At 74.7% G+C, this 228,140-nt stretch carries 212 protein-coding genes, 1 pseudogene and 3 riboswitches (2 of these 216 running past the window's edge); of the genes and pseudogenes, 82 read left to right on the plus strand and 131 right to left on the minus strand.

Translation table 11 applies throughout. The annotated features are described in order from the left end of the window. The 3 genes in view from ACWIX3_RS19110 to ACWIX3_RS19120 are tightly spaced (at most 3 nt apart) and all read left to right on the plus strand, a layout consistent with a single transcriptional unit that may run on beyond the window. On the plus strand, window positions 1–531 hold the final stretch of the coding sequence (locus ACWIX3_RS19110) for an FAD-dependent monooxygenase (RefSeq protein ID WP_448608926.1). Its footprint begins 1,113 nt before the window's first position; 531 of the gene's 1,644 nt are visible here — the last part of the coding sequence; its start codon lies beyond the left edge, outside the window; its stop codon occupies window positions 529–531. After that, window positions 528–1,376 carry a fumarylacetoacetate hydrolase family protein gene (locus ACWIX3_RS19115; protein ID WP_448608927.1) on the plus strand — a complete coding sequence of 283 codons (849 nt, stop codon included), beginning with the start codon at window positions 528–530 and terminating at the stop codon, window positions 1,374–1,376. Before ACWIX3_RS19110 ends, ACWIX3_RS19115 begins: the two co-directional genes overlap by 4 nt. Window positions 1,377–1,379: 3 nt before the next feature. Continuing rightward, complete coding sequence (locus ACWIX3_RS19120) at window positions 1,380–2,624, plus strand: DUF3500 domain-containing protein (protein WP_448608928.1); 1,245 nt, start codon at window positions 1,380–1,382, stop codon at window positions 2,622–2,624. Between the two features lie 31 nt (window positions 2,625–2,655). On the opposite strand, the gene ACWIX3_RS19125 is transcribed toward ACWIX3_RS19120, so the two are convergent. The 3 genes from ACWIX3_RS19125 to ACWIX3_RS19135 form a co-directional block, all read right to left on the minus strand. Further along, entirely contained in the window at window positions 2,656–3,417 is a 762-nt protein-coding gene (locus ACWIX3_RS19125; RefSeq protein ID WP_448608929.1) for an ANTAR domain-containing protein, read from the minus strand. A 167-nt stretch (window positions 3,418–3,584) separates the two neighbouring features. Further along, on the minus strand, window positions 3,585–4,271 hold the full coding sequence (locus ACWIX3_RS19130) for a response regulator (protein WP_448608930.1): 687 nt from the start codon (window positions 4,269–4,271) through the stop codon (window positions 3,585–3,587). Continuing rightward, window positions 4,268–5,893, minus strand: a complete 1,626-nt coding sequence (locus ACWIX3_RS19135) for a sensor histidine kinase (RefSeq protein WP_448608931.1) — start codon at window positions 5,891–5,893, stop codon at window positions 4,268–4,270. The genes ACWIX3_RS19130 and ACWIX3_RS19135 overlap by 4 nt, the downstream gene beginning before the upstream one ends. Before the next feature lie 150 nt (window positions 5,894–6,043). Between ACWIX3_RS19135 and ACWIX3_RS19140 the strand changes: the two genes are divergently transcribed. After that, window positions 6,044–7,486, plus strand: a complete 1,443-nt coding sequence (locus tag ACWIX3_RS19140; protein WP_448608932.1) for a cation:dicarboxylate symporter family transporter — start codon at window positions 6,044–6,046, stop codon at window positions 7,484–7,486. Between the two features lie 60 nt (window positions 7,487–7,546). On the opposite strand, the gene ACWIX3_RS19145 is transcribed toward ACWIX3_RS19140, so the two are convergent. Continuing rightward, window positions 7,547–9,061 carry an MFS transporter gene (locus tag ACWIX3_RS19145; protein WP_448608933.1) on the minus strand — a complete coding sequence of 505 codons (1,515 nt, stop codon included), beginning with the start codon at window positions 9,059–9,061 and terminating at the stop codon, window positions 7,547–7,549. Between the two features lie 162 nt (window positions 9,062–9,223). Between ACWIX3_RS19145 and ACWIX3_RS19150 the strand changes: the two genes are divergently transcribed. Continuing rightward, window positions 9,224–10,294, plus strand: a complete 1,071-nt coding sequence (locus ACWIX3_RS19150; RefSeq protein WP_448608934.1) for a methyltransferase domain-containing protein — start codon at window positions 9,224–9,226, stop codon at window positions 10,292–10,294. Between the two features lie 59 nt (window positions 10,295–10,353). Here the strand turns inward: ACWIX3_RS19150 and ACWIX3_RS19155 are convergent, their stop codons facing one another. From ACWIX3_RS19155 to ACWIX3_RS19165, 3 genes are all read right to left on the minus strand, one after another. Then, on the minus strand, window positions 10,354–11,793 hold the full coding sequence (locus tag ACWIX3_RS19155) for an ATP-binding protein (protein ID WP_448608935.1): 1,440 nt from the start codon (window positions 11,791–11,793) through the stop codon (window positions 10,354–10,356). A gap of 73 nt (window positions 11,794–11,866) precedes the next feature. After that, a complete protein-coding gene (locus ACWIX3_RS19160; RefSeq protein ID WP_448608936.1) occupies window positions 11,867–13,525 on the minus strand; it encodes an FAD-dependent oxidoreductase in 1,659 nt (552 codons plus the stop codon). 111 nt (window positions 13,526–13,636) lie between these two features. Further along, on the minus strand, window positions 13,637–14,005 hold the full coding sequence (locus ACWIX3_RS19165) for a thioredoxin family protein (protein ID WP_448608937.1): 369 nt from the start codon (window positions 14,003–14,005) through the stop codon (window positions 13,637–13,639). An 85-nt stretch (window positions 14,006–14,090) separates the two neighbouring features. Between ACWIX3_RS19165 and ACWIX3_RS19170 the strand changes: the two genes are divergently transcribed. Further along, window positions 14,091–14,438, plus strand: a complete 348-nt coding sequence (locus tag ACWIX3_RS19170; protein ID WP_448608938.1) for a UBP-type zinc finger domain-containing protein — start codon at window positions 14,091–14,093, stop codon at window positions 14,436–14,438. 9 nt (window positions 14,439–14,447) lie between these two features. Here ACWIX3_RS19170 and ACWIX3_RS19175 read toward each other — a convergent pair whose 3' ends face one another. Next, entirely contained in the window at window positions 14,448–15,140 is a 693-nt protein-coding gene (locus ACWIX3_RS19175) for a DUF2306 domain-containing protein (RefSeq protein ID WP_448608939.1), read from the minus strand. 73 nt (window positions 15,141–15,213) lie between these two features. On the opposite strand from ACWIX3_RS19175, the gene ACWIX3_RS19180 reads away from it, so the two are divergent. Then, on the plus strand, window positions 15,214–15,903 hold the full coding sequence (locus tag ACWIX3_RS19180; protein WP_448608940.1) for a TetR/AcrR family transcriptional regulator C-terminal domain-containing protein: 690 nt from the start codon (window positions 15,214–15,216) through the stop codon (window positions 15,901–15,903). Window positions 15,904–15,927: 24 nt separating this feature from the next. Next, on the plus strand, window positions 15,928–16,257 hold the full coding sequence (locus tag ACWIX3_RS19185; RefSeq protein ID WP_448608941.1) for a VOC family protein: 330 nt from the start codon (window positions 15,928–15,930) through the stop codon (window positions 16,255–16,257). A 25-nt stretch (window positions 16,258–16,282) separates the two neighbouring features. Here the strand turns inward: ACWIX3_RS19185 and ACWIX3_RS19190 are convergent, their stop codons facing one another. The 3 genes from ACWIX3_RS19190 to ACWIX3_RS19200 all read right to left on the minus strand — a co-directional run bounded on the left by ACWIX3_RS19190 (window position 16,283) and on the right by ACWIX3_RS19200 (window position 19,577). Then, window positions 16,283–16,969 (minus strand): TetR/AcrR family transcriptional regulator, encoded by a 687-nt coding sequence (locus tag ACWIX3_RS19190; RefSeq protein WP_448608942.1) that lies wholly within the window; start codon window positions 16,967–16,969, stop codon window positions 16,283–16,285. Window positions 16,970–16,983: 14 nt separating this feature from the next. Beyond that, window positions 16,984–18,090: a Gfo/Idh/MocA family protein gene (locus ACWIX3_RS19195; RefSeq protein ID WP_448608943.1), complete on the minus strand. Its 1,107-nt coding sequence runs from the start codon at window positions 18,088–18,090 to the stop codon at window positions 16,984–16,986. A gap of 95 nt (window positions 18,091–18,185) precedes the next feature. After that, window positions 18,186–19,577, minus strand: a complete 1,392-nt coding sequence (locus ACWIX3_RS19200) for an MFS transporter (protein ID WP_448608944.1) — start codon at window positions 19,575–19,577, stop codon at window positions 18,186–18,188. A gap of 241 nt (window positions 19,578–19,818) precedes the next feature. On the opposite strand from ACWIX3_RS19200, the gene ACWIX3_RS19205 reads away from it, so the two are divergent. Both ACWIX3_RS19205 and ACWIX3_RS19210 read left to right on the plus strand, forming a co-directional pair. After that, the gene (locus ACWIX3_RS19205; protein ID WP_448608945.1) at window positions 19,819–20,697 is read left to right on the plus strand and encodes a shikimate dehydrogenase; all 879 of its coding nucleotides are present in this window, start codon (window positions 19,819–19,821) and stop codon (window positions 20,695–20,697) included. Then, window positions 20,687–22,603: a TIM barrel protein gene (locus ACWIX3_RS19210; protein ID WP_448608946.1), complete on the plus strand. Its 1,917-nt coding sequence runs from the start codon at window positions 20,687–20,689 to the stop codon at window positions 22,601–22,603. Before ACWIX3_RS19205 ends, ACWIX3_RS19210 begins: the two co-directional genes overlap by 11 nt. Window positions 22,604–22,694: 91 nt before the next feature. On the opposite strand, the gene ACWIX3_RS19215 is transcribed toward ACWIX3_RS19210, so the two are convergent. Further along, on the minus strand, window positions 22,695–23,402 hold the full coding sequence (locus tag ACWIX3_RS19215) for a dienelactone hydrolase family protein (RefSeq protein WP_448608947.1): 708 nt from the start codon (window positions 23,400–23,402) through the stop codon (window positions 22,695–22,697). A gap of 184 nt (window positions 23,403–23,586) precedes the next feature. Between ACWIX3_RS19215 and ACWIX3_RS19220 the strand changes: the two genes are divergently transcribed. Then, a complete protein-coding gene (locus ACWIX3_RS19220) occupies window positions 23,587–25,005 on the plus strand; it encodes a selenium-binding protein SBP56-related protein (RefSeq protein WP_448608948.1) in 1,419 nt (472 codons plus the stop codon). A 66-nt stretch (window positions 25,006–25,071) separates the two neighbouring features. Here ACWIX3_RS19220 and ACWIX3_RS19225 read toward each other — a convergent pair whose 3' ends face one another. The 9 genes from ACWIX3_RS19225 to ACWIX3_RS19265 form a co-directional block, all read right to left on the minus strand. Then, entirely contained in the window at window positions 25,072–26,100 is a 1,029-nt protein-coding gene (locus ACWIX3_RS19225; RefSeq protein WP_448608949.1) for an ATP-dependent 6-phosphofructokinase, read from the minus strand. 145 nt (window positions 26,101–26,245) lie between these two features. After that, window positions 26,246–27,025 (minus strand): DUF1932 domain-containing protein, encoded by a 780-nt coding sequence (locus ACWIX3_RS19230; RefSeq protein ID WP_448608950.1) that lies wholly within the window; start codon window positions 27,023–27,025, stop codon window positions 26,246–26,248. 70 nt (window positions 27,026–27,095) lie between these two features. After that, window positions 27,096–27,437, minus strand: a complete 342-nt coding sequence (locus tag ACWIX3_RS19235) for an STAS domain-containing protein (RefSeq protein WP_448608951.1) — start codon at window positions 27,435–27,437, stop codon at window positions 27,096–27,098. Between the two features lie 65 nt (window positions 27,438–27,502). Beyond that, window positions 27,503–27,736 (minus strand): hypothetical protein, encoded by a 234-nt coding sequence (locus tag ACWIX3_RS19240; protein ID WP_448608952.1) that lies wholly within the window; start codon window positions 27,734–27,736, stop codon window positions 27,503–27,505. A 41-nt stretch (window positions 27,737–27,777) separates the two neighbouring features. Further along, window positions 27,778–29,067: a S8 family serine peptidase gene (locus ACWIX3_RS19245; protein ID WP_448608953.1), complete on the minus strand. Its 1,290-nt coding sequence runs from the start codon at window positions 29,065–29,067 to the stop codon at window positions 27,778–27,780. A gap of 264 nt (window positions 29,068–29,331) precedes the next feature. Next, window positions 29,332–31,011: a thiamine pyrophosphate-binding protein gene (locus ACWIX3_RS19250; protein ID WP_448608954.1), complete on the minus strand. Its 1,680-nt coding sequence runs from the start codon at window positions 31,009–31,011 to the stop codon at window positions 29,332–29,334. Next, window positions 31,008–31,784: a cyclase family protein gene (locus ACWIX3_RS19255; RefSeq protein WP_448608955.1), complete on the minus strand. Its 777-nt coding sequence runs from the start codon at window positions 31,782–31,784 to the stop codon at window positions 31,008–31,010. Before ACWIX3_RS19255 ends, ACWIX3_RS19250 begins: the two co-directional genes overlap by 4 nt. 81 nt (window positions 31,785–31,865) lie before the next feature. Then, window positions 31,866–33,548 carry a SpoIIE family protein phosphatase gene (locus ACWIX3_RS19260; RefSeq protein ID WP_448608956.1) on the minus strand — a complete coding sequence of 561 codons (1,683 nt, stop codon included), beginning with the start codon at window positions 33,546–33,548 and terminating at the stop codon, window positions 31,866–31,868. 88 nt (window positions 33,549–33,636) lie between these two features. After that, window positions 33,637–33,918, minus strand: coding sequence for a DUF1905 domain-containing protein (locus ACWIX3_RS19265; protein WP_448608957.1), 282 nt, complete (start codon window positions 33,916–33,918; stop codon window positions 33,637–33,639). A 108-nt stretch (window positions 33,919–34,026) separates the two neighbouring features. On the opposite strand from ACWIX3_RS19265, the gene ACWIX3_RS19270 reads away from it, so the two are divergent. Next, the gene (locus ACWIX3_RS19270) at window positions 34,027–35,679 is read left to right on the plus strand and encodes a Na+/H+ antiporter (protein WP_448608958.1); all 1,653 of its coding nucleotides are present in this window, start codon (window positions 34,027–34,029) and stop codon (window positions 35,677–35,679) included. A gap of 37 nt (window positions 35,680–35,716) precedes the next feature. Here ACWIX3_RS19270 and chrA read toward each other — a convergent pair whose 3' ends face one another. From chrA to ACWIX3_RS19290, 4 genes are read right to left on the minus strand one after another with little or no spacing between them, the layout of a single operon-like run. After that, window positions 35,717–37,102 carry a chromate efflux transporter gene (gene chrA, locus ACWIX3_RS19275; RefSeq protein WP_448608959.1) on the minus strand — a complete coding sequence of 462 codons (1,386 nt, stop codon included), beginning with the start codon at window positions 37,100–37,102 and terminating at the stop codon, window positions 35,717–35,719. 16 nt (window positions 37,103–37,118) lie between these two features. After that, the gene (locus ACWIX3_RS19280) at window positions 37,119–37,550 is read right to left on the minus strand and encodes a chromate resistance protein ChrB domain-containing protein (protein ID WP_448608960.1); all 432 of its coding nucleotides are present in this window, start codon (window positions 37,548–37,550) and stop codon (window positions 37,119–37,121) included. After that, the gene (locus ACWIX3_RS19285) at window positions 37,547–38,029 is read right to left on the minus strand and encodes a Chromate resistance protein ChrB (protein WP_448608961.1); all 483 of its coding nucleotides are present in this window, start codon (window positions 38,027–38,029) and stop codon (window positions 37,547–37,549) included. Before ACWIX3_RS19285 ends, ACWIX3_RS19280 begins: the two co-directional genes overlap by 4 nt. A gap of 42 nt (window positions 38,030–38,071) precedes the next feature. Then, complete coding sequence (locus tag ACWIX3_RS19290) at window positions 38,072–39,046, minus strand: sulfotransferase (protein WP_448608962.1); 975 nt, start codon at window positions 39,044–39,046, stop codon at window positions 38,072–38,074. Window positions 39,047–39,123: 77 nt separating this feature from the next. On the opposite strand from ACWIX3_RS19290, the gene ACWIX3_RS19295 reads away from it, so the two are divergent. The 4 genes from ACWIX3_RS19295 to ACWIX3_RS19310 all read left to right on the plus strand — a co-directional run bounded on the left by ACWIX3_RS19295 (window position 39,124) and on the right by ACWIX3_RS19310 (window position 43,595). Next, window positions 39,124–40,050 carry a hypothetical protein gene (locus ACWIX3_RS19295; RefSeq protein ID WP_448608963.1) on the plus strand — a complete coding sequence of 309 codons (927 nt, stop codon included), beginning with the start codon at window positions 39,124–39,126 and terminating at the stop codon, window positions 40,048–40,050. Window positions 40,051–40,092: 42 nt separating this feature from the next. Then, window positions 40,093–40,204, minus strand: a riboswitch (SAM riboswitch). Between the two features lie 227 nt (window positions 40,205–40,431). Continuing rightward, a complete protein-coding gene (locus tag ACWIX3_RS19300) occupies window positions 40,432–40,956 on the plus strand; it encodes a cysteine dioxygenase (protein WP_448608964.1) in 525 nt (174 codons plus the stop codon). Between the two features lie 214 nt (window positions 40,957–41,170). After that, entirely contained in the window at window positions 41,171–42,061 is an 891-nt protein-coding gene (locus ACWIX3_RS19305) for an alpha/beta fold hydrolase (protein WP_448608965.1), read from the plus strand. Between the two features lie 10 nt (window positions 42,062–42,071). Further along, window positions 42,072–43,595 carry an acetyl-CoA hydrolase/transferase family protein gene (locus tag ACWIX3_RS19310; protein WP_448608966.1) on the plus strand — a complete coding sequence of 508 codons (1,524 nt, stop codon included), beginning with the start codon at window positions 42,072–42,074 and terminating at the stop codon, window positions 43,593–43,595. 31 nt (window positions 43,596–43,626) lie between these two features. Here ACWIX3_RS19310 and ACWIX3_RS19315 read toward each other — a convergent pair whose 3' ends face one another. Continuing rightward, the gene (locus ACWIX3_RS19315; RefSeq protein ID WP_448608967.1) at window positions 43,627–44,226 is read right to left on the minus strand and encodes a YceI family protein; all 600 of its coding nucleotides are present in this window, start codon (window positions 44,224–44,226) and stop codon (window positions 43,627–43,629) included. 363 nt (window positions 44,227–44,589) lie between these two features. Between ACWIX3_RS19315 and ACWIX3_RS19320 the strand changes: the two genes are divergently transcribed. Beyond that, window positions 44,590–46,083: an amidohydrolase family protein gene (locus tag ACWIX3_RS19320; protein ID WP_448608968.1), complete on the plus strand. Its 1,494-nt coding sequence runs from the start codon at window positions 44,590–44,592 to the stop codon at window positions 46,081–46,083. Window positions 46,084–46,181: 98 nt separating this feature from the next. On the opposite strand, the gene ACWIX3_RS19325 is transcribed toward ACWIX3_RS19320, so the two are convergent. Then, entirely contained in the window at window positions 46,182–46,946 is a 765-nt protein-coding gene (locus tag ACWIX3_RS19325; protein ID WP_448608969.1) for a crotonase/enoyl-CoA hydratase family protein, read from the minus strand. Continuing rightward, entirely contained in the window at window positions 46,943–48,112 is a 1,170-nt protein-coding gene (locus ACWIX3_RS19330; protein WP_448608970.1) for a CaiB/BaiF CoA transferase family protein, read from the minus strand. Before ACWIX3_RS19330 ends, ACWIX3_RS19325 begins: the two co-directional genes overlap by 4 nt. A gap of 32 nt (window positions 48,113–48,144) precedes the next feature. Between ACWIX3_RS19330 and ACWIX3_RS19335 the strand changes: the two genes are divergently transcribed. Next, a complete protein-coding gene (locus ACWIX3_RS19335; protein ID WP_448608971.1) occupies window positions 48,145–48,594 on the plus strand; it encodes a MaoC family dehydratase in 450 nt (149 codons plus the stop codon). A gap of 496 nt (window positions 48,595–49,090) precedes the next feature. Further along, window positions 49,091–49,453 (plus strand): cupin domain-containing protein, encoded by a 363-nt coding sequence (locus ACWIX3_RS19340; protein WP_448608972.1) that lies wholly within the window; start codon window positions 49,091–49,093, stop codon window positions 49,451–49,453. A 23-nt stretch (window positions 49,454–49,476) separates the two neighbouring features. Here ACWIX3_RS19340 and ACWIX3_RS19345 read toward each other — a convergent pair. Then, window positions 49,477–49,794, minus strand: a pseudogene (locus ACWIX3_RS19345) (hypothetical protein); the annotation flags it as partial. Between the two features lie 112 nt (window positions 49,795–49,906). On the opposite strand from ACWIX3_RS19345, the gene katG reads away from it, so the two are divergent. Next, window positions 49,907–52,096, plus strand: coding sequence for a catalase/peroxidase HPI (katG, locus tag ACWIX3_RS19350; RefSeq protein ID WP_448608973.1), 2,190 nt, complete (start codon window positions 49,907–49,909; stop codon window positions 52,094–52,096). A gap of 114 nt (window positions 52,097–52,210) precedes the next feature. Here the strand turns inward: katG and ACWIX3_RS19355 are convergent, their stop codons facing one another. The 5 genes from ACWIX3_RS19355 to ACWIX3_RS19375 form a co-directional block, all read right to left on the minus strand. Next, window positions 52,211–53,365, minus strand: coding sequence for a serine hydrolase domain-containing protein (locus ACWIX3_RS19355; RefSeq protein WP_448608974.1), 1,155 nt, complete (start codon window positions 53,363–53,365; stop codon window positions 52,211–52,213). Then, window positions 53,362–54,138, minus strand: a complete 777-nt coding sequence (locus ACWIX3_RS19360) for a helical backbone metal receptor (protein WP_448608975.1) — start codon at window positions 54,136–54,138, stop codon at window positions 53,362–53,364. The genes ACWIX3_RS19355 and ACWIX3_RS19360 overlap by 4 nt, the downstream gene beginning before the upstream one ends. Further along, on the minus strand, window positions 54,135–57,368 hold the full coding sequence (gene icmF, locus ACWIX3_RS19365; protein WP_448608976.1) for a fused isobutyryl-CoA mutase/GTPase IcmF: 3,234 nt from the start codon (window positions 57,366–57,368) through the stop codon (window positions 54,135–54,137). The genes ACWIX3_RS19360 and icmF overlap by 4 nt, the downstream gene beginning before the upstream one ends. An 87-nt stretch (window positions 57,369–57,455) precedes the next feature. Next, window positions 57,456–57,998, minus strand: a complete 543-nt coding sequence (locus ACWIX3_RS19370; RefSeq protein ID WP_448608977.1) for an N-acetyltransferase family protein — start codon at window positions 57,996–57,998, stop codon at window positions 57,456–57,458. A gap of 17 nt (window positions 57,999–58,015) precedes the next feature. Then, window positions 58,016–59,155 carry a hypothetical protein gene (locus ACWIX3_RS19375; protein WP_448608978.1) on the minus strand — a complete coding sequence of 380 codons (1,140 nt, stop codon included), beginning with the start codon at window positions 59,153–59,155 and terminating at the stop codon, window positions 58,016–58,018. Window positions 59,156–59,216: 61 nt separating this feature from the next. Here ACWIX3_RS19375 and ACWIX3_RS19380 point away from each other — a divergent pair, with 61 nt between their 5' ends. Further along, window positions 59,217–59,819 carry a TVP38/TMEM64 family protein gene (locus ACWIX3_RS19380; RefSeq protein ID WP_448608979.1) on the plus strand — a complete coding sequence of 201 codons (603 nt, stop codon included), beginning with the start codon at window positions 59,217–59,219 and terminating at the stop codon, window positions 59,817–59,819. A gap of 869 nt (window positions 59,820–60,688) precedes the next feature. Here the strand turns inward: ACWIX3_RS19380 and ACWIX3_RS19385 are convergent. Next, window positions 60,689–61,864 (minus strand): cysteine--tRNA ligase, encoded by a 1,176-nt coding sequence (locus tag ACWIX3_RS19385; protein WP_448608980.1) that lies wholly within the window; start codon window positions 61,862–61,864, stop codon window positions 60,689–60,691. Window positions 61,865–61,975: 111 nt separating this feature from the next. On the opposite strand from ACWIX3_RS19385, the gene ACWIX3_RS19390 reads away from it, so the two are divergent. From ACWIX3_RS19390 to ACWIX3_RS19400, 3 genes are all read left to right on the plus strand, one after another. Beyond that, a complete protein-coding gene (locus ACWIX3_RS19390) occupies window positions 61,976–62,719 on the plus strand; it encodes a Clp protease N-terminal domain-containing protein (protein ID WP_448608981.1) in 744 nt (247 codons plus the stop codon). A gap of 25 nt (window positions 62,720–62,744) precedes the next feature. Beyond that, a complete protein-coding gene (pdxY, locus tag ACWIX3_RS19395) occupies window positions 62,745–63,596 on the plus strand; it encodes a pyridoxal kinase PdxY (RefSeq protein ID WP_448608982.1) in 852 nt (283 codons plus the stop codon). A gap of 106 nt (window positions 63,597–63,702) precedes the next feature. Beyond that, window positions 63,703–65,166: an amino acid permease gene (locus ACWIX3_RS19400; protein WP_448612487.1), complete on the plus strand. Its 1,464-nt coding sequence runs from the start codon at window positions 63,703–63,705 to the stop codon at window positions 65,164–65,166. A 79-nt stretch (window positions 65,167–65,245) separates the two neighbouring features. Here ACWIX3_RS19400 and ACWIX3_RS19405 read toward each other — a convergent pair whose 3' ends face one another. From ACWIX3_RS19405 to ACWIX3_RS19415, 3 genes are all read right to left on the minus strand, one after another. Then, window positions 65,246–66,178: a quinone oxidoreductase family protein gene (locus tag ACWIX3_RS19405; RefSeq protein WP_448608983.1), complete on the minus strand. Its 933-nt coding sequence runs from the start codon at window positions 66,176–66,178 to the stop codon at window positions 65,246–65,248. A 67-nt stretch (window positions 66,179–66,245) separates the two neighbouring features. Then, window positions 66,246–68,804, minus strand: coding sequence for an NADP-dependent succinic semialdehyde dehydrogenase (locus ACWIX3_RS19410; protein WP_448608984.1), 2,559 nt, complete (start codon window positions 68,802–68,804; stop codon window positions 66,246–66,248). Then, the gene (locus tag ACWIX3_RS19415) at window positions 68,801–69,883 is read right to left on the minus strand and encodes a glycosyltransferase family 9 protein (RefSeq protein WP_448608985.1); all 1,083 of its coding nucleotides are present in this window, start codon (window positions 69,881–69,883) and stop codon (window positions 68,801–68,803) included. Before ACWIX3_RS19415 ends, ACWIX3_RS19410 begins: the two co-directional genes overlap by 4 nt. A 92-nt stretch (window positions 69,884–69,975) precedes the next feature. On the opposite strand from ACWIX3_RS19415, the gene ACWIX3_RS19420 reads away from it, so the two are divergent. Beyond that, entirely contained in the window at window positions 69,976–71,184 is a 1,209-nt protein-coding gene (locus ACWIX3_RS19420) for a glycosyltransferase family 4 protein (protein ID WP_448608986.1), read from the plus strand. Beyond that, the gene (locus ACWIX3_RS19425; protein WP_448608987.1) at window positions 71,181–72,983 is read left to right on the plus strand and encodes a glycosyltransferase family 2 protein; all 1,803 of its coding nucleotides are present in this window, start codon (window positions 71,181–71,183) and stop codon (window positions 72,981–72,983) included. Before ACWIX3_RS19420 ends, ACWIX3_RS19425 begins: the two co-directional genes overlap by 4 nt. Window positions 72,984–73,020: 37 nt before the next feature. Here ACWIX3_RS19425 and ACWIX3_RS19430 read toward each other — a convergent pair whose 3' ends face one another. Next, window positions 73,021–73,833 (minus strand): alpha/beta fold hydrolase, encoded by an 813-nt coding sequence (locus tag ACWIX3_RS19430; RefSeq protein ID WP_448608988.1) that lies wholly within the window; start codon window positions 73,831–73,833, stop codon window positions 73,021–73,023. Between the two features lie 139 nt (window positions 73,834–73,972). On the opposite strand from ACWIX3_RS19430, the gene ACWIX3_RS19435 reads away from it, so the two are divergent. Further along, window positions 73,973–74,770 (plus strand): hypothetical protein, encoded by a 798-nt coding sequence (locus tag ACWIX3_RS19435; RefSeq protein WP_448608989.1) that lies wholly within the window; start codon window positions 73,973–73,975, stop codon window positions 74,768–74,770. A gap of 11 nt (window positions 74,771–74,781) precedes the next feature. Here ACWIX3_RS19435 and ACWIX3_RS19440 read toward each other — a convergent pair whose 3' ends face one another. From ACWIX3_RS19440 to ACWIX3_RS19470, 7 genes are all read right to left on the minus strand, one after another. Next, window positions 74,782–75,303, minus strand: coding sequence for a DinB family protein (locus tag ACWIX3_RS19440; RefSeq protein ID WP_448608990.1), 522 nt, complete (start codon window positions 75,301–75,303; stop codon window positions 74,782–74,784). 127 nt (window positions 75,304–75,430) lie between these two features. Beyond that, window positions 75,431–75,796, minus strand: a complete 366-nt coding sequence (locus tag ACWIX3_RS19445; RefSeq protein ID WP_448608991.1) for a hypothetical protein — start codon at window positions 75,794–75,796, stop codon at window positions 75,431–75,433. Window positions 75,797–75,905: 109 nt separating this feature from the next. Beyond that, the gene (locus ACWIX3_RS19450) at window positions 75,906–77,117 is read right to left on the minus strand and encodes a glycosyltransferase (RefSeq protein ID WP_448608992.1); all 1,212 of its coding nucleotides are present in this window, start codon (window positions 77,115–77,117) and stop codon (window positions 75,906–75,908) included. Between the two features lie 71 nt (window positions 77,118–77,188). Next, on the minus strand, window positions 77,189–78,292 hold the full coding sequence (locus ACWIX3_RS19455; protein WP_448608993.1) for a zinc-binding dehydrogenase: 1,104 nt from the start codon (window positions 78,290–78,292) through the stop codon (window positions 77,189–77,191). Then, window positions 78,289–79,239, minus strand: coding sequence for a Gfo/Idh/MocA family protein (locus ACWIX3_RS19460; RefSeq protein WP_448608994.1), 951 nt, complete (start codon window positions 79,237–79,239; stop codon window positions 78,289–78,291). The genes ACWIX3_RS19455 and ACWIX3_RS19460 overlap by 4 nt, the downstream gene beginning before the upstream one ends. A gap of 39 nt (window positions 79,240–79,278) precedes the next feature. After that, a complete protein-coding gene (locus ACWIX3_RS19465; RefSeq protein ID WP_448608995.1) occupies window positions 79,279–80,247 on the minus strand; it encodes a Gfo/Idh/MocA family oxidoreductase in 969 nt (322 codons plus the stop codon). Beyond that, entirely contained in the window at window positions 80,244–81,362 is a 1,119-nt protein-coding gene (locus ACWIX3_RS19470; RefSeq protein WP_448608996.1) for a glycosyltransferase family 4 protein, read from the minus strand. Before ACWIX3_RS19470 ends, ACWIX3_RS19465 begins: the two co-directional genes overlap by 4 nt. A gap of 174 nt (window positions 81,363–81,536) precedes the next feature. On the opposite strand from ACWIX3_RS19470, the gene ACWIX3_RS19475 reads away from it, so the two are divergent. Next, the gene (locus tag ACWIX3_RS19475; protein ID WP_448608997.1) at window positions 81,537–81,950 is read left to right on the plus strand and encodes a PPOX class F420-dependent oxidoreductase; all 414 of its coding nucleotides are present in this window, start codon (window positions 81,537–81,539) and stop codon (window positions 81,948–81,950) included. Window positions 81,951–82,203: 253 nt separating this feature from the next. Here the strand turns inward: ACWIX3_RS19475 and ACWIX3_RS19480 are convergent, their stop codons facing one another. Continuing rightward, a complete protein-coding gene (locus ACWIX3_RS19480) occupies window positions 82,204–83,364 on the minus strand; it encodes a PP2C family protein-serine/threonine phosphatase (protein ID WP_448608998.1) in 1,161 nt (386 codons plus the stop codon). Beyond that, window positions 83,361–83,783 carry a PAS domain-containing protein gene (locus ACWIX3_RS19485; protein WP_448608999.1) on the minus strand — a complete coding sequence of 141 codons (423 nt, stop codon included), beginning with the start codon at window positions 83,781–83,783 and terminating at the stop codon, window positions 83,361–83,363. The genes ACWIX3_RS19480 and ACWIX3_RS19485 overlap by 4 nt, the downstream gene beginning before the upstream one ends. Before the next feature lie 176 nt (window positions 83,784–83,959). Between ACWIX3_RS19485 and ACWIX3_RS19490 the strand changes: the two genes are divergently transcribed. Continuing rightward, complete coding sequence (locus tag ACWIX3_RS19490) at window positions 83,960–84,898, plus strand: helix-turn-helix domain-containing protein (protein WP_448609000.1); 939 nt, start codon at window positions 83,960–83,962, stop codon at window positions 84,896–84,898. Further along, window positions 84,895–85,425, plus strand: coding sequence for a dihydrofolate reductase family protein (locus ACWIX3_RS19495; RefSeq protein ID WP_448609001.1), 531 nt, complete (start codon window positions 84,895–84,897; stop codon window positions 85,423–85,425). The genes ACWIX3_RS19490 and ACWIX3_RS19495 overlap by 4 nt, the downstream gene beginning before the upstream one ends. Before the next feature lie 15 nt (window positions 85,426–85,440). Here the strand turns inward: ACWIX3_RS19495 and ACWIX3_RS19500 are convergent, their stop codons facing one another. Then, the gene (locus tag ACWIX3_RS19500) at window positions 85,441–86,010 is read right to left on the minus strand and encodes a hypothetical protein (protein ID WP_448609002.1); all 570 of its coding nucleotides are present in this window, start codon (window positions 86,008–86,010) and stop codon (window positions 85,441–85,443) included. 140 nt (window positions 86,011–86,150) lie between these two features. Here ACWIX3_RS19500 and ACWIX3_RS19505 point away from each other — a divergent pair, with 140 nt between their 5' ends. Further along, complete coding sequence (locus ACWIX3_RS19505; RefSeq protein ID WP_448609003.1) at window positions 86,151–87,125, plus strand: GlxA family transcriptional regulator; 975 nt, start codon at window positions 86,151–86,153, stop codon at window positions 87,123–87,125. A gap of 35 nt (window positions 87,126–87,160) precedes the next feature. Further along, the gene (gene argG, locus ACWIX3_RS19510) at window positions 87,161–88,609 is read left to right on the plus strand and encodes an argininosuccinate synthase (protein ID WP_448609004.1); all 1,449 of its coding nucleotides are present in this window, start codon (window positions 87,161–87,163) and stop codon (window positions 88,607–88,609) included. A gap of 100 nt (window positions 88,610–88,709) precedes the next feature. Here argG and ACWIX3_RS19515 read toward each other — a convergent pair whose 3' ends face one another. Further along, window positions 88,710–89,498: a putative hydro-lyase gene (locus tag ACWIX3_RS19515; RefSeq protein WP_448609005.1), complete on the minus strand. Its 789-nt coding sequence runs from the start codon at window positions 89,496–89,498 to the stop codon at window positions 88,710–88,712. A gap of 189 nt (window positions 89,499–89,687) precedes the next feature. Between ACWIX3_RS19515 and ACWIX3_RS19520 the strand changes: the two genes are divergently transcribed. The 6 genes from ACWIX3_RS19520 to ACWIX3_RS19545 all read left to right on the plus strand — a co-directional run bounded on the left by ACWIX3_RS19520 (window position 89,688) and on the right by ACWIX3_RS19545 (window position 95,191). Further along, window positions 89,688–90,947: an NRAMP family divalent metal transporter gene (locus ACWIX3_RS19520; protein WP_448609006.1), complete on the plus strand. Its 1,260-nt coding sequence runs from the start codon at window positions 89,688–89,690 to the stop codon at window positions 90,945–90,947. 14 nt (window positions 90,948–90,961) lie between these two features. Continuing rightward, window positions 90,962–91,717 carry a LamB/YcsF family protein gene (locus tag ACWIX3_RS19525; protein WP_448609007.1) on the plus strand — a complete coding sequence of 252 codons (756 nt, stop codon included), beginning with the start codon at window positions 90,962–90,964 and terminating at the stop codon, window positions 91,715–91,717. Beyond that, window positions 91,717–92,328: a 5-oxoprolinase subunit B family protein gene (locus tag ACWIX3_RS19530; RefSeq protein ID WP_448609008.1), complete on the plus strand. Its 612-nt coding sequence runs from the start codon at window positions 91,717–91,719 to the stop codon at window positions 92,326–92,328. The genes ACWIX3_RS19525 and ACWIX3_RS19530 overlap by 1 nt, the downstream gene beginning before the upstream one ends. Beyond that, the gene (locus ACWIX3_RS19535; protein WP_448609009.1) at window positions 92,325–93,206 is read left to right on the plus strand and encodes a 5-oxoprolinase subunit C family protein; all 882 of its coding nucleotides are present in this window, start codon (window positions 92,325–92,327) and stop codon (window positions 93,204–93,206) included. The genes ACWIX3_RS19530 and ACWIX3_RS19535 overlap by 4 nt, the downstream gene beginning before the upstream one ends. Window positions 93,207–93,309: 103 nt before the next feature. Then, the gene (locus tag ACWIX3_RS19540) at window positions 93,310–94,557 is read left to right on the plus strand and encodes an MFS transporter (RefSeq protein ID WP_448609010.1); all 1,248 of its coding nucleotides are present in this window, start codon (window positions 93,310–93,312) and stop codon (window positions 94,555–94,557) included. Between the two features lie 253 nt (window positions 94,558–94,810). Further along, complete coding sequence (locus tag ACWIX3_RS19545) at window positions 94,811–95,191, plus strand: HNH endonuclease signature motif containing protein (protein WP_448609011.1); 381 nt, start codon at window positions 94,811–94,813, stop codon at window positions 95,189–95,191. A 59-nt stretch (window positions 95,192–95,250) separates the two neighbouring features. Here ACWIX3_RS19545 and ACWIX3_RS19550 read toward each other — a convergent pair whose 3' ends face one another. Continuing rightward, complete coding sequence (locus ACWIX3_RS19550) at window positions 95,251–96,507, minus strand: serine hydrolase domain-containing protein (protein ID WP_448609012.1); 1,257 nt, start codon at window positions 96,505–96,507, stop codon at window positions 95,251–95,253. A 195-nt stretch (window positions 96,508–96,702) separates the two neighbouring features. Then, on the minus strand, window positions 96,703–98,163 hold the full coding sequence (locus ACWIX3_RS19555) for a benzaldehyde dehydrogenase (RefSeq protein WP_448609013.1): 1,461 nt from the start codon (window positions 98,161–98,163) through the stop codon (window positions 96,703–96,705). Window positions 98,164–98,272: 109 nt separating this feature from the next. Here ACWIX3_RS19555 and pgi point away from each other — a divergent pair, with 109 nt between their 5' ends. Further along, window positions 98,273–99,919, plus strand: coding sequence for a glucose-6-phosphate isomerase (gene pgi, locus ACWIX3_RS19560; protein WP_448609014.1), 1,647 nt, complete (start codon window positions 98,273–98,275; stop codon window positions 99,917–99,919). Between the two features lie 64 nt (window positions 99,920–99,983). On the opposite strand, the gene pcaC is transcribed toward pgi, so the two are convergent. The 5 genes from pcaC to pcaH form a co-directional block, all read right to left on the minus strand. Further along, window positions 99,984–100,418 (minus strand): 4-carboxymuconolactone decarboxylase, encoded by a 435-nt coding sequence (gene pcaC, locus ACWIX3_RS19565; RefSeq protein WP_448609015.1) that lies wholly within the window; start codon window positions 100,416–100,418, stop codon window positions 99,984–99,986. A 73-nt stretch (window positions 100,419–100,491) separates the two neighbouring features. After that, entirely contained in the window at window positions 100,492–101,271 is a 780-nt protein-coding gene (pcaD, locus tag ACWIX3_RS19570) for a 3-oxoadipate enol-lactonase (protein WP_448609016.1), read from the minus strand. Continuing rightward, a complete protein-coding gene (gene pcaB / locus ACWIX3_RS19575; RefSeq protein WP_448609017.1) occupies window positions 101,268–102,608 on the minus strand; it encodes a 3-carboxy-cis,cis-muconate cycloisomerase in 1,341 nt (446 codons plus the stop codon). Before pcaB ends, pcaD begins: the two co-directional genes overlap by 4 nt. Further along, on the minus strand, window positions 102,605–103,270 hold the full coding sequence (gene pcaG / locus ACWIX3_RS19580; protein WP_448609018.1) for a protocatechuate 3,4-dioxygenase subunit alpha: 666 nt from the start codon (window positions 103,268–103,270) through the stop codon (window positions 102,605–102,607). The genes pcaB and pcaG overlap by 4 nt, the downstream gene beginning before the upstream one ends. After that, window positions 103,267–104,013 carry a protocatechuate 3,4-dioxygenase subunit beta gene (gene pcaH / locus ACWIX3_RS19585; RefSeq protein ID WP_448609019.1) on the minus strand — a complete coding sequence of 249 codons (747 nt, stop codon included), beginning with the start codon at window positions 104,011–104,013 and terminating at the stop codon, window positions 103,267–103,269. Before pcaH ends, pcaG begins: the two co-directional genes overlap by 4 nt. A 72-nt stretch (window positions 104,014–104,085) precedes the next feature. Here pcaH and ACWIX3_RS19590 point away from each other — a divergent pair, with 72 nt between their 5' ends. Further along, the gene (locus ACWIX3_RS19590) at window positions 104,086–104,862 is read left to right on the plus strand and encodes an IclR family transcriptional regulator (protein WP_448609020.1); all 777 of its coding nucleotides are present in this window, start codon (window positions 104,086–104,088) and stop codon (window positions 104,860–104,862) included. A gap of 50 nt (window positions 104,863–104,912) precedes the next feature. Next, window positions 104,913–106,082, plus strand: coding sequence for a 4-hydroxybenzoate 3-monooxygenase (locus ACWIX3_RS19595; protein ID WP_448609021.1), 1,170 nt, complete (start codon window positions 104,913–104,915; stop codon window positions 106,080–106,082). 68 nt (window positions 106,083–106,150) lie between these two features. Here the strand turns inward: ACWIX3_RS19595 and ACWIX3_RS19600 are convergent, their stop codons facing one another. Then, window positions 106,151–106,462 (minus strand): hypothetical protein, encoded by a 312-nt coding sequence (locus ACWIX3_RS19600; protein WP_448609022.1) that lies wholly within the window; start codon window positions 106,460–106,462, stop codon window positions 106,151–106,153. A 197-nt stretch (window positions 106,463–106,659) separates the two neighbouring features. Further along, a complete protein-coding gene (locus ACWIX3_RS19605; protein ID WP_448609023.1) occupies window positions 106,660–107,484 on the minus strand; it encodes a hypothetical protein in 825 nt (274 codons plus the stop codon). Window positions 107,485–107,652: 168 nt separating this feature from the next. On the opposite strand from ACWIX3_RS19605, the gene ACWIX3_RS19610 reads away from it, so the two are divergent. From ACWIX3_RS19610 to ACWIX3_RS19625, 4 genes are all read left to right on the plus strand, one after another. Next, window positions 107,653–109,290 (plus strand): carboxylesterase/lipase family protein, encoded by a 1,638-nt coding sequence (locus tag ACWIX3_RS19610; RefSeq protein ID WP_448609024.1) that lies wholly within the window; start codon window positions 107,653–107,655, stop codon window positions 109,288–109,290. A gap of 199 nt (window positions 109,291–109,489) precedes the next feature. After that, entirely contained in the window at window positions 109,490–110,665 is a 1,176-nt protein-coding gene (locus tag ACWIX3_RS19615) for an acyl-CoA dehydrogenase family protein (RefSeq protein WP_448609025.1), read from the plus strand. 8 nt (window positions 110,666–110,673) lie between these two features. After that, entirely contained in the window at window positions 110,674–111,840 is a 1,167-nt protein-coding gene (locus ACWIX3_RS19620) for an acyl-CoA dehydrogenase family protein (RefSeq protein ID WP_448609026.1), read from the plus strand. Between the two features lie 143 nt (window positions 111,841–111,983). Further along, window positions 111,984–112,871 (plus strand): NmrA family NAD(P)-binding protein, encoded by an 888-nt coding sequence (locus ACWIX3_RS19625; protein ID WP_448609027.1) that lies wholly within the window; start codon window positions 111,984–111,986, stop codon window positions 112,869–112,871. Window positions 112,872–112,875: 4 nt separating this feature from the next. Here the strand turns inward: ACWIX3_RS19625 and ACWIX3_RS19630 are convergent, their stop codons facing one another. Together ACWIX3_RS19630 and ACWIX3_RS19635 are read right to left on the minus strand one after the other, a co-directional pair. Beyond that, window positions 112,876–113,730, minus strand: a complete 855-nt coding sequence (locus tag ACWIX3_RS19630) for an HDOD domain-containing protein (protein ID WP_448609028.1) — start codon at window positions 113,728–113,730, stop codon at window positions 112,876–112,878. Next, window positions 113,727–115,790, minus strand: coding sequence for a putative bifunctional diguanylate cyclase/phosphodiesterase (locus ACWIX3_RS19635; protein ID WP_448609029.1), 2,064 nt, complete (start codon window positions 115,788–115,790; stop codon window positions 113,727–113,729). The genes ACWIX3_RS19630 and ACWIX3_RS19635 overlap by 4 nt, the downstream gene beginning before the upstream one ends. Window positions 115,791–116,140: 350 nt before the next feature. Here ACWIX3_RS19635 and ACWIX3_RS19640 point away from each other — a divergent pair, with 350 nt between their 5' ends. The 3 genes from ACWIX3_RS19640 to ACWIX3_RS19650 are packed head-to-tail and all read left to right on the plus strand — an operon-like array spanning window position 116,141 to window position 119,602. After that, on the plus strand, window positions 116,141–117,721 hold the full coding sequence (locus tag ACWIX3_RS19640; protein WP_448609030.1) for a Re/Si-specific NAD(P)(+) transhydrogenase subunit alpha: 1,581 nt from the start codon (window positions 116,141–116,143) through the stop codon (window positions 117,719–117,721). Between the two features lies 1 nt (window position 117,722). Next, on the plus strand, window positions 117,723–119,129 hold the full coding sequence (gene pntB / locus ACWIX3_RS19645) for a Re/Si-specific NAD(P)(+) transhydrogenase subunit beta (protein ID WP_448609031.1): 1,407 nt from the start codon (window positions 117,723–117,725) through the stop codon (window positions 119,127–119,129). Between the two features lie 38 nt (window positions 119,130–119,167). Beyond that, window positions 119,168–119,602: a hypothetical protein gene (locus ACWIX3_RS19650; protein ID WP_448609032.1), complete on the plus strand. Its 435-nt coding sequence runs from the start codon at window positions 119,168–119,170 to the stop codon at window positions 119,600–119,602. 57 nt (window positions 119,603–119,659) lie between these two features. Here ACWIX3_RS19650 and ACWIX3_RS19655 read toward each other — a convergent pair whose 3' ends face one another. The 4 genes from ACWIX3_RS19655 to ACWIX3_RS19670 form a co-directional block, all read right to left on the minus strand. Then, window positions 119,660–120,058, minus strand: coding sequence for a hypothetical protein (locus tag ACWIX3_RS19655; protein WP_448609033.1), 399 nt, complete (start codon window positions 120,056–120,058; stop codon window positions 119,660–119,662). 93 nt (window positions 120,059–120,151) lie between these two features. Then, window positions 120,152–120,733: a DUF4334 domain-containing protein gene (locus ACWIX3_RS19660; RefSeq protein WP_448609034.1), complete on the minus strand. Its 582-nt coding sequence runs from the start codon at window positions 120,731–120,733 to the stop codon at window positions 120,152–120,154. A 150-nt stretch (window positions 120,734–120,883) separates the two neighbouring features. Then, window positions 120,884–121,726: a pentapeptide repeat-containing protein gene (locus ACWIX3_RS19665; RefSeq protein WP_448609035.1), complete on the minus strand. Its 843-nt coding sequence runs from the start codon at window positions 121,724–121,726 to the stop codon at window positions 120,884–120,886. 13 nt (window positions 121,727–121,739) lie between these two features. Next, a complete protein-coding gene (locus ACWIX3_RS19670; protein ID WP_448609036.1) occupies window positions 121,740–121,949 on the minus strand; it encodes a DUF4177 domain-containing protein in 210 nt (69 codons plus the stop codon). A 45-nt stretch (window positions 121,950–121,994) separates the two neighbouring features. Here ACWIX3_RS19670 and ACWIX3_RS19675 point away from each other — a divergent pair, with 45 nt between their 5' ends. Continuing rightward, a complete protein-coding gene (locus ACWIX3_RS19675) occupies window positions 121,995–122,378 on the plus strand; it encodes a VOC family protein (protein WP_448609037.1) in 384 nt (127 codons plus the stop codon). A gap of 1 nt (window position 122,379) precedes the next feature. Here the strand turns inward: ACWIX3_RS19675 and ACWIX3_RS19680 are convergent, their stop codons facing one another. Then, window positions 122,380–122,793: a hypothetical protein gene (locus ACWIX3_RS19680; RefSeq protein WP_448609038.1), complete on the minus strand. Its 414-nt coding sequence runs from the start codon at window positions 122,791–122,793 to the stop codon at window positions 122,380–122,382. Between the two features lie 59 nt (window positions 122,794–122,852). On the opposite strand from ACWIX3_RS19680, the gene ACWIX3_RS19685 reads away from it, so the two are divergent. Further along, window positions 122,853–123,383, plus strand: coding sequence for a DUF2784 domain-containing protein (locus ACWIX3_RS19685; protein ID WP_448609039.1), 531 nt, complete (start codon window positions 122,853–122,855; stop codon window positions 123,381–123,383). Here ACWIX3_RS19685 and ACWIX3_RS19690 read toward each other — a convergent pair. Together ACWIX3_RS19690 and ACWIX3_RS19695 are read right to left on the minus strand one after the other, a co-directional pair. Then, complete coding sequence (locus tag ACWIX3_RS19690; RefSeq protein WP_448609040.1) at window positions 123,316–124,056, minus strand: DUF72 domain-containing protein; 741 nt, start codon at window positions 124,054–124,056, stop codon at window positions 123,316–123,318. The genes ACWIX3_RS19685 and ACWIX3_RS19690 overlap by 68 nt on opposite strands. Before the next feature lie 17 nt (window positions 124,057–124,073). Beyond that, window positions 124,074–124,718: a class I SAM-dependent methyltransferase gene (locus ACWIX3_RS19695; RefSeq protein ID WP_448609041.1), complete on the minus strand. Its 645-nt coding sequence runs from the start codon at window positions 124,716–124,718 to the stop codon at window positions 124,074–124,076. Window positions 124,719–124,774: 56 nt separating this feature from the next. On the opposite strand from ACWIX3_RS19695, the gene ACWIX3_RS19700 reads away from it, so the two are divergent. Continuing rightward, window positions 124,775–125,110, plus strand: coding sequence for a YnfA family protein (locus ACWIX3_RS19700; protein ID WP_448609042.1), 336 nt, complete (start codon window positions 124,775–124,777; stop codon window positions 125,108–125,110). 176 nt (window positions 125,111–125,286) lie between these two features. Here the strand turns inward: ACWIX3_RS19700 and ACWIX3_RS19705 are convergent, their stop codons facing one another. Next, window positions 125,287–126,147, minus strand: a complete 861-nt coding sequence (locus ACWIX3_RS19705; protein ID WP_448609043.1) for an aggregation-promoting factor C-terminal-like domain-containing protein — start codon at window positions 126,145–126,147, stop codon at window positions 125,287–125,289. 219 nt (window positions 126,148–126,366) lie between these two features. Further along, window positions 126,367–126,527: riboswitch (cyclic di-AMP (ydaO/yuaA leader) on the minus strand. Between the two features lie 203 nt (window positions 126,528–126,730). Between ACWIX3_RS19705 and ACWIX3_RS19710 the strand changes: the two genes are divergently transcribed. Both ACWIX3_RS19710 and ACWIX3_RS19715 read left to right on the plus strand, forming a co-directional pair. Next, the gene (locus ACWIX3_RS19710; RefSeq protein ID WP_448609044.1) at window positions 126,731–127,840 is read left to right on the plus strand and encodes an LLM class flavin-dependent oxidoreductase; all 1,110 of its coding nucleotides are present in this window, start codon (window positions 126,731–126,733) and stop codon (window positions 127,838–127,840) included. Beyond that, window positions 127,837–128,457 (plus strand): FMN reductase, encoded by a 621-nt coding sequence (locus ACWIX3_RS19715; protein ID WP_448609045.1) that lies wholly within the window; start codon window positions 127,837–127,839, stop codon window positions 128,455–128,457. Before ACWIX3_RS19710 ends, ACWIX3_RS19715 begins: the two co-directional genes overlap by 4 nt. 79 nt (window positions 128,458–128,536) lie before the next feature. On the opposite strand, the gene ACWIX3_RS19720 is transcribed toward ACWIX3_RS19715, so the two are convergent. The 4 genes from ACWIX3_RS19720 to ACWIX3_RS19735 form a co-directional block, all read right to left on the minus strand. After that, window positions 128,537–130,111: a glutamate synthase-related protein gene (locus ACWIX3_RS19720; RefSeq protein ID WP_448609046.1), complete on the minus strand. Its 1,575-nt coding sequence runs from the start codon at window positions 130,109–130,111 to the stop codon at window positions 128,537–128,539. Between the two features lie 173 nt (window positions 130,112–130,284). Further along, window positions 130,285–131,835, minus strand: coding sequence for a gluconokinase (locus ACWIX3_RS19725; protein WP_448609047.1), 1,551 nt, complete (start codon window positions 131,833–131,835; stop codon window positions 130,285–130,287). Between the two features lie 43 nt (window positions 131,836–131,878). Next, window positions 131,879–132,514: a DivIVA domain-containing protein gene (locus tag ACWIX3_RS19730; RefSeq protein WP_448609048.1), complete on the minus strand. Its 636-nt coding sequence runs from the start codon at window positions 132,512–132,514 to the stop codon at window positions 131,879–131,881. Window positions 132,515–132,796: 282 nt separating this feature from the next. Then, a complete protein-coding gene (locus tag ACWIX3_RS19735; RefSeq protein WP_448609049.1) occupies window positions 132,797–134,128 on the minus strand; it encodes an MFS transporter in 1,332 nt (443 codons plus the stop codon). Between the two features lie 297 nt (window positions 134,129–134,425). On the opposite strand from ACWIX3_RS19735, the gene ACWIX3_RS19740 reads away from it, so the two are divergent. Continuing rightward, entirely contained in the window at window positions 134,426–134,827 is a 402-nt protein-coding gene (locus tag ACWIX3_RS19740; RefSeq protein WP_448609050.1) for a cupin domain-containing protein, read from the plus strand. A 120-nt stretch (window positions 134,828–134,947) separates the two neighbouring features. Here ACWIX3_RS19740 and ACWIX3_RS19745 read toward each other — a convergent pair whose 3' ends face one another. Then, complete coding sequence (locus ACWIX3_RS19745) at window positions 134,948–136,216, minus strand: GAF domain-containing protein (RefSeq protein ID WP_448609051.1); 1,269 nt, start codon at window positions 136,214–136,216, stop codon at window positions 134,948–134,950. A 131-nt stretch (window positions 136,217–136,347) separates the two neighbouring features. Here ACWIX3_RS19745 and ACWIX3_RS19750 point away from each other — a divergent pair, with 131 nt between their 5' ends. Beyond that, window positions 136,348–138,171 carry a flavin-containing monooxygenase gene (locus tag ACWIX3_RS19750; RefSeq protein WP_448609052.1) on the plus strand — a complete coding sequence of 608 codons (1,824 nt, stop codon included), beginning with the start codon at window positions 136,348–136,350 and terminating at the stop codon, window positions 138,169–138,171. A gap of 130 nt (window positions 138,172–138,301) precedes the next feature. On the opposite strand, the gene ACWIX3_RS19755 is transcribed toward ACWIX3_RS19750, so the two are convergent. The 14 genes from ACWIX3_RS19755 to ACWIX3_RS19820 form a co-directional block, all read right to left on the minus strand. Next, window positions 138,302–141,187, minus strand: coding sequence for a CHAT domain-containing protein (locus ACWIX3_RS19755; RefSeq protein WP_448609053.1), 2,886 nt, complete (start codon window positions 141,185–141,187; stop codon window positions 138,302–138,304). Beyond that, complete coding sequence (locus ACWIX3_RS19760) at window positions 141,184–141,600, minus strand: CU044_2847 family protein (protein ID WP_448609054.1); 417 nt, start codon at window positions 141,598–141,600, stop codon at window positions 141,184–141,186. The genes ACWIX3_RS19755 and ACWIX3_RS19760 overlap by 4 nt, the downstream gene beginning before the upstream one ends. 409 nt (window positions 141,601–142,009) lie before the next feature. Then, window positions 142,010–142,633, minus strand: coding sequence for a GDSL-type esterase/lipase family protein (locus tag ACWIX3_RS19765; RefSeq protein WP_448609055.1), 624 nt, complete (start codon window positions 142,631–142,633; stop codon window positions 142,010–142,012). Window positions 142,634–142,833: 200 nt separating this feature from the next. Further along, complete coding sequence (gene fabG / locus ACWIX3_RS19770) at window positions 142,834–143,604, minus strand: 3-oxoacyl-ACP reductase FabG (protein ID WP_448609056.1); 771 nt, start codon at window positions 143,602–143,604, stop codon at window positions 142,834–142,836. Window positions 143,605–143,712: 108 nt separating this feature from the next. Continuing rightward, complete coding sequence (locus ACWIX3_RS19775) at window positions 143,713–144,132, minus strand: DUF350 domain-containing protein (protein WP_448609057.1); 420 nt, start codon at window positions 144,130–144,132, stop codon at window positions 143,713–143,715. Window positions 144,133–144,230: 98 nt separating this feature from the next. Then, window positions 144,231–144,635: an AAA family ATPase gene (locus ACWIX3_RS19780; RefSeq protein WP_448609058.1), complete on the minus strand. Its 405-nt coding sequence runs from the start codon at window positions 144,633–144,635 to the stop codon at window positions 144,231–144,233. Window positions 144,636–144,760: 125 nt separating this feature from the next. After that, window positions 144,761–145,024, minus strand: a complete 264-nt coding sequence (locus tag ACWIX3_RS19785) for a hypothetical protein (RefSeq protein WP_448609059.1) — start codon at window positions 145,022–145,024, stop codon at window positions 144,761–144,763. 89 nt (window positions 145,025–145,113) lie between these two features. Further along, window positions 145,114–146,394, minus strand: a complete 1,281-nt coding sequence (locus ACWIX3_RS19790; RefSeq protein ID WP_448609060.1) for an AI-2E family transporter — start codon at window positions 146,392–146,394, stop codon at window positions 145,114–145,116. Window positions 146,395–146,535: 141 nt separating this feature from the next. Further along, window positions 146,536–146,946, minus strand: a complete 411-nt coding sequence (locus ACWIX3_RS19795) for an ankyrin repeat domain-containing protein (protein ID WP_448609061.1) — start codon at window positions 146,944–146,946, stop codon at window positions 146,536–146,538. Between the two features lie 46 nt (window positions 146,947–146,992). Next, a complete protein-coding gene (locus tag ACWIX3_RS19800; RefSeq protein WP_448609062.1) occupies window positions 146,993–147,346 on the minus strand; it encodes a dienelactone hydrolase family protein in 354 nt (117 codons plus the stop codon). Continuing rightward, window positions 147,238–147,741: a dienelactone hydrolase family protein gene (locus tag ACWIX3_RS19805; protein WP_448609063.1), complete on the minus strand. Its 504-nt coding sequence runs from the start codon at window positions 147,739–147,741 to the stop codon at window positions 147,238–147,240. Before ACWIX3_RS19805 ends, ACWIX3_RS19800 begins: the two co-directional genes overlap by 109 nt. Before the next feature lie 49 nt (window positions 147,742–147,790). Continuing rightward, entirely contained in the window at window positions 147,791–148,336 is a 546-nt protein-coding gene (locus tag ACWIX3_RS19810) for a hypothetical protein (RefSeq protein WP_448609064.1), read from the minus strand. Between the two features lie 168 nt (window positions 148,337–148,504). After that, window positions 148,505–149,092 carry a hypothetical protein gene (locus tag ACWIX3_RS19815; RefSeq protein WP_448609065.1) on the minus strand — a complete coding sequence of 196 codons (588 nt, stop codon included), beginning with the start codon at window positions 149,090–149,092 and terminating at the stop codon, window positions 148,505–148,507. 38 nt (window positions 149,093–149,130) lie between these two features. Then, window positions 149,131–149,598 carry a PPOX class F420-dependent oxidoreductase gene (locus ACWIX3_RS19820; protein ID WP_448609066.1) on the minus strand — a complete coding sequence of 156 codons (468 nt, stop codon included), beginning with the start codon at window positions 149,596–149,598 and terminating at the stop codon, window positions 149,131–149,133. A gap of 75 nt (window positions 149,599–149,673) precedes the next feature. Here ACWIX3_RS19820 and ACWIX3_RS19825 point away from each other — a divergent pair, with 75 nt between their 5' ends. Together ACWIX3_RS19825 and ACWIX3_RS19830 are read left to right on the plus strand one after the other, a co-directional pair. Next, window positions 149,674–151,029 (plus strand): AI-2E family transporter, encoded by a 1,356-nt coding sequence (locus ACWIX3_RS19825; RefSeq protein WP_448609067.1) that lies wholly within the window; start codon window positions 149,674–149,676, stop codon window positions 151,027–151,029. A gap of 80 nt (window positions 151,030–151,109) precedes the next feature. After that, a complete protein-coding gene (locus ACWIX3_RS19830; protein WP_448609068.1) occupies window positions 151,110–152,060 on the plus strand; it encodes a proteasome assembly chaperone family protein in 951 nt (316 codons plus the stop codon). A 288-nt stretch (window positions 152,061–152,348) separates the two neighbouring features. Here ACWIX3_RS19830 and ACWIX3_RS19835 read toward each other — a convergent pair whose 3' ends face one another. The 7 genes from ACWIX3_RS19835 to ACWIX3_RS19865 all read right to left on the minus strand — a co-directional run bounded on the left by ACWIX3_RS19835 (window position 152,349) and on the right by ACWIX3_RS19865 (window position 159,708). Continuing rightward, window positions 152,349–154,013, minus strand: a complete 1,665-nt coding sequence (locus tag ACWIX3_RS19835) for a catalase (RefSeq protein WP_448609069.1) — start codon at window positions 154,011–154,013, stop codon at window positions 152,349–152,351. Further along, a complete protein-coding gene (locus ACWIX3_RS19840; protein WP_448609070.1) occupies window positions 154,010–154,483 on the minus strand; it encodes a Fur family transcriptional regulator in 474 nt (157 codons plus the stop codon). Before ACWIX3_RS19840 ends, ACWIX3_RS19835 begins: the two co-directional genes overlap by 4 nt. Before the next feature lie 174 nt (window positions 154,484–154,657). After that, window positions 154,658–155,557 (minus strand): formyltetrahydrofolate deformylase, encoded by a 900-nt coding sequence (gene purU, locus ACWIX3_RS19845; RefSeq protein WP_448609071.1) that lies wholly within the window; start codon window positions 155,555–155,557, stop codon window positions 154,658–154,660. 84 nt (window positions 155,558–155,641) lie between these two features. Continuing rightward, a complete protein-coding gene (gene ligD / locus ACWIX3_RS19850) occupies window positions 155,642–156,562 on the minus strand; it encodes a non-homologous end-joining DNA ligase (protein ID WP_448609072.1) in 921 nt (306 codons plus the stop codon). Window positions 156,563–156,581: 19 nt separating this feature from the next. After that, window positions 156,582–157,892: a non-homologous end-joining DNA ligase gene (ligD, locus tag ACWIX3_RS19855; protein WP_448609073.1), complete on the minus strand. Its 1,311-nt coding sequence runs from the start codon at window positions 157,890–157,892 to the stop codon at window positions 156,582–156,584. Between the two features lies 1 nt (window position 157,893). Beyond that, complete coding sequence (gene ku / locus ACWIX3_RS19860) at window positions 157,894–159,000, minus strand: non-homologous end joining protein Ku (protein WP_448609074.1); 1,107 nt, start codon at window positions 158,998–159,000, stop codon at window positions 157,894–157,896. A 132-nt stretch (window positions 159,001–159,132) separates the two neighbouring features. Next, window positions 159,133–159,708, minus strand: a complete 576-nt coding sequence (locus tag ACWIX3_RS19865; RefSeq protein WP_448609075.1) for a DUF1360 domain-containing protein — start codon at window positions 159,706–159,708, stop codon at window positions 159,133–159,135. 223 nt (window positions 159,709–159,931) lie between these two features. Here ACWIX3_RS19865 and ACWIX3_RS19870 point away from each other — a divergent pair, with 223 nt between their 5' ends. Together ACWIX3_RS19870 and ACWIX3_RS19875 are read left to right on the plus strand one after the other, a co-directional pair. Further along, entirely contained in the window at window positions 159,932–160,465 is a 534-nt protein-coding gene (locus tag ACWIX3_RS19870; protein ID WP_448609076.1) for a hypothetical protein, read from the plus strand. 335 nt (window positions 160,466–160,800) lie between these two features. Next, window positions 160,801–161,199: an STAS domain-containing protein gene (locus tag ACWIX3_RS19875; protein ID WP_091376003.1), complete on the plus strand. Its 399-nt coding sequence runs from the start codon at window positions 160,801–160,803 to the stop codon at window positions 161,197–161,199. A 186-nt stretch (window positions 161,200–161,385) separates the two neighbouring features. On the opposite strand, the gene ACWIX3_RS19880 is transcribed toward ACWIX3_RS19875, so the two are convergent. After that, on the minus strand, window positions 161,386–162,405 hold the full coding sequence (locus ACWIX3_RS19880; RefSeq protein ID WP_448609077.1) for a DNA topoisomerase IB: 1,020 nt from the start codon (window positions 162,403–162,405) through the stop codon (window positions 161,386–161,388). A 58-nt stretch (window positions 162,406–162,463) separates the two neighbouring features. Beyond that, complete coding sequence (locus ACWIX3_RS19885; protein ID WP_448609078.1) at window positions 162,464–164,284, minus strand: SpoIIE family protein phosphatase; 1,821 nt, start codon at window positions 164,282–164,284, stop codon at window positions 162,464–162,466. Between the two features lie 255 nt (window positions 164,285–164,539). Here ACWIX3_RS19885 and ACWIX3_RS19890 point away from each other — a divergent pair, with 255 nt between their 5' ends. After that, window positions 164,540–165,037: an ATP-binding protein gene (locus tag ACWIX3_RS19890; RefSeq protein WP_448609079.1), complete on the plus strand. Its 498-nt coding sequence runs from the start codon at window positions 164,540–164,542 to the stop codon at window positions 165,035–165,037. After that, on the plus strand, window positions 165,034–166,143 hold the full coding sequence (locus tag ACWIX3_RS19895; protein WP_448609080.1) for an RNA polymerase sigma factor SigF: 1,110 nt from the start codon (window positions 165,034–165,036) through the stop codon (window positions 166,141–166,143). The genes ACWIX3_RS19890 and ACWIX3_RS19895 overlap by 4 nt, the downstream gene beginning before the upstream one ends. 104 nt (window positions 166,144–166,247) lie before the next feature. Here the strand turns inward: ACWIX3_RS19895 and ACWIX3_RS19900 are convergent, their stop codons facing one another. Both ACWIX3_RS19900 and ACWIX3_RS19905 read right to left on the minus strand, forming a co-directional pair. Continuing rightward, a complete protein-coding gene (locus ACWIX3_RS19900) occupies window positions 166,248–167,435 on the minus strand; it encodes an SPFH domain-containing protein (protein WP_448609081.1) in 1,188 nt (395 codons plus the stop codon). A 93-nt stretch (window positions 167,436–167,528) separates the two neighbouring features. Beyond that, on the minus strand, window positions 167,529–167,972 hold the full coding sequence (locus ACWIX3_RS19905) for an NfeD family protein (protein ID WP_448609082.1): 444 nt from the start codon (window positions 167,970–167,972) through the stop codon (window positions 167,529–167,531). An 86-nt stretch (window positions 167,973–168,058) separates the two neighbouring features. Between ACWIX3_RS19905 and ACWIX3_RS19910 the strand changes: the two genes are divergently transcribed. Further along, the gene (locus ACWIX3_RS19910) at window positions 168,059–168,796 is read left to right on the plus strand and encodes a hypothetical protein (RefSeq protein WP_448609083.1); all 738 of its coding nucleotides are present in this window, start codon (window positions 168,059–168,061) and stop codon (window positions 168,794–168,796) included. A 72-nt stretch (window positions 168,797–168,868) separates the two neighbouring features. Here ACWIX3_RS19910 and ACWIX3_RS19915 read toward each other — a convergent pair whose 3' ends face one another. From ACWIX3_RS19915 to fabG (ACWIX3_RS19925), 3 genes are all read right to left on the minus strand, one after another. Next, on the minus strand, window positions 168,869–170,035 hold the full coding sequence (locus tag ACWIX3_RS19915; RefSeq protein ID WP_448609084.1) for a ferrochelatase: 1,167 nt from the start codon (window positions 170,033–170,035) through the stop codon (window positions 168,869–168,871). Window positions 170,036–170,140: 105 nt separating this feature from the next. Then, window positions 170,141–170,914, minus strand: a complete 774-nt coding sequence (gene fabI / locus ACWIX3_RS19920; protein ID WP_448609085.1) for an enoyl-ACP reductase FabI — start codon at window positions 170,912–170,914, stop codon at window positions 170,141–170,143. Beyond that, complete coding sequence (gene fabG, locus ACWIX3_RS19925; RefSeq protein ID WP_448609086.1) at window positions 170,914–171,618, minus strand: 3-oxoacyl-[acyl-carrier-protein] reductase; 705 nt, start codon at window positions 171,616–171,618, stop codon at window positions 170,914–170,916. The genes fabI and fabG (ACWIX3_RS19925) overlap by 1 nt, the downstream gene beginning before the upstream one ends. Window positions 171,619–171,750: 132 nt before the next feature. On the opposite strand from fabG (ACWIX3_RS19925), the gene ACWIX3_RS19930 reads away from it, so the two are divergent. Continuing rightward, window positions 171,751–172,401, plus strand: a complete 651-nt coding sequence (locus ACWIX3_RS19930; RefSeq protein ID WP_448609087.1) for a maleylpyruvate isomerase family mycothiol-dependent enzyme — start codon at window positions 171,751–171,753, stop codon at window positions 172,399–172,401. A 42-nt stretch (window positions 172,402–172,443) separates the two neighbouring features. Here ACWIX3_RS19930 and ACWIX3_RS19935 read toward each other — a convergent pair whose 3' ends face one another. Then, window positions 172,444–173,727 (minus strand): 3-deoxy-7-phosphoheptulonate synthase, encoded by a 1,284-nt coding sequence (locus ACWIX3_RS19935; RefSeq protein WP_448609088.1) that lies wholly within the window; start codon window positions 173,725–173,727, stop codon window positions 172,444–172,446. Window positions 173,728–173,882: 155 nt separating this feature from the next. On the opposite strand from ACWIX3_RS19935, the gene ACWIX3_RS19940 reads away from it, so the two are divergent. The 7 genes from ACWIX3_RS19940 to ACWIX3_RS19970 all read left to right on the plus strand — a co-directional run bounded on the left by ACWIX3_RS19940 (window position 173,883) and on the right by ACWIX3_RS19970 (window position 182,721). Continuing rightward, complete coding sequence (locus ACWIX3_RS19940) at window positions 173,883–177,041, plus strand: amidohydrolase family protein (protein ID WP_448609089.1); 3,159 nt, start codon at window positions 173,883–173,885, stop codon at window positions 177,039–177,041. Between the two features lie 130 nt (window positions 177,042–177,171). After that, entirely contained in the window at window positions 177,172–177,975 is an 804-nt protein-coding gene (locus ACWIX3_RS19945) for an MBL fold metallo-hydrolase (RefSeq protein ID WP_448609090.1), read from the plus strand. An 889-nt stretch (window positions 177,976–178,864) separates the two neighbouring features. Continuing rightward, entirely contained in the window at window positions 178,865–179,689 is an 825-nt protein-coding gene (locus tag ACWIX3_RS19950) for an alpha/beta fold hydrolase (RefSeq protein ID WP_448609091.1), read from the plus strand. A gap of 691 nt (window positions 179,690–180,380) precedes the next feature. After that, entirely contained in the window at window positions 180,381–180,899 is a 519-nt protein-coding gene (msrA, locus tag ACWIX3_RS19955) for a peptide-methionine (S)-S-oxide reductase MsrA (protein ID WP_448609092.1), read from the plus strand. Window positions 180,900–181,119: 220 nt separating this feature from the next. Next, window positions 181,120–181,269, plus strand: coding sequence for a Zn-dependent oxidoreductase (locus ACWIX3_RS19960; protein ID WP_448609093.1), 150 nt, complete (start codon window positions 181,120–181,122; stop codon window positions 181,267–181,269). Window positions 181,270–181,539: 270 nt separating this feature from the next. Beyond that, entirely contained in the window at window positions 181,540–182,037 is a 498-nt protein-coding gene (locus ACWIX3_RS19965; protein ID WP_448609094.1) for a hypothetical protein, read from the plus strand. Between the two features lie 453 nt (window positions 182,038–182,490). Beyond that, window positions 182,491–182,721 (plus strand): hypothetical protein, encoded by a 231-nt coding sequence (locus tag ACWIX3_RS19970; RefSeq protein ID WP_448609095.1) that lies wholly within the window; start codon window positions 182,491–182,493, stop codon window positions 182,719–182,721. Between the two features lie 29 nt (window positions 182,722–182,750). On the opposite strand, the gene ACWIX3_RS19975 is transcribed toward ACWIX3_RS19970, so the two are convergent. Beyond that, window positions 182,751–183,584 (minus strand): oxidoreductase, encoded by an 834-nt coding sequence (locus ACWIX3_RS19975; protein WP_448609096.1) that lies wholly within the window; start codon window positions 183,582–183,584, stop codon window positions 182,751–182,753. A 314-nt stretch (window positions 183,585–183,898) separates the two neighbouring features. Between ACWIX3_RS19975 and ACWIX3_RS19980 the strand changes: the two genes are divergently transcribed. Together ACWIX3_RS19980 and ACWIX3_RS19985 are read left to right on the plus strand one after the other, a co-directional pair. Beyond that, entirely contained in the window at window positions 183,899–185,299 is a 1,401-nt protein-coding gene (locus tag ACWIX3_RS19980) for a glucose-6-phosphate dehydrogenase (RefSeq protein ID WP_448609097.1), read from the plus strand. 120 nt (window positions 185,300–185,419) lie between these two features. Continuing rightward, window positions 185,420–185,587, plus strand: coding sequence for a Zn-dependent oxidoreductase (locus tag ACWIX3_RS19985; RefSeq protein WP_448609098.1), 168 nt, complete (start codon window positions 185,420–185,422; stop codon window positions 185,585–185,587). 145 nt (window positions 185,588–185,732) lie between these two features. On the opposite strand, the gene ACWIX3_RS19990 is transcribed toward ACWIX3_RS19985, so the two are convergent. Continuing rightward, window positions 185,733–186,701, minus strand: coding sequence for a GlxA family transcriptional regulator (locus tag ACWIX3_RS19990; protein WP_448609099.1), 969 nt, complete (start codon window positions 186,699–186,701; stop codon window positions 185,733–185,735). An 83-nt stretch (window positions 186,702–186,784) separates the two neighbouring features. Between ACWIX3_RS19990 and ACWIX3_RS19995 the strand changes: the two genes are divergently transcribed. The 3 genes from ACWIX3_RS19995 (at window position 186,785) to ACWIX3_RS20005 (ending at window position 189,828) form a co-directional block, all read left to right on the plus strand. Next, a complete protein-coding gene (locus tag ACWIX3_RS19995; protein WP_448609100.1) occupies window positions 186,785–188,173 on the plus strand; it encodes an alpha/beta fold hydrolase in 1,389 nt (462 codons plus the stop codon). Window positions 188,174–188,280: 107 nt separating this feature from the next. After that, window positions 188,281–188,685, plus strand: coding sequence for a hypothetical protein (locus ACWIX3_RS20000; RefSeq protein ID WP_448609101.1), 405 nt, complete (start codon window positions 188,281–188,283; stop codon window positions 188,683–188,685). Window positions 188,686–188,856: 171 nt separating this feature from the next. Then, window positions 188,857–189,828: a quinone oxidoreductase family protein gene (locus ACWIX3_RS20005; RefSeq protein WP_448609102.1), complete on the plus strand. Its 972-nt coding sequence runs from the start codon at window positions 188,857–188,859 to the stop codon at window positions 189,826–189,828. A gap of 122 nt (window positions 189,829–189,950) precedes the next feature. Here the strand turns inward: ACWIX3_RS20005 and ACWIX3_RS20010 are convergent, their stop codons facing one another. The 8 genes from ACWIX3_RS20010 to ACWIX3_RS20045 form a co-directional block, all read right to left on the minus strand. Then, window positions 189,951–190,907, minus strand: a complete 957-nt coding sequence (locus ACWIX3_RS20010; RefSeq protein WP_448609103.1) for a VWA domain-containing protein — start codon at window positions 190,905–190,907, stop codon at window positions 189,951–189,953. 61 nt (window positions 190,908–190,968) lie between these two features. Continuing rightward, window positions 190,969–192,033: a DUF58 domain-containing protein gene (locus ACWIX3_RS20015; RefSeq protein WP_448609104.1), complete on the minus strand. Its 1,065-nt coding sequence runs from the start codon at window positions 192,031–192,033 to the stop codon at window positions 190,969–190,971. After that, window positions 192,030–193,331, minus strand: coding sequence for an AAA family ATPase (locus tag ACWIX3_RS20020; protein ID WP_448609105.1), 1,302 nt, complete (start codon window positions 193,329–193,331; stop codon window positions 192,030–192,032). The genes ACWIX3_RS20015 and ACWIX3_RS20020 overlap by 4 nt, the downstream gene beginning before the upstream one ends. Before the next feature lie 268 nt (window positions 193,332–193,599). Next, entirely contained in the window at window positions 193,600–194,919 is a 1,320-nt protein-coding gene (locus ACWIX3_RS20025) for an NlpC/P60 family protein (RefSeq protein WP_448609106.1), read from the minus strand. Between the two features lie 203 nt (window positions 194,920–195,122). After that, entirely contained in the window at window positions 195,123–196,658 is a 1,536-nt protein-coding gene (locus ACWIX3_RS20030; protein ID WP_448609107.1) for a long-chain-fatty-acid--CoA ligase, read from the minus strand. 95 nt (window positions 196,659–196,753) lie between these two features. Further along, complete coding sequence (locus tag ACWIX3_RS20035; protein ID WP_448609108.1) at window positions 196,754–197,176, minus strand: DUF1772 domain-containing protein; 423 nt, start codon at window positions 197,174–197,176, stop codon at window positions 196,754–196,756. Further along, complete coding sequence (locus ACWIX3_RS20040) at window positions 197,173–197,508, minus strand: hypothetical protein (RefSeq protein WP_448609109.1); 336 nt, start codon at window positions 197,506–197,508, stop codon at window positions 197,173–197,175. Before ACWIX3_RS20040 ends, ACWIX3_RS20035 begins: the two co-directional genes overlap by 4 nt. Then, window positions 197,505–198,239, minus strand: coding sequence for an SIR2 family NAD-dependent protein deacylase (locus ACWIX3_RS20045; RefSeq protein WP_448609110.1), 735 nt, complete (start codon window positions 198,237–198,239; stop codon window positions 197,505–197,507). The genes ACWIX3_RS20040 and ACWIX3_RS20045 overlap by 4 nt, the downstream gene beginning before the upstream one ends. A 240-nt stretch (window positions 198,240–198,479) precedes the next feature. On the opposite strand from ACWIX3_RS20045, the gene ACWIX3_RS20050 reads away from it, so the two are divergent. From ACWIX3_RS20050 to ACWIX3_RS20065, 4 genes are all read left to right on the plus strand, one after another. After that, window positions 198,480–201,341 carry an aconitate hydratase gene (locus ACWIX3_RS20050; protein ID WP_448609111.1) on the plus strand — a complete coding sequence of 954 codons (2,862 nt, stop codon included), beginning with the start codon at window positions 198,480–198,482 and terminating at the stop codon, window positions 201,339–201,341. Window positions 201,342–201,351: 10 nt separating this feature from the next. Further along, window positions 201,352–202,113, plus strand: coding sequence for an SDR family oxidoreductase (locus ACWIX3_RS20055; RefSeq protein ID WP_448609112.1), 762 nt, complete (start codon window positions 201,352–201,354; stop codon window positions 202,111–202,113). Window positions 202,114–202,183: 70 nt separating this feature from the next. Then, window positions 202,184–202,906, plus strand: a complete 723-nt coding sequence (locus ACWIX3_RS20060) for a sirohydrochlorin chelatase (protein WP_448609113.1) — start codon at window positions 202,184–202,186, stop codon at window positions 202,904–202,906. A 28-nt stretch (window positions 202,907–202,934) separates the two neighbouring features. Next, a riboswitch (guanidine-III (ykkC-III) riboswitch) is annotated at window positions 202,935–202,999 on the plus strand. 11 nt (window positions 203,000–203,010) lie between these two features. Next, window positions 203,011–203,325 carry a DMT family transporter gene (locus ACWIX3_RS20065; RefSeq protein ID WP_448609114.1) on the plus strand — a complete coding sequence of 105 codons (315 nt, stop codon included), beginning with the start codon at window positions 203,011–203,013 and terminating at the stop codon, window positions 203,323–203,325. A gap of 111 nt (window positions 203,326–203,436) precedes the next feature. Here ACWIX3_RS20065 and ACWIX3_RS20070 read toward each other — a convergent pair whose 3' ends face one another. From ACWIX3_RS20070 to ACWIX3_RS20105, 8 genes are all read right to left on the minus strand, one after another. Beyond that, entirely contained in the window at window positions 203,437–203,901 is a 465-nt protein-coding gene (locus tag ACWIX3_RS20070) for an SgcJ/EcaC family oxidoreductase (RefSeq protein WP_448609115.1), read from the minus strand. A gap of 43 nt (window positions 203,902–203,944) precedes the next feature. Further along, a complete protein-coding gene (locus ACWIX3_RS20075) occupies window positions 203,945–205,816 on the minus strand; it encodes an ABC transporter ATP-binding protein (protein ID WP_448609116.1) in 1,872 nt (623 codons plus the stop codon). Window positions 205,817–206,175: 359 nt separating this feature from the next. Continuing rightward, entirely contained in the window at window positions 206,176–207,105 is a 930-nt protein-coding gene (locus tag ACWIX3_RS20080) for a LysR family transcriptional regulator (RefSeq protein ID WP_448609117.1), read from the minus strand. Further along, window positions 207,105–208,325 (minus strand): M24 family metallopeptidase, encoded by a 1,221-nt coding sequence (locus ACWIX3_RS20085; RefSeq protein WP_448609118.1) that lies wholly within the window; start codon window positions 208,323–208,325, stop codon window positions 207,105–207,107. The genes ACWIX3_RS20080 and ACWIX3_RS20085 overlap by 1 nt, the downstream gene beginning before the upstream one ends. Window positions 208,326–208,344: 19 nt before the next feature. After that, the gene (locus ACWIX3_RS20090; RefSeq protein WP_448609119.1) at window positions 208,345–209,604 is read right to left on the minus strand and encodes an MFS transporter; all 1,260 of its coding nucleotides are present in this window, start codon (window positions 209,602–209,604) and stop codon (window positions 208,345–208,347) included. 291 nt (window positions 209,605–209,895) lie between these two features. After that, window positions 209,896–210,645: an enoyl-CoA hydratase/isomerase family protein gene (locus ACWIX3_RS20095; protein ID WP_448609120.1), complete on the minus strand. Its 750-nt coding sequence runs from the start codon at window positions 210,643–210,645 to the stop codon at window positions 209,896–209,898. A gap of 23 nt (window positions 210,646–210,668) precedes the next feature. Next, entirely contained in the window at window positions 210,669–210,896 is a 228-nt protein-coding gene (locus tag ACWIX3_RS20100; protein WP_448609121.1) for a helix-turn-helix domain-containing protein, read from the minus strand. 366 nt (window positions 210,897–211,262) lie between these two features. Beyond that, window positions 211,263–212,864, minus strand: a complete 1,602-nt coding sequence (locus tag ACWIX3_RS20105; RefSeq protein WP_448609122.1) for an ABC-F family ATP-binding cassette domain-containing protein — start codon at window positions 212,862–212,864, stop codon at window positions 211,263–211,265. 235 nt (window positions 212,865–213,099) lie between these two features. On the opposite strand from ACWIX3_RS20105, the gene ACWIX3_RS20110 reads away from it, so the two are divergent. Together ACWIX3_RS20110 and ACWIX3_RS20115 are read left to right on the plus strand one after the other, a co-directional pair. Then, window positions 213,100–215,175 (plus strand): SCO7613 C-terminal domain-containing membrane protein, encoded by a 2,076-nt coding sequence (locus ACWIX3_RS20110; RefSeq protein ID WP_448609123.1) that lies wholly within the window; start codon window positions 213,100–213,102, stop codon window positions 215,173–215,175. A 73-nt stretch (window positions 215,176–215,248) separates the two neighbouring features. Next, on the plus strand, window positions 215,249–217,045 hold the full coding sequence (locus tag ACWIX3_RS20115) for an SCO7613 C-terminal domain-containing membrane protein (RefSeq protein WP_448609124.1): 1,797 nt from the start codon (window positions 215,249–215,251) through the stop codon (window positions 217,043–217,045). A gap of 56 nt (window positions 217,046–217,101) precedes the next feature. Here the strand turns inward: ACWIX3_RS20115 and ACWIX3_RS20120 are convergent, their stop codons facing one another. From ACWIX3_RS20120 to ACWIX3_RS20160, 9 genes are all read right to left on the minus strand, one after another. Beyond that, window positions 217,102–217,491, minus strand: a complete 390-nt coding sequence (locus tag ACWIX3_RS20120) for a metal-sulfur cluster assembly factor (protein ID WP_448609125.1) — start codon at window positions 217,489–217,491, stop codon at window positions 217,102–217,104. Next, window positions 217,488–218,012, minus strand: coding sequence for a Fe-S cluster assembly sulfur transfer protein SufU (sufU, locus tag ACWIX3_RS20125; RefSeq protein ID WP_448609126.1), 525 nt, complete (start codon window positions 218,010–218,012; stop codon window positions 217,488–217,490). Before sufU ends, ACWIX3_RS20120 begins: the two co-directional genes overlap by 4 nt. After that, complete coding sequence (locus tag ACWIX3_RS20130; RefSeq protein ID WP_448609127.1) at window positions 218,012–219,352, minus strand: cysteine desulfurase; 1,341 nt, start codon at window positions 219,350–219,352, stop codon at window positions 218,012–218,014. The genes sufU and ACWIX3_RS20130 overlap by 1 nt, the downstream gene beginning before the upstream one ends. After that, window positions 219,349–220,152: a Fe-S cluster assembly ATPase SufC gene (gene sufC, locus ACWIX3_RS20135; RefSeq protein ID WP_448609128.1), complete on the minus strand. Its 804-nt coding sequence runs from the start codon at window positions 220,150–220,152 to the stop codon at window positions 219,349–219,351. The genes ACWIX3_RS20130 and sufC overlap by 4 nt, the downstream gene beginning before the upstream one ends. A gap of 15 nt (window positions 220,153–220,167) precedes the next feature. Beyond that, window positions 220,168–220,533 (minus strand): non-heme iron oxygenase ferredoxin subunit, encoded by a 366-nt coding sequence (locus ACWIX3_RS20140; RefSeq protein ID WP_448609129.1) that lies wholly within the window; start codon window positions 220,531–220,533, stop codon window positions 220,168–220,170. 3 nt (window positions 220,534–220,536) lie between these two features. After that, the gene (sufD, locus tag ACWIX3_RS20145) at window positions 220,537–221,859 is read right to left on the minus strand and encodes a Fe-S cluster assembly protein SufD (RefSeq protein ID WP_448609130.1); all 1,323 of its coding nucleotides are present in this window, start codon (window positions 221,857–221,859) and stop codon (window positions 220,537–220,539) included. Next, window positions 221,859–223,301: a Fe-S cluster assembly protein SufB gene (gene sufB / locus ACWIX3_RS20150; protein ID WP_448609131.1), complete on the minus strand. Its 1,443-nt coding sequence runs from the start codon at window positions 223,299–223,301 to the stop codon at window positions 221,859–221,861. Before sufB ends, sufD begins: the two co-directional genes overlap by 1 nt. Beyond that, on the minus strand, window positions 223,298–224,155 hold the full coding sequence (locus tag ACWIX3_RS20155; RefSeq protein WP_448609132.1) for a helix-turn-helix transcriptional regulator: 858 nt from the start codon (window positions 224,153–224,155) through the stop codon (window positions 223,298–223,300). Before ACWIX3_RS20155 ends, sufB begins: the two co-directional genes overlap by 4 nt. A 172-nt stretch (window positions 224,156–224,327) precedes the next feature. Beyond that, window positions 224,328–226,871: an ATP-dependent Clp protease ATP-binding subunit gene (locus ACWIX3_RS20160; protein ID WP_448609133.1), complete on the minus strand. Its 2,544-nt coding sequence runs from the start codon at window positions 226,869–226,871 to the stop codon at window positions 224,328–224,330. Window positions 226,872–227,112: 241 nt separating this feature from the next. Between ACWIX3_RS20160 and ACWIX3_RS20165 the strand changes: the two genes are divergently transcribed. Beyond that, window positions 227,113–228,051, plus strand: a complete 939-nt coding sequence (locus ACWIX3_RS20165) for a COX15/CtaA family protein (protein ID WP_448609134.1) — start codon at window positions 227,113–227,115, stop codon at window positions 228,049–228,051. Window positions 228,052–228,099: 48 nt separating this feature from the next. On the opposite strand, the gene ACWIX3_RS20170 is transcribed toward ACWIX3_RS20165, so the two are convergent. After that, window positions 228,100–228,140, minus strand: partial view of a cold-shock protein gene (locus ACWIX3_RS20170; RefSeq protein WP_448609135.1) — the end only. The gene runs 238 nt beyond the window's last position; the window shows 41 of its 279 coding nt (coding positions 239–279); its start codon lies off the right edge, out of view — the gene reads right to left on this strand; the stop codon is at window positions 228,100–228,102.

Consider the following 228,140-nt stretch of genomic DNA (forward strand, 5'->3'; position numbering starts at 1 on the left):
CTGGGCGAGGACGGCCCGGAGGCCGACCTCCTGCGCAAGGAGGTGGCCGAGGCGCTCGACGTCAAGGACAGCGAGTTCCACTCCCTGGGCCTCGTGCTCGGCTACCAGTACGCCGCCTCACCGCTGACCACCGACGACGGCAGCTCCCTGCCGGCCGACGACCCGGTCCGGTACACGCCGACGGCACACCCCGGGTGCCTGCTGCCGCACCGCTGGCTGACCGGCGGCCGGTCGGCCTACGACGTCCTCGGCCGCGGCTTCACGCTGCTCGCCCTGGACGACGCCGACCCCGGCCCGGTCCGCGCGGCGGCGGCGCGCCACGGGATCCCGCTGGCCGTGGTCCGGCTCCGGGACGGCGACGTCGAGCCCGGCGGCGTCCCGCTGCGCGAGACCTGGGAGGCTCCCCTGCTGCTGGTCCGGCCGGACCAGCACGTGGCCTGGCGCGGGGACGACCCCGCCGCCGCGGCGGCGGCCCTGGAGCGGGCCTGCGGCTGGGCCGGCCGCACCGACGACGAGGGAGGACGAGCATGAGGATCGTGGGCATCCGCCGGGACGGCGGGCCGGTCGAGGTGGCGTCGCTGTCGGAGGACGGCGCGCGGGTGAGGGTGCTGGCCGGGCTTGAGGAGTTCTGGGCCGACGCGCCCGGGCACCTCGGTCGCCACGCCGGCGGCGAGACGCTGCCGGCCGGCGACGTCGAGCTCGTGCCGCCGGTGCTGCCCGATGCCCGGGTCTTCTGCATCGGGCTGAACTACCTCAAGCACGTCGCCGAGGGCACCTTCGCCACCGAGGGGGTGCCGCCGCACCCGACGCTGTTCGCCCGCTGGACCCGGTCGCTGACCGTCGACGGCGCCGCGGTGCCGGTCCCCGCCACCGAGGACGGCCTGGACTGGGAGGGCGAGGTCGTCGCCTACGTCGGCTCGACCCTGGTCGACGCCGCGCCGGACGAGGCGCTGGCCGCCGTCGTCGGCTACTCGACGTTCAACGACCTCACCGCGCGGCGGGCGCAGAAGCTCACCAGCCAGTGGATATTGGGCAAGAACGCCGACAACTCCGGCCCGCTCGGCCCGCTGGTGCCCGCCGCCGAGGTCGGCGACCTGCGCGACGGGCTGCGGGTGCAGACGCGGGTCAACGGCGAGACGGTGCAGGACGGGCGCACCGACGAGATGGTCTACACCGTCGGCGACACCCTCTCGCTGATCTCGCACACCACCACGCTCCGACCCGGTGACCTGCTGGCCACCGGCACGCCGTCCGGGGTCGGGTACGCCCGCACGCCCCCGTGGCTGCTGCACCCCGGCGACGTCGTCGAGGTCGAGGTCGAGCGCCTCGGCGTGCTGCGCAACACCGTCGTCGGCAACGAGCACCGGAGGGCCTGAACCGTGTCCGGGGAGTTCCGCCGCTACCTGTTCCCGCACGACCACCCGCGGCTGGCCGGGGTGCGCGGACTGGACCCCTACGCCTACCGCGAGCACGCCCGGACACCGGGCACGTTCACCGGCGGGCTGGTCGAGGGCTGGACGCCGCTGTACCGGGTGCCGTTCCGCGGCGTCACCGAGGACGGCACCCTGCGCGAGGGGCTGTACCCGCTCACCCCCGCGGAGCCGGGCGAGGAGGCGCCGGTCGAGGCGATGGTCGCCGCCGCGCACGCCCTGCTCGCCGCCGTGTCCCCCGGGGACCGCGAGCGGATCGCCTTCGACGTCGACGCGGTGGAGTGGCAGACCTGGGCCAACCCGGAGTTCATGCAGTTCGACACCGGGCTGCGCCTGGACGCCCAGCCGGAGCGGGTGCGCGAGGCGGTGCTCGGGTTGCTGCGCGCCTCCCTCTCCCCCGAGGGCGCCGACCTGGTGCACGCCGCCATGCGGGTCAACGGCTTCCTCGGCGACGTCGTCGACCTGCCCACCGTGCTCGGCGAGTGGAGCTACAACGTCGCCCTCTACGGCCGGCCGCACCTGCGGGCGCCGTGGGGCTGGCAGCTCTACGGCCACCACTGCGCGGTCAACTGCCTCGTCGTCGAGGGGCGCATGGTGGTCTCGCCCGTCTTCGTGGGCGCCGAACCGGACGAGATCGACGACGGTCCGCACGCCGGCATCCGCGGCCTGTTCGCCGACCGGGTCGACGCCGGGCTCGCCGTCATGGCCGCGTTGGACCCTGACCAGCAACGGGCAGCGGTCGTGTTCGAGCAGATGGTCGACCCGGCCATGCCACCCGGCCGGGTGCACCCCGGCGACGAGCGGCACCTGGCCGGCGCGTTCCAGGACAACCGGGTGATCCCGCCCGAGGGCGTGCGGGTCGCCGACCTCCCGCCCGAGGCCCGTGCCCGGGTGCTCGACGTCGTCGCGGCGTTCGTCCGGCTGCTGCCCGAGGGCCCGTGCGCCGCCCGCATGCGGGAGGTCGAGGCGCACCTCGACGAGACCTGGTTCAGCTGGATCGGCGGGCACGCACCCGGCGACGTCTTCTACTACCGGGTGCAGTCACCGGTGGTGATCGCCGAGCTCGACCACCACTGCGGCGTCTTCCTCGACTACGACACCCCCAAGCCGTTCCACGTGCACACCGTGCTGCGCACCCCGCACGGCAACGACTACGGCCGGGCCTGGGTCCGCCAGTGGCAGGAGCGCGGCTGACCCACGGGACCTGGACGCCGCCCGCCGGCGGTCAGTGACCGGTCCCCCCGACCGGGTGGGGCGACGGCCCCACCTCCGGCGGGAGCTCGCCGGTCCGCACGAGCTCGGCCGCGATGCTCCTGACCCTGGTCTCGCTGTGCCTCGCCACCCGGGTCAGGGCCCGGAGAGCCTGGTCGGCGGTCAGGCCGTGGCGCTCCATGAGCATGCCCGTGGCCTGTTCGACGACCGCCCGGGCCTCCGCCCTGCGCTCGAGGTGCTCGGCCAGGTCGCGAGCCTCCTCGTAGGCGTACATGTTCGCGGCGACCACGGCGGCGTAGCGGGCGAACCGGATGGCCACCGCCCGGCTGTCCTCGTCGAAGGCCTCGGGCTCGCGGGCGTAGACGTTCAACGCCCCCGCGATGCCCTCGCCGATCGGCAGCGGGACCGCCACCGAGCTGAGGACGCCGCACTCGACGGCGTACGCCATGAAGTCCCGCCACCGGGGCTCGACCCGCGCGTCGGGGATCTCGACCACCTCGCCGGTGCCCGCGGCGTGCAGGCAGGGTCCGTAGCCGCGGCCGTACTGGCTCTCGTCGCAGGCGCGGGCCAGCTCGCCGGTGAAGACCGCCGTGGTGGACCTGTCGTTGATGAGCAGGGACACCGAGGTCTCCGGATCGCCGGGCATGATCTCCCTGGCCAGGTCCGCCACCACCTGCAGCAGGGACCTCATGCAGTTCCCGCGGAGGCTCACGCGGCCCAACCGCTCCAGGGCCTCGACGGGGTCGAGGGGGTCCGACGGACGGTCACTCAGCATGGCGTCGACCTCCGGTCATCCGCCTGGAGCGGCTGGACGACCTCGGGATCCAGAGACCCCCGCGAGCCGAGGCCGGTGCTCGGGTACGCCGCGGAGTGACGCACGAGGAGCGCGGGGCGGGCCCGCTGCTCGTGTCGACGCTACCGCTCCGGCCGGGAGATCGCGGCTCAGCGCCAGCGGTACTCCAGCTCCGGGCGGCCGGCGCCGCCGTACCGCGGCGCGCGGAGGACCAGCCCGGTGTCGGCGAGGTACTCCAGGTAGCGGCGGGCGGTGATCCGGGAGGCACCGATCAGCTCGGCGGTCTCCGCGGCCGACAGTCCCTCGCCCGCGGCACGGACCGCGGCGACGACGGCGTCGAGGGTCTCCCGGCCCATCCCCTTGGGCAGCGGCGCCGGCCGGCTGGGACGCACGCCGCCGAGCACGCGGTCGACGTCGTCCTGCCCGGCGGCGTCCCCGCCCGCGTGCAGCCGCTGGCGGTAGTCGGCGTAGGCGGCCAGCCGATCGCGCAGCGCCGGGTAGGTGAACGGCTTGAGCAGGTAGCCGACGACGCCGTGGGCCGCCGCGGCCCGCACGGTGGCCAGCTCCCGCGCCGAGGTGACGGCGAGGACGTCGACCTGCGCACCGGCACCGCGGATCCGCCGGCACAGGTCGATGCCGTGCCCGTCGGGGAGGTTCATGTCCAGCAGCACCAGGTCGACCGGCTGCCGGGCCAACGCGTCGAGGGCGGCGGCGCCCGTGCCGGCGACGGCCGCGGTGGTGAAGCCCGGCGTCCGGTCGACGTAGGCGCGGTGCGCCTCGGCGGCGACCGGCTCGTCCTCCACGACGAGCACCTGGATCGCGGGGACGCGGATCACCGGGACACCGCCGGGACCGCGACGGGCAGGGTGACGGTGAACAGCGCGCCGGGACCGGGCCGCACGGTCAGCGTGCCGCCGTGCCGGGCGACGGCCTGCGCGACGAGCGCCAGACCCAGGCCGCGGCCGAGCCCCGTGGGCGCCGCGGTCGTCTCCTTGGTGCTCCAGCCGCGCTCGAACAGCCGCGGCAGGTCCTCCTCCCGGACGCCGGGGCCGGTGTCCTCGACCCGGATCTCCAGCCGCCCGCCGTCGACCTCGGCGGTGAACTGCACCTCCCGCGGCGGGTCGCCGGCCAGCGCGGCGTCGATCGCGTTGTCCAGCAGGTTGCCGACGATCGTCACCAGGTCGCCGCCGGGGATGCCGGTCTCCCCCACGGCCGTCGCCGGGTCGACCTCGAGCAGCACACCGCGCTCGTGCGCGGTCGCGGCCTTGCCCAGCAGCAGCGCCGCCAGCACCGGGTCGCCGACGGCGTCCACCAGCCGGTCGGTGAGCTGCTGCGCCGAGGCCAGCTGGGCGGTCGCGAAGTCGATCGCCTCCTCGGTGCGGCCGAGCTCCACCAGCGAGACGGTGGTGTGCAACCGGTTGGCCGCCTCGTGGGCCTGGGCGCGCAGCGACTCGGCGAAGGCCCGGATGCTGTCCAGCTCGCCGGTCAGCGCCTGCAGCTCGGTGTGGTCGCGCAGGGTCACCACGGCGCCGGCGGACCGGCCCTCCGGCCGCGGCGGGGCCTGGTTGACCACCAGCACCCGGGTGCCGGTCAGGTGCACCTCGTCGACGGCGGTGCGCTGCTGGGCCAGGGCCGCGGTCAGTTCCGGCGGCAGGCCCAGCTCGCCGACGTGCCGGCCGGTGGGGTCGTCGGTCAGCCCGAGCAGCCGCCGCGCCTCGTCGTTGACCAGCTGCACCCGCTGCTCGTCGTCCACCAGCAGCAGGCCCTCGCGGACGGCGTGCAGCACGGCGTGGTGGTAGTCGACCATCCGCGCCAGCTGCGCCGGGGAGAGCCCGTGGGTCTGCCGCCGCAGCCGCCGGGACAGCGCCGCGCTGCCCAGCGCCCCGACGGTCAACGTCGCGACCGCCGTCCCGAGGATGCCGGGGACGGCGGCGGCGAGGTCCTCCCCGATCGCCTCGACGGTGACCCCGGCCGACACCACCGCCACCACGTCGCCGTCGTCGTCCACCACAGGGCCGGTGGCACGCACCGACGGGCCCAGCGTGCCGGTGTAGGTCTCGGTGAACGTCTCGCCGTCCAGCGCGGGTCCGATCGTCCCGATGAACGGCTTGCCGATCTCCGCCGGGTCGGGATGGGTGAAGCGCTTGCGGTCGGGCGCCAGGACGGTGATGAACGACGTGCCGGTGTCGGCCCGGACCTCCTCGACGTAGGGCTGCAGCACGGCCGTCGGGTCCGGCCCCGTCACCGCCGAGCGGACCAGCGGCGAGTCGGCGAGACTGGCGACGATCGCGGTGGTCTCCTCCTCGGCCGCCTGGCGGACCGCCTGGCGGGCCTGCAGGTAGGCGACGGCGGTCATGGTCAGGACGACGACCACCACGACCAGCGCCTGCAGGAGGAGCAGGCGCCGGGCCAGGCTCGCGTCGCCGCGGCGGTGCGAGAGGAAGGCGGGCACGCGCACGCCGCGAGTGTCCCGCGTGCGAGCCCCCGCGCCGCGACCGGCGTGTACGCAATGAACGAATGCGTGACGCCGGTCACCGCGGCCCGGACCGTCTGTGCTGTGGCCCACCTCCCGGGCCCGGCCCCCACCCCCAGACCCCCAGGAGCTGTCATGGCCTCAGGCACCGTGGCCGACGCGTCCCCGCCCGCGAAGCAGCGCGACCGGACCCACTGGCTCTACATCGCGGTCATCGGCGCGGTGCTCGCGGGCATCGCGGTCGGCTTCGCCTTCCCGGAGTTCGCCGTCTCGCTGAAGTGGCTCGGCACGGCGTTCGTCGGGCTGATCAAGATGCTGATCGCGCCGGTCATCTTCTGCACCATCGTGCTGGGCATCGGCGCCATCCGGCAGGCGGCCAAGGTCGGCCGGATCGGCGGCCTGGCGCTGGGCTACTTCATCCTCATGTCGACGATCGCCCTGGCCATCGGCCTGGTCGTCGGCAACATCCTCAGCCCCGGCGAAGGACTGCAGCTGTCCGACGAGCTGCGCGGCGAGGGTGCCGAGCTGGCCGGCACGGCGCACGAGAGCGGCGGCACCGTCGACTTCCTGCTGGGCCTCATCCCCACCACGCTGGTGTCGGCGCTGACCGAGGGCTCGGTGCTGCAGGCGCTGCTGGTCGCACTGCTGGTCGGCTTCGCCATCCAGGCCATGGGCCGGGCCGGAGAGCCTGTCCTGCGCGGCATCGGGCACTTCCAGCGGCTGGTCTTCCGCATCCTCGCTATGGTCATGTGGGTGGCCCCGATCGGTGCCTTCGGTGCGATCGCCGCCGTCGTCGGCGAGACCGGGATCGACGCGCTGAAGAGCCTGGCCGTGATCATGCTGGGCTTCTACGCCACCTGCGCGCTGTTCGTGATCGTCGTCCTGGGTCTGCTGCTGCGGCTGGTCGCGAAGATCAACGTCTTCTCGCTGCTCAAGTACCTGGGCCGCGAGTTCCTGCTGATCGTCTCCACCTCGTCGTCCGAGACGGCCCTGCCGCGGCTGATCGCGAAGATGGAGCACGCCGGTGTCAGCCAGCCGGTCGCCGGCATCGTCGTCCCGACCGGGTACTCCTTCAACCTCGACGGCACCGCCATCTACCTGACGATGGCCTCGCTGTTCATCGCCGAGGCGCTGGGTGACCCGCTGTCGATCGGCGAGCAGCTCGGCCTGCTGGCCTTCATGATCATCGCCTCCAAGGGCGCCGCCGGGGTCACCGGCGCGGGCCTCGCCACGCTGGCCGGCGGGCTCTCGGCCCACCGTCCGGACCTGCTCGACGGCGTCGGCCTGATCGTCGGCATCGACCGCTTCATGTCCGAGGCCCGGGCGGTGACCAACTTCGCCGGCAACGCCGTCGCGACCGTCCTCATCGCGACGTGGACCAGGGAGCTCGACCGCGAGCAGCTCGACGCCGTCCTCGCCGGCGACCGTCCCTTCGACGAGGCCACCATGCTCGACGACGACGGCCACGGCGGCGGCTCCAGCGACGACAACCTGCCCGACTCGGCGACCAACGCCGGCCCCGGCCAGCGAGACGCCGGTGAGGCGCAGGCCAAGCTGGCGGAGTCCTCGGTGCGCTGACGCAGCACCCGGCACAGGGGGTGTCCGGTCCGATCGCGGACCGGGCACCCCCTCGTCGTGTCAGGAGTGGGCCGCGTGCCCGTGGCCGTGGACGCCGTCGGAGTCCCACTCACCCTGTTCCCCGTCCTCCCGCCGGCTGCGGCGGAGGTCGACGACGGCGAGCACGAGGGCGGCGGCGATCCCCGCGAGAGCGACCGCCAGCCCCGCCGCCGCGGCGACCGGGTAGTCCTGCGCGGTCGCGCCGAGGACGACGTAGAACAGGCCGGGCAGCGCCGCCGTCCCGATGACCGCCCCGAAGCGCTGGGCGGTCTGCAGCCCGCCGCCGGCCGCGCCGGCCATCCGCACCGGCACCTCGCGCAGCGTCATCGTGATGTTGGGCGAGATGACGCAGCCACCGCCCAGGCCGCCCACGAACAGCGCCGGTGCCACCGCCCAGGGGACGGAGCCGACGGGCACCAGCAGCAGGACGAGGATCGTCGCCCCGAGGCCGGCGATCACCCCCACCAGGCCGATCACGGTGAGCAGCCGGCCGAAACGCTCGACCAGCCGCCCCGCCACCACCGCGGCCACCGCCGAACCGAGCGCGAACGGGGTCACCGCCAGCCCGGACTGCAGCGGGGTGAGCCCCAGGCCGGTCTGGAAGAACAGCGCGAACACCAGCCAGATGCCGCTGAAGCCGACGAAGTAGACGGTGCCCAGCGCGGCCCCGAGCCCGTAGCCGCGGGTCTCGGTGACCAGCCGTGGGTCGAACACCGGCTCCCCGCCGCCGCGCACCACCCGCCGCTCCCAGAGGACGAAGCCGCCCATCACCAGCACGCCGATCGGGAACAGCCACCACAGCCGGGACAGCCCGCCGGCCTCGGCCTGCACGAGCGGGAGCAGCAGGGCGAGCGCCCCCGCGCCCAGCAGGAGCACCCCGCCGAGGTCGACGTGCCCGCGCCGACCGGAACCGCCGCGGGGCAGCAGCCGCCAGGCCAGGACGAACGCCACGACGCCGATCGGCACGTTGACGTAGAAGATCCAGCGCCAGTCGGCCACCAGCAGCAGCAACCCGCCGACGACCGGCCCCACCGCCGTCGAGATCCCGACGACGGCGCCGAAGAGGCCGAACGCACGACCCCGCTCCCCGCCGCGGAACAGCTGCTGGATCAGCCCGGAGTTCTGCGGTGCCAGGACCCCGGCGGCCAGCCCCTGGGCCAGCCGGGCGGCGATGAGCAGCCCCACGGACGGCGCCGCGCCGGCCGCCGCGCTGCACAGCACGAACCCGGCCAGCCCGACCAGGAACATCCGCCGCCGGCCGAGCGCGTCGCCCAGCCGGCCGGCGGGGACCAGCATCAGCGCGAAGGTCAGCGCGTACCCGGAGACCACCCACTGCACCGCCGCCGCGGAGGCCCCGAGATCACGCTGCAGCGTCGGGAGCGCCACCGACACGATGCTGACGTCGAGCAGGCTCATGAAGCCGGCGACGAGGGTGACCGACAGCGCCCGCCAGCGCCGCGGGTCGGGCCGGTACTCCTCCTCCTCGGCACCGCCGGGAGCCCGTGCGGTCCGGTCGAGGTCGGGCCGGGCCGTCACGGGCGCCTCCGAGGGGGTCTGGATGGCGGCGCCCGGTGGGCGCCTGCCGTCCCCTCGATCCTCCGCCGCTCCCGGGCCCGGCGCAGAGCGGGGCTTCCGGCACTGGGCGCACCGTCCGCGGGGCTCGTAGCGTGGCCGCTCCCGATGCTGTGGAGGTGCCCGATGACCACGTCCCTCGACGAGACCCGGGTGGCCGCCTTCGGCGAGAAGCTCGTCGGCGCCTACACCGGCGGCATGGTGACCCTGATGGTCGACCTGGCCGCGCGGACGGGGTTGCTCGACGCCCTCGCCGAGGGCCCGGGCACCAGTGAGGAGCTGGCCGCGCGGGCCGACCTGACCGAGCGCTACGTCCGCGAGTGCCTCGGGTCGCTCGTGACGGCCGGGGTCGTCGAGTACGACCCCGCCGGCCGGCAGTACACCCTCCCGGCCGAGCACGCCGTGCTGCTCACCGGCCCCGGGTCGATGAACATGGCCCCGATCAGCCGGTTCGTCACCCTCCTGGCCACCCACGTTCCCGGCGTCGCCGAGGTCTTCCGGACCGGCGGGGGCGTGCCCTACGAGGCGTACCGCCCGGACTTCACCGACGTCATGGACGGCGTCTCGCGCGGGGTCATGGACGGCCAGCTGCTCGACGGCATCCTGCCGCTGACCGGCGAGCTGCCCGCCCGGCTGTCCGACGGTGTCCGGGTGGTCGAGATCGGCTGCGGTACCGGCCACGCGCTGAACCTGATGGCCCGGGCGTACCCGCGGTCGTCGTTCACCGGCTACGACCTGGCCGTTGACGCGATCGCCCAGGCCCGTGCGGAGGCCGCCGACTGGGGGCTGACCAACGTCTCCTTCGAGGTGCTCGACGTCGCCCGGCTGCCGAGCGAGCCGGCGTCGACCGCCGTGTTCGCCTTCGACGCGATCCACGACCAGGCCGACCCGGCCGGCGTCCTGTCCCGGGTCCGCGCGGCGCTGGAGCCGAACGGGTGGTTCGTGATGGTCGACATCAAGGCCGCCTCCGCGCTGGAGGACAACGTGGGCAACCCGATGGCGCCCTGGTTGTACGCGGTCAGCACGCTGCACTGCATGACCGTCTCCCTGGCCCAGGGTGGCGCCGGGCTCGGCACGGTGTGGGGCGAGCAGCTGGCGCGGCGGATGCTCGACGAGGCCGGCTTCGTCGACGTGGCCGTGCACGAGGTGCCCGACGACCCGTTCAACTTCGTCTACGTGGCCCGCACACCGCGCTAGCCGGCCCCGTCCAGGGCTCGCCGCGAGCCTGCGAGCGGTGAGGAGGACGGGGTCCGCTCTCAGGCAGGGGTGGTCGTCGCCTCGGTCAGCGGGAGCCGCACCTGGAAGCGGGTGTCGCCCGGCTTCGAGCGCACCCGCAGGTCCCCGCCGTGCCGGGTGACGACGACGCGGTAGGACACGTCGAGGCCCAGCCCGGTGCCGTGGCCGACCGGCTTGGTGGTGAAGAAGGGCTCGAACACGCGCTGCCGCAGCTCCTCGGGGATCCCGGGGCCGGTGTCGACGACCTCCACCAGCGCCCGGTCGCCGTCCCGGGCGGTGCGCAGGGTGAGCGTCCCCTCCCCCGCCATCGCGTCCAGCGCGTTGACGATCAGGTTGGTCCACACCTGGTTGAGCTCGCCGGGGTAGCCGGGCACCGGCGGCAGCGACCGGTCGTAGTCCCTGACCACGCGCACGCCCGGCGGCGTCTTGGCGCTGAGCATGACCAGCGTGGCGTCGAGCCCGGCGTGCAGGTCGGTGGGCTGGTACGGGGCGCGGTCGAGCTGCGAGTACTGGCGGGCGGCGTCGACCAGGCCGGAGATGCGGCCGGTGCTGTCGGCGATCTCGGCGAGCAGCGACTCGGTCTCGACGGCGTAGGCCAGCCACCGCAGGGCGGGCTCCAGGGCGGCGGGCTCGACGGCGTCGGCGACCCGCTCCAGGTCCGCTGGCCCGAGCCCGGCGCCGACGAAGACGCCGGCGAGCTCGTACGCACCGCCGACGTCCCGCTCGTCGAGCCAGTCGCCCAGATCGTCCTCCCGGTCGGCGCGCTCGAGCGCGGTGAGCTCCGGGGCGCTGCCGACCCGGGCCACCAGCTCCTCCTGCAGCCCGGTCAGCGACCGCAGCACCGCGCCGTCGAGCCGGCCCTCCGACAGCAGGGCCAGCTTGTGCCGCATCCCGGCGAACCGCTCGCGCAGCGCCGCGGCGGCCCGCGACGCGGCCGCGGCCGGGTTGTTCAGCTCGTGGGTGAGGCCGGCGGTCAGCTTGCCGAGGGCCAGCAGCCGCTCCCGCTGCCCGACCAGCTCGGCGGAGTTCCGCTGGCCGATGAACATGCCCTCCAGCAGGTGCACCGCCATCGGGTACCAGCGTCGGAACTGGGCGGCGAACTCGGCCGCGGGCAGCTCGAGGAAGCGGCAGTCGGTGACCGCCCGGACCGACGCCGGGTAGCGCTGGTCGACCCGCTCGCCGACGTAGAACTGCACCGCGCCGGAGTAGACGCCGCGGTGCGCCGTCCGCGCGGTCTCCACCTCGCTGCCGCCCACCCGGCGGGACATGGCCAGCGTCCCCTCGAGCAGGACCGAGAAGCACCGGGCCGGCTCGCCCTCGACCGACACCTCGGCGCCGGCCGGATAGGCGACGACGGCACCGTGCTCGGCGACCCAGGCCAGCTGCTCGTCGTCCAGGTCGGCGAAGAGGAACAGCTCCCGCAGCTCGCCCGGCTCCAGCCGAGCTGCCGCCGTGGTCACCGGTCCTCCTCGCCGGCGCTCGTCGGAGCGGTGCACAGGGGCGCTCGGCCCTCGGACGACCTCGCGGGCTCGGTCATCCGTCCCCCAGGTAGCGGTGCACCAGGGTGACCGCCATCGCGCCCTCGCCGACCGCCGAGGCGACGCGCTTGACCGAGTCGGCCCGCACGTCCCCGGCGACGAACACGCCGGGCAGGCTGGTCTCCAGCAGGTACGGATCGCGGTCGAGGTCCCAGCCGGCGGGACGGCGCCCCTCGCGCAGCAGCGCCGGCCCGGTGGGGATGAAGCCGCGCTGGTCGCGGACGACGGCGCCGTCGAGCCAGCCGGTGCGCGGTGCGCCGCCGATGAAGACGAACAGGTGGCTGGCCGGCAGCGTCTCCCGCTCACCGGTCCGGGCGTGCTCCACGGTGAGCGCCTCCAGGTGCCCGTCGCCCCGGGCCTGCACCACGCTCGTGCAGGTGCGCACGGAGATCGACCCGATGCCGGCGATCTGCTCGATGAGGTACGCCGACATCGACGCCTCCAGCGAGGGCCCGCGCACCAGCAGGCACACCGAGCGGGCGTACCGGGCGAAGAACACCGCCGCCTGGCCCGCCGAGTTGGCCCCGCCCACGATGTAGACGTCGCTGTCGGCGCACTCGGCGGCCTCGGTCATCGCCGAGCCGTAGTACACGCCGCGGCCGGTCAGGTCGTCGACGCCGTCCACGCCGAGGCTGCGGTAGGAGACGCCGGTGGCCAGGACGACCGCGTGCGCGGCGATGCGGCGACCGTCGTCGAGGTGGAGCACCCGCTTGGGCCCGTGCGCCTCGAGCGCCACCACGTCACGGGCCAGCAGCAGCTCGGCGCCGAACTTGACCGCCTGCCGGCGGGCCCGGTCGGCCAGCTGCCCGCCGGAGACGCCGTCGGGGAAACCGAGGTAGTTCTCGATCCGGCTGCTCTGCCCGGCCTGCCCACCGGTGGCCTCCCGCTCGACGAGCACGGTGCGCAGGCCCTCGGACGCGCCGTACACGGCGGCGCCCAATCCGGCCGGCCCGCCGCCCACGACCACCAGGTCGTAGAACTCCTCCCGCGGGTCGACGGCGAGCCCGGCGACGGCGGCCAGCTCCGCCTCGCCGGGGTGCTTGAGGACCTGCGCGTCGGCGGTGACGACGACGGGGACGTCGTCCGGCCCGGCCCCGGCGGCGGCGAGGATTCGCTGTCCGTCCGGCTCGTCGGCGTTGAACCAGCGGTACGGGACGGCGTTGCGGGCCAGCAGGTCGCGGGCGCGGAAGGACGGTGCCGACCAGCGGTGCCCGACCAGCTTGACGCCGTGCACCTCGGGGTCCGGGGTCTCGTGCCAGGCGGTCAGCATGGCGTCGACCGTGGGGTAGAGCTTCTCCTCGGGCGGGTCCCAGGGCTTGAGCAGGTAGGCGTCGACGTCGACGTCGTTGATGGCCGCGATGGCGGCGTCGGTGTCGGCGTAGGCGGTGAGCAGTGCGCGGCGGGCCCGCGGAACCAGGTCCATCGCCCGCTCGAGGAACTCGATGCCGTTCATCTCCGGCATCCGGTGGTCGGCCAGCAGCACCGCCACCGGGTCGCCGCGCAGCTTCAGCTCGCGCAACGCCTCCAGGGCCTCGGCGCCGGAACCGGCGCGCAGCACGCGGTGGGTCTCGCCGTAGCGCCGGCGCAGGTCGCGGGCGACGGCGCGCGCGACCTGCGGGTCGTCGTCGACGGTGAGCAGCACGGGTCGGCTCATGGCGGCCTCCTGTCCGGGCCTGCCCAGGCCGGGGGCGTGGCAGGACGGCGTCGCTGCCGGTGCGCGCCACGCTAGTCCGGAGCGCCGCCGGGACGACAGCCTCGCGGCGGCTCAGGTGCGGTGGACCGGCTCGGGGAAGGTCTCGCGGACGGCCACCATGTCGAGCTCGCGGATCGTGGCGATGAGCAGCTCGACGGAGTCCTCGGGCAGCCAGCCCGGCTCGGCGAACACCGGCACGCCGTCGCGGAAGACCATGAGGCTCGGCGCCCGCTTGACGCCGACCGCCGCCGCCAGCGCCGGTTCGGCGGGCAGTTCGACGGCTCGGAAGCGCAGGTCGGGGTGGCGGTGGGCGGCGGCGTCGAAGACCTCCGCGAACGCGCGGCTGGAGCCCGACCCGGCGTCGCGGAAGTCGACCAGCACGATGCCGGCGGCCTGCGTCGCCGCCGCGAAGTCCTCGCCGGAGAGGTGCGTCGTTCCCATCCTGACCTCCGTCCCCCGACCGAGTGTGCCTCGCCGGTCGCGCAACGGCTTCCGGGGAGCGGGCGCCGTCCCTACCGTGACCGCCGTGGACGCTGCCGCTGCGATCGACCCGTCCGTGCCGCCGAGCGGCACGGGCTGCGTGGAGTGCGAGGCCACCGGCGGCTGGTGGTTCCACCTGCGCCGCTGCGCCGCCTGCGGGCACGTCGGCTGCTGCGACTCCTCGCCCGCGCAGCACGCCCGCGGGCACGCCACCGAGACCGGGCACCCGGTGATCCGGAGTTTCGAGCCGGGCGAGGGCTGGTTCTGGGACTTCGCCCGTGAGCGGGTCGTCGCCGGACCCGAGCTCGCTCCGCCGGCGCACCACCCGCTCGACCAGCCGGCGCCCGGCCCGCGCGAACGCGTGCCGGCCGACTGGCAGTCCCGGCTGCACTGAGCCGGGGCCTCAGCCCACCCGATCGGCCGGCACGAGCCCGGCGGCCCGGCGCGGCGCCGGTATCTCCCGGAACGACCTCACCGGCCGCCGGCGGAGCGCCCACTCGGCCACGGCGAGGTTGACCACCCAGCCGGCGAGCATCAGCAGCACCCGGGCGGTCCCGCTCGGCTGGCCCACCAGCAGCGCCCACGGGAGGTGGGTCAGCACCTGCGTCCCCGCACCGAGGCCGATCGCGTAGGCGCGGGCCATCCAGGCCCGGTGGGCGGGGATGTCCCGGCGCCGGACCGCGGCGACACCGAGCACGAGGCAGGCGACCATCGCGACGCCGAAGGCCAGCCGGATCGGCGTCAGGAGCACGTCGTCGACGGGTGGGCGCGGGAGGAACAGGGTCATCCAGACGCCCGACAGCGCCGCGGCGAGCCCGCAGGGGACGAGCACCCGTCCGGCGACGCGGTGCCAGCCGGGACGGCGACGACGCAGAGCCGGGGCGAACTGCACCGCCCCGAGCAGGCAGTAGAGGGTGGCGCCGACGATGTGCACCAGGACGGGGACGGGTGAGGCGAGGAACCGGGCGTTGTCGGCGGTCACCTCCGCGCCCCCGGCGAGCTCGCCGACCCGTGCGGCGCCGGCGAGCACCGGGACGGCGCTGAGCAGGAGGAGGCCGGCCGGGACCAGCCACTGTCGTCTGGTGGGGGAGGACACGGCTGTCGCCTCTCGTGCCAACAGGCGTACGGCGTACACCTCGGTGCCGCGACCGTAGGTGTACGGTGTACACGTGTCAAGCCCCGCGCCTCGACCCCGGCTGAACCGGGACCGGGTGCTGCGCGCCGCCGTGGCGCTCGCCGACGAGGACGGCATCGACGCGCTGAGCATGCGGTCACTGGCGCAGCGGATCGGCGTGGTGCCCATGGCGCTGTACAAGCACGTGGCGAACAAGGAGGAGCTGCTCGACGGCATGGTCGACGTCGTCGTCGGCGACATCGACCTCCCGACACCCGGCGCGGACTGGAAGGCCGCCGTCCGGGAGCGGGTGCTCTCCGCCCGGGCCTCGCTCCTGCGGCACCCGTGGGCGTCCCAGGTGATCGAGTCGCGCACCTCGGCCTCACCGGTGGTGCTCGACCACATGGAGTCGCTCGTCGGCCTGTTCCGGGCGGGCGGCTTCTCGGTCGACCTCACCCACCACGTGATGCACGCCCTCGGCACCCGGATGTGGGGCTTCACCCAGGAGGTCTTCCCCACGCCGGCGCAGCCCGCGGACCCCGACGCACGCGCGGCCGCGCTCGGCCGGTTCGCCGCGCGGTACCCCCACATCGTGGAGATGGCCACGGCCGGGTCCCACGACGAGGGGTCGGCGGTCGGTGGGGGCTGCGACGACCAGTTCGAGTTCGAGTTCGCACTCGACCTGCTGCTCGACGGCTTCGAGCGGCTCCACCGGCAGGGCTGGACGCCTGCCGGGCGGGCCTGAGGGGTGGCACCTGCCCCCGTGGCGATGGAGTCGCCCTTCGCGGGGATCGCGGTCGCCGACCTCCCTCGCGCGGCCGAGTGGTACGGCCGGGACGCCGACGTCGTCCCTCATGACCGCGAGGTGAGGTGGCCGGTCACCGGGACCAGCCGGCTCTACGTCGTCGAGGACGCCTCGCGCGCCGGCCGCGGTCTGGTCGCCATCAAGGTGCCGGACCTGCACGACGCGGTGACCGACCTGGGCACGCGCGGCATCCGCTGCGGCCCCATCCGGGCGGAGGGCGACGACGCGCGCAAGGCCGTCGTGACCGACCCCGAGGGCAACAGGATCGCGTCCATCGAGGTCGCCGGCGCCTGACGAGCCGCGCCCGGGAGCGCCGGCCTCAGCGGGCGGTGAGATGCGCGACGACGAGGTCGCCGAGCATCCGGCGCTGGTGCTCGCGCCGCTCGGGGTCGAGCATGTCCCGGCCGAACAGGGCCCGCCACGTGTGCCGGTTCGCCGTCCGGAAGACGCAGTAGGCGCTGATGACCTGGTGCACGTCCAGGGCGTCGACGTCGTCCCGGAACAACCCGGCGTCGCAGCCGCGTTCCAGGATCCGGTCGAGCACGTCCAGGACCGGATTGGCCAGTCCGGACAGCGCCTCGGAGCGGGCGATGTGCTCGGCCCGGTGGATGTTCTCGATGCTGACCAGCCGGATGAACTCCGGATGGGCCTCGTGGTGGTCGAAGGTGAGGCCGGCGAGCTCCCGCACCGCCTGCACCGGGTCGAGGTGCTCGACGTCGAGCTGCTGCTCGAGCCTGCGGATCCGGCTGTAGGACCGCTCCAGGACGGCGACGTAGAGCTGTTCCTTGCCGCCGAAGTAGTAGTAGATCATCCGCTTGGTGGTGCTCGTCTTCGCGGCGATCTCGTCGACCCTCGCCCCGGCGTAGCCCCGGTCGGCGAACTCCTGGGTGGCCACGTCGAGGATCTCGGCGCGGGTGCGCTCGGCGTCGCGCTGCCGCGGCGGATCGGGGACGGCTGCGGTCGAGGGGACGGGCTCGTCGGGCAGCGGCTGGGCGGCGGACGACACGGCTGCGGACCTCTTCACGTCGGTGGACTCACCCCGAGCCTAGGACGGCTCGGGACGATCCCCGGCACGTCGACCGGCTGCCCCGTGCGTGCGGACTCGACGACGGCCTCGAGGACCCGCAGGGTCGCCAGCCCGTCGCGGCCGCTGCAGATCGGCTCGGCCTCCCCGCGGACGACAGCGGCGAAGTGCTCGACCTGGCGGGCCAGCGGGTCGCTGCGCTGCACCTCGACGGTGGTCGTCTCGAACGGCTCCCACCACGAGGGCGGGCCGGGAGATCGCCGCAGCCGCATGGTCGGGACCGACAGCGACCCGGCCGTGCCGGCGATGTGGTAGCAGTCCTCGTCCGGGTGGGTCGGGTAGCTCGCGTTCTCGCCCGAGGTCTGCTCCCACGACCGCGGCGAGGCGGCCGCGTCGGAGAGCAGGAAGGTGCCCAGCGCCCCGTCGGCGAAGGTGGCGACCATGGCAACGGTGTCCTCGACCGGGAAGCCGCGGGCCGCGTGCGACGTCGCGGCGTGCACCCGGACGATGTCGCCGACCAGCCACCGCAGGCCGTCGACCTCGTGCACCAGGTTGAGCAGGATCGGCCCGCCGCCGGGCCGTCTCCGCCAGCCGCCGCCGACGTCGAAGTAGTCGTCGGGCTTGGCGAACAGGGCGGTGCCGACGACGGCGACGACCCGGCCGAGTGCCCCACCGGCCACGATGTGGCGTGCCCTGGCCATGATCGGGCTGTGCCGGCGGTGGTGCCCGACGAGCAGCGGGACGCCGGCCGCCTCGGCCGCCCCGACCAGGCGGGTCGCGGCCTCGACGGTGTCGCCGATGGGCTTCTCCACGAGCACCGGCACACCGGCGGCGACGCACTCCAGGCCGCCGTCGACGTGCAGCCGGTTGGGCGTGGCCAGCACGACGCCGTCGGGCCGGTCCCGCTCGAGGAGCTCGGCCAGCGACCGGAACCGCGGGACCCCGTGCGCGGCGGCCACCGCGTCGGTGGCGGGGTCGGGATCGACGACCGCGACCAGGCGCGTCGAGGTATGGGCGACGACCTCCTCGACGTGGCGCCGGCCGATGAGACCGGCCCCGGCCACGGCGATCCGCACGCGGCCTGCCGCGGGCGCCCCGGTCACGTCGCCTCCTCGTCGTCAGGGGCCGGTGGCCGGGCCGACGGAGGTCGGCCCGGCCACCGGGGACGGCCCTCCTGCGGGGGCAGGAGGGTCCTCTCTCAGACCGAGGCGCGGATGCGCTCGTACTCCTCCCGCGGCACCACGGGGGCGTCGTCGCGGCCCAGGTCGTTCATGTGCACCCGGTGGGTCTCCCGGGCCGACCAGGCGGCCGTCGCCGCGATGATCCCGATGCCGAAGGTGATGCTGCCGACGATGACCGGCACGTTCGACCCGCCTGGCGCCACGATCGCGTAGAGAGCGGGGAGGAACGCCGTGATCATCGTGCCCAGGTTCTGCGAGACCGCGAAGGCGGTCACCCGGGTCCGGGTCGGGAAGAGCTCCTGGTAGAAGGCCGGGAAGACCGCGTTGTAGCCCTGGTAGACCACGCCCCACATGAGGATCGCGAAGACGAAGGCCCAGACCACGGAGCCCTGGCTGATCGCGTAGAGGTAGGCGAAGGACAGCGCCGTCGACCCCAGCGCGCCGACGATGATGCAGGGCCGCCGGCCGATGCGGTCGGACAGGTCGCCGACGAAGGGGATCAGCAGGACGGCGACCGCGTTGCCCACCACGGAGATCCACAGGTAGGTGCTGGCGCTGAAGCCGATGCCGTAGGCCTCCTCGTTGGTGGCGTAGGTGGCGCCGAACACGGTGGTCGCCACCGGGACGGCGTTCATCAGCGCCATGCAGATCACCCGCAGCATGTCCCGGCCGCTCTCCCGCACCGCCTGGACGATCGGCGCCTTGGGCACCTCGCCGTGCGCGGCCTCCTCCCGGAAGGCCGGGGTCTCGTCGACCCGGCGCCGGATGACGTAGCCGGCGACGACCACGAGGGCCGAGAGCAGGAACGGGAGGCGCCAGCCCCAGGACTGGAACTGCTCCTCGGGAAGCAGGGCCGCCAGCGGCAGGAAGACGGCGGCGGCGAGGATCTGCCCGGCCTGCACCCCCTGGAGGGTGTAGCTGGCGTAGTAGCCGCGCCGGCCGAACGGCGCGTGCTCGACGATCATCGCGCTGGCCCCGGAGATCTCCCCGCCCACGGCGAAGCCCTGCACCAGTCGCAGCACCACCAGCAGCGCCGGGGCCAGGAGGCCCACCTGCTGGTAGGTGGGCAGCAGCGCCACGAGGAACGTGGACACGCCCATCAGCAGCATGCACAGCACCAGCACGTTCTTGCGCCCGTGGGTGTCACCCCAGTGGCCGAGGACGAACGCGCCGAGCGGCCGGGCGACGTAGCCCACCCCGAAGGTGGCCAGCGAGACGATGATGCCGATCTGCGGGTTGGACTCCGGGAAGAAGATGGTCGGGAACACCAGGGCGGCGGCCTGGGCGTAGATGAAGAAGTCGTAGTACTCCAGCGCGCTGCCCATCCAGCCGCTGGCCGCGGCCTTCTTGGGCGTCTTCTGGAACTCGCGGGGCTCGTGCGAGCCCGGCTCGGCCACTGCGTCGCGCATCGGTCCTCCTGGGAGGGAAGGGGGGTTGCGCCGGCGGGCGCGGGACGGCGGTGCTCGGTGCGAGCGAGCGTGGTGACCAGCACCACGTCCGCAATGAACTAATTGGTACATTAGCGTGGCGTGGAGCACAAGCCCCGGCTCGGAGGCGGTCCGCAGCCACCGGCGGAGGCTGGCGCCGGGTGGCCGGATGTGGTCTGCTGCACAGCAACTCACCAGTTGGTACATACAGGGGGAGACAGCGATGACGCACGACGCGCAGGGGTTCCTGGTCGGCCTGGTCGGCAGCGGCATCGGCCCGTCGCTGAGCCCGCCGCTGCACGAGCGCGAGGCCGACGAGCTGGGCCTGCGCTACCTGTACCGGCGTCTGGACCTCGACCGGCTGCAGAGGCCGGCGTCGGCGATCGGCGAGATCCTGGCCGCCGCACAGCTCGCGGGGTACGACGGGCTCAACGTCACCCACCCCTGCAAGCAGCTGGTCCTGCCGCACCTCGACGAGCTCTCCCCGGACGCCGCCGCGCTGGGTGCCGTGAACACCGTCGTCCTCCGGGACGGGCGGGCGGTCGGGCACAACACCGACTGGTCGGGCTTCGCCCGGGCCTTCGACCGCGGCCTGCCCGAGGCCGACCTCGGGCGGGCCGTGCTGCTCGGCGCCGGCGGCGCCGGCGCCGCGGTCGCACACGCGCTGCTCACCCTCGGCACCCGCCGGCTGACCGTCCTCGACGTGGACGGCGCGCGGGCCGGCGAGCTGGCCGCCGCGCTGGTCGAGCGCTTCGGCGCCGACCGCGCGGAGGGCGGCGACCTGGGCGCGCTGCCCGCAGCACTCGCCCGCGCCGACGGGCTGGTGCACGCCACCCCCACCGGCATGGCCGCCCACCCCGGGCTACCGCTGGACGCCGGCCTGCTCCGGCCGCAGCTGTGGGTGGCCGACATCGTCTACCGGCCGCTGGAGACCGCGCTGGTCCGCACCGCGCGGGAGCTGGGCTGCCGGGTGCTAGACGGCGGGGGCATGGCCGTGTTCCAGGCCGTCGACGCCTTCCGGCTGTTCACCGGCGTCGAGCCCGACGCCGAGCGGATGCTCGCCCACTTCGCCACGTTGGTCACCGACGTCCGTGTCAACTGAGGAAGGACCTCGTCCTCCCCGCCCCTCGCAGGCTCGGGGCGGGACCCGGGACGAGGCCGCCCCTGCCCCTCACCGGGCGATCGCGACCGTCTGCCTGTCCGGCACCCTCGAAGACAAGATCGCCGCGGCGGCCGCAGCCGGGTTCGACGGCATCGAGGTCTTCGAGCCCGACCTGGTCGCCTCCCCCTGGTCACCCGCTGAGCTGGCCGCCCGCTGCGCCGACCTCGGTCTGTCGATCGACCTCTACCAGCCCTTCCGCGACCTGGACTCCACCGATCCCGACCGATTCGCCCGCAACCTGCGCCGGGCCGAGCGCAAGTTCGACGTGATGGCCGCGCTCGGCGTCGACACCGTGCTGGTCTGCTCCTCGGTCGCACCGGACGCCGTCGACGACGCCGACCGGCTGGCCGGGCAGCTGGCCACCGCCGCCGCGCGCGCCGGCGAGCGCGGGCTGCGGATCGCCTACGAGGCGCTGGCCTGGGGTCGGCACGTCTCGACGTGGGAGCGGTCGTGGGACGCCGTCCGCCGAGCGGACTCCCCTGCTCTCGGGCTGTGCCTGGACAGCTTCCACGTGCTCTCCCGCGGCGGGGACCCGGCCGGCTTCGCCGACGTCCCCGGCGAGAAGCTGTTCTTCCTGCAGCTGGCCGACGCGCCGCGGCTGGCCATGGACGTGCTGCAGTGGAGCCGCCACCACCGCCTCTTCCCCGGCCAGGGCTCGTTCGACCTGCCCGGCTTCGTCGCCGCCGTGCTCGCGACCGGCTACGCCGGGCCGCTGTCGCTGGAGGTCTTCAACGACGTCTACCGGCAGGCCGACCCGGGCCGGACGGCGGTGGACGCGATGCGCTCGCTGCAGTGGCTGGAGGAGGCGCTGGCGCAGCGCGACCCGGCGTCCGGCCTGCCCCTGCCCCCGGCAGCGCCGGCGCTGTCGGGCTGGTCGTTCACCGAGCTCGGCGTCGACGGCGTCTCCGGGCCGCGGGTGGCCGAGGTGCTCGCCGCACTCGGCTTCGCCCACACCGGCCAGCACCGCTCCAAGCCGGTGCAGCTGTGGGAGCAGGGCCGGGCGCGGGTGCTGCTCAACGCGTCGGTGGTCCGCCCGGCCGGCGCCGGTGTCGCCTCGGTCGCCGCCCTCGGCCTGGAGAGCGCCGACCCCGCCCGCTCGGCCGAGCGGGCCGAGGCCATGAGCGCCCCGGTCCTCCCCCGCACGCGCGGCGCCGCCGAGGCCGAGCTGTCGGCCGTGGCCGCGCCCGACGGCACCCAGGTCTTCTTCACCCGCACCGTCCCCGACGGCTGGCCGGCCGACTTCCTGCCCACCGGGGAGGAGCCCGGGCCCGGTGCGGGGATCACCGGCGTCGACCACGTGGGGCTGACCCAGCCGTTCGACTCCTTCGACGAGGCGGGGCTGTTCTACCGCGCGGTGCTGGGGCTGGAGCCGCAGGAGGTCACCGAGCTGGCCGCTCCCTTCGGCCTCGTGCGCACCCGCGCGGTCACCGACCCGGCCCGCTCCGTGCGGCTGGCGCTGTCGGCCGCGACGCTGCGCCGCGGCGGCTGGGCACCCGGCGTCCCGGAGCCCCAGTACGTCGCCCTGGCCACCGACGACCTGGTCGCCACCGCCGGTGCGCTGCGCGCGGCCGGGGCACCGCTGCTGCCGCTGCCGGCCAACTACGCCGACGACCTCGAGGCCCGCTTCGACCTGCCCCCCGACCTGCTCGCCGCGGTCCGCGGGCACGGGCTGATGTACGAGGAGGACGGCGCGGGCGGCTGCCTGCACCTGGCCACCGAGGTGCTCGGTGGCCGGGTGTTCTTCGAGGTCGTGCAGCGCATGGGTGGCTACGACGGCTACGGCACCGCGGACGCCCCGGTGCGGATGGCCGCCCACCGCCGGCGGCGCCAGGCCGCCGACCGGTAGCGGGCGGCCCCGAGGCTCGCCGCCGGCCCCGTCCGGGTCCCGCCCCGAGCTCGTGGACCCGGGGAGGACGGGGTCCTCCCCGGGTCCTCCTTCAGCGCAGGTGGGTGTCGAGGAAGCGCAGGATCCGCGCCCAGGCGTCCTCGGCCGACGGGTGGTGGTAGCTCAGGCCGGCCACCCGTTCCAGGACGGCGAAGGGCCCGCTGTTGTGCCGGTTCATGAACGAGTGCCCGGCATCGGGGTACTCGCGGACGTCGTGCGGCACGCCGTGCTCGGTGAGCACCCGCTCCAACCGCGCTGCCGCCCCGCGGAGGGCGCGGTCCTTCCTGCCGTAGCCGGCCACCACCGGGCAGGCGCCGGCCAGCACCTGCTCGGCGTCCCTCGGCAGCATCCCGTAGTTCGGTGCGGCGACGTCGAAGCCGCGGGTCGCCGCCAGCAGCGCGAACCCGCCGCCCATGCAGAACCCGAGGACGCCGGTCCGGCCGGTGCAGTCGGCGCGCCCGGCAAGCCAGCCGCGGGCGGCCTCCAGGTCGCCGAACGCCGGGCCGTCCTGGCGGAGCAGGTCGCCGAAGGTGCGCTTGAGGCAGCGCACGGCGCCTCCGGCGCTGAACAGGTCGGGAGCGAGCGCGAGGTAGCCGGCGGCGGCCAGCCGGTCGGACTGCTCGCGGATGTCGTCGGTCAGCCCGAACGCCTCGTGCACGACCACCACCCCGGGCCACGGCCCCTCCCCCACCGGCGGGACGGCGAGGTGCGCGCGCAACTCCGGCGCGCTGACGCCGCCGGGGATGGTGGTCTCGGGCACGGGCGGCTCCCGTCGTCGTCGCCGGGTCGGGACCGCCGACGCTACCGAGCGCGGCCGGGCCCGGCAGTGCGGGAGGACCGGTCGTGCCCCGGCACCGGGGGCACCGCCGGCTGACGCAGCAGCGTCTTCCCCCCGCGCTGCCGGGCGCGGGAGGGTCGGGCTCCCCTAGTCCTGGAGACCGGTGATGAGCAGCCCGACGCGGATGGACCCCACGTTCTACCGCAGCGCCGCCGAGGCGATCGCCGCCCCGACCGAGCAACTGGCCTACGTGGTCGCGTTCGACCGCGCGGGCGAGGGACCCGACGCCCTCACCGTCGTCGACACCGACGCGGACTCGCCCACCTACGGGCAGCTGGTCGGCTGGGCCGAGCTGCCCACGGTCGGCGACGAGCTGCACCACTTCGGCTGGAACGCCTGCTCGAGCGCGCTGATGCACGAGGGCCACGACATGGGGCACGACGGCCTGCAGCGCCGCTACCTGCTCCTGCCCGGGCTGCGCAGCTCGAACGTGCACGTCTACGACACGCACCCGGATCCCCGGAACCCGGTGCTGCACAAGACCGTCGAGGCGCGGGAGCTGGCGGAGAAGGCGGGCTACTCGCGGCCGCACACGCTGCACTGCGGTCCGGACGGCGTCTTCCTCACCTGCCTGGGCGGCGCCGACGGGAACGACGGCCCCGGCGGGATCGCGCTGCTGGACCACAGCACCTTCGACGTCCTCCGGGCGTGGGAGAGCGACCGGGGCCCGCAGTACCTGGCCTACGACGCCTGGTGGCACCTCAACCGGAACACGCTCGTCTCCAGCGAGTGGGGCACCCCGTCGATGGTCGAGGACGGCCTGGTGCCCGAGCTGCTGCTGGACAACCGGTACGGCCACCGGCTGCACTTCTGGGACCTCACCGAGGGGCGGCACCTGCAGGAGGTCGACCTCGGGCCCGAGCACCAGATGGTGCTGGAGCTGCGCCCCTCCCACGACCCGGACGCCACCTGGGGCTTCGTCGGCGTCGTCGTCTCCACCACCGACCTGTCGGCGTCGGTGTGGCGCTGGTTCCGGGCCGGTGACGAGTGGAAGGCGGAGAAGGTGATCACGATCTCCGCCGAGCCGGCCAACCCCGACGACCTGCCGCCGGCGCTCGAGCCGTTCTCCGCGGTGCCGCCGCTGGTCACCGACATCGACCTCTCCGTCGACGACCGGATGCTCTACGTGTCCTGCTGGGGCACCGGCGAGCTCAAGCAGTACGACGTGACCGACCCGGCGCACCCGCGCGAGGTCGGCTCGGTGCGCCTGGGCGGCGTCGTGCGGAAGACCCCGCACCCGGCCGCCCCGGGCGAGGCGCTGGCCGGCGGCCCGCAGATGGTCGAGGTCAGCCGCGACGACCGGCGGGTGTACGTCACCAACTCGCTCTACGGCGCGTGGGACGACCAGTTCTTCCCCGACGGCACAGGGTCCTGGATGGCCAAGGTCGACACCGACCCGCAGGTCGGCGGCCTCGCCCTCGACCAGCGGTTCTTCCCGCACGGCGAGGACTGGCGCGGGCTGCGGCCGCACCAGGTGCGGTTGCAGGGCGGGGACGCCTCGTCGGACTCCTACTGCTACGGGTGACGTGCTGGAACGGCCCCCTCCAGGGCACCGCCCCGAGCTCGCGAGGGGCGGGCAGGAGGGGGTCCTTCACCCGGTGAAGGCGAGCGTCTCCGCGAGCCGGGACGGCGTCACGGTCTTCAGCCGGGCGACCGCGTCGGCCAGCGGCACCAGCTCGATCTCGGTGCCGCGCAGCGCGACCATCTGACCGACCTTGCCGTCGTGCGCGGCCACGGTGGCGTGCAGGCCGAAGCGGGTGGCCAGCACCCGGTCGAAGGAGGTCGGGGTGCCGCCGCGCTGCACGTGGCCGAGCACGGTGGTGCGCACCTCCTTGCCGGTGCGCCGCTCGAGCTCCTCCCCGAGCTGCTGGGCCACGCCGGTGAAGCGCTTGTGGCCGTACTCGTCGACGCCTCCGTCCCGGACCAGCATCGTGCCGGGGAGCGGGGACGCGCCCTCGGCGACGACGCCGATGACGTGGGAGTCACCGCGGGCGAAGCGCTCCTCGACGATCTTCGCCACCTCGGCGACGTCGAAGGGCTCCTCGGGCACCAGGGTCAGGTGGGCACCGGCGGCGAGGCCGGCGTGCAGCGCGATCCACCCGGCGTGCCGGCCCATGACCTCCACCAGCAGCACCCGCTGGTGGGACTCGGCGGTGGTGTGCAGCCGGTCGATCATCTCCGTGGCGATGCTGACCGCGGTGTCGAAGCCGAAGGTCAGGTCGGTGCAGTCGATGTCGTTGTCGATGGTCTTGGGGATGCCGACCACCGGGACGCCGGCCTCCGACAGCAGGTGGGCCGCGGTGAGCGTCCCCTCGCCGCCGATCGGGATGAGCACGTCGACACCGTGCGCGGTCAGCACGGCCTTCATCTCGTCGAGGCCCGCGTGCAGCTTCTCCGGCGCCACCCGGGCCGAACCCAGCGTCGTCCCGCCCCGGGTGAGCAGGCCGTCGACGGCGGGGACGTCGAGCGGCGTGGTCCGGTCCTCGAGGAGGCCACGCCAGCCGTCGCGGAACCCGATCACCGAGCTGCCGTACTGGGTCGTCGCGGTGCGGACGACCGAGCGGATGACGGCATTGAGGCCGGGGCAGTCGCCCCCGCCGGTCAGGACACCGATGCGCACCGGCTGTCTCCCTGGGATCGTGGGCCGGGTCGCCGTCGACCATACGTCATGACGACATGACGACGGACAGGCGCACCGCAGCGCGTGTCGCAGCACGGCGACCGCCCGGGGGCCTGCTGTGCGTCCGCGGGACGCCGCGGCTCCCTCAGCCGGTGGGCGGGGTCACCTCGGCGACGAGGGCGGCGAGCTGGTCCCGGGCGGCCTCGGCCACCCGCGGCGACACCCCCAGGTCGCGCAGCTGCTCGGCGGCGGCCGCCATCTCCGCGGTCCGGCGGCGGGCGTGCTGGCGGGACCCGGTGAGGAACACCTCGAGGTCGGTGGCGGCGAAGCGGTCCAGCTCCGCACCGATGTCGCGCCGCAGCCAGTCGGCGACGCCGGCCGCCTCCGCTCCCTCCACCGCCTCGACCACGGCGGCGGCCACGCCCTTCCAGAAGACGCTGCGCAGCAGCTTCCGGGAGATCGCCGCACCGGGTGGGCCGTCGAGCACGTCGACGGTCACGCCGAAGCCCGCCAGCACCCGCGCGTACCTGCGGGCGCCGTCGCCGGACACCAGCATCGGGGTGCGCAGCCCGCGCCCGGGGACGGTCGCCAGCAGCGCCACGTCGGCCACCGCGGCGTCCCGGCCGGCGAGGTCCCGCTTCACGCCGGGGGCGGCGGTGTTGAGGTCGGCCCAGACCGTCCCGGGCCGCAGCCGGGGCAGCGCGTTGCGCAGCGCGACCGGCGCGTCCGCGGCGCTGTTCACGCTGAGCACCAGGTCGGCGTCGGCGACGGCGGCGGCCTCGTCGGTGCGCGGCAGCACCCCGGGCGGCGGGGCCACCCGCGGGTCGTAGCCCCGGACGTCGGCACCGAGGGCGACCAGGTCGCGGGCGATCTCCGCCCCGGCCTCCCCCAGTCCCAGCAGCGCGATCGCCGGCGGTCGGTCCACGGTCGCCCACCTCCTGCAGCCCCCGGCGGGCCGCTCCCGGCGGACTGTAGGCCGGGCCGCTGCGGGCCGGTCAGGCGCGGCCGTCGTCCTCGAGGGTGAAGAGCACCGAGATGCCGGCCAGGTCGAGCACCTTGCGGAACCGCGGGGACGCCGACCGGAGCACCGCCGGCCGGCCGTCGCGCGCCGCCGACTGCGCCCACCGCACCAGCAGCGACAACCCGGTGGAGTCGATGTAGCCGACGGAGGCGACCTGCACCGCCACCAGCTCGCCCTCGTCGAGGCCGTCGGCGCGCATCTGCTGCACCAGGGGCTCGTCGACGTCACCGGACAGGTGCAGGACCGGGCCGGCGTCCTCGTGCACCACCCGGAAGGCGCCGCTCGGCGGCTCGGACCCGGAGCTCAGGCGGTGCACGTCCCCACTGTGACCGCGCCCGCCCGCGGCGACAAGCAGGACCGGAAGGGTGTCACCCCCCCCCGTCACTGCACGGGGGCGTCGGGCGGGGGCAGCCGCACGGTGCGGGCCTCCTCCACCGCCACCACGCCCTCGACCCGCAGCTCGCCGAGCGCCCGGCCGGCGGGCAGCTGCCCGGCGATCAGGCCCACGTCGGACAGCACCTGCTCGACCTGCAGACCGTGCCGGCGCAGCGCCTCGGCGACCGAGTCCAGCTCGGCGCGGTGCGCGTCGTCGACGGTGACGATCACAGCGGTCACGGGGGAACGGTAGCCCCGGGCCGCCCCGCCCGGCTGAGCTCTCAGCGCGGCGCCAGCGGCAGCCCCGAGCCGACGTCGACCGACGGGGCGGTCAGCCGCCGCGCGGCCCGGGTCAGCGTCTGCCAGAGCTCCCGCCCGCGCAGCCCGGTCTCCTCGGCCCAGAGCGCGGCCAGGCCGGCGACGTGCGGCGTCGCCATGCTGGTGCCGTTGATCGTGTTGTAGCGGTCCGGCAGCGGCCAGGACGAGTACACGTCCACTCCGGGCCCGGCCAGGTCGACCTGCCCACCGGGGACGGCGCTGCTGCGAGCGGAGAACCAGGCGACCGCGAGGGACGGGTCCAGCGCGCCGATGGCCAGGATGTCGGGGCTGTTGGCCGGGACGCCGACGAAGCCGACGTCCCGGTTCTCCCGGTCGGCGTTGTTGCCCGCCGCCGCGACGATCAACGTCCCCTGGTCGAGCGCCCGGCGGCCTGCCGCCGTGTAGGCCGGGCTGGGCTCCGCGACGTCGGCGCCCAGCGACATCGAGATCACCTGGCACCCGTTGCGCACCGCCCACGCGATGCCGGCGAGGATCTCGGCGTCGGTGCCTGCGCCCTCGTCGCTGAGCACCTTGCCGACGAAGACCTCCGCGTCCGGGGCGACGCCGTAGCCCCGGGATCCCTCGGGGGCGCGCGGGCCGCAGGCGGTGCCCACGCAGTGCGTGCCGTGGCCGTGCCCGTCCTGCGGGGCCTCGCCGGCGACGAACGAGGTGGCCGTGACCGCCCGTCCGGCGAAGTCGGGGTGCGCGGTGTCGAAGCCGGTGTCGAGGACGGCCACCCGGATCCCGCGGCCGGTGCGCGGCGAGGCCAGGACCTCGGTGGCCTGCAGGCCCCAGGTGTGCTGCGGGGTGTCGGCGTACGGCGGGGTGGCCGGCTCGGCGGTGTCACCCGGCAGGTCGAGCAGCCGCCCGGTGAGGTCGGCGACGGCGTCGCGGTACCCGACGAGGTAGCCCTCGGGGACCTCCGGCAGCACTCGGTGGACCAGCTCGGGCGTCACGGCCAGCACCGACCCGTCGCGGGCCAGCCGCTGCGGGTCGACGGCGGCCACGGCCAGGCCCAGCCCCGGGAAGACGACTGCCTCGGCCTGCCGCAGCGCCCGCGCGTCGGCGTCCCCCGGTTCCACGTCGCGGGAGTCGGCGACGTCCGACAGCCCGACGAGCCGGCGCAGCGTGGCCGCGCCGTCCTCGTCCGGGTCGGCGAAGACCACCACGGAGCGGCCGGTCGTCGCGGTCCGCGGAGGGACGCCGATCCGCGCCCGCCCCGGGTTCCTCCTGGCCGTCGGTCGTCCGATCACGGCTGCCTCCTCGTCCGGTGCTCGGGCGGGGACCGCCTCGTGCCGGAGCTCATCGTGACCGACCGCCACCGTGCCCGCACCCTCAGCAGTCATGCGCGTCGCGTCCCCTGCTCGGCACGCGACGCTCACCCAGTCGTGACCCGCTCCTCGGTCGCCGGCGCTCCCTGCGATGCTCGCTCGGCCGTCAGTGGCTCCGCCGTGGACCCCTTCCGGCCTCGCTCCGCTCCTCGGTCGTCGGCGCTCCCTGCGATGCTCGCTCGGCCGTCAGTGGCCGCGGAACGCCTCCGCGAGCCACCACGACGGCTCGTCCGCGGCCACCTTGGCGTCGACGAGCAGCGGCGCGTCCCGTGGACCGGCCACCCACTCGGCCACGCCGGCGAGGTCTCCGGGCGTCCGCACGGTGACCGCCGTGAACCCGTGGCCCCGGGCCAGCGCGGCGAAGTCGGTCTCCGGGAAGCGGACGGTGTCCAGCGGGTGCCCGTCCGGGCCGAAGTGGTGCACCTCGGCCCCGTACGCCGCGTCGTCGTAGACCACGACCACCATGGGCAGCCCCAGCCGGACGACGGTCTCCAGCTCCGAGGCCCCCATCAGCGCACCGCCGTCGCCCAGCGCGGCCACCGGCAGCCGGTCAGGCCGGGCCAGTGCAGCGCCGATCCCCGTCGCCAGGCCGAGCCCGACGGACTGGAAGGCCTGCGTGAAGCAGAACCCGAACTCGTCGGGGACGTCGAGGAACACGCTCGGCCAGCCCATGAAGTTGCCCGAGTCGACCGCGACCACCCGCTCGGCCGGCAGCAGGTCGTCCAGCGCGATGGTCAGCGTGCGCGGGTCGATCCGGTCCGGCCCGCCCGTGGGGGTGAACGGCACGTCGCGCCAGCGCACCCGCGCGGCGATCGCCGCCCGCAGGTCGGGGTTGCGGTGACCCGGGGCGACGTCGTCGCCGAGCGCGACCGCCGCGGCCTCCGCCGTCCGCCGGACGTCGCCGACCACGCCCACGTCGACGTCGCGGTGGGCGCCGATCGCGGACGGATCGTCGTCGATCTGCGCGACCACCGCGCCCTCGGCGATCAGCCGGCCGTGCCGCGTGGTCCACATGTTCAGCGCGCACCCCCAGCCGACCACCAGGTCGGCGTCGCCGATGAGCTCGGCGGCCAGCGGGGAGGCGAAGCCGCCGGAGACGTCCAGCGACCAGGGACTGCCCCGGAACAGGCCACGGGCCACCGCCGAGGTGGCCAGCAGCGCGCCGCACCGGTCCGCCAGCGCCTCCAGAGCCGCACGGGCGCCGGGCCCTCGCGCGCCGCGGCCGGCCACGAACACCGGGCGCCGGGCGGACCGGAGGGCGGCCACGAGCCGGTCGACCTCCGCGGCGTCGGGCACCGCTGGTGGCGGCGCCGGGACCTCGAGCGGGCCCCCCGGCAGCGCCAGCTCCGCGGCCTGGACGTCCAGTGGCAGGTTCAGCAGCACGGTGCGCCGGCCGTGGACGGCGGTGCCGACGGCGGCGGCCACCTGGCCCAGCGCCCCGGCCGCCGAGGTGACCCGCATCGGAACGGCGCCGACGCCAGTGGCCAGCGCCGACTGGTCGACGGCGAAGTTCGACCGCGGCGAGGTGGCCTCGGCGGCCAGCACCACCAGCGGCGTCCGGCTCTTCGCCGCCTCGGTGATCCCGGTGAGCGCGTTGGTGAGCCCGCAGCCCTGGTGCAGCGTGAGGGCGGTCGGGCGGCCGCTCATCCGGGCGTGCGCGTCGGCGATCGTGGCCGCGCCACCCTCGTGGCGCGCGGCCACGAACCGGGCGCCGGCGGCGATCATGGCGTTGGTGACGGCGAAGTTGCCCGAGCCGACGACGCCGACGACCGTGTCGACGCCACAGCCGACCAGCGCCGTCCCGACCGCCTCCGCGACGGTGGTGCTCCGACCCGTCCCCGCCCGACCCACCCCCAGCCGCTTCATCCCCGCTCGACCAGGGCCAGCACCCGGGCCGGGGACCCCGAGCCGGAGACGATCGGCAGCGGCGCGGTCACCAGCACCGCCCCCGCCGGCGGCAGCAGCGCCAGGTTCTGCAGCTGGGTGAGCCCGTACTTGCCGCTGCCCATGAGCGCGGCGTGGCACGGGAACGGCGGATCGAAGGAGTGCGCGGTGCCGGCGTCGGTGCCGACCGTCTCCACCCCCAGCCCGATCACCGGCGCCTCGTCGGCCAGCCAGCGGGCGCAGTCGGGCGAGATGCCGGGCGTGTGCGGTCCGGTGTCGTCGGCGTTGAGGAACTCCCCCTGCGACGCGCTCCGGACGTCCCACCCGGTGCGGTAGAGCAGCCACCCGCCCTCGGGCAGCGGGCCGTGCTCGGCCTCCCACGCCCGCACGTGGTCGATCTCGAGCAGGAAGTCCGGGTCGGCCGCCGCCTCGGCGGAGAAGTCGAGGACGACGGCCGGGGCGACCAGCCGGGCGGCCGGGACGGAGGCGACGTCGTCGCCGTCGACGCCGGTGACCCAGTGGTTGGGCGCGTCGAAGTGCGTGCCGGTGTGCTCCCCGGTCCGGAAGTTGTTCCAGTACCAGGCCGGCCCGCGGTCGTCGTACCGGCTGAGCTCCTCCAGCTCGAAGCGCGCGGTCTGCGCGAACTGGGGCGGGAGCGCGATGACCGGGGTCTCCGCCGACAGCGGGGCGGTGAGGTCGACGACCTCGATGCCCCCTCCGGCCAGTGCGGCGGCGAACGCGGACAGGGTCGACATGGGCGGTCCTCCACGGGCTCAGGATGCGGCCCGCCGAGCATGCCGCATGCGCAGGTCAGCAGGCCCTGACGGGTGCGCAGGTCAGCCGCCGTCCCGGACCACGCAGTCCTGCGCACGGCAGCGGACGGCGACGATCGCGACGTCGTCGTCCGGTCGGCGCCCGACGATCCGTTCGATGAGCGCGTCGCAGAGCCGGTCCGCCGGGGCCCCGGCGAGCTCGCGCACGGCGGCGACCAGCCGCTCGGTGCCCTCGTCGATGCCGGTGCGACCCTGCTCGACCAGGCCGTCGGTGTAGAAGACCAGCGTGTCGCCGGGGCCGACGTCGGCCACCGCGTCGGTGCGGGGCCGGGTCGACTCCGCACCGAGCAGGGTCTGCGGGGCGGCCTCGAGCAGCTCCACCCGGCCGTCGCCGTGCAGCAGCAGCGGTGGCAGGTGCCCGGCCGAGGACCAGCGCAGCACCCGCCGCCCACGGCAGGCCAGCTCCGGCGGTTGCTCGATGCGGGCGATCAGCGCGGTGGCCAGGCTGCCGATCCGCAGGCCGGTGAGCGCCGCGTCGACGCGGGTCAGCACCCGCGCCGGCTCCTCCTGGCGGTCGTAGGCGATGCCGCGCAGGAGGCTGCGCACCTGCCCCATCGCCGCCGCCGCGTCGACGTTGTGCCCGACGACGTCGCCGATCACCAGCAGCGTCGCGCCGTCGGGCTGCTGGAAGGCGTCGTACCAGTCGCCGCCGACGTGCAGCGTGCTCGACGCCGGCAGGTAGCGGACGGCGATCTCCAGGTCGTCGGGCTGCGGCGGCGGGGTGAGCAGGCTGCGCTGCAGGGTCTCGGCGACGGCGAGCTGGCGGCCGTAGAGCCGCGCGTTGTCGATGGCCAGCGAGGCGCGGCGGGCCACCTCCACCGCCGTGGCGATCTCCATCTCGCTGTGCGGCGGCCGGGTCGAGCCGTTGACCAGGCCGATGACGCCGAAGGTCTCCGCACGGGCCCGCAGCGGGACCACGGTGATCGACGCGGCGTCCAGCCGCTCCCAGGCCGCGCGGACCTCCTCGCTGCCGCCGAAGGCCGGTTCCACGATCGCCGGGTCGATGGTCGGCAGGTGGATCGGCTCGCCGGTGAGCAGCGCGGCCGCCATCGGGTTGTCGTCGGCGGCGACGCGCACCCTCCTGCTCAGGTAGAGATCGAGGTCGTCCGCCCGGGCGGGGTCGCGGTGCGCCCAGCCCTCGTCGGCGGGGGCGCCGTCGTCCCCCAGCACGCTGACCAGGGCCCAGTCGCACAGCCGGGGGACGACGAGGCCGACCAGGGTGGCCACCGACTCGCCCGGGTCCAGGGTGCTGACCATCGACTCGCTGACCTCGGCGAGGAATCGCAGCCGGTCGTCCTCGGCCGGGTCGGTCGCGGGACCGGCCCGACCCTCGGGCACCGGGCCGGTGCTGCGCCGCAGCGAGACCTGCAGCCGGTCGCCGGCCCGCTGCGCGGTGGCGTCGAGCCAGCTGCCGGCCGGCGGGTAGTAGCCGCGCCAGGTGACCCGGCCGCCGACGCTGCGGGCGTGCAGCAGGAAGCTGTGGAAGATCGTGCCGGCCAGTTCGGGCAGCGCGATCCAGATGTTGCGGCCGGTGAGCTCCTCGCGCCGGCGGCCGAGCAGGTCGGCGGTCGGCTGGTCGACCGAGACCAGCGTCCAGTCGCCGTCGAAGACCGCTACGCCGGGCGGTGGGCCACCGACCGCCGGGGACCCCGGGACCACCGCCGCGGAGGCTGCCGCATCGCTCACGCCGCCCGGCCTCCGGTCCGCCCGCACGCGCTGTTGACGGAGGGGAATCTACGCCAGCTCCCCCGCCCGCCACCGGAGCGCCACGAGGTCAGCCGAGGCGCTCCGACAGGTGCACGGTGACCTCCTCGCCGGCCTCCTTGCCGATCGTCCGGCGGACGTCGGCGGCCACCGGGAGCTTGTGCGTGCCGTCCCCGAGGGCCATGAAGGAGCTGCGGAACGGGTGGCCGTCGATGGTGCCGCGGACCTTCACCAGCCCGCGGGTCCCGAAGAACTCCGCGGAGCCGGGCATCTGCACGTAGGTCCAGCCGCCGGGTGCGGAGCTGCGGACCAGGGTCGCGGTGAACGCGGTGTCCAGCGGGGTGGTGGGCATCGTCGCCGTCCTTCCGTCGGGGCGTCTCGCTCCTCCGACGGCGCGAGGTGCCGGAAGTCATCGGACGCCCGCCCAGCCCGGCCACGGCCGCCGGGGAAGGATGTCCCGGTGCACGTGGAGACCCTGTTGCTGCTGGTCCTCGGCGCGGTTGCGATCATGGTGACGGTGCGCTGGGTGGCCGACCTCACGGGCCTGCCGGCGGCCGCGCTGTTGACCCTGACCGGCATCGCCTACGCCTACCTGCCCGGGCCCAACGTCGAACTGGACCCCGAGCTGGTGCTCACGCTGGTGCTGCCACCGCTGCTCTACAGCGCCGCCCTGGACAGCTCGCTGACCGCGATCCGCCAGAACCTGCGCACGGTGGTCAGCCTCTCGGTCCTCCTCGTGACGGCCACCGCGCTGGTGATCGGGCTCGGGTTCGAGCTCTTCGTCGCCGGGGCGACACTGGCCGCCGGCATCGCGCTCGGCGCCGCGGTGGCGCCCCCGGACCCGGTCGCCGCCCTCGCCGTGGGGCGCAAGGTGGGCCTGCCGCCGCGGCTGGTCACGCTCATCCAGGGCGAGGGGCTGCTCAACGACGCGACGGCCCTGACCATCCTGTCGGTCGCGGTGACCGCCACCCAGGGCGACGGGTTCTCCACACCGGCGGCCCTCGGCCAGTTCGTCGTCGTCGCGGCCGGCGGCGTCGCCGTCGGGGTGTTCGTCGCCCACGCCGTGCGGCCGCTGCGCCGGATCCGGCGCGACCCGCTGACGTCGAACGCCGTCTCCCTGGCCACGCCGTTCGTGGCCTACCTCATGGCCGAGACGGTGCACGTCTCCGGGGTGCTGGCGGTCGTCGTCGCCGGGCTCGTCATCGGGCACCACAACCCCAGCTGGGCGTCGGGCGCCAGCCGGCTGCAGACCGAGGCGGTCTGGCGGTTGGTCGACTTCCTCCTCGAGGGCGTCGTCTTCCTCCTCATCGGTCAGCAGCTGCCTGCCGTGATCAGGGGGCTGGGCAGCTACGACACCGGCACGATCGTCACCGCGGCGTCGATCACGGTCGGCGTCGTCCTGCTGCTGCGGCCGCTGTGGCTGTGGCTCACCGAGCACCTGCCACGGTCCCTGCACACCCGCCTGGGCGGCGAGGACGTCGCCGGGGAGGACGGCGACCCGCGGACGTCGCTGCAGCAGCTCACGGGACGGGAGATCGTGGTCCTCAGCTGGGCCGGGACCCGCGGGGTGATCAGCCTGGCAGCCATCTTCACCCTGCCGTTGACGACCGACAGCGGGGCGCCGTTCCCCGACCGCGACCTGCTGCTGTTCTGCGCCTTCCTCGCCGTGCTGGTCACCCTCGTCGGGCAGGGCCTCACCTTCGCGCCGCTGGTGCGCGCACTGGGCCTGCGCGCCGACGAGGCCGACCGGGCCCGGCTGCGCAACGAGGCTCGGGCGGCGTCGGTCGAGGCCGGGCTGCGGCGGCTCGACGAGCTGGCCGCCGAGCAGCACGACCACGTCGACGACGACGCCATCGAGAGCATCCGGACCCAGCTGCAGGCGCGGCTGGACCGCTACCGCCGCCGGCTGGACATGCTGCAGGGAGCCGAGGGCGGCGAGGTGCCGATGTCCCCGCAGTACGAGGCGGCCCTGCGGGTGCGCCGCGCCGTGCTCTCCGCCCAGCGGGAGGAGCTGCTGCACTGGCGCGACGTCGGCCGGCTGCCCGACGAGGGGTTGCGTCGGCTGGAGCGGGAGCTCGACCACGAGGAGGGCCGCCTGCCGGCCCGTCGCTGAGCCCCGGCCCGCGAATGGAGGGGGCAGGGGCCCTCCGTCAGCCGACCGGCAGCCCGACGAGCCCCGCGGCCAGGCCCAGCAGCGCGCAGACGCCGAGGGTCCGCAGCACCGACCAGCGCAGCCGGAACAGCAGCACGGCGGCCACGACGGCGAGCGCGAGCGACACCGGCCGCAGCGTCGTCGGGTCGGGCAGCTCGAGGTGCAGCGGACCGCGGTCCACGCCGACGGTCCCGGAGAACAGGGTGTGGACGGCGAAGTAGACCCCCAGGTTGGCGATCACGCCGACCACCGCCGCGGTGATGCCGGTCAGCGCCGACGACAGCGACCGGTTGCCGCGCAGCCGCTCCATGTAGGGCGCACCCAGCAGCACGAACAGGAAGCTCGGCACGAAGGTCACCCAGGTGACGAGCAGCGAGGCCAGGACGGCGGCCACCCACGGGTCGAGCGCGCCCGGGTCGCGGTACGCGCCGAGGAAGGCGACGAACTGCACGACCATGATCAGCGGCCCGGGCGTGGTCTCGGCCAGCGCCAGACCGCGCACCATCTCCCGCGGCCCGAGCCAGCCGTAGGTCTCCACCGCCTGCTGGGCCACGTAGGCCAGCACGGCGTAGGCGCCGCCGAAGGTGACCACCGCGGCACCGGAGAAGAACAGCCCCTGCTGGGTGAAGACGCTGCCCGCGCCGGTCAGCAGCGCGACCGCGGCCACCGGCACGCCCCACACCAGCAGCCCGACGAGCAGCACCCGCAGCGTCCGGCGCGTGGTCGGCGGCTCGGAGTGCAGGACGTCGTCGCTGATGACCGGCGGCGGGCCGTCGTCCCCCGCGGCGGCCGCCGCCTTCTGCGGCAGCGCGCCGGGGTGCCAGCGACCCAGTGCCCAGCCGGCGACGCCGGCCAGTGCCACCACCACCGGGAACGGGACGCCGAACAGCGCCAGGGCGAGGAAGGCCGCGACCGCGACCGCGACCAGCGCCCGGCTGTTCAGCGACCGCTTCGCGACCCGCTGCACGGCCTGGGCGACGATCGCCAGCACCGCGGGGGCGAGCCCGGCGAACACGGCGAGGACGGCGGTGGTGTCGCCGAAGGCGACGTACACGGCCGACAGCGCCAGCAGCGCGACGACGCCCGGGAGCACGAACAGGCCGCCGGCCACCAGCCCGCCGCGGGTGCCGTGCAGCAGCCAGCCGACGTAGGTGGCCAGCTGCTGGGCCTCCGGGCCGGGCAGCAGCATGCAGTAGTTCATGGCGTGCAGGAACCGGCGCTGGCCGATCCAGCGGTGCTCGTCGACGAGCGTGCGCTGCATGACCGCGATCTGCCCGGCCGGGCCGCCGAAGGTCTGCAGCGAGATGAGGAGCCAGGCCCGCACCGCGGTGCGGAAGGGCACGACCGTCTGCTCGTGCGGCGCGGCGGGGGTGTCGGCGTCCACGGGTGTCCTCGCGGGGTCAGGCCGGCTCGCGGCCGAGCAGCAGGCGGTGGCGGTGGTACTCGTACAGCCCGTCGAACAGCGACCCGGCGACGGCGAGGGTCTGCTCGTCGGTGCCGGTCATCGACAGGCCGCGCAGCAGGTCGTCGAGCCCGGCGGCCTCCGGCGCGTCGAAGCGCCCGTCGTCGAGGTCGGCCTCGTGCACGGCCTCGGCGATCCGCCGGAGCACCGGGTCGGTGAGCTGGTACCGGCGCAGGATCGTCTCGGAGCTGCAGTCGCCGCCGGCGTGGCCGAGCGCCACCCCGCGCATGTCGAACGGGGTGGCGCCGGCGGGCACGTCGGCCGGGTCGGCGACGAAGACGAACTCCGCCGCCGGGTCGACGCAGCGGCGGATGAGCCAGGCGCAGGCGGCGCGGTCGATGTGGACCCCGGCGCGGGTCGCCCACCTCACCGCGCCACCTGCTCGGTCACGGTGGCCTCGGCGAGCGCGCGCAGCGCCCGGGCGGCGGCCTCCCGCTCGGCAGGCGGGAAGAAGTCCCGCCGGCCGATCGCGCGGAACTCGGTGCGCAGCCGGCGCAGCGCCCGGGACCGCTCGGCCGGCTCCGCGGCGACGGCGGTGGAGCACTCCTCGGCCAGCGCCCGGTACTCCGCGGCCCGTGCCGCGGCCATCCCGGCGGCGAGCTCACGTTCCTGCGCCGCGCCGGCCGGTCGCGCCACCCACAGCCCAGCCGTGCCGCCGGCCGCGGCGACGTCGTCGGCCAACCACTCCAGCGACTCGCGGGTGCGGGCGTCGGCCGGCAGCGCCACCAGGCCGTCGGCGAGCTGGGCCACGCCGAGCCGGCGCAGCCGCCGCCACAGCGTCGTCCGCGGACCCGACGGCTCCCGGGGGAGGCGGTAGGACAGCAGCACCCACTCGCCGGTCGCATGCACGATTGATGCAACCATGGTTGCACCGCCCGTGTCCAACGAGGATCAGGGGGGCGTGCTGCGGGCGGCGCGGGAGCGGAAGTCGCCGCGACCGGTGTCGCCCTTCCAGTCGGCGAAGGACTCCCCGGTCAGCTCCTCGAGCACCTCGATGTCGGACAGCAGCGGCTCGAGCACCTCGCGGCGGACCCCGACCGGCATCGGTGGCCGAGGAGCGCGCCCGGCGTGCAGCGCGGCGACCAGCGGGCGGCTGACCTGCCGCCACACCCGCGGTGGGGCGTAGGCGCCCAGCGCCGCGCCGGCGCGGACGGCCCGCGACAGCAGGCGGTACCGGGCGGTGTCGGCGACGTAGGGCTTCACGTTCTCCGGCGGGACCGCGTGCGCGACGCCGGGTGCCACGCCGAGGAAGACGCTGACCTGGTCGAGGGTCTCCTGCGGGCTGTCCACCACCTGCCGGTAGCGCAGCAGCAGGACCCGCTCCCGGGGCACGTGCCGGTACAGGTCGCGCAACTGCTCCCCGTAACGGCCCAACCCCCGGTAGTGCCAGAACGGCGCCCAGCCGTCGGCGACGCGACGCTCCTCGTGCCGGACGGCGGTGAGGAAGTCGGCCTCGGGTTCCAGCCCGTCGGCGCGCAGGTGCACCCAGTTCGACCAGGCCCGGTCCACCGGGTCGCGGACGACGGCGACCACCCTGACGTTGGGCACGTCGGCGGCCAGCCGGGCCTGGGCGGCGCGGTCGTACAGGTAGAACGGCGTGCTCTCGCCGCGGACGGCGCCCTCCGGGGCGGCGGCGAACAAGGCGAGGTAGTCCTCCCGCTGCCAGATCCACTCCCGGGAGCTGTGCGCGTCCCCCGGGCCGCGCTGCTGCGACCGCGGCGGCGGCCGACCGTCGGTGAGGTGGTACTTCGGCTCCTTGACCGGCGAGAGGTACAGGTCGGGGTGGGTGGCCAGGGCGGCGTGCAGCGCCGTCGTCCCGGCCTTGGGTGCGCCGGCGATGACGAACTGCGGCAGGCGTCCGGTCACGGGAAGGCCCTCCTGGTCGGGTTCGCGGTCGGATGCACACTGGCGGCGTCCCCCTCGGCCGACCCCGGAGCCGCCGCGTGCGCAGCAACCCCGCCCCTCCGTCCCCGGTGCGCCCGCCGGCCCCCGATCGGTTCTGGGCCGACGCCGAGGTCGTCCTGGAGCCGGAGGACCCGCGACCGGGCTCCTGGGCCGGCGGCCCGTCGGTGCAGCTGGTCGACGGGACGTGGTGGCTGGCCGCCCGGCTGCGCCGGCCGGTCGGCGAGGGGCGGGGGTTCGCCAACGTCGTGTCCCGGTCCGACGACGGCGTCCGGTTCACGCCGGTGGTGGCGGTGGGGAAGGACCGGTTCGGCGCCGAGTCGCTCGAGCGCCCGGCCCTGGTGCACACGCCGGAGGGCCGGTGGCGGCTGTACGTCAGCTGCGCGACGCCGGGCACCAAGCACTGGCGGGTCGACCTGCTCGAGGCCGACGACGTGGCGGCGCTGGCCACGGCCGAGCCGCGGACCGTGCTGCCGGGCAGCGACCTCGCGGCGGTCAAGGACCCGGTCGTCCGGCACGACGGGCGGCAGTGGCACCTGTGGGCCTCGGTGCACCCGCTCGACGACCCGGAGGCGACCGACCGGATGACCACCGAGCACGCCACCAGCTCCGACGGCGTCGACTGGACCTGGCAGGGCACCGCGCTGGCCGGTACCCCGGGCAGCTGGGACGCGCGCGGCGTCCGGTTCGCGACCGTGGTCCTGGACGGCGACCGGACCTGGGCCCTCTACGACGGCCGCGCCACGGCCGGGGAGAACTGGGAGGAGCGCACGGGACTCGCGGAGGCGGACGGCGACGGACGCTTCACCGCGGCAGCGGACGGCCCGCTGCTGCAGAGCCCGCACCGGCCGCACGGGCTGCGCTACGCCGACCTGGTGGTCCTGCCCGAGGGCGGCGCCCGCTGGTACTACGAGGCGACCCGGCCCGATGGCGCCCACGAGCTGCGCACGGTGTTGCTCGACGGCTGACCGCGGCACGCTGCGCTCCTCGCATCCGGACCCGGTGTGCGGAGCCCGCGCTCGCGGGTGCCGGTCGGCGCCCGCCAGGTCGTCACCCGGGACACCCGTCCCGCAGGAGGGTCGCCGGCCGGCGAGCCGGGGCTCGTCGCCGGCGCTCGTGACCCGCCGGGAGCCTGACACGCCGTCTCGAATCCCGTCAAACCCGATCGACCTGGTAGGGATTGACCCGTGCGCGCCGTACCGACCGCCGCCCTTGCCCTACCGCGGCCGGTGCGGCGGGTGCTCGTCGACCTCGGCCGGGTCTGGTCCGCCGCCTGTCGCTGACGGCGTCCTCCCCGCCGGCCGCCGCTCCGCGCGACCGGACCCGACCTCCCCGAGGAGACCTGCGTCATGACCCGATCCCTGCCGTCCCCTGCCCGGCTGCGCCCGGCCGACCGCCGCACCGGCTCGGCCGCACTCGCCGCGGCCCTGGCCGTCGCGGCCGACCGCTGGCTGCCGCTCGTCGAGCACCGCGGGGACAGCCGGTGGAGCGCACCGCTCCCCCGCCCTGCTGCCGCCGACGTCCTCGACCCGTCCCTGCACGAGGACCTGGCCCGCGCCCAGGTCTGGCTGCTGTCCTGGCTGCCCGGCCAGGGCACCGACCTGCACGACCACGGCGGCTCCGCCGGCGCCTTCGCCGTCGTCCGCGGGGTGCTGTCCGAGGCGGTGGGCGCCCGGGAGGGCGTCGCGGAACTCTCCGCCGGCCGGGTGCGCCACTTCGGCCCGCACCACGTGCACCGGGTGACCAACCACGGCGCCGAGGCAGCGGTGAGCGCGCACGTCTGCACACCGCGGCTCACCGTCATGAACACCTACCGCGTCGAGGAGCGGGTGCTGGTGCGCACCGGCACCGAGCGCGCCGGCGTCGACTGGTGAAGGCCCCTCTGCCCCCGCCACTCGCAGGCTCGCGGCGGGACCCTGCAGGAGGGCCGCCGGGACGGGGCCGACCCGGGACGGGGCCGGCGGTGCCCTGGACGGCCCCGCCGGCGGCCCGGTCCTCCAGGGCCCACGGCAGGTCGCCGGGCAGGCGCTGCGTACCGTCCGTCGCGGCTCCCGACGTCCGGGACCCCGACCGCGAGGAGCTGCCGCGATGTCCCGCCCCGGAGTCCCGGACGCCCCCGAGGCCGTCCCCGCCTGGTTCACCCGCGCGCTGGCCAGGGCTCCGGAGCACCGGGACGTCGTGGTCGACGGCGTCCGGATCCACTACCGCGCGTGGGGAGAGCCGGGCCGGCCCGGGCTGCTGTTGGTGCACGGGGGCGCGGCGCACTCCGGCTGGTGGGACCACGTCGCCCCGCTGCTCGGTACGCACCGGGTGGTCGCCCCCGACCTGAGCGGCCACGGCGACAGCGGCCGGCGCGCGGGCTACGGCATGCAGCAGTGGGCCCGCGAGGTGCTCGCCGTCGCGGCCGCCGAGGGCCTCTCGCGCCCGGTGGTGCTCGGGCACAGCATGGGCGGTTGGGTCTCGCTGACCCTGGGCGTCGAGCACGGGGACGAGGTCGCCGGCGTCGCCGTCATCGACTCCCCGCTGGACCGGCAGCCGCCCGAGGAGCAGAAGCTGCGCGAGCGACCGCTGGGGCAGCGGGTGCACGCCGACCTCGAGACGGCGGTGGCCCGCTTCCGCACGCTGCCGCCGCAGGAGGTCTACCTCCCGTACGTCCGGGAGCACGTGGCCCGCGGCTCGCTGCGGCCGGTCGAGGGCGGATGGACGTGGAAGTTCGACCCGGGCTTCTTCGGCAGCCGGCCCCTGGTGCGCCAGCTGCTGCCCCGGCTGGCGGCGCCCGTCGCCCTCCTCCGCTGCGAGCAGGGCCTGGTTTCCTCGGAGATGGCCGCCGAGATGAGCGCCCTCGTGCCCGGCGGTCTGCCCCTGGTGGACCTGCCCGAGGCCGGCCACCACCCGATGCTCGACCAGCCGCTCGCGCTGGTCACCGCCGTCCGCACGCTGTTGGCCGTCTGGCCTCGCGGACCGGTGCCGCCCGCGTAGCGTGACCGGCATGGCGGGCTCAGGACGGATCCACCACCCCGGGCTGGCGCGCAAGACCGTCTCCGCCGAGGTCGCCGCCGGGCACGTCCGGCACGGCGACACCGTCGGCATGAGCGGCTTCACCGGCGCCGGCTACCCCAAGGCCGTCCCGCAGGCGCTGGCGCGACGGATCTCCGACGCGCACACCGCCGGCGAGCCCTTCCGGGTCAACGTCTGGACGGGTGCCTCCACCGCGCCCGAGCTCGACGGTGCGCTCGCCGCTGCCGACGGCATCGAGCTGCGGCTCCCCTACCAGTCCGACCCGGTCAGCCGCGACAAGATCAACCGCGGCCTCATGGAGTACATCGACGTTCACCTGTCGCACGTGGCGCAGATGGCGTGGGAGGGCTTCCTCGGCCCGCTCGACGTCGCCGTCGTCGAGATCAGCGGGATCACGCCCGAGGGCGACCTCATCCCCTCCTCGTCGGTGGGCAACAACAAGACCTGGCTGGACCGGGCCGACCGGGTGGTCCTCGAGGTCAACTCCTGGCAGAGCACCGCGCTCGACGGGATGCACGACATCTACTACGGCACCGCACTGCCACCGGCCCGCCTGCCGATCCAGCTGACCCGCCCCGACGAGCGGATCGGCGTCCCGTACCTGCGCTGCCCCCAGGACAAGGTCGTCGCCGTCGTCGAGACCGATGCCCCCGACCGCAACAGCGGCTTCGCCGCACCGGACGACGCCTCACGGGCCATCGCCGGGCACGTCGTCGAGTTCCTGGAGCACGAGGTCGCCCGGGGCCGGGTCCCGCGCGCGCTGCTGCCTCTGCAGTCCGGCGTGGGCAACGTCGCCAACGCTGTCCTCGCCGGGCTCGGGGCGTCGTCCTTCGAGGGGCTGACCGCGTACACCGAGGTCATCCAGGACGGCATGCTCGACCTGCTGAGCACCGGCCGGATGGTGTCCGCGTCGGCGACCGCGTTCTCGTTGAGCTCGGAGGGCATGGCGCGCTTCGACGCCGAGGCGCAGACGCTGCGGGAGCGGATCCTGCTGCGGCCGCAGGAGATCAGCAATCACCCGGAGATCATCAGGCGGCTGGGCGTGCTGGCCATGAACGGGCTGATCGAGGCGGACATCTACGGCAACGTCAACTCCACCCACGTCATGGGCAGCCGCATCCAGAACGGCATCGGCGGCTCGGGCGACTTCGCCCGCAACGCCTACATCTCCTTCTTCACCACCCCGTCGACTGCCAAGGGTGGTGCGATCTCGACGATCGTGCCGATGGTCAGCCACGTCGACCACACCGAGCACGACGTCTCGGTCGTCGTCACCGAGCAGGGCCTGGCCGACCTGCGTGGCCTGCCGCCGCGGCGGCGGGCGGAACTGGTGATCGAGCGGTGCGCCCACCCGGACTACCGCCCCCTGCTGCGCGACTACTACGAGCGGGCGCTGCACGGGTCCCCGGGCCGGCACACCCCGCACCTGCTGGCCGAGGCGCTGAGCTGGCACACCCGGTACCTGACCGAGGGCTCGATGCTGCCCCCGCGCTGACCGCGTCCCAGGCTCTGGGAGGGGTCCTGCTTCAGGACACGCGGACGGCGGAGACGTCGAACTCGATCTGGATGCGGTCGCTGACCAGCACGCCGCCGGTGTCCAGCGGGGTGTTCCAGGTCAGCCCCCAGTCGCTGCGCTTGATCGCCAGTGCACCCTCGAAGCCCACCCGGGTGTTGCCGAACGGGTCCTTCGCCGAGCCGGTCAGCGAGAAGTCCACCGAGACCGGCCGGGTGGTGGCGCGGATGGTGAGGTCACCGGTGACCGTGTAGGTCTCCGAGTCGACCTGCTCCACGTCGGTGGAGGCGAAGACGATCTCGGGGAAGGTCTCGACGTCGAGGAAGTCCGCCGAGCGCAGGTGCGCGTCGCGGTCGGCCTGGCCGGTGTCGATGCTGGCCGTCCGGATGCGCAGCGACACCGAGCTGGCCTCCGGGTTCGCGACGTCGAGGTGCGCCGTCCCGCTGAAGTCGGTGAACGACCCGCGCACGGTGGTCACCATGGCGTGCCGGGCCCGGATCCCGATGCGCGTGTGCGCGACGTCGACCTCGTAGTCCCCCGTGACGTCGACGAGCGCGCTGGTGGCCGCGTCGAAGTCGGTGGGGTCCGCGTCAGGTGCCCGGTGCTTGCCCACGGTGGCCCTCCTTCCCCCCTGTGCGCGCTCCATCCTGGCGGATCGGGTCCGGCCCGGGCACGCCAGGGTGCTGCACCGGGGCGTTGCCCACGTCGCGGTGGGGTCCGCTCCGGCTGGCCGTGCGCCCCTGGAGCCGCGGACGACGATCAGAGGGTGGACGGGACGGCCCGGTCGCTGCGCAGGACCGGGCAGGTGGCGGTGGGCCCGAGGCGCCGCTGCACGCCTCGACGACGCCGGTGCGCCGGACCTGCGTGGACCCCTTGACACGTGACCGGGGTCACAGCGAGGGTGCCGCCACCCGGGCGCGATGACCGCTGTCCGGACAGCTGTCCAGATAGCCCGGACGACGTCCAGGAGGAGACCATGACCGATCCCCAGCCCGCGGGTGCACCGCCCGTGGCCGGCCGCCCGGTCGTGCTGCGCGGCGGCACGGTGCTGACCATGGACGACGCCGGCACCGTCCTCCGCGACGCGGACGTCCTCGTCGTCGACGACCGCATCGCCGCCGTCGGCACCGGCCTGGACGTGCCCGAGGGCACCCAGGAGATCGACGCCCGCGGCGGCATCGTCATGCCGGGCATGATCGACACCCACCGGCACATGTGGCAGACCGCCATGCGCGGCTACGGCGCCGACTGGACCCTCACCCAGTACTTCGTCTGGTACTACCTCGAGCACGGCAAGCACTTCCGCCCGCAGGACATCGCCGCCGGCAACCGGCTGGCCGCCATCGAGTCGCTCGACGCCGGGGTCACGACGACGGTCGACTGGTCCCACGGCCTGCAGACCGTCGAGCACGGCGAGGCGGCCCTCGACGCGCTGCGCTCGGTGCCCGGCCGGTTCGTCCTGGCCTACGGCAACATCCACCAGGGCCCCTGGGAGTGGACCGCCGACCCCGCCGTCCGCTCGTTCCTCGAGCGACTGCGCGACGAGCGCGACGACATGATGGGCGTCCAGATCGCCTTCGACGTCACGGGCGACCCCGCCTTCCCGGAGCGAGCCGCCTTCGAGGCCGCCCGCGACCTCGGCATCCCGGTGACCACCCACGCCGGCGTGTGGGGCGCCACGAGCGACACCGGCATCCAGCAGATGCACGACGGCGGGTTCATGACGCCGGAGACGACGTACGTCCACGCCTCCACGCTGACCCGTGACAGCTACCAGCGGATCGCCGCCACGGGCGGCTCGATCTCGGTCGCGACCGAGTCCGAGTGCAGCGCCGGCCAGGGGCACGCGCCCACCGAGCAGGTGCTCCAGTACGGCATCCCGGTGTCCCTGTCGCAGGACACCAGCGTCTGGTGGAGCGGTGACATGTTCTCCGCGATGCGCGCCACCCTCAACGCCGACCGCATGGCCGAGCACATGGACGCCCACCTCAAGGGCGAGACGATCACCCACCTGCGGCTGCGTGCCCAGCAGGTGGTCGAGTGGGCCACGCGCGGCGGCGCCCACACCATCGGCCGCGACGACGACCTCGGCAGCCTGCAGCCGGGCAAGAAGGCCGACGTCGTCCTGGTCAGGAACGACGCCTCCCCCGTCTCCTTCCCCCTGCTCAACCCCTACGGGCACGTGGCCTTCCAGGCCCAGCGCGGGGACGTGCACACCGTGATCGTCGACGGCCGGGTCGTGAAGCACGCCGGGCAGCTCGTCGGCATCGACCTGGCACCGGTGCGCCGCGAGATCGAGGACACCATCGACCACCTGCGGGCCGAGATCGGCGAGGAGGCCTGGCAGTCCGGGATGTTCCCGGACAAGCCGGACGCCGAGGCCGAGGTGCTGGACAACCCGTACCAGTACACCGACTTCAAGGACGAGTCCAAGCGGGCCGGCGGCGAGGACCGCGTCCTCGGCCGCTGACGCGGTCCGTCCGCCGTCCCGGTGACGGCACCGGGACGGCGGACGGCGGCTGCGTCAGCGGCTGGTCAGCGGCTGGTCAGCGGCTGGTCAGCGACTGGTCAGCGGCCGCGCCAGACGGGGCGTCGCTTCTCGGCGAAGGCCGCCGCCCCCTCACGCGCGTCCTCGCTGGCGAAGACCGGCGCGACGAGCTCGGCCTGCCGGGCCCAGCCCTCCTCCGTCGTCCAATCGGCGCCGCCGAGGACGACCGCCTTGGTCGCGGCCAGGGCCAGGGGGCCGTTCGCCGCGATCGTCGCGGCGAGCTCGAGCGCCCCCTCCAGCGCGCCGCCCTCGGGGGTGACCCGGTTGACCAGGCCGGCCTCCGCGGCCCGCCGGGCGTCGATCGGGTCGCCGGTCAGCAGCATCTCCATCGCCACGTTGCGCGGCACCCGCGCCGGCAGCAGCAGCGCGCCACCCGCGGCGGCGACCAGCGAGCGCTTGACCTCGGGCACCCCGAAGCGGGCGGTCTCGGCCGCCACCACCAGGTCGCAGGCCAGCACCAGCTCGAACCCACCCGCCAGCGCCCAGCCCTCGACCGCGGCGACGAGCGGCTTGCGCGGCGGGGTCTGCGTGATGCCGCACAGCCCGCGGCCCTCGATCGCCGGGGTCTCGCCGCGCAGGAAGGCCTTGAGGTCCATGCCCGCGGAGAAGGTGCCGCCGGCGCCGGTGAGGACGCCGACCCGCAGCCCGTCCTCGGCGTCGAGCTCGTCGACCGCCGCGGCCACGCCCTCGGCGACGGCGCGGTCGAGCGCGTTGCGCGCCTCCGGCCGGTCGATCGTGACGACCAGGACGCCCTCGCGCCGCTCCACCCGCACCTCGTCCCTCACCGCTGCTCCCCTCGGTCCGCCTGCACCACGGCGCCGCTCTCCAGCAGACCGGCCACCTCGTCCTCGCCGAAGCCCCACGCGGCCAGCGCCGTGCGGGTGTCCTGGCCGGGCGCACGGGGTGCCCCGCGCACCGCACCCGGGGTGCGCGAGAAGCGTGGCGCCGGCGCCGGCTCGGGGTGCCCACCGCGGTCGGCGAAGGTGCCGCGGGCGGCCAGGTGAGGGTGGTGCGGCGCCTCGGTCAGCCCGAGCACCGGCGTCACGCAGGCGTCGGTGCCGGCGAAGGCCTCGGCCCACTCGTCGCGGCTGCGGGTGGCGAAGGCGGCGGTGATCCGCGCGCGCTGCTCCGGCCAGCGGGCGACGTCGAGCTGACCGCCGTGCGCGTCCGCGTCGATGCCCAGACCCGCGAGCAGCTGCGCGTGGAACTGCGGCTCGATGGCCCCGACCGCCACGTGCCGGCCGTCGGCGCAGGCGTAGGTGCCGTAGAAGGGCGCGGCGCCGTCGAGCAGGTTGGCCGCGCGGCGGTCCTGCCAGGCGCCGGCGCCGAGCAGGCCGTACACCATGGTGACCAGCGAGCTGGCGCCGTCCACCATGGCCGCGTCGACCACCTGGCCGCGCCCGCTCGTCCGCCGCTCGAGCAGGGCGGCGAGCACGCCGACGACGAGGAACAGGGCGCCGCCGCCGAAGTCGGCGCCGATGTTGAGCGGCGGGACCGGCGCCTCGGCCGTCCCGATCGCGTGCAGGGCGCCGGTGAGCCCCAGGTAGTTGATGTCGTGCCCGGCCCGGTCGGCGAGCGGGCCGTCCTGGCCCCAGCCGGTCATCCGCGCGTAGACCAGCCCGGGGTTGCGGGCCCAGCAGTCGTCGGGGCCGACGCCGAGCCGCTCGGTGACGCCCGGGCGCAGCCCCTCGACCAGCACGTCGGCGGTCTCCACCAGCCGGAGGACGACGTCGCGGCCGGCCGGGCTCTTGAGGTCGACGCCGACCGAGGGGCGGCTGCGGTTCAGCGCGTCCCGCTCCGGGGGCACCAGCTGCGTGCCGCCGCCGGGCCGGTCGACCCGGACGACGTCGGCGCCCAGCTCGGCCAGCAGCAGGCAGGCGTAGGGGGCGGGGCCGAGACCGGCCAGCTCGACGACGCGGATGCCCGCGAGGGGGCCGGAGGGCGGCAGCACGGGACGCACCGTAACGCCCTACGGTCGGCCGGGTGGCTGAGCGCTGGTTCGAGGACTACGTGCCCGGGACGACCGCCGAGCACGGCCCGCTGCGGGTGGAGGAGGACGACGTCGTCGACTTCGGCCGCCGGTTCGATCCGCAGCCGTTCCACGTCGACGCCGAGGCGGCCGCCACCGGCCCGTTCGGCGGGCTGATCGCCAGCGGCTGGCACACCTGCGCGCTGATGATGCGGCTGCTCGCCGACGAGTACCTCTCCCCCGTCTCCAGCCTCGGCTCCCCCGGCGTCGACGAGCTGCGCTGGATCGCCCCGGTCCGGCCGGGCGACGAACTCACCCTGCGGACGACAGTGGCCGAGGCCCGGCCGTCGCGGTCGAAGCCCGACCGCGGCCTGGTGCGCACGCAGGTCGAGCTGCTGCGGCAGGACGGCACCGTGGTGCTGACGATGACCGCGATGAACCTGATCCGGGTCCGCCCCGCCTAGGGTCTGTCCTGCGGATCTCGTGCGCCGACGCCCGTGTCTCCGGGGGCAGCGCCGGTCACGGGTCGGTCTCGGAGGGAGCCACGGGGCGGGCAACCTCTTGCTCGTCTGCTCGTCTGCTCGTCGCGGGAGCGCTACAGCTGTCCCGGGCGGCGGTGGGCGGCACGAGGTGCGAGCGCGCCCTGGCCGATGCCCGGCGGCTCCACCGCACGCCTCTGCCGCGTCAGGCCCACTGCGAGTGGGACACCGGGCGCGCATTTCATCTCATCGATTCCCATCCCATTGCCGTCCGTTTTGTCGTTTCTCATCACATCGACCGCAAACAGGCGCACTGGTCTGGTCGCGGCAGAATTCATTGACCTCCCAGCCGTGCGGGACGACAGTTGTCCGGACCGGACGATCCTGCCCAGCGCACCAGGGCATCCGGACCGGCTGTCGCTGTGCTGGACGGGGCCCGGTCATCTCAGGTCCTTGACGTCCACCAGAGGAGGACCCGGCGATGGCCAGCATCGAGACCAAGAACATGGACCACCCCGATGAGACCCGCACGCCGGAGAAGACCACCATGAGCGTCGTCCACCTGGGCGACGCCACCGTGGGCCGCTACACCCTGCAACCGGGTTGGAAGTGGTCGGACTGCATCAGGCCGGTGGTCGGCGGAGACAGCTGCCAGGCCGCGCACCTGGGGTTCCTCGTGTCCGGCAGGATCCACGTCGCCGCCACCGACGGCACTGAGGCCGACCTCGGCGCGGGTGACGTCTACCGCCTCGAACCGGGCCACGACGCGTGGGTCGTGGGTGACGAACCGGCCGTGGCGTTGGAGTTCGAGAGCAAGACGGCCGAGACGTACGCCCGGAGCTGACCTGCAGCTCGTCCCGGAACGCCGCGGAGCCGGCGGTGGCAGGTGAGGGCGCCGGCCAGCCGAACCAGTTCGAGGTGGGGTCGGCGGTGCCCACACCGGGTGCCGAGGCGCTTGCCGGCGTGCAGCCAGGCGGAGCAGCGCTCACCCACCCGGTGCTGCCGGCCGAGACCGGAGCCGTGCGCGACGCCGCGGCGGGCCGTGCATGGGGTGGTGCCGCGTCCCGGGAGCCGGCGGCAGGGGACGTCGTGGTGGTACCCGCGGTCGGTGACACCTCCTGCCTGACGGCTCTGGGCAGCGCGGGCCACGGAGTCGAGAGGCCGAGGGCGTCCACGGGGCCGGCCGCAGGGACGCAGCCCCCCACACCGGTGGAGCAACACGGCCCCGGCTCCGAAGTGACCGACGTCGATACCGAGCAGCTGTCTGAAGGAAACAGCGAGACCGGAGAAGAGCACCATGACCGACAGCGTCAGCGAGAGCGAGAACCCGGCAATCCCCTCCCCCACCCCGAAGCCGCACCGGCCCAGGACGAACCAGGACTGGTGGCCCAACCAGCCGGACCTGACGGTTCTCCGCCGCCCCTCGCCCGATCCGATGGGCGAGGACTTCGACTACAGGGAGGAGTTCGAGAACCTCGACGTCGACGCGCTCAAACGAGACCTCTTCGAGGTGATGACGACGTCGCAGGAGTGGTGGCCGGCCGACTACGGCCACTACGGGCCGCTGTTCATCCGGATGAGCTGGCACGCTGCGGGCACGTACCGCATCGCCGACGGGCGGGGCGGGGGCGGTAGCGGCGCCCAGCGCTTCGCCCCCCTCAACAGCTGGCCCGACAACGCGAGCCTGGACAAGGCGCGCCGGCTGCTCTGGCCGATCAAGAAGAAGTACGGCCGCACGGTCTCCTGGGCCGACCTGCTCGTCTTCGCCGGCAACTGCGCCTACGAGTCGATGGGGTTCAGGACGTTCGGCTTCGGCTTCGGGCGCGAGGACATCTGGGAGCCCGAGGAGATGTTCTGGGGGCCCGAGGACACCTGGCTCGGCGACGAGCGCTACAGCGGCGACCGACAACTCTCGGGTCCGCTCGCTGCCGTGCAGATGGGCTTGATCTACGTGAACCCGGAGGGGCCCGACGGCAGGCCGGATCCGCTGGCCGCTGCCCGCGACATCCGGGAGACCTTCGGCCGCATGGCCATGAACGACGAGGAGACGGTCGCGCTCATCGTGGGCGGCCACACGGTCGGCAAGACCCACGGCGCGGTCGACCCCTCGTACATCGGCCCGGAACCCGAGGCCGCCCCGATCGAGCAGCAGGGCCTCGGCTGGAAGAACGCGTTCGGCAGCGGCGTGGGCCCCGACGCCCTCACCAGCGGGCTCGAGGGGGCGTGGACGCCCACCCCGATCACGTGGGACAACAGCTTCCTCGAGACCCTGTACGGCTACGAGTGGGAGCTGACCGAGAGCCCCGCCGGTGCCAAACAGTGGCAGCCCGCGGACGGCGCCGGGGCCGACGCCGTCCCCGACGCCCACGACCCGTCGAAGCGGCACGCACCCATGATGTTGACGACGGACCTCGCGCTGCGCGTCGACCCGATCTACGGGGAGACAACCCGGCGGTTCCTGGCGCACCCGGACGAGCTCGAAGAAGCGTTCGCCAAGGCCTGGTACAAGCTGCTGCACCGCGACATGGGTCCGGTCTCCCGTTACCTGGGCCCCTGGGTCGCGGAGCCGCAGCTGTGGCAGGACCCCGTCCCCCCGGTCGACCACGAACTGATCGGGGACGACGACATCGCGACCCTCAAGCGGGCGCTCCTCGACTCCGGCCTGTCCATCTCCCAGCTGGTCGCCACCGCATGGGCGGCGGCGGCGAGCTTCCGCGGCACCGACAAGCGCGGCGGCGCCAACGGGGCGCGGATCCGCCTCGAGCCGCAGCGGAACTGGGAGGTCAACGACCCGGCCGAACTGGCCCGGGTGCTCCCGGTCCTCGAGCGGATCCAGGAGGACTTCGACCGCGCGCAGTCCGGCGGAACGAGGGTCTCGCTCGCCGATCTGATCGTCCTGGGCGGGTGCGCAGCCGTCGAGCAGGCAGCGCGGAACGCCGGGCACGACATCACCGTCCCGTTCGCGCCGGGGCGCACGGACGCCTCGCAGGAGCAGACCGACGTGGAGGCCTTCGCCGTTCTCGAACCGGCCGCGGACGGGTTCCGCAACTACCTGCGGGCCGGGGAGAAGCTGGCGCCGGAGACCCTGCTGGTGGACCGGGCGTTCATGCTGGACCTGACCGCTCCCGAGATGACGGTTCTCATCGGCGGCATGCGGGCGCTCAACGCGAACCGCGGGCGATCGCCGCACGGCGTCTTCACCGACCGGCCCGGGACGTTGACCAACGACTTCTTCGTCAACCTGCTGGACATGGGCACGGAGTGGAAGACCTCCGCCTCGGCCGAGAACGTGTACGAGGGTCGGGATCGTGCCACCGGCGAGGTCAGGTGGACGGCCACCGTCGCCGACCTCGTCTTCGGTTCGAACTCCCAGCTCCGGGCCATCGCGGAGGTGTACGCGTGCGACGACGCGACGGAGAAGTTCGTGCACGACTTCGTCGCCGCGTGGGACAAGGTCATGAACCTCGATCGGTTCGACCTCGCCTGATGCCGACGTCGAGGCCGGCCTCCCGTCGGCCGACCTCGACATCCCCGTCCGGGGCCCGAGGAGACCGACAGCAGTGGCGGCACACGTCTGCAGCCCCTTTCCGCAGGACGGGTGCTACAGGCTCGCGTACAGCGTCCGCCAGAAGTCGCGCGGCTCGTCGTCCGGGCCGGACCAGAGCCGGCCGGTGAGCAGGACGGCAACCACGTCCCGGGCGGGGTCGGCCCAGGCGCTGGTACCGGTGCCGCCGTCCCAGCCGAACCGGCCCGGGGTGGTCCACGGCTCGGCCGGCTCGACGCACACGCCGGTCTGCAGGCCCCAGGAGACCCCCGGCCCGAAGAAGTCGCCCGCACTCGCCCGCTGGGCGGGGGTGAGGGCATCGGCGGTCAGCGCGGCCACGGACGCCGGCGACAGCACCGGGGCGCCGCCGTCGGCCAGCGCGGCCAGGACGGCGAGCAGGTCCGGCGCGGTGGACACCAGGCCGGCCGCCAGGCTGTCGAACGCCGGCGGGACGGTGACGTCGGGCGCGTCGTACGGGACGAGGCCGTTCGGGGTGGCCTCGTGGACGGTCGCCAGCCGCCTGGCGTCGGCGGCGGTGAAGCCGGTGTCGGTCAGCCCCAGCGGGCCGGTCACCCGGTCGGCCAGCAGCGCCGACACCGGCCGTCCGGCGGCGCGGGCCAGCAGCACACCCAGCACGTCGGCGGCCATGTGGTAGAGCCACAGCACACCGGGCTGTGCGGCGAACGGCAGCTCCGCCAGCCGGCGCAGGTACTCGTCCGGGTCCATCGCGGGCGCCCAGGGGCCGGGGCCGATCTCGCGCTCCTCGATCGCCCGGGCCAGCGGGCTGTCGTCCCAGATGCCGCCGAAGCCCGGCGTGCCGGTGAGCAGGTGCCGCACGGTGACCGGCCGCTCGGCGGGCACGGTGTCGGCCAGCGGCCCGGACCGGTCGCGCAGCACCCGCGGTGCGGCCAGCTCGGGCAGCCACGGGGCGACCGGGTCGTCGAGGCCCAGCACGCCGTCCTCCACCAGCGCGAGGGTGAGCGCGCCGGCGACCGGCTTGGTCACCGAGGCCAGGCGGAAGAGCGTGTCCGGGCGCATCGGGTCGGCGCCGCCGGCGGTGGTCGTGCCCCCGCACAGCACCTGCGTCCCCCCGCGGTGCCGGACGGCGGCGACGAAGCCGGGCAGCCGGCCCTCGTCCACCTGGCGCTGCAGGACGGTCCTGACCGGCTCGAGGTCCATGCAGCACAGACCCCCGCCGGCCGCCGGGCTCATCGGTCGGGGCGGATCCCGGCGAGCAGCCGCGCGCGCGCCGGGCCGAGCGAGGGGCCGTACCAGGTGAGGTCGCGGCCGGAGACCAGCGCGGTGCGGATCCCGGGGAAGGCCTCGGGCCCGTCGTCCGCGGTGAAGGCGTAGGGCTCGTCGGGCAGGACGACGACGTCCGGCCCGGCCGCGGCGATGTCCGCGAGGTCCACCTTCGGGTAGCGGTCGGCCGCCGGATCGTCGGCCGGGGCGCCGGCGAAGACGTTGACCAGCCCGAGCCGGGCCAGCACGTCACCGGTGAAGGTGCGGGGCCCGACGACCATCCACGGATCGCGCCACACCGGGACGGCGACCCGGAGCCGGCTCCCGGGCACGGGCCGGGCCCACGTCGCCGCGGCGTCGCTCAACCAGCCCGGCTCGGGGACCCGGAGCGCCTCGCCGAGGAGTCGGCGCATCGAAACCAGGGCCTCGTCGACCGACTCGATGACGGTCACCCACACCGGGATGCCGGCCGCCCGCAGCCGGTCGACGTCCAGCCGACGGTTCTCCTCCCGGTTGCAGACGACGAGGTCCGGCTCGAGCGCCGTGATCGCCGCGCGATCGGGGTTCTTGGTGCCCCGCACGCGGGCCACGTCGAGCCCGGCCGGGTGGGTGCACCAGTCGGTGGCGCCCACCAGCCGCTCGGGCACCGTGACCGCCAGCGCCTCGGTGAGCGACGGGACCAGCGAGACCACCCGCCGGGGCGGGCGCGGCAGGTCGACCGCCGTCCCCAGGTCATCCCTCACACGTTGCGGCGGTACTGGCCGCCCACCTCGAAGAAGGCGTCGCTGATCTGGCCGAGCGAGCACACCCGGACGGCGTCCATCAGCGCGGCGAAGACGTTGCCGCCCTCGGTGGCCGCCCGCTGCAGCTCGGCCAGCGCGGCCGGCGCCTCGTCGGCGTGCCGGGCGTGGAAGTCCGCGAGCCGCTGCAGCTGCGACTGCTTCTCCGCCTCGGTGGCCCGCGCGAGCTCCACCGGCTTGGGCGGGGTGTCGTCGCGGTGCGGGTCGAGGAAGGTGTTCACGCCGACGATGGGCAGGCTGCCGTCGTGCTTGCGGTGCTCGTAGAGCATCGACTCGTCCTGGATCTTGCCGCGCTGGTAGCCGGTCTCCATCGCGCCCAGCACGCCGCCGCGCTCGGCGATCCGGTCGAACTCGGCCAGCACCGCCTCCTCGACCAGGTCGGTGAGCTCGTCGATGACGAACGAGCCCTGCAGCGGGTTCTCGTTGCCGGCCAGCCCCCACTCCCTGTCGATGATCATCTGGATGGCCAGCGCCCGGCGGACGGAGTGCTCGCTGGGCGTGGTGACGGCCTCGTCGTAGGCGTTGGTGTGCAGGCTGTTGGCGTTGTCGTAGATGGCGCAGAGGGCCTGCAGCGTCGTCCGGATGTCGTTGAAGTCCATCTCCTGCGCGTGCAGCGACCGGCCCGAGGTCTGCACGTGGTACTTCAGCTGCTGCGACCGCGGCCCGGCGCCGTAGCGCTCCTTCATCGCGACCGCCCAGATGCGGCGGGCCACCCGGCCGATCACCGAGTACTCGGCGTCCATGCCGTTGGAGAAGAAGAACGACAGGTTGGGCGCGAAGTCGTCGATCGCCATGCCGCGCGCCAGGTAGGCCTCGACGTAGGTGAAGCCGTTGGCGAGGGTGAAGGCCAGCTGGCTGATCGGGTTCGCCCCGGCCTCGGCGATGTGGTAGCCGGAGATCGAGACCGAGTAGAAGTTGCGCACCCGGTGCTCGATGAACCACTGCTGGATGTCGGCCATGCAGCGCAGCGCGAACTCGGTCGAGAAGATGCAGGTGTTCTGGCCCTGGTCCTCCTTGAGGATGTCGGCCTGCACCGTGCCGCGGACGGTGGCGAGCACCCAGGCGCGCAGCTCCTCGGCCTCGGCGGCGTCGGGCTCGCGGCCCTCCTCCTCGCGGAACCGGTCGAGCCGCTGGTCGATCGCGGTGTTGAGGAACATCGCCAGGATCGCCGGCGCCGGGCCGTTGATGGTCATCGACACCGAGGTGGTCGGGTCGCAGAGGTCGAACCCGGAGTAGAGGACCTCCATGTCGTCGAGCGTGGCGATGGAGACCCCGGAGGTGCCGACCTTGCCGTAGACGTCGGGGCGCGGGTCGGGGTCGCGGCCGTAGAGGGTGACGGAGTCGAACGCCGTCGACAGCCGGGTGGCCTCGTTGCCCGCACTGAGCAGCTTGAAGCGTCGGTTGGTGCGGAAGGCGTCGCCCTCGCCGGCGAACATCCGCGCGGGCGCCTCGCCCTGCCGCTTGAACGGGAAGACGCCGGCCGTGAACGGGTAGGCGCCGGGCAGGTTCTCCCGGCGCAGGAAGCGCAGCAGCTCGGCGTCGTCCTGGGTCCGCGGCAGCGCCACCCGCCGCACGTCGTTCCCGGAGAGCGTCTTCCTGGTCAGCGGCGTGCGGATCTCCCTGCCGCGCACCGTGTAGACGTACTCGTCGCCGGAGTAGGCCTCGACCCGCGCCGGCCACTCGTCGAGCAGGTCGCGCACCTCGGGCAGCAGCTCGCGGTCCGCGGCCTCGACCGCGGCGCGGGCGGCCTCGGCGGCGTCCCCGTCCAGCACCTCGGCGGCGGTGGTCAGGTGCTGTCGCCGGCGGACGACCGCGGCCTGCTGATCGGTCTGCGCGTGGTAGCCGCGGACCGCCTCGGTGATCTCGGCGAGGTACCGGGCGCGCTGTGCGGGGACGACGCTGGTCAGGCCGGACGAGGCCTTGACGTCGACCCGTGGCAGGACGCCGGAGCCCGCGGGAAGCCCCTTCTCCACCAGCAGGCCGAGCAGGTGCTGGTAGAGCGCGGTCACGCCGTCGTCGTTGAACCGGGCGGCGCTGGTGCCGAAGACCGGCATGTCCTCCCACGGCTGCCCGAAGGCCTCGCGGTTGCGCACCATCTGCCGGGCGACGTCCCGGCGGGCGTCCTCGGCCCCGCGCCGCTCGTACTTGTTGATCGCGACGACGTCGGCGAAGTCGAGCATGTCGATCTTCTCCAGCTGCGACGCGGCGCCGAACTCCGGCGTCATCACGTACAGCGCGACGTCGGAGAACGGCACGATCCCGGCGTCGCCCTGCCCGATGCCCGGCGTCTCGACGATGACCAGGTCGAAGCCGGCGGCCTTGACCGCGCACAGCACGTCGTCCAGGTGCTCGGGGGTCTCCGCGCCGGCGCTGCGGGTGGCCAGCGACCGGAAGAAGGTGTGGCTGCCGTCGCCGGTCTCCAGGGCGTTCATTCGGATCCGGTCGCCGAGCAGTGCCCCGCCGCCGCGCCGCCGGGTCGGGTCGATCGCCAGGACGGCGACCCGCAGCTTGTCCTCCTGGTCGGTGCGCAGCCGGCGCAGCAGCTCGTCGGTGAGCGAGGACTTGCCCGAGCCGCCGGTGCCGGTGATGCCGAGGACCGGCACCGTCCGACCCTCGGCCGCCTGACGCACCCTGGTCGCGAGCCCGGGGTCGCGGCCGGACTCCAGCACGGTGATCGCGCGGGCCAGCGCCGCGGGGTCGCCGGTGAGCAGCGCCTCGACGTCCGGGCCGTGCTCGGTCAGGTCGACGTCGCAGGCGCGGATGAGCTCGTTGATCATCCCGGGCAGCCCGAGGCGCTGGCCGTCCTCCGGCGAGAAGATCGTGACCCCGCGCTCGCGCAGCGCCGCGATCTCCTGGGGGACGATCACGCCGCCCCCGCCGCCGAAGACCTTGACGTGCCCGGCGCCGGCCTCGGCCAGCCGCTCGACCAGGTAGCCGAAGTACTCGACGTGCCCGCCCTGGTAGGAGGAGATCGCCACCCCCTGCACGTCCTCCTCCAGCGCCGCCCGGACGACGCTGTCGACGCTGCGGTCGTGCCCGAGGTGGACGACCTCGGCGCCCTGGCTCTGCAGCAGCCGGCGCATCACGTTGATCGCCGCGTCGTGGCCGTCGAACAGGCTCGCCGCGGTCACGAAGCGGACCGGGTGGGTGGGGACGTGCAGGTCGGACGGCATGTCGCTCCCAGCGTCGGACGCGCGACAGATCCGCGCCGATTTAGTTGGACGTCCTAGTATCTCCCGGCGGCGCGGCCCTGTCCACGGTCACCTCGGAGGGGTGGGCGGCGCGCCGTCGTCGACCGGGCCGCTGCCGAGCGGCCGCTGGAACCAGGTGACGTCGTGCCAGCGGCCCAGCTTCCAGCCGACCCGGCGGTAGGTGCCGACCGGCTGGAAGCCCATCGCCGTGTGCAGCCCGACGCTGGCCGCGTTGGGCAGCGCGACGCCGGCCAGCGCGGTGCGGTAGCCGCGGGTGGCGAGGCGGTCGAGCAGGGCGGCGTAGAGGGTGCGTCCGGCGCCGGTACGGCGGCGACCGGTCTCGGTGTAGACGCTGACCGACGTCGACCAGTCGTAGGCGGCGCGGGCGTTGAACGTCGTGCCGTACGCGTAGCCGACCACCCGGCCGCCGTCCTCGAGGACGACCCAGGCGTGCCGCGCGAGCGCGGCCTCGACGCGGACGGCCATCTCCGCGGCCGTCGGCGGCTCCAGCTCGAAGGAGATCACCGTGTCGCGGACGTAGGGCGCGTAGATCGCCGCGCACGCCGCGGCGTCCGCGACCGTCGCGTCCCGGACCGGCCAGTTCTCCGTCACCCGGCCATCCAACCGGGTCAGAGGTGGGCGGCGTGCACGCCGTCGATCGACCAGATCGCCTCCGCCCCGACGACCGCGCGCAGGTCGCGGTAGTACTCGGCGAGCGCCCGCTCGTGGGTCAGGTTCCCGGCCAGCAGTTCTCGGGCCCCGGCGACGACGCGGTCGAGGTCCTCCCGCACCCGCGCCCGCGTCATGCTCGGCGTCCGCGGGCCGTCGTCCCCGTCCAGGACGACGTCGGCCGGGTCGAACTGGCTGAACGCCGGGTACGCGCCCGGATCCGGCAGCACCGACCGGAACGGCACGCCGGCGTTGGCCCAGTACTCGAACCACCGCCCACCCGAGAGCGCCAGCCACGGCGTTCCGACGGCGAGCGCCGCCATGCCGAAGCCGGAGTGCGGGGCGAGCAGGACGTCGCAGGCCTCCACGACCGCCAGCTGCTCGCCGAGCGGGACGTCGACGCAGTCCACGGGGTGCGACCGGTGGGCCAGCAGCGCGTCGACGTCGTCCCGTCCCCACGAGGTGGAGCTGCGCTCGTCGCGGGCCAGCCGGCCGATCAGGACCAGCTGCAGGCCCGGGACCGCGTCGGTCAGCGCGTCGAGGACCAGCAGCCAGGAGGCGACCGAGGGGTACAGGGCCGGGTCGCTGGACCCGGCGGGGAGGACGGCGATCCGCGGGCGGGTGCCGACCACTCCGCCGAGACAGCGGGTGGCGGCCGCGCGGGCGGCAGCCGGGAGGTCGAGGCGCACCGGCTGGTGCGCGAGGTACCCGACGCGGTCGGCGCCGACGACCGAGCGACCCCGTCGTGGCCGCAGGTGCCCGTCGGAGGCGGCGTAGTGGTCGCGCATGCCCGGGAAGAGGTCGAGCTGGAAGGGCTGGTGGCGGCGGGTGTCGTCGACCACCCAGTCCCAGTCGCGGGGCACGGTGGTCAGCCGGTCCCGGGCGGCCGGGTCGGGCTCGAGGAACGGCCCGTCGACGGGGAAGACGGCCGACACCGCCGGGGACCAGTCGGCCAGCTCGGTGGGGGTGGCGGCGTTGAGCAGCACCGCCACCTCGCGCCCCGGGACGGCGGCGGCGTGGCCGACGCAGTGCTGCAGCGCCTCGACGGCGTGGCCCAGCTGCTGGGCGTAGAAGAAGTCGACGAGCAGGCGGTCGGTCATCGCGGCCAGCGTCGCAGCCGCCGCAACCGGGTTGTCCGGGCGCGCCCGTAGCGTGGAGCGCGTGCGCCCCGGCTCCGGACCCCGAGAGCCGGAGCCCGTCCCGCCCGGGCCTCCTTCCCCCCGGCGGGCGTGGCTGCGGTTCGCCGCCCTGGGCGTGCTGCTGGCGGTGGCGACGGTGGTGGCGCTGACGGTCGAGCGGCCCGGCGTCCCGGCGCTGCGGGGCTGGCTGGACGACGCGGGTCCCCTCGGCTGGACCGCCCTCGTCCTCGCGGTGTCGGGCGCGCTGATGATGCCGGTCCCCCGCACGGCGCTGTCGGTCCTGCTGGGCGCCGCGGCGGGGTTCCCGGCGGGGCTCGCGGTCGCCGTGCTGGCCGGCTGGTTCGGCGGGATGGGCGGCTTCGCCCTCGGCCGGCACCTGGGCCGCGACGCCGTGGCCCGGCTCGCCGGCCCGAGGCTGGCCCGCGCCGACCGGCTGTTCCGGGACCGCGGCTTCCTCGCCGTCGCGCTCGCGCGGGTGAGCCCGGTGCCGTTCTGGGTCGTCAGCTACGCGGCCGGCCTGTCGAGCCTCCGGTGGCTGCCCGCCACGCTGGGCACCGTCGTCGGCGTGATGCCGGGCGCGGTGCTGCACGTCGGCATCGGCGCGTCGGTCGTCGGCTGGCTCTGACCCCTCTTCCGGGTCACCCTCCCGCAACCACGTGCACATCAAGGGTGCCTGGTGTCACAATCGTGAACAACAGGTGAACGAAAGGTGGCTGTCATGCGTACGAGCACGTGTCCGCAGGTGCGTTGGGTCCCCGTCGTGGACAGCTCCGGCCACCGGCACATGGAGATGCGCTGGACCGTGCCCGCCAAGCCCACGGCGCAGCCGACGGCCGCGTCGTCCACGCTCCGCGCTGCCTGACCGGACCCCGCGCTCCGGCCGGCCGGGTCCCCCCGCGCCGGCCGGTCGCCCCGCTGATCGGCACCGGAACGTGCCTGCTCGATCTGCACCACCCGGTCGGCGCCGACCCGGCGACTCCCGCGTGCCGGCGCGTCCGGCGATCCGTGCAGGGTCCGCAGGCCCGGCGCTGGCGGCTGACCGCCTGACGTCCGGGTCCCAGGTTGATCATGGGCTTCTTGCGGCCCGGCGCGGCCCGTCCGCGCGTGTCGGCTGCGAGAACCCCATGATCAACCGGCGGACGGCGGACGGCGGACGACGGACGGCGGGGGGACTCGCGCTTGCGGCACCCCACCCGGTGTCGATCATGGGCGGACGGCATCCCGGCGCGGTGCGTCCGCGGGTGTCGCCGACGACGACCCCATGATCGACTCGGCTGGCTCGGCGCCCCCCGGTCGTCGCCTCCGACCGGCCCAGCTCACGGAGCCCTCCTCCCTGACCGCCCACCGTTCTGACCCGACCGACCCGACCGCACGCGTGCGTAGCGGGGCGGGTGAGCGCGGTCGACCGCCGCACGGAGGCGTCTGCGCGCCCACGTGCCCGACCGCTCCGCCGGGCGGGGACCTCGCGTCCTCGCGGAGGCGGGCGGCGGCCCGTCAACCGAGCGCGAGCACCCGGACCAGCTGGCGGGCGGCATCCCCACCGTCGTCGATGGCGACGTCCAGGGCGCCGGACACGTCAAGGTCGTCGAACAGCCGGTCGGCGACCGCCCGGCTCGCCGTCGGCGACGAGCCGGGACGGCCGGCGGCGGAGAACAGCGCGTCCAGCCGCGCGGACGCCGACTCCAGCAGCTCCGGCCGGTACTCCCACGGCCGGGACCACGGCCGGTCCAGGACGAGCAGCCGCAGCGCCGGCCCGGTGGTCACCCGCAGCAGGTCCGCGACCAGGGTCAGGTTGCCCGTCGACTTCGCCATCTTCGCGCCGTCCTGCGAGACCGCCCCGACGTGCACCCGGCTGCGCGCGAACGGTCCCACCCCCGAGGCCGCCTCCGCCATCGCCGCCTGGTGGGCGTGGTGCGGGAACGCCAGGTCGGCGCCGCCCACCAGGACGTCCACGCCGTGGCCGAGCGTCGCCGTCGCCATCGCCGCGCACTCCGCGTGCCACCCCGGCCGCCCCCAGCCCCACGGCGAGGGCCAGGCCGGGTCCCGCTCACCGGAGGACTGCCACACCGGCACGTCCAACGGGTCCTCGCGGAGCGGGTCGTCCGGGTGGTCACCGAACTCGGCGGCCAGCTGGCGCGCCCGGTCGACGGTCAGTCCGGACGACGTCACCGCCTCGGCGCCGCGGAAGAAGACGTGACCCTCCCGCTCGTACGCCCGGCCGGCCCGCAACAGCGCCGCGGCCAGCTGCTGCACGTGGGCGATGTGGTGCCGGGCGCGCGGCGCGTGCGTGGGCGGGCGGACGCCGAGTGCGCGCATGTCCTGCTCGAAGGCGAACTCCTGGCTCAGCGCGAACTCGTCGTAGTGCCGGCCGCGGGCGTCGGCGGCCCGGGTCAGCACGTCGTCGACGTCGGTCACGTTGCGGCTGGTCACCACCGCGGCACCGGCCAGCCCCAGCACCGACCCGAGGACGTCGGCCCACACGAACGTCGCAGCGTGCCCGAGGTGCGTCACGTCGTAGGGCGTGATGCCGCAGACGTACACGCGCGCGGGGCTGACCACCGGCAGCGGCCGCCCGCCCAGCCGCAGGTCGGCGCTGCGGACGTCGACCGGCTCGGCCACGCGGGCCGCGACGCCGACGATGCCGGGAGAGATGGGGGGAGGCAGGGCCATGCCGCCATCCTGCCCGCCGCGGTCCGTCCCCCCGCGGCAGCCCGGGACACCACCGCCCGGCCCGTCAACCACGGGTTGACGACGCACCAGCGTCAACCTACGGTTGACGGCATGACCGAGTCCACACCGCTCTCCCGGGCCGTCCGGCTGGACGACCTCATCGACACGATCAAGCAGGTCCACACCGACCCCCTGGAGCAGCTGACCGACGCCGTCCTCGTCGCCGACCACATCGGGGAGGTCGCCGACGCGCTCATCGGTCACTTCGTCGACCAGGCCCGCCGGCAGGGCGCCTCGTGGACCGAGATCGGCGCGAGCATGGGGGTGACCAAGCAGGCCGCGCAGAAGCGCTTCGTGCAGCGCCCGGGTGCCGCCGACGCCCCACTCGATCCGAACGCCGGGTTCAGCCGGTTCACGCCGCGGGCCCGCAACGCCGTGGTCACCGCGCAGAACGAGGCGCGCGCCCGGCACGACCAGGAGATCCGCATCGAGCACCTGGTGCTCGGCCTGCTGGCCGAGCCGGAGGGGCTCGCTGCTCGCGCGATCGTCGCGCAGGGGGTGCCGCTGGAGCGCGTCCGCGAGGTGGCGACAGCGACACTCGGCCCCGCCGGCACCGGCGAGTCGCCGGAGCTGGTGCCCTTCGACGACCGCACCCGGGCGGCGCTCGAGGCGACCTTCCGGGAGGCCCTGCGACTCGGGCACAACTACATCGGCACCGAGCACGTGCTGCTGGCGCTCCTCGACGCCGACGAGGGCACCGGTGTGCTGGCCGGCCTCGGCGTCGACCGGGCGCGCGCGGAGGAGTTCGTGGCCGGTGCGCTCGCCGCGGTGGTGAGAGCACCCGGGCAGGAGTAGCGCCCGTGTGCCACCGTTGCCCTCCGTGACCGCAGTCCTCTCCATCCAGTCGCACGTCGCCTACGGCCACGTCGGCAACTCCTCCGCCGTCTTCCCGCTGCAGCGCCTCGGCATCGAGGTGTGGCCGGTGCACACCGTGCAGTTCTCCAACCACACCGGCTACGGCGAGTGGCGCGGGCGGGTCTTCGACGGCCCGGCGATCGAGGAGGTCGTCGACGGCATCGCCGAGCGCGGTGTGCTGGCCACCTGCGACGCCGTCCTCTCCGGCTACCTCGGCTCGGCCGACATCGGGCACGCCGTCGTCCAGACGGTGCGGCGGGTGCGCCAGGCCAACCCCGCAGCCGTCTACTGCTGCGACCCGGTCATCGGCGACGTGGGCCGCGGCGTCTTCGTCCGTCCCGGCATCCCCGAGTTCATGCGCGACGTCGCCGTCCCCGCCGCCGACATCGTCACCCCCAACCACTACGAGCTCGACCACCTCTCCGGGACGACGACGCGGACGCTCGACGAGGTGAGGGACGCCGTGGCCGCCGTCCAGGCGCTCGGCCCGCGGGTCGTGCTCACCACCTCGCTGGTCACCGCCGACACCCCCGGGGACGCCGTCGACCTGCTCGCCTCGGAGGGCGGCCGGCACTTCCGGGTGCGCACCCCGCGGCTGGACGTCTCGGTCAACGGCGCCGGCGACGCCATCGCCGCGCTCTTCCTCGCCCACTGGCTGGCCAGCCGGGACGCCGGCACCGCCCTCGGCGCCGCCGCGGCGTCGGTGCACGGCCTGCTCAAGGCCACCGAGGAGGCGCGGTCGCGGGAGATCCTGCTGGTCGCCGCGCAGGACGAGGTCGTCGCGCCGAGCCGCACCTTCGCCGTCGAGGAGGTCTGAAAGAGGACCCCCTCCTCCCTGCCCCTCGCACGCTCGGGGCGGTGCCCTGGAGGGGGCCGTCCACCGAGCGGGCGACGGCGGCAACGCCCAGCATGGGCGGGTGCAGATGTTCCGGACCAAACCGGTCGAACGCCTCGGGGACGACGCCACCGGGGAAGTGGGTCACCTCCGCAAGCGGCTGTCCGCGCGGCACCTCGTCGGCTTCGGCATCGGCGTGGTCATCGGCACGGGCATCTTCACGCTCACCGGCGTCGCGGCCCGGCAGTTCGCGGGCCCGGCGGTCGTCGTCTCCTTCGCCGTCGCCGGCGTCGTGGCCCTGCTGGCGGCGCTCTGCTACGCCGAGCTCGCCTCCTCGGCCCCCACCGCCGGCAGCGCCTACTCCTACGCCTACGCCACCGCCGGCGAGGTGGTCGCCTGGGTGATCGGCTGGGACCTGTTCCTGGAGTTCGCGCTCGGCGCGGCGGTGGTGGCACGCGGCTGGTCGGGCTACGTCGGCAACCTGCTGGACCTGCCGCCCTCGCTGTTCGGCGAGGACGCCCCGGTCAACGTCGGCGCCGCGCTCATCGTGGTCCTGCTGACGACCGTCGCGGTGCTCGGCATCCGGGAGTCCGCCCGCGTCACCGCGCTGCTCGTCGTCACCAAGGTGGCGGTCTGCGTGTTCGTGATCGTGGCAGGCGCCTGGTTCGTCCGCGGCGCCAACCTCACCCCGTTCGTCCCCGAGGGGCAGCCGGCCGAGGCCAGCAGCGGGCTGGCCCAGCCGCTCATCCAGGCGATCGCCGGCATCGACCCGGTCGCCTTCGGGATCGGGGGCGTGCTCACCGCCGCGGCGGTCGTCTTCTTCTCCTACACCGGCTTCGAGGCGGTCGCGAACCTCGGCGAGGAGACCGAGCGTCCTGGCCGCGACCTCCCGCTGGGCCTGTTCGGCACCCTGGGGCTGGCCACCGTGCTCTACGTCGGCGTCTCGCTGGTGGTGGTCGGGATGGTGCGCTACGACCAGATCGACCCCGGCGCGCCGATCGCCGACGCCTTCGACCAGGTGGGTCTGGGCTGGGCGGCCGCGCTCATCTCGCTGGCCGCGGTCGCCGGGCTGACCTCGGTGATCCTCGTCGACCTGATCACCGTCGGCCGGATCGGCTTCGCCATGGGCCGCGACGGGTTGCTGCCGCAGTCGGTGGCCCGGGTCAGCCCGCGCACCGGCACCCCGGCGCGGGTCACCCTGCTCTTCGCCGTCCTGGTGCTGGTCATGGCGACCTTCGTGCCGCTGGGCGCGCTGGCCGACCTGGTCAGCATCGGCACGCTGTTCGCGTTCCTGCTGGTCTCGCTGGCCGTGATCGTGCTGCGCCGCACGCGGCCGGACATGCGGCGGCCCTTCCGGGTGCCCTTCTCCCCCGTGCTGCCGGCGGTCTCCGCGCTGGCCTGCCTCTACCTGATGACCAACCTGAGCATCGAGACCTGGCTGCGGTTCCTCGCCTGGCTGGCTGTCGGCCTGGTCATCTACGCGACCTACGGCTACCGGCACTCCCGCATGCGCACCGAGGAGCGGCCGGCCCCGTCCGGGGTCCCGCGCTGAGCCCGCGAGGCGTGGGAGGACGGCCCCCTGCAGGGTCCCGCCGCGAGCTCGCGAGCGGTGGGGGGCAGGGGGTCCTTCGTCAGGGCAGCAGCACCAGCTTCCCGTGGGTGTGGCCCGCCATGCCCTGCCGGTGCGCCGCGGCGACCTCCTCCAGCGGGAAGGTCGCCGCGACGACGACCTCCAGCCGGCCGGCGCCGGCGGCCTCGGCCAGGTCCGGCCGGGCGGCGTCCCGCAGCTCGGTGCCGGGGTCGGCGCCCGGCCCGCCGCCGAGGGCCCGGATCCCGTCGGTCGCGGCGCGGCCGAAGGCGGCGACGGTGGCGATCCGCTGCCGGTCGGCGACCAGCTCGAGCGAGACGTCGACGGCCTCGTCGGTGCCGACCAGGTCCAGGGCGGCGTCCACGCCGCCCGGCGCGAGGTCGCGCACCCGGCCGGCCAGCCCGTCGCCGTAGCGCACCGGCTCGGCGCCCAGCCGGCGCACCAGGTCGGCGCCGTCACCGCCGACCGTGCCGATGACGCGGGCGCCGCGCAGCGCCGCCAGCTGGACCGCCATCAGGCCCACCCCGCCCGCGGCGCCGTGCACCAGCACGGTGTCGCCCGGGCCCACCCCGGTGGCGGTGAGCGCGTGCACCGCGGTGGCGCCGGTGAGCATCAGCCCGGCGGCCTGCTCCCACGGCAGGGACGCCGGCTTGGGCACCAGCGCCGCCGCCGGGACGACGAGCTCGGCGGCGTACCCGCCGGAGACCCGGAACCCGATGACCTCGTCGCCCACGGCGAAGGGGACGTCCGGACCGACCGCGGTGACCACTCCGGACACCTCGAAGCCGAGGCGCCGCGGCAGCGCGGCGGGGTCGGTGCCGAACGCGCCGGTGTAGCTCTTCCAGTCGGCCGGGTTGATCCCGGCGGCGCGGACCTCGACCCGCGCCTGCCCGGGGCCGGGGTCGCCGACGGGCCGGTCGACGACGGTGAGCACCTCGGGGCCGCCGTAGGCGGTCGCTTCCACGACGCGGGTCATGCCCGCGGCAACCCGGGAGCTCCCAGGCGTGTTCCGGCCATCCCCGCGGGGATGGCCGGAACGCGGGTCACTCCGACGCGGCGGCCGCGGTGTCGCCCTCGCCCTGCTGGCTGCTGGGCGGGCCGATCCAGACGGTCTTGGCGTTGCAGAACTCGTACATCCCGAGCTCGGTCAGCTCCCGGCCGTAGCCGCTCTGCTTGACCCCGCCGAAGGGCAGCTCCGGGTAGCTGGTCACCATCCCGTTGACGAACGCCATGCCCGACTGGATGTCGCGGATGAACCGCAGCCGCTCGCCGTGGTCCTCGCTCCAGAGGTTCGAGCCCAGGCCGTAGACGTGCTCGTTGGCCAGCCGGATCGCCTCGTCCAGGTCGGCCACGGTGTGCAGCGCGGCGACCGGGCCGAACACCTCCTCCGACCAGATGCCCATCTCCGGGGTCACGTCGGTCACCAGGGTCGGCTCGTAGAACCAGCCGGGCCGGTCGACCCGCTTGCCGCCGGTGACGACGGTGGCGCCCTTCTCGACGGCGTCGGCCACGTAGCGCTCGACGTCCTCCCGGCCGGACTCGGTGGCCAGCGGTCCGACCTTGGTCCCCTCGTCCATCGGGTCCCCGACGGGGAGCGCCGCCATCTTCTCGGCGAACAGGCGGGTGAACTCCTCGGCGACGTCGGCGTGCACGAAGAACCGCTTCGCGGCGATGCAGCTCTGCCCGTTGTTCTGGCAGCGCGCGGTCACCGCGACCTCCGCGGCCCGGTCCAGGTCCGCCGAGGGCATCACGATGAACGGGTCCGACCCGCCCAGCTCCAGCACCGTCTTCTTCAGCGCGTCCCCGGCGACCTTCGCCACCGCCTGACCGGCGGCGTTGCTGCCGGTCAGCGTCGCGGCCACCACCCGGTCGTCCCGGAGCACCGCCTCCACCTGCCCCGACCCGATGAGCAGGGTCTGGAAGACGTCGTCGGGGAAGCCGGCCTTGCGGAACAGCTCCTCCAGGTACAGCGCGGTCTGCGGCACGTTGCTGGCGTGCTTGAGCAGCCCGACGTTGCCGGCCATCAGCGCCGGGGCGGCGAAGCGCATGGCCTGCCAGAGCGGGAAGTTCCACGGCATGACCGCGAGCACCACGCCCAGCGGCTGGTGCACGACGTAGGCCTCGACCGCGCCGACCGCCGAGGCGTCGGCCGGCTGCGGCTGCAGCATCTGCTCGCCGTGCTCGGCGTAGTAGCGCAGCGCCTTGGCGCACTTGCCGACCTCGGCCTGCGCCGAGGCCAGCGTCTTGCCCATCTCGGTCGTCATCAGCTCCGCGACGCTCTTGGCGTCGGCGTCCAGCACGTCGGCGGCGGCCCGCAGCCAGCCGGCCCGCTGCTTGGGGGTGGTCAGCCGGTAGCTGTCGAACGCGGCGGCCGCCCGGGCGATCCTCTCCTCGACCGCCTCGTCGGACAGCGGCTCGAAGGTCTGGAGCGTCTCGCCGGTGGCGGGGTTGATCGTGGCGATGGCCATGGGCGGCGTCCTCTCGTGGTGCGGGGCCTCCGGTGCCCCGCGCGCGTCAACTCTCCCGCTGCTGGCGTTCCCCGTCCCGGTCCCGCGCACACCCGCCGCACCCCCGAGGACGGCGAACGTCCGGCGGGCCATGAGGTCGGCGTCGAAGGCCTCGGCCGCCCGGGCCCGCGCCCGCCGTCCCAGCTCCGCGCGCGCGGCCGGGTCGGCGAGCAGGCCGGCCAGCGCCGCGGCGAGCGCAGCTGCGTCCCCCGGCGGGACGACGACGGCGTCGGCGCCGACCGCGACCGCGACGTCCCCCACGTCGGTGGCCACGCACGGCAGCCCCTCGGCCATGGCCTCCAGCAGCACCAGGGGCAGCGCCTCGCGGCGGGAGGACAGGCAGAACAGGTCGAGCCCGGCGAGGAAGCCGCGCACGTCGTCGACGAAGCCGCAGAAGGTGACCGGCAGGCCCGCGGCCGCGGCGCGCAGCCGGTCGCCGTCGCGCCCCTCGCCGCCGACCACCACCTCGACCGGCACGCCACCGTCGGTCAGGGCCCGGACGGCGTCGAGCAGCACGTCGAAGCCCTTCTGCGCGGTCAGCCGGCCCAGCGCGCCGATGCGCGGTACCGCCCGCCCGGCCGGCCCCGCCGGGTCGCCGGGCAGGTCCACGCCGTTGGGGACGACGTGCACGCGGTGCGCGGGCACCCGGAGGTCGGTGACCAGCTGGTCGCGGGCGCCGGCCGCGGGGGTGAGGACGGCGGCCATCGCGCGGTAGAGGCCGGCCAGGTGCGCCCGCTCGTCCCTCGTCCCGGTCTCCCCGGGTAGGTGCAGCACGCCGGCGGTGGGTGCGACCGCGAGGGCTGCCGCCACCGCTGCCGCGTTCGACCTGGGGTCGACGAGGTTGACCAGCACGGCGTCGGGGCGCTGCGCGGCCAGCGCGGCCCGCACCGCGGGCGCGGCGGCGGAGTGCCGGGCCAGCGGGACGACGGCCAGCCGGTCGGACGGCAGCAGCGCGGCGAAGCGAGCGGCCAGCGGCTCGGCGCAGACCAGCGAGGCGGTCCACCCCTGCCCGCCGGAGCGGCGCAGCAGGTGGGTCAGGTAGACCTCGGCGCCGCCCCAGTTCTCGGAGTCGCAGACCAGCGAGACCCGGTTCACGCGACGGCCCCGCGGGCGAGGTCGCGGGCGGCGGCGAGCACGTCCTGCGGCCGCACCGAGTCCGCGCAGCGGAAGTCGATCGGGCAGACCAGGTGCGGGCAGGGAGCGCAGGGCACGTCGGCGACCAGCGCGCGGTGCCACGGACCGGGGTGCGCCCAGCGGACCGGGTCGCCGGGCAGGAAGACGGTGACGCTCCGGGCGCCGACGGCGGCGGCCAGGTGCGCCGAGCCGGTGTCGTTGCCGACCAGCACCGCGGCGTCGCGCAGCAGCGCGGCCAGCCCGCCCAGGCCGGTGGCGCCGGTGAGGTCGACCGCCGGGGCGCGCATCGCGGCGACCACCGCCGCGCCGACCGCCCGCTCCCCCGGCCCGCCGGTGACGACGACGGCCAGCCCGTCGGCGGCTAGCGCGTCTCCCACCGCGGCGTACCGCTCGGGAGGCCAGCGCCGCGTCGGCGAGGAGGCGCCGGGGTGCAGGACGGCGTAGCCGCCGGGCGCCAGGCCGGCGCGCGCCAGCACCGCCGCGTGCTCGGCCTCGTCGGCGGGCGTCAGCGGGAAGGCCATCTCGGGCGGGCCGGCCGGCGGCAGGCCGAGGTGCTCGAACAGCCGGGTGTGCCGCTCGGCCTCGTGCAGGTGCACCGGATAGCGCAGGTGCAGGTGCCCGGTCCCGGGCGGCGGGTCCCAGCCGGTCGGGGCGAAGCCGCCGACGAGCCGGGCGCCCAGGGCCGCGGCGACTCGGTTGGCGGCGGGCCGGTCGCCGTACACCTGCAGCGCCAGGTCGAAGCGCCGCGCGGCCGCCGCCGCGGTGAACACCGCCCAGGACGCCGGGTCCGGCTCGCGGCCGGGCGGGCGGTCGGGGACGTCGTCGGCCCCGGGGAAGGGCAGCAGCTCGTCGACGGCGTCCCCCATCCGCTCCACCACCGCGGCGGTCTCCGGCCAGGTGACGAGGCTGACGTGCAGGTCGGGCCGGGCGGCGCGCAGCCGGCGCAGCGCGGGCAGCGAGCAGAGCAGGTCGCCGAGGCCCACGCGCAGCCGCACGAGGGCGATCCGGCGCACCGCCGGGTCGGTGAGGGGTCCGCTCACCTGCTCGTCCTCCCTCCGGCGGGTGTCGGCCGGGTCTGCTGTACTGCGGGTCCTGTCCAGAACGGGCAGGTGGTATGCGTGCAGGAGGTCGCGTGGACCCCGTCGGCCGCTCGGTGCTGCGGCTGTGCAGTGTGTTCGAGCCGCTGCCCGCGGGCGGTCGGTCCGTCGACGCGCGAGCCGCTCGGTTCGACCCGATCGGCGGCATGCAGAACCACACCGCCGCGCTGACCCGTTGCCTCGACGCCCAGGGCCACGTGCAGACGGTGGTCACCTCGCGGCTGGCCGGCCGGCGCGGCCGCGTGCCGATGGGCGGGTCGGCCGTCGTCCACCGGACCGGGCTGCCGGTGCCGCGGCTGCGCCAGCTGTGGGCGCTCGACGCCCTGCGCGTCGTCCTGCGGCGGCCGACGCGACCGGTGGACGTCGTGCACGCGCACCAGGGCGAGGACCTCGCCACCCTGCCGCTGGCCCGGCTCGCCGCGCGGCGGCACCGCTGCCCGCTGGTGGTCACCGTGCACTGCAGCGTCGGGCACACGCTGACCGGCCGGGGCCCGCGCACCCGGCTGCTGCGGGCGCTGGGCGGGTGGGTCGAGCGGTCGGCGCTGCGCCGGGCCGACGCGGTCGTCGTCCTCACCGACCGGACCGCCGCCGCGCTGGCCGCCGACGGCGTACCGGCCGGCCGGGTGCAGACCATCCCGTCGGGCTTCGACCCGGCCCTGTTCTCGGGCGGCTCCCCCGACGTCTTCCCGGGGGTCGGCCGGCCGCGGATCGGCTACGTCGGCCGGCTGGCGCCGCAGAAGCGCGCCGACCGGCTGGTCGAGGCGTTCGGGCGGATGCGCGAGCCGGCGTCCCTCGTCGTGGTCGGGGACGGGCCGGACCGGGAGCGGGTCCAGGCGCTGGCGGCCGGACTCCCGCGGGCGCACCTCACCGGCTTCGTCGAGCACCCCGCCGTCCCGGCCGTGCTGGCCTCGCTCGACGTGCTGGTGCTGCCGTCGGCGTACGAGGAGATGGGCTCGGTGCTGACCGAGGCCATGGCCTCGGGGCTGCCGGTGGTGGCCAGTGACGTCGGCGGCATCCCCGAGGTGGTGCGGCACGGCGAGACCGGCCTGCTCGTGCCCCCCGGGGACGTCGACGCGCTGGCCGCGGCGCTGGACCGGCTGGCCGCCGATCCCGGCCTGCGGGCCCGGCTGTCGGTGGGGGCGCGTGCGCGGGCCATGGACTACGCGTGGCCGCGGCTGGCCGCGCGGGTGGCCGACGTCTACGCGCGGGTGCGGGAGGGGGACGCGCTGGAGGCGGTGGCGTGACGGCGGTCGGCGTGCTGGTGCCCGTGTACGACCAGGCCGCCTTCCTGCCCCGCGCGCTGGAGGGCCTGCTCGCGCAGTCCTGCGCCGACTGGACGGCGCTGGTGCTCGACGACGGCTCGCCGGACCCGGGCGCCGTCGCCGACGTCGTGGCCGCTCTCGACGACCCGCGCGTGCGGCTGGTGCGCCGGCCGGAGAACCGCGGGCTCGGCGCGACGTTGAACGCCGGGCTCGACGCGCTGGACACCCCGCTGGTCGCCTACCTGCCGGCCGACGACGTCTGGTCCCCCGACCACCTGTCCGCGCTGCTCGGCTGCCTGGCCGGGCGCGACGTCGTCCTGGCGCGGTCGGGCCTCGCCGAGCCGTCGGACACCGGCTACGAGCAGCTGGTGCAGGTGGCGCACCGGGTCACCGCCGACCGGTGGACCGAGCGGCCGGCGCTCGAGTCCGACGACCTGGGCCGGCTGATGTGGGACCGGCTGCGGGCCCGCGGGCGGACGGCGGACACCGGCCGGGTCACCTGCTCGTGGACCCGGCACCCCGGCCAGCGCTCGGCAGCGCTGCGCGAGTCGCGGGACGGCGGGCTGAACGTCTTCCGCAGCCGCTACCGGGTGCGCGAGCCGCTGCGCTTCGCCTCCACCGACGGCGGTGACGTCGACGAGGTCGCGCGGTACGCGCGGTTCCGGTCGCGGGCGTACCCGCCGGCGCCGGACGGGCTCTCCGTGCTGCTGGTCGGCGAGCTGGCGCTCAACCCGGAGCGGGTGCTGGCGCTGGCCGAGCGCGGCTCCCGGCTGACCGGGCTCTGGACGGCCGACGGCCTGGGTGACGCGACCGTGGGCCCGCTGCCCTTCGGGCACGTGCCCGACCTCCCCCGCGACCGGTGGCGCCCGGCCGTGCGGGAGCTCCGGCCCGACGTGGTGTGGGCGCAGCTGAACTGGCGGGCGGTGCCGTTCGCGCACGAGGTGCAGTCCGCGTTCCCCGAGCTGCCGTTCGTGTGGACGTTCAAGGAGGCGCCGCAGCGCAGCACCGTGCGCGGCGAGTGGCCGCTGCTCGCCGACCTGGTGACTCGTGCGTCGGCCGCCCTGTTCGCCACCGACGAGGAGCTCGACTGGTTCGCGCTGGCGCTGTCCGGCCGCGTCGACCCCGGCCGGCTCGGCGTGCTCGACGGCGACCTGCCCAAGCGGGACTGGCTGGACGCACCCCTGACCCCGAAGCTGTCGGACGCCGACGGGCAGCCGCACACCGTCGTCGCCGGCCGGCCGTCGGGCCTGGACCTCGACTGGGTGCTGGCGCTGGCAGCGCGCGGCGTGCACACCCACCTCTACGGGCAGGTGCGGGCACCGGGGCCGAAGGGCTCGTGGACCGGGTGGCTGGACGCCGCGCTCGCCGCCGCCCCGGGGTTCGTGCACGTCCACCCGCCGGTCGGACCGGAGGACTGGGTGCGCGAGCTGTCGCGGTACGACGCCGGGTGGCTGCACCGCTTCGACAGCGCCAACGGCGGCGACCTGCGGCGGGCGACGTGGGACGACCTGAACTCCCCCGCCCGGCTGCCGGTCTACCTCGGCGCCGGCCTGCCGCTGCTGCAGCAGGGCAACCCCGGGTCCCTGGTGTCGGTGGAGCGGGTGCTGCGCCGCGACGGCACCGGGCTGTTCTACCGGTCCGCCGACGACGTGGCCGACGTCCTGAGCGGGGAGCTGGCCGCGCGCCGGGGTGCCGGGGCGGCGCTGGCGGTGCGCGAGCGGCACACCTTCGACGCGCACGCCGACCGGGTGCTCGACCTCCTCGGCTCGGTCGCGCGCTGACCCGGCAGGAGGTGGACCGCCGGTCCGCTCGTCCTCGTCAGCGCGGGCCCTTCTGCCGAGCGCCGAGGAAGTCGACGAGGACGGGGGCGAGGTCCTCGTCGGCCACCCCGTGCCACCCGCCGGGCAGGCTGCGGTGCACCCCGGCGGGCAGCCGCGCCGCGACCGACGCCGCCATCCCGGTGAGGTCGTCGCTGCTGCCCTGGCTGTCCAGCACCAGGGTCGGGACGGCGACCGACGCGAGCAGGTCCGCCGTCGTGGCCTCGCTGACCGCGCTGTCGTAGACCAGGGTGTGGGCCACCGACTCCATGGCCGACCACGACGGGCTCCCCCGCATCTCCTCGAGCACGTCGTCCGGGACCCCGATGCCGGTCAGGAAGTGCTCCACCGCGGCGGCGCGGCGCCCCTCACCGACGAGCGCGGCGAGCCGGGCGGTGAAGGCAGCCTGCTCCGGTCGGTCCTCCTCGCTGCCGATCGGCGGTTCGAGCAGCGCCATCGCCGGGATGGGCAGCCCCGCCGCGGCCGCATGGAGGGCCACCAGCCCGCCACTGGAGAACGCGTACAGGCACGCCGAGCCGCCGGCGTCCTCGATCAGGGCGGCGAGGTCCTCGACCTCGCGCTCCACGGCGTACGGCGGGGTGTCGCCGCTGTCCCCCCGGCCGCGGCGGTCGTAGTGGACGACGGTGAAGTCGCCGGCCAGCAGGCCGATCAGACCGCGGAACGAGCTGAAGCCGCGGAAGTGCCCGGCGGCGTCCACGAGGACCAGCGGCGGACCGGTCCCGGACCGCTCGAACGCGATCGTCGCCCCGTCCGCCGACCGGACGGTGTGGATCTCCGTGCCCGAGGTCGTCATCGTCGTCTCCCTGCGGCGTACCGGACCGCTCAGGGGTTGGACGCGCGGCGCGGCCCGGAGTCATCGCCCCGGTGTCCCGTGCGCTCGGTCCTGTCGGACCCCCGGCCTACCGTCGCGCCGTCGGGACGGAGGAGGGCACGTGTCGATCGAGCTGCTGTGGGCGGTGACGGACGGGCCGGCGGGCACCGCTGCCGTCGCGCTGCCCGAGGACGGCACGGCCGCCCGCGTGCTCGGTGTCGACCGCAGCAGCGGCTTCTGGTGCTCCCGGGAGGCCGGGGGGTGCGGCAGCCGGCTCGTCCTCGAGGTCCGCGACGGCGCCCGGCCGCACTTCCGCCACCCCGGCGACGTGCGCTGCGCCCTCACCGGGTCCGACGCCGAGCCGGCGTACGCGTCCCTCCGCTACCGGCGGGCCGTGGGGGCGTGGCTCGCCGCGCAGGGGTTCCGGCCGCGACCGGAGGAGGTCTCCGGACCGGCCTGGAGCGGCGGCCTGCACGTCGTCGTGGCCGAGGTCAGCTGCGCCGTGGCGGTGCAGCTCTCGCCGCTGCCCGACACCGCCTGGCGGGAGCGCGACGACCGGTACCGCAGGCGCGTCCGGCACGTGACCTGGCTCTACGGGCCCGCGGCCGAGTCGGCCGGGGACACGGAGCTGGCCGTGCGGGGCGTCGCCTACGCGGTGCGCCGGCACAACAGGGGCCTCCTCGTCGGCGTCCGGGACGTCGGGGGCGGGACGCGCTGGGTCCGGCTCGGCGCCTGCCGCCTCACCGCCGACGGGTTCGAGGCACCGGGCGCCGCGGAGGCCCGGGCGCTGCACGCGCGGCGCGCGGCCGACCGGCAGGACGCGGCGCGACGGGCGGCGCGGTGCGCGGAGCGGGCGGCGCGGGGGTCGCGGGTGCGTCGCGAGGTCGCGGACCTGCCCGTCCTCCCCTTCCCGGCCTGACGGGCGGCCGGCTACTCGCCGGTGGCGCCGTCGATGGCCTCGCGCAGCAGGTCGGCGTGGCCGTTGTGCCGCGCGTACTCCTCGACCAGGTGGAGCAGGATCCAGCGCAGCGAGAACTCGTCGTCCCGGCCCCACGGGGCGTCCGCGGTGTCGAGCGGGAGCTCGTCGACCACCTTGCGGACCGCGTCGGTGACCGAGTGCCAGGTCGCCCAGGCCGCGTCGACGTCCTCCTGCGTGACGGTCGCGGGGTCGACCCGGAACTGCTCGTCGCGGTCCTGCACCACGTCGGGCCACATGTCGAACGGGAGCCCACCGAAGCCGACGAGCCAGCCGGTCTCCACCGCCGCGAGGTGGCGCACCATGCCGAGCAGGGTGAGGTCCGAGGTGGGGACGGCGCGGGCCGCGAGCTGCTGCGGTGCCAGGCCGGCGCACTTCCAGACGAGCGTCTGCCGCTGGTGGTCCAGGAACCCGGTCAGCAGCGTCGCCTCGTCCCCGGTCAGCGGGGCCTCGGTGCGGTCGTCCTCGGGCGTCACTGCCCACCTCCTCGTCCGGTGTCTGCCGCGGCAGTCTGCAGCACCGGCGCCCGGACCCGCTGCGGGACCGTGGTCCGAGGACCCCTCGTCGTCACCGTGTGCACACAGCGGGGTGGGCCGCCGCGGGCTACTCCGAGGAAGGTGTCCCGGCCGAGCTCTCCTCCGGCGCGGGCACCGGCTCGTCCGGGCGCCGCCGGGTCAGGTGCGGCAGGTGCAGGCGCGGGACGTGCAGGGCCTGGCGGGTCTGCGCCAGCCGGTCGGTGACCCGCGACGGCAGGTGCACGTGCGGGATGTGCGACAGGTGCGCATGCGGCACGCGCTGCGCCATGAGCGCCGCCGCCCGCACCCGCAGCCCCGCCTCCTCGCGTGCCCGGATGGCCGCGCGGGCGGCCCGGTGGTCACGCTCCCACCGGGCGGTGTTGACCCGCGCCAGCCAGATGACCGCCCCGACCTCCAGCACGAAGCCGAGCACGACGACAGCCGCCCACCCCATGACGACCCACTTCCCGAGCCGCCGCGGCAGCCCGGTCCACCCGGCGTCCGCGGTGATACGGGCAGGATCCCGCCACCTGCGGTTCCGGGACAAGGGCGTCCGCAACGACTCACCGGGCGACACGCCGGTACACCTCCTGCAGCGCCGCCACGTGCGCCGCGGGGTCGTGCCGGGCGCGCACCCGCGCCCACCCCGCGCCGCCCATCCGGCCGGCCTCCGCGGGGTCCGACAGCACCCTGGCGAGCGCGCCGGAGAGCGCGGCGGCGTCCCCGGGAGGCACGAGGAGCCCGGTCGTGCCGTCGTCCACCAGCTCGGGGACGCCGCCCACCGCGGTGGCCACCACCGGCACCCCCTGCGCGGCGGCCTCGAGCACCGCCATCGGGCAGTTCTCCCACCACAGCGCCGGCAGGACGGCGACCGCCGCCGCCCGCAGCTCGGCGGCGACCCGATCGGGCGGCAGCGGGCCCAGGACGTCGACCGGCAACCCCTCCGCCGCGACCCGGGAGCGCACCGCCGGCTCCAGCCGCCCGGACCCGGCCAGCCGCACCCGCACGCCGGCCGGCAGCCCGGCGGCGGCGTCCAGGAGGGTGTCCACGCCCTTCTCCGCCACCAGCCGGGAGGCGTACAGCACGACGGGCGGCTCGGCACCCGCCTCCCGCGGCTCCGCAGCGGCGAACACCGGGTTGGGCAGCACCTCGACCCGGTCGGCCGGCAGTCCGCCGTCCACCACCCGGTCGCGGAGGAACGCGCTCGGCGCGAGGAACCGGTCGACCCGGTCGTAGACGCCGCGGGCGCGGGCGGCGTAGGAGTCCACGCCCGCGGCGACCGACCGCCACCGCGAGCCCTCGAGGCAGCGGTGCCGCACCACCTGCCAGTAGCCGCCGGACAGGCAGCGGGTGCACGGCGCGCCCTCGGTGAACAACCGGAAGTTCGGGCAGACCGGCTTGTAGTCGTGCAGCGTCATCACCGTCGGCACGCCACGGCCCCGGAGTGCGTCGAGCACCGAGAGGGTCAGCCGCTCGAAGACGTGGTGCACGTGCGCGACGTCCGGGCGCACCTCGTCGACCACCCGCGCCAGCGAGCGGTACGCCGACGGCGACCACACCCCCGCCCACGCCTCCCCGAACCGGGTGCGCGCGCCGGAGCCCGCCGCCACCGGCAGGGACGAGCGCACCGGGGTGGGCAGGGTCCGCTCCTCGGCCACGGCGAAGGGCACCACCTCGTGCCCCGCCGCCCGCAGCAGGTCCGCGGTGAGCACCAGCATCGTCTCGGCGCCGCCGGGCCCCTCGGTCCAGTGGTTGCCGACGAGCAGCACCCGCACGGCTCACCTGCCCCCTGCCCGGCTCCGCTCCTCGCTCGTTCCTCGATGGGCTGCCCCACGCAGCACGGCTGTCACCCGGGGCCGAACCGCAGCACGGCCTGCAGCGGCGGGGCGGCCAGCCGCCGGCCGGCGAGGTCGGCCAGCAGCCGCGGCCCCTCCTCGAACGGCAGGACGTCGGTGACCAGGTGCCGGCGGACGTCGTCCCCGCGCTCGCGCAGCAGGTCGAGGGTGACCTGCGCCAGCGCCGCCCGCGGCCAGGTGCCGGCCATGCCGCGCGGCACCCGGCCGATCTGCGCGCAGACGACCGCGAGGCCGTTGTGGTGGAACTCCTCGCCGAGCCGCACCGCCTCGGCGCCGGCCTGGTAGAAGCCGAGGTCGACGACGGTGCCCTGCGGGCGCAGCGCCTTGAGCCCGGTGGCCAGCGCGGCGTCGTGCCCGCGGCACTGCAGCACGACGTCGGCGCCGGCGTCCCCCGGCCCGTGCCGCCAGCGCTGCTTGGCCGCGCGCCACGCGGACCCGTCATCGGCGAGCGTGGCCAGGCCCAGCGTCTCGGCGACCGCGCGCCGCTCGGCGGAGGGCTCGGCGACGACGACGTCCGCGGCTCCGTGCTGCACGGCGAGCATCGCCGACAGCAACCCGATGACCCCGGCGCCGGTGACCAGCACGTGCCGGTCGCGCACCCCGGCGTCGACGCCCGCACCCGGCCCGGCGACGTCGGCGGCGGCGTGCAGCAGGCCGTTGACGCAGATCGGACCCATCTGCGCGAGGTAGACGCCCAGCAGCGGATCGAGGTCGTCGGGCACCGGGACGACCGGCCTGGCCGACGGGTCGGCGCAGGTGCCGGTGCGGTGCCCGTACGCCATGGCGACCAGCTGGCCCTCGGCCAGGTCGGAGCTGCGGCTCTCGGTGATCCGGCCGACCTCCATGTAGCCCAGCCCCATGACCGGGTAGGCGGCCGGCGGCCCGGCGTCGTCGAACGAGCGCAGGTCGGGGTCCCAGTGCAGCAGGTGGTGCGGGTCGGTGCCGCGGACCAGCGCGACCTCGGTGCCGGCGCTGATCCCGCTCCACTCGGTGCGCACCCAGGCCTGGCCGGGGCCGGGGTCGGGTACCTCGAGGTCCAGGATCGCCGGGCGCCCCGGCTCGACGACCCCGATGCTCCGGATCGCGCGGCTCACAGCTGCACCGTCCCGCCGTCGGCGGCCGCGGTGGCGACGGCGACCGCCAGCCGGTGGGTCCGCAGCGCCTCGCGGTACGGCGTCCGGACGTCGTCCCCCTCGCCCCGGACGGCGGCGACGAAGGCGCGGTCCTCGGCCTCGAAGGGGTCGACGTCGCGGTCGACGGTGCGTTCGCCGTCGGCGTCGGTGACGACGAGCTGGTGCTCGGTGAGCCAGAGCCCCAGGCCCGGGGCGACCAGCTCGACGCCGATCCGGTGCGCGCGGGGCAGCAGGCAGCTGTTGGAGAAGGAGCCGACCGCGCCGCTGTAGAAGCTCAGCGCGGCGGTGCAGACGTCGAGGATGTCGCCGGGGCCGTCGGGCGAGCGCGAGCCGGTGGCCCAGCCCCCCTCGACCTCCCCGACCAGCACCCGGGCGACGTCGAAGAGGTGGGTGGCCTGCTCGACGGTCTGCCCGCCGGAGCCGTCCTGCCGCGCCCACCAGTCCACCCGCGGCGCCTTGTCCAGCCACGCCCCGAGCACCATGCGGGCCGGCGCCCCGGCGAGCAGCTCGCGCGCGGTCTCCAGGGTGTCGAGGTAGCGCCAGTGGTAGCCGACCGCGGTGAGCAGGCCGGCGGCGTCGATCCGGTCGGCCAGCGCCTCGGCGGTGGCGAGGTCCCTCGCCAGCGGCTTCTCGACGAACAGCGGCAGCCCGCGCTCGACGGCCGCCGTCTCGACCTCGCCGTGCGCGTTCGGCGGGACGCAGACGTAGAGCGCGTCGAGCCGCTCCACGTCGAGCAGGTCCGACCAGTGCGCGTAGGCCGCGGCCCCCGCGCGGGCGGCGAGCACCTCGGCCCGGTCGACCCGCGGATCGGCGATCCCGGCGACGGTCACGCCCTCGATGGAGGTGAGCGCGTCCAGGTGCCGACCGGCGATGAACCCGGCCCCGACCAGGCCGATCCTCGTCGTCATGTCGGCCTCCTGCCCGGGCCGGCCGGGCGGCAACCCTCCTCAGTCCCCGAGCCGGACGGGGCTGCCCTCGCGCGCCGCCCGGTCGGCGGCACAGGCGAGGGCGTGCGAGCGCAGCCCCTCCGCGTAGGGGACCCGCACCGCCGGGGCGGCCCCGAGCAGCACGTCGACGAACTCGCGGTCCTCGACGGCGACGGGGTCCTCGTCGGAGCCGGTGGTCTCCTCCCCGTCGGCGTCGGAGACGCGCAGCTCGTGGTCGGACAGGCCGCGCTCGGTGACCTCCACGGCGAGCCCCTCGGTGACCAGCTGGAGCCCGACGGAGTGGCGGCGGCCGAGGACCCGCGCCGAGGAGATGGCCCCCACGGCGCCGGAGGCGAAGGTCAGCAGCGTGGTGGAGGCGGCCGGGACGTCGCCCTCGGGTGCCGTCCGCTCCACCGCGGCGACGGTGTCGACCTCGCCGGCCAGCAGCCGGGCGAGGTCGAACAGGTGGGTGGTCTGCTCGACGACCTGCCCGCCGGAGGCCGCGCGGCGCGACCACCACGGCGCGCCCGGGGTGCGGTCCAGCCAGGCACCGGTCACCAGGTGCACGGACCGGTCCCGCATCAGCTCCTCCGCCCGGCGCACGAGTCCCAGGTGCCGCCAGTGGTAGCCGACGGCCGTGGCCAGACCGGTCGCCGCGACCTCGGCCGCGATCGCCTCGGCGGTGGCCAGGTCCGGCCCCAGGGGCTTCTCGACGAAGAAGGGCAGGCCGCGGGCGAGCGCTGCCGCCTCCAGCGGTCCGTGCGCGAACGGCGGGACGCACAGCCAGACGGCGTCCAGCTCCTCGCTCTCCAGGAGGGCGAGCCCGTCGCCGTGGGCCCGGGCTCCGCACCGTGCCGCGGCCGCCTCGGCCCGCTCGGTCACCGGGTCGGCGACGGCCACGACCTCGACGTCGTCGAAGCCGGCGAGCGCAGCCAGGTGCCGGCCGGCGATGAACCCCGTGCCGACGACGGCGACCCGCAGGCGGCTCACCGCCGCGCCCCGCGCAGGGCCGCCTCGTAGACCGCCGCGGTGTCCCTGGCCATCCGCTCCCGGGTGAAGCCGGCCAGGTACCGCCGCCGGCCGGCGTGGCCCTGCCGGCGCCGGAGGACGGGGTCGGCGAGCAGCCGTCCCAGGGCCGCCCCCAGGGCGGCGGGGTCCCCCGGCCGCACGAGCGCGCCGGTGACGCCGTCCTCTACGACCTCCTCGGTGCCGATCACGCGCGTGCCGACGACCGGGAGTCCGGCCTCCATCGCCTCCAGGGCCACCAGCGGCATCCCCTCGTGCCGCGAGGGGAGGACGAACACGTCGGCCGCGGCGAGCAGCAGCCGGGCGTCGCCCCGGTGACCGGGGAACCGGACCGCGCCGCCCACGCCCAGCCCGGCCGCCCGCTTCTCCAGGGCCTCGCGCAGCGGCCCGTCCCCGACCAGGACCACGGCGAGGTCCGGGAACGGGGCGAGCAGCCCGGGCACGGCGTCGACCAGGTGCCACTGGCCCTTCATGTGGGTCAGCCGGCCCACCGTGAGAACGACGGGCTGCCGCGGGTCCAGGCCGAGGGCGGCACGGGCGGCGTCCCGACCGATCCGGTCGCGGAGCGGGGCCACGCCGTTGACCACGGTCGCGAACCGGTCGTGGGGAACGCCGATCCGGGAGTACGTGCGCCGCAGCCCCTCCGAGACGGCGATCAGCCGGTCGACCTCCTCGATCGCGTGGTGGTAGGCCCGCCGCTTGCGCGGGTGGGAGACCAGGAAGGGCAGGTGCTGGGTCTGCACGACCGCCCGGCACCCGGCGCGGCGGGCCAGGCGCACGCCGTCCCAGTCCTCGCACCCGGTGCCGACGTGGCAGTGGAAGACCTCGGCGGGGTGGGCCTCGAGGAAGCCGGTCACCACCGCGGCGAACCGGGGGTCGCGGGGGGAGGGCAGCTCCACCGTCCGGGCTCCGGCCTCGGCGGCCCGGTCGAGCAGCCGGCGACCACCCACCGTGGGTCTCGTCATGAGGGCCACGTCGGTCGTCCCGGCGTACTCGGCCACCAGGTCCACCATGTGCGCGCCCATCCCCGAGGGATCGGTCGACGGGGTGTAGAAGCAGATCGAGCGGCGCGCGGTCATCGGCGTCCCCCGTGGTCGGTGGGCCCCGTGGGCTCCGGGGACGAGGAAGCTATCGCCCCTCGCACCTCCGTGTGGTCTGGAGCGCACCGCGTTCCTGCTGGGGTCGTGGCTTGCTCCGCAGCCGCCATCTGACCCTCCGTGCGTGTCGGGCGACGGACCGGGTAGCAGCCCCACGTGGCTGACACCCAGGACGGTCCCGACCTGCACCCGACGACCCGCGAGCTGGCCAGCGGCCCCAACTACGCCGCGATCAGCACGCTGCTGCCCAGCGGCCGGATCCAGACGCAGTACATCTGGGTCGGCGTCGAGGGGGACCGGTTGTTCGTCAACACCGAACCGCACCGGCAGAAGTTCCAGGACCTCGAACAGGACCCGCGGGTGACCCTGGCGATCCGAGACGAGCAGAACCCGTACCGCTACGCCGAGGTCCGCGGCCGCGTCGTCGAGACCGAGCGCGGCCAGCGCGCCCGCGACCAGATCGACGAGCTGTCCCAGAAGTACGACGGCAAGCCCTACCCCGCCGAGAACATCAAGACGGAGCGGGTGATCGTCTGGATCGAGCCCGAGCGGCAGACGATCGCCGGCTAGAGGAGGACCCGCGGCGCCGGGTCGGGCTCACCGGCCGCGGCGGCGCCCGCGGCATGACCACCGATCCCTCCCCGTGGGAGCTCCACCCCTGCTTCCACCTGTGAGCAGGGGTGGAGCTCCCACGGAGGTACCGCACCCCGGGATGGCCGGTCGGCGGTCACAGCGGTGCTCGGAGCCAGTGGACGGTCACCGCGGCTGGTCGAGGCCGGCCAGCAGCTCGTCGAGGGTCACCGGCGGCCGCCGTACCCGCAGGTCAGGGCTCCCCGAACACCGGCTGCACGACCGGACCGAGGGCACCCGATGCCCGGGGGCAGGCCGCGGCGAGGTCGTCGAGCGGCGTCCAGCGCACCGCCAGCATGCAGACGTCGTCGTGCAGCGGGTCGTTCCCGGTCATGTCGGCGACCAGGGCGTCGCACAGCTGGTCGGGAGGTGCTCCGGACAGGGACTGCGCGGCGGTGCGAAGGCGGTCGAGCCCGGCGCCGAGGTCCTGTCCCCGTCGTTCGACCAGCCCGTCGGTGTAGAGGAGCAGCGAGTCGCTGGCGGTCAGTCGGTCGTGCGCGGACACGAACCGCGGCCCGGACAGGCTGGCCAGCGGCAGACTCCGACCCCCCTCGAGGAAACGGCTGGTGCCGTCGACCCCGATCAGCAGAGGCGGTGGGTGCCCAGCGCAGGCGTAGGTCAGCCGGCCGTCCCTGGGGTCGAGCACCGCGTAGGCGACGGTCGTGCAGGCCGCACCGGGGATGGCCTCGGCGAAGGCCGCGACGCGCCCCAGCAGCTCGGCGGGATCGGGGAAGGCGGGCGCCAGCGCCCGCAGCGCGCTGCGCAGCTGGCCCATCGTCGCGGCGGCGTGCACGCCGTGCCCGACGACGTCACCGACCACGTGGCCGACGGTGCCCTGGGGCAGGGTGATGACGTCGTACCAGTCACCGCCGACCTCCAGCTCCGGCGCGGCGGCACGGTAGACGTGGCAGGTCTGCAGATCCGGGACGTCGACCTGCCGCAGGAGGGAGCGCTGCAGCTCCACGGCGATCTCGTGCTCTCGCTCGGCCAGCCGGTGCTCGGCCGACACGTCCTGCAGCAGCACCATGACCCGCTCCGGGTCGACCCGGTGGAGCTGCACCTCGACGTGGACCGCCGTGTCCGCCGAGAACCCCGGGAGCTCGATGCGGCGGCCAGGCGCGAGCGGACCCAGCTGCTCCGGCCGGGTGCCCACGAGCGCCCGGAGGCCCGGCGCGAGGCGGTCCAGGACGGACACCAGGTCCTGCGCCGGCGGGTCGCCGTCCACGGGGGTCAGCATCCGCACCGCAGCCGGGTTGACGTGCTGCACGACGCCGGCGTTGTCCACCTCGATCAACCCGACGGGGCACAGGTAGAAGAACCGGTACAACCGCTCCAGCTCTTCTCCCGTGCTCATGGGTCGCGGACCGCGAGGTACTGCCGAGGTGACCCGGCTGCGGCGAGCAGGCGCAGCCGGACCGGGGACAGCCGCATCCGGAAGGTGAACGTGAAGTCGAGTTCCTCGTCCAGCGTGCGATCCGTCTCGGCAGCCCGGGTGAAACGTCCGGCCACCAGGGGGTGGTCCGCACAGGGACCGACCGATGTGAAGAAGTCGCGTCCCACCACGCGCTCGGGGCTGAGCCCCGACCGTCGTGACTCGTCCGCGTTGTAGTGCAGGACCACGCCGCGGCGGTCCATGGTGATCAGCCCGAAGGTCAGGTCGTCGAGGGCCTCGGCCGACGCGCGTTCCAGGGCACCGAGCAGCCCGGGGTCGGAGAAGGACGGCACGGTGCCCCCGGGCCACCGGTCAGCGCTCCCGGGGACGCGATCGGCCACGCGATCACGCTATCCCCGGCCGGGGGCGTCATGCAGGGACCCCAGCGCCCCGCTCGTGGTCGCTCCGACCGCAGCTGGGACGGCCGGCCGCGCGACGGTCGCCGTCGGCGCGGCGGTCGAGCAGGAGGGCAAGAACGGTCGGGCGCGGGGCCGCCGTCCCCGGCCAGACTCGCTACGTGGCCGACGACGACCCCCTCCCCGGGCGGGACCGCCTCCGCGAGCTGCTCGACGCGGTCCTCGACGAGGACAACCGCACGCTGCCCGACATGGCCGGTGACGCCTACGCCAGCCCCTGGTACTTCGCCCGGCAGGTCAGCCGCGGCGCCGGGGAGCCGCCGGTGGCACTGCGCCGACGGGTGCTGCTGGAACGGGCGGCGTGGCAGCTCCGCGAGGGGTCGAGCGTCACCGAGACCGCCTTCGCGGCCGGGTACGAGTCGGTCGAGGGCTTCGCCCGCGCCTTCGCCCGCGCCTACGGCCGCTCCCCCGGCACGCCGGACGACCACCGTCCGCGTACCCGCGACGAGCACTGGCTGCCCGCACCCAACGGCATCCACTTCCACCCGCCGACCTCGCTGTGGGTCGCCGATGAGAGCGGGCGCGGCTCCTCCGACGAGGTGACCGCGCTGCTGGTGCACCACGACGTCGAGGACACCCGCGCCCTGCTCGAGGTGGCCAAGCAGCTACCGGACGACGCCTACCGGCGCACCCGGATACCCGGGCACTCGGTGCTGCCCTGGGACGGCCCCGAGGAGTCGGTCGCCGCGGTCCTGGACACGCTGGTGTGGACCAAGGAGGTGTGGCTGGCCTCGATCGAGGGCGCCGGGCACCCCGCCCGCGGCGCCGACGACCCGGCCGCCCTGCTGGCCCGGCACGACGCCGTGGCGCCCCGCTGGCTGGCCGCCGTCCGGGACGTCGCCCGCCGCGGCGCCTGGGGCGACCGGCTGGTCGACGCGCTGTGCGAGCCGCCGGAGACGTTCGTCCTCGGCAGCGTCGTCGCCCACGTCCTCACGTTCTCGGCGCACCGGCGGCTGCTGGTGCGCCACCTGCTCCGGGACGCCGGCCTGGCCGTCGACACCGGGGACCCCATCGAGTGGCTGACCAGGAGGAATCGATGACGCGCACCGTCTACTACACCGCGACCAGCCTCGACGGCTTCATCGCCGACGAGCGCAACTCGCTGGACTGGCTGCTCTGCCGGCACTCCGACGAGCACGGCCCGATGGGGTACGCGGAGTTCGAGAAGCGGGTCGGCGCACTCACCATGGGCGCCACGACCTACACGTGGGTGCGGGAGCACGACCCGGACTCGTGGGCCTACAGCGTGCCGACGTGGGTGTTCACGCACCGGCAGCTGACCGCGTACCCCGGCGCGGACATCCGGTTCACCGCCGCCGACGTCGCCGAGGTGCACGCGGAGATGGTCGCGGCCGCCGGGGGGCGCGACGTGTGGGTCGTCGGCGGCGGCGACCTCGCCGGCCAGTTCGCCGACCGCGGCCTGCTCGACGAGGTGGTCGTGGCGATCGCCCCGGTCACCCTCGGCGGCGGGGCGCCGCTGCTGCCGCGCCGGCTGGAGCTGGCCCGCACCGAGGAGGCGGTCAACGGCGAGTTCGTCTGCGTCCGCTACGACGTCGTCCGGACGTGAGACCGCAGTCGGACCTCAGACGAGTGCCAGCGCGACCACCGCGGCCCCCAGCGGGACGTCGAGGAAGACGCAGGCCTCGGCCAGCGAGCGGGGGACGACGACGTCGCGGCGGAGGTGGACGGCGTCCCAGACGGCGTGGGCCATGAGCGCCAGCCCCGCGACGACGGCGCCGGCACGGGGGGCGAGCGCCAGGGCGGACACCGCGACCCCGCCGTAGGCCACCAGGGCGGCCGTCTCCGCGGCCAGCGCCGGCCGGGACCCCAGCCGGAGCCCGACGGCGACCAGTGCGACGGAGGCGAGCCCGAGGGTCGTCCACGGCGCCAGGTCGACGAGGCCACCGAGGGCGATGACGCCGGCGCTCGCCGGGATCGCCGCCCAGGCCACCCAGGGGCGGCCGAGCGCGGCCGCACCCAGGTAGCAGACGACGGCGACGCAGACGACGTCGACCGCGCTGTCGCGGTTCGCGGCCGATCCCGCGACGGTGACGGCGGAGGCCAGGCCGAGCGCGGCGGGCCAGCGGCGCAGGACCGACCTCGGCCCCGGGCGCCGCTCGCTCCGGACCGTGGTTCCTCCAGCGACGGACACGGGTCCTCCCGGGATGCGGCAGGGGGCCGGCCGTCGGCCTCCCTCCGGAGCGTCCGCCGGCACGCGCTCGGGGTCGGGGTCCCGGAGCGGGCAGGTCCGGAATCCTGGCGGGGAGGTCCGTCCGGCATAGGCTGCGGTGGGTGGACGAACCCTCGGTGGTCGTCGTCGGCTATCACCGCGCCGAGCTGCTCGACATCGCCAGCGTGACCTCGACCCTGGACGTGGCGAACCTGCTCGGGGCCGCCCCGCGGTACCGGGTCAGCCTCGTCGCCCCCGGGGGCCGGCCCGTGACCTGCCAGTCGGGTCTGGTCCTCCAGGCCGAGGGGGCGCTCGAGCACGTGCGGGGGCCGCTGGACACCCTCGTCGTCTCCGGCGGCCACGGGCACCGGAGCGCCGCGGCCGACGCCGTCCTGGTGGCGCACGTCCGCCGGCTGGCGCGGGAGAGCCGGCGCGTCGCCTCCGTCTGCACCGGCACCACGATCCTGGCTGCCGCGGGTCTCCTCGCCGGGCGGCGCGCCACGACCCACTGGCACTTCGCCCGCCGGCTGGCCCGGGAGCACCCGGACGTCCTCGTCGACCCCGACCCCATCTTCATCAGGGACGGGCCCGTCGCCACAGCCGCGGGGGTCACCAGTGCGCTGGACCTGACCCTCGCCTTCGTCGAGGAGGACCACGGCCCCGAGCTGGCCCGGCAGGTGGCGCGCGAGCTCGTCACGTACCTGCAGCGGCCGGGCAACCAGAAGCAGATGAGCGTGCACGTCACCGCCCCGCCCCCGCACGACACCGTCGTCCGCGACGTGGTCGCCGAGGTCACCGCCCACCTGGACGGCGACCTGTCCACCGCCCGGCTCGCCGGCTCGGCCGGGATCAGCGAACGGCACCTCACCCGCCTGTTCCTCGAGCAGCTGCACCAGACCCCGGGGCGGTTCGTGCGGCAGGCGCGCCTCGAGGCCGCGGCACACCTCCTGGTCTCCACCGAGCTGCCGGTGTCGAGGGTCGCCGCGCGGTGCGGGTTCCGTTCCGCCGAGACGCTGCGCCAGGCCTTCCTGGCGCGCTACGGCACGTCGCCGTCCGCCTTCCGGCGGACCCAGGCGCGTCAGCGACGAACCCACTGACGCATGACCATGCACGGTCGTGCATACTTCTTCGCGTGTCCAAGGTGCTCACGTCCCTGCCCGTCGGCGAACGCGTCGGGATCGCCTTCTCCGGCGGTCTCGACACCTCGGTGGCGGTCGCGTGGATGCGCGACAAGGGCGCGGTGCCCTGCACCTACACCGCCGACATCGGCCAGTACGACGAGCCCGACATCAGCTCGGTGCCCGGCCGAGCGACCGCCTACGGCGCCGAGATCGCCCGGCTGGTCGACGCCCGCGGAGCACTGGTCGAGGAGGGCCTGGCGGCCCTGACCTGCGGGGCGTTCCACATCCGCTCGGGCGGCCGCAGCTACTTCAACACCACCCCGCTCGGGCGGGCGGTCACCGGCACCCTGCTGGTCCGCGCGATGCTCGAGGACGACGTGCAGATCTGGGGCGACGGCTCCACCTTCAAGGGCAACGACATCGAGCGGTTCTACCGCTACGGCCTGCTGGCCAACCCGTCGTTGCGGATCTACAAGCCGTGGCTGGACGCCGACTTCGTCACCGAGCTCGGCGGGCGCAAGGAGATGTCGGAGTGGCTGGCCGCCCACGACCTGCCCTACCGGGACAGCGCCGAGAAGGCCTACTCGACCGACGCCAACATCTGGGGCGCCACCCACGAGGCCAAGTCCCTCGAGCACCTCGACACGGGCGTGGAGATCGTCCAGCCGATCATGGGCGTGCGGTTCTGGGACCCCGCGGTGGAGATCGAGCCCGAGGACGTGACGATCGGCTTCGAGCAGGGCCGCCCGGTCACGATCGACGGCAAGACCTTCGACACCGCCGTCGACCTGGTGCTGGCGGCCAACGCCATCGGCGGCCGGCACGGCCTGGGCATGTCCGACCAGATCGAGAACCGGGTGATCGAGGCCAAGAGCCGCGGCATCTACGAGGCGCCCGGGATGGGGCTGCTGCACGCGGCCTACGAGCGGCTGGTCAACGCCATCCACAACGAGGACACCCTCGCCACCTACCACAGCGAGGGACGACGGCTGGGCCGGCTCATGTACGAGGGCCGCTGGCTGGACCCGCAGGCGCTGATGCTGCGGGAGGCGCTGCAGCGGTGGGTCGGGACGGCGGTCACCGGCGAGGTGACCCTGCGGCTGCGGCGCGGCGAGGACTACTCGATCCTCGACACCACCGGGCCGGCGTTCAGCTACCACCCGGACAAGCTGTCCATGGAGCGCACCGAGGACTCCGCCTTCGGGCCCTCGGACCGGATCGGCCAGCTGACCATGCGCAACCTCGACATCGCCGACTCCCGGGCCAAGTTGGAGCAGTACGCGGCGCTGGGCATGGTCGGCAGCACGCACCCGCGGCTGATCGGCGCCGCCCAGGCGGCCTCGACCGGGCTGATCGGCGCGATGGACGCCGGTGGTGCCGAGGCCATCGCCTCCCGCGGCACGGTCACCGACGACGAGCAGCTGCTCGACCGCGCCGCGATGGAGTCCGGCACGGACTGAGGGAGGACCCCTGCCCCCCGCGCCTCGCAGGCTCGGCGCGGGTCCCTGCAGGGGGCCACCGGTCACGGGTCCAGGGCGGGCCCCGAGGACCGGCCGGAGTTCAGGACTGCCGGTAGACCGCGTCGGGCACGTCGGTGACGAACATGTGCCCCGGCGCGTGGGTGATGGCGAACGGCGGCCGGGAGGCCATCAGCGCCGCCTGCGGGGTGACCCCGCAGGCCCAGAACACCGGGACGTCGCCGTCGGCGCACTCGACCGGGTCACCGAAGTCGGGCGCCCCCAGGTCGGCGATGCCCAGGGTCCCGGGCGCACCGACGTGCACCGGCGCCCCGTGCACCTGCGGCATCCGGGCGGTCACCTGCACCGCGGCGGACACCAGCTCGCCCGGCACCGGCCGCATCGACACCACCAGCGGCCCGGACAGCCGGCCGGCGGGGCGGCACGCCCGGTTCGTGCGGTACATCGACACGTTGCGGCCCTGCTCGATGTTGCGCACCGGCACACCGGCGTCGAGCAGCGCGGTCTCGAAGCTGAAGCTGCACCCGATGAGGAACGCGACCAGGTCGTCGCGCCACAGCTCGACGACGTCGGTCGGCTCGCCCACCAGCTCGCCGTCCCGCCACACCCGGTAGCGCGGCAGGTCGGTGCGCAGGTCCGCCCCTGGCGCCAGCACGGTGGACGTCGCCCCCGCGTCGGTCACGTCGAGCAGCGGCACCGGCTTCGGGTTGCGCAGACCGAACAGCAGCACGTCGTAGGCCCAGTCCTGCGGGACGACGACGAGGTTGGCCTGGGTGTAGCCGGGCGCCCAACCCGACGACGGGACGGCGAGCCCGGCGCGGTAGTGCTCGCGGGCGAGCGCGGGGTCGGCGGCGGGCAGCGTGGCGGTCACGGGGTCCTCCTCGGTCGGTCGCGCGAGGCCATGCGCCCATCGTGTCCAACGGACGGCGTCGAGGAACAGGCCGCCGGTCCCCTCACCGGATCGTCCGGAGCCTCTATGGTCCATCTCCTGCGGTCCGGCCCCGCCGGGTGTCCGAGCCGCCGAGACGGGTAACGGCGACCCCACCGACCGGGAGCAGCCATGGCATCCGAACCGACCGTCCCCCAGGGTCCCCCGGCCGCGTCGGCGGCCGCCCCGACGAGCGGCCGCATGGCCGCCAGCACCCGCTCGACCCTGCTCGGCGCGATGTTCCTCATGGCCACCTCGGCCATCGGGCCCGGCTTCATCACCCAGACGACGACGTTCACCGTCCAGCTGGGCGCCGCGTTCGCCTTCGCGATCGCCGTCTCGATCGTCATCGACATCGCGCTGCAGCTGAACGTGTGGCGGGTGATCGGGGTCAGCGGCCGGCGGGCCCAGGAGCTGGGCAACCTGGTCGCCCCCGGCCTCGGCTGGGTGATGGCCGCCTTCCTGCTGATCGGCGGGCTGGTGTTCAACATCGGCAACGTCGCCGGTGCGGGCCTCGGCACGGACGCGATGCTCGGCCTGGACCCGAGGATCGGCGGCGCCATCTCCGCCGTCATCGCCATCGCCATCTTCCTCAGCCGGCGAGCAGGGGTCGCGGTCGACCGGATCGTCGTCGTCCTCGGCCTGCTGATGATCGTGCTGACCGCCTACATCGCGATCACCTCGGGCCCCCCGGTGGGGCGGGCGCTGCGCAACGTCGTCCTGCCCGAGGAGGTCTCCTTCCTGGCGATCACCACGCTGGTCGGCGGCACGATCGGCGGCTACATCGTCTACGCCGGCGCCCACCGGCTGCTCGACTCCGGCGTCACCGGCCGGGAGCACGTCCGCGACATCACCCGCGGCTCGATCACCGGGATCGTGATCACCGGGATCATGCGGGTCGTCCTCTTCCTCGCCATCCTCGGCGTGGTGGCCGGAGGCGCCGAGCTCGGCACCGAGAACCAGGCGGCCAACGCCTTCCAGGCGGCGGCGGGCCAGGTCGGGCTGCGGGTCTTCGGCGTCGTGCTGTGGGCCGCGGCCATCACCAGCGTCATCGGCGCCTCCTACACGACGGTCTCCTTCGTCACCTCCCGCACCCGCACGAGCGACCGCACCCGCACGCTCCTGGTCGTCGGCTTCATCGCGGTCACCACCCTGGCCTTCCTGCTCATCGGAGCCGCCCCGACCACGCTGCTGGTCTTCGCCGGCGCGTTCAACGGGCTGCTGCTGCCGATCGGGATCGCGGTGATCCTCTGGGTCGCCACCCGCCGGTCGGACCTGTTGAACGGGTACCGCTACCCGCGCTGGCTGCTGGTCGTCGGCTGGCTCGCCTGGCTGCTGACGCTCTACCTGGCGGTCAACTCGGTCCGCCCGGTGATCGCGCTGTTCTCGTGAGGGAGGCTGACGGGATGGACCTCAACTCCGACCTCGGCGAGGGCTTCGGCCAGTGGCGGCTCGGGGACGACGAGGCGCTGCTCGACGTCGTGACCAGCGCGAACGTGGCCTGCGGCTTCCACGCCGGTGACCCGTCGATCATGCGGCGGGTGTGCGCCCGCGCCGCCGGGACCGGGGTGGCCGTCGGGGCGCAGGTCTCCTACCGCGACCTGGCCGGGTTCGGCCGCCGCTTCATCGACGTGGAGCCCGACGAGCTGACCGCCGACGTGCTCTACCAGCTCGGGGCGCTGGAGGCCTTCGCGCGCGTGGCCGGCACCCGGGTGCGCTACGTCAAGCCGCACGGCGCGCTCTACAACACGATCGTCTCCCACGAGGAACAGGCGGCGGCGGTGGTGCGGGCGGTGGTCGAGTACGACCGCGAGCTGCCGGTGATGGGGCTGCCCGGGTCGGCCTGGCTGCGGCTGGCCGACGAGGCCGGGCTGACCACGGTGGCCGAGGCGTTCGCCGACCGGGAGTACACCCCCGAGGGGACGCTGGTCTCCCGCCGGCTGCCCGGCGCGGTGCTGCACGACGCCGACGAGATCGCCCGCCGCTGCGTCGCGATGGCCACCGGCGAGCCGGTCACCGACGTCGAGGGCGGCCTGCTGCGGCTGGCGCCCCAGTCGATCTGCGTGCACGGCGACACCCCCGGCGCGGTGGCGATCGCCCGGCAGGTGCGCGAGGCCCTGACCGCGGCCGGGATCTCGCTGGCGCCGTTCGCCGCCGCCTGATGCGCGTCCTGCCCAGCGGGTCGACCGCGCTGCTGGTCGAGCTCGACGACCTCGACGACGTCCTCGGCCTGTACGCCGCGCTCACCGCCGAGCCGGTCGAGGGCGTCGTGGACGTCGTCCCCGCGGCGCGCACCGTGCTGCTGGTGACCGACCCCGCGGTGACCACCCTGGCCGCCGCGGAGCAGGCGGTGCGGCGCACGACGCCGCGCCCCGGCCGGCGGGACGGCGGGGAGCTGGTCGAGCTGCCGGTCGTCTACGACGGCTCCGACCTCGGCGACGTCGCCGCGCACCTCGGCATTCCGCCCGACGAGGTGGTGCGCCGGCACACCGGCACGGAGTGGACGGTCGCCTTCTGCGGCTTCGCGCCCGGCTTCGGCTACCTCACCCCCGACGGCGAGCCGTGGGACATCCCGCGCCGGGACAGCCCCCGCACCAAGGTGCCGCCCGGCTCGGTGGCCCTGGCCGGTGGGTTCAGCGGCGTCTACCCGCGGGAGTCCCCGGGCGGCTGGCAGCTCGTCGGCCGCACCGACGTCGCCGTCTTCGACGTCGACCGCGACCCCGCGGCGCTGCTGCGCCCCGGCGTCCGGGTGCGCTTCACGGAGGCCCCGTGACCGGCCGCGCCGCGGCGGAGGACGGCGCGACGCGCTCCCTCACCGTGCTGGCGACCGGCCCGCTGACCACCGTGCAGGACGGCGGCCGACCCGGGCAGGGCGCGCTCGGCGTCGGCCGGTCCGGCGTCTGCGACCGGGCCGCCGCGCGGCTGGCCAACCGGCTGGTGGGCAACGCCCCGGACGCCGCGGTGCTCGAGGTGACCCTCGGCGGGCTGGCCCTCCGGGCCGGCGCGGACCTGGTGGTGACCACGACCGGGGCCCGGTGCTCCGACGCGCACAACGCCCCGGTGACGCTGCGGGCGGGTCGCGAGCTGCGGCTCGGCGTGCCGGGGACCGGGCTGCGCACCTACGTCGCCGTGCGCGGTGGCGTCACCGTCGAGCCGGTGCTCGGCAGCCGCTCGACCGACCTGCTGTCCGGCCTCGGCCCGCCGGTGCTCTCCCCCGGCGACGTGCTGCCGGTCGGAGAGCCCACCGCGCCGATGCCGGGGGTCGACCTCGCGCCGGTGCCCGACCCGCCGGGGGGCGAGGTGACCGTGCGGGTGCTGCCCGGCCCGCGCGCCGACTGGTTCTCCTCCGAGGCCGCGGCCGCCCTCACCTCGACGGCCTGGGAGGTGACCGGCGAGAGCAACCGGATCGGCCTGCGGCTGGCGGGCGTCGTCCTGGAGCGGACCCGCACCGGGGAGCTGGCCAGCGAGGGCATGGTCCGCGGGGCGCTGCAGGTACCGCCGTCCGGGCAGCCGGTGCTCTTCCTCGCCGACGCCCCCGTAACCGGCGGCTACCCGGTCATCGGCTACGTCGAGGACGCCGACGTCGACCGCTGCGGCCAGCTGCGGCCGGGCCAGACCCTCCGCTTCCGCGGCGCCGTCGTCCCCCGCTGACCGGCTGCCCGGCCATCGCCGTGAGCCTCCGGGAGGCGCCGGCCCGGGCTGCGCGACGATCAGGTCTGCCCACCCCCGTCCCCGATCCCGTGGAGGAACGCGCGTGCAGACCGCCGACCCGGCGACCCGAACCGGCTCCCCGCGCCGGTGGTGGGCCGTGCTCGCGCCCGCCGCCGCCCTGGTGCTGGCCGCCCTGTGCCTGCGTGCGCCGTTCTCCGCCGTCGGGCCGGTCCTCGGCGAGCTGGGCACCGAGCTGTCCGTGCCGCAAGCCGCGCTGTCGGTGCTGCCCGCGCTCCCGCTGATCTGCTTCGGCCTGGTCTCCCCCGTCGCGCCCGCGCTGGCCGCGCGGCTCGGCGTCCAGCGCGCCGTCCTGGCCGGCCTGGTGGTGCTCGCAGTCGGGATCGCGCTGCGCACGGCCGGCACCTGGGGTCTCTACGCCGGCACCGTGCTGCTGTCGGCCGGCATCGCGGTGGGCAACGTGCTGGTCCCGGCGGCCGCCCGGGCCGCGTACGGGGACCGCGCGGCACCGGTGCTCGGCGCGGCGACGGCGTCGATGGGGTTCTCGGCGAGCCTCGGCGCGGGCCTGGCCCAGCCGCTGACCACGGCGACCGGCAGCGCGGTCGCCGGGCTGACCGTGTGGATCGCGCCGGTGCTGGTCGCGGCCGCCGCGATGGCGCTGCTGGCCCGGCGCCGCGGGCCCGCGGCCGGCTCCCGGGTGGCCCGGCCACCGGTGGTCGCCGTCCTGCGCGACCGGGTGGCGCTGGCGGTGACGGTCTTCTTCGGCCTCCAGTCGCTGGCCTTCTACGTGATGCTCACCTGGATGGCCGACGTCCTGGAGGACGACGCCGGGGCGTCCGCGGTGAGCGCCGGGGCCCTGGTGGCCGTCGCAGCGGCGTTCGGCGCGCCCTGCGCGCTCGTCGTCCCACCCCTCGCCGCTCGGGCCCGCTCCCAGGTCGGGTGGGTGGTCGGCGCGACGCTGCTGTCGGCGGTCGGGATCGTCGGGCTGCTCGTCGCGCCCGCGGCCGCCCCGGCGGTGTGGGCGGTGCTGTGGGGTCTGGGCACGGGGACGGCGTTCCCCCTGGCCCTCACGCTGGTGCTGGTGCGGACCCGGGACGTCGCCCAGACCGGCCGGCTGTCGGCGGCCGCGCAGAGCGTCGGGTACCTGCTGGCCGCGACCGGCCCGCTGGCCGTGGGGCTGCTGCACGACGCGACCGGCGGGTGGCGCTCAGGGCTGGCCGTGCTGGCGGTCCTGCAGGTCCTCCAGCTCGCGGCCGGGCTGTACGCGGGCCGGCCGGGGTTCGTGACCGAGGCGCCGGCGGACGCAGCCCGCGCTGCGGGAGTTCGCCGCTGACCACGTTCCTGCGTCGGCGGGCCGGTCTGCGCAGCCCGAGGAGGTCAGTGGCCTGCCGATCACCACCGCCCACCTGCGCGGGCTGCTCGTCGAACTCAGCGCGCTGGGCCTGCAGGCCCCGGAGGTGGACCGCTGACCCTGGCGCTCACCGACGCCGACGGCGCGCTGCGGGCCACCGCCACTGCCGACCAGCTGGCGCGCCTGGCCCGCCGGGGGTGCCCCCACCCACCGCGAGCAGGACTGCGGCTGCCCGGTGCTGGGTCGGCCGGCACCCACCGACGCCCACTACCCGACCGCGGCGCAGGACGCACTCGTCACCACCCGCGACCGGGCCTGCCGCTTCCCGGACTGCGGTCAGCGGGTGGGCGGGGCCGACCGCGACCACGTCCTCCCGCACGCCCACGGCCGGCCCACCGACTGCGCGAACCTGTGCTGCCTGTGCCGCAGCCACCACCGGCTCAAGACCCACGCCCCGGGCTGGCGCTTCGTCGTGGACCCCGACGGCACCCTGCACGTCACCACACCCTCCGGGGTCACCCGCACCACCCGGCCACCCGGGCTGCGGCGACCATCCCAGCCACCCGGATCCAGACCGGCAGCCCCCGAGCCGGCACCGGGCCGACGGATGCAGTGACGCGCGATGATCCCCTGCGGGCGGCGGCGGAGAACCCGCCGCCGCCCGGGGACCGCCGGTCAGTCCTCGATCGACTGGTACACGACCGCCCGGAAGTCGGCCTCGGGCAGGTCGAAGCCGACCATGTGCTGCGTCAGGAGCACGCCGACGATCTCCTCGACCGGGTCGACCCAGTAATAGGTCTTCGCCGCACCGGCCCAGCCGAACTCGCCGGGGGAGCCGGCCAGCGCGCTCTGGCCGATGTCCATGGCGACGCGAGAGCCCAGGCCGAACCCGTAGCCGAGCGCCGGTACGCCGGCGAGGGCGTACGGGCGCAGGGCCGGTGCGAGATGGTTCGTGTGCATCAGCTCGAGCGTCTTGCGGCCGAGGATGCGGGTGCCGTCCTCCGCCTTGCCCGTGAGCAGCATGTTCGCGAAGCGCAGGTAGTCCGAGCCCGTCCCGAAGAGGCCGAGGCCGCCACGCTGGAAGACGTCCGCCGCGTCGCTCGGATAGGTCGCCTCCACGTCGCGGCGGCCCAAGTCGCCGGCGGCGAACGCGGCCGCCAGGGTGCTGAACGTCATGTCCTGGGCGATGATGTCCGGCAGGCCGTACATGGCGGAGATGCGGCCGCGCGCGGACTCCGGCACGCCGAAGGCCGTGTCGGTCATCCCGAGCGGCCCGAAGAGGCGCTCCTGGAGGAAGTCCCCGAGCTTCTGGCCCGAGATGACCTCGATCAGGCGCGCCGTCACGTCGGTGCCCAGGCTGTAGTGCCACATCGTCCCGGGCGCGAAGGCGAGCGGAATCGTCGCAAGCTCGTCGATGAGCTGCTCCAGCGTGCGCGTCGGGTCGTGCATGAGCTGCTTCGCGCGGTACTGCTCCGCGACCGGGAAGTCCTCGAGGAAGTCGTAGGTGAGCCCGCTCGTATGGCTCATCACGTCGCGGATCTGCATCGGGCGCAGCGGCGACTGATCCTCGAGCGTCCCGCCCGGCCCAGCGATCTTCGTCGCCCCGAACGCCGGGATCCACTTGGCGACCGGGTCGACGAGCTGGAACTTCCCCTCCTCGAAGAGCGTCATCAGCGCAGTGCAGATGATCGGCTTGGTCATCGAGTACAAGCGGTAGATCGTGTCCTCCGCCAGGGGCACCTCGGCTTCGCGGTCCTGCCAGCCGATCCGCCCGGCATGGACGAGCTGCCCGCGGCGCGACACGAGCGTCGTGAAGCCTGGATAGCCGCGCTCGTCAACGTATTTCTGCAGCGCGGGCGCGATGCGCTCGAGGCGGTTGGCGCTCATCCCCACCGCCTCCGGAGACGTGAGCCGGTCTTCGACCTGTGTCATGCGCAACTCCTTCGCCCGGGACGGGCGCCCACCATATGCCGGTGGCCCATCCTCGATCGGGCGGGCTGACCACCGGCTCTCGCCGAGCAAGCACCGGCAGCGCCTGCGGGGTGGGCGTCACCGCAGCCTGTCCCAGAGCGGGCCGCTCAGGGACACCCGCAGCAGTCGCGACGCACATGATCCGCAGGACATGCCCTAGAACGGATAGGCGGGCAGGTCGCCGCGCAGGGTCACCCACTGGGTCTCGGTGAACGCCTCGATGTTGGCCTGCGGGCCGCCGTGCCGGGAGCCGGTGCCCGAGGCCCCGACCCCGCCGAACGGGGCCACGGCCTCGTCGTTGACCGTCTGGTCGTTGATGTGCACCAGGCCCGACGGGATCCGCTCGGCCAGCTGCAGCCCGGCGTAGACGTCGCGGGTGAGGATGCCCAGGGAGAGCCCGTACTCGGTGCCCCGGGCCAGCTCCACGACCTGGTCGAGGTCGGAGAACGGGGTCACCGGGGCGACCGGGCCGAAGATCTCCTCCCGGTACGCGGGCGCCTCGACCGGGACGTCGCCGAGCACGGTCGGCCGGTAGAACAGCCCCTCGAAGGTGCCGCCGGTGCGCAGCGTCGCCCCGCCGTCGACGCTGCTCGTGACCAGGCCGTGCACCCGGTCGCGCTGGCCGGCGTCGATGAGCGGGCCGAGCGCGACCTGCTCGCGGAAGGGGTCGCCCACCGGCAGCTCGTCGACCTTCTCGGTGAGGACGGCGGTGTACTCCTCGGCGATCGACTCGTGCACCAGGTGCCGGCTGGTGGCCATGCAGATCTGGCCCTGGTGGGCGAAGGTCCCCCACGCGCCCACCGAGGCGGCCGCGGTCACGTCGACGTCGGGCAGCACGATGAGCGCGGAGTTCCCGCCGAGCTCCAGGTGCGCCCGCTTGAGGTGCTGACCGGCCAGCGCGCCGACCGCGCGGCCGGCCCTCGTGGAGCCGGTGAACGCGATGATCCGCACCGGCGGAGCGGTCACCAGCGCCTCGCCGACGTCCGCGCCGCCGGGCAGCACCTGGAACACGCCGGCCGGCAGGCCGGCCTCCTCGAACACGCGGGCGAAGAGCACGCCGCCGGAGACCGCGGTGCGCGGGTCGGGCTTGAGGACGACGGCGTTGCCGAGCGCCAGCGCCGGGGCGATCGCCCGGATGGCCAGGATGGTCGGCACGTTGAACGGCGCGATGACGCCCACGACGCCGGCCGGCACCCGACGGGCGAAGGAGAGCCGGGGCGATCCGGTGCGCAGCAGCTCGCCGTACGGGTGGCTGGGCAGCGCCGAGGCCTCGTAGCACTCCGCCGCGGTGGTGTGGACCTGGAAGTCGCCGAAGGGCTGAATGGCGCCGGTCTCCCGGGCCAGCCACCCCTTGATCTCGTCGGCGTGGGCCTCGAGCACCTCGCCGGCGCGGCGCAGCACCCGGGCGCGGTCCGCGAACGGCAGTGCCGCCCACGACTGCTGTGCCTCGGCGGCCCGATCCGCAGCGGCCGCGACGTCCTCAGGGGTCGCCCGCCCGACGGCGCCGACGACGTCCCCGGTCGCGGGCTCGACCACGTCGTAGGTGCCGCCCGACCCGTCGGTCCAGGCGCCGGTCCAGAGCTTCCCCTGCCACGGGCCGTCGTCCAGCAGTGCCATGCCTGTCCTCTCGTCGGGGCGGGAGGGGCCTGGGGTCGCCCCGCGGCCCGCCTCCCGGCAGGGTAGGAGGAACGGCAGCCGATCCGTCGGCCGGGAGCGGGAGGGGTCCATGGGCATCAGGGACAGCGCGGAGTGGCAGGCGCTGGCCGAGCACCACCGCGAGGTGGGCGACCGGCACCTGCGCGACCTGTTCGCCGAGGACCCGGAGCGCGGCACCGAGCTGGTGGTCACCGCCGGCGACCTGTACCTCGACTACTCCAAGAACCGGCTGACCCGCGAGACGGTCCGCCGGCTCGCGGCGCTGGCCGAGCGGGTGGGGCTGCGCGCGCGCACCGAGGCGATGTTCCGCGGCGAGCACATCAACGCGACCGAGGACCGCGCCGTCCTGCACGTCGCGCTGCGCGATCCGCGCACCAGCGGCCTCGTCGTCGACGGCCACGACGTCAACGCCGAGGTCCACGAGGTGCTCGGCCGGATGGCCGACTTCGCCGACCGGGTGCGCACCGGGGCGTGGACCGGGCACACCGGCGAGCGGATCCGGGCCGTCGTCAACATCGGCATCGGCGGCTCGGACCTCGGGCCGGCCATGGCCTACCTGGCGCTGCGCGACTTCTCCGACCGGTCGCTGACCTTCCGGTTCGTCTCCAACATCGACCCGACCGACCTGGCCGAGGCGACCCGGGATCTCGACCCGGCGACCACCCTGTTCGTCGTCGCGTCCAAGACCTTCACCACCCAGGAGACGCTGACCAACGCCAAGGAGGCCCGCCGCTGGCTGGTCGAGGGCCTGGCATCCCGAGGACACGGCGGCGACGAGAAGGCCGTGGCCCAGCACTTCGTCGCCGTCTCCACCAACGCCGAGAAGGTCGCGGAGTTCGGCATCGACACCGCGAACATGTTCGGCTTCTGGGACTGGGTCGGCGGCCGGTACTCCTTCACCTCGGCGATCGGGCTCTCGCTCATGGTGGCGATCGGGCCGGAGCGGTACCGCGAGATGCTCGACGGCTTCCACACGGTCGACGAGCACTTCCGCACCGCGCCCTACGAGGAGAACCTGCCGGCCCTGCTCGGGCTGATCTCGCTCTGGTACGTCGACTTCTTCGGCGCGCAGAGCCAGGCGGTGCTCCCCTACTCGCAGTACCTGGCCCGCTTCCCGGCCTACCTGCAGCAGCTGTGCATGGAGTCCAACGGCAAGTCGGTCACCCTCGATGGCGCACCGGTCGACGTCCCCACCGGCGAGATCGTGTGGGGCGAGCCGGGCACCAACGGCCAGCACGCCTTCTACCAGCTGCTGCACCAGGGCACGGTGCTCGTGCCGGCCGACTTCCTGGCCTTCGCCCGGCCCAACCACGACCTCGACGGCATGCACGACCTGTTCCTGGCCAACTTCCTCGCCCAGCCGCGCGCGCTGGCCTTCGGCCGCACGGCCGAGGAGGTCGCCGCGGAGGGGACGGCGCCGGACGTCGTCCCGCACAAGGTGATGCCGGGCAACCACCCGTCCAACGCCATCGTGGCGCCGGAGCTGACGCCGTCGGTGCTGGGCCAGCTGGTCGCCGCCTACGAGCACCGGGTCTTCACCCAGGGCGTCGTCTGGGGCATCAACTCCTTCGACCAGTGGGGCGTGGAGCTGGGCAAGGTCATGGCCAACCAGCTGGCGCCGAAGCTGCAGAGCGAGTCGGCACCGGAGTACGACTCCGACTCCTCCACCAACGCGCTGGTCCGGCTGCTGCGCGAGGGCCGCGGCCGGCCGGCCTGAGAAAGGACCCCTGTCCCCCGCCGGCTCGCGGCGGTGCCCTGCAGGGGGGCCGGCCGCGGGACCGTCAGGCCTCGCCGCGCAGCTCCGCCAGGATCGGCGCGGCGACCTTGAACGCGTGGTTGGCAGCGGGCACGCCGGCGTAGACGGCGGCGTGCTGGATGACCTCGGCGATCTCCTCGTCGGACAGGCCGTTGTTCTTCGCCGCCCGCACGTGCAGCGCGAACTCGTCCCAGTGGCGCAGCGCGATGGTGATCGACAGCGTCATCAGGCTGCGGTCGCGGCGGGCCAGGCCCGGCCGCTGCCAGACGTCACCCCACGCCACCCGGGTGATGAAGTCCTGGAAGTGGGCGGTGAACGGCGTGGTGTTCGCGACGGCGCGGTCGACCCAGGCGTCGCCGAGCACCTCGCGCCGGGTGCGCATGCCGGCGTCCCGGCGCTCGTCGTCCGTGCTGGGCAGCCGAGCCCGGCGGGCGTCGTCGGAGTCGGGCAGCTCGCTCACGAGTCCTCCCCGCCGGCGCTCGTCGGCCGCGTCCGCGGCGCTGCTGTGCCCGTGTGTTCGCTCGCGAGCTCGCTCACGTGTGCCCGCCCGCGGCGTCGAAGTGCCCCAGCAGCGCACCGGTGACCTCCAGCGGCTGCTCGAGGTTGGGCAGGTGCGCGCCCGGGCTCACCGACACCAGCGAGGCGCCGGCGATGCCCTCGGCGATGGCCCGCTGGTGCGGCGGCGGCAGCGCGGGGTCCTCGGCGCCCGACACGACCAGCGTCGGTGCGTTGATCCGTCCCAGGTCCTCCCGCAGGTCGACGGCCGCCACCACCTCGCAGCACAGCGCGTAGCCCTCGTCGTCGGCCCCGACGATCATCGCCTCGAGCCGCGCCACCAGGTCCGGGTGCTCGGCGGCGTAGGCCGGCGTCAGCCACCGGCTCACCACCGTCGGTGCCAGCGGCGCGGTCCCGCCGGTGCGGGCCGCGGCGGCCCGGTCGAGGAAACCCTGCGGGTCGGGCTTCGCCGACGTGGCCAGGGCGACGAGCCGGTCCACCCGCTCGGGCTCGCGGGCGGCCAGCCGCAACGCCGTCATCCCGCCCAGGGACAGCCCGGCGACGTGCGCCCGCCGCGCACCGAGCCGGTCGAGCAGCACCAGGACGTCGTCCACCAGGTCGTCGAGGGAGTACGGCCCGGCCGGGGCCGGCGACTCGCCGTGGCCGCGGGTGTCGTAGGTGACCACCCGGTACCGCTCGGCCAGCGGCGGGACCTGCGGGTCCCACATGCCGCGGGTCGCCCCGAGCGAGTTGGAGAGGACGACGACCGGCGCGTCGGCCGGCCCGTCCTCGGTGTACGAGACCTCGACGGCTGTCATGGGCGTCCCTCCGTGAGTGCGGCGTGCTCGGCCAGTGCGGCGTCGACCTGGGCCCCGGCCTCGCCGACGTCGGGTGCCCCCGCGGCGAGCACGGCGGCCGTGTCGACGTCGGTGCGGGCGGCGACCACCTCGGCCAGCGGGCGGCCGCTGTCGCGGGCCTCTCGCACGGCGGCGGCCGCGGCGTCGTGGCCCGCGCCCCTGCCGAGGGTGGGCGCCAGCGCCTCGGCGAGCGCGCCGGCCAGCGGGCCCTCGGCGGCGGCCGCCGCGGTGGCGGCCATGCGGGCGGGGTCCGGCCGCAGCCCGCGCAGGCTCTCGGCCAGCCAGGACGCCGCCGACCCGACGGTGGTGAGCAGTTCGGTCAGCGCCGGCCACTCGCTGTGCCAGGCGCCGGCAGCACGCTCGTGCTCCTGCTCCATCGCCGACAGGAGCGTGGCGACCAGCCCCGGTGCCCGGCGGGCGCAGGCGCGCGCGGAGATGGCCGCGACCGGGTTGCGCTTGTGCGGCATCGCCGACGACCCGCCGCGCCGTCGAGAACCGGGCCCCTCGCCCACCTCGGCGACCTCCGCCACCTCGGTCTGCGCGAGCAGCACGACGTCGACGGCCACCGTGGCGACCACGCCCGCGGCGGCACCCAGCGCCCCGGCCAGGTCGGCGACCGGCAGCCGGACGGTGAACCAGGGCACGGCGGTGCTCGCCAGCTGCAGCTCCTCCGCCAGGGCCGCCCGTACCGCGACACCGGCCCCGCCGCTGGCGGCCAGCGTGCCGACCGCGCCGCCGTACTGCACCGGCAGCGAGGCGACCACCTCGGCCAGCCGCAGCCGGGCGCCGTCCAGGCCGGCCAGCCAGCCGGCGGCCTTGAGCCCGAACGTGGTGGGCAGCGCCTGCTGCATCAGCGTGCGGCCGGGCAGGACGTCGTCCCGGTGGGTGCGGGCGAGCTCGGCGACGGTCCCGGCGGCAGCGGTGAGGTCGGCGTCGACCGCGGCGACGGCCGAGCGCGCCATCAGCAGGAGCGCGGTGTCCAGCACGTCCTGGCTCGTGGCGCCCACGTGGACGGCGACCGCGTCACGCTCCCCCACCGCGTCCTGCAGCACCCGCACCAGCGGCGGCACCGGGTTGCCGGCGTCCGCGGCCCGCGCGACCACGGTGGCCAGGTCGAGCCGCTCCGGGTGCGCGCAGGCGGCGGTGACCGCGTCGGCCGCCGTGGTGGGCACCAGTCCCCTGCGGGCCGCGGCGCGGGCGAGGGCGGCCTCGACGGCCAGCAGCGCACGGAACCAGGCGTCGTCGGAGACGGCGGCCGCGGCCCCGCCGCGGGCGAAGGTCCCGGAGAGGAGCGTCATACGGCGAAGAACACCGTCTCCCGGTCCCCCTGCAGGTACAGGTCGAGGCGGTAGCCGTCGTCCGTCGGGGTGGCGATCAGCGTCTGCCGGCGGTCCTCCGGCAGCCCCTTCAGGACGACGTCCTCGGCGTTGGCCTCGGCCTCGTCGGCGAAGTAGATCCGGGTGACGACCCGGTCGAGCAGGCCGCGGGCGAACAGGGAGACGTCGACGTGCGGCGCCTGCAGGCCGCCCTCGCCGTCGGGCACCCGGCCGGGCTTGAGCGTGAAGACGCCGAACTCCCCCGGCGGGTGGATCGTCGAGACGCGGGCGTAGCCGCGGAAGCCGGGGTAGGACGACGCGCCGCGGGGGTCCTCGGGCGACGGGAAGCGGCCGTCCGGATCGGCCTGCCAGGTCTCGATCATCGCGTCGGGGACGACGTCGCCCGCGCCGTCGAGCACGCGGCCGCGGATCCAGATCCCGCCCTCGGTGCCCTCCTCCGCGGCCCAGATGCCGTCCGGCCAGGTCAGGCCGATGGCCAGGTAGGGGCCGACCGTGGCGCTCGGGGTGGTGCCCAGCCGGAAGGGCTCGGTGAGGAAGCCGGTGCCGCGCCGCCCGGACCGGGGCTGGAACGCGGTGGCCGGGTCCGGCGGGACGTCCAGGGGGTCCACGAACTGCGCGCTCACGCGACATCTCCGTCGTCGTCGGTCTCGAACGGCGTCTGGTCCGTGCCGCGCAGCACGATGTCCCACTCGAAGGCGAGCGCCCAGTTGTCCTGGGTGCGCTCGAGGGAGTACCGGCTGACCGCGCGATGGCGCGCCGCGGCGGGGATGGCGTTGAAGATCGGGTCCTGGCCGAACAGCGGGTCGTCCGGGAAGTACATCTGCGTGACCAGCCGCTGGCTGAACGCGCGGCCGAACAGGCTGAAGTGGATGTGCGCGGGGCGCCAGGCGTTGTGGTGGTTGCCCCACGGGTAGGCGCCGGGCTTGATCGTCATGAACTCGTAGCGGCCCAGGCTGTCGGTGACCACCCGGCCCAGCCCGTCGAAGTGCGGGTCCAGCGGCGCCGGCCAGTTGTCGGCGACGTGCCGGTAGCGGCCGGCCGCGTTGGCCTGCCACACCTCCACCAGCGCGTCGGGCACCGGGCGGCCGTCGCTGTCGAGCACGCGGCCGTACACGAGGACCCGCTGGCCGATCGCCTCGCCGCCGTTGCGCAGGGTCAGGTCGGCGTCCTGGGGCTGCACCCGGTCCTCGCCGAGCACCGGGCCGGTGATCTCGGTGAGCCGGTGCGGCAGGTCGACCGGCGTCCGCAGCGGCGCGCGCAGCGCCGTGCTCCGGTAGTCGGGGAAACCGACGGGCGTCCGCTTCTCGGCGGGTTCGCGCAGGTAGCGCGGCAGGATCAGCCTGCGGTCCGATGTGGTCCCGGTCATGTCCGAGACCGTAGGGCCGCGGGGCTACCCTGCCCAGGGTTCGCTTCCGGTGGACGGAAGCGGGGAGGTGCCATGGCCGGTCGGAGCAGGACACCCGGGCGATCGGTCACGTCCCGCGCGCTCGCTGTCCTCGGCGCCTTCGACACCGGCGCCCCGAGGCTGTCGCTGTCGGAGATCGCCGAGCGTTCCGCCATGCCGCTGACCACCGTGCACCGGCTGCTCGGCGAGCTCACCGACTGGGGCGCGCTGCACCGGCGTCCCGACGGCCGCTACGAGATCGGCCGCCGGCTGTGGGACCTCGGCCTGCTGGCGCCGGTCCAGCTCGAGCTGCGCCAGGTCGCCGCGCCGTTCCTGCTCGACGTGCACACGGCGACCCGCGACACCGTGCACCTCGCCGTCCGGGAGGGCCGCTGCGCGCTCTACGTCGAGCGGGTCTCCGGCCGGGAGTCGGTGCCGGTGGTCAGCCAGGTGGGCAGCCGGCTGCCGCTGCACGCCACGGGCGTCGGCAAGGTGCTGCTGGCCGCCGCGCCGGACGACGTCGCCGAGGCGGTGCTGCGCGCGCCGACGCGGGAGACGCGGCACACCGTCGTCGACGCCGGGCGGCTGCGCCGGGAGCTCGCCGAGGTACGCCGCCGCGGATACGCGCGGACCGCCGAGGAGATGTCGCTGGGCACCCTGTCGGTCGCCGTCCCGGTGCGGGTGGAGCGGCCGGCCGGCCCGGCGGTCGTCGCCGCGCTGGGCGTCGTCGTCCCCAGTCACCGGCGGGACCTGCTGCGGCTGGTCCCGGTGCTCGAGGTGGCGGCGCGGGGCATCGGGCGGGAGCTGGCGCGGGCGCAGCGCTTCCACTGAGCGGGAGCGCACGGTTCCCACCCCGGCGTCGCGGCGGTCACACTCGGTCCGTGCGTACCCAGGTGGGGATCATCGGCGCCGGCCCGGCCGGCCTGCTGCTGTCGCGGCTGCTCGCCCTGCGGGGCATCGACTCCGTGGTCCTGGAGAACCGGTCGAGGGACTACGTGGAGGCGCGGATCCGCGCCGGCATCCTCGAGCAGCACTCCGTCGACACGCTCACCGCGGCCGGCGTCGGCGACCGGCTGCAGCGGGAGGGCCTCGAGCACTCCGGCATCCATCTCCAGTACCCGGGCACCCGGCACACGCTCGACTTCCCGTCGCTGTGCGGCCGCACGGTGTGGGTCTACGGGCAGACCGAGGTGGTCAAGGACCTCGTCGCCACCCAGCTCGACGGCGGTCCGCCGCTGCTGTTCGAGGTGTCCGACGTCCGGCTCGAGGACGTCGACGGCACCGCACCGCGGATCCGGTTCACCGACGCGTCCGGCGTCGCCCAGGTGCTCGAGTGCGACGTCATCGCCGGCACCGACGGCTTCCACGGCCCCTCCCGTGCGGCGGTGCAGGAGGCCGGCGGGCGGGTGTGGGAGCGCACCTACCCCTACGCGTGGCTGGGCATCCTGGCCGACGCCGCGCCCGCGACCGACGAGCTGATCTACGCCTGGCACCCCGAGGGGTTCGCGCTCTACTCGATGCGCTCGCCGAAGGTGTCCCGGCTGTACCTGCAGGTCGACCCGTCGGAGCGGATCGAGGACTGGTCGGACGAGCGGATCTGGGACGCGCTCGACACCCGCATGGCGCTGGAGGGCTGGTCGGTCAACCGCGGGCCGGTGACGGAGAAGTCGATCCTGCCGATGCGCTCGTTCGTCAGCGCTCCGATGCGCCGGGGCCGGCTGTTCCTCGCCGGGGACGCCGCGCACATCGTCCCGCCGACCGGCGCCAAGGGTCTCAACCTCGCCGTCGCCGACGTCACCCTGCTCGCGCAGGCGCTGGTGCGGCTGCTGCAGGAGAAGGAGACCGACCTGGTCGACTCCTACTCCGACCGCGCGCTGGCCCGCGTCTGGCGCTGCACCCACTTCTCCTGGTGGATGACGTCGATGTTGCACCGCTCCGGCGACGACTTCGACGCCGAGCTGCAGCTGTCCCAGCTGCGTCGGGTGTGCTCGTCGGAGGCCGCCGCCCGCGAGCTGGCCGAGAACTACACCGGCCTCCCGCTGGAGGTCTGACGGGGCCGCAGCTGCTGGAGGGCAGCCGGGTCAGTTCCGTCGCGCCGACCTGCGGGAAGCGGCGACGGTCAGAGGTGCCAGCGGACCTCGACCCTGGTCCAGGTGACCTCGAGGCCGCCGGGGAACACCTGCCTCACCGCATCGGCACCCATCCGCTGCCGGGCCACCCGGCCGGCCACCTCGACCGCCTTGGCGGCCGCGGCCGCGGTGAGCGCGACCGCCGAGGCGGTGAGCAGCGGCCCGGCGAGCGCCACGCGCGCGAGCGCCGGGATCAGTGAGGGGAGCGGCTGCGGTGCCACGCCGCGACCTCGCGGGCCGGGGACCGCGGCCCCGTCCCTCCCGATGATCGCGTCGGGCTCGACCGGCTGCTGTTCCGTCATCCCGTCCTCCGTCCACCAGGCGCCCCGTCCACCAGGCGCCCCGTCCACCAGGCGCCCCGTCCACCAGGCACCCCGGTCCTCAGGCACCCCGTCCCCGGGCGCCACGGTCCTGGACCACCGCCCCGCCCATCGTGGCCGACGGGGGCACCCCGGCGCGAGGGCGGTGTCCGGCGATGCGTCCAGACCTGGCGGGGCGGTCAGCGGCCGGCGTCGAGCAGGGTGAGGACGGCGTCCGCGGTGCCCGGCGCCAGCGGCAGGTGCGGCAGGACGGCGGGCAGCTCCTCGGGCTCGATGCCCTCGGCCAGCAGCGCGGTGAGCACCCGGTCGGCCTGCGTCGGGGGCACCGGCCCGTCGAGCTCGGCGAGCGCGGCCCGGGCGAGGAAGACCGCGCCCGACGCGGCGGGGTCCTCCCCCTGCGGCGCGGCCGGCGGCGGGGCGGCGGCCTCCCGGGTCATCGCCTCGGCCGCCCGCACGAGCGACAGCGGCAGCCCCTCGACCTCGACCTCCAGCAGCGGGACGTCGGCCAGCGCGGCCAGCACCAGGTGCTCGGCCTCCGTGCGCAGCGGCGTCTCCCACTCCCCCGCCCGGACCACGCCCACCAGGTCGCGGCCGTCCTCCCCGAGGTCGTCGAGCAGCTCGGCCCACTCCGCCCGCCGGGTGGCCCGCGCCCGCTCGGCGGCCAGCACGCAGGTGGCCAGCACGAACGGCTCGAGCACCTCGCGGTCGAACCGGTCGGCGTAGAGGACCCCGGTGGCGTCCACCGCGTTCAGCGCGTCGCGGAAGCTGCCCGGCCGGGCATCGCCGAGGTCGAGCCGGCCGTCCTCCTCGCCGGACAGCGCCTGCCCGCGGGCGATGCGGTCGCCGATCGTGCCGCCGGTCCCGCCCAGCCGGCCGCGGCGCCGCTCGTGGTGCGGCCGGTCGGACATCCCGACGGTCCACGCGCAGGTCTCGGCGATCAGCGCCGGCAGCCGCTCCCGCAGCACCTCACGGCTGAGCTGCCCCATCCAGTCGACGTCGAACACGCTCCGGAGCGTTCCCGCACGACCCTCCCGACACGCGCGGGAACCGGCTCCCGATGGACGAGCGCGCGTCTCCGGCACCCCGACCGATCGTCGGTCCCCTACCCTCCGCACGACCGCCGTGACTCGGCTCACGGTCGCGCGGCGGGCCGACGCGTCCCTGGAGGTCCCGTGCGACCCTCCCTCCCCCGGCCGCTCGCCCGGGCTCTCCTCTCCCTCGGTCTCGGTGCCGCCCTCGTGGCCGGTGGCGGGCCGGTCCTCGCCGCACCCGGAGCCGCTGCCGGCGGCGAGCCCCCGCTCGTCGTGCCCACCGAGGACGGTGCCGTGCGGGGCACCGTGGAGGAGGGCTCCCGCCTCTTCCAGGGCATCCCGTACGCCGCCCCGCCGGTCGGCGACCTCCGGTTCCGGCCGCCGGCGCCGGTCGAGCCGTGGGGCGGCGTCCGCGACGCGACCGAGCCGGGCAGCCCCTGCCCCCAGCTGCAGGACGAGTTCAACCCGACCGGGTCGGCGGACGAGGACTGCCTGTCCCTGAACGTCACGACACCGGCCGGTCCGGAGGGCCGGCGCGGGGAGCTGCCCGTCATGGTGTGGGTCCACGGCGGCGCGTGGCTCACCGGCGCCGGCTCGCAGTACGACGCGAGCACGCTCGCCGTCGATGGCGACGTGGTCGTCGTGACCGTCAACTACCGGCTCGGTCCGCTGGGCTTCCTGGCGCAGCGGGACCTGTCCGCGCAGAACGGCGACGTCGCCTCTGGCAGCGCCGCGCTGCTCGACCAGCAGGCCGCCCTGCGCTGGGTGGAGCGCAACATCGCCGCCTTCGGCGGCGACCCGGACACCGTGACGGTGTTCGGCGAGTCCGCCGGCGGCTCCTCCGTCTGCGTCCAGCTCGCCTCACCGAGCGCGCGAGGGCTGTTCGACCGCGCGATCGCGCAGAGCTACAGCTGCACCGAGCGCTACGACGACCTGGCCACCGCCGAGGCCACGGGCGACCGGGTCGCCGCCGCGGTCGGCTGCGCCGGGAGGACCGACGTGGCCGCCTGCCTGCGGGACGCCGACGTCGAGGCGCTGCTCCGCGCCTGGCCCGGCGGCGCCTTCGTCGTCGGCGGTTCGGCCCTGCCGGTCCAGCCGGCGGACGCCATCGCCGCGGGCGAGCACGCGCGGGTGCCGGTGGTGCACGGCAACACCCGCGACGAGACCACGCTGTTCACCCCGCTCGAGCCCCTGGTCTCGACCGGCGCCCCGCCGTCCGCGACCCTCACCGCGGAGGAGTACGAGGCGGAGCTGGCCGCGCGCCACGGCGACCGGGCGGGTGAGGTCCTCGCCCGCTACCCGGCCGACGCCTACCCCTCGCCGCTGCGGGCCCTGGCCGTGGTGGACAGCGATGCCGGGAACGCCCTGGCGACCTGCGCGCACGTCGACGCCCACGAGGCCCTGTCGTCGGCCCGGGGGCCGACCCGGGTGTACGCCTACCAGTTCCGCGACCGGACGGCGCCCCCGCTGGTCGACTTCCCGTTCCCGGGCTACCCGGAGGACGCCCAGCACGGCACGGAGCTGCCGTACCTGTTCCCGGGCCTGTTCGGCGCCCCGCTGACGGCGGAGCAGCAGGAGCTGTCGGCGACGATGGTCCGCTACTGGACCACCTTCGCGGCGACCGGCGACCCGAACGGCCGCGGTGCCCCCGGGTGGCACCGCTACCGCGACGGCGGGGACGTGCAGGGCCTCGACCTCGCCTCCGCCGGCAGCGTCGGACCGGTGGACGTCGCCGCCGAGTCGAACTGCTCCCTCTGGGCCTCCGTGGCGCAGGCCTGAGCTGCGGCCCGAGGCGGTGGGTGACCGCCCGGGGCCCGGGCCGCCCCGTCCCGGCCGCCTCGGGGCGGACGGTGGGCGGCGATCCCGGGAGGCGGTCCGCCACGCCGTACCCACCGGTGCTACCCGTCGGTAGGAAGTGTGGGATCGTCGGTCTCCCACCCTGCGAGACGGCACGGTCGCCGTCAGGAGATGAGGCCCGATGCGGTTGCAACTGTCCCCGGAGCTGGAGGCCTTCCGGGAGGAGATGCGGACGTTCTTCACCACCCAGGTGCCCCAGGAGATCCGCGACACCGTCGCGGCCCGCCGGCACGTCACGAAGGAGCAGTACGTCCGGACCCAGCGGATCCTGAACGCCGCCGGGCTCGCCGTACCGCACTGGCCCGTGGAGTGGGGCGGCAGGGACTGGACGCCGCTGCAGCGGCACATCTGGCGCGAGGAGATGCAGCTGGCCTGCGTGCCGGAACCGCTGGCCTTCAACGCCAGCATGATCGGCCCGGTGATCGCGGCCTTCGGGAACCAGGAGCAGAAGGAGCGGTTCCTGGCCCAGACGGCGAACCTCGACATCTGGTGGTGCCAGGGCTTCTCCGAGCCCGACGCCGGCTCCGACCTGGCCAGCCTGCGCACCACCGCCGTCCGCGACGGCGACGACTGGGTCGTCAACGGCCAGAAGACGTGGACGACGCTGGGCCAGCACGCCGACTGGATCTTCTGCCTGGTCCGCACCGACCCGACCGCGGAGAAGAAGCAGCGCGGCATCTCGCTGCTGGTCTTCCCGATGGACACCCCCGGCGTCACGCTGCGGCCGATCGAGCTGATCGACGGCAGCTACGAGGTCAACGAGGTCTTCTTCGAGGACGTCCGCGTGCCGGCCGAGAACCTGATCGGCGAGGAGAACCGCGGCTGGGACTACGCCAAGTTCCTGCTCGGCAACGAGCGGGTGGGCATCGCGCGGGTCGGCAGCACCAAGCGGCTGCTGGCACAGGCCAAGGCGTACGCGCAGGAGGTCACCGTGGGCGGTCGCCCGCTGACCGAGGACCCGCGCATGGCCAGCCGCATCGCCGAGGTGGAGAACGAGCTCCTCGCGCTGGAGCTCACCGCGCTGCGCGTGGCCGCGCACTCGGCCGACGGCAAGCCGCACCCGGCCTCGTCGGTGCTCAAGCTCCGCGGCTCCGAGCTGCAGCAGGCCGCCACGGAGCTGGTGGTCGACATCGCCGGCCCGCTCTCGCTGTCCTCGTTCGCCGACGGCGGTTCCGAGGTCCCGGACTGGTCCCGCGTGGCCACGCCGGAGTACCTCAACTACCGCAAGGTCTCCATCTACGGAGGCTCCAACGAGGTGCAGCGCACCATCATCGCCGGCACGATCCTGGGGCTCTGAGGCAAACCGTGGACTTCACCTTCGACAGCGAGCAGAACGACCTCCGGGAGGCCGTGCGCGGTCTGCTGGACCGCGCCTACGGCGACAGCGAGCAGCGCCGCCGGGTGACCGCGAGCGACCCGGGCTACGACGAGAAGACCTGGTCGCGGCTGGCCGAGATGGGCCTGCTGGGGCTGCCCTTCGCCGAGGAGCACGGCGGCATGGGCGCCGGGCCGATCGAGGTGGCCATCGTCGCCGAGGAGATCGGTCGGGTGCTCGCACCCGAGCCCTACGTCGAGGCGGTGGTGCTCGCCGGCGGTCTGGTCGCCGCCGCGGGCAGCGACGCCCAGAAGGGCGAGATCCTGGCCGGCATCGCCGAGGGGACGACGCTGGCCGCCGTCGCGCACGCCGAGCCCGGCACCCGCTGGAGCCCGTCGGCCGGAGCCGTCACCGCCACGCGGGACGGCGACTCCTGGACGCTCACCGGCGTCAAGGAGCCGGTCCTCAACGGGGCGCGGGCCGACGTCCTCGTCGTGTCGGCTCTGCTGACCGGGGACGGGGCCCCCGGCGGGACGGCGCTGTTCGTCGTCCGCGGCGACGCCGCGGGCCTGACCCGCACCGGCTACCGCACCCACGACGGCGGCCGCGCGGCCAACGTCCGCTTGGAGGGCACCCCGGCCGAGCTGCTCGGCGAGGACGCTGCGGACCGGACCGCGCAGATCGAGCGGGTGCTCGCCGAGGCGCGCATCGCCTACGCCCACGAGGCCATCGGCTCCATGGACACGGCGCTGCGCACCACCGCCGAGTACCTCAAGACCCGCAAGCAGTTCGGCGTGACGCTCAACCGGTTCCAGGCGCTCACCTTCCGCGCCGCGGACATGTACGTCTCGCTCGAGCTGGCCCGCAGCACCGCGCTGTGGGCGTCGATGGTCGCCGACGCCGGCGGGGACGTCGTCACCGCAGCCGACCGCGCCCGGCTGCAGACCAGCCGCGCCGGCCGGCACATCGGCAAGGAGGCCATCCAGCTGCACGGCGGGATCGGCGTGACCGCCGAGTACACCATCGGCCACCACACGAGCCGGCTCACCGCCATCGACCACGTCCTCGGCGACGGCGACTGGGCGCTGTCCCGCCTGGCTGCGGACGTGACCGGCCACGAGACCGTCGACCCGCTGGGTGCGCCCTACACCGGCTGAGGGAGGACTCCCTCCCGGGTTCCCGCATCGCGGCCGGCGTCCCCTCGGGGCGCCGGCCGCGGTCGTCCCGGCTCAGACCGATCGCCGGACGGTCTGTCGGTGGCCGGTGGTGGGATCGGGTCCCCGAGCCGAGGAGACCTGCCGTGCGGATCGTCGTCACCACACCCACCGGGAACGTCGGGTCACGCGTGGTCCGGCTCCTGCTCCAGGCAGGCGCCACGCCGGTCCTCCTGCTCCGCCACCCCGACCGTCTGGACCCGGACGTGCGGGACCGGTGCGAGCTGGTGGTCGCCGACCAGCGGGACGGCGACGCGGTCGTCCGGGCGACGAGGGGAGCCGACGCCCTCTACTGGGTCGACCCGCCGACGGGCGAGGACGACCCGGTCGCCGCCTCCGCACGGCTGGGCGCCGTGGCCGCGCGGGCGGTCACCGAGAACCGGATCCCCCGCACGGTCTTCCAGAGCAGCGTGGGGGCCGAGAAGCGGACCGGTGTCGGGATGATCGACGGGCTCGCCCGGGTGGAGACGCAGCTGGACGCCACGGGTGCCACGGTCCTGCACCTGCGCTGCGGGTACTTCGCCACCAACCTCCTCGGGAACCTGGCGGGGCTGCGGCAGGGGACGCTGACCACCACCATGCCGCTCGACCGGCCGCTGCCGTGGGTCGACCCCCGGGACGTCGGCGACGTCGCGGCGGCCTGCCTGCTGTCCACGGCCTGGTCCGGTCGCCGAGTGCAGGCCGTCCACGGCCCCGAGGACCTCACCCCGCTGCAGGTGGCCGAGGTCGTCAGCGCCTCCGCCGGCCGGCCGGTGACGGCGGTCCGCATCAGCGACGAGGAGCTGCGCGCGGAGCTGCGGTCGACGGGCATGACCGACGCGCAGGTCGAGGGCTTCGTCGGCATGTCGAGCGGGATCCGCGACGACTTCGTCCCCGAGGACCCGCGGACCGTGCTCACCACGACACCGACCACCCTCGCCTCCTGGGTGCACCAGCACCTCCGCCCACTGCTCGGCGAGGGTCGGGGCGGGTGAGCCGTCACTCCCCCAGCATCGCCATCCGCAGCTCGCCGGCCTCGGCGCGAACGCGGTCGAGCACCGGGACGACGGCGTCCTCCTGCAGCTGCCCACCGGTGAGCTCCTCGACCGGCACGGGCACGTGGTCCTCGACCGTCAGCCGGGCCGCGACCTCCAGCGCCGCCCGCAGCAGCGCGCCGTCCCCGTCGCCGAGATCGCCCACCGCACACAGCGGGGTGACCATGCTCGGCGGGAAGCCCCACTGCTCGAGCGCCACCGCGGTCAGCCGGAAGGCGTGGATGCCGTAGCGGCGCACCTCGGCGGCGCGGAGCCCGGCGGCGGTCGGCTCGGCCGCCGCCAGGTCGGCATAGCCCTCGACGTCGTTGTGGTGCAGCAGCGCGACGCCCAGCGGCGCCAGCAGGCCCAGGCACAGCGCGTCCTGTGGGCGCTCGCCGAACCGCGACGCCAGCGTGGACGCCGCCAGCGCGACGCTGGTGCTCGTCCGCCAGAAGTCCTCGGGCAGGCGGGACTCGTCGTCGAGGTCGGTCAGCGCGACGGTGGCCATGGTGCGCACGGTGGGGAAGCCGACGACGGTGACGGCGAACTGCAGCGAGGTGACCCGCCCGCGCATGCCGAAGTAGGCGGAGTTGGCCATCTTCATGACGCGGCCGGCCAGGGCGACGTCGGAGCCGAGGACCCGGGCGAGGATGCGCGCGTCGGTGTCGTCGGAGTCGGCGATCGACACGATCTGCGCGGCGACCGGCTTCTGCGCGGCCATCGTCTCGATGCTGGCCAGCACCGCCTCGAGGTCGAAGGACGGCACGGCGGCCAAGGTCCTGGGCGCGGCTGCTCCGGGGCGCAGAGGGGTGACGGTCATCGGGCGTGCACCGCGTACCAGGCGGCGGTGCGGTGGCCGGTCATCGGCCGGGCCAGGGAGAAGCCCTGCAGGAAGCCCGCGCCCAGCTCGGCGAGCTGCGCGGCCTGCGCTGGCGTCTCCACGCCCTCGGCGACGGTCTCCAGGTCCAGGCTGCGCGCCAGCGCGATGACCGCGGAGGCCATCTCGGCGTGCCCGTCGGCCAGCTCCGCGACGAACGAGCGGTCCACCTTGAGGACGTCGACCGGCAGGTGCCGGAGGTACGCCAGCGACGAGTAGCCGGTGCCGAAGTCGTCGATGGCCAGCGAGACACCGAGCTCGCGCAGCTGCACGAGCACCTCGCGCGCCGACGACGGGTCCTTCATCAGCGCCGACTCGGTGATCTCGATCGACAGCCGCGAGGGGTGCAGCCCGTGCCGCTCCAGCGCGGCGACGACGTGGCCGTGCAGGTGCTCGTCGAGCTGCAGCGCCGACACGTTCACGTTGGCCCGCTGCGGGGCCGCCCGGCCCAGCACGCGGTCCCACCCGGCCAGCTGCCGGCAGGTCTCCTCGAGCACCAGCAGGCCCAGGCCGCCGATCAGTCCGCTCTCCTCGGCGAGTGCGACGAACACGCCCGGACTGACGGGGCCGCGCAGCCGGTGGTGCCAGCGGGCCAGCGCCTCCACGGCCACCGGGAAGCCGTCGGTGGTGCTGAAGATCGGCTGGTAGAGGAGCGTGATCTCCCGCCGCTCGATGGCCTCGCGCAACTCGGCGACCAGCCGCAGCTTGTCGCGCGCCTCGGCGCGGGCCCGCTGGTCGACCACGGTGATCCGGCTCCTGCCGCCGGCCTTGGCCTGGTACACCGCGATGTCGCAGTCGCGGATGAGGTCCTCGGGCGCGCCGTGCTCAGCGGTCTGCACGGTCACGCCGACACTCGCGTGCGGACGGACGTCGACCCCGCCCAGGCGCACCGGCGAGGCCAGCGCGGCGCAGATCCGCTCGGCCAGGGTCACCGCGTCGTCCTCGTCGACGTCCTCGCACACGACGACGAACTCGTCGCCACCGAAGCGGGCCACGAGGTCACCGGGGCGCACCGTGGCGCGCAGCCGGGTGGCGACCTCCACGAGCAGCTCGTCCCCGGCGGCGTGACCGAGGGAGTCGTTGACGACCTCGAAGTCGTCCAGGTCGAGGAACAGGCAGGTCAGCCCGCTGCCGCCGGGGCGGAAGCGCTCGGCCACGTGCCGGTCGAGCAGGGTGCGGTTGGGCAACCCGGTGAGCGGGTCGTGGTGGGCCTGGTGCTCCATCCGGGCCTCGAAGGCCAGCCGGTCGGTGATGTCCTCGATCGTGCCGACGAAGCCCGCGCCGACGCCCGGGGTGAACAGCTGGGAGAAGCGGATGACCGTCGTCCGCTCGGTGCCGTCGGTGCGGACCACCCGCGCCTTGGTCTCCCCCTCGCCCCCGCCGAGGACGGCGACGACCTGCTCGATGACCCGGTCGAGGTCGTCGGGGTGCACCGTGGCCATCCACCCGGTGCCCAGCAGCTGCTCGGCCCGCAGCCCGACCAGGCTGCAGAACGCGTCGTTGACGTGCGCCAGGCGCATGCCCTGCTCGGAGAGCAGCGTGGGCACCGGGGAGCGCTCGGTCAGCGTGGCGAAGCGCTGCTCGTGGGCGTCGGCGGTTGCCCGCAGGGCCCGCTCGGACTCGTCGTCGGCGGGGACCAGTCGCAGCGTCCACATCCGGCCGCCGGGCATCGGCGTGCACAGCACCACCGCCTCGACCGGGGCGCCGCTGGCGGTGCGCACCGCCAGCGTCATGCGCACGCTGCGCTCGCGGCGCAGCAGCAGCCTGATCCCGCCGCCGCGGAGCGTCGGCACGAGCGAGGAGACCGGCAGCGACCGCAGGTCGTCCAGCCCGTAGCCCAGCAGCTGCGTGGCGCCCTCGTTGCCCCAGGCGATGCGCGGCGTCCCGGAGACCAGCTCCACGACGAGCAGCACGAGCGTGTCGCTCACCGCGGCCCCGTAGAAGATCGACGAGACGACCTCCGGTGACACCAGCGGTCCTGCGGTCGCGGACGTCGTCGGCACACGCCCTCCTCCCGGATCCACGGCGCTCGGCTTCCGTGCCGCCCGTCCGTACGGAAGGACTACGTCACCCGCGATCGACCCCTCCAGCAGAGGACGTCGGTCCTCACCCTCCCGGGTGGTGCCGCAGGCCGGCGGCGACGGGCGGAGGGGTGGCTCCTACGGAGGGTGACGGGGTCCACTGACGGTCGGGAACCGGGAGGCGGCATGATCTCCCCGGCTGCGCCACCAGTGCACGCCGTCCCGGACCACCCGCCCACCGGCGGGCGCCACCGCTGTACCGGACCGCACCGTCACCGGCCCCGTCGCCGAGGATGGGCGGCTACCCGACCCCCGTGCAGGAGGAACCGGACGTGCTCATCGGAGTCCCTCGGGAGACCCGGCCCGGCGAGACGCGCGTGGCGGCGACGCCGACCACCGTGCGCCAGCTGACCGCGCTGGGCTACGACGTCGTCGTCGAAACGGGAGCGGGAGCGGCGGCCAGCTTCCCGGACGACGGCTACCGCGAGGCCGGGGCCCGGGTGGGGACCGCGGCCGACGCGTGGGACGCCGACGTCGTCCTGCACGTGGCCAAGCCGACGCCCGAGGAGGTCGGGCGGCTGCGCGGCGGCGCGGTGCTGGTCAGTACCCTCGCGCCCGCGCTCGACCCCGACCTCCTGGCGACGCTGGCCGCCCGGCCGATCACCGCGCTGGCGATGGACGCCGTTCCGCGGATCAGCCGCGCGCAGTCGCTGGACGTGCTCAGCTCGATGGCCAACATCGCCGGCTACCGGGCGGTCATCGAGGCGGCACACGCCTTCGGCCGCTCCTTCACCGGCCAGGTCACCGCGGCCGGCAAGGTGCCCCCGGCGACGGTGCTGGTCGTCGGCGCGGGTGTGGCCGGGCTGGCCGCGATCGGCGCGGCCAGCAGCCTGGGCGCGGTCGTGCGGGCCACCGACGTCCGCCCCGAGGTCGCCGAGCAGATCGCCTCGATGGGTGGCGAGTACGTCGGGGTGCCCGCCTCGCCCTCCGACGACACGGAGCAGCCGGGCGGCGGCGGCACCGGCTACGCGAGCGTGACCAGCGAGGACTACGACCGGCGGGCCGCGGCGATGTACGCCGAGCAGGCCCGCGAGGTCGACATCGTGATCACCACCGCGCTGATCCCCGGCCGCCCGGCGCCGCGGCTGATCACCGAGGAGATGGTGGCCGGCATGCGGCCGGGCAGCGTGGTGGTCGACATGGCCGCCGCACAGGGCGGCAACGTGGCCGGCTCCGTGCCCGACGAGGTCGTCACCACCCCCAACGGGGTCACCATCATCGGCTACACCGACCTGCCGGGCCGGCTGCCCGGCCAGGCCTCGCAGCTGTTCGGCACGAACCTGGTCAACCTGGTCAAGCTGCTCACCCCCGGCAAGGACGGGCAACTGGTCCTCGACCTCGACGACGTCGTCCAGCGCTCGATGACCGTGGTGCGCGACGGCGAGCTGCTCTGGCCACCCCCGCCGGTGCAGGTGTCGGCGGCCCCGACCGCGGCACCGGCCCCGCGCCCGGCCGCGCCCCCGCCCGCGCCGAGAGCGCCGCGGTCCCCCGCCCGGACCGCGGCCGTCGTCGGCGTCGCGGCGCTGCTGCTGTTCTTGGCCGCCGCGTTCTCGCCGAACCAGCTGATCGGCAACCTGACGGTGTTCGCACTGGCGGTCGTGGTGGGCTTCTACGTGATCGGCAACGTCCACCACGCGCTGCACACGCCGCTGATGAGCGTCACCAACGCCATCTCCGGGATCATCGTGGTCGGCGCCCTGCTGCAGATCGGCCACACCAGCGCCCTGGTCACCGTGCTGGCCACGGTCGCCGTGCTGGTGGCCAGCATCAACGTCTTCGGCGGCTTCGCCGTGACCCGCCGCATGCTCGGCATGTTCACCCGCGGGCCGGCCCGCGCCACCACGGAGCGCTGACATGACCGCCGTCTCCGCTGCGTCCGCGGCCTACATCGTGGCCGCCCTGCTCTTCGTCCTCAGCCTCGCCGGCCTGTCCCGGCACGAGACGGCGAAGTCGGGCAACGCCTTCGGCATCGCCGGCATGGCGATCGCGCTCGCCGCCACCATCGGGCTGGCCGCCCGGAGCATCGAGGCCGCCGCCGTCGGCCTGATCGTCGCGGCCATGGCCGGCGGAGCCGTGATCGGTCTGTGGCGGGCCCGCCGGGTGGCGATGACGGGCATGCCCGAGCTCATCGCGCTGCTGCACAGCTTCGTCGGCCTGGCCGCCGTCCTCGTCGGCTGGAACGGCTACCTGTCGGTCGAGGCCGAGGCCGGGGAGCAGACCGAGGTGCCGGCCGACCTGCTCGGCATCCACTCCGCCGAGGTGGTGATCGGCGTCTTCATCGGCGCGGTCACCCTCACCGGCTCGGTCGTCGCCTTCCTGAAGCTCTCGGCGCGGATCAAGAGCAACCCGCTCATGCTGCCGGGCCGCAACTGGCTGAACCTGGGCGCGCTGGTCGCCTTCGCCGCGCTCACCGTCGTCTTCGTCGCCGCACCCTCCCTCGGGGTGCTGGCCGCGGTCACGGTGCTCGCGCTGGCGCTGGGCTGGCACCTGGTCGCCTCGATCGGCGGGGGCGACATGCCCGTCGTGGTCTCGATGCTCAACAGCTACTCGGGCTGGGCGGCCGCGGCGTCGGGCTTCCTGCTCGACAACGACCTGCTGATCATCACCGGCGCGCTGGTCGGCTCCTCGGGTGCCTACCTCAGCTACATCATGTGCCGGGCGATGAACCGTTCCTTCCTGTCGGTCATCGCCGGCGGCTTCGGCAACGAGGGCAGCACCGCCTCCGGCACCGAGGACGGCGAGCACACCGAGATCACCGCCGAGGAGGTCGCCGAGCTGCTGCGCGACGCCGAGTCGGTGGTCATCACGCCCGGCTACGGCATGGCCGTGGCCCACGCGCAGTACCCGGTCGCCGAGCTCACCCGCACGCTCACCGAGAAGGGCGTGGAGGTGCGGTTCGGCATCCACCCGGTCGCCGGCCGGCTGCCCGGGCACATGAACGTGCTGCTGGCCGAGGCCAAGGTGCCCTACGACATCGTCCTGGAGATGGACGAGATCAACGACGACCTCGCCAAGACCGACGTGGTGCTGGTCATCGGCGCCAACGACACGGTCAACCCGGCCGCGCTCGAGGACCCGGGCAGCCCGATCGCCGGCATGCCGGTGCTGCAGGTGTGGGAGGCCGAGCACGTCGTCGTCTTCAAGCGGTCGATGAGCACCGGCTACGCCGGCGTGCAGAACCCGCTGTTCTTCCGGGACAACACCCGGATGCTCTTCGGCGACGCCCGCGAGCGGGTGGAGGACATCCTCAAGGCGCTGTGACGGTTGCGGGGGCGGCCCGGGTCCCCGACGGTGTGCACGTGGACCCCTTCCGAGGCCTCGGCCTCCCCCGCATCCCGGGGCTGTCCGAGCTGGTCGACGTGCTGCAGAAGCAGACCGAGGCGTTGGCCCAGCTGCCGCGGACGCTCGCCGACCTCAACACCGCCGTCCGCGAGCTCATCACCGCCACCCGGGTGGCGACCGAGACGATCGCGTCGGCGCAGCGGACCGCCGAGCGGCTCGAGGGCCTGGTCGACGAGCTGGAGGAGCCGGTGCGGGCTCTGCGACCCGGGCTCGAGCGCGTCGGCCGGGTGCTCGACGACCCGGCCATCGAGACCGTGCCCGACACGCTCCGCACGGTCGCCGACGACCTGCTGCCGCTGGTGCACGGGCTGCGGCAGGCCACCGACCGGGTCGGCTCGGTCACCGGGTTCCTGCGCCGTCGCATCCGGCCGGAGGACGACCTCGGGGCCTAGGTCCGACGACGGTGCGTCGTCGACCCGCCCAGCGGCAGCACGCTGGTCGCCCAGCCCTCATCGGGACGGCTGCCGTGCGCGCAGCAGCGCCGTCGCGATCAGCCCCAGCACCGCGCCGTGAACCCCGTTGGTGACGAGCATGGCGACCACCCCGGCGGGCGGGATCGCCTGCGCCGACTCCAGGGCGGGCTGCAGCGACAGGTTGAGCAGGACGGCGAGGACGGCGTAGGCGATGCCGGCGAGGGTCAGTGTCGCCACCGGCCGGCCCAGCCGCCGCGCGACCACCACCGCGACCCAGACGACCGACACCACGGCGGTCACCACCAGTGGTCCCCACGGGCGCCCGGCGGACCCCAGCGCGTCGTACGCGCCGAGGATGCTCAGCACCGGCCGCACCAGCGCCGAGCTGCCCAGCACCATGATCAGTCCCCACGGCAACGACGTCTCACGCAACATGGGCAGGACTGTCACGCCTGCCGGAAGTCAGCACATCCACCGGCAGGCGACGGTCGCCATCGCTCCTGAGCGTGGCGGCGATCACCTCGCCTGTCAGCCGGCCTGCTGCGCGGACGACCTCGATCCCGACAGCCGGGCCCGCTCGAGCAGGAAGGCGAACGGCTCGGGCAGGCCGCGCATGTCCATGAGCCCGAGCAGCAGGTCCGGCGTGACCCGGCGGAAGACGTCGACCACCGGCAGCCGGTCGTAGACGAGCGCCGCCGTGGGCACCCCGCGGTGCACCACCGGGCGCAGCCGGGCGGTGGGACGGCGGGTGGTGAGCAGCGGCCGGACGGCGGCGAACGCCAGCCGGGCCGGGGCGCTGCCGGCCAGACCCGGTGCGCGGCGCAGCAGGGTGAGCGGTGCGGGCGCGGGGTCGATCGGCCGCGGCCGGCCCGCCCGGTCTGCGAAGAGCAGCGGGTGCACGGTGTCGTCGTCGCGCACCTCCTTGCCCCACCAGCGGTGCGCGGTGAGCAGGCCGTCGAGCCGTGAGCCGGTGGGCAGTTCGGCGCCGCGCCAGCGACCGGTCATCTCCTCGACCGCGACCCCGGGCAGCCGGTCGGCGAACGCCAGGACGTCGGCCGGTGCGGCCCCGCCGCGGTGCCGCTCGACCCAGCGGGCGGCGTCGTCGCTCACGAGTCCTCCTCGCCGGCGCTCGTCGGCCGCGTTCGCGGCGCTGCCGTGCCGACCGGTGAGCTCGCGAGCTCGCTCACGAGTCCTCTTCGCCGGCGCTCGTCGGCCGCGTTCGCGGCGCTGCCGTGCCGACCGGTGAGCTCGCGAGCTCGCTCACGCCGCGTCCCAGTGCGCCGGGTGCTCGAGCCCGGCCGGCAGCAGGGTGGTGGCGTCGCCGCGGGCGCCGGCCACCTGGCGCCGGGTGAGGAAGAGGGCGCCGGAGAGGTCGGCGCCGCGCACGTCGGCGCCTCGCAGGTCGGCGCCGAGCAGGTCGGTCAGGTGCAGGTCGGCACCGCGCAGGTCCGCCCCGATCACCAGGGCCCCGCGCAGGCTCACCCCCCGCAGGTCCGCACGCCGCAGGTCGGCGCCCACCAGGTCGGCGTTGCGCCGGTCGGCCCGGCGCCGGCCCCCGGCCCGCGGCCGGAGGCCGGCCCGCGCCAGCTCGCTGACCGACAGCAGCAGCGCGCCGGCCTCCGCCTGGAGAGCGCCGGTGTCGACGGCCGCCAGCTCGTCAGGCCCGGCGGCGGTGAGCCGGGCGGTGCGCTCGTGCGCCGCGGCCAGTTCCCGGCGCAGCGGCGCGGCGGCGTCGAGGGCGAGCGCCTCGGTGAGATACCAGAGCAGCTCGTGCAGCAGCCGCTGGACGCCGAAGGCCGCGAACACCGCCGCCGCCCGCTCCGGCGAGTCCCGCCAGTGCGGGGCGCCGGCGAAGGTCACCTGCACCGTCTGCTGCCCGGCGCCGAAGCAGTCGAAGACCGTGCAGCCGGGAAAGCCGCGCTCGCGCAGCTCCGCGTGGATGCCGCAGCGGTCGTCGTCCCGCAGGTTCGGGCAGGCGTGCCCGGCCGGCTTGTCGATCGCGAAGTCGGCCGAGGCCGCGAACGCCGGGGCGACGCAGCACAGCCCGGCGCAACGGGTGCAGTCCGCGCGCAGCCGGGCGCGGGCCGCGACGGCGTCGGGCACGGGCGCTCCTCGGTCAGGTCGTCGGGCGCTCCAGCGTCACCAGCACGCCCTCGACGGCGCCCGGGCCGATCCGGCCCTTCACCTCGACCGAGGTGATCGCCTTGAGCTGCCAGCCCTCGCGGGCGTGCTGGTTGAGCACCTTCTCCAGCTTGTCACCCGACATCTTCCCGCCGATGAGCCCCTCGCGGAGCTCGACCACCCGGTACTCGAAGCGCTGGGCCACGGCGTCCTCCTCGTCTCGGTCGTGTCCTGCCGCGATGATGCCCCGGTGGACGTGCTGAGCAGCCGCGTGCTCCTCCGGCCGGTCGACCCGGTGCGGTCGCAGGCCTTCTACCGCGACGTCCTGGGGTTGGCGGTGTACCGCGAGTTCGGTCCGCCCGAGCACCCCGGGGTGGTGTTCTTCCTCGGCAACGGCCTGCTCGAGGTCTCCGGGCCCGGCGACGAGCCGCCGCGCGGCCTGGCGCTGTGGGTGCAGGTGCGCGACGTCGCAGCCGAGGCCGAGCGGCTGCGCGCCGCCGGGACGACGGTGCTGCGCGACCCGCGGACCGAGCCGTGGGGCCTGGTCGAGGCCTGGGTCGCCGACCCCGAGGGCGTGCGCATCGTGCTGGTCGAGGTGCCGGCCGACCACCCGCTGCGCCGCGACCAGCGGTAGCTCAGGCGCGCGGCGTCGTCCCCGCCGTCCCGTCGTCGGGGTCGGCGGGGTCGGCGGGGTCGCCCGGACGGCGGACCAGGTCGGCCACCGACTCCTCCAGCCGGGCCCAGGTCGTGCTCCACTCCACCAGCGGGTCGAGGATCCGCTCGAAGACGGCCAGCTGCTCGTCGAAGGCCTGCAGCTGGGCGGTCATCGCCGCGATCTGCTGCCGCTGGCTGCGCACCGCCCGGTCGATGGCGCGCAGCTGGGCCGCCGACATCGCGCCGGGCGGCGAGGGCAGCCGGGGCAGCGAGAACGGCACCGCGCCGCGTGCCCGGTCGGTGAAGCTCCGCAGCTGGCCGACGAACTCCTCGACCGACCGGCTCACCCGGTTGCCCGACCCGCTCTCGCGGCCGCCCGCATCGCTGTCGCTCATGGCCCCCATCCTCCCGCCGGCGGGGCCTCGGCGCGCTCCCGGCGTGCGACGCTGGGAGCGTGCTGTGGGCGCACCTGGTCGCGGTGGTGCACGCGCTCGCCGTCGTCCTCATGGTGACCGGCGCGCTGGTCGCGGTGCGCCATCCCCGACTGCTGTGGGTGCACGCGCCGGTGGCCGCGGCGATCCTCGCGGTCAACCTGGCCGGCGCGCCGTGCCCGCTCACCGACCTGGAGCTGGCGCTGCGCGAGCGGGCCGGCGCCGAGCCGTACACCGGCGGGTTCCTCGGCCACTACGCCCTGGCCCCGTTCGGGCTCGACGTCGCCGGCCCCGGCGTCCAGGCCGGCATCTACACCGTCGCGGTGGTGCCCAACGTGCTCGGCTACGGGCTGCTGGCGCTGCGCGCCCGTCATGCCGTCGGCACCGCTCACGGGCCGGGTGGTCGTCGTGCGGGAGAGGTGGTCCCCGCCGGGGTCGAGACCGCACTCGGTGCGCAGCCGCACCGAGGGGGGCTCCGGGCCGGGCTTAGCCCTGGGTCAGCGCCCGCAGGGTCTCGGCGTTCCGGACCGCGTGCCCGTACCCGTCGTTGTTGAAGTAGGCGTAGACGTCGCGACCGTCGCGCACCCACTCGCCGATCCGGTCGGCCCACCAGCGCAGGTCCGCCTCGGGATAGGAGCCGGCGTAGAGGTGGGCGTCGTCCGGCCCGTGCAGGCGGACGTACACGAACGGCGCGGTCGCCCGCAGCACGCACGGCAGGCCGGCGCCGCTCATCACGCAGTACGCCGCGCCGTGCCGCTCGAGCAGGGCGTACACCGCCTCGTCGTGCCAGCTGGGGTGGCGGAACTCCACCGCGACCCGCATCCAGTCGGGCAGCAGGCCGAGGAAGAAGTCGAGCCGGGCGTCGTCGCGGGCCTGCGTGGGCGGCAGCTGCACCAGCAGGACGGCGCGCTTCTCCCCCAGCTCGTGCCAGCACGCGGTGAGCCGGCCGATCCAGGTCTCGGGGGCGTACAGCCGCTTGGCGTGGGTGAGCCCGCGCGGGGCCTTGACCGAGAGCTGGAAGCCCGGGGGCAGCCGGCGGCGCCAGGAGGTGAAGGTCGCCGTCCGCGGCCAGCGGTAGAAGCTCGCGTTGAGCTCCACGGTGCCGAAGCGCCGGACGTAGTGCGCCAGCCGGTCGCGCGCGGGCGTGCCCGGCGGGTAGAGGACGCCGTCCCAGTGGTCGTAGCTCCAGCCCGACGTCCCGACGTGCACCGCTGCACCGTTCCCCACCCACCCCACCTCCTCGCTCAGGGCAGCCGCCAGACCGTCGTCCGCCGCAGCCCGGGCCCCTCGGTCTCCGGGATCTCGTGCACCGCGACCGCCTCGAGGCGGTCGTGCGGCAGGTAGGGGCGGCCGGGGTCGCCGACGTAGACCTCGCAGCCGCGGGCGCGGGCCCGGTCGAGGAAGGGCAGCACCCGCTCGGTCATCTCCCGGTCGTAGCAGACGTCGCCGGCGAGGACGACGTCGATGCCGACCGGATCCCGGCCGAGGACGTCGCCGGTGACGCTGATCCCCCCGACGCCGTTGAGCCCGGCGTTGACGCCGACCGCCGTCCGGCTGAACGGGTCGACGTCGCTGGCCAGCACCGACCGGGCGCCGGCGAGGCGAGCGGCCAGCGCCACCAGGCCGCTGCCGGCGCCGAGGTCGAGGACGGCCCGCCCGGCCACCACCGACGGTGCGTCGAGCACGAAACGCGCCAGCGCCTGCCCGCCCGGCCAGGCGGCGGCCCAGAACGGCGGGGTCTCCCCCGCCCCGCCGTCCGCGGCCTCCATCGCCTCCCACAGGGCGACGACGTCGTCGGCCACGTGCAGCCGGACCTCCGGCACCGAGGAGGGCCGCCGGACCTGGGTGTGCACGCGGACGAAGGAGGAGGGGACGGCGCGGACGGTCACGCCCGCAGTCCACCACGTGGCCGCACCCGGCACCGCCCGCCTGGGAGCATCCGCACGTGCTCATCGCCCGGTCGATCGCCCTGTTCCTCGCCGCCGCGGTGCTCGAGATCGGCGGCGCCTGGCTGGTCTGGCAGGGCGTGCGCGAGCACCGCGGCTGGCTCTGCATCGGCCTCGGGGTGGTGGCCCTCGGCGCCTACGGCTTCGTCGCCACCCTGCAGCCGGACGCCTCCTTCGGCCGGATCCTGGCTGCGTACGGCGGTGTCTTCGTGGCGGGCAGCCTGGCCTGGGGCATGGCGCTGGACGGCTACCGGCCGGACCGCTTCGACGTCGTGGGCGCGCTGATCTGCCTCGTCGGCGTGGCCGTGATCATGTACGCCCCGCGGACGTCCTGACCCCGCGGACGTCCTGACCCCGCGCACGGCCGAGGGCCGCCCCCGCGGTGCGGGAACGGCCCTCGGGGAGGACGGCGGCCCCGTCCAGGGAACCCCCCGAGCGTGGCGACGTGCTGGAACGGCCCCTGCAGGGCCCCGCCGCGGGCCTGCGAGCGGTGGGGGGCAGGGGTCCTTCCTCAGTACCAGCCCTTGGCCTGCGAGTGCGACCAGGCGCCGCAGGGGCTGCCGTAGCGGTTCTCGATGTAGATCAGGCCGGCGTCGATCTGCCGGTAGCCGTCCGACGTCTTCGCGATGCCGGTGCTCGCCCAGGTCGAGTTCAGGAACTGCGGGATGCCGTAGGCGGTGCTGGTGGGGTTCTGCGCGTTGGGGTTCCAGCCGCTCTCCTTGCCCCACAGCTTCTCCAGGCAGCTGAACTGCTCGGCGCTGCCGACCTTGCTCATCGCGTAGTCCTTGAAGGAGCCGCGCGGCGCGGAGGACGACGAGCTGCTGGCAGCCGGTGCCGGAGCGGCGGCAGAGGAGGCCGCCTGGCGCTCGGCGGCCGCGCGGGCGGCGGCCTCGGCCGCGGCCTTCTCGGCGGCCTCGCGCTCCGCGGCCTCGCGGGCGGCCTGCTCGGCAGCGGCCTTCTCGGCGGCGGCCTTCTCGGCGGCCTGCCGGTCCAGCTCGGCCTGCTCGGCGGCGGCCTGGACCTGCGCGGCCTGCGCCTCGGCGGCCTGGCGCTCGCTCCGGGAGGCGGCGAGGTCCTCCAGCGGGGCGAGCTCGGTGGGAGCCGGGGCGCTGAGCGGCTGCTGCGTGGCCTCGGCGGTGATGCCGAGCTGCTCGGCGACGCTCATGGAGGCGGTCACCGTCTCGGTCTCGGCCTCGGCCTCGGCCGCCGGCTGCGCGCCGATGACGGTGTTGACGACGATCGCGCCGGCGGCGGCGGTGGCCAGCAGGATCGCCGGGCGGCGGCCGCGGGCGGGCAGCCGCAGGCGGCGGCGGGCGGTCCGATCGGCGGCGGGCTCGGCGGCCGGGACGGCCGGGAACTGCTTGGTGTCCATGGGGGTGGGGGTGCTCCGTGGCGGGAGGGCGCGCGGGGTGGGTCCTCCGAGCGGAGGGCAGCCCGGTGCGGCGCGGTCTACGGGGGCGCCGGCGGATCAGGGAGTGCCGGCGGGCGCGGTCGGGTGCCGGGTCAGCTGGCCGGGGAAGAGGCGCGGAGCGCGCGTGGCCGGGTGGGCCGGCGAGCCGCGAGGGCCCGTGGGCGGGGCATGCGAGTGCTCCGTTCTTCCGTGAGCCGCCTACCGAGTTAGCTGACGGGTTCGGGCGGGAAGCAGCCCTACCGGCCCGCGCATCGTGCTCGCGGGCGGGATTCACCCCAGTACTGCGGTGGGTCCCCGGCTCGCGCCCGCTGGCAGCGGACACGACTCGGCGGCGTCCGGCCAGGCTCCCCGAGCGGGGACCAGACGACCGACCGGACGGGAGCCACCGTAAGCGGCGTTACCGTCCCGTGACAATGCCGCGAACCACATCCGACACGTGAGTGACGTCGCAGTGCGGCGAGGCCCTCCCTCCCGAGGGGGCCGGACGAGGGGAATACGCACCCGTCGGATGCGTTGCAGCGACCGGTAGTTGCACTCTCAACCAATGGAGACCGACATGCAGTTCGGCGTCTTCTCGGTCAGCGACATCACGACCGATCCCACCACCGGCCGCACGCCCGGCGAGGCGGAGCGGATCCAGGCGATCGTCACCATCGCGAAGAAGGCCGAGGAGGTCGGGCTCGACGTCTTCGCCCTGGGGGAGCACCACAACCCGCCGTTCTTCTCCTCCTCGCCGACGACGACGCTGGCCTACATCGCCGCCCAGACCTCGCGGCTGCAGCTGTCGACGGCGACCACGCTGATCACCACCAACGACCCGGTGAAGATCGCCGAGGACTACGCGATGCTGCAGCACCTGGCCGGCGGCCGAGTCGACCTGATGATGGGCCGCGGCAACACCGGCCCGGTCTACCCGTGGTTCGGGCAGGACATCCGCAACGGCCTGCCCCTGGCGGTCGAGAACTACGCGCTGCTGCGCCGGCTGTGGGACGAGGACGTCGTCGACTGGCAGGGGCAGTTCCGCACGCCGCTGCAGGGCTTCACCTCGACCCCGCGGCCGCTGGACGGCGTCCCGCCCTTCGTGTGGCACGGCTCGATCCGCTCCCCGCAGATCGCCGAGCAGGCCGCCTACTACGGCGACGGCTTCTTCCACAACCACATCTTCTGGCCGCCGGAGCACACCGCCCGGATGGTCGAGTTCTACCGCCGCCGCTTCGAGTACCACGGCCACGGCAGCGCCGACCAGGCGATCGTCGGCCTGGGCGGGCAGGTGTTCATGCGCCGGAACAGCCAGGACGCCGTCCGCGAGTTCCGCCCGTACTTCGACAACGCGCCGGTCTACGGCCACGGCCCCTCGCTGGAGGACTTCTCCCGCGAGACGCCGCTGACCGTCGGCTCCCCGCAGCAGGTCATCGAGCGGACGCTCGGCTTCCGCGACCACGTCGGCGACTACCAGCGGCAGCTGTTCCTCATCGACCACGCCGGCCTGCCGCTGAAGACGGTCCTGGAGCAGCTGGACCTGCTCGGCGAGGAGGTCGTGCCGGTGCTGCGCAAGGAGTTCGCCGCGCTCAAGCCCGCGCACGTCCCCGACGCCCCGACCCACGCCTCGCGCGTGGCGGCCCGCCAGGCGTCTCTCCAGGAGGTGTCCGCATGACCACCCGCACCCTGGCCGTCGTCAGCGCCGGGCTGTCGACCCCGTCGTCGACCCGGCTGCTGGCCGACCGGCTGGCCGCCGCGACCGTCGGCGCCCTGCGCGAGCGGGGCGACGACGCGACGGTGGAGGTCGTCGAGCTGCGCACGCACGCCCGCGACCTCGCCGACGACCTGGTGACCGGGTTCGCCAACGAGTCGCTGCGCGCGGCGATCGACACGGTCGTCGGCGCCGACGGGTTGATCGCCGTGACGCCGGTGTTCTCGGCGTCCTACAGCGGGCTGTTCAAGACGTTCTTCGACGTCCTGGACAAGGACTCGCTCACCGGGACGCCGGTGCTGCTCGGTGCCACCGCCGGCACCGCCCGGCACTCGCTGGTCCTCGAGCACGCGATGCGGCCGCTGTTCGCCTACCTGCGGGCCGTCCCGGCGCCGACCGGCGTGTTCGCCGCGTCGGAGGACTGGGCCGGCGCCGGCGGGGTGGACGCCGAGCTGGCCCGGCGGATCGACCGCGCGGCCGGCGAGCTGGCCGACCTGGTCGCCGGCCGGCCGGCCACCGAGCGGCCGGTGGACCCGTTCGCCGACGTCCCCTCCTTCGAGGAGCTGCTCCGCGGCGCGTGAGCCCCCCGCGGTCACCGCGCCGGGAGCACCTGCCCAGCCCGGTGGGTGGTCCCGGCGCCGTGATCGTCGAGGACCTCCTTCAGCGGACGGCGTCCTCCGAGGGGACGGCGGACCCGCCCTGCGGGGCCTCGGCCGTCATGATCCGCACGATCTCCTCGCGGTCGGCGGCCGAGGGCAGCCCCCACCCCGGCCCGTAGCCGTAGACCTCCCCCAGCGGCGTGGACGCCGTGCGCCCGGAGAGGATCTCGACGGAGGAGGCGTCGATGAGCCCGGGGTGCTCGACCCCGCAGGCCTCGGCGACCTTGACCAGGTCGCGGCGCAGCGTCCCGATGTAGTTCGCCGCCCGTACCGACTTCCGCTGCGGGTCCAGGCCGTGCGCCAGCCAGGGGTTCTGGGTGGCGACGCCGGTCGGGCAGGTGTCGGTGTGGCACTTCTGCGCCTGGATGCAGCCGATCGCCAGCATCGCCTCCCGGCCGACGTTGACCATGTCGCAGCCGAGCGCGAAGGCCACGACCGCGTTGTCGGGCAGGCCGAGCTTGCCGGCGCCGACGAAGGTGACCTGCTCCTGCAGCCCTGCACGGGCGAACACCGAGTGCACCCGGGCGAAGCCCAGCTGGAACGGCAGGGACACCGAGTCGGTGAAGATGAGCGGCGCCGCGCCGGTGCCGCCCTCACCGCCGTCGACCGTCACGAAGTCCACGCCGCGGCCGGTGGCCGCCATCAGGTCGGTGAGCTCCTGCCAGAAGGTCATGTCACCGACGGCGGACTTGATGCCGACCGGCAGCCCGGTCTCGGCGGCGAGCAGTTCCACCCAGTCGAGCAGGCTGTCGGTGTCGGAGAACTCCGCGTGCCGCGACGGGCTGATGCAGTCCACGCCCTCCGGCACGCCACGGGCGGCCGCGATCTCGGCCGACACCTTCGCACCCGGCAGGACGCCGCCGAGGCTGGGCTTGGCGCCCTGGCTGAGCTTCACTTCCAGGGCCCGGATCGGTGCCGAGGCGACGAGGTCCTTGAGCCGCTGCAGGTCGAAGCGGCCCTGCTCGTCCCGGCAGCCGAAGTACGCCGTGCCGATCTGGAAGACCAGCTCACCGCCGTGACGGTGGTGCACCGAGAGCCCGCCCTCGCCGGTGTTCTGCAGGCACCCGGCGAGCGCGGCCCCGCGGTTGAGCGCCTCGATCGCGGCGCCGGACAGCGACCCGAAGCTCATCGCGGAGACGTTGACGACCGAGGCCGGCCGGAACGCCCGCGCCCGGCCGCGCGGACCGCCGAGCACCTTGGCGCTGGGCAGCGCGACGTCGTGGCCCGCGTGGACGGAGGTGGGCGGCACGGCCCGGCCGAACGTGCGGTGGTTGATGACCGGGTAGCCGGCGGTGAACTCCAGGTCGTTGTCGGTACCGAAGCCGAAGTAGTTGTTGTCGTGCTTCGCCGACGCGTACACCCAGCGCCGCTGGTCGCGGGTGAACGGGCGCTCCTCGTTGTTGCCCGCCACGAGGTACTGGCGCAGCTCCGGGCCGATCGACTCCAGCAGGTAGCGCGCGTGGCCGATCACCGGGAAGTTGCGCAGCAGGGTGTGCTCACGCTGCAACAGGTCGCGGGCGGCGACCGCGGCGAGACCGGCCAGGCCGGCACCGGCAAGACGGAGACTGCGTCCCATCGCGCCACGATGCCACCGCGGGCGCGGTTCCGGCGGGTCAGCTGCGACCGGATCCGGCGGTTTCCGCAGAAATGGCCGCGGCGGTTCCCGCTCTCCCGGACGAGGAGGCTGAGCACCGGCGCGAAGAGAAGCCGGGGGTGCCCAGCAGTGTCCCCGTGACCGTCCGGTCGGACTCAGACGGGGTGCGACGGGCTGTCGTCCAGGGCGTCCAGTGCGGTCAGGACGTCGGTCAGCGCGTCGGTCGAGCGCTCCACCAGCGGCCGCAGCTCCCGGTAGACCGCGGCCTCGGCCGGGTCCGGGTCGACCGGGTCGTGCACGGTCACCAGCGCGGTCGCGGCGTCCAGGTCCGGCAGCGCGCCGAGGGCGTGCAGCCCGAGCAGGCAGGTACCCAGGCCGGTGCCCTCCGGCGAGTCGGCGACCCGCACCGGCAGGTCGAGGGCGGCGGCGAGCGTGCGCACCCACAGCTGCGAGGCGACCGCTCCCCCGGTGGCGCGCACCTCGCGCACCGGGACGTCGGTGGCGGAGAACGCATCGCGCACCAACGCCAGCTGCTGGCACACGCCCTCCACCGCGGCACGCACCAGGTGCGGACGGCGGTGCTCCCGGCGCAGGCCGATGTAGGCCCCGCGCAGCCCGGAGCGCCACCACGGCGCCCGCTCACCGAGCAGGTACGGCAGGCAGAGCAGCCCGGCACTGCCCGGCGGCACCGACGCCGCCTCCCCGAGCAGCCGGGCGTCCAGGGCGTCGGCCTCCTCGCCGTGCGGCTCGGGCTCGCCGGGCTCGACGGCCAGCGCGTGGGAGGCCCAGCGCACCACCGAGCCGCCGTTGTTCACCGATCCCCCGACCACCCAGTGCTCGTCGGTGAGCGCGTAGCAGAACAGCCGGCGCCCGGGGTCCACCGTGGGCGCCGGGACGACGACCCGCATGGCGCCGCTGGTGCCCAGCGAGACCGCGGCGACCTCCGGGCGCACCGCGCCGACGCCGAGGTTGGCCAGGACCCCGTCGGAGGCCCCGACGACGACCGGGGTGTCGGCCGGCAGTCCGGTGGCAGCGGCGACGTCGGCACGCAGACCCGGGAGCACCGCGGTCGTGGGCAGCACCTCGCCGAGCTGGTCGGCCCGCACCCCGGCGATGGCCAGCGCCTCGTCGTCCCACCGTCCGGCGCGGATGTCGTAGAGACCTGTGGCCGAGGCGCACGAGCGGTCGAGCACCTGCGGGCCGCCGCACAGCGCCGCGACGACCAGCTCCTTGACGCCGCCCCAGCGCGGCGTCCCGCCGACCCGGTCGGCGTCCTGCGCCCGCTCCCAGGAGAGCTTCACCAGCGGCGACATCGCGTGCACCGGGGTGCCGGTCCGGCCGTGCAGGGTGGGGGCGCGCCCGTCGGCGTGCAGGGCCTGCGCCCACTCGGCGGCCCGGGCGTCGGCCCAGGTGATCACCGGGCCCAGTGGCGCGCCGTCGCCGTCCATCGGCACCAGGCCGTGCATGGCGGCGCAGAGGGCGATCCCGATGACCCGGTCGCCGCGCGCGCGGGCGCGCCCGGCGATGGCGGCGAGGGCCTCGACCGCGGCCTGCTGCAGCCGGCCGGCGTCGAGCTCGGCGCGGCCGGGGCCGGGCACGAGCAGCGGGTAGCCGACGCTGACCACGTCCCGGACGCAGGCGTCGACGCCCGCGGTCACCGCCTTCGTCGCCGTCGTGCCGGAGTCGAGCCCGACGACGACGTCCACGCACACCTCCCGCTGGTGATCTCGTGGCCCCGACGCTAGCGGGTCAGCCGGCCACCGGCGCGCGGGTCTGGTGCTCCTCCACGGCCAGGCTCTGCAGCGCCTCGTCCAGCCGCGCGGCCAGCCGGCGGACCTCGGCATGTGCCCGCGCCAGCTCCTCCTCCGCCGCCGCCCGGGCCTCCTCGGCCTCCGCCCGCATGCGCTCGCAGTCGGCGACGGCGTCGTCCCTGACCTCGCGGGCACGCCGCAGCAGCGCGTCGGCCTCGGCCCGCGCCACCCCGCGCAGCCGGTCGGCGTCGGCGGCGCCCGCCTCGGTCAGCCGGGCCGCCTCGTCCGCGGCCAGCCGCAGGATCTCCCCGACCCGCTCGGAGGTGCGCACCTGCTCGCGCCCGGCCGGGGAGCAGGCCAGCAGCCTGCGGGAGATCTCCAGCTCCGCCGAGCAGGTGCCGTAGCGGGTCAGCAGGTCGTCGTTGGCCCGCCGGAGGGCGAGCAGCTCGGTCTCGGCCCGGGCGAGGTAGCCGTCGACCTGCAGCCGGTCGTAGCCGCGCAGCGCCGTCCGGAACAGTGGCCGGCGTCCGAGCAGGGCGTCGAGCTCGCCGGCAGGTCCCCGGTCAGCCCGGGAGGCCGGCGATCCGCCCGGCCCGGACCCGCCGCCGGCCGGGCCCTCGTTGCGTCGCAACACCGCGCCTCCCTGCTCCCCGTGCTGCCCAGGGTCGGGACGGTGCCAGACCTGACCGCCGGGGTGGGCGGTCGCGCTCCCGGCGCGGCGGGGGCGATGGTGGTGTCCGCCGCCTGCGTGCCGGGCCGGCCACGAGGCGTGGTGAAGGACCCCGTCCGCCTCGCCGAGGACCCCCTCGCCCCCGCCACTCGCAGGCTCCGGCGGGACCCTGCAAGGGGGCCGTCAGGGCTCGCGGCGAGCCCCTGGACGGGGCCGACGGGGTCGTGCGAGGGCCGGGGTCCTGTCTCAGCGGTAGGCCGAGCCCCCGCGCAGCCGGGCGCCCACGGCGGCGGTCAGCGGCGCCAGGACCACGCCGTCGCGGGCCAGCCGCGCCCGCAGCTCCCGGCGGTGGCGCAGCACGCCGACGAACCCGATCGCCCAGAACAGGTACTGGGTGGCGAACGCGGCGCGGAAGGCGTCCAGCGAGTAGCCGGTCGAGCCGCCCGGCGTCAGCAGGTCGAGCACCGCGCCCACGGCCAGGACGGTGAGCAGCGAGGCGACGAAGCCGCCGACGTTGACCACGCCGCTCGCGCTGCCCTGCCGCTCGGCGGGGTTCCAGGTGCGGGCGAAGTCGAAGCCGATCATCGATCCGGGGCCGTTGGTGCCCAGGACGACGACCAGCAGCACCAGCAGCGGCAGCGGCGCGCGACCGGGCCACAGCAGCACGACGGTCCAGGTGACCGCGGTGGCGACGAGGATGGCGAACACCAGAGACGAGCGGCGCAGCGGCCAGCGGCCGCACAGCCGGCCGAACAGCGGGCCGACGCCGATGCCGACCACCACCAGCAGGGTCAGCAGGCCCGCCGCCGTGGCCGGGCTCAGGCCCTGGCCGAGGACCAGGAAGGGATAACCCCACAGCAGCGCGAAGACGGTGCCGGAGAACTGGGTGACCAGGTGGGTGTACAGACCGATGCGGGTGCCCGGTTCCTGCCAGGTCAGCGCCAGGCTGCGCCGGACCTCGGCGAGCCCGGCAGGTGGGGCCAGCTCGGTGCCGGGGGGCGCGTCCCGCAGCGCGACGAGCACCAGGACGGCGACGAGCACGCTGACCGCGGCCCCGCCGAGGAAGGTGGACTCCCACGACGTCGCGTGCAGCAGCGCGACCAGCGGGTAGGCCGCGGCGATCTGCCCGAACTGGCCCAGGATGCCGGTGAGCTGGGTGACCAGCGGAACGGTCCGGCCGGGGAACCAGAAGCCGACCACGCGCAGCACGCTGACGAAGGTCATCGCGTCACCCGCGCCGACGAGCACCCGCGCGGCGATGGCCGTCGGCACGTCCCCCGCCAGCGCCAGCGTCGCCTGTCCCGCGGCCATGGTGAGCGCGCCGGCCAGGATCAGCCGCCGGGAGCCGAACCGGTCCAGCGCCACCCCCACCGGCACCTGCATCGCAGCGTAGACGACCAGCTGCAGCACGAGGAACAGCGAGATCGCCGAGGCGCCGGCGGAGAAGCGCGCCTGGGCCTCCACCCCGGCCACACCCAGGGATGCGCGGTGGAAGACCGCGACGGTGTACGCGGCCAGCGCGACGAGCCACACCGCGTAGGCACGGGCCATCGGTCGGGAGGCGGTCGAGGTCGTCACCCCAGGGACGACGCCGCGAGCGCCGTCGTTGCTTCCCGGCCCGCCGGGTGAGATCGATCACCGCCCCCGTGCGGACACGCGGCAGACCCGGCACGGGCGTCGCCACGACGCCCGGACCGGAGGGGGGTCGGTCGACCCGGCCGGCGTCCTCCGGGCCCGGCCGCGGCCGTGGTGGCCAGCCGGTCGGGCGACGCAGGAATGACCGGACCGGGCCGGGGGCAGGAGGGACGTCGTCCGCCGGGCCCGACCGGGTGCCGGCCGCACCGACACGTGCCCGACCGAGGAGAGGAGCCCTCGATGGCGTCCGTCATCCACTACACCATCGCGACCGAGGCCGAGAAGTACGCCGACTTCCGCCGCGTGCTGTGGACCGGCAAGAACACGCAGCTGGTGATCATGACCATCCCGCCGGGCGGTGAGATCGGCGAGGAGGTGCACGAGGACATCGACCAGATCCTCACCTTCGTCAGCGGCACGGGTGAGGCGCAGATCTCCGGGTCCAAGAAGAAGGTGGCGCAGGGCGACCTCGTCGTCGTCCCCGCCGGCACGAAGCACAACTTCGTCAACACCGGTCCGAACCCGCTGGTCCTCTACACCGTCTACGGCCCGCCGGAGCACGCCGACGGCGCGGTGCACAAGACCAAGGAGGAGGCCGACGCGGCCGAGGAGTCGGGCGAGGACGAGCCGCCGACCGAGTGAGGACCCGGGGCGGGGGGCGTGCCACCCCCGCCCCGAGCCCGCCCGTGCCCCTTCGCCGCGGTCAGCGCTCCGCGCGCACTGACGAGCCGCACGACCCGTGGGTGCCGGGCCTCCCGGGCGTCACCCGCGACGGAGCCGCTCCACCACCGGCGCGGTGGACGCCGGGAGCAGCCGGGCGGCCGGCTCGGGCAGCCGGACCGCGACGGCGACGTCCTCGTCGACCCGGTAGGGCTGGGTCAGCAGGACCGAGCCCAGGGTGCGGCGCAGCCGGGAGACCTCCGCGCGCACGGTCACCGTCCGGGTCGGGTCGCCGAAGAGGTCGGCGGCGAGCGCGGCGGCCGAGCACCCCGCCGGGTGCCGCGCGAGGGCGAGCAGGATCTCGGCGTGCCGCAGGCTCAGCCCGGCCGTCCAGCTGCCGCTGGCCCCGGTCACCTGCACCTGCGGGCGGGACCCGGTGAGGTCGAGCACCAGCCCCGCAGGGCGGTCGTCGTCCCCGGGGGCGGACGGGCGCAGCAGCCAGCCGCCGGGCAGCGGCTCGACGGTGCACCGGCCCAGCGCCGGCACCCACACCGCCCCGGCGCGCACCTCCTCGGGCAGCGCGACCCTGTCGGGCGCGGCCAGGTCGGTCGCCGCCGCGGTGCAGCCGTCGGTGCCCACCACCAGCGCCGGGCCCGTCAGCCGGGCGAGGATCGGCGCGGCCAGCGTCCGCAGCCGCTCGACGTGCCGGGTGTGGGCCCGTTGGAGCTCCTGCCCGGCCAGCGCCGCGACGGCGTCGACGAGGGCGATCGTGCTCGGGTGCACCGTGGACGCCGGGCCGGAGAGGTCGACCACCCCGAGCACCCGGCCGGTGACCGGGTCGCGCAGCGGGGCGGCGGCGCAGGTCCAGGGCTGGTGCCCCTCGGCGTAGTGCTCCGCGGCGTGCACCTGCAGCGGCGCCCGCACCACCACGCTCGTGCCGATGGCGTTGGTGCCGACGACGTCCTCGTCCCAGCACGAGCCCTCGACGAAGCCCAGCCGGTCGGCCCGCCGGCGCACCTCGGCGCCGCCCTCCCGCCACAGCACCCGGCACCCGGCGTCCCCCACGACCAGCACCTGCCCGGCGTCCCGCGCCACCGGCAGCAACCGCTCCCGCAGCAGGGGCAGCAGCGGGGCCAGCCCGCTCTCCGCGCGGCGGCGCTCCAACTCGGCGCCGTCCAGCGGGGCGACGTCCGGGGTGCGCGAGGGGTCCAGTCCGCTGCCGCGCAGCCGGCGCCACGACGCGCCGATCACCGGCCGGGGCGCGGCGGGCGGGGTGCCTCCGGCCAGGGCCGCGGCGCGCACCCGCGCGAGCAGCCGGGTGTGCACCCGCGGGTCGGCACCGGGCGGCAGGGCGCTCTGGACAGCGGTCATCGGCGGCTCCTCGACTGTGACCTGCACCACGACCATATGCCGTGCAACCCCCTGCAACGCCTCCCCCACGTGTGAGCGGCCGGGTTCCCTGGACGGCGACCCCGCCCGCGACGACGCAGGAGGCGACGCGCATGACGCAGACCGCGGAACGACCGAGCACCACCGGCTCCCCCACTGACCGCACCGACGGCTGGCTGGCCGCGTTCGAGGACGCACTGACCGCCCGCGACGTCGACCGCGCGGCGGGGATGTTCGCCGCCACGAGCTTCTGGCGCGACCTCATCGCGTTCACCTGGAACCTCACCACGGTCGAGGGGCCCGACGGCGTGCGCGACCTGCTCACCGCCACCCTCGAGCGCACCGATCCGCGCGGCTTCCGCACCACCGAGGAGCCCACCGAGGCCGACGGCGTGACCACCGCCTGGATCGAGTTCGAGACCGCCGTGGGGCGCGGCCGCGGGTTGCTCCGGCTGCAGGAGGAGGGCGCGAAGGCCTTCACCCTGCTGACCACCCTCTACGAGCTGAAGGGGCACGAGGAGCCGCTGAGCGAGCGCCGGCCGATGGGTGCCGAACACGGCGCCAACCGCGACCGCACCACGTGGCTGGAGCGCCGCGAGCGGGAGGAGGCCGAGCTCGGCACGACCGTGCAGCCCCACGTCCTCGTCGTCGGCGGCGGCCAGGGCGGCATCGCCCTCGGCGCCCGCCTGCGGCAGCTAGGCGTCCCGGCCCTGGTCATCGACAAGCACGCCCGGCCCGGCGACCAGTGGCGCAGCCGCTACAAGTCGCTGTGCCTGCACGACCCGGTCTGGTACGACCACCTGCCCTACCTGAAGTTCCCGGACAACTGGCCGGTGTTCGCGCCCAAGGACAAGATCGGCGACTGGCTCGAGTCCTACGTGAAGGTCATGGAGGTCCCCTACTGGGGCGGCACCGTGGCGCGCTCGGCGTCCTTCGACGAGTCGACCGGCGAGTGGACGGTCGAGATCGAGCGCGACGGCCGGCCGATGACCCTCAGGCCGAAGCAGCTGGTGCTGGCCACCGGCATGTCCGGCAAGCCCAACGTCCCCCGGCTGCCCGGGCAGGACGTCTTCCGCGGCGAGCAGCACCACTCCTCGGCACACCCCGGCCCGGACGAGTACGCCGGCAAGAAGGTGGTCGTCGTCGGCAGCAACAACTCCGCGTTCGACATCTGCGGGGCGCTGTGGGAGATCGGCGCCGACGTGACGATGGTGCAGCGCACGTCGACGCACATCGTGAAGAGCGACAGCCTCATGCAGATCGGCCTGGGCGCGCTCTACAGCGAGGAGGCCGTCGCCAACGGCGTCACGACCGAGAAGGCCGATCTGACGTTCGCCTCGATCCCCTACCGGATCATGCACGAGTTCCAGATCCCGCTGTACGAGCAGATGAAGGAGCGTGACGCCGACTTCTACCGCCGCATGGAGGAGGCCGGCTTCTGGCTCGACTGGGGCGACGACGGCTCGGGGCTGTTCATGAAGTACCTGCGCCGGGGCTCGGGCTACTACATCGACGTGGGGGCCGCCGACCTGGTGGCGGACGGCGAGGTGAAGCTGGCGCACGGCCAGGTCGACCACCTCACCGAGGACGCCGTCGTCCTCCAGGACGGCACCGAGCTGCCCGCCGACCTCGTCGTCTACGCCACGGGCTACGGGTCCATGAACGGGTGGGCGGCCGACCTCATCTCCCAGGAGGTCGCCGACAGGGTCGGCAAGGTCTGGGGCCTGGGCTCGGACACCACCAAGGACCCGGGTCCGTGGGAGGGCGAGCAGCGCAACATGTGGAAGCCCACCCAGCAGGAGGCGCTGTGGTTCCACGGCGGCAACCTGCACCAGTCACGGCACTACTCGCTGTACCTGGCGCTGCAGCTCAAGGCCCGGTACGAGGGGATCCCCACCCCGGTCTACCGCCTGCAGGAGGTGCACCACACCTCGTGAGGCGTCGCCCCGGTGCTCATGGAGCCGTGGCCACCGGTCCGGCCGGGACGGTGGTCACGGCTCCGTGCTCGGGGCCCCCGTCCCGGGTCCCGCCCCGGGCCTGCCAGGGGTGAGGGGACGGGGTTCTCCTTCAGCCGTCGAGGTCGAGCACCCGGACGGTGCCGTCGTTCAGGTTGGTCACGTAGCCGCGTGACCCGTCGGGCAGCACCGCGACCGAGGTCGGGGCGTCGCCGATGGGGATCCTCGCCGTGACCCTCCAGTCGTCGGCCGCGATCACCGAGAGCGTGTCCGCGTTGACGCTGGTGACGTAGGCGAACTGGCCGTCGGGCGCCCAGGTGACGTCCTGAGGCCCTGCCTCGACCGGGATGCTCGTCATGACCGTGTCGGTGCTCGTGTCGATGACGGTGACGGTGTCGGCGTCGTAGTTGACGTTGGCGACCAGCGGCCGGGCCGGGTGCACCGCCACACGGTGCGGGCCCGCGTCGACCGGCACCTCCCGGAGCACGGTGTCCGTCGTGGTGTCGATGACCGCGACGACGTTGGAGGTGTGGTTGGCGACGTAACCCCGCATGCCGTCGAGGGTGAACTCGATGGAGTGCGGCAGGGGCGGCACCGGGATCTCGGTCAGGACCTCGTACGCCCCGGCGTCGATGACCACGACGGTGTTCGGACCCTCCACGGGCACGTAGACCCGGTCCCCGTCGCGGGTGACCGCGGGTGACCACGGCTTGCCGTCCAGCGGGATGGTCTCGATCATCCTCCACGTCCTGGCGTCGAGGACGCCGAAGGCCCCGTCCTCGGTCTCCTCGTCGTACAGGCTGAGGTAGGCCACCCGCCCGTCCGGGGAGAAGGTCACGAACTGCGGCGGACCCACCGGCACGGGGATCTGCCCGGTCACCCGGTCCAGCCCGGTGTCGACCACCGTGATGGTCCGGGCCTCGCGGTTGGCGACGTAGAGCTGCGCCCCGCTCGGCGAGGCCACCGCGTAGCCGGGTGTCTCGCCCACCGGGATGACGGCGCCGGCCGAGGGGATCGGCATGCTCGGGGACACCGGCGGCGGACCTGAGCTGGTGGGCGCGGCGGGCCCCGTGGGCGCCGTGTCGAACGCGGCCGGCCCGGGCTCCGGCCCGCTCGTCCGCCCGAGCGTCAGCGCCACGGCGACCGACCCGCCGGCCAGCACGAGGAGCAGGACGACCGCGGCGACGACGACCCGCCGGTGCCTCCACCACGGCTGGGGCGTCGGCGGCGGAGGCGGCGAGGAGGGAGGGGGGCTCGCAGGGGGCGAGGTCGGGTCGGGCGGCGTCGGGTCGGGCGGCGTCGGGTCGGGCGGCGTCGCCCCGGCCGGTGTCGCGGCAGAAGGGGTCGACGAGGCCGCGGGTCCCGGATCGGCCGAGCGGGCTCCGGCCGAGGTGTCCGCGGGCCCGCCGGCGGGCCCCCTGGCGGCCGGCATGCTCCGCGTCGGCGTCCGGGGCGCCGCCGGGTCGGTACCGGCCTCCCGACCGGGCGACCCCGCCTTCGACCGGGCGCGCGGTGCCGTGGCCTTGCGGCGTCCCGGCTGCGAGGTCGTCGCCGGCGCGGCACCGTCGACGGTCGCGCCCTCCCCGGCACCGGACCCGCGCCGGCCACCGGCGCTCCCGGCGCGTGCCGTCGTCGCGTCGTCGCGGTCGCGCCGCTCGTCGGCGGCCGTCCCACCGCCGTCCGGAGCGGATGCGCCGGTGGCGGGCGAGCCGTCCTGGGGTGCCCGCGCCGCGACGACGGGCTGGGTGGTCTCGGGCTGCCCGGGCTCTCGCAGCCGGCCCGTGGACCCGCCAGGCACCGGAGCTGCGGCCGCGTCCGGGGGGACCCGGGGCGGCACCGGGCCGGCCGTGCCGGCGGGTGGGGTCCCCGCGGTCGTGTGCGAGTGGGGTGCGACGTCGAAGATGCGCCCGTCGGGGGCACGCAGGTACAGCACCGGGGTGCCCCACTCGACCTGGTTCGGCTGGAGCCGGATGGCCTTGCGGGCCTCGGCCATCGCCGCGTCGAGCGGGTAGCCGTCGGCGACGGCCTCGTAGAAGCCGCGGGTGAAGACGATGGCGGCCCGGTCGGTGATCTCGAACTGCATGGCGACCACGGCGGGGATGCCCTGGTACACCAGGCTCTGCGCGGCCCCCGAGTAGGGGTCGGTGCGGCCGCCCCGAGCGCCCTCGCAGGAGTTCAGCAGGGCCAGGCGCAGGGTGCGGTGGTCGTGCAGCAGGGCGCCGACGTCGGAGCCGCTGATCGGCTGCGCGCGCCCGCTCGGACCCTCCATGGCCAGCAGCCCGTCCCCGAGCTGGGGGTCGTAGCGCCCGTGGCCGATGTAGTGGAAGACGTGGTGCTCGCCCCGCCGCAACTGTCGTTGCAGCTCGGCCATGGTCCCGTTCGGGGTGCGTTCGAGGTGGACCCGTCCGTCGTGCTGCAGGTCCCGGAGCGCCTCCTGCAGCCGGACCCACTCGTCGTCGACGTCCAGAGGCGGGAAGTCGGTGGGGCTGGCGACCACCACCAGGACGCGCAGCGGGGGGTGCACCGGCAGCGGGCGGATGCGGCCGGGCAGGTCCAGGTAGCGGATGACCGGAGTCCACTCCGACAGCGCCAGGAACCGGCGGGCGTCGGTGTCGTAGAGGTACTCCCAGGGCAGGTCGGCCAGCTCGGGCGCCTCGGTCAGCCGCAGCCGCACGCGCAGGCCGGCGTCGCGCCCCTCGGCCTGGTCGAGGCTGGCGGTCAGGGCGCCGGCCACCTGGTCGTGGAAGACGGACCTGAAGAGCCGGCTGCCGAACTCGCGGACGGCGGTGGCCTCCGGCTCGTCCTCGCTGCGGACCAGGTAGCGGCGCGGCCGGCCGATGCGCAGCAGGAAGTTGTCCAGCTCGAGGTCGGAGAAGGGGATCGTGACCGGCACCGGGCGGGTCTCGCCCACCGGGGAGTTCAGCACGCGGGCGCGGTAGCTGGTCGCCGACGCGGGTTCGACCAGCACGTCGAAGTCCAGGTAGGTGCGCTCGGTCATCGCGGCGCCCCGGTCGGCGGGTCGTCCCCGCCGGGCCCGACCTGGCCGGGCGCCTGGCCGGCTGCCCGCTCCGGTCGCCAGGTCATCGACACCGTGAAGTTGCCCGTCGAGCTGGCGCCGGCCACGAAGGCGCCCACCTCGGCGCTGAGCTCGATCCCGAAGTCGACGGTGATCTCCGCCGGGCGCTCGGCCAGCGACCGCAGCCGGCGCACGAGCTCCTGCACGGCCGGCTGCACGCGGGCGACGGCCTGCTCGAAGCTCTGCTGCGCCTGCAGGACGATCCGCTCGTCCCGCTCCCCCCACCCCCGGGTGACCTCACCGCCGCCGTGCCCGCCGATCGCGGACCCGTCCTCGACCTGCACCAGCACGGTGCCGCCGCTCTCCATCGGGAACTCCACGAGCCGCTTCGCCATGGCCGATCACCCATCCGCCAGCCGGGATGCCGTCGTCCTCGGTACCGATGAGCTCCGGAGGACCGCTCGTGATACGCCGCTGCGGGACCGGGCCGTGCGGCGGCAGGCGCGGTTCCTCCCACGGACGCCGGCCTCGGGCACGACCACGAGTGACACGTCTCCCCCTCCGGACCACGACCGTCCGAATGACGCACCAGCGACGCTAGGCAAGGTTCCGGTGACCGTCCAGGGGGATGAGTGCGTATGGACAGCGGCGACGAACACGGGCCCGGAGCCGCGGCCACCTGCGAGTCGATCGAGAGGGTGTGCACCCCGACACGCCGACGACGGCGTGTCGACGAGACGCGACCCCACGACCTTCCGCGGCGGCGCCCGGGCTCCGAGGCTCCGAGGCTCCCGAGCCGGAACGTCAGGCGGCGGCGCCGTCCCGTCGGGCGTGCGCGGCGGCGACGACGTGGGGCACCAGCGCCTGGGCGATGTGGGCGTAGCCGGCCGACGACGGGTGGAAGCGGTCGGCGGAGAACAGCGCCGGGTCGGTGCCGAAGGCCGCGGACACGGCCTCGGACACGGCGGCGACCATGGCGCCGGCCGAGCGGGCGACGGCTGCCTGCTCCCGCTGCAGCCGCCTCGAGGCGGCCTGCACCAGCGACTGCAGCGCCGGCGGCACCCAGGGCACGGTCGACATGTCCGGCGCCGGGACGACGACCACGTCGGTGCCGGCCGCGCGCAGGGCGCCCAGCGCGCTGGCCAGTGCCGCTGCCGCCTGCGGCGGGGGCACCAGTCGCGCCAGGTCGTTGGCACCGACCACCACCACCGCGAGGTCGACGTCCAGCAGCGCGGCCCGGCGGACCTGTGCGGCCAGGTCCCGCGACACCGCCCCCGGGACGGCGAGCACGGACAGGTCGACGTCGTAGCCGGCGCCGGTCAGCGCGGCGGCCAGGCGGGGGCCGAGGGCGTCCCCGGGCCCGGCGGCGCCGGAGCCGTACGCGAGCGAGTCACCGAGGAGGGCGAGCCGGAGGGGCGTGCGTGTCACGGTTCGTACAACACCGACGCACGCTCCGCCATGCCCGTCGCCGGAACAGGATAGGGCCCGGCCGGGGTGCCGACCGGGCCCTGTCGCGTCTCAGCCTGCCCCTGCAGGGACCCCCCGCGAGCCTGGTGACGTGCCGGAACGGCCACCCTTCGAGGTCCCGCGCCGAGCGTGCGAGGCGTGGGGGGAAGGGTGGCCCTTCCTCAGGCCTTCGGGCCGCCGGCGGCGTAGACCACCTGGCCGGAGACGAAGCCCGCGCCCTCGCTGATGAAGAACGACGCCAGGTGCGCGATGTCCTCGGGCTGGCCGACGCGCTGCACCGGGATCTCCTTGGCGGCGTAGGCGATGAAGTCCTCGAACGCGATGCCCATCCGGTCCGCGGTCGCCCTGGTCATCTCGGTCTGGATGAACCCGGGCGCGATGGCGTTGGCGGTGACACCGAACTTGCCCAGCTCGATCGCCAGGGTCTTGGTGAAGCCCTGCAGACCGGCCTTGGCCGTCGAGTAGTTGGCCTGGCCGCGGTTGCCCAGGGCCGAGGTGCTCGACAGGTTCACGATCCGACCCCACTTGGCGTCGATCATGTGCTTCTGCACCGCGCGGGACATCAGGAAGGCGCCGCGGAGGTGCACGTTCATGACCGTGTCCCAGTCCGCCTCGGTCATCTTGAACAGCATGTTGTCCCGGATGACGCCGGCGTTGTTGACCAGCACCGTCGGGGCGCCCAGCTCGGCGGCGACGCGGCTGACCGCGGCCTCCACCTGCTCGGCGTCGCTGACGTCGGCGCCCAGTGCCAGCGCACGACCGCCGGCGGCCTCGATGGCCGCCACCGTCTCCTTGCTCGCGGCCTCGTCCAGGTCGAGCACGCCCACGGCGAACCCGTCCTGCGCCAGCCGCTTGGCGACGGCCGCACCGATGCCACGCGCGGCCCCCGTGACGATCGCCACGCGGGTGCCGGTGCTGTTCGACTCGCTCATCTGTTCGTCCCTCTCCGATTTCTGCGCCGTCCGGTGCGCTGGACCACACGGTACGGATCGGCTCCGCGAGGCTACCGGCGGGTAGCCGCGTAGTGGCGGAGGCGCGGGTCAGGGCCAGATGCTGGCGACGACGATGCCCGCGACGGAGAGCTGGACGGCGGCGAGGACCAGGCTGGCCGGGTGGAAGGTGACCTCGGTCACGTGGCGGCCCAGCTTGCCGGGGGTGAGCAGGTCGAGCACGAGGAACGCGACGGCCTGCAGCACCACGCCGAGCAGGCCGAAGACGACGGTGTAGAGCAGCGCCTCCCCGAACCCGCTGGTCGCGTTGGTCCAGATCGCGCTGAAGATGACCAGGCCCTGGGCCAGGAACCCGGCGGCGAGCACGATGCCGGCGTTGACCGACCGCTCCTCGTGGATGTGCCGACCGAGCTGGCCGGGGGTCAGCAGGTCGAGCACGAGGAAGCCGAGGGTCAGCAGCACGATGCCGACCCCGGTGTAGGCGACGGCGTAACCGATGCTGGCCAGCACGAAGAACCTCCGGGGGACGCGGGACGGGCGGACGCCGGACGTGTCTACCGCACCGGCTCCCCCGGATCCGCCCCGGCGTGCCGGACGCGCCCGCCACCTCACCCGGGGCGGACGACGTCCACCCGCTCGAAACCCTCGGCCGTCGACGGCGGGACGAACCGCGCGGCCGTCCCGTACAGCCCGGCCGGTGGCACCCGCGCCCGGCCCTCCCGGGTGTCGTTGCGCGCGGCACAGACCGGCACAGGAGTGTCCAGCCAGACCGCCCGGACGCCGACGCCGGCCGCCCGGGCCGCCGCGACCAGCGGGGCGCGGTCCTCGAGGGTGGGGTTGGTGTTGTCGACGACCGTGCTCCGGCCCTGCGCCAGCAGTTCGGCCACGACGCGCCGCTGCCGGGCCTCGCGACGGCGGGCGTTGGGCCAGTGGTCCTTGCTGACGACGACGTGCGTCTCGGCCAGGTGCGCACGCACCCAGGTCGACTTGCCGCTGCCCTGGAGCCCGACCATGACCACGAGTTCCTGCCCTGACCCCCTCCGGCCGCCTCCCGGGTCCCGCCGCGAGCGTGCCAGTGGTGGGGAGGAGGTGGTCCTCCCGCCGAGCTCGTGAGGGGTGGAGAGGAGGGGGTCCCGTGTCACGCGGTCTGGCGCAGCGGCCTCACATCGGCGTCGTCGTCCAGGGCCGGCCGGGGCGCCGGGTGCTCGACGAGCGCCAGGACCCGGCCGGACATGAACCGGGCGGTGCGGACCGGGGTCCCGCCCCGGGTGCTCTCGGTGACCTCCACGAGCCCGCGGCCGTGCGTCACGTCCACCCGCCGGCCGGCGCGGGTGGCCTCGATCTCGTAAGTGCGGGTGCTCCCGCCGGCGTCGATCACTACCTCGACACGGTCGCCCTTCATCGCGTCCTCCAGACGTCGCGCCGGGCGAGGTTGCCCGACATGGTGACAACGTCCTCCGGGGGTACGACATTCCGGGCTGACCTGCGGTTTCAGTCCTCCGACGGGCGCCGGTGCGGCCGCGGGACGTGCAGCGCGCGGACCGAGGCGAGCGCCGCGCGACGGGCGTGCGCGCGCTGGCGGGCACGACTGGTCCGGGGCGCTCTCGGTTCCTCGCGCAGCAGCGCGTCGAGCCAGTGACCGCGCGGGTCGACGTCCACCAGCAGCGCCTTGAGCAGCAGCGTGAGCGGGATGGCCAGCAGGGCGCCGAGCGCGCCGAGCACCCAGCCCCAGAACAGCAGCGCCACGAAGGTGACCGTCATCGACAGCCCCACCGAGTCGCCGACGAACCGGGGCTGGATGAGCGTCTGGACGACGAAGTTGAGCAGCGCGTAGACGGCGACGACGACCCAGAAGTCGGTCCAGCCGCCGTCGAGCAGGGCCAGGATCGCCGGTGGCACCAGGCCCAGGACGAACCCGATGTTGGGCACGTAGTTGGTGACGAACGACAGCAGCCCCCACACCACCGGCAGGGGGACGCCGACCACCATCAGCGCCACCGTGTCGCCGACGGCCACGATCGCGCCGAACACCGTGCTGACCCACAGGTAGCTGCGCGTGCCCCGGGCGAACAGGCCCAGCGCGATCGGCAGGTGCGGGCGCTCGGCCGCGATCAGCGCCAGCCGCCGGCCGAAACCGCCGGACTCGATGGAGAGGAACACCAGCGCGGCCAGCAGCAGGACCAGTGTCGAGGCGGTGTCGGTGGCCCGCGCGAGCACGCCGGTCGCCACGCCGACCAGCTGGCTGTAGTCGAACTGGGCGACCAGGTCGGAGAGCTGCCCGGAGACGATGCCCCGGTCGTTGAGGTCGCTGACCACCGAGGCGATCAGCGCCTCCGCCGACCCCGCGTAGTCGGGCAGGAGGGCGGCGAACTGGGCGATCGACACCACCAGCAGGGCGACGAAGCCCAGCAGGACGGCCCACACCAGTACCAGCAGGACGGTCGTGCTGGCCCAGCGCGGCCACCCGTGCCGCTGCAGGAAGCGCTGCACGGGGTTCAGGGCGATGACCACGACCAGGGCGAGCAGCACCGGGCCGACCAGCCAGGAGATCGACCGCACTCCGGCGATCGCGATCGTCGCGGTGGCGGCGCCGATGAGCAGCACCATCCAGCGCGGCATCCCGCCGGTCGGCGGCCCGAGCGCGCCTTCGGGCAGGGGGTCGGCCGCCGTCCTGGCCACCGACGCGGCCTCCGCGGCGGCGGCCGGCGGCACGCCGGTGGCCCCGTTGGCCTGCGGGACCTCGGTCCCCGGGACACCCCGCTGCGTGGTCACCGTCGGTCGCCTCAGCCCTCGACGCCGGCGGGCGCGCCGGAGGTGCCGGTGGCCGACGGCCCCGGGTGGATCCCGACCACGTGCCCTCCTCCGCGGTTCGCCGCGCTCGGGCCGTCACCCCGGCACGCGCGGCCGGCCCGCTCAGGGACGCGCATGGTCCAGCAGCGCGGTCATCGCCGGCAGGTCGAAGAACGCCGCCGTCTCCCGGGCGGTCGGGCCGCCGGCGTCCGGGTCGGCACCGGCCTCGAGCAGGGCGCGCACGGTCTCCTCCGACTGCTTGAACACCGCCGCGGCCAGCGCCGTCTGGCCCCGGTCGTTCACCCGGCCGGCGTCGGCGCCCCGCTGCAGCAGCGCGGCGACCGTCTCCGGGTGTCCGTGGTAGGCGGCCAGGATGAGCAGCGTGTCACCCTTGTCGTTGGTCAGGTTCGCCGGCACCCCGGCGTCGACGTAGGCGGCCAGCTCCTCGGTGGCCCCGCCGCGTGCGAGGTCGAAGACCCGCGCCGCCAGCTCGATGACCCCGGGGTCGATGTCGCCACTCCGCTGCTCACTCACGGATCGAGGGTAGGAGGTCGGTCCGTCGGCCGGGGCGCCACGGCACTCAGCCCGCGGCCACGCGGTCGGTGAGTGCCAGCACCCGGCGCCAGACGTCGGCGCACGCCTCGGCCCAGTCGCCGTACGCGCGGTCGAAGAAGGAGTGCGGGGCCCCGTCGTACACGGCGGTCTCCACCTCCGCGCCACCGGCCCGCAGCCGCTCGGCCAGGACCAGCTGGTCCTCGACCGGGGTGGCGGCGTCGGCGCCGGCGATGACCATCAGCGTCGGGCGGACGGCTGGCGCGTCCCCGGTCAGCTCCGGCTTGCCGTAGAAGCCGACGCTGCCGGCGAGGTCCACGTCGGCGCTCCCGGCCAGCCGCCAGGAGTGGCTGCCGCCGAAGCAGAAGCCGACGGTGACCACGGGCAGGTCCGGCGGGTGCGCTCGCGCAGGTACGCGACCGCCGCGGTGACGTCGGCGTCGACACCGGCCGCGGTGACCTGCGGGATGTGCGTCCGCCAGTCGAAGTCCTGCCCGCGGGCCCCGTCCTCGGGGAGGTCCGCCGTCCGGCCGAACCAGTCGACCGCCAGGGCCGGCGACCCGGCCTCGGCGAACCGCTCGGCCAGCGCCACGTAGTACGGGTGCAACCCGCGGATGTCGGGCAGCAGGACGACGCCGACCCGGGTCTCGCCGGCAGGGGCGGCGTACGCGGCGGCGACCTCGGTGCCGTCGGCCGAGGTGAGCGTCAGGGTGCCGCGCTCGGCGACGTCACCGCTCCTCGGCGGGGCGGGCGGGCGGCTGTCGGCGTCGTGGCACACGTCCCCGGTTCTACCCGGAGGGAGGGCGGGCTGCCGGGTGATCGCCCGCTCAGGTGTCGGCGGCGGCGTCGGCCGGGCCGGGGTGGCCGCCGAAGACGTGCGCGGCGACCTCGCGGCGGACGTCGGCCAGCCAGTGGTGCTGCTTGTCCGCCTGCGCGATCAGCCGGTCGAACAACGCGGCGTCGATGCGCGGGTCGGCCTCTCCCGCAGCCCGCAGCGTCTCGAAACCGGCCCGCTTGGCCAGCACCGCGGTGGCGATGAACTCGAACTCGACCAGGTCCGACAGCGGTGAGCGGCTCAGCACGTGCCCGTTGAGCTTGACCCGGGAGATCTTCTCGCCGAGCCAGACCGCGGCCTGCTTGTACTCCCGCACCGGCAGGCCGAGCGCCTCCATCGTGCCCCGCAGGGCCGACCGCTCCTCGCGCAGCTCGTCGAGCAGCTCCTCGAGCCGCGGCTCGTAGGAGGTCCCGCGCCAGCGGCCGAGCATCCGGCTCACGAGCTCGATCCCACCGGTGGCCGAGGCGAGGTGGTCGTTCGTGTAGACGCCGAGCAGGTCCGCGTTGCGGATCCCGCTCGGTGCGGTCGACTCGGACACGGGGTCTCCCGGGGTGCGGACGGCAGAGGTGCGGACCCATTCTGTCCGCCCGGTGATCACCGCGCGCGGTGGCGGCCGGTCAGCTGCGCAGCAGCAGCGCGACGCCGACGCACGCCGCCGCCCACAGCACGCCGGCCAGGGCGCCGATGACGACCCGCTCGGCGGCGGTCACCCGGCCGCCCGCGCGAGCAGCCGCGCCGCGGTGGGCCGCAGCTCGCGCTCCAGCTCCCACAGGCCCGCGGCCAGCCGCTGGCCCACCGCCTGGCGCGAGACCCCGAGCGAGGCGGCGGCGTGGGCCTGGGTGCGCCCGGCGCCGACCAGCTCGATCGCCTCCCACGCCTGCCGGCTGCGCCGCTGGACGACGACGGCCAGCGCGCTCAGCACCGCCTGCGCGTCGCCGGCGTCGGGTGGGACCGCGCCGCGCACGGCCAGCCGGACGCTGCGCTGCTCGGCCGCGTCGACCGCCCGGCGTGCGCACAGGTAGGCGGGCCCGGCCCCGGCGCGGGTGCTGTCGGGCAGCGGTGTCTGCACCGGACCCGCTCCGACGCCGATGCTCCAGCCGCCCTCGCGCACGAGCCGGAGGACGACGTCGACGACGACCGCGGGGTCGGCGAGCACGCCCTGGAACTCGTCGCCCGCCGTGCGCTCGAAGGGCAGCACGGTGGGGACGTCGTCCGCGAGCCGCCGCAGGACGCCGGCGACCCGGTCCGGCCCCCGGCGACCGCCCTGCCGGTCGACGGTCAGCACGTACGGCACTCCGCAAGTCTGTCGGCTTTCCCCGCGGCGGGCAAGCCTCAGAGCTTGTCGACCACCTCCGGAGGGAAGCCGCCCGTCGCGATCGGGCCCCAGCGTTCGATGCTCACCCGCAGGAGGGACTTGCCCTGCCGCGCCATCGCCACCCGGTACTCGTCCCAGTCCGGGTGCTCGCCGCTGATCGCGCGGTAGTAGTCGACCAGCGGCTCGATCGCCTCGGGCAGGTCGAGCACCTCGGCCCGGCCGTCCACCTGGACCCAGGGGCCGTCGAAGTCGTCGGAGAGCACGCACAGCGAGACGGCGGGGTCGCGCCGGGCGTTGGCCGTCTTGGCCCGCTGCGGATAGGTGGAGACCACCACCCGCCCCTCCTGGTCGAGGCCGCAGGTCACCGGGGACAGCTGCACGCCCCCTCCACTGCGCCGGGTGACCAGCACGGCCTTGTGGCGGGGGCGGAGGAACTCCTCGAGGGCGGCACGGTCGACGCGGTCGGCGGTCGCGGTTCTCGGCATGGCCCGGACGTTACGACGGTCACGACATGATCGTCCCGGCCCCACCCGGGGTAGTGGCCTGCTGTGATCGACCGCATGAGGTCCCGACTGCCCGGCCGTCCGGACGCCGCGTCCGCCCCCGGCTCGGGCGACGAGCCCACGGCCACCGCACGGACGCCCAGCTTCTCCGCGGTGCCCACGGCCGCGGTCACCGCGAGCCCCGCTCCGAGCGCCGACCGCGGGCCCCGGCTGCAGAAGGGCGTCCGGGCACTCGCCGTCGCCTCGGCGCAGCTGCTGCTCATCGCGGCGGCGGTGGTGGCGGTCGGCTGGGTGCTCGGCAAGCTCTGGCCGATCCTGCTGCCGGTCATCCTGGGCCTGCTGTTCGCGACCGTGCTCTGGCCGCCCACCCGGCTGCTGCGCCGGCTGCACTTCCCCCCGGCACTGGCCGCCCTGGTGGTGCTGCTGCTCTTCTTCGCGGTCGTCGGCGGCCTCTTCACGTGGATCGTCCCGCAGGTCGCCGACCAGGCCGGCGAACTGGCCGACGCCGCCACCGCCGGGCTGCAGGACGTGCAGCAGTGGGTGACCGGGCCGCCGCTGAACCTCGGTGAGGACCAGATCGGCCAGGCCGTCGACCAGGTCATCGACAGCATCCAGGGGAACGCCCAGAACATCGCCGGCTACGCGCTGACGGGTGTCTCCGCGGTCGGCAACGGTCTGCTCAACCTCCTCCTGGCCCTGGTCCTGGCGTTCTTCTTCATCAAGGACGGCCCGCGCTGGCTGCCGTGGCTGGCCGCGCAGACCGGCCCCAAGGTGGCCCCGCACGTGGCGGCGCTGTCGTACAAGACGTGGTCCACCCTGTCGGAGTTCATCCGGCAGCAGGCCCTGGTCGGCTTCATCGACGCCTTCTTCATCGGGCTGGGCCTGTGGATCCTCGGCGTCCCGCTGGTGCTGCCCCTCGCCCTCCTGACCTTCTTCGGGGCGTTCATCCCGATCATCGGCGCCTTCGTCGCCGGCGCCTTCGCCGTGTTGATCGCCCTGGTCAGCAACGGCTGGCAGACGGCGTTGATCGTGCTGGTCATCGTGCTGGTGGTGCAGCAGCTCGAGGGCAACGTGCTCCAGCCGATCCTCCAGGGCCGCGGGCTCAACCTGCACGCGGCCGTCGTCATCCTGGCGGTCACCGCCGGTGGCAGCCTGTACGGCATCCTCGGCACGTTCCTCGGCGTCCCCGTGGCCGCGCTGATCGCCGTCATCTACCGCTACGTCCGGGACCAGCTCGACGGCAGGACGCCGGAGGTCGCCGAGGACGGCACCCGGGTGCAGGTCACCGGTGACGAGACCGGTGCCACGGTCGTCCGGGAGCGGGTCGCCACCACCCCGGCCGGCGACGCTGCGGACGGCGGGACGGGAGCCACCGCGGCCGGGGACGACACCCCGACCCCGCCGCCCGCCTGACCCCTCCGGAGGACCCCGGGAATGCGGCCGGCACGGGGGGAGCTGTAGACGGCAGACCCGTACCGCGAGGAGGCACCACCGTGGCGCAGCGACCGGAGCAGCTCGTCGAGCTGCTCCCCGAGGCCGAGCCGTTCCTGGCCCGTGAGGCCGCGGTCACCGAGGCCGGCGACCGCCGCGGGCTGGTGCTCGTGCACGACCTCGCCGGCGAGATCGACGCAGCCTCGGCCAGCGCGCTGACCGGTGCGCACCTACTCGGCGCGCTGCCGCACCAGGTCATCGCCCGGTTCGATGCCGACAGCCTGGTCGACTACCGCGCACACCGGCCGCGGATCACCTTCTCCGGCGACCGCTACGACTCCTTCGCCGCGCCGGAGCTGCTGCTCTACGCGCTGGAGGACGACGCCGGTGCGCCCTTCCTGCTGCTGCACGGCGCGGAGCCCGACTTCGCCTGGGAGCGGTTCGTGGCCGCGGTCGGCGTCCTGGTCGAGCGACTGGGCGTCACCTCGGTCGTGTCGCTGCAGGCGATCCCGATGCCGGTGCCGCACACCCGCCCGGTCACCGTCACCGCGCACGCGACGCGGCGCTCGCTGATCGCCGAGTACCCGGTCTACTGGGGCGAGATGCGGCTGCCCGGCAGCGTCGCCGCACTGCTGGAGCTGCGGATGGGCGAGGCCGGCGTCGACGCCTACGGGGTGGCCGCCCACGTGCCGCACTACCTGGCGCAGGCGACGTTCCCGGCGGCGTCGCTGACGCTGCTGGAGCACCTCTCCCGGCTGACCGGGCTGCACCTGCCCACCGAGGCCCTGCGGGAGGCCGCCGAGGCACACCGCACCGAGGTCGACGAGCAGATCGCCCGGTCGCCGGAGAACACCGCCGTCGTGGCGGCACTGGAGCAGCAGTTCGACCAGTTCACCGCCGCCCGCGAGGGCAGCGACCTGCTCAGCGAGATCGGCGAGGTGCCCGACGGCGAGGAGATCGGCGCGGAGTTCGAGCGGTTCCTCGCCGAGCAGGAGCGCCGCCGCGGCGACTGAGGAAGGACCCCCTGCCCCTGACGGCTCCCCCGCTCGCCGCGGGCCCCTGCAGCGGCCGGTGGTCAGCCGGCTGCTTCGTCCGCGCGGCGGTGAGGGCCAGGGCCCCCGAGGACGCCGACGACGGCGAACACGTGCTCCCCGAGCAGGGACGGGAGTCCGGAGCGCACCGGGACCGGGGGACGGCACCGGGAGGCGGTGTCGGCCGGTAGGCCGACCGATCACACAGCACAGCGGGCCGCGACCGGGAGTCCCGGTCGCGGCCCGCCGCGGTGTGCAGGTGCGCTGGCGTCAGCCGGCGACGACCACGTGCTCGTTGGGCACGCAGTGCGTCATGTCGTGGCCGGTCACGTCACGCGGGCCGTTCTTGCCGAGGTTGGCGGCACGCTGCAGCTCCTCCTCCGAGAGGGTCTGGGTCTGCAGCGGCTCGAGGCCACGGACGTCGTCCGCGCTGATGCCCAGCCCCTCGCCGACCCGCTGGCCCCACTCGTCATCGCACATGAAGAAGTGCCAGACCATCCGCTCCTGGATCTCGCGGCGGCACTGCGAGAGGGCGTCGACCAGGTTCTTGACCAGGTCGTCCTTCTCCCACTGCTCGGAGAGCTGGTAGCGCTCGCCGGCCTGCGCGTAGTCGTTGGTCCGCGGGATCCGCCTGCGGGTGAGCCGACCCGTGATGACTGGGCCCTGCTCGTCGTGCGTCGGGTACTCGGCCTCACGCAGTCCGCCGAGGATCGACGGCTCGTAGTTCACGTGCGGGTTGGTGCCATCGGCACGGTCGACGCCGTAGGCCATCTGACCGTCGCGCTGGTTGGTGGCCACCCGGGTCTTCGGCTGGTTCACCGGCAGCTGCAGGTAGTTCGGGCCCACCCGGTACCGCTGGGTGTCGGAGTAGGAGAACGTGCGACCGACCAGCATCTTGTCGTCGGAGAAGTCCAGTCCGTCGACCAGCACACCGGTGCCGAACGCGATCTGCTCGTTCTCGGTGAAGTTGTCGACGGGCATCCGGTTGAGGGTCATCGTGCCGACCTTGCGCACCGGGAAGAGCTCCTGCGGCCAGACCTTGGTGTCGTCCAGCGGGTCGAAGTCGAGCTCGGGGTGCTCGTCGTCACTCATGATCTGGACGTAGAGGTCCCACTGCGGGTGGTCGCCGGCGGCGATGGCGTCGTGCAGGTCCTTGGTGTGGGCACCGAGGGTCTGCGCCTGGGTGGCGGCGGCGTCCGCGGCCGTCCAGGACTTCACGCCCTGCTTCGGGTACCAGTGGTACTTCACCAGCACGGTCTCGCCCTGCGCGTTGACCCACTTGTAGGTGTTCACGCCGAAGCCCTGCATGTACCGGTAGCTGGCCGGCGTACCCCGCGGGCTGAAGACCAGCGAGATCATGTGCATGGCCTCGGGGGTCTGGCTGAAGAAGTCGAACGCGCGCTCGGCGACGCTGGCCTCGAAGGTGACCGGGTCCGGCTTCTGCGAGTGGATGAAGTCGGGGAACTTGATGGCGTCCCGGATGAAGAAGACGCCCAGGTTGTTGCCGACGAGGTCCCAGTTGCCGTCCTCGGTGTACATCTTCACCGCGAAACCGCGCGGGTCGCGCGCGGACTCCGAGGAGTCGCGGCCACCGGCGACGGTGGAGAAGCGGACGGCGCACTCGGTGCGCTTGCCCTTCTCCTGGAACAGCTTGGCGCGGGTGTACTTGCTGATCGGCTCGTCGCCCACGGTGCCGTCGGCCTCGAAGTAGCCGAACGCGGTGATGCCGCGGGCGTGGACCACGCGCTCCGGGATCCGCTCCCGGTCGAAGTGGCTGATCTTCTCGAGGAACTGGTAGTTCTCCAGCGTCGCCGGGCCACGGGCACCCACCGTGCGCTGGTTCTGGTTGTCGTAGACCGGGTGGCCCTGACGGTTGGTCAGGACCGGACGGTCCGCCTCGCTCGGCGCAGGGCCCTGCGATGCGACGTCGGTCATCCTCTTGCTCCTCCTCGATTGTCGTGCTGAAGGACCTGAGCGGTCTCTCCTGGCGTCCCTACCCGGCATCGCCGGCAGAGACCCCAGAAGACGACCTCCGCCTCGTCCACGACGAAACCCGCCGTGTCCGAGGGCGTCAGGCACGGGGCCGCCCCCACGGTGCAGTCGACGTCAGCGACCGCACCGCACGAGCGGCAGACCAGGTGGTGGTGGTTGTCACCGACCCGCAGCTCGAAGAGCGCGGGAGCGCCGGCGGGCTCGATCCGGCGGGCCAGCCCACTGGAGACGAGCGCCTCGAGCACCCCGTAGACCGCCTGGGGCGACAACGTCGGGTGCACGGTGCGGGCGGCGGTGACGATGGCGTCGACGTCCGCGTGCGGACGTTCGGCGAGCACCTGGAGCACCGACAGGCGGGGCCGCGTGACGCGCAGCCCCGCAGTGCGGAGCTGCTCCTGCCAGGTCGTCTCCATCGACGTCCACCCAACCGTCTTTTCTTGATCGAGTCAAGACAAGGGGGTGGCGGCGGGTCAGCGACGTCCGCGGCCCCGTCCGGGGGCTCTGGACCCTCCCGGCCCGCCCTGGACCCGCGAAGAGCTCGGGGAGGGGTCCCTGACGGCACGGGGTGGGGAGGACGGGGTCCCCCGTCACGCGAAGACGATGGTCTTCTCGCCGTCCACGATGACCCGGTCCTCGACGTGCCAGGTCACGGCCTGGGCCAGGACCTGGCGCTCGACGTAGCGGCCGATCCGGCGCATGTCCTCGACCGTCGCGCGGTGGTCCACGCGGGCGACCTCCTGCTCGATGATCGGCCCGGCATCGAGCTCCGGCGTCACGTAGTGCGCGGTGGCGCCGATCAGCTTCACGCCGCGGTCGTGCGCCGCCCGGTAGGGGTTCGCCCCGACGAAGGCCGGCAGGAAGCTGTGGTGGATGTTGATCAGCCGCTCCGGGAACCGGCTGCAGAAGTCCGCCGAGACGATCTGCATGTAGCGCGCGAGCACCACCAGGTCGACGTCCCCGATCAGCTCCAGCGCCCGCGCCTCGGACTCCGCCTTCGTCTCCGGCGTCACCGGCACGTGGTGGAAGGGGACGCCGGCCGCGCGGGCCACCGGCTCGAGGTCGGGGTGGTTGGAGACGACGGCGGCGATCTCGGCGCGCAGGTCACCGGCGCGCACCCGGTAGAGCAGCTCCTGCAGCACGTGGTCGGTCTTGGAGACGAACACCGCCAGCCGCGGGCGGTGCGCGGCCTCCGTCAGCCGCCAGGTGAACTGCCACTGCTGCGCGAGCAGAGCCAGGGCGCCCTCCAGCTGCTGGCGCCGGGCGGCCAGATCGGCGAGGAAGAACTCCAGTCGCAGCGTGAAGGTGCCGCCCACCGGGTCCGACGAGTGCTGCTGCGAGTCGATGATGTTCGCTCCGACGTCGGCCATCAGCCCACTGAGGACGGCGACGATCCCGGGCCGGTCGGGGCAGCGGACGACCAGGCGGCCGACGTCGTCCAGTCGGTCGTCGCGCGGGCCGGGCGAGGGCAGTTCAGACGGGGCGGACACGGCTGTCGAGGATGCCACGCACCACTCGGCCCCCCTCCCCGGCGTCCCCGAGCGTGCGAGGGGATCCGGGAGGGGGACCTTCCCTCACGCCGGGGGCAGGACGGCGCGTCGCGCCCCGGCGATGTCGAACAGGTCGCCGTAGTCCTCGACGCGGGCCAGCACGTCCTCGGTGCGGAACCGCAGCGCGCCGGGATCGGCGCCGTCGAGCACCGCCTCGACCTCGTCCCAGCCGATGGGCGTCGACACCGGGGCGTCGGGCCGGGCGCGCAGCGAGTACGGGGCGACCGTCGTCTTGGCCGGGTTGTTCTGGCTCCAGTCGATGAGCACCTTGCCCGGCCGCAGCACCTTCTCCATGCGCCACACGACCCGGTCGGGCGTCTCGGCGGAGAGCTCCTGGGCCAGCGCACGGGCGTACCGGCTGGGGTGCTCCCGGTCGGTCACCCGGATCGGCGCGTAGACCTGCATCCCCTTGGAGCCCGACGTCTTCACCACCGGGTCCAGGCCGTCGTCGACCAGCCGCTCGCGCAACCGGTCGGCGACCTCGCAGCACTCCAGGATCCCGGCGTCCGGACCCGGGTCGAGGTCGAGGACGAGCAGGTCCGGCAGCGCCGGCTGCAACCTGCTGCCCACCTGCCACTGCGGCACGTGCAGCTCCAGCGCCGCCAGGTTGGCCGCCCACGCCAGGTCGGCGACGGTCTCCAGGATGACCATCTCCAGGTTCTCCCGGCCGCGGGAGCTGCCGGGGCTGGGCACCGTCACCTTCCGCACCCAGTCCGGCGCGTGCCGGGCGCTGTTCTTCTCGAAGAACGCCTGCCCCTCGACCCCGTCGGGCCAGCGGGTGAAGGTCACCGGCCGGCCGGACAGGTGCGGCAGCAGCACCGGCGCGATGCGCACGTAGTAGTCGATGACCTGCGCCTTGGTGAAGGAGACCTCGGGGAAGAGCACCTTCTCCAGGTTGGACACGTGCAGCTGCCGCCCGTCCACGCGCACCAGCTGCCGGCTCACGCGAGGACCCGTACCCGGCTCACCACTCCTCGACCACGTCCTCCGGCACCAGGTCGTCGCGCAGCCCGCGCCACGACGGGTGGCGCATCCGGCCGTCGGCGGTCCACGCGGCGAAGGCCACCTCCCCGACCAGCTCCGGCACCACCCAGTGCGCGTCGCGGGTGACCTCCCGGGGCAGCGCGTCGGCGAACGGCGAGGCGTCGGCGGGGGTGAGCAGCGGCCAGAGCTCCCCGAGGGCCGCCGCGGTGAAGCCCGTGCCGACGTGCCCGGCGTAGACCAGCCGGCCGGCGTCGTCGTGCACGCCCACCAGCAGCGAACCCACTCCCCCGGCCCGTCGGCCCTGCCCGGCCCGCCAGCCGCCGACGACGACCGCCTGCGTCCGGACGTTCTTCACCTTGCGCCAGTCCGGCCCGCGCAGCCCCGGGCGGTAGGGCGAGTCCAGCCGCTTGGCGACGACGCCCTCCAGGCCGTTGTCCCGGCTGGCGGCCAGCACCGCCGCGCCGCCGCCCCGGAACCACGGCGTGGGCACCCACCGCTCGCCGGCGACGCCGAGCGCCTCCAGCCGTTCCCGTCGCTGCGCGTACGGCAGGTCGAGCAGGCTCTCGCCGTCCAGTTCCAGCAGGTCGAACACCAGGTAGGTCACCGGGGTCGCTGCGGCCATCCGGCGCACCTCCGGGCCGGTGCGGTGCATCCGCCCCTGGAGTGCGCCGAAGTCCGGTCGGCCGCGCGCGTCGAGGGCGACGATCTCGCCGTCGACGATCGCGTCGTGCCCGCCCAGCGCCTGCGGCAGTCGGCTCAGTTCGGGATAACGGATGGTGGTGTCGGTGCCGCTGCGAGCCCACAGCGCCAGCGCCCCGGCCCGCACGACGGCCACCGCCCGCACGCCGTCCCACTTGAACTCGTAGCCCCACGCGTCGTCCTGCGCCGGCGGCGGCAACTCACCCGGGGTGGCGAGCATCGGCACCAGGGGCGGCCCCTCCGCGGGGGCGTCGAGCGCGCGGACCCGCCAGCCGCCGTCGGGCACCCGGAAGAGCACGTGGCGGCCGCGCAGCCGGCGTCCACCCAGGGCGACGACGACGCGGGCGTCGGTCCACTGCTCGACGGCGTAGCGGCCGGAGTCCCACGGCCCGGGGCCGAGGCCGGCGTCGGCGCCCGTGGGGACGGCGGGCAGCGCGGGCCCGCGCGCGGTCGGCGGCCCCTCCGGCAGCAGCCAGCAGCACGGGACGCCGTCCCGCTCCAGCCGCAGCTCGAGGCCGGACGCGCACTCGGAGACGGCGAACGGCTCCCCGGTAACCGGGGGCGTCTGCCGGGCACTCCCCCGGGCCGGCACCTCAGGCGCTGCGGCGGGCCCGCTTGGCCGGCGCCTTCTCCGCGGTCGCCTTCTCCGCGGTGGTCGCCCTTGCGGCCTTCCGCGGTGCCGTCACCTTCTTCGCGGTCACCTTCTCCGCGGTCGCCTTCTCCGCGGTCGCCTTCTCCGCGGTCGCCTTCGCGGCTGTCGCCTTCCTGGCCGTCGTCTTCCTGACCGTCGTGTCCTCCGCCGCCGTGGCCTCCCGCGCCGGCGTCCGGCGGGCCGGGGCCCCGTCCCCGGCCGGGGGCGTGGCCTTCCTCGCGGCGGTGGCCTTCCTGGCCGGAGCCCGCCGGGGCGGCGCCTCCTCGGCGGGAGCGCCGCCCCGGGCGGCCTCCACGCTGCGGCGCAGAGCGCTCATCAGGTCCACGACGGCGGCACCGGACTCGGCGGTCTCGGGCAGCGGCTGCACCTCCCCGCCGCTCTGCTTGGCCTCCAGCAGCTCTGCCATCGCCTCGCGGTAGTCGTCGGTGAACTCGGTCGGGTCGAACTCGCCGGTCATCGAGCCGATCAGCGCCTCGGCCATCTGCAGCTCCTGCGGCCGGACGGCGACGTCCTCGTCGAGGAACGCGAAGTCGGGACGGCGGATCTCGTCGGGCCAGCGCATGGTGTGCAGCACCATCACGCCGTCCTTGACGCGCAGCGCGGCGAGCGACTCCCGCGACCGGATGGCGATCTTGGTGATGGCGACCCGGCCGGCGTTCTCCAGCGCGTCGCGCAGCAGCACGTACGGGCGGGTCGCCGAGGGGTCGGGCTCCAGGTAGTACGTCTTCTCGTACTGGATCGGGTCGATCTCGTCCTGGTCGACGAACTGCAGGACCTCGATCTCCCGCCGGCTGGCCAGCGGCAGCTCCTCGAAGTCCTCGTCGGTGAGCACCACCAGCTGGCCGTCGGGCAGCTCGTAGCCCTTGGCGATCTCGGAGTACTCGACCTCCGCGCCGTCGATCGAGCACACCCGCCGGTACTTGATGCGCCCGCCGTCGACGGCGTGCACCTGGTTGAACCGGATGTCGTGGTCCTCGGTGGCCGTGTACAGCTTCACGCCGATGCTGACCAGGCCGAAGGACACCGCCCCGCGCCAGATCGACCGCATGCCCGTGCTCCCGTCGAGAGACCCGTCCGTGGACCGCGGGCGGGGAAGGCCAGTGCGGTCAAGATCAGCAGGATAGGACCGCTGCCAGCCCCGTGGCAGGTCGAGCGCTGCCGCCTCCTCCGGACGGAGGAGTCACTGCACGCCGGCCTCCTCCTCGCCGCCGGGTGCCAGCGCGCCGTTCTGGATCGAGTCGTACACGAACTGCAGGATGTCCGACCCGGCGACCAGGGTCATGGTGAGGGCGGCCAGCCGGGTGGCCTTGGGCGCGGTCACGTAGCCGAAGACGAGCCCGGTCGCCACCCACTGCGCCAGGCAGAAGGGGCAGGTCAGCAGCTCTCCGATGGCGTGCTTGACACCTCCGTGCTCGCGGACCTCCTCGGCGACCTCCGCATGGCCCGACGGGCCCTGGAAGGTCGTGAAGGGCGCCCGGAGCGGGCTGGTCACCGGGTCCTTCGCGATCCGCCGCGCCAGCCGGAAGGTGGCCACCGCCAGGAGCGCCGCGTCGCCCGGCGGGATCCGCTCGGGCAGCTCCCGGCCCGAGGCGCGGACGGCGGCGGCGCCGGCCGAGACCAGGCTGAGGTAGACGCCCATCGCGCCGAGGTCACCACCCAGCGGGCGCGGCTCCCCCTGTGTGTACTCGCGCTTCTGGTGGCGGGCCCAGCGGCGCACGGGAGCCCCGATCCGCTGTACCTCGTCTGCGATGGCCATGCCAGTCGCGCTACCCACTCCCGGGGGGCCCATGCCACTCCCAGGGGTCCCGTGCGGACCGCCCGGGACGGACCGCCCTGGACCGGCGTCCGCGGGCCGGGTCACGCATGGGGCGGAGTCCGACGGGTAGGGCGAGATCACGACGCCGGTCGCCCGACCGGTCCCCCGTCCTCGAACGGACGAGCGTGCGCGGGGCGGACGCACGCAGAACGGAGACAACCCCATGACCGAGCCGGACCCGAACGACCGCGGAGCGATCCACTCCGCCCTCAACGACAGCGAGTTCCCCGACGACGAGCGGGGTCTCACCGGGACCCGTGACGACGTCCGCGGCGAGACCGGGGGCACCGGCCCCGAGGGCCAGACCGCCCGGGACGTCTTCCCCGAGGACAACGGCGTCCCGGACGTCTCCCAGGACGACTTCCCGACCATGCAGCGGTCGGAGGACCCGCAGTTTGCTCCTGAGCCGGGCGACCGGGAGAGCCACCAGACCGTCGGCTTCGGCACGACTGCGTTCGAGCAGTCCGAGGGCAAGTCGCTGTCCGGGCGTCTGGAGGAGGAGATCTCCGACGACGTCCCGGACGTGCGCCCCGCGGAGGACCCGGGCCGTGGCCTCGGGCAGCTCGAGCAGGACTACGACACCACCCCGGACACCGACTCCGGCACCAACCGCACCGCCGACGACATGGAGGCCAGCCGCGACCCGGTGGTCGGTGGTGAGGGCCCGGAGGAGACCGCCATGCACGTGGTGGACTGAGGAAGGCCCCCCTCGCGACCGGGAGCGGCCCCCAGGTCCCGGCTCGACCGACCGGCTCCCCGCCCACCGACTCGTGACGCCGCGCCTCCTCCCCTAGGGGCATGGCGTCACGAGTCGGTGGCGGTCGTCGGGGGCGGGTTGGCGCGTTCCACCTCGGATGTCTACCTTGATGGAGCGGTTGAGCAGGCAGCCGCGGCCGTGCCGGGCGACCTCCCGGTAGGGACACGAACGGACGACGTGCGTGTCCGGGGGCCACGACATCCGGGAGGCCGCGCAGCGGTAGATTGACCGGGCGGTCGTGCCGCCGGGTACTGCCGTTGAGAGGAGCTCAGCCCGTGACCACATCCGACCTGCCTGCCGAGGGGCAGCCCGACGTGTCGACCGAGGGCACGGAGGCACCCTTCGACGACGTGATCACGCTCTCGACCTCCACCGGCGAGGACGGCGTGGTCACGGTGACGGTCGTCGGCGAAGTGGACACGTTCACCGCCCCGGTGCTCCGGTCGTCGCTCGACACCCAGCTCGAGCAGCAGCCCAAGGGCCTGGTCATCGACCTGTCGGGCGTCCAGTTCCTGGGGTCCGCCGGCCTGGCCGTCCTCGTCGAGACGCAGAAGTCGGCCCGCTCCCGTGACGTCGACCTCCGCCTCGTCGCCACCACCCGGGCGGTCACCCGCCCGCTCGAGGTGACCGGCCTGATCGACCTGTTCACCATCGTCGACGGCAGCGCCCGCTGAAGAAGGACCCCCTGCCCCCACCGCTCGCCAGCTCGCGGCGGGACCCTGCAGGGGGCCACATGACGAGAGGCCCCGCTCCGGCGGGGCCTCTCGTCGTCCCGGGTCAGGACCGCAGCCCGCTCGAGCACGCGAAGGGGGCCGGCCCCGCCCCGGGCCTGCGAGGGGTGGGGGGGACGGGGTCGTCCCTCAGACGCTGAGCAGCTGACAGACCGCCTGCTCGAGCACCTTCTGCGCCGTCCGGTCGTCCCGCGCCCCCGCCGCCTCCTGCAGCGCGTGCGCCACCGTGTCGCCGTTCTCGAACCGGTCGACCACCCGCGGGTCGACGTAGCTGGCCTTGCACACCGCCGGCGTGTTGCCCAGCGTCTCCGACACCCGCTCGTAGGCCTGCTTCAGCACCCGCTTGCGCGCGGTCTTCGTGGCCGGCTCGGGCGCCTCGGCCAGTGTGGCCGCCATCAGCACCGTGGCGTTCCAGGTGCGGAAGTCCTTGGCCGTGATCTCCGCGTCGCTGATCTCCTTGAGGTAGGCGTTCACCTCGGCGCTGGTCACGTCGTGCCAGATCCGCCCGCCACCGGCCGGATCCTCCACCCAGTAGCCGAGCAGCTCCTCGCCGCCGTCCGGCCGCTTGAGCAGCTCACGGACGACGTCCGCCGTGGGCTTGTCGGTGAGCTCCAGCTCCCGCTCGATGCCCCCCTTGGCGGTGTAGGAGAAGTACACCCGCTCGCCGCGCACCCGCACGTGCTCCTTGCGCAGCGTGGCCAGCCCGTAGGTGCCGTTGTCCTCGGCGTACTGCTCGCTGCCGACGCGGAAGGCGCCGAGGTCCAGGAGCCGGACGGCGGTGGCGAGCACCCGCTCCCGCGTCAGTCCCGTCCCGTGGATCGCGTCGACGACGGCGTCGCGCACGTCGGGCAACTGGTGGGCGATCTCCAGCACCCGTTCGTGCTTCTCCGCGTCCCGCCGCGCGCGCCACTGGTCGTGGTACCGGTACTGCCGGCGGCCCGCGGCGTCGACCCCGGTGGCCTGGATGTGCCCGTTGGGCCACGGGCAGATCCAGACGTCCCGCCAGGCCGGTGGGATGGCCAGCGAGCGCAGCCGCTCGAGGCGCTCGTCCTTGATGAGCGCCCCGTCCTCGTCGTAGTAGGCGAAGCCGCGGCCGGCCCGCCGCCGACGCCAGCCCGGGCCGTGCACGTCGCTGCGGCGGAGTCTCACGCCAAGGGGATGTGCACCGACGGCGTGCCGCAAACGCGGAGCGACGGCGGGTCGCCCGTCAGCGCAGCTCGACCAGCCCGCCGAGTCCGCTGATCTCGAGGATGTGCCGGGTGACCCCGCCCTCGGGTGCGTGCACGACCAGCCGCCAGCCCTCCTCGCCGGCTATCCGGGCCATGGCGAGGACGACGCGCACCGCCGCGCTGCTGAACAGGGTGACCGCCGTCAGGTCCAGCTCGACCCGGCCGGTGCCGCCGTGGCTGGCCTCCAGCAGCCGGATCCGCATCTGCTCGGCGCCGAGCGTGTCGACCGCTCCGGAGGTCCGCACCACCGGTCGCTCACCGCTCCGGTCGACGACGACGTCCGCCTCGCTCGTGCCGTTGGGACGGTCCTCGTCGTCCTCCGGACGTCGACGCAGCTGCATGCTCAGCGTCACGGTCGTGCCGTGCTCGCCCTGCAGCACCACCCCGTCGACGAGCTGCCGCATGATCAGCAGCCCGCGGCCCCGGTCGCCGGGGTCCCGGTCCGGCGGGCGCCACCGGCCCTGGTCGCGCACGGTCACGGTCAGCTGCCCGTCGATGTCGACCGCCGCCGTCACCTGCATCCGCCCCGGCTCCACCCCGCGGTAGGCGTGCTCGGCGGCGTTGGCGGTGGCCTCCCCCACCGCGACCATCACGCCGACCCGGTCCTGCTCCCCCATGCCCAGCCCGGCCAACCAGGCGCCCAGCTGCCGGCGCACCGTCGGCAACGCGGCCGGGACGGCGGGCAGGTCCAGCTCCAGCGGCTGGGTCGTCTCGGCCCGGCGGTGCGCGACCAGGACGGCGATGTCGTCGAGGCGCTCCTCGGAGCCCATGAGCCCCTCGACGATCGCCGCGGCGAGCTCACCGGGCGCGTCACCCGCCAGGCCGCCCGGCGCCGTGAGCGCGGCGCGCGACACCTCGGCCAGGCGGTCCAGGCCGGCGGCCGACCACGCGCCGGAGGAGGTGACGGCGCCGTCGGAGAACAGCACCAGGGTGGCGCCCTGCGGCAGCTGCGCCGTGGCCGCGACGGTCGGCGCACCCGGCAGCGTGCCCAGTGGCGGCCGTGGCGCGAGGGGGAGGAACGCCGCGCCGCCGTCCGCGCCGACCACCAGCGGAGCCGGGTGCCCGGCCGCGGCGTAGGTCAGCCGCCCGGTGGCCGCCTCCAGGACCCCGTAGAAGACCGAGGCGCCCTCGACGTCGTCCATCTGCCCGGCGAAGGCGTCCAGCGCCGCGACCACCGCCGCGGGCGAGGGGTCGCGCAACGCCAGCGAGCGCATGGCCCCGCGCAGCCGGCTCATCGCCCCGGCCGCGGGCACGCCGTGGCCCACCGCGTCACCGACCACCAGTGCCAGCCGGCCGCGCCCGAGCGGCACGGCGTCGTACCAGTCGCCGCCGGCGGCGCGCACCGAACTGGCCCGGTGGTAGCTGCCCGACAGGCGCACGTCCGGGAGCAGCGGCAGCGCCGGGGGCAGCAGCGAGTGCTGCACCTGGTCGACGACGTCACCCTCGGCGCGCCCGCAGCCGACCCGGCCGGCCTCCACCAGCACGAGGACGCCGGGCTGCCCGTGCAGCCGCACGGGCTGCAGCACGACGGTGGACGCCCGGCCGTCGGGGTCCCGGTCGCCGTGGACGGTCTCGGCCCGCCCGCTCCGGGCGACCTCACCGGCCAGCTCGACGACGCGGTGGCCGGTGACCGCAGCGAGGTCGTCGGCGGCCGTCCCGAGATCGCGGGCGCGGGCGTTGGCCCAGACCGGCTGCAGTCCGGGCTCCGCGAGGCACCAGATGGCGGCGGGGGCGGCCTCCATCGCCGCGACGAGCGCGGCAGCGCCGGCGTCGTCCACGGGTGCGGGCCCGGACGGCAAGCTCTCCTGACTGGCGTTCATCTGACGGCCAGCGAACCGCAGCCCCGAGGGGCCTGCAACCGCGCCGACCCGCAGGGTGACCTGGGGTTTGACCCCTGCCCACACCGGGGTAGTTCTTCCTGTCGGGCGCACCACCCGACAGCGCCGGGCAGGGGACTGCTGCCGGTCGGGCAGGATGGGTGCGAAACCGCGCTGGCCGGGGTCACCCCAGGGCGCCGGCGCGACTGTTACGCGAGGACGAGGAGCGGACGACGGATGGTGGACTCGAGGGGTGCCCTCACGCAGGACGGGCGGCGCGCCGAACGACTGGAACTGCGGGTGCCCACCACCCCCACCCAGCTGCCCGCCGTGCGGGCCATGGTCGGTGACCTGGCGATGCGGATGGACTACGACCTCGACGCGGTGGAGGACCTCAGGCTGGCCGTCGACGAGGCCTGCGCGACCCTCTCCGCGATCGTCTCCGAGGACCGCCGGCTGACCGTGGTCTTCGAGACCACCCGCCAGGGCCTGCACATCGACGCCTGGGTGCCGACCGTCGAGGGCACCGACGTCCCCCGCGACGGCTTCGGGTGGGCGGTGCTGCACACCCTGGTCGACAAGGTCGAGGCCGGCCCCGCCACCCAGGCCACCGTCCCGGCCGGCGACGGCGGCACCTCACCTGTCGCGGTCATCTCCATGGACAAGTACCTCCCGGGTCGGCACCCGGACCAGATGCTCGGGGACGCGGGCCAGAACGTCTCGGTCGCCCGGTGACCGGGGCGCCGGCCCCGGAGCCCCAGACCCTCGAGGAGGACACCCTGCGCGACGACGAGTTCCCGACCGGCCGCCGCGGCACGGAGGGAGAATTCGCGTCCGAGGAGCAGACCGTCGTGGTGCCCGACCCCCGCAGCGAGGTCGTCCCCGGCCCGGACGCCGGCGCCCCGATCGGGAGCGACGCGACGGACGAGGACACGGCGGACGCGGACACGGCCGACGCGGACACGGCATCCCAGGAGGACGACGCGACGGACGACGAGCCGGAGGGCGCCGCCTCCGAGGACGACGAGGACGAGACCGCGTCCGGCGACACCGCGTCCCCCGGCTCCGTGCCCGTCTCGGAGAACCGGCGGCGGGCCGAGCGCACCGCACCGCTGTTCGCCGAGCTGGCCACGCTGGACAAGGACGACCCGCGCCGGGAGCGTCTGCGGGAGATCCTCGTCGAGGAGCACCTGCCGCTCGTCCGGCACTTCGCCCGCCGGTTCAGCAACCGCGGCGAGCCCTTCGACGACCTGCTGCAGGTCGGCACCCTCGGCCTGATCGCGGCCATCGACCGGTTCGACCCGAGCCGCGGCGTGGAGTTCCTCTCCTTCGCCGTCCCCACCATCACCGGTGAGATCAAGCGGCACTTCCGCGACCAGGGCTGGTCGGTGCGCGTCCCGCGGCGGCTGCAGGAGCTGCACCTGTCGCTGAACGCGGCGGTCGGCGAGCTGGCGCAGAAGAACGGCCGCGCGCCGACGCCGTCCGAACTGGCCGAGCACCTGGGCATCCCGCGGGCGGAGGTCCTCGAGGGCCTCGCCGTCGCGAACGCCTACCGCAGCAGCTCCCTCGACGAGCGGCTCTCGGGTGAGGACGACTCCCCCACCCTCGCCGCCACGCTCGGCGAGGAGGACTCCGCGCTGGAGGGCGTGGAGTACCGCGAGTCGCTGCAGCCGCTGCTGGCGACCATCCCGGCGCGGGAGCGGCGGATCCTGATCCTGCGGTTCTTCGGCAACATGACCCAGTCGCAGATCGCCGCCGACATCGGCATCTCCCAGATGCACGTGTCCCGGCTGCTCAGCCAGACCCTGGCCAAGCTCCGCGAGGGCCTGCTCAAGGACTGAGGAGGCCCCGCCCCCAGCAGTTGATCATGGGGGCGTTGCAGGCTCCGGCGGCGTGTCCGCGCGGGTCCCGTGCGACAACCCCATGATCGACTCGCGGGTGACGGTCACGGCCGGGGCTGGACCTCCCCGCCGGTGGTCTCCTGCTCGGCGGCGCGGGCCAGGGCCGTCGTGTCCGGGATCCCCGGTGCGGGGACGACCGGCGCGGCGTCGGCGATGCTCGACAGCTCGATCTTCGCCTCGGGCTGGTCGGCGGCCCGGGGCAGCGCCGACTCGAACCAGCCGCTGGTGTCCATCTCCGCGGTCGGCCGGCTCGCGCCGTTCCGCGACGGGTCGACGTCCATCCAGGACCGCCCGTCGCCGTCGGCGCCGCCGAGCTTGGCCAGGCCGTCCAGGGCCTTGCTGAACTCGCTCGGGACGATCCACATCTTGTTCGCGTCGCCCTGCGCGATCTGCGGCAGGGTCTGCAAGTACTGGTAGGCCAGCAGGCCCTGGTCGGGCTTGCCGTCGTGGATGGCCTGGAACACCGTCTCGATCGACTTGGCCTGGCCCTGGGCCTGCAGGAACAGCGCGGCGCGCTCACCCTCGGCGCGCAGGATGCGGCTCTGCCGCTCGGCCTCCGCCTCGAGGATCGCCGCCTGCTTCTTGCCCTCCGCGGAGAGGATCGCCGAGGCCTTCTGCCCCTCGGCGGTGGTGATCGCCGACTGCCGGGCGCCCTCGGCCTGCAGGATGATCGCGCGCTTGTCGCGGTCGGCCCGCATCTGCTTCTCCATGGAGTCGCGGATGGACGGCGGCGGGTCGATGGCCTTGATCTCCACCCGTGCCACACGCAGACCCCACGGGCCGGTGGTGCCGTCGAGCACCTCGCGCAGCTGGCTGTTGATGCCGTCGCGGCCGGTCAGCGCGCCCTCGAGGTTGAGCCCGCCGACGACGTTGCGCAGCGTCGTGGTGGTGAGCTGCTCCATGCCCTGGATGTAGTTGGCGATGCCGTACGTGGCCAGCCGCGGGTCGGTCACCTGGAAGTAGACGACGGTGTCGATGCCGACCTGGAGGTTGTCCGAGGTGATCACCGGCTGCGGCGGGAAGGAGACGACCTGCTCGCGCAGGTCGATCGTGGCCCGCACGCGGTCGATGAAGGGCACCAGCAGCGACAGGCCCGGCGAGAGCGTGCGGCTGTAGCGGCCGAGCCGCTCGACGACCTTGGCCTGCGCCTGCGGCACGATCGTCACGCTCTTGGCGACGACGACCACCACCAGCAGGGCGATCACGATCAGGGCGATCAGTGCGGGTGTCACGGGAACGCTCCCTTCTCCGGGTCCACCGCTGATCCTGCCCGGTTTCGGTGACGATGCGGTCACGGCGCGACGCGCGGTCACCCGCGCGAGGTGCTACTCCAGCTCGAAGGCGTCACCGACGACGGCGGTGGCGCCGTCCACCTGCAGGATCCGCACGGTCGCCCCCACCGGGAACCGCTCGGCGCCGTACTGGCTCCGGGCGGTCCACTCGTCGGCGCCGAGGCGGATGCGCCCCCCGTGCCCGTCGACGGCCCGGGTGACCTTCGCGGTGCGGCCGACGAGCGCGGCGACGCCGTCCGGCTGCTCGGGGGTGCCCTCGGTGAGATGGCGCTTGGCCAGTGGCCGGACCACCGCCAGCAGCAGCGCCGAGACCACGACGAACGCGACCAGCTGCAGGACGACCGGGCCGCCGAGCAGCGCGACCCCGACGCCGCCGAGCGCCCCGCCGGCCAGCATCAGCAGGAACAGGTCGCCGCTGGCCAGCTCACCGGCGGTGAACAGGCCCGACGCGATCAGCCACAACACCCAGGCGTCCACGTCCGCACTGTCCCAGATCCGGACCGCTGTGTGACCGATCTCGACCAGATCGTCATCCGGTCCGGGGCCCGGCATAACCTCGCCGGGTGCACGACTTCCCCGCGGGCCGGTTCGCGGTCTGGGCGACCGCCTGGCTGACCGGCCGCGCCTCGTACGACGACGCCCTCGACGCCCTGGTCGGCGACACCGCGCACCGGGTCTCCGGCCTGCCCGGCACCGAGGAGGCCGTTCCCCTCGGCTGGGCGCTGAGCGCGCTGCGCGGTGCCGGCGAGCGCCGCGTCCGGCTGGTGCTCCCCGTGCCGGGCGACGTCCGGGGGCTGCCGCGCGTGCAGGGTCTCGCCGAGCTGGCGGTGGAGGCGGGCCAGGCCGCCGTCGGCGAGCGGGTCGCGCTGGTGCCCGAGCCGCTGGGCCCCGAGGCGGTGCAGTGGACGGCGTTCGACCTGACCGGCGCCCCGCCGGTACCGCCACCGGTGGAGGGGTCGCTGCGTGCGGTGTCCGGCGCGCTCGACCTCGCCGTCGGCGACGCCGCCCGCACGCTGGCCGAGCTCGACCTGGCGCGGTGGCACCCCGAGGTGCCGGCGCTGCTGGCCGGGCTGGCGAAGGCTGCGCACGTACCGGGCATGCCGCCGGGTACCGACCCGGTCGCGATGTCCCTGCTGGCGCGGGCCCAGCGGCTGGCGACGGTGCTCGACCTGGCGCTCAGCGACACCCCCGGCGGCGCGGTCACCCACCGCCAGGCCGCCGCCCGCGACGACGCGCTGCGCCCCCTCGGCGACGCCGTCCGCGAGGCGGTCACCGCCGCCTACAACGCCATCCCGCGGTGACCCACTCCGCGTCGCGGGTCCCGCCGAGTGAGGCCCGGAGGGCTCCGCGCAGGCGGGACGCAGCGGCTCAGATCAGGCCGGGGACGGCTCCTGGCCGCGGTGGGGGCCGGCAGGCCGACGTTGCACATGGCAGCAGTGCGCGGGGCAGTTGGTGCCCAGCCGCGGCGGGGTCCCGGACCGGCGCTCCTCGACCAGCTGGCGCACCATCGTCACGAACGCCGGGTGGGTGCCCGCGGTCGCCGCGCGGACGAAGGCCATCCCGAGCTCCTCGGCGGTCTCCTTCGCCTCGTTGTCGAGGTCCCAGATCACCTCGACGTGGTCGCTGACGAAGCCGATCGGGAAGACGACGACGCCCTTCTCCCCGGCCTCCCCCAGCGCCCGGAGGTGGTCGTTGACGTCGGGCTCGAGCCACGGCACCGACGGCGGCCCGCTGCGCGACTGCCACACCAGGTCGAACGGGCGGCCGGGCGCCACCGCGTCGACCACCAGCCGCGCCGAGCGCAGCAGCTCCGCCTGGTAGGCCCCGCCGTCCGGCCCGGCCACCGCGGCCATGGTGTCGGGGATGCTGTGCGCCGTCGCGACCAGCCGTGCGGTGTCCCGGAGGTCCTCCGGCAGCGACGTCAGCGCGGCCGCGAGCGCCTCGGCGTTGGCCTGCACGAAGCCGGGGTGGTCGCCGTAGTGCGGCAGCTTCTCCGCGGTCGGCCCGCCGCCGGGGGCCGCGCCGGTGAACACCGAGCGGGCCCGCGCCACGTCCTCGTGGTACTGCCGACAACCGGACCAGGAGGCGAAGCCCGACGTGGGGAAGACGTGGACGTGCTCGATGCCGTCATCGGCCATCTGCTGCCAGACGTGCTCGACGTAGGGAGCCCAGTTGCGGTTGCCCCAGTACACCGGCAGGTCGAGGCCGGCGGCGGCGAACTCCCGCTCGACGGCGGCGGTCAGTGACCGGTTCTGCTCGTTGATCGGGCTGACCCCGCCGAAGTGCATGTAGTGCTCGGCGACGTCGAGCAGCCGCTCGCGCGGGATGCCGCGGCCCCGGGTCACGTTCTCGAGGAACGGCATGACGTCGTCGGGTCCCTCCGGACCGCCGAAGCCGAGCACGAGCAGCGCCTCCCGCCGGCCGGGGGGCGCGGGCTCGGCGGACGGCGGCGTCCCGCCGTTGTTGCGGACGGCGAGTGACGGGTCCTCGTCGGGACGCTGGCCGGCGGGGGTGATGTCGACGTCGGTGGCGAGCGGCACGGTTCTCCTTCTGTCTGCGGGCGCCGGCGGATGCACCCTGGCGCGACGCTCCGCGGGAACCGCTGGATGCGGCTCCCGCGCTCCTTCATACGCCCGCGGTGGAGGTCACACGCCCACGGCGTGGAAGCCCCCGTCGACGTGGACGATCTCGCCGGTGGTGGCCGGGAACCAGTCCGAGAGCAACGCGACGACGGCCTTGCCGGCCGGCTCGGTGTCGGTGACCGACCAGCCCAACGGGGCGCGGGTCTCCCACGCGTCCTCGAACTGCTTGCTGCCGGGGATGGACTTCATCGCCATGCTGCGCAGGGGGCCCGCGGCGACGAGGTTGACCCGCACGCCCTCGGGGCCGAGCTCGCGGGCGAGGTAGCGGGAGGTGGACTCCAGCGCTGCCTTGGCCGCACCCATCCAGCCGTAGACCGGCCAGGCGACGGTGGCGTCGAAGGTCAGGCCGACGACCGACGCCTGCTCCCCGAACAGCGGCCGGCAGGCCTGGGTGAGCGAGGCCATCGACCAGGTCGACACCTGGAACGCCGTGGCCGCGTGCTCCCAGGCGACCTCGGGGAAGCCCTCCCCCATCGCCTCCTGCGGCGCGAAGCCGATGGAGTGGACGACGCCGTCCAGGCTGTCGCCGACGTGCTCGCGCAGCCGGTCGGCCAGCGTCGACAGGTGCTCGGTGTTCGTGACGTCCAGTTCGACCACCGGCGCCTCCTGCGGCAGCCGCTTGGCGATCCGCTGGCACAGCGACAGGGCCCGGCCGAAGTTCGACAGGACGACGGTGGCGCCCTGCTCCTGCGCGATCCGCGCGGTGGCGTAGGCGATCGAGGCCTCGGTGAGGACCCCGGTGACCAGGACCTTCTTGCCCTCGAGGATGCCGCTCATCAGTGCCCCATTCCCAGTCCGCCGTCGACCGGGACGACCGCCCCGGTGATGTAGCCGCCCGCGTCGCTCGCCAGGAAGCGCACCACGCCGGCGATCTCCTCCGCGGAGGCGTACCGCCCCAGCGGCACCTGACCGAGGATCTCCTGCTGCCGTTTCTCCGGCAGCTGCGCCGTCATGTCGGTCTCGACGAAGCCGGGGGCCACCACGTTGGCGGTGATGCCCCGGCTGCCCAGTTCGCGGGCGATCGAGCGGGCCAGGCCCACGAGCCCGGCCTTCGAGGCGGCGTAGTTGGTCTGCCCCGCCGAGCCCAGCAGCCCGACGACCGAGGAGACGAAGACCATCCGGCCGCTCCGCGCGCGGACCATCTTCGCCGCGGCCCGCTTGGACACCCGGTAGGCGGCGGTGAGGTTGGCGTCGAGGACGTCGGTGAAGTCCTCCTCCTTCATCCGCATGAGCAGCCCGTCGCGGGTGATGCCGGCGTTGCTCACCAGCACCTCGACCGGCCCCTGGTGCTCCTCGACCTCGGTGAACGCGCGGTCGACCGCCTCGGCGTCGGTGACGTCGCACCGGACGCCGACCAGGCCCTCGGGGGCGCCGCTGCCCCGGTGGGTCACCGCCACCCGGTCGCCCTGCTCGGCGAACGCGCGGGCGATCGCCAGCCCGATGCCGCGGTTCCCGCCGGTCACGAGCACCGATCTCGCCACGTGCCATACCCCCTGCGCCGGTCGCTGACGTCCGGGTCACGAACCTAGTGGGTGGCCGTCGGTCCCACCGGTCGCGGTCCGGGGAGCCGGGTGCGACCGGTGAGTTCGACGGCCGAGGTCGGTCCTGGAGGCATGAGCACCCTGCCTGCCCTGTCCCGCGCGGCCGTCGACGCGGCGGTGGCCGCCGAGCGGCACCGCGTCGCCGACCTCGCCGCCGACCTCGCCGACGAGGAGTGGGCGACGCCGTCGCTCTGTGCCGCCTGGACGGTGCGCGACGTCGTCGCCCACCTCACGGTCACGACCAGGCTGACGGTGCCCCGTCTGCTGCGGGCGGCGGTGCGGGCCCGGGGCAGCTTCGACCGGATGGAGGTCGACCTGGCGGCGCAGCGGGCCGCGGCGTACAGCCCCGCGGAACTGGTCGCGCAGCTGCGGGAGAGCGCCGGTTCCACGCGGAGGTTCCCCGGCAGCACCCCGAGGGACCCGCTCATGGACCTCGTCGTCCACGGTCAGGACATCGCGCGGCCTCTGGGCCGGCGTCTCGTGTCGCCCCCCGACGTGGTGGCGGACTGCCTGGCCTACGTCGCCACGAACCGGTTCATGGGCGGGCCGCGGCGGCTGGCCGGGGTGCGGCTGGTCTCGAGCGACACCGGGTGGACCCTGGGTGACGGCGCCGAGCTGCGCGGGCCGGACGTCGACCTGCTGCTGGTCGCGACGGGACGACGCGCCGGCCTGGAGGCACTGGAGGGTCCCGGTGTCGCGGTCGTGGCCGCCCGCCTGGACTGACGGCCGCTGCCCCAGCAGGGGTCGGCCTCGCAGCCCACGCCGTCACCGGTGCACAGGGGGACGAGCCCGGGCGCCGGCGCGCCGCCGTGCCCGGACGGCCTCGGCCAGCTCGGCGAGCATCACCTCGGTCGTCCCCGGATCGACGCAGGCGTCGGTGACGCTCACGCCGTACGCCAGCCGGTCGGGCTGCCGGCGGTCGAGGTCCTGCCGTCCGGCGACGAGGTTGCTCTCCACCATCACGCCGCGGATCGCCTGCTCGCCGCCCGCGACCTGCCCGGCCAGGTCCCGCACGACGTCGATCTGCCGCCGGTGGTCCTTCCGGCTGTTGCCGTGGGAGGCGTCGACGACGACCACCTCCGGCAGACCGCGCTGCGCCAGCTTCCGCTTCGTGTCGGCGACGTGCGCGGCGGAGTGGTTGGGGCCGTCCTTGTCCCCCCGCAGGATCACGTGGGCGGTGTCGTTGCCGGTCGTCGACAGCTGGGCGCTCACCCCGTGGTGGTCGACGCCCAGGAACTCGTGCGGAGCGCGCGCGGTCAGGACGGCCGAGACGGCTGCCTCGATGCTCCCCTCCGGGGAGTTCTTGAAGCCGACGACGGAGGAGAAGCCGGACACCCGCTCCCGGGCGGTCTGGTCGGTGACGTTGCGGGCGCCGACGCCGTTGTAGGTGACCAGCCCGTTGACGTACTGCGGCGTGAGCGCGTTGAGCGGCTCGGCCGCCACCGGGACGCCCAGGGCCGTGATGCGGCACATCAGCAGCCGGGTCGCGACCAGCCCGACGCTGATCCGGCTCGAACCGTCGAGGAACGGGTCGTAGGCGAACCCCTTCCAGTCGACCTCGGTGCGCGGCTTCTCGGTGTACGTCCGCATCAGGATCTCGAGGTCGTCCCCGTGCCGCTCCCGCATGCGGACGACGAAGGCGGCGTACTCCAGCGCGGCCTCCGGGTCGTGGATCGAGCAGGGGCCGGCGATGACGGCCAGACGGTCGTCGAGGCCGGTGACGATGTCGGTCACGGCGCGACGCCCGGCCCTCGTCGTGGCGGCCGACCCGGCCGACAGCGGGACGACGGTCGCGACCGCGGCCGGGGTGACCACCACGCTCAGGCCGGTGATCCTGGTGTTCACCAGGCCGGAGAGGTCGACGGCGTCCGCCGGGAAGACGCCCAGCCGCTCCTGCACCCCGGGCAGCAGGTCGGTCAGCGCGGCGTCGATCTGCCCGTTCACCCGCGTCTGGACGTCGAGCAGGAGATCGGCGATCCGCGTCGCTTCGTCCAGGATCTGGTCAGCCGGAATGAGGTCCTCCTCCGTCGTTCCCGCTCGTCGAGCCAACCACAGGCTCCGCCCGCGGCACGGGAGCCGCAGCTGCCTGCGACCGCGCATCGTGACGGGCCCTCGACGCGCCGCTGTGGGCAGCGGCAGGATGCCCGGTGACCCACCGTCCTCACCCGAGGACACGAGGGGGTGGGCGGCCGCAGGAGGACCTCGTGCCGCACCCCTTCCAGCGCCCGAACGAGGACGTACCCGCCTCTCCCGCCGGGATCACCCGGCGGCGCGTGCTGCAGGCCGGCGGACTGCTCGCTGCGGCCGCCGCACTGCCGATCCCGTGGGCTCCGCCGGCACGAGCGGTGGCCGGCGTCCCGACGGCGCTGCGGCAGGGCACCAACGTCATGGTCGCCGCCTCACCCGGCGGGCAGGAACTCGCCCTCGACCTGGTGGTGTCGATCTGGGTGCTGCCCGCCAGCGGCGGTCCGGCCCGCCGGCTCACCGACGACCTGCAGGACGCCACCCGGCCGGCCTGGTCACCGGACGGGCGGACGATCGCGTTCCAGTCCTACCGGGACGGCAACTTCCACCTGTGGACGGTGCGTCCCGACGGCAGCGGGCTGGCGCAGCACACCTCCGACCCCTACGACCACCGGGAGCCGCGGTGGCTGCCGGACGGCTCCGGGCTGGTGTTCTCGTCCGACCGCGCCGGTGCCGGCACGTACGACCTGCACCTGCTCGACCTCACCACGGGAGGGATCCGGGCCGTCACCGAGGGCCCGGGTGAGGACGGGGAGCCCACGGTGTCGCCCGACGGTGCCCGGGTCGCCTTCACCGTCGACGCCACCCGCATCGACGAGGTGGTGCTCGCCGGCGGGGCCCGTCGCACCCTGGTGCCGCCCAGCGAGGGCAGCTCCCTCTACGGCCCGTCGTACTCGCCCGGATCGGGTCGCCTGGCCCACGTGCGCCTGACCGGCGCGCGCAGCGACCTCGTGGTCGACGGCAAGCAGGTCACCCAGGGACGTGACGTGTTCGCCCTGCCGCCGTCGTGGCTGTCCGACGACGAACTGGTCTACACCGCCGACGGGCGCGTCTGGCGGCAGCTGGTCGACGGGCTCCCGGACGAGGTCCCGTTCACCGCGGTCGTGCCCGTGCAGACGCGCCGCCCGGAGCCCCGGCCCGTGGACCTGAACTCCCCGGACACACGGCAGGCGCTCGGCATCGCCAGCCCGGTCGCCTCGCGGGACGGTCACCGGATCGCCTTCCGCGCCTTGAACGCGCTGTGGACCGCCGACCTGGCGAGGGGCGGCCGACCGCGCCGCCTCCTCGGTGACGGGTACTTCCACTCCGACCCGGACTTCTCCCCCGACGGCCGCAGCCTGGTGTACTCCAGCGACCGGGCCGGTGAGGCCGACCTGTGGATGCGCGACCTGACCACCGGCGCCGACCGCCGGGTCACCGCCCTGCCCGGGGCGCAGACCGCGCCGCGCTTCTCACCCGACGGCCGGCAGGTCGCCTACCAGGACCAGAACGGCGTCGGCAGCGTCCTGGACCTCGACACCCTGCAGACCCGCCAGGTCACCCCGGCCCTCTTCCAGCCCGGCCGGATGAGCTGGTCGCCCGACGGGCGCACGCTGGCCCTGGCCGCCGTCCGGCCGGCCTCGGCGCGCTTCCGCGAGGGCACCAGCCAGCTGCTGTTCGTCGACGTCGCCTCCGGAGCCCTCGAGTACGTCGAGCCGATGCCGTTCCGCTCGCTGTCGACGCGCGGTGACGACGGCCCCGTCTTCTCCCCCGACGGACGGCACCTGGCCTTCGTCGTCGAGAGCCTGCTGCACGTCGTGCCGGTCGGCCCGACCGGCCGGCCCACGGGGACCCCGCGCGCCGTGACCGACGAGATCACCGACTCCCCGGTTTGGCTCGACGGACGCACCCTGCTCTACCTCAGCGGCGGCCGGCTGCGGCGTACCACGATCGCCGGTGACCCGGCGGTCACGGTCCCGCTGCACCTCCCCTACGCCCGGGCCGGCGTGCGGGAGCCGCAGGTCGTCCACGCCGGCCGGCTGTGGGACGGCGTCGCCGAGCGGCTGCGCACGGACGTCGACGTCGTGCTCGACGGGTCTCGCATCGCCGCGGTGCGCCCGCACGACCCCACCCGCCGTCCCGACGTGGACGCCTCCGGGCTCACGGTGATGCCGGGACTCATCGACGCCCACAACCACTGGCACCTGCGCGGGCGGGCCTGGGGAGCTCGGCAGGGTCTGGTCTGGCTCAGCTACGGCGTCACGACGACGCGCTCGCCGGGCGACCCCGCCTACCAGATGCAGGAGACCCGTGAAGCGCTCACCGCGGGCGCCCTGGTCGGCCCGCGCCTGTTCGCGACCGGTGAGGCGATCGACGGTTCGCGCGTCTACTACAACTTCATGCGGCCCACGCTGTCGCTCGAGCAGGTGGACCTGGAGATGCAGCGCGCCCGCCGGCTGCGCTACGACCTGGTCAAGACCTACGTGCGGCTGCCGGTGCGGCTGCAGCGACGCGCCGTGCGACTGGCCCACGACCTCGGGCTGCGGCTGACGTCGCACTACCTCTACCCGGCCGCCACGATCGGCATGGACGGGATGGAGCACACCGGCGCCACCAACCGGCTGGGCTACTCGCACACCGTCAGCCGCCTCGGCCGCGCGTACGACGACGTGGTCACCCTGTTCACCACCTCGGGGATGTCGATCACCCCGACGCTGTTCAACTCCACGGTCGTGCACGTCGACGACCCGGCGCTGGTCGAGGACCGCCGCACCCGCACGCTGTACCCGGCGTGGGAGTACCAGCTGCTGCTGGACCGGGTGGCGCAGGCCGCCGGTCCGGCCGGGACGACGACCCGTGCGCTGCTGGCCGGCAACGTCGACATGCTCCTGCGCATCCACCGCGGCGGCGGGTTCGTCATCGCCGGCACCGACGCCCCGCTGGACAACGTGGCCATCTCGCTGCACGCCAACCTGCGTGCGATGGTCGGCGGCGGCTTCACCCCGTACGAGGCGCTGGTCACGGCGACCCGCAACCCGGCCCGGTGGCTGGGCGCGGAGGACCGGCTCGGCGTCGTGCGACCCGGCGCCCAGGCCGACCTGTCCTTCGTCCGGGGCGATCCGCTCGCCGACATCCGCGCGGCCGCGGACGTGGCGCAGGTGATGGTCGGCGGGCGGCTGCACACCGTCGACGAGTTGCTCGCGCCGTTCGACGAGCGCGCCCGGCCGTCCGCCGTCCCCGCGCTCGTCCGGGCGCCCGCGGGAGCGACCCCCGGCTGGCGGCTCGGCGACCACCCCCACGACGGGACGCACTGGTGGCACGAGCCGGAGTGGCTGCACCGGGCGTGCTGCGAGGGGTGATCTGGCCTCGGCTGCACGCGTGCCGTGCGGATCACCTGCTCCGGCAGCCCGGCGCAGCCGGACCGGCCCCGCTGGACGTCGTCGACGACCTGCGGGAACGTCAGGGCGGACAGCGCGAGGAGGAGAGCTCATGAGGGTCGGCGACATCGACGTGCACCCGATCGCCGACGGCACCTTCCGGGCCAGTCCCGACTACTTCGGGGACCACGTCACGGCACACGGCCACGAGGACTTCTTCGACCGGGACGGCCGGGCGTGGCTGCCGATCGGCTGCTTCCTCGTCAGGACCGGCTCCTCCGTGGTCCTGGTCGACACCGGTCTGGGCCCGGAGCTGCACGACGACGGCCCCCGGAGGCTGCTCGTCGGCGGGCAGATGCCGGTCGGGCTGCGTGCCGTCGGGGTGAGCCCGGACGAGGTCGACGTGGTCGTCTGCACCCACCTGCACCTCGACCACTGCGGATGGCTCTTCGACCTCGCCGGTCGGCCGGTCTTCCCCCGGGCCGACCTGTGGTTCGGCGCGGCCGACTGGCAGCACTTCGTGCTCGACCCGCAGAGCAGGATGCGCGACCACATCCGGCACGGCATGCGCAGCACGGACGGCGCCCGCGTGCACCTCGTCAGCGACGACACCACCGTCGTCCCGGGCGTCGACGTCATGATGACCCCCGGGCACACGCCGGGCCACCTGTCGGTCATCGTGTCCTCCGGAGTGCACCGGGCGCTGCTCCTCGGCGACGCGATCACCTGTCCCCTGCAGCTGGACGAGCCGTCGTGGCACGCCATGGGCGACGTCGACCCCCGGCTGGCCGCACAGGTCCGGGAACGACTGTTCCGGGAGCTCGAGGGCGACACCACCTACGGGGCGGGCGCCCACTTCCCCGAGCTCCAGTTCGGCCGCGTGCTGACCGGCCGGATGCGCAGCTGGACCGGCTGAGCACCCCACCTGGCTTCCCGGACCGGCTCCCTGGCCTCACTCGTGTGCGAGCTTCGACGTCTCCGCAGCCGGCGTCGACCACGCCGACGTGCACTCCCGCCTGTCTCGCAGCCGACCTGGAGCCGGACGTGGGCTGGCGCGCCCATCCCGCCCGGCTGCCACAGCGAGCCCGCGTCAGCTCGGGGAACGCCCGGCTCCACGTGGGTGGTCCCGGAGCCTGGTCGTGGACCGGACTGGCCGCCACCGTCAGCCGGTTCGCTCGAGCCGGAGGCCGGCGGTCCCGGCCGGACGCTCCACGACTCTGCACCGGCTACCCGAGGCGCCGGACGCACCCGGCTCCCTGACGAGTCGTCGCGCGACCCCAGGTGCCACGGGGCTTGCGCTCGCGTGGGGAGGCGAACGACCCTGTGTCGGCGGGAGAACCGGACCCCGGGGCAGCCATGGCATGGGTCGACACCGCGGTTGTGACTGCCGCAGAGATCGAAGTGCGGGGCCGGGCGATCCGCGACGAGGTCGTGCGCGTCGAGTCGGATCGCCTCTCCCCGGACGATCGCCCGCCGTTCGGGCTCCCCGACGCCGCCCACCCCACCCGGTCGTCCGCGCTGCCTACGGCGTCGCCTCCCCGGAGTGGCGGACGCTCCGACGGCAGACCCCGCACGGTGACGTCAGGACGGACGTGCCACGCGTGGCCGAGAACCACGGCACCCGCCTGTCCCGAGTTCATCGAACCGCCTGACCGCAGTCGCTCGCTGACCATCCACTTCGGCTGGGATGAGGTCACGACCACGTCCCCGGACGTCGTCCCACCGCACAGCTCCCCAGCCGAGGCCGCCTGAGCGGTCACCGACCTGCGGACGCATCGGCATCACGAGATCGACGGAGGCACGACATGGGCACGATCACGACCGACGACGGTACGGAGATCTTCTACAAGGACTGGGGCGCCGGGCAGCCGATCGTCTTCAGCCACGGCTGGCCGCTGTCCGCTGATGACTGGGACGCACAGATGATGTTCTTCCTGGCTCAGGGCTATCGGGTCGTCGCCCACGACCGGCGGGGGCACGGCCGCTCGACCCAGACCGGTGACGGGCACGACATGGACCACTACGCCGATGACCTGGCCGCGCTGACGGCGCACCTCGACCTGCGCGACGCCGTGCACGTCGGGCACTCGACCGGTGGAGGCGAGGTCGCGCACCACCTCGGCCGACACGGTGAGGACCGCGTCGCGAAGGCCGTGCTGATCAGCGCGGTGCCGCCGCTCATGGTGCGGACCGACGCGAATCCCGGCGGCCTGCCGAAGAGCGTGTTCGACGACATCCAGACCCAAGTCGCCACCAACCGGACGAGGTTCTACCGCGACCTGCCGTCAGGGCCGTTCTACGGGTTCAACCGGCCGGGTGCCGAACCGTCCGAGGCCATCATCCAGAACTGGTGGCGGCAGGGCATGATGGGTGGCGCGAAGGCCCACTACGACGGCGTCGTCGCCTTCTCCCAGACCGACTTCACCGACGATCTGAAGAAGATCACGGTGCCGGTCCTGGTGATGCACGGCGACGACGACCAGGTCGTGCCGTACGCGAATTCCGCGCCGCTGTCCGCGGAGCTCCTCCGGAACGGGACGCTGAAGACGTACGCCGGCTTCCCGCACGGCATGCCGACGACGGAGGCCGAGACCATCAACGCCGACCTGCTCGAGTTCATCCGCTCCTGACGCCCGCGGCCGCGACGGACGGGCTCGAAGCGGGACGGCGGCACGACGGGCAAGCCGTCACTCAGCAGGTCTGCGACGACAGCCGGAGCGGGGCCGCCTGCCACGTCGGCCGTGGCCTGACGTCCAGGGCTGCCGTGCAGGTCACCGCGACCGGCCCTGGGTCGCACCCCGGGCCGGCGGCGGCGCCTGTCGGGCTCAGGCGAGCGTGGCGGTGTCGATGACGAAGCGGTAGCGCACGTCCGAGGCGAGGACGCGCTCGTAGGCCTGGTCGACCTGCTCCACGCCGATCGTCTCGATGAGCGCGGCGATGCCGTGCTCGGCGAGCCGACGCCGACCCGGTCTCCCACGTCGAACCGCGGACCTCCGAGCCGACCTCGGTGGGCACGTGCTCCTCCTGGAGGCAGTGTCGAGGGGGCGGGACCGGCTGGGGCGGATCGGCCGTTCGAGGTCGGTCCCCTCCGGGCGCCCGATCAGTCGGTGCAGGCGGCGAGGGGGACGACGCCGACGGTACGGGCGCCGTGTCGTTACCTCGACCGGGCGGTGACGGGGGCGCGACGCAGACCGTGAGGAGACGGCTCGTGCGCCGGCAGCGACGAGTCCCTCCCCGTGACATGGACGGCCCACGACGCAGGCCGGAATCCCGGGCGCCCGTCGGGGCGTTGTCGACACCGCGTCGAGTAGAGAAGGGCACATGATGACGACTGAGACCGCGATCCTGGCCGGCGGTTGCTTCTGGGGTGCGCAGGACTTGCTGCGGAAGCGCCCGGGGGTGGTGTCCACCCGAGTCGGGTACTCGGGCGGCGACACACCGCACGCCACCTACCGCGACCACGGCGACCACGCGGAAGCCGTCGAGATCGTCTTCGACCCCGAGGTGATCTCGTTCCGCGAGTTGCTGGAGTTCTTCTTCCAGATCCACGACCCGTCGACCCCGAACCGCCAGGGCAACGACGTGGGCCGGAGCTACCGCTCGGCGATCTTCTTCACCAGCGACGAGCAGAAGCGGGTCGCCGAGGACACGATCGCCGACGTCGACGCGTCGGGCCTGTGGCCCGGCAAGGTCGTGACCGAGGTGAAGTCGGCCGGTCCGTTCTGGGAGGCCGAGGAGGAGCACCAGGACTATCTGCAGAAGTACCCGTACGGATACACCTGCCACTTCGTGCGGCCCGGCTGGGTCCTCCCGCACCGCCAGGCGCAGTCCACTCGTTGAGCGAGCGGGGCGGCGGGCGCCTCTTCCGGGCAGCCGCCGCCTCGGTGCTGGTCGAGCGGTCAGACCGCGCAGAGCACCGCCAGGGGCCGTTCCGGATCTGTTCGGGACGGCCCCTGACGTGATCCGTCGGGCGACAGGCTCCTCGATCGTCCCCGTCCCGAGGCGCTCGCGGCAGGGACGGGACGCGTGGTCGCTGCTGCTAGTACCTAGCCTGGCGGGCATGCGAGCCGTGCAGATCACCCGCTTCGGCGGCCCCGAGGTCCTCGACGTCGTCGACCTCCCCGACCCCGTCCCGTCGGACGGGCAGCAGCTCTTCGACGTCTCCACCGCCGGCATCAACTACGCCGACACCCACCACCCCCTGTCCTGAGACGTACATCAGCGGATGTGAACGACCGGCCGGGCTTCCCTCTGACCACCGAGCTCGCGCCACGTGGTCCCGGCGCGCTCGAGCCAGACGGACCCGCGGCAACGCTCCTCCGCAGCAGCCCGCAGCTGGCGCGCCGGCCCCGGTCGACCGGGAGACGACCGAGGACGACCGGACGCCGATCCGGCTGGACGCCACCAACGACACCGACCCCCTCGACCGGCACCGCGACGCCCCCGCCTGCCGCGGCCGGTCCTGGGGCACGCTGGCCGGATGAGCGAGGCGGAGCTGCGGAGCCTGGTCCGGTGGCGGGTGCAGGACGACCCGCCGGAGGCCCGCGCGGGACGGGTGCTCGGCGCCGTGCTGCACGCCGTCTCGGCCGTGATGACCCTGGGCGCGGACGCTGCCGGTGGTGCCCGCCGCCCGGCCTGGACGGTGCCCGCGGACCCGGCCGCCTACCTGGACCTCGGCGTCGTCCAGCTGCGCTGGCCGGATTCCGCCCCGGGCGAGCCGGTAGCGGCCTCTCGGGAGGGCGTCTGGGTGGTCCCGCCGGGACGACCCCCGCGGGCGCTGCCGGTCGGGTCATGGCACGTGGTCCGCGCCGTGCCGGCCACCGGCTCGCGGCGGCCGCGCCAGGCGGATGCGCCGTGGCAGCTCGAGGTCAGCGACGGCACCGGCACCGGCACGCTCACCGGCGCCTGGCTCGCGCTCGCCTGGATCGGCTCCCTGGCCGGCTGGCCCGAGCCGGCCGGCCCCGGCGACGGACGGTGAACGACCTCCGGAGACCCCTCGGTCCCGGGGGAGGTCGGTGGTGAGCGCCAGCGCCCGGCCGGCCTCGACGTCCCGGGCCAGGCTCTCGACCCAGGAAGGCCTCGAGCCCGTTCAGGCTGGCCCGACCCGCGGGAGCACCGGAGCGGCAGGCGCTGGAAGTCTCCAGCGACCACCCCGAAGCCGTCGACCTGGTGACGCCGCTCTACGACCAGTTCGGCCTCGACACCGTCGACGACAGCCCGCTGAGCAAGTCCTGGCGCTCTGCCCCCGGCACGCCCATGTGGGGCGATACCAGGACACCGGACGGAGCCGCGAGGAACTGGGCCGGAACCTGGCTGGCGGCTGCCCCGCCGCGCGCCTCGCGGTGACGCCCCGGACGATCCCGGCGGCTCCACGGCGACGCGGAGGCCGTGGCGCCCTGCCGCCCCCCGGCACCTGGCCTCGCCTGCATGCGTGCTGTGCAGATCACCCGCTTCGGCGGTCCCGAGGTTCTCGACGTCGTCGCCCCCCGACCCCGGCGACGGCCAGCAGACGTACCAGCTCTGCGACACGCTGCTGGCCGAGCTCGGCGGGGCCTTCGACGACGACGTCGCCCAGCGCGCAGTACGGGCCCACCCCGAGGACCGCCCGCGGCCCCCGGAAGCCGGACCGTCGGTGGAACCGGCCGACCTGCGGGGCCGCTGACCGACGGTTCCCCGGCTCGCGCTGGGGGATCAGTCCTGGAAGTCGGTGCTGACGCTCAGCTCTTCCCACTCATCGGCCTCGGCGAGGGCCGTGCCGAGCACCCGCCGGTAGCTGGTCAGGGCGTCGCTGCCCAGCAGCAGCATCGCCGGCGGATCGGCGGACTCCACGGCGGTGAGGATGGCCCGGCCGGCGCGCGCCGGGTCGCCTGGCTGGGTTCCGTGCGTCGTGTCGCGTTCCTTGCGTCGCTTGCCCGCCGTCCCGGCATAGTCGTCGATCACGGTCCGGGACTGGGTCAGCGAGCGACCCGAGAACTCCGTGCGGAATCCGCCGGGCGCGACGACCGTCACCGAGATGCCCAGCGGGTGCAGCTCGTCGCGCAGGGAGCCGGACATCCCCTCGAGTGCCGCTTTCACCGCCGCGTAGTAGCCCGATCCCGGTGGCTTGACGTGGGCCCCGATCGAGGAGACGTTGACGATCGCGCCCGCGCGGCGTGCCCGCATCCCGGGCAGCACCGCCTTGATCATGCTCACCGACCCGAAGAAATGGGTCTCGAACAACGCACGGACGTCGGCGTCCTCACCTTCTTCGACCGCGGCGCGGTACCCGTACCCGGCGTTGTTGACCAAGACGTCGACGGCGCCGAAGCGATCCTCGGCCTGGTGAGAGACAGCGGCCGCTCGCGCCGGGTCGGTGACGTCCAACGCCGCGCCCAGCACGCGGTCCGGAGCCCGCTCCACGAGGTCGGCGACCTTGGCCTCGTCGCGCGCGGTGACCACGGCGTGGTGGCCGGCCTCGATGACTGCTTCGGCAAGGGCCCGACCGAGCCCGGTCGAGCAGCCGGTGATGAGCCAGGTGGACATCATGTTCCTCTCCGAGGGTGGTCCTGTGCGGGTTGCGGAGGCCCAGACGGTCGACCGCGACCGCGTCACCCGCTCCCGGCTCTGCAGGCAGGTTCCCCACCCGATATCGATCCGAACCACACACGGGGAAGCCGCTCACGAGCGCGTGCACTACGCGCCGGCGCCCGTGCGCGCACGGCTCCCCAGGCCGGCGTGGACGCCGGTCGCGGGACTCGGGGAGGATGGCCACGCCATGGTCACAGCCCCGCCGCCCGCCCGACCGGCCCGTGCCCCGCACGCAGCCGACCCCCGGCCGTGACCGTCCTCCGGGAGTACGGGTGATCAGCCGGTTGCTCCTGCTCGGTGCCACGGGCGACCTCGCCGGGCGGTTCCTGCTGCCCGCGCTCGCCCGGCTGTCGGCCGACGGCCGGATGCCCGACAGCCTGCAGGTCGTGGGCGGCGCCTCCCAGGACTGGGACGACCGGACCTTCCGATCGCACGTGGCCACCCGGTTGCAGCAGCACGCCGGGGACGTACCGACCGAGGTGCGCAACGCGCTCGTCGATCGCCTCCGGTACCGGGCGGTCGACCCCAGGGAGCCCGGCACCGTCGCCGCCGCGGTGCAGGCCTTGAATGACGGCGGCGGTGCCACTGACCAGGCGGCGGTTGCGGTCTACCTGGCCCTGCCCCCGGCGCTGTTCCCGGCGATGCTGGGCGCGCTCGGCGGCGCGGACCTGCCGGCCGGCAGCCGCATCGCGGTGGAGAAGCCGTTCGGCACCGATCTGGCGAGCGCGGTGGCACTGAACGAGCTGCTCACCCGCGTGACCGGTGGCGTCCAGGAGGCCGCGTTCCGCGTCGACCACTTCCTCGGGATGCCGACGGTGCACGCGCTGCTCGACCTGCACGCGCCCGGCCGCTCGCTGGCCCCTGTCTGGAACAGTGCCGCCATCGCGCAGGTCGACGTGCTGTGGGAGGAGACGCTGGGGCTCGAGAGCCGGGCGGACTTCTACGACCGGACCGGCGCCGTCCGGGACGTGATGCAGAACCACATGCTCCAGGTCCTGACCCTCGTCGCGATGGAGCTGCCGGCCGGGCCGACCGAGGCCGACCTGCATGCGGCCAAGCTGGAGCTGCTGCGGTCGGTCCGCGTGCTCTCCGCCGCGGAGGTCCCCTTCCGGACCCGACGGGCGCGCTACACCGCCGGGACGCTGAGCGGGACAGGCGCCACCGGCGGTCGGACCGTGCCCGGCTACACCGACGAGGACGGCGTCGACCCCGCTCGCGGCACCGAGACCTACGCCGAGCTGCTCCTGGAGCTGGACACCCCTCGGTGGACCGGCACCCGGTTCGTGCTCCGCACCGGCAAGGCGATGGGGACACTCCGCAAGGGGGTGGGCCTCCACTTCCGGACCGCCGCGCCGGCGCGCGACCCGCAGGACGCCGAGCGGGTGACCGCCGACCGGCTGTGGATCGAGCTCGATGCGCCGGAGAAGGGTCGGCAGCCTGGTGTGCAGGTGGCCGCCCCCGGCGAGCGCACCGCGTACGGCCAGGTCCTGACCGACCTCCTGTCCGGGAGCAGCCGACTCTCGGTGAGCGGCGAGGAAGCCGAGCAGGCCTGGCGGATCATCGATCCGGTGCTGCAGGCGTGGGCCCAGGACGCCGTGCCGATGCTGGAGTACCCCGCCGGCGCGGCCGGTCCTCCCCTGCTCGAGGAGACCGCCGGCCCGAGGCGGTGGTGAGCGTCCGAGGCGGACCAGCACCGTCTGGTTCGGGGCCTGCTCGCACGGAACCGCCTCGTGCGCCGTCCGCTGTCGGCCCCTGGAGCCGTTGCAGGCCGGTGGAGCCCCAGCCTCACCTGCATGCGTGCTGTGCAGATCACCCGCTTCGGCGGTCCCGAGGTCCTCGACGTCGTCGGCATCCCCGAGCCGGAAGCCGGCCCGGATCAGAAGGTCTACGACGTCTCCACCGCCGGCATCAACTTCGCCGACACCCACCACGGCCACAGTGCGCAGAAGACGGTCGGATGAGAGCGGCGGCTCGCTGACCACCTTCCATGACGCCCGACTAGCTCTCGACCCCAGAGCCTTCCTGCGCCGCGCCGACACGTCGAAAGCCGGGACACCGGGCAACCTCACCGGTCCGAACTCGCAGGACAGGGACCGTCGCAGTGAGCTATCCCCCCGCGAAGTGGCCGAAGTGGCGTCGGTGGTCCCCCGGGGTGGTGTTCAGCCGACGACGGAACGCGCGGTTCATGGTCTCCGGCGCCCCGAACCCGCAGGTGCGCGAGATGTGGTCGATGGCGTGACTGGTCGTCTCGAGGAGCCGGCAGGCTGCCTCCACCCGCAACCTCTCCACGTGCTCGCTGGGTGTCACGTCGACCTCGGCCTTGAACACCCGGCTGAACTGCCGCTCGGACAGGTGGACGCGCCGCGCCAACGCGGGCACCGACAGGTCGGCAGCGAGGTGGTCGGGCAACCACGCCAGTAGCTCGCGCAGCGGTTCGCTCTCGGCGGCCTGGGCGGCCAGCATCGTGGAGAACTGCGCCTGCCCGCCGGACCGGCGCAGGTAGACCACCAGGTGCCGCGCGACCGCAGCCGCCGCCCGGGCGCCGTGGTCCTCCGCGACCAGGGCCAGCGCCAGGTCGATGCCCGCGGTCACGCCCGCGGAGGTCCAGACGTCGCCGTCCCGCACGTAGATCGAATCGCCGTCGACCGACACCTCGGGGTAGGCGGTCGCCAGCAGCCGGCACTCGGCCCAGTGCGTGGTCGCGCGCCGCCCGTCCAGCAAGCCGCCGGCCGCCAGGACGAAGGCCCCGGAGCAGACCGAGGTGATCCGGCGGGCGCTGCTCGCCAGCCGCCGGACGTGACCCAGCAACTGCTCGTCCGCGCAAGCCTCGTCCATGTCCCGGCCGCCAGCGACCACGAGCGTGTCCACCGGCCCCGGGACGTCCGGGAGCGGGGTGGTGTCGAACGACAGCCCGGAGCTGGCCTGCACCGGACCGCCCAAGGTGCTCACCACCTGCGTGCGGTACTCCGCCCGTGGCACGAGGCGGGTGGCGCTGGAGAACACTTCCAGCGGGCCGGTGACGTCGAGGATCTGCGCCGACGGGAAGGCCACCACCGCGACATCGAGAGCGGCCACGGCGACACGGTACGGGGCGGCATGGCCGAATTCGTCAAGTCTTCGTCCTGGCGCCGCCGGCACCGGTGGCTCAGTGTCGGACCGTGCCCGCGACCGCTGCCCCGCCCCTGCCGACCGAGCCCACGGGCGCGCCACCGAGGAACAGCGCCCGGGCATCCGGACGTCGCCTGGCCTGGCTGGTGGCTTTCTCGGTCGCCGTCGGCCCGCTCGCTGCGGTGGGGCTCGCGCTGGGCGTCGTGGCCGGTGCGCCCGAGCACGTGCTCACTGGAACGGGACTGCTCGGACTGTCGGTGGGATGGGCCGCGCTGGCGCTCGGCTCGTCGGCGTGGACCGATCGGCCGCAGCGCTGGGCGACGGTGCCGGCGGCCGCTCTGGGTGCCGTCGGGGCGGCGCTGCTGGTCCTGGCACCCGGCGAGCGGGTCCTGACCGCTGCCGGCTGGGTCTGGCCACCTCTCCTCCTGGCGCTCGCGGCCTGGACCACCCTTCGTGCCGTTCGGTCAATGCGTCTGCGCCTTCCCTTCTGGCTGCTCTCCCCCGCCCTGGTCCTGCTGATCATCTGCTCCGTCGGCGGCGGTGCGGCGACCCTGCGGGCTGCGCTCGCCGGTGACCCGCCGCCCATGCCCGGGCAGCTGTACGACGTCGGGGGCCACCGGCTGCACCTGTCCTGCACCGGCTCGGGCGGCCCGACCGTCGTGCTGGTGGGTGGGATGGGTGAGACGTCCGCCACCTGGGGACTCGTGCAGCCTGCGATCGCCGGGACGACGAGGGTCTGTTCCTACGACCGGGCGGGTCAGGCGTGGAGCGACAGCTCGCCCGGACCGACGGACGGCGGGCAGGTGGCTGCCGACCTGCACGCGCTGTTGCGCCGAGCGGGCGAGCCAGGTCCGTACGTGCTGGCCGGGCACTCCGTGGGCGGCCCGTACGCGATGGTCTACGCCGCGCAGTACCCCGACGACGTCGCCGGCCTGGTCCTGCTGGACTCCTCGAGTCCGCACCAGTTCACCGCGCTGCCCGACTACCCGGGGAGCTACGCGTTCCTGCGGCGGTTCACGGCGCTGCTTCCCACCCTCGTGCGCCTCGGTGCCGGCCCGCTGCTGGACTCCGGCGTCGCGGGGGACCTACCTTCAGCGGCCCAGGCGCAGCTGCAGGCCTTCGCCTGGGGCACGCGGCAGCTGCGGGCCGAGCGTTACGAGGTGGCGGCCTACCCCGAGCTCTTCGAGCAGGCGCAGGCCCTGGAAGGCGTCGGCAGCACGCCCCTGGTCGTGGTCACTGCCACCACCGGCGACCGCCAGGTGGGCTGGTCGGCCGCCCAGGACGACCTGGCCGACCTCTCCCCCACCAGCGACCACCGGCTCGTGCCGGCGACGCACAGTTCACTGCTCCTGGATGACTCCGACTACACCTACAGCGTCTCCGCCATCGAGGACGTGGTGCAGGCGGCGAGGACCAGCTCAGCGGTGGCGGAACCGTGACCGGAGCCGCCCGACCGACACGGGGACCCGATGCCCAGCTGGCCGCCGTGGCCGAGCGCGGACACCGGCCGACAGCCGGACCGCGATGGGCAGCCATGCCGGCTCGCGTGATGCGCGCGCCGGCGGCGTGGGGCGTGGTGTTCGGAGGTCTGCAGGCGGCGTCGCCGTTGGCCTTTCCCTGGCTGACCCCCTCCACCGTCTACGCGTTGGGGCTCACGCTCATCGCGGCCGTGTACGTGGGGTTCAGCGTCGCGGACGGGCGGCCAACGGTCATCGGCGTCGAAACCGGCGCCGCTTCCGTCTTCATCGTCATCGCCGCGGTCGCGGTGACCGGACCGGCCTGGCTGACCGTCGGCGGACTGGCAGGCCACGGCCTCAAGGACCTCTGGCAGCACCGAACCGCCTTCGTAGCCAACACTCGGTGGTGGCCGTTGTTCTGCGCCGTCGTCGATCTCGTCGCTGCCACTGCCATCGCACTGATGACGATGACCCACCGCGGCTTCTCGCTCTGAGGGCCGTCGAGCCTCCAGCGGCATGTCAGAGGAGGTCGTCGACCGACGCACAGCCGTGGCTGACCGAACAGCTGCCCCAGCATGTGCCTCAGGCTCCACCTTCGCTCCAGAGCCGGAAGCTGCAGGTCGGCCGGTACCGCTTCGTCGGCGCCGTCCCTTAGCGTCCTCTCCATGCGCGCTGTGCAGATCACCCGCTTCGGCGGCCCCGAAGTCATGGACGTCGTCGACCTGCCCGACCCCACCCCAGGGCCCGGTCAGCAGCTCTACGGGGTGAGCTCCGCGGGAGTCAACTTTGCCGACACGCACCAGATCGAGAACAGCTACCTCGCCGCCCAGCAGCTGCCGCTGGTGCCGGGCGCGGAGTTCGTGGGCACGACGGCCGGCGGCGGCGCGCGGGTTGTCGGCCTGCTCGACGGCGGCGGCTACGCCGAGAAGGTCGTCGCGCACCCGCGGCTGACCTGGCAGGTGCCCGAGGGCGTGACCGACGAGCAGGCGCTGGCCGTCGTCCTGCAGGGCAGCACCGCCTGGCACCTGCTGCGCACCAGCGCCCACCTGGCCGCCGGGGAGACCGTCGTCGTCATCGCCGGCGCCGGCGGCGTCGGGTCGCTGGCCGTGCAGCTGGCCCGCCGCTGGGGTGCCGGCCGGGTGATCGCCACCGCGTCGAGCCCGGAGAAGCGGGCGTTGACCGAGGAGCTGGGCGCCGACGCGTCGGTCGACCCCGCCCTGGCCGACGACGACCCCAAGGCCTTCACCGCCGCCCTGCGCGAGGCCAACGGCGGCCGGGCGGTCGACGTCGTCCTGGAGATGACCGGCGGCAACGTCTTCGCCGGCTCGCTGGCCGCGCTGGCCCCGTTCGGCCGGGTGGTCACCTACGGGATGGCCGCCCGCCAGGAGACCGCCGCCGTCCCGCCGGGGATGCTGCTGCAGAAGAGCCGCGCGGTCGTCGGCTTCTGGCTGGCGCACTGCATGGTGCGGCCGTCGATGCTCGACGACGCGATGACCGAGCTGCTCCCGCTGGTAGCCGACGGCGCGCTGCGCCCGGTCGTCGGCGGGCGCTATCCGCTGTCCGCCGTCCGCGAGGCGCACCAGGACCTGCTGGCCCGCCGCACCACCGGCAAGCTCGTCCTCGACCCCAGCCGCTGAGCAACGGCGGCGGCCTGGCCGCCGCCCAGCTCTCCCCTCCCGACGCTCGGGCGCTGCTTCCCACGGGAAGCAGCGCCCGAGCATCCACGGAGCGTGCCGTGCTCGTCGCGGGGCAGCGTCCCTTACAGCAGGCGGTTGGTCCAGAGCAGGCTGAGGACGACGCCGAGCAGCGCGAACAGCACCCCGCCGCGGACGAACCAGTAGCTGACGTCGCGCGGCTCGGTCGTGTAGCCGATCTGGCTGCCGAGGTCCTGGTAGACCTGCTCGAGCTCCGCGGCGCTGGCCGCCTCGCTGTAGCTGCCGCCGGTCTGGTCGGCGATGTCCTCGAGCGTCGCGCGGTCCACCGGCACCGGCACCCGCTCGCCGTCGAGGTCCAGGGTGCCGTAGTCGGTGCCGAACGCGATGGTGGAGACCGGGATGCCGGCGTCCAGCGCCGCGTCGACGGCCTGGGTGTCGGGGCGGCCCACGGTGTTGTAGCCGTCCGAGAGCAGCACGATCCGCGCCGGCGGCACCTCCTCGCCGTCGGCGTCCAGCGACGACTGGAAGTTCTCGATCGCGGTCAGCGAGGTGAACACCGCCTCGCCGATCGCGGTCGACTCGGCCAGCTCCAGGTTGTCGATCGCGGTGCGCACCTGGCCGCGGTCGGTCGTCGGGGTCACCACCGTGGTCGCCGTGCCGGCGAAGGACACCAGCCCGAGGTTGATCCGCTCGGGCAGCACGTCGACGAACTGCTTGGCCGCCACCTGCATCGCCTCGAAGCGGCTGGGCTCGATGTCGGTCGCCTGCATCGACAGCGAGACGTCGACGGCCATGACCACCGTGGCGCGCTCCCGGGGCACCCGCACCTCGGTGCTGGGCACCGCCAGGGACACGATGAGGCCGGCCAGCCCGAGCGCAACCAGCCCGAAGGCCAGGTGCCGCCGCCAGCCGGGCCGCTTGGGCACCAGCGTGCCCAGCAGCGCGACGTTGGTGAACCGGGCGGCGTAGGCCTTGCGGCGCAGCTGCAGCACCACGTACAGCGCCACCAGCGCGACGACGGCCAGCAGGCCCAGCAGCCACCACGGTGCCTGGAAGCTCATCGGGAGGCTCCTCCGCTGCCGGCACGCCGGCGGTCGCGACGGCTCATCGGGGTCTGGAACGTCATCGGGACGCACCTCCGGAGCCCGCACGTCGCCGGTCCGCGACGTACCTGACGACGTCCATCAGCCAGTCGCGATCCGTGCGCAGCTGCAGGTGCCCGGCGCCGGCGCGGCGCAGGGCCGCGGCGATCGCCCGCCGCTGGGCCGCCGCGCCCTCGGCGAAGCGGGCCCGGAACCCGGCGTCCCCGGTGGGCACCTCGAGGGTCTGCCCGCTCTCCGGCTCGACGACGGTGAGCAGGCCGACGTCGGGCAGCTCGAGCTCCCGCGGGTCGACCACCTCGATGGCCAGCAGCTCGTGGCGGGCCCCGAGGCCGCGCAGCGGGCGCTCCCAGTCCGGGACGCCCTGCGCGTCGGAGCCCAGGAAGTCCGAGACGACGACGACCAGGCCGCGGCGGCGCGGCGGGCGGCGCAGCGACTCCAGCGCGGCGGCGAGGTCGCCCCGGCGCCCGCCGGCCGCCCGCGGCGTCGCGACCACCGCGCGCAGCAGCCGGTCGGCGGCCAGCCGGCCCGCGGTGGCCGGGTAGCGGTCGACGCGTTCGCCGGTGGTGACGACGGCGCCGAGGCGGTTGCCGCCGCGGACGGTGAGGTGGCTGACCGCGGCCAGCCCGGCGATCGCCAGGTCGCGCTTGGTGCAGTTGGCGGTGCCGAAGTCCAGGCTGGCCGAGAGGTCGACCACCGCCCAGGTCTCCAGCTCGCGGTCGGCGACCGTCTCGCGCACGTGCGGCACCTGGGTGCGCGCGGTCACCGGCCAGTCCATCCGCCGGACGTCGTCCCCCGGGTGGTAGGTGCGCGAGTCGCCGGCCTCGGTGCCCGAACCCGGCACCAGACCCAGGTGGTCGCCCTGCAGCAGCCCGTCGAGCCGGCGCCGGACGGTCAGCTCCAGTCGCTGCAGCAGGACGTCGGCCGGGCCCTCGGCGAACTGCGGCGGCGCGCCGCCGGACCCGGGCGTGTGGGCGTGGTTCCCCGCCCCCGGGTCGATGCCGGAACCCGGGGTGGGCGGAGAGCCGGCCTGCTCCGGAGCCTGTTCCGGAGTCGTGGCGCCGCCGGACCGGCGACGCAGGATCACGCCGGCGAGGACCCGCGCTCGGCGCCGTTGGCCGACGCGTCCGGGCGGCCGTGCGGGGCAGGGGCGGGCTGCCCCTGGACCGGCTGGCCCGGGCCACCGAAGGGCCCCGACGGTGGCAGCGGACCGGGCTGCCCGGCGCCGTTGTAGGGCTGACCGGGCTGGCCGTACGGCGGTCCGGGCGGGCCGAACTGGGGCGCCCCGAACGGCGGCGCGGACGGCGGCGCGGCCGGCACCGAGGGGCCGCCGGGGCTGCCCGGGCCGAAGCCGCCGGAGTGCTGCCGCGGAGCCACCTGCGGCAGCGGCACGGTCTGCAGGATCCGCTTGACCACGTGGTCGGCGGGCACACCGTCGGCCAGCGCGTCGTAGGACAGCACGAGCCGGTGGCGCAGCACGTCGGCGGTGACGTCGAGGACGTCCTGCGGCAGCACGTAGTCGCGGCCGCGGATCAGCGCCAGCGCGCGGCTCGCGGCGATCAGCCCGAGGGAGGCACGCGGGCTGGCGCCGTAGGAGACCCAGGAGGCGACGTCCTCCATGCCGTGCTCGCGCGGCGCGCGGGTGGCGACCACGAGCCGGACGACGTAGTCGACCAGGGCGTGGTGCACGAACACCTGCGAGGCGGTGCGCTGCATGCGGACCAGGTCGTCGGGGCCGAGCACGGTCTCGGCCACCGGCGGGGTCGACCCCATCCGGTAGATGATCTCGCGCTCCTCCTCCGGGCTCGGGTAGTCGACGAGCACCTTCATGAGGAAGCGGTCGCGCTGGGCCTCGGGCAGCGGGTACACGCCCTCGGACTCGATCGGGTTCTGGGTGGCCAGCACGAGGAACGGGTCGGGCAGCGGGTGGGTGACCCCGCCGATCGACACCTGGCGCTCGGCCATGACCTCCAGCAGCGCCGACTGCACCTTCGCCGGCGCGCGGTTGATCTCGTCGGTGAGGACGAAGTTGGCGAACACCGGGCCAAGCTCGGTGTCGAAGGCGTCCTGCCCGGCCTTGTAGATGCGGGTGCCGATGATGTCGGCCGGGACCAGGTCGGGCGTGAACTGCAGGCGGGCGAAACGACCGCCGACGACCGTGGCCAGCGTCTCCACGGCGAGGGTCTTGGCCACGCCGGGGACGCCCTCGAGCAGCACGTGCCCCCGGGCCAGCAGCGAGACGAGCATCCGCTCGACCAGCCGGTCCTGGCCGACGATCACCCGCTTGATCTCGAACAGCACCCGCTCCAGACGGGCGGCGTCGACCGACGGCGGGATCGGCTGCCCGGTCGACGGCTCGAGCGGGGTGCTGGCGGCGCTGCTCACGGAACTCCCTGGTCGTGCCGGTCCACGGCCCCGCATCCAGTGGGACGTTCCGGGGTCGGCGACGGGCGGCGTGCCCGTCCCCGCCAGTGTCCTACACGTTCCTGGACCGCAGCCGGGCGCGCACGCGGACGAGCCGACCGGACACCCGGGGTGACCGACGCGGGCCCTGCACGCGGCGCGTGCACACCCCTGCCCGCAGCCTGCGCTGACTGCTAGCCTCGGCGGTGCGTCGGGCAGCTCCCCCCGTGGCTGCCCGACGCCCTTCCTCCTAGGCCGTCGGCCGCACCGCGCCGTAGTAGTCGCTGCCGAACCACATGGCCGAGACCCGCACGACGTCCCCGCTCTGCGGCGCCTGGACGACCTGGCCGCCGCCGATGTAGAGCGCCACGTGGTAGATCGACGTGTAGTCCGCGGTCTCGCCCCAGAACACCAGGTCGCCGGGCTGCAGGTCGTCGGCGGCCACCGTCCGGTCGCGGAAGCGCCAGTACTGCTCGCGGCTGGTGCCGCCGATCCGGATGCCGGCCCGCGCGTAGGCGTACTCGGTCAGCCCTGAGCAGTCGAACCCGAAGACGTCGGTGTCCGGCGGGATGCCCCACGTCGGGCCGTTCGCGTTGCCGCCGCCCCAGCTGTAGGGCAGCCCGCGCTGGCTCTTCGCCGCCGCGATCGCCCGGTCCACCACCGACCCCGTGGGCGCGCCGGCCGTGGTGTCGGTACCGGTCGGCGACCCGCCGCCGGAGGACCACGAGGACGACCCGGACGAGGACCCGGACGAGGGGCCGGCGGACGACGTGCTCCGCGACGAGGACCCGGCCGTCGACGGGGCCGACGGCGGAGTCGGCGCCGGCGGGCGGGCCTGCGCCGCGGCAGCGGCGGCCTCGGCGGCAGCGGCCGCGGCAGCCGCACCCTGGGCGCCGTAGAGGACCTCCTGCGCCTCGGCGAGCTCGGCCTCCAGCACCTGCCGCCGGTCGGCGAGCGCGGCGGCCTGGGCGCGCGCCGAGACCTCCTGCTCCTGGGCGCTGTCCAGGGCTCCGGCCGCCGCGGCCTCGGCCTCGTCGGCCGCCTGCACCGCGACCTGCGCGGCGTCGTCGGCGGCGGCGGCCTGCTGCTCGAGGACGGTCAGCTCGGCGACGACGTCCGCCCGGTGGTCGCCCGCGGCCTCGAGCAGGGCGGCCCGCTCCACCAGCTGGGCCGGGCCGTCGGCGCTGACGAGCGCGGCCGCACCGGGGTTCGTGCTGCCCTGCATGTAGCTCGACCGTGCGAAGGCGACCACCTGGTCGCGGCCGCGCTCCAGCTCGGCGGCGGCCCGCTCGGCGGCTGCGGCGGCGGCCTCGGCCGCGACCTGCGCCTCCTGCAGGGCGGCCTGCCGGACCTCGTACTCCTGGAGCGCGATCTGGGCGCCCCGGCGGGCCGAGTCCACCCGCTCCTGGGCGGCCGCGAGCTGCGCGCCGATCTCGCCGACGCGGGCGGCCGCGGCGTCGCGCTCGACCTGCGCGGCAGCGACCCCGTCGTCCCCGGGAGCAGCCACGGCCGTCCCCGGCACCAGCCCGGCCAGGACCAGCGCGGTGAGCGCCGTCCCGGCTCCGCGCACCAGCCACCTGGAGCGCCTGGGATGGCTCTCCCGCTCGTCCGTCCTGCCCACGTCCCCGACCTCTCCCACGACCTCGTCGACCGGCGCCCGGAGGCGCGCTCCGGTGCCGGAACGACAAGATCAGGGAGGCGGTTGAGCGGGCACTCCCCACATGGGGGGAGGCCGCTGCCGGAACTGGGGTGTCGGGCGGGGCCTGCCAGGGGCTAGTTCACCTGGCGGTCGGAGCCCGACCAGAAGCCCTCGCGCAGCTTGAACTTCTGGATCTTCCCGGTGGCCGTGCGCGCCAGCTCGTCGCGGAACTCCACCCGCTTGGGGATCTTGTACCCGGCGATCCGGCTCCGGCAGTGGGCGACGATCTCCTCGGCGGTGACCTGCTGGCCCTCGGCGACCACCACCAGGGCGGTCACCATCTCGCCCCACTTCTCGTCCGGCACGCCGATGACCGCGACCTCGGCGACCGCCGGGTGGCTGAAGACCGCGTCCTCCACCTCGATCGACGAGACGTTCTCGCCGCCGGTGATGATCACGTCCTTCTTGCGGTCGGAGATGGTGAGGTAGCCGCCCTCGTCGATGCTGCCGCCGTCCCCGGTGTGGAACCAGCCCCCCTCGAGCGCCTCGGCCGAGGCGTCGGGGTTCTGCCAGTAGCCGGCGAGCACCGTGTTGCCCCGGGCGAGGACCTCGCCGGACTCGCTGACCTGCAGCCGGGTGCCCAGCGCCGGCACGCCGGCGCGGGAGAGCCGCCTGGCCCGCTCCTCGGGGTCCAGGTCGTCGTACTCGGCGCGCGGCCGGTTGATCGTGATCAGCGGCGCGGTCTCGGTGAGGCCGTAGATCTGGTTGAACTCCCAACCCAGCTCCGCCTCGACCCGGGCGATCGTCTTCGAGGGCGGCGGGGCGCCGGCCACGATGATCCGCACCCGGTCGCGACCGGGGACCTCGCCGTCCCACTCGGCCGCGGCGTCGAGGACGGCGTTCCACACCGCCGGCGCCCCGGCCATGACGGTCACGCCGTGCCGCTCGACCCGCCGCAGGATCTCCGGGCCGTCGACCTTGCGCAGCACCACCTGGCGGGCTCCGACCCCGGCCGAGCTGTAGGGCAGGCCCCAGCCGTTGCAGTGGAACATCGGCAGCGTGTGCATGTAGACGTCGCGGTCGCTGAGCTGCATGTGCATCGCGAAGGTGACCGCGTTGACCCACTCGTTGCGGTGGGTCATCTGCACGCCCTTGGGCCGGGCCGTCGTCCCGCTGGTGTAGTTGATCGTGGCGGTGGCGTCCTCGTCGGGCTCGGACCACGGCACCGGCTCGGTGTCGAAGCGCAGCAGCTGCTCGTACTCCTCGCCGGTGGTGAAGCGGTGCTCGGCCTCGACGCGCTTGAGCGAGGCCTCGAGCTCCGGATCGACGAAGAGCACCCGCGCGCCGCTGTGCCCGACGATGTAGCTGACCTCGTCCGGCTGCAGCCGGAAGTTCACCGGGACGACGACCCGCCCGGACGACGGCAGCGCGAGCAGGCACTCCAGCAGCCGGCCGGCGTTGTGGCTGACGACGGCGATCCGCTCGCCCTCCCCCACCCCGAGGGCGTCGAGCCCGGCCTGCAGCGCACGACCGCGCCGGGCCACTTCGCGGTAGGTGACCTCGCCCATCGACGGGGCGGGCTGGTTCGGCTCGTCGACGATGCCGACGCGATCGCCGTACACCAGCTCCGCGCGGTCGAGGAAGTCTCGGGTGGTCAAGGGCACGCGCATGCTGGGCTCCCGGGTCCTCGGGCCGACCAGCCGGTCGACCGCTCGACGTGGTGCGGATCACGCTAGCGGCCGTTCCCGGTCCGGTGTCCCCCGGATCAGCCGAGCAGCGTGGCCAGTGCGGCGGCGGTCCCGGCCGTCGCCGCGACCGCGCGGACGGTGTCGACCCGGAGCAGCCGGCGGTGCACGGCGTCGTCCCACGCCTCCCCCAGCCGGCGGTGCAGGGGGACGGCGCCCAGCGCGGTCACCCCCAGGACGACGGCCAGGCAGGCGGCGCCGGCCAGCACGGGTCCCAGCGGCGTCCCCTCGGGTCGGGCGGCGAGCAGCCACGGCGTCGTGACGCCCTGCCCGGCGAACAGCGGGCCCACCACCCGGCTGACCAACTGCTGGTGGCGGCGCTCGTAGGCCGGGAAGACCGCCGGCGGGACCAGCGCGAACTGCGGGTAGACCAGCGCCCGCACCGTCCACTGGAAGCCGGCGTAGGCCGCGGTCAGCGTCAGGTGCAGCGCCAGCAGCGTCACCTGTCCGGCCGCCCGGGAGACGTCCGCTTCGGTGGTCTGCCGCGCCAGGCCAGGCTCTGCGCGTCGAGCTCGCGCAGCAGCGGGTCGCCCTCGGCCAGCACCCGCTCGGCCAGCGCGACCGCGGCGGCCAGCTGGTCGTCGTCCAGCTGCGCGGAGGCCGGGGAGCGGCGCCGGTCCAGGACGTCGTACCAGCGACCGCCCACGGCGTGGTCGAGCAGGATCCGCCCGAAGCAGTGGTCGGTGGTCACCACCCACCGGTCGGCGCGGGCCCGGCGCGGCAGCTCGTCGTCCACCAGCGCGCGGTACCGGGCGTACAGCTGCTCCCGCGTCACGGTGCCAGCAACCGGGGCAGCGACGTCCCGATCGGCTCGCGCACCACCAGGTCGGCGAAGGCGTCGTAGGGGGTCGGCTCGGCGTTGACGACGACGACCCGCGCGCCGGACTGCGCGGCGAGGTCGGTCAGACCGGCCGCCGGGTGCACCGTCAGGGAGGTGCCGACGGCGAGGAAGACGTCGCAGTCGGTCGCCGCCTCGGCCGCGGCCTCGACGACCGCCGGGTCCAGCGCCTGGCCGAAGCTCACCGTGGCCGACTTGAGGATGCCGCCGCAGACGCGGCAGGCCGGGTCGGGCTCGCCGGCGTCGACACGGGCCAGCGCCTCGGCCATCGTCGTCCGGTCGCCGCAGGCCAGGCACTCGACGGCGTGCACCGTGCCGTGCAGCTCGACGACCAGCTCCGGCGAGGAGCCGGCCGCCTGGTGCAGGCCGTCGACGTTCTGGGTCAGCAGCGCCCGCAGCCGGCCCTGCCGCTCGAGGTCCACCAGGGCGTGGTGCCCGGCGTTGGGGCGCGCGTCGGGCGCGGTGTCGCGGCGCATCAGCCAGGCCCGGCGGCGGATGTCGGGGTCGGCGACGTAGTAGGACAGCGTCACGAGCTTCTCGGCGTCGGGGTCCCGGGTCCACACGCCGTTGGGTCCCCGGTAGTCGGGGATGCCGCTGTCGGTGGAGATGCCCGCGCCGGTGAGCACGGTCATCCGCCGGGCGCCGGTCAGCCAGCCGGGGACGGTCACGCCTCCACCGTAGGAGCCCGTCCCCCCGATGATCAGCTGGGATCAGCGTTGCGGCTCCTGGCTCACCACCGCTGCCGAGCCAGGAGCCGGGACGATCAGCTCACCTGATCGTCGAGGGGACGCGCCGGAGCCCCGTGAAGTCAGGGAAGGGTCGCCTCACCTCCGCGGGGTGGCGGGCTCCTGGGATGATGCAGGGTGGCAGGGAGCGCGACGGACGAGCTGAGGGGTAGGCGCAGAGAAGTGGCAGCCAGCAAGGACAGCTTCGGAGCGCGGGCGACGCTGAGCGTCGACGGCACCGACTACGACATCTACCGGCTCGACGCGGTGGAGGGCTCCGAGAAGCTGCCCTTCAGCCTCAAGGTGCTCCTCGAGAACCTGCTGCGCACCGAGGACGGCGCGGACATCACCGCCGACCACATCCGCGCGCTGGCGCACTGGGACCCGAACGCCGAGCCCGACCAGGAGATCCAGTTCACCCCGGCCCGCGTGGTCATGCAGGACTTCACCGGTGTCCCCTGCATCGTCGACCTGGCCACCATGCGCGAGGCCATGGCGGAGATCGGCGGCGACCCGCAGAAGATCAACCCGCTGGCGCCGGCCGAGCTGGTCATCGACCACTCGGTCATCGCCGACGTCTTCGGCACGCCGGAGTCCTTCGAGCGCAACGTCGAGATCGAGTACGAGCGCAACGGCGAGCGCTACCAGTTCCTCCGCTGGGGTCAGGGCGCCTTCACCGACTTCAAGGTGGTCCCGCCGGGCACCGGCATCGTGCACCAGGTCAACATCGAGCACCTGGCCCGCGTGGTCTTCCCGCGCCAGGAGGGCGACCGCGTCGTCGCCTACCCCGACACCTGCGTGGGCACCGACAGCCACACCACGATGGTCAACGGCCTGGGCGTGCTCGGCTGGGGCGTCGGCGGCATCGAGGCCGAGGCCGCGATGCTCGGCCAGCCCGTGTCGATGCTCATCCCGCGCGTCGTCGGCTTCAAGCTGACCGGTGAGCTGCCCGACGGCGCCACCGCCACCGACCTGGTCCTCACGATCACCGAGATGCTGCGCCAGCACGGCGTGGTCGGGAAGTTCGTCGAGTTCTACGGCGCCGGCGTCTCCGCCGTCCCGCTGGCCAACCGGGCCACGATCGGCAACATGAGCCCCGAGTTCGGCTCGACCGCGGCGATGTTCCCGATCGACGAGGAGACCATCACCTACCTGCAGCTGACCGGCCGCTCGGCCGAGCAGGTGGCGCTGGTCGAGGCCTACGCCAAGGAGCAGGGCCTCTGGCACGACCCGTCGCGCGAGCCGGCGTTCTCCGAGTACCTCGAGCTCGACCTCGCCACCGTCGTCCCGAGCATCGCCGGCCCGAAGCGCCCGCAGGACCGGGTCGCGATCACCGACGCCAAGGCCTCCTTCCGGGCCGCGCTCGTCGACTACGTCAAGGACGACGAGACCGGTGGCGACGACCGCAAGCCCGGCGTCCCGCAGCAGGAGCAGCCCTACGGCGTGGAGTCCGAGGCCGACGAGGCGTCCGCCGAGTCCTTCCCCGCGTCGGACCCGGTCAGCCCGTTCGCGCACGGCAACGGTGAGGCGGGCAAGCCGCACTCCGTCGTCCCGGACCGGGTGCCCGACCGCCCCTCCAAGCCGACCAGGGTCGTCATGGAGGACGGCACGGAGACCCACGTCGACCACGGCCACGTCGTGATCGCCGCGATCACCTCCTGCACCAACACCTCGAACCCGCAGGTGATGATCGGCGCGGCGCTGTTGGCCAAGAACGCCGTCGAGCGCGGCCTGACCTCCAAGCCGTGGGTCAAGACGACGCTGGCCCCCGGGTCCAAGGTCGTCATGGACTACTACGAGAAGGCCGAGCTCACCCCGTACCTGGAGAAGCTGGGCTTCTACCTGGTCGGCTACGGCTGCACGACCTGCATCGGCAACTCCGGCCCGCTCCCGGAGCCGGTGTCGAACGCGGTCAACGAGGCCGACCTCGCCGTCGTCTCGGTGCTCTCGGGCAACCGCAACTTCGAGGGCCGGATCAACCCCGACGTCAAGATGAACTACCTGGCCTCCCCGCCGCTGGTCATCGCCTACGCCCTGGCCGGCTCCATGGACGTCGACCTGAACAACGACCCGCTGGGTCAGGACCAGGACGGCAACGACGTCTTCCTGCGCGACATCTGGCCCTCGCCGCAGGAGGTCCAGCGGGTCATCGACCACGCCGTCTCGGCGGAGCAGTTCGGCCGCAGCTACGAGGACGTGTTCGCCGGCACCGAGCAGTGGCAGAACCTGCCCACGCCGACCGGGGACACCTTCGCGTGGGACCCCGAGAGCACCTACGTCCGCAAGCCCCCGTACTTCGAGGGCATGCCGGCCGAGCCCACTGCCGTGCAGGACATCACCGGTGCCCGCACCCTCGCCGTCCTGGGCGACTCGGTGACCACCGACCACATCTCCCCCGCCGGGTCGATCAAGGCCGACAGCCCAGCCGGGAAGTACCTGCGCGAGCACGGCGTGGAGCGGCGCGACTTCAACTCCTACGGCTCCCGGCGCGGGAACCACGAGGTGATGATCCGCGGCACCTTCGCCAACATCCGGCTGCGCAACCTGCTGGTGCCCGGCACCGAGGGTGGGGTCACGAAGAACCACCTGACCGGCGAGACGACGTCGATCTACGACGCCTCGGTCGCCTACCAGGAGCAGGGCATCCCGCTGGTCGTGCTGGCCGGCAAGGAGTACGGCTCCGGGTCGTCGCGCGACTGGGCGGCCAAGGGGACGGCGCTGCTGGGCGTCAAGGCGGTCATCGCCGAGAGCTACGAGCGGATCCACCGCTCGAACCTCATCGGCATGGGCGTCCTCCCGCTGCAGTTCCCGGCGGGCCAGGACCGGGAGTCCCTCGGCCTGACCGGCGACGAGGAGTTCGCCATCACCGGGATCACCGAGCTCGACTCCGGCTCGACCCCGCGCACGGTGGCGGTCTCGGCGAAGAAGGCCGACGGCTCGACCGTCGACTTCGACGCCACGGTGCGGATCGACACCCCCGGTGAGGCGAACTACTACCGCAACGGCGGGATCATGCAGTACGTGCTGCGCTCGCTGCGCGGCTGACCTCCCCCGCATGGACCTGGGCCTGGGCGGCCGCGGATACCTGGTCACCGGCGCGAGCCGGGGACTGGGGTTCGCGGCGGCCCAGGCCCTCGTCGTCGACGGGGCACGCGTGCTGGTGAACGCGCGCTCCGCCGACGCCGTGGACGCCGCGGTCGCCGCGCTGGGCGGGCCGCCGACGGCGCACGGCCTGGCCGCCGACCTCACCGGCGCCGACACGGCCGAGCGGCTGGTCGCGGCCGCCCGGGACCGGCTCGGCCGGGTCGACGGCGCGCTGATCAGCGTCGGCGGCCCCGAGCCCGGCACCGTGCTCGACACCCCCGAGGACGCCTGGCGGGACGGCGTGGAGAGCGTGCTGCTGGGCCCGCTCCGGCTGGTGAAGACGCTGATCCCGCACCTCGCCGCGGGGGCCGTGGTCGGCTTCGTGCTCTCCACCTCCGCCCGCTCCCCGCTGCCCGGCCTGGCGGTCTCGAACGGCCTGCGGCCGGGCCTGGCGATGACCGCCAAGCAGCTGGCCGACGAGCTGGCCCCCCGCGGGATCCGGGTGGTCGGGCTGCTGCCGGGCACCTTCGCCACCGAACTGGTCGCCGAGCGCGAGGACGCCTCCGGCGACCCGGCGCGGGCCCGCGCCCGCGCCGAGGCCGACATCCCCCTCGGCCGGGTCGGCGAGCCCGCCGAGTTCGGCCGGGTGGCCGCCTTCCTGCTCTCCCCCGCCGCCTCCTACGTCACCGGCACCACCGTCGCGGTCGACGGTGGTCGGCTGAGGACGCCGTGAGCCGACGTGGGCGTGAGCACGGCAGCGAGCGCCAGCGGGCGAGCGACGGAGCGGCCGCGGAGGCGAATCCATGGACACCGTGACCGACGTCCCCGTGCTGGTCGCCTGCGCGCACGGCACCCGCAACCCCACCGGACGGCGGCTGATCGCCGAGCTGGCCCTCGCCGCGCGGACGCTGCGCCCCGGCCTGGTCACCACGGCCGCGTTCGTCGACGTGCAGCCGCCCACGGTGGCCGACGTCGTGGCGGGCCTGGCCGGGGACGGCCGGCCGTCGGTCGTCGTCCCCCTGCTGCTCTCCGGCGGCTACCACGTGCACGTCGACATCGCCCGGGCCGTGCGGGAGCACGCCGCCGCGCGCGCCGCCCGCCCCCTGGGGCCGGACCCGCGGCTGGTCGCCGTCCTGCACGACCGGTTGCGCGCCACCGGCGCCGACCCCGACGACCCGGCCACCGCCGTAGCGCTCGCCGCCGCGGGCTCCAGCGACCCGCGCTCGGTGGCCGACGTCGACGCCACCGCGGCCGCCCTCCAGGAGCGCTGGACCGGGCCGGTGACGACCGGCTACGGCTCGGCCGCGCAGCCCCCGGTGCCCGAGGCGGTCGCCGCCGCACGGGCCGCCGGCGCCCGGCGGGTGGTGCTCGCCGCCTACCTGCTGGCGCCCGGCCACTTCCACGACAAGCTCAGCGGGGCGGGCGCGGACGCGGTCACCGCGCCCCTGCTGCCGGACGACCGCATCGCCGCAGTCCTGCTCGACCGCTACGACGCCGCGGTCGCCGCCTGGCCCGCCACGGGCTGACGCCCGGCGCCGTTCCGGGGATCATGAGTGCGGGCCTCCTCCGGGCCCCCGGACGAGCGGTGCCGTACCCGGACAGCGACAAGACGGCGCCCGTGGAGGCCGTCGTGTCCTGGCTCGTGCTCGTCCTGTCCGGTGTGCTGGAGGCCGTCTGGGCCACCGCGCTGGGCCGCTCCGAGGGGTTCAGCCGCCTCCTCCCGTCGGTGGTGTTCATCCTCGCCCTGGTCCTGAGCATGGTCGGGTTGGCCTACGCGATGCGCGAGCTGCCCGTCGGGACCGCGTACGCGGTGTGGGTCGGCATCGGCGCGGTGCTGACCGTCGTGATCGCGATGGTGAGCGGGGAGGAGCCGGTGTCCGCGGTCCGGCTGCTGCTGCTCGCCGGGATCGTCGGCTGCGTCGTGGGGCTCAAGGTCCTGCACTGAGGAAGGGCCCTCCTGCCTCCGCCGCTCGCACGCTCGCGGCGGACCCCTGCAGAGGGGCCATCCGCGGAGCGTTGAACTACAGTTGCTGCACCGGAAGGGCAGACCCGCAGGTCACTGCGGTGCCAGCAGGCCGCGGAGCTCCTGGGTCAGCGCCTCACGGCCCCCCGGGTTCTGCTGCCAGGCCGCCGGGGTGGCCTGGAGCAGGGCGATCCGCCAGCGGCCGACGCCCTCGTCGGTCGCGATCACCGTGTGCACCGTGTGGTAGCGCGGGTCGATGTCGTTGTCCCCGGGTGGGATCATCCCGGCGTTGGCCAGGAGCACCGCGACGCCCGGCGCCACGGGTCGCACGGAGCGGATCACCGCGATGTAGGCGGCCGTGGGGTGGGTGGCGAAGATCTGCCGGAAGTCGGCGGCGATGGCCAGACGGCCGTGGTGGTGCGTGCCGTCGTACCCGATGATGTCCCCGTCGTCGGCGAAGGCGGCCGCGACCGCGGCGCCGCTGCGCCGGTTCCAGCCGTCGAGGAACTGGGCGTAGAGCGCACGGATCTGGGCGTCGTTCGGGTGCGCGGACGTCACGCTGACTCCTCCTGCGTTGCTGGGACAGGAGTGACGGTAGTGGTCACGCCGCGCCGACCGTTCGCCCCTCGCCGACGGCGAACTGGGTCCGGTGGAGGTCGGCGTACCGGCCGCCGAGCGCCAGCAACTCCTCGTGCGTGCCCGACTCCGCGATGCGACCGCCCTCGACCACGAGGATCTGGTCGGCGCTGCGGATGGTGGACAGCCGGTGCGCGATGACCAACGAAGTCCGGCCGGTCAGCGCGGTGTCCAGCGCGTGCTGCACCGCCACCTCCGACTCGCTGTCCAGGTGCGCGGTGGCCTCGTCGAGGATCACGATGCCCGGCGCCTTGAGCAGCACGCGGGCGATCGCCAGCCGCTGCTTCTCCCCGCCCGACATCCGGTAGCCGCGGTCGCCTACCACGGTGTCGAGGCCGTCGGGCAGCGACCGGACCAGCCCCGCGATGCGGGCGCCGCCGAGCGCCGCCCACAGCTCGTCGTCGGTCGCCTGCGGCCGGGCGTAGAGCAGGTTGGCGCGGATGGTGTCGTGGAACAGGTGCGCGTCCTGGGTGACGACGCCGATCGTGTCGCGCAGCGAGGCCAGGGTGGCGTGCCGGACGTCGACCCCGCCGACCCGCACGGTGCCGCTGGTGGCGTCGTACAGCCGCGGTACCAGGTTGGCGATCGTCGACTTGCCCGCGCCGGAGTGGCCGACCAGCGCGACGAGCTGGCCGGGCTCGACACGGAAGGAGACGTCGTGCAGCACCGCCGTCGGCCCGCCGTGCTCGGGCAGCGACACGTCCTCCAGTGACGGCAACGAGACGTCCACGGCCGACGGGTAGCTGAAGGACACGTGCTCAAAGGCGATCGACCGATCGGTCGCGGGCACCGGGACGGCGTCGGGGGCCTCCTGGATCATCGGACGCAGGTCGAGCACCTCGAAGACGCGGTCGAAGCTGACCATCGCGCTCATCACGTCGACCCGGACGTTGGCCAGCGCGGTCAGCGGGCCGTACAGGCGGGAGAGCAGCAGGGCCAGCGCCACGACGTCCCCCGGGCTCAGCGAGCCGGTGAAGGCCAGCCAGCCACCGAGGCCGTAGACCAGCGCGGTGGCCAGCGCAGCGACGAGGGTCAGCGCCGTGAAGAAGGTGCGCCCGTACATGGCCGACAGGACGCCGATGTCGCGCACCCGGGACGCGCGGCCGCGGAAGCCGTCGGCCTCGGCCTCGGGCCGGCCGAACAGCTTGACCAGCAGTGCGCCGGCCACGTTGAACCGCTCGGTCATCGTGGCGTTCATCGACGCGTTGAGTCCGTAGGACTCCCGGGTGATCTCCTGCAGCCGCCGGCCGATCCGCCGGGCGGGCAGCACGAACACCGGCACGAGCACCAGCGACAGCGCGGTGATCTGCCAGGACAGCGTGAACATCACCCCGGCGGTGAGCACCAGGCCGATGGCGTTGGACAGCACCCCGGACAGCGTCGAGGTGAACGCCTGCTGGGCGCCGATGACGTCGTTGTTCAGCCGGCTGACGAGCGCGCCGGTCTGGGTGCGGGTGAAGAAGGCGACCGGCATCCGCTGCACGTGCTCGAACACCCGGCTGCGCAGGTCGTAGATGACCCCCTCGCCGATCCGGGCGGAGAACCAGCGAGTGGCCAGCGAGATCCCGGCGTCGACCACCGCCAGGCCCGCGATGAACAGCGCGATGCGGACGATGTCGCCCGCCGTCCCCTCCAGGCCGGCGATCCGGTTGACGATCTGCCCGGCGAGCAGCGGGGTGAGCACGCCGATGAGCGACGAGCCGATGACGAGCAGCAGGAACCAGGTCAGGTCGCGCCGGTAGGGCCGGGCGATGCCGAGGATGCGCCGGACGGTGCCCTTGGGCAGCCGACGCGAGGTGACCGACGGGTCACGGCGGAAGGACCGCATCGCCGCCATGGAGGACATGGGACCGCTTCCGTCCATGCCACCCCCTCTCCCGAAGGCATCAGGTGCAACGGCGTGGACGTCGGGGCGAACAGCCGGTGGTCCGGCGTTGTTCCTGGACGGTCGCTGGACCTCGCCTCCCGGTTCGACGGATGCCCGGTCACGTACGTGAACGAGCACTCCTGGCCATCGCCCACCGGCACGAGTCCCACGGGGCCGAACGGCGTGTGATGGGCGACCCGCGGCGTCTCGTCGACGCGTTCCCGGCGCACGGAGTCCGCCGCGATCTCGTCAGCGACACCCCTGGTGATCGCCGCTGGGCCACGGTCGGCGACCCAGCCGGGCGACGTCGTGGACTCCCACGGAGCTCGTCACGGTGCGATGTCCTCGGACGAGGGAACGGATGTGCCGGTTGCGTGGTGGTAGCGCAGGGGCCGACGAGGCAGGGTGCCGAGAAAGGTCCGCACGGTGGGCCGTACCGGCGACCGGGGCACGGCGACGGACAAGGGGAGAGTCGCCGGGCGATCCAGCTCGACGAAGCAGACGTTGGCGTGCTGGAAGTTCCGCGCGGACGCCGGCACGATGCTGATTCCCTCACCGAGCGCGACCATGCCGAGCATCGTTGTCACGTGGTCGGTGGTGACCGCCGGTTCCAGCGGGATCTGCAGGGATGCGAACAGCTCGGCGACCCGGTCCCAGTACCCGGGACCGATCGCACGTTCGAAGAACACCAGGGGATGACCCACGAGGTGCTCGACGCCCACCCGGTCGGACCTGGCCAGCGGGCTGGTCGAGGCCGTAGCGACGACGAGCGGTTCGCACCACACCTCCCAGCTGTCGAGTTCCGGACCCACGGGCGGTCGGACGAAGCCCAGGTCGATGTCCCCGTCGCGGAGCGCATCGACCAGCGCGGCGCTCTCGAGTTCCCGGACCCGGAAGCGGATCTGCGGATGCCGGCGCCGGCACGGTTCGAGCAGCGCGGGTAGCGCTGCGTAGAAGGCGGAGCCGACGGCGGCCACCGTTATGGTCCCGCTCTCGCCGCTGCGCAGCCCGCGTGCGTGCTGCTCGACCCGCCGCACCTCGCGCAACGCCTGGCGCGCCAGCTCCAGCAGCTCGGCTCCCTGCTCGGTCGGGCGCACACCGTGCCGGTCCCGTTCGAAGAGGCGGACGCCGAGCGAACGCTCGAGCTTCTGCACCCGCTTGGTCAAGGGCGGCTGGGTCATCCGCAGCCGCCGGGCGGCACGGCCGAAGTGGAGTTCGTCGGCGAGCGCGACGAGGACCTCGAGGTCCCGGACGTCCATCAGACCACGATGAGATCGTGGCTGAGGCTGTGCAGCACCTCCGTGCCCCGGTCGCGCACCACGACCAGGTCCTCGACCATCATCGCGCCGACGTCAGGGGTGTAGGTGGGCACCTCCACCGCGAAGACCATGCCGGCCTCGAACGTCTGCTCGCACCTGGGGCCGAGGTACGGGGGCTCCTCGTGGAAGGAGTCGATGCCGATCGAGTGTCCGATGTGGCCGCGGTTGAAGGTGGGATACCCGTTGGCGTGCACGTGGTCCATCGCGGCGCGGTAGACGTCGCCGATGACGACGCCGGGCGCGATCGCCGAGCGAGCGATCTCCTGCGCGCCCGCCACGACGTCGTAGAGACGTCGGGCGGCGTCCGTGGCATGGCCGAAGGCGAAGGTCCGGCCGCCGTCGGACCGGTAACCGCCGATCGTGACGCCGCAGTCGAACTTCACCAGGTCGCCGGGCTGCAGGCCCGCGGACACCGCGCCGTAGCCCGCCGAGGTCGTGCCACCCACGGTCGGGAGCACCCAGTTGTCGGAGTACCCGTGGTAGAGCGGGTTGCCCACGGTCTCCTGGGCGACGCCGATCTGGTAGAGCGCGCGCACGTCCTGCGCGGTCATGCCCTTCTCCAGGTGCCCGGCGGCGTAGCTCATGCCCGCCTCGGACAGCTCCACGCCCCGGCGGAGCCGGTCGATCTCCCACTCCTGCTTCACGAGCCGGATGGCGTACACCTCGTCGGTGAAGTCGACCCATGTCGCGTTCGGCGCGCAGCGACGCAGCCGCGCCGACGTGGCACCGTTCATGTGCTGCAGCTCGGTCGCGACCGGGCCGGCCGCCATGCCGAGCCCGGAGAGCACCTCGGACACGCGCCGATCGAGCTCGCCGTCGTCCCACTGCTCAGGGCGCAGCGGGACGCCCAGGTCGGGCTGGGCGGCCATCTGCTCCGCCGTCGACAGGTCGACCCACAGCCGGTAGGTGCTCAACGCCACGTCCGGCGCTGCGGCGGCCGCGGTCCTGGCCTCGAAGTCGCTCACCAGCAGCATCACCGGCTGGGACTCGTCGGCCGGTACGAACGCGAGGACCGTGCCGTGCATGCGCCACCACTCGGAGATGAAGTAGCTGCGGAAGCCCGTCACGTAGAAGACCGAGGACGGCGTGTAGGCGATGTACCCGGCATGGCCACGGGACTTCAGCGCGGCGCGGATGGCGCCGACGGCGTGTGCGTTCATCTGGAGCTCTTCCCGGACTTCAGGCGTCGATCGCCGACCGGTGCGTCTCCTTCGCGAGGAGGGCGCTGGCCACGGCGAGGACGGCGGTGAGGACGACGTAGACGGAGACAGCGGAGGTGGAGCCGAACGTCGTGAGCAGCACCTGCGCGACGAAGGGCGCGATCGCGCCGCCGAAGACGCCGGCGATCTGGTAACCGAAGGACGCGCCGGAGTTGCGCACCCGAGTGCTGAACATCTCGGCCACGAACGCGGCCATCGGGCCGAACATGATGCCCTGGGCGGCGATACCGACCGCGATCGCGAGGATCACCCAGCCGGTGCTGGCGGTGTCGATGAGCGGCCAGGCCAGGAAGGCCCAGATGCCGACAGCCACCGCGCCGCAGACGTACACCGGACGACGTCCGAACCGGTCGGAGAGCGTCGCTGACAGCGGGATCGTGACCAGCTGGGCGATCGATCCGACGATGACGCCGTAGAGCCCCACCGAGGACGAGAGCCCGAGCCCGGAGACGAGGTAGGACAGCGCGAACACGGCGAAGACGTAGTAGGAGACGTCGGAGGCGATCCGGAGACCGACCGTGAGCGCGACCTGGCGCCAGTGCGTGCGGAGCATCTCCCGGAACGGGGCCGTGGCCTGCTCCTGCTGGGCGAAGATGGGTGACTCGTGCACCGCGACCCGTATCCACAGTCCCAGGAAGATCAGCAGGGCGCTGGCGAGGAACGGCACCCGCCAGCCCCACGCGATGAACTGCTCCTCGGGCAGCGCGGTGCTCATGACCGCCAGCGCGCCGACGGCGAAGAGGTTGCCGATCGGCACCCCCAGCTGGATGGCCGAGGTCAGCAGACCGCGGGAACGCTCTCGCCCACCGGCCTCGGCGTGCTCGGTCGACAGGGTCACGGCGCCACCCCACTCGCCGCCGATGCCCAGGCCCTGCACCAGGCGCATCACGACGAGCAGCGCGGGCGCCCACAGCCCGATGGACGCGTAGCCCGGGATGCAGCCGATCAGGAAGGTGCCGCCGCCGGTGATGAGCAAGGTGATCACCAGGACGTTCTTGCGGCCGACCACATCGCCCATGCGCCCGAAGACGATGCCACCGAGCGGCCGGGCGAGGAAGGCGACCCCGTAGGTCATGAAGGACAGCAGGATGGCGGTCTGCGGCGCCGACTCGGGGAAGAACACGGTCGGGAAGACCAACGCTGCCGCCGAGCCGAACAGGAAGAAGTCGTACCACTCGATCGAGGTCCCGACGAAGCTGGACAGGACGACACGGCGCACTTGGGGTCGTGTCGCGGGAGCGTTGAGCACGGTCATGGCACGCCCTTTCGGTTTCGCAGGACGGTAGGAAACCGGGGCGGTCACAGTCCAATATCACCTCGACCACGGGTGATTTCCACCGGGAATGAGCGCAGGCACGCGTCCTGCGATGGAGGGCGTGCTCGCACGCCGGGAGCCGGGACGAGCCGGCGTCGATGCCCACGACGCGGGGCTCACGCATCCGGCCGGTCAGTGGCCCCCGGCCGCGCGGGCGCAGTCCACGAGCACCGGGTCGTACGGGGAACGGTGGGTTCAGCGACCCGTGACGAGTTCTCCGAGCCGCCGGACCTGCGCGGTGCGCTCGGCGGCGTCCTGGGTCTCCGGGTCGTTGCGGACGGCGGAGCGGACCAGTGCCGCGGTCTCCCGGCTGGCGCCCACCGGGGCCGAGGTGATCGCGGTGACGAGCGCGCCCACCGCCTCGTCGAGTCCGGCGGCGGGGACGACGGCGTTGGCCAGGCCGAGCGCGAGCGCCTCGGCCGCCGGCACCGGGCGGCCGGTCAGGCAGATCTCCATCGCCCGCGAGTAGCCCACCAGCTCGGTCAGCGTGCTCGTACCGGTCAGGTCGGGCACGAGGCCCAGGGTGACCTCGGGCAGCCGCAGGTCGGCGTCCTCGGTGAGCACCCGCAGGTCGCAGGCGAGGGCGAGCTGTGCGCCGGCGCCGATGGCGTGCCCCTGCACCGCAGCGATCGAGACGACCCCCGGCGAGCGCAGCCAGCGGAACCCGCCCTGGTAGCGGCGGATGCGCTCCTGGGCCTCCTCGGCGGGCAGCCGGCCGAGTTCACCGAGGCCGCCGGGGGTGCCGGGGTCGGCGCTGAACAGGCTGCGGTCCAGGCCTGCGGAGAACGAGCGTCCCTCGCCGCGGACGACGACGACCCGCACCTCGTCGTCCAGCGAGGCGCCGACGCCGGCCAGCGCCGCCCAGGTGGCCGGGGTCTGCGCGTTGAGCCGGTCGGGGCGGTCGAGGGTGACGGTGAGGACGGCGCCGTCGCGGGCCGTCCTCACCCACCCGTCCTGGTCGGGACCGCTCAACTCTTCTTGCTGTTCCGGTTGGCTCCCCCGCGACTGCGCAGCGTGGCACCGGACTCCGACAGCAGCCGGTGCACGAAGCCGTAGGACCGGTTGGTCGACGACGCCAGCGACCGGATGCTCTCGCCGCCGTCGTAGCGCTTGCGCAACTCGTCGGCCATCGACGTCCGGTCGCCTCCGGTGATGCGCTTGCCCTTACCCAGATCCGCGGTGCTCGAGTCGGCCATGACTCCCCTCCGTCAGCAGCCGGGCGCGGACCCGTGGCCCGCCGAGGCTGCTCGTCCCGTCGGCGCCGGGCCCCGCTGACCTCGGCGTCCCACCTCCTCATGATCACCCGACCGGGCGACCCCGGCCACGCGAACGAGGCAGGAAGCTGGGAGGTCGCCGTCCACCGGCCCGGCACGGCGTCCACGAGTGCTGCGCGAGCACCGCGCTCCCCGTGCGCGACCGGGACGCCGTCGGCCGTGTGCCGCGCGACGGCGAGCCGTCACAGGCCCCGGCAGTCCGGGTCAACGGACATCCAGCGATGGCGGGGCTCGACGCAGCCGGGGGACGGCACGTGGAGGCGGTGTCGTCCGGAGGACGACGGGGTGTCAGGCCAGCTCGACGAGGTCGGCGAGGTCCTCGCTCCAGGCGTCCTCGGTGCCGTCGGGCAGCAGGATCACCTTGTCCGGGTCCAGCGCCCGCACCGCTCCCTCGTCGTGGGTGACCAGCACGATCGCCCCGGTGTAGGTGCGCAGCGCGTCGAGCACCTGCTCGCGGCTGGCCGGGTCGAGGTTGTTCGTCGGCTCGTCGAGGAGCAGCACGTTGGCGCCGGAGACGACCAGCGTGGCCATGGCCAGCCGGGTCTTCTCGCCGCCGGAGAGGGTGCCCGCACGCTGGTCGGCGGCGTCCCCGGAGAACAGGAACGCGCCGAGGATCCGGCGCAGCTCGGTGTCGGTGCTCTGCGGCGCAGACGCCCGCATGTTCTCCAGGAGCGAGCGGTCGTGGTCGAGGGTCTCGTGCTCCTGGGCGTAGTAGCCGACCCGCAGCCCGTGCCCGGGCTTGACCTCGCCGGTGTCGGGCACCTCGGTGCCGGCCAGCATGCGCAGCAGCGTCGTCTTCCCCGCGCCGTTCAGCCCGAGGACGACGACGCGCGCGCCCCGGTCGACGGCCAGGTCGACGTCGGTGAAGACCTCGAGCGAGCCGTAGCTCTTCGACAGCCCCTCGGCGGTCAGCGGCGTCCTGCCGCAGGCGGCCGGCGTCGGGAACCGCAGCCTGGCCACCCGGTCCTGGACGCGGACCTCCTCGAGCCCGGCGGCCAGCCGCTGCGCACGCTTGTCCATGCTCTGCGCCGCCTTGGCCTTGGTGGCCTTGGCGCGCATCTTGTCCGCCTGCGCCGTGAGCGCGTCGATCTTGCGCTCGGTGTTCGCCCGCTCCTGCCGGCGTCGGCGCTCGTCGGTCTCCCGCTGGGCGAGGTAGGGCTTCCAGCCGAGGTTGTAGACGTCGACGGTCGCCCGGTTGGCGTCCAGGTGCCACACCTTGTTGACCACGGCGTCGAGGAGCTCGACGTCGTGGCTGATGACGATCAGGCCGCCCTTGTGCGCGGCGAGGAACGTCTTGAGCCAGGTGATCGAGTCGGCGTCGAGGTGGTTGGTGGGCTCGTCGAGCAGCAGCGTCTCGGCATCGGAGAACAGGATGCGGGCGAGCTCGACGCGGCGCCGCTGACCGCCGGACAGGGTGCGCAGCGGCTGCGCCAGCACGCGGTCGGGCAGCCCGAGCGCGGTGCAGATGCGCGCCGCCTCGCTCTCCGCGGCGTATCCGCCGAGCGCGGCGAACTGGTCCTCGAGGCGCCCGTAGCGGCGCACCGCCCGGTCGCGGTCGGCGTCGTCGGCCGGCTCGGCCATCGCGATCTGCGCCTTGGTCATCTGCGCGCGCAGCACGTCGAGCCCGCGGCCGGAGAGCACGCGGTCGCTGGCGGTGGTGTCCAGGTCGCCGCTGCGCGGGTCCTGCGGCAGGTAGCCGATCTCCCCGCTGACCTCCACCTTGCCGGCGTGCGGCAGCCGCTCGCCGGCGAGGGTGGTGAGCGTGGTGGTCTTGCCGGCGCCGTTGCGGCCCACGAGGCCGATGCGGTCGCCGGGCTGCACGCGGAGGTTCGCGTCACTGATGAGGACGCGAGCCCCGGCGCGCAGCTCGAGGCCGGTCGTCGTGATCACTGATCCCAGGATAGGCGCTCAGCGGGCTCCTCCCGAACGGGTTTCGGGTGACGTCGGCGTCACCCCGTCGTCCACAGACGGGCGAATCGCCTCCCCCGCGGACATCCGACACGCCACCATCTCGGCCATGACCTCGACGTCCGGTCCTCCCTGGAGCCCGCCGCCGTGCCCGGTGTGCGGCCTGCCGAGCGCCGGGCCGGGGCCGGCACCCTGCCCCTCCTGCGGCCTGCCCGCCGTGGGCGAGGCGGCCCTCGTCGTCGCCCGCATCGGCGCGACGATCGACGAACTGGTCCGCGACCGCGACCGGTTGCTGGCCACCCTGCGGCAGGCCGCGACGACCGCGCCGGCGGCCGCCCCGTCCCAGCCGACGGCGGCACCGGTCCTCCGGGTCGCCGCCCCTGCTCCGCCGCCAGCACCGGTGGCCGCTCCTCCTGCCCCTGCGCCACCGTTCCCCGCGCCACCCGCTCCCTCGCCACCGCTCCCCGCACCGCTCGGCCGGCCGCCGCGCCGGATCAGCCCGCAGCAGGTGCTCCTGGGCCTGGGCGCGCTGCTCGTCGTCGCCGCGGGCCTCGCCTTCGTCGCGGTCGCCTGGACCCGGCTGGGCCTGGTCTTCCAGTCCGCCGTGATGGCCACGGTCACCGGCACCGCCTGCGGCGTCTCGGCCTGGACGGCGCGCCGCGGCCTGCGGGCCACCGAGGAGGCGCTGGCCGCCGCGGGTGCGGCGTTGCTCGCCGTCGACCTCGGCGCGGCGCACGCGTTGGGGCTGTGGGGTCTGGACGGCGTCCCGGTGCGGCTGTGGACGGCGACCTCCTGTGCCCTCGTCGCGGCGGTGGCCCTCGGCCTCGGCCGGCTGACACGCAGCACCGTCACCTGGCCGCTGGCCGCCCTGCTCGCCGTGCAGCTCGTCCCGCTCCTGCTGCTCCCCGAGGACGCGGTCGCCGGATCCGCCGGAGTTGCCGCGGTGCTGGGCACGGCGCTGCTCGACGTCGTCGTCCTGCTGCGCCTGCGTCGCCCGCTGGCACCGCTCGCGCAGGCGCTGGCGGGCCTGTGGGCGTTCGCGGCCGCGGCCGGCGGCGTGCTCGTCGCCTGGGCGGGGACGGCGGTCGACGCGTGGACCGCGACGGCACTGCTCGCCGCTGCCGGCGCGGTCGGGTTGCTGCTGCGGCAGGACGCGCGGCTGGCCGGCCGGCTGCCCGCTGCCCCGGTCCTCACCGGTGCGGGGGCGGCCGTCTCCGCTCTGGCGCTCACCGGCGCGCTGGCGCGCGCCGACCTGCCCGGCCGGGTCGCCGCCGCAGGGCTGGGCCTCGTGCTGCTCACCGCGGCCGTGCTGCTCACCGCGGCCGTGCCCGCCGCCCCACGCCGGACGACGCCGGCCGCCCTGGTCCCCGCGGGTGGGGTGCTCGTCGCCGGCGGCGCGGCGCTGCTGGCGGCGGACGGCCGCGCCGGGGTCCTCGGGCTCGTCGTCCTCGCCGGCACGGTGCCCGCGGCTCTCGCCGCCGTCCGGCTGCCGGCGCTCCGGCCGCAGGCCACGGTCGCCGCGCTGCTGTGCCCGGTCGCCGCGGTGCTGCTCGCCCGGGAGGAAGGGTGGCTCGGCGCTGCCGTGGCGGGCCTGCTCCTCGTGCTGGTCGCGGCGGTCGGATTCGCGCTCGCCGCCGCCCGCGCCGGCCGGCCCGAGGAACCCGCGGCGGCCGGCGCGGCGGCCCTGGTCACGTTGCTCGCTGCGGTGTCCACCGCTGAGACGGGGGCCTGGGGCCAGGTGGCCGTCCAGCTGGCGATCGCGGGTGCCGCGGGCGGCGCCTACGCGTTGGCCGCCGCCCGGCGCGACGTGGCGGTGCTCGCGGTCGCGGACCTGGTGGTGGCCTGCTGGGTGGCCGCGGGCGGCGCAGCGGTCCAGACGGTGGAGGTCTACACGCTGCCGGCCGCGGCGGGACTCCTCGTCGTGACCCTCCCGCGACTACGGACCGGCGCCCGCTCGTGGGCGGCGGAGGGGGCTGCGGTGGCCACCGCGCTGGTCCCTTCGGCGCTGGTCGTCGTCGCCGATCCGTCGGCGCTCCGGCTGGTGCTCGTCGTCGTGGCCGCCGGCGCGCTGACCGTCGCCGGCACGCTGACCCACCGGCAGGCGCCGTTCGTGGTGGGCGCCGCGTCGCTGGCCTTCGTGGTGCTGGGCCGGCTGACGCCCTACGCACCGCTGGTCCCGCGGTGGCTCACGCTGGCCGTCGTCGGGCTGCTCCTGCTGGCGGTGGGCGCGACCTACGAGCGGCGGCGGCTGCAGGCCCGCGAGGCGGTGGCCTGGGTGACGCAGATGCGCTGAGCGGCCGCAGCGCGCCCGGGGGCGCCCCGCCCTACCGTGGACCGGTCGCACGGTGGGGCGGGAGGGGGAGGTCGTGGGCTCAGCGCCGGTACCACCACTCCCCTACCGCGCCCGACCGCCGCAGCTGCTGCTCGTCGTCGGCGCCGTGCTGGTCGTCAGCGCCGGCGGGACCGCGGCCGCGGTCTACGGCGACGGGTCCGCCCGGGTGCTGCTGGTGGCGCTGGCTGCCGTGGCCGCCGGCGCCTCGGCCTGGGGCTCGCACGCCCGGCTGCGCGCCACCGAGGAGACGCTGGCCGCCGCCGCGGTCGCGCTGGCCGTGCTGGGCGCCGACGCCGGGACCCCGCTGCTGCGCGGCTCCGTCGTCCCCCCGCTGGTGCTGGGTGGCGTCTTCCTCGTCCTGGCCCGGCTGCTGCGGCGTCCCGCCACGTGGCCGCTGGCCGCCTGGCTGGCCCTGCAGCTGGCGGCTGTGCGCGCTCTCGACGGATCCGAGGCCGGCGTCGTCCGCACGGCCGAGCTGCTGACCGTCGCGCTGGTCGGGCTGGGCGTGGCGCTCGGCGCGCGGCGGCTCGTCGCGCGGGTCGCGCTGGTGACCACCGCGCCGTGGTGGGTCGCCGGGGTGGTGGGCGGCGTGGCCACGGCGTGGACAGCCGATCCGTCCGCCCGCTGGACGTCGGCCGCACTCGTCGTCGCCGCCGCCCTGGAGCTGGTCGTCGTCCGGTTGGACCGCGCCCTGGAGCCGCTGCTCGGGCCGCCGGTCGCGGTCCCCGTGCTGGCGGGCGCGGTCTCGGGTGCGGCACTCGGCGGCGCGCTGGGCGCGCCGGGACCAGGCGCGGTGCTGCTCGCCGGCTACACCGGGGTGCTGCTCGCCGCGGCCGCCGCGGCGCTGCTGACCGGCTGGGTGCGCGGGCTGTTCCTGCCGGCGGCCCTCGCGGCCGGCGGCACGCTGGTGGTGCTGAGCGTCGGCCAGCTGGTCGCCGGGTCGCGGTGGGTGGAGCTGGTCCTCCTGCTCCTGCTCACCGCGCTGCCGTGCGTGCTCGTCGCGGCGCTGCGCAGCGACGACCGGCCGGTCGCCGCCCCCGCAGCGGTGGGCTGCCTGGCCGCCGCGGCACTGGTCGCGGCCGCGACGGGGTTGATCAGCGCCGGCGGGGCCGCGGGCTGCCTGGGGGTGCTCTACGCGGCGTCCCTGGGCGCCGGCCTGGTGCTGGACCGGCACAGCCGGCGGGCCACCGTCGTGACCGGCGCGGTGTGCGCGGGGCTCGCCGTGGTGCTGCTCCTCATCGCGCGGGACCGCGGGGTGCTGGCGGTCCAGCTGGCCGCCCAGGGGCTGGTCACCTGCGCCTGGGGCTGGCACGTCTGGCACACGCGCGACCCGCGGAACGGCCCGGCCGAGGGCTCCCCCGCCTGGCGGGCCGGTGCCGCGCAGCTGGTGGGAGCCGCGTGGACGGCCGCCGCGCTGGCGGGCTGGTCGGAGCTCGAGGCCTACACGCTGCCTGCCGCGCTCGGCCTGCTGCTGGCCGCGGGACCTCGCCTGGCCGACGGTCCGTCGTGGCCGACGTGGGGACCAGGGCTGCTGGTCGCGGCGGTGCCGTCGGCGGTGTGGGCGGTCGTGGCCGCCGGAAGCACCCGGCCGGTGCTGGTGCTCCTGGTGGCCGCCGCGGTGATGGCCGCGGCCGCGTGGTGGGCGGTGCGTGCGCCCCTGCTGATCGCCGCCTGGACCGCCGTGGCGCTGGCCCTCGGCCTGGCCGTGCTGGCACTGCCCCTGCCGGTCACCGGTGCGCTCGTGGTCGGCGTGGTACTGCTGGCGGTCGGTGCTCGGCGGGAGCGGTACCCGGTGGCCGGCTTCGGTGCCCGCCTGGCCGAGATGCGCTAGGCACGACGACGGCCCGCACCCCATCGGGGGTGCGGGCCGTCGTGGCGTCTGTGCTCCTACACCCGGAAACCGAGGGCGCGCAGCTGCTCGCGGCCGTCGTCGGTGATCTTGTCCGGGCCCCACGGCGGCATCCAGACCCAGTTGATCTTCACGTCGTCCACCAGGCCGGGGCCGGGGCCGCCGGTGAGGGCCTGGCGTGCCTGGTCCTCGATGACGTCGGTCAGCGGGCAGGCCGCCGAGGTCAGCGTCATGTCGATGACGGCGACCTCGTCGACGACGTCGATGCCGTAGACCAGGCCGAGGTCGACGACGTTGACGCCGAGCTCGGGGTCGACGACGTCGCGCATGGCCTCCTCGACGTCCTCGAGCAGCGCCGACTTGTAGGCCGGCAGGTCGCCAGGGGCTCCGTCGGTCGCCGGGGTGGCGTTCTCGGTGGTCTCGCTCATGCCTCGTCGCCTCCAGTCGGGGTGGTGGGGTGGGTGACCGGCGCAGCGGTGGTGGGGTGGGTGGCTGACGCAGGGGTGGCGGCCAGCGCGCGGGCGGACGCGTCCTTGAGCGCCATCCAGCTCATCAGTGCGCACTTGATCCGCGCCGGGTACTTGGACACGCCGGCGAACGCGATGGCGTCCTCCAGCTCGTCCTCGAGCTTCTCGGCCACCGACGCGTCGCCCTTGCTCTGCATCAGCGTCATGAAGTGCTCGCCGGTCTCCAGCGCCTCGGGCACCGACCTGCCGATGACGAGCTCGTACATCGCCGACACCGACGCCTGGCTGATCGAGCAGCCCATCCCCTCGTAGGAGACGTCGGCGAGGGTGTCGCCGTCCAGGTGCACCCGCAGGGTCACCTCGTCACCGCAGGTCGGGTTGACGTGGTGCACCTCGGCCTCGAACGGCTCGCGCAGCCCGCGGCCGTGCGGGTTGCGGTAGTGGTCCAGGATGATCTCCTGGTACATCGACTGCAGCTGCATCAGCTCGCCCCGCCCGGTGTCACGGCAGGTACAACGCCGAAGAAGCGCTGGGCTTCCCGGACGGCGTCGGCCAGGGCGTCGATGTCGTCGTAGCCGGTGTGCACGTAGAAGGTGGCCCGCGTCGTGGCCGGGACGCCGTAGCGGCGCACCACCGGCCAGGCGCAGTGGTGGCCGACCCGCACCTCGACGCCGAGGTCGTCCAGCACCTGGCCGACGTCGTGCGGGTGGATGCCCTCGACGGTGAAGGAGACCGCACCACCGCGGGCGACGGTGTCGGGCGGGCCGATCACCGTGACGCCGGGGATCTCGGCCAGCTTCGCCAGCGCGTAGCCGGTCAGCGCCTCCTCGTGCGCCTGCACGTCCTCCATGCCGAGCCGCTGCAGGTACTCGACGGCGGCGGCGAGCCCGATCACCTGCGCGGTCATCGGGACGCCGGCCTCGAAGCGCTGCGGCGGCGGCATGAAGGTGCTGCCCTCCATGCGCACGACCTCGATCATCGAGCCGCCGGTGAGGAACGGCGGCAGCGCGTCGAGCACCTCGTAGCGGCCCCACAGGACGCCGACGCCCGTCGGGCCCAGCATCTTGTGGCCGGAGAACACCAGGAAGTCGGCCCCGAGCGTGGTGACGTCCACCGGCTGGTGCGGCACCGACTGCGCGCCGTCGACCAGCAGCAGGGCGCCGACCTCACGGGCCCGGGCCGCGATGTCCTCGAGCGGGTTGATCGTGCCGAGGATGTTCGACTGCTGGGTGACCGCGACCAGCCTGGTCCGCTCGTTGACCACGGTCGCGAGGTCGGAGAGGTCCAGCCGGCCGCCGTCGGTCAGGCCGAGCCAGCGCAGCGTGGCGCCGGTGCGCTCGCACAGCTGCTGCCAGGGCACCAGGTTGGCGTGGTGCTCCATCTCGGTGACGACGATCTCGTCGCCCTGGCCGACGGCGTACCGCCGGAACTGCTCCTCCTTGGCCGTGGCCGCGTTCGACAGCGCGTAGGCGACCAGGTTGATCGCCTCGGTCGTGTTGCGGGTGAACACGACCTCCTCGGCCGGCGCACCGATGAAGGCGCCGATGGTCGCGCGGGCCGCCTCGTAGCGGGCGGTCGCCTCCTCGGCGAGCTGGTGCGCGCCGCGGTGCGGGGCGGCGTTGCAGGTCTCGTAGAAGTTCCGCTCGGCGTCGAGGACGCTGCGCGGCTTCTGGGACGTGGCCCCCGAGTCGAGGTAGACCAGCCGCTTCCCGTCCCGCACGGTGCGGGACAGGATCGGGAAGTCCGCCCGGATCGCCTCGACGTCCAGGGGCAGGGGCGCCTTCCGCGCCCCGGTACCGGGACGCGAGACGGTCTGGGTCATGCCTGAACGACCTCCGTGGTGGCCTTCTCGATGCTCGCCTGCTCGTTGGAGTCCTTGACGTAGGCGGCGTAGCCCTCTTCCTCGAGCTTGGCCGCCAGCTCCGGGCCGCCCTCGTCCACGACCCGGCCGGCGACGAAGACGTGCACGAAGTCGGGGGTGATGTAGCGCAGGATCCGCGTGTAGTGGGTGATCAGCATGACGCCGACGTCCCCCTCCTCGCGGGTGCGGTTGACGCCCTCGGAGACGACCCGCAGGGCGTCGACGTCGAGGCCCGAGTCGGTCTCGTCGAGGATCGCGATGGCCGGCTTGAGCAGCCGCATCTGCAGGATCTCGTGGCGCTTCTTCTCACCGCCGGAGAAGCCCTCGTTGACGTTGCGCTCGGCGAACGCCGGGTCCATCTCGAGGCCGGCCATCTCGGTCTTGACGTCCTTGACCCAGGTCCGCAGCTTGGGGGCCTCGCCCTTGATGGCGGTGGCGGCGGTGCGCAGGAAGTTGGACACCGAGACACCGGGGACCTCGACCGGGTACTGCATGGCGAGGAACAGGCCGGCGCGGGCGCGCTCGTCGACGGTCATCGCGAGGACGTCCTCGCCGTCGAGGGTCACCGTGCCGCCGGTGATCGTGTACTTGGGGTGGCCGGCGATCGAGTAGGCCAGGGTCGACTTCCCCGACCCGTTCGGCCCCATGATCGCGTGCGTCTCGCCCGACCGGATGGTCAGGTCGACGCCGCGGAGGATCTCCTTGGCGTCGTCACCCTCGCCGACGGTGACGTGAAGGTCGCGGATCTCCAGAACGGACACTTCTCTTCTCGCTCCTCAGTTGCCGGCCGCGCGGGGGAGGACGTCGTCGGACACAGCGCTTGCCTCCGTGTCGACGAGCACGTCCTCCCCCTCCACGCGGACCCGGTAGACGTCGACCGGCTCGGTGGCCGGCAGGTTGGTGGGCTCGCCGGTGCGCAGGTCGAAGCACGACCCGTGCAGCCAGCACTCGATGGTGGGAGCGCCGTCGAACTCCTCGACGTCGCCCTCCGACAGCGGGACCTCGGCGTGCGAGCAGACGTCCTGGATCGCGTACACGTCGTCCTCGTACCGGACGACGGCCACGTCGACGTCGGCCAGCTCGACCCGCAGAGCGCCGTTCTCGGGAACCTCGGAGAGAGCGCAGACCCGCTCGAAGGCCATGGGTCAGGCCACCTCGACCGGCTGCTCGTCGAGGCCGGGCAGCGCGCCGAGACGGGTCTCGATGGTGCGCATCAGCCGGTCCTGCAGCGCGTCGATGCCGATGCGCTGGACGACGTCGGCGAAGAAGCCGCGGACGACGAGGCGGCGCGCGGTCTCGGCGTCGATGCCACGGGAGCAGAGGTAGAACAGCTGCTCGTCGTCGAACCGGCCGGTGGCGCTGGCGTGGCCGGCGCCGACGATCTCGCCGGTCTCGATCTCCAGGTTGGGCACCGAGTCGGCGCGGGCGCCGTCGGTGAGCACCAGGTTGCGGTTGAGCTCGTAGGTGTCCGTGCCGGTGGCCGCGGGGCGGATCCGGACGTCGCCGATCCACACCGTGCGCGCACCCTCGCCCTGCAGCGCGCCCTTGTAGAGCACGTTGCTGGTGCAGTTGGGCACCGCGTGGTCCACCCAGAGCCGGTGCTCCTGGTGCTGGGTCTCGTCGGAGAAGTAGACGCCGAAGAGCTCCGCCGTTCCGCCGGGGCCGGCGTACTGCACGTTGCTGACCAGCCGGACCAGGTCGCCACCGAGGGTGACCACGACCTGCGTGAAGGTCGCGTCACGGCCGATGACGGCGTCGTACTGGCCGGCGTGGACCGCCCCCGGCGCCCAGTCCTGCACCGAGACGACGGTGACCTGCGCGCCGTCACCGACGAGGACGGCGACGCCGCCCGCGTACCTGGCCAGGCCGGCGTGGTCGAGGACGACGGTCGCCTTCGCGAAGGCGCCGACCTCGATGACGAGCTGACCCCAGACGACGTCCGCGGAGCCGGTGCCTGACAGCCGCAGCGTGACCGGGCGGTCGAGCTGGACATCGGCCGGCACGCGGACGACGGCGGCGCCGCCGCTGCGCTGCCGGGCGAGGGCGGCCAGCCGGTCGACCGGGTCGGGCAGGCCCTTGAGCAGCGGGTCGTCGGCCTCGACGCTGGCGAGCTCGACCCCGTCGGGCAGGTCGGTGTCCCACTGGAGGTGGGCGTCCGACGGGGCGCCGTCCAGCAGCGGGCGGATGCGCTTCATCGGCGTGAAGCGCCAGTCCTCCTCGCGGCCGGTGGGCACCGCGAAGGCGTCCGGGTCGGTCGAGGTGAAGCGCTCGGCCGGCGAGCCGGTCGGCGCCGGCCCGCCGTGCGAGTGGGCACCCGGCGCGGCCTGACCGGCGGTGCCGGTGCCGGGGGCCGGCGTGCTGGGCGGTCCGGCCTGCGCGCCCACGCCCTCGGCGAAGAGCTCGCCGGCGAGCGTGGCCGACTCGGTGGTGAGGCCGGTGGTGTTGGCGGGGCTGTTCTCTGCCGACATCAGCCGACGGCACCTTCCATCTGCAGCTCGATCAGGCGGTTGAGCTCGAGGGCGTACTCCATCGGGAGCTCGCGGGCGATGGGCTCCACGAAGCCGCGGACCACCATCGCCATCGCCTCGTCCTCGGACAGACCGCGGCTCATCAGGTAGAAGAGCTGGTCGTCGCTGACCCGGGAGACGGTCGCCTCGTGGCCCATCGCGACGTCGTCCTCGCGGACGTCGACGTAGGGGTAGGTGTCCGACCGGCTGATGGTGTCGACCAGCAGCGCGTCGCACTTGACCGTCGACTTCGAGCCGTGAGCGCCCTCGTCGACCTGGACCAGGCCGCGGTAGGAGGTCCGGCCGCCGCCGCGGGCCACCGACTTCGACACGATGGTCGAGGAGGTGTTCGGCGCCGCGTGCACCATCTTGGCGCCGGCGTCCTGGTGCTGGCCCTCGCCGGCGAAGGCGATGGAGAGCACCTCGCCCTTGGCGTGCTCGCCGGTCATCCAGACCGCCGGGTACTTCATGGTGACCTTGGAGCCGAGGTTGCCGTCGACCCACTCCATGGTCGCGCCCTCGTGGGCGATCGCCCGCTTGGTGACCAGGTTGTAGACGTTGTTCGACCAGTTCTGGATGGTCGTGTACCGGCAGCGCGCGTTCTTCCTGACGATGATCTCGACGACCGCGGAGTGCAGCGAGTCCGACTTGTAGATCGGCGCGGTGCAGCCCTCGACGTAGTGCACGTAGGCGCCCTCGTCGACGATGATCAGCGTCCGCTCGAACTGGCCCATGTTCTCGGTGTTGATCCGGAAGTAGGCCTGCAGCGGGATCTCCACGTGCACGCCCTTCGGCACGTAGATGAACGAGCCACCCGACCACACGGCGGTGTTCAGCGCGGCGAACTTGTTGTCGCCCGAGGGGATCACCGAGCCGAAGTACTCCCGGAAGAGGTCCTCGTGCTCCTTGAGCGCGGTGTCGGTGTCGAGGAAGACGACACCCTGCTCCTCGAGGTCCTCACGGATCTTGTGGTAGACGACCTCGGACTCGTACTGCGCCGCGACACCCGCGACGAGCCGCTGCTTCTCCGCCTCGGGGATGCCCAGCCGGTCGTAGGTGTTCTTGATGTCCTCGGGCAGCTCCTCCCACGAGGTCGCCTGGGCCTCGGTGGAGCGCACGAAGTACTTGATGTTCTGGAAGTCGATCCCGGACAGGTCCGACCCCCAGTCCGGCATCGGCTTGCGGCCGAACAGCTTCAGGGCCTTGAGCCGGCGCTCGAGCATCCACTCGGGCTCGTTCTTGCGCGCCGAGATGTCCCGGACGACGTCCTCGCTGAGCCCGCGCCTGGCGGCGGAACCGGCGACGTCGGCGTCGGCCCAGCCGTACTGGTAGCGACCGAGCTGCTCGATCTGCTCGTCCTGCGTCAGCGGCGTACCGGTCACCGGCTGCTGGGTGCTGGTCATGCGGGCGTCCTCTCCCGGTCGTTCGTGGGGGTGCTGCTGGTGGACGGTGCGGTGCGCCCGCCGGCTCGGAGCCGGTGCGCCGCGCGCTCGTCCGGTACAGGGCTCGCGGGGCCCGATCTGTTCCCCGCGCGCATGTGCTCTCCGCCGCTCGCGCGGCGGACCGGCCCCGGGATGTGCGTGGTGCACACCCCGTCGCCGTGGGCGATCGTGGCCAGCCGCTGCACGTGCGTGCCGACGAGCCGGCCGATCACGGCCGTCTCGACCTCGCACAGCTGCGGGAACTCCGCCGCCACGTGCGCGACCGGGCAGTGGTGCTGGCAGAGCTGGCCGCCGCCCGAGATCGCCGAGGCCGAGGCAGCGTAGCCCTCGGCGGTGAGCGCCGCGGCGAGGGCCTGGGCACGGTCGACCGGCGGGCCGGGCACGGCCTCCACCGCGGCCGAGCAGCGCTGTTCGAGCCCGGCGAGCTGGGCCTCGGCCACGGCCCGGACGGCGTCCGCGCCGCCCTGCGCGGCCACGAACCGCAGCGCGGTGAGCGCCAGGTCGTCGTAGGCGTGCGGGAAGGCCGACCGGCCGGCGTCGGTCAGGTGGAACAGCCGGGCGGGGCGCCCCCGGCCCCGGGGTGCGCCCGGCGCGTGCCGCTCCTCGACGCGGCCGGCGGTCACCAGGGCATCGAGGTGCCGGCGGACGGCGGTCGGCGAGATCCCCAGCCGCCCGGCGAGCTCGGTCGCGGTCTGCGGACCGTGTTCGAGCAGCAGAGAGGTGACGCGGTGCCGCGTGCGGCCGTCGTCGGCGGACGACGACGGCCGCGACGGGGCGCCCGCCCCGCCGCCGACCTGCACCGTGCTGCTTTCCACAACACGAGTCTCACCTAATTCCGGCGGTGTGCAAGCAAGGGTCACCTAAGCCGGACACGCCTCCGGCCGGCGGGTGAGGCGCCGCGCACCTCCCCCGCCGACCGTGTGACCGAGGCGGCCCGTCAGGGCACCGCCGGCGGCGTGCGAGCGGTGGGGAGGACGCGGTCGTTCTTCAGACGCCGGCCGGCGCGGGCTGGTCGACGGCGAAGTCCAGCGCGCCGTCCCGGACGCCGACCGTGACCCTCCGGCCCGACCCCAGCCGCCCGTCGAGCAGCAGCCGCGACAGCGGGTTGTCGACCTCCCGCTGGATCGCCCGGCGCAGCGGCCGGGCGCCGAACTGCGGCTCGAAGCCGTGCTCGGCGATCCAGGTGACCGCCTCGTCGGTGACGGTCACCGCGATGTCCTGGGCCGCCAGCCGCCGGCGGGTGTCCTCGAGCAGCAACCGGGTGATCTGGGCCAGCTGCTCGGTCTCCAGCTGCTGGAACACCACGATCTCGTCGATGCGGTTGAGGAACTCCGGCCGGACCTGCTCCCGCAGCCGCCGCATCAGCCGCTCGCGCAGCCCGTTGTCCGAGGCCGCGCTGTCACCCGAGCCGAAACCGAGCGGGGTGTTGCGGCCCTGGATCAGCTCCGACCCCAGGTTGCTGGTCATGATCAGCACGGTGTTCTTGAAGTCCACCGTGCGGCCCTGCGAGTCGGTGAGCCGGCCGTCGTCGAGCACCTGCAGCAGGGTGTTGAAGACGTCGGGGTGCGCCTTCTCGATCTCGTCCAGCAGCACCACCGAGTAGGGACGGCGGCGCACCGCCTCGGTCAGCTGGCCGGCGTCCTCGTAGCCCACGTACCCGGGCGGGGAGCCCACCAGCCGGCTGACCGTGTGGCGCTCCTGGAACTCGCTCATGTCCAGCCGGATCATCCTGCCCTCGTCGCCGAACAGCGCCTCGGCCAGCGCCCGCGCCAGCTCGGTCTTGCCGACGCCGGTGGGGCCGAGGAACAGGAAGCTGCCGATCGGCCGGTCCGGGTCGCCCAGCCCGACGCGCGAGCGGCGCACCGCCTCGGCGACCACCCGGACGGCGTCCTCCTGGCCGACGACCCGCTGGTGCAGGTGCTCCTCGAGCTGCAGCAGGCGCTGCATCTCCTCCTGGGTCAGCTGGTTGACCGGGATGCCGGTGGCCCGCGAGACCACCTCGGCGATGTCCTCGACACCCACCTCCGGCACACCCGACCCACCCGAGCCGGACTGCCCGCCGCCGGTGCGGGCCTGCTCCAGGCGGGCCTGGGCCTCGCTGAGCTGGTCGCGCAGCTCGGAGGCGCGCTCGTACTGCTCCGCGGCGACCGCCTGGTCCTTCTCCCGCTGCAGCCGCTCGACCTCCTGCTCCAGGCCGCGCAGGTCGGTGGGCGGCGTCTTCACCTGCCGGCGCACCCGGGCGCCGGCCTGGTCGATGAGGTCGATGGCCTTGTCCGGCAGGTGCCGGTCGGGGACGTAGCGGTCCGACAGCTCCACCGCGGCCCGGATCGCGTCGTCGGTGAAGCGCACCTGGTGGTGGGCCTCGTACCGGTCACGGAGCCCGCAGAGGATCTGCACGGTGTCCTCGACGCCGGGTTCGCTGACGAGGATCGGCTGGAACCGGCGCTCGAGGGCGGCGTCCTTCTCGATGTTGCGGCGGTACTCGTCGAGCGTGGTGGCGCCGATGATGTGCAGCTCGCCGCGGGCCAGCGCCGGCTTGAGCATGTTGCCGGCGCCGCCGGAGCCCTCGGAGGCACCCGCGCCGACGACGGTGTGCAGCTCGTCGATGAAGACGATGACCTCGTCGGAGTGCTCGCGGATCTCGTCCATGATCTTCTTGAGCCGCTCCTCGAAGTCGCCGCGGTAGCGGGTGCCGGCCACCAGGCCGGTGAGGTCGAGCTCGACCAGCCGCCGGCCGCGCAGCGTCTCCGGGACGTCGCCCTCCACGATCTGCGCCGCGATGCCCTCGACGATCGCGGTCTTGCCGACGCCTGCCTCGCCGATGAGCACCGGGTTGTTCTTGCGCCGCCGGGAGAGGACCTCGACGGTCTGCTCGATCTCGGCCTCCCGGCCGATCACCGGGTCGATCTGGCCGTTGCGCGCCATCTCGGTCAGGTCGCGGCCGTACTCGTCGAGCGTCGGGGTGCTCGACGAGCCCTGCCCCGGACCGCCGGGGCGCCCGCCACCGGGCTGGGGGCCGCCCACGGCAGCCTGCTGCAGCGCCTCGGGGGTGACGCCCCGCTCGCGCAGCACCCGACCGCCCGGGGAGTCCGGGTTGACGGCGAGGGCGAACAGCAGGTGCTCGGGGCCGATGTAGGTCGAGCCGAGCGCGCGGGAGACGCGGTGGGCGTCGAGCAGGGCGCGCTTGGCGGCCGGGGTGAGGGACGGCGGCTCGTCCCGGGGCTCGCCGCGCCGCATCTGCTCCTCGAGGGAGGAGCGCAGCTGGTCGGGGTCGGTGCCCGAGCGGGCCAGGAACTGGCGGGTGGTCTCGTCGCCGGTCATCGCCCAGAGCAGGTGCTCGGTGTCCAGGTCGGTGCTGCCGGTGCGCACCGCCTGCCGCGCCGCCGCGTTGACCAGCTCCCGCGCCTGCTGGCTGAGGAACTGGGTGATGTCGACGCGCGGCCGGGGCGCGCGCTGCTCCCCGCCGAAGTAGCGGGCGAAGAAGTCGTCGAAGGGGCTCCCGTAGGCGCCCGGGAAGAAGGGGTTGGTCATGCCTCACGTCCAGGAGATCGGATCGGTCGGTCGGGCGCCCGGGAGCTCCCGCGGGAGTCGGGGACGGACTCGCGGAGGACTCCCCGCTGCAGCCCCCTTACCCGGGAGGGCGCACCGACACCGGTGGCGGCGACTCGGCCGCTCGCGTCCGGTACAGCGCAGGACACCGGCCCGTCCTTCCGCCCCGTGCTCAGCTCTCGGCGAACCGGGGGCGTCGGTGCCGCGCGGCTAGCATCGGGGCGTGCCGGTCTCCCCCACCGTCGTCTCGCGGCTCGCCCTGGCCAACGCGGTCGCCAACGGCGCCATCGTCGTCACCGGCGGCGCCGTCCGGCTCACCGGCTCGGGCCTGGGCTGCCCCACCTGGCCGCGGTGCACGAGCGAGAGCTTCGTCGCCACGCCGGAGCTGGCCGGCCACGGCGCCATCGAGTTCGGCAACCGGCTGCTGACCTTCGTCCTCGCCGCGGTGGCCATCGCCACCGTCGTCGCGGTGTGGCGGTCCGAGAGGCGCGACCTGCGCCCGCTCGCCGTCCTGACCTTCCTCGGCATCCCCGCGCAGGCGCTGCTCGGCGGGGTCACCGTGCTCACCGGGCTGGACCCGTGGACGGTCGCGGCCCACTTCCTCGTCTCGGTCGTGCTCATCGCGCTCGCCACCGTGCTGTGGCTGCGCTCCCGCGAGCCGGGGGTCGGCCCGCCGCTGCTGCGCCGTCCGCTGGCCCTGCTGGTGGCCGGCACCGCCGCCGTCACGGCCGTCGTCCTGTTCCTGGGCACGCTGGTGACCGGCAGCGGGCCGCACAGCGGCGACGTCGACGCCGACGACGTCCCGACCGGCGACCGGATGGGCTTCGACATCGAGCTGATCAGCCAGCTGCACGCCGACGCGGTGTTCCTGCTCGTCGGCCTCACCGTCGCGCTGCTGGTGTCGCTGTACGCCACCGACGCCCCCGGCCGGGTCAAGCGGGCCGCGCGCGACCTGCTGGTCGTGCAGCTGGCGCAGGGCGTCGTCGGCTACGTGCAGTACTTCACCGACCTGCCCATCGCGCTGGTGCTGCTGCACATGCTCGGCGCGGTGCTCGTGACGGCCCTCACCGCACGGCTCGTGTGGTCCGTGCGCGGGCCGGCGGGGACACCGTCGGCCCACCGCCCGACGGCGCGGCCGGCAGCCGTACCCCAGGTGCGCTGAGCCCTCCCCGTCCCGGCTCGGGGACTCAGCGCGGGTCGGCGTCGAAGGTCAGGGGAGCGTGCTGGTGTACGCGGCGCCCGTCGGTCCGG

The organism is Geodermatophilus sp. URMC 60 (assembly GCF_053502585.1).

What these genes read in the sequence shown, in the direction of transcription:
- ACWIX3_RS19115 (WP_448608927.1), top strand. Translation starts at nt 528, where the DNA reads ATGAGGATCGTGGGCATCCGCCGGGACGGCGGGCCGGTCGAGGTGGCG.
- ACWIX3_RS19125 (WP_448608929.1), bottom strand. Translation starts at nt 3,417, where the DNA reads ATGCTGAGTGACCGTCCGTCGGACCCCCTCGACCCCGTCGAGGCCCTG.
- ACWIX3_RS19140 (WP_448608932.1), top strand. Translation starts at nt 6,044, where the DNA reads ATGGCCTCAGGCACCGTGGCCGACGCGTCCCCGCCCGCGAAGCAGCGC.
- ACWIX3_RS19150 (WP_448608934.1), top strand. Translation starts at nt 9,224, where the DNA reads ATGACCACGTCCCTCGACGAGACCCGGGTGGCCGCCTTCGGCGAGAAG.
- ACWIX3_RS19160 (WP_448608936.1), bottom strand. Translation starts at nt 13,525, where the DNA reads ATGAGCCGACCCGTGCTGCTCACCGTCGACGACGACCCGCAGGTCGCG.
- ACWIX3_RS19165 (WP_448608937.1), bottom strand. Translation starts at nt 14,005, where the DNA reads ATGGGAACGACGCACCTCTCCGGCGAGGACTTCGCGGCGGCGACGCAG.
- ACWIX3_RS19185 (WP_448608941.1), top strand. Translation starts at nt 15,928, where the DNA reads ATGGAGTCGCCCTTCGCGGGGATCGCGGTCGCCGACCTCCCTCGCGCG.
- ACWIX3_RS19200 (WP_448608944.1), bottom strand. Translation starts at nt 19,577, where the DNA reads ATGCGCGACGCAGTGGCCGAGCCGGGCTCGCACGAGCCCCGCGAGTTC.
- ACWIX3_RS19205 (WP_448608945.1), top strand. Translation starts at nt 19,819, where the DNA reads ATGACGCACGACGCGCAGGGGTTCCTGGTCGGCCTGGTCGGCAGCGGC.
- ACWIX3_RS19220 (WP_448608948.1), top strand. Translation starts at nt 23,587, where the DNA reads ATGAGCAGCCCGACGCGGATGGACCCCACGTTCTACCGCAGCGCCGCC.
- ACWIX3_RS19250 (WP_448608954.1), bottom strand. Translation starts at nt 31,011, where the DNA reads ATGAAGCGGCTGGGGGTGGGTCGGGCGGGGACGGGTCGGAGCACCACC.
- ACWIX3_RS19255 (WP_448608955.1), bottom strand. Translation starts at nt 31,784, where the DNA reads ATGTCGACCCTGTCCGCGTTCGCCGCCGCACTGGCCGGAGGGGGCATC.
- ACWIX3_RS19265 (WP_448608957.1), bottom strand. Translation starts at nt 33,918, where the DNA reads ATGCCCACCACCCCGCTGGACACCGCGTTCACCGCGACCCTGGTCCGC.
- ACWIX3_RS19300 (WP_448608964.1), top strand. Translation starts at nt 40,432, where the DNA reads ATGACCCGATCCCTGCCGTCCCCTGCCCGGCTGCGCCCGGCCGACCGC.
- ACWIX3_RS19305 (WP_448608965.1), top strand. Translation starts at nt 41,171, where the DNA reads ATGTCCCGCCCCGGAGTCCCGGACGCCCCCGAGGCCGTCCCCGCCTGG.
- ACWIX3_RS19310 (WP_448608966.1), top strand. Translation starts at nt 42,072, where the DNA reads ATGGCGGGCTCAGGACGGATCCACCACCCCGGGCTGGCGCGCAAGACC.
- ACWIX3_RS19320 (WP_448608968.1), top strand. Translation starts at nt 44,590, where the DNA reads ATGACCGATCCCCAGCCCGCGGGTGCACCGCCCGTGGCCGGCCGCCCG.
- ACWIX3_RS19340 (WP_448608972.1), top strand. Translation starts at nt 49,091, where the DNA reads ATGGCCAGCATCGAGACCAAGAACATGGACCACCCCGATGAGACCCGC.
- katG (WP_448608973.1), top strand. Translation starts at nt 49,907, where the DNA reads ATGACCGACAGCGTCAGCGAGAGCGAGAACCCGGCAATCCCCTCCCCC.
- ACWIX3_RS19355 (WP_448608974.1), bottom strand. Translation starts at nt 53,365, where the DNA reads ATGAGCCCGGCGGCCGGCGGGGGTCTGTGCTGCATGGACCTCGAGCCG.
- icmF (WP_448608976.1), bottom strand. Translation starts at nt 57,368, where the DNA reads ATGCCGTCCGACCTGCACGTCCCCACCCACCCGGTCCGCTTCGTGACC.
- ACWIX3_RS19375 (WP_448608978.1), bottom strand. Translation starts at nt 59,155, where the DNA reads ATGACCGACCGCCTGCTCGTCGACTTCTTCTACGCCCAGCAGCTGGGC.
- ACWIX3_RS19385 (WP_448608980.1), bottom strand. Translation starts at nt 61,864, where the DNA reads ATGGCCCTGCCTCCCCCCATCTCTCCCGGCATCGTCGGCGTCGCGGCC.
- ACWIX3_RS19390 (WP_448608981.1), top strand. Translation starts at nt 61,976, where the DNA reads ATGACCGAGTCCACACCGCTCTCCCGGGCCGTCCGGCTGGACGACCTC.
- ACWIX3_RS19400 (WP_448612487.1), top strand. Translation starts at nt 63,703, where the DNA reads ATGTTCCGGACCAAACCGGTCGAACGCCTCGGGGACGACGCCACCGGG.
- ACWIX3_RS19405 (WP_448608983.1), bottom strand. Translation starts at nt 66,178, where the DNA reads ATGACCCGCGTCGTGGAAGCGACCGCCTACGGCGGCCCCGAGGTGCTC.
- ACWIX3_RS19430 (WP_448608988.1), bottom strand. Translation starts at nt 73,833, where the DNA reads ATGACGACCTCGGGCACGGAGATCCACACCGTCCGGTCGGCGGACGGG.
- ACWIX3_RS19445 (WP_448608991.1), bottom strand. Translation starts at nt 75,796, where the DNA reads ATGGGGTGGGCGGCTGTCGTCGTGCTCGGCTTCGTGCTGGAGGTCGGG.
- ACWIX3_RS19460 (WP_448608994.1), bottom strand. Translation starts at nt 79,239, where the DNA reads ATGACGACGAGGATCGGCCTGGTCGGGGCCGGGTTCATCGCCGGTCGG.
- ACWIX3_RS19470 (WP_448608996.1), bottom strand. Translation starts at nt 81,362, where the DNA reads ATGACCGCGCGCCGCTCGATCTGCTTCTACACCCCGTCGACCGATCCC.
- ACWIX3_RS19480 (WP_448608998.1), bottom strand. Translation starts at nt 83,364, where the DNA reads ATGAGCACGGGAGAAGAGCTGGAGCGGTTGTACCGGTTCTTCTACCTG.
- ACWIX3_RS19495 (WP_448609001.1), top strand. Translation starts at nt 84,895, where the DNA reads ATGACGCGCACCGTCTACTACACCGCGACCAGCCTCGACGGCTTCATC.
- ACWIX3_RS19520 (WP_448609006.1), top strand. Translation starts at nt 89,688, where the DNA reads ATGGCATCCGAACCGACCGTCCCCCAGGGTCCCCCGGCCGCGTCGGCG.
- ACWIX3_RS19525 (WP_448609007.1), top strand. Translation starts at nt 90,962, where the DNA reads ATGGACCTCAACTCCGACCTCGGCGAGGGCTTCGGCCAGTGGCGGCTC.
- ACWIX3_RS19530 (WP_448609008.1), top strand. Translation starts at nt 91,717, where the DNA reads ATGCGCGTCCTGCCCAGCGGGTCGACCGCGCTGCTGGTCGAGCTCGAC.
- ACWIX3_RS19550 (WP_448609012.1), bottom strand. Translation starts at nt 96,507, where the DNA reads ATGACACAGGTCGAAGACCGGCTCACGTCTCCGGAGGCGGTGGGGATG.
- ACWIX3_RS19555 (WP_448609013.1), bottom strand. Translation starts at nt 98,163, where the DNA reads ATGGCACTGCTGGACGACGGCCCGTGGCAGGGGAAGCTCTGGACCGGC.
- pgi (WP_448609014.1), top strand. Translation starts at nt 98,273, where the DNA reads ATGGGCATCAGGGACAGCGCGGAGTGGCAGGCGCTGGCCGAGCACCAC.
- pcaD (WP_448609016.1), bottom strand. Translation starts at nt 101,271, where the DNA reads ATGACAGCCGTCGAGGTCTCGTACACCGAGGACGGGCCGGCCGACGCG.
- pcaB (WP_448609017.1), bottom strand. Translation starts at nt 102,608, where the DNA reads ATGACGCTCCTCTCCGGGACCTTCGCCCGCGGCGGGGCCGCGGCCGCC.
- pcaH (WP_448609019.1), bottom strand. Translation starts at nt 104,013, where the DNA reads ATGACCGGGACCACATCGGACCGCAGGCTGATCCTGCCGCGCTACCTG.
- ACWIX3_RS19590 (WP_448609020.1), top strand. Translation starts at nt 104,086, where the DNA reads ATGGCCGGTCGGAGCAGGACACCCGGGCGATCGGTCACGTCCCGCGCG.
- ACWIX3_RS19600 (WP_448609022.1), bottom strand. Translation starts at nt 106,462, where the DNA reads ATGACGGAACAGCAGCCGGTCGAGCCCGACGCGATCATCGGGAGGGAC.
- ACWIX3_RS19615 (WP_448609025.1), top strand. Translation starts at nt 109,490, where the DNA reads ATGCGGTTGCAACTGTCCCCGGAGCTGGAGGCCTTCCGGGAGGAGATG.
- ACWIX3_RS19630 (WP_448609028.1), bottom strand. Translation starts at nt 113,730, where the DNA reads ATGACCGTCACCCCTCTGCGCCCCGGAGCAGCCGCGCCCAGGACCTTG.
- pntB (WP_448609031.1), top strand. Translation starts at nt 117,723, where the DNA reads ATGACCGCCGTCTCCGCTGCGTCCGCGGCCTACATCGTGGCCGCCCTG.
- ACWIX3_RS19655 (WP_448609033.1), bottom strand. Translation starts at nt 120,058, where the DNA reads ATGTTGCGTGAGACGTCGTTGCCGTGGGGACTGATCATGGTGCTGGGC.
- ACWIX3_RS19680 (WP_448609038.1), bottom strand. Translation starts at nt 122,793, where the DNA reads ATGAGCGACAGCGATGCGGGCGGCCGCGAGAGCGGGTCGGGCAACCGG.
- ACWIX3_RS19705 (WP_448609043.1), bottom strand. Translation starts at nt 126,147, where the DNA reads ATGGACACCAAGCAGTTCCCGGCCGTCCCGGCCGCCGAGCCCGCCGCC.
- ACWIX3_RS19710 (WP_448609044.1), top strand. Translation starts at nt 126,731, where the DNA reads ATGGAGACCGACATGCAGTTCGGCGTCTTCTCGGTCAGCGACATCACG.
- ACWIX3_RS19715 (WP_448609045.1), top strand. Translation starts at nt 127,837, where the DNA reads ATGACCACCCGCACCCTGGCCGTCGTCAGCGCCGGGCTGTCGACCCCG.
- ACWIX3_RS19720 (WP_448609046.1), bottom strand. Translation starts at nt 130,111, where the DNA reads ATGGGACGCAGTCTCCGTCTTGCCGGTGCCGGCCTGGCCGGTCTCGCC.
- ACWIX3_RS19740 (WP_448609050.1), top strand. Translation starts at nt 134,426, where the DNA reads ATGGCGTCCGTCATCCACTACACCATCGCGACCGAGGCCGAGAAGTAC.
- ACWIX3_RS19745 (WP_448609051.1), bottom strand. Translation starts at nt 136,216, where the DNA reads ATGACCGCTGTCCAGAGCGCCCTGCCGCCCGGTGCCGACCCGCGGGTG.
- ACWIX3_RS19750 (WP_448609052.1), top strand. Translation starts at nt 136,348, where the DNA reads ATGACGCAGACCGCGGAACGACCGAGCACCACCGGCTCCCCCACTGAC.
- ACWIX3_RS19755 (WP_448609053.1), bottom strand. Translation starts at nt 141,187, where the DNA reads ATGACCGAGCGCACCTACCTGGACTTCGACGTGCTGGTCGAACCCGCG.
- ACWIX3_RS19760 (WP_448609054.1), bottom strand. Translation starts at nt 141,600, where the DNA reads ATGGCGAAGCGGCTCGTGGAGTTCCCGATGGAGAGCGGCGGCACCGTG.
- fabG (WP_448609056.1), bottom strand. Translation starts at nt 143,604, where the DNA reads ATGAGCGAGTCGAACAGCACCGGCACCCGCGTGGCGATCGTCACGGGG.
- ACWIX3_RS19780 (WP_448609058.1), bottom strand. Translation starts at nt 144,635, where the DNA reads ATGGTCGGGCTCCAGGGCAGCGGCAAGTCGACCTGGGTGCGTGCGCAC.
- ACWIX3_RS19785 (WP_448609059.1), bottom strand. Translation starts at nt 145,024, where the DNA reads ATGAAGGGCGACCGTGTCGAGGTAGTGATCGACGCCGGCGGGAGCACC.
- ACWIX3_RS19820 (WP_448609066.1), bottom strand. Translation starts at nt 149,598, where the DNA reads ATGCCGAGAACCGCGACCGCCGACCGCGTCGACCGTGCCGCCCTCGAG.
- ACWIX3_RS19825 (WP_448609067.1), top strand. Translation starts at nt 149,674, where the DNA reads ATGAGGTCCCGACTGCCCGGCCGTCCGGACGCCGCGTCCGCCCCCGGC.
- ACWIX3_RS19835 (WP_448609069.1), bottom strand. Translation starts at nt 154,013, where the DNA reads ATGACCGACGTCGCATCGCAGGGCCCTGCGCCGAGCGAGGCGGACCGT.
- ACWIX3_RS19840 (WP_448609070.1), bottom strand. Translation starts at nt 154,483, where the DNA reads ATGGAGACGACCTGGCAGGAGCAGCTCCGCACTGCGGGGCTGCGCGTC.
- ku (WP_448609074.1), bottom strand. Translation starts at nt 159,000, where the DNA reads ATGCGGTCGATCTGGCGCGGGGCGGTGTCCTTCGGCCTGGTCAGCATC.
- ACWIX3_RS19865 (WP_448609075.1), bottom strand. Translation starts at nt 159,708, where the DNA reads ATGGCCATCGCAGACGAGGTACAGCGGATCGGGGCTCCCGTGCGCCGC.
- ACWIX3_RS19870 (WP_448609076.1), top strand. Translation starts at nt 159,932, where the DNA reads ATGACCGAGCCGGACCCGAACGACCGCGGAGCGATCCACTCCGCCCTC.
- ACWIX3_RS19890 (WP_448609079.1), top strand. Translation starts at nt 164,540, where the DNA reads ATGGTGGACTCGAGGGGTGCCCTCACGCAGGACGGGCGGCGCGCCGAA.
- fabI (WP_448609085.1), bottom strand. Translation starts at nt 170,914, where the DNA reads ATGAGCGGCATCCTCGAGGGCAAGAAGGTCCTGGTCACCGGGGTCCTC.
- ACWIX3_RS19930 (WP_448609087.1), top strand. Translation starts at nt 171,751, where the DNA reads ATGAGCACCCTGCCTGCCCTGTCCCGCGCGGCCGTCGACGCGGCGGTG.
- ACWIX3_RS19945 (WP_448609090.1), top strand. Translation starts at nt 177,172, where the DNA reads ATGAGGGTCGGCGACATCGACGTGCACCCGATCGCCGACGGCACCTTC.
- ACWIX3_RS19950 (WP_448609091.1), top strand. Translation starts at nt 178,865, where the DNA reads ATGGGCACGATCACGACCGACGACGGTACGGAGATCTTCTACAAGGAC.
- msrA (WP_448609092.1), top strand. Translation starts at nt 180,381, where the DNA reads ATGATGACGACTGAGACCGCGATCCTGGCCGGCGGTTGCTTCTGGGGT.
- ACWIX3_RS19960 (WP_448609093.1), top strand. Translation starts at nt 181,120, where the DNA reads ATGCGAGCCGTGCAGATCACCCGCTTCGGCGGCCCCGAGGTCCTCGAC.
- ACWIX3_RS19965 (WP_448609094.1), top strand. Translation starts at nt 181,540, where the DNA reads ATGAGCGAGGCGGAGCTGCGGAGCCTGGTCCGGTGGCGGGTGCAGGAC.
- ACWIX3_RS19975 (WP_448609096.1), bottom strand. Translation starts at nt 183,584, where the DNA reads ATGATGTCCACCTGGCTCATCACCGGCTGCTCGACCGGGCTCGGTCGG.
- ACWIX3_RS19985 (WP_448609098.1), top strand. Translation starts at nt 185,420, where the DNA reads ATGCGTGCTGTGCAGATCACCCGCTTCGGCGGTCCCGAGGTCCTCGAC.
- ACWIX3_RS20005 (WP_448609102.1), top strand. Translation starts at nt 188,857, where the DNA reads ATGCGCGCTGTGCAGATCACCCGCTTCGGCGGCCCCGAAGTCATGGAC.
- ACWIX3_RS20010 (WP_448609103.1), bottom strand. Translation starts at nt 190,907, where the DNA reads ATGAGCTTCCAGGCACCGTGGTGGCTGCTGGGCCTGCTGGCCGTCGTC.
- ACWIX3_RS20030 (WP_448609107.1), bottom strand. Translation starts at nt 196,658, where the DNA reads ATGCGCGTGCCCTTGACCACCCGAGACTTCCTCGACCGCGCGGAGCTG.
- ACWIX3_RS20055 (WP_448609112.1), top strand. Translation starts at nt 201,352, where the DNA reads ATGGACCTGGGCCTGGGCGGCCGCGGATACCTGGTCACCGGCGCGAGC.
- ACWIX3_RS20060 (WP_448609113.1), top strand. Translation starts at nt 202,184, where the DNA reads ATGGACACCGTGACCGACGTCCCCGTGCTGGTCGCCTGCGCGCACGGC.
- ACWIX3_RS20075 (WP_448609116.1), bottom strand. Translation starts at nt 205,816, where the DNA reads ATGGCGGCGATGCGGTCCTTCCGCCGTGACCCGTCGGTCACCTCGCGT.
- ACWIX3_RS20080 (WP_448609117.1), bottom strand. Translation starts at nt 207,105, where the DNA reads ATGGACGTCCGGGACCTCGAGGTCCTCGTCGCGCTCGCCGACGAACTC.
- ACWIX3_RS20085 (WP_448609118.1), bottom strand. Translation starts at nt 208,325, where the DNA reads ATGAACGCACACGCCGTCGGCGCCATCCGCGCCGCGCTGAAGTCCCGT.
- ACWIX3_RS20100 (WP_448609121.1), bottom strand. Translation starts at nt 210,896, where the DNA reads ATGGCCGACTCGAGCACCGCGGATCTGGGTAAGGGCAAGCGCATCACC.
- ACWIX3_RS20120 (WP_448609125.1), bottom strand. Translation starts at nt 217,491, where the DNA reads ATGAGCGAGACCACCGAGAACGCCACCCCGGCGACCGACGGAGCCCCT.
- sufU (WP_448609126.1), bottom strand. Translation starts at nt 218,012, where the DNA reads ATGCAGCTGCAGTCGATGTACCAGGAGATCATCCTGGACCACTACCGC.
- ACWIX3_RS20130 (WP_448609127.1), bottom strand. Translation starts at nt 219,352, where the DNA reads ATGACCCAGACCGTCTCGCGTCCCGGTACCGGGGCGCGGAAGGCGCCC.
- ACWIX3_RS20140 (WP_448609129.1), bottom strand. Translation starts at nt 220,533, where the DNA reads ATGGCCTTCGAGCGGGTCTGCGCTCTCTCCGAGGTTCCCGAGAACGGC.
- sufD (WP_448609130.1), bottom strand. Translation starts at nt 221,859, where the DNA reads ATGTCGGCAGAGAACAGCCCCGCCAACACCACCGGCCTCACCACCGAG.
- sufB (WP_448609131.1), bottom strand. Translation starts at nt 223,301, where the DNA reads ATGACCAGCACCCAGCAGCCGGTGACCGGTACGCCGCTGACGCAGGAC.
- ACWIX3_RS20160 (WP_448609133.1), bottom strand. Translation starts at nt 226,871, where the DNA reads ATGACCAACCCCTTCTTCCCGGGCGCCTACGGGAGCCCCTTCGACGAC.